The following is a 230,686-nucleotide window of genomic DNA, read 5'->3' on the forward strand; positions in this document are numbered from 1 at the left end:
CCGCTGAGCACCAGCACCGCCGGGCGCGCCCGGCACAGGTTCAGCACCCGCGGCAGGTCCGCTTCGTCGGCCGCCGCGACCGGCACCTCGTCCCACGGCCTGCCCAGCCGGGCCATCAGCCGCGCCACGTTCGGAGCGGCGGGCGTGACCGCGCACCGCACCCCGCGCTCGCGCAATTCCCGCAGCACGCCGAAGAATCCGGGGTCGCCGTCGACGAGAACGACGCCGGTCTCCTCCCCGGCCAGCGAGGTCAGCGCGCCGACCGCCCGGCCCCACTGCTCCAGTTCCAGCGACCGGGCTTCCTGCGGGGCGTGCGCGTCCAGATGTCTGCGCGAGCCCACCACGAGCCGCGCCGACCGCAACACTTCGGCGGTGCCCGCGGGCAACTCCGCCCCGTCGACCCCGATCACCGTGACCGTCACGTCTTCCACCTCGTCCTGCCAGGCCGCTTCACCGGCCGGTCTCGCGGATCGCGAGCCCATCTCAGCTTGCCATGCCGGGTGAGCGCGCCGCGGCGAGCGTCCGGCGTCGCGGCGCCCTGCCGATCAGCTCGACGCGTCGCCCTTGTTCTTCGCCGATTTCGCCCCCGCCGCACGGGATTTGGCGCCCGCCGCCTTGGTCTGCGCCTTGGTCTGGGCCTTCGACTGGGACTTCGCCCGGGAGCGGGTCTTGGCCGTGGTGCGGGAGGTTCCGGTGGTGTTCGCCGCGGACGTGCGCGCGGTCTCCTGGGCGGCATCCTCCGTGGCCTCGGTCGCCGCTTCCGCGTCGGGCGCGGCTTCCGCTTCGGGCACGGCCTCCTGCTCGGCGGGCTCGTCGCGCACCACCGACAACGCGGCCCGCGCCGGGCGCGCGCTCTCCTCGTCGTCGACGGAAGCGGTGCCGACGTCGTCGAGCTGCGGGGCGAGCGCCGGTTCCGGTTGCGGCACGGGGATTCCCCCGGCCGGAGCCTCGGTCTCCTCCCCGCGCGAGTCGGCCACGGACTCCGCCGCGTCCGGCGTCCGCGCGGACTTGTCCGCGGCGCCGAACAGCTCCGGCTGCGCGGGATCCTCGGTGCGGCGCTGCCGGGACTGCGCCCGAGCGGCACCGCGGGCGGCCTCCTGCCACTCCCGCACCGCCCACCACGCGATGTTCGGCACGGCTGCACCGGTGCCGGTCTCGGCCGAGCCGGTCACGGCGTCGGCACCTGATGGCGCCGCCTCGGCCGCCCGCGCGACCGGTTCCGCCGCGCGCCGCGACGCCGGAGCCCGCTCGCCCGTCTCCGGCCGGTCGACGTCCGCGCCACCGGTTCCGACGTGGAACACCGCCGCGCCGCCCGGAACGTCCTCCTGGTCGGAACCGGACGGGGTCGCGCCGGTGTGCCGCCGCGCCGAGCGGTAGCCGCGGCGCCGCGCCGGGGAATCCGTCCGGCGATAACCGGATTCACCGTGCTGGCCCCGAGTCCTGCCCGTCCCGGCGCCGAGCGCCTTGCCGACGAGGAACAGCGCGGAGCGCCACAGCTTGCGCTGCTTGACCGCCTGCTCCAGCTCGCCGACGGTGGTGCTCAGCAGCACCTCGTCCGGCCAGCTCACCTTGTAGGCGACCAGCACCGGGACGTCGTCGGCGCAGCCGCCCGCGCGCAGTTCCTCGACCAGTTGCGCGGCGCGGGAGGCGGGCAGCGTCACCGCCATCGTCGTGCCGTGCCGGGCCAGTTCCCGCACCTGCTCGGCGTCGGCCGTCGCCGTCGAACCGCCGCCCAGCCGCGTCAGCAGCACCGACGGCGCCACCTCCGGCACCGTCAGCTCGCGGCCCACGGCGGCAGCGGCGGCGGAGAAGCCGTTGACGCCGGGCACGATCTCCACGTCCAGTTCCATCTTGGCGCAGGCGTCGTGCTGCTCCTGCACCGATCCCCACAGCGCCGGGTCACCGGCGTGCAGCCGCACGACGCGCAGCTTGTCGCGTTCCGCGCGGCGGTACACCTCCACGGCCTGCTCGTGGGTCAGCTGGGAGGAGTCGAGCAGTTCCGCGTCGGCGCTCGCGTGCTCGCGCACGCACTCGGGCGCGAGCACGCTGGCCGACCACACCACGACGTCGGCTTCGGCGATGCGTCGCGCGGCGCGGACCGTGATGAGGTCCGCGGCGCCTGGTCCGGCGCCGATGAACGAGATCCGCCCACTCACTGTTCGCTCTCCTCTTCCGCATCACCGCTACGGCCGTGCGCGCCGAACCGTCCACATCGGACATCGCCGAAGGGAGGGGCATCGGCCCGATGGCCAAGGAGGCGATGGCGTGGCCGGACCGGTGGCACCGGGCAGCACGTCGCCCACCGTGGCCGCGCAGGTGACGACCGTACCCGGTGATCGTGGCGCGCTCACACGGCCGTACCCGCACCGCCGGTCACGGTGCGCGAGCAGCTGGTCACGAACCGCGACACCGCCTCCGGCGTCCCCGCCGGATGGGTGTGCAGGTAGGAGGCGTGCAGCCCGCCGCGGACGAATCCCTCCGCCACCGCCGAGTCCGCGCGCCAGAACCACGCCGGGTCCGCGCCGTGGCCCGGATCGAGCCGGGTGCGGTGGAACTCGTGCCCGGTGAACCGCGCGCCGCGCACGCCCAGCACCGAATCCGCGGCGGCGACCGCGTCGCGGTAGCCCAGCGTCAGCCGCGGCGACATCTCGGCCCGCGCCGGGATCACCCCGCACAGCGGATGCCCGTCGAGCTCTTCCGCGAGGTAGAGCAGCCCGCCGCACTCGGCGTGGATCGGCGCACCGGTCGCGGCGAACCGGGTGATCTCCGCGCGCAGCGCCGCGTTCGCCGACAGCGCGGCGGCGTGCTGCTCCGGGAATCCGCCGGGCAGCACGAGCCCGCGAGCGCCCGCGGGCAGCGCCTCGTCGCGCAGCGGGTCGAGCACCGCCACCTCGGCACCGGCGGCGGTGAGCAGCTCGACGTGCTCGGTGTAGGCGAAGGTGAACGCGGGACCACCGGCCACGGCGATCACCGGGCGGTCCGCGACCGGTTCCACCTCGGCCGCCGCGTCCCAGGCCGGGCCGTCGAGCGCCGGGGCGCTGCGCGCCAGCGCGACCACCGCGTCCAGGTCCACCCCGGCCTCGACGGCGTCCGACATCGCCTCGACCGCCTCGGTGGCGGCACCGCCGTGCTCGGCCGCGGTGACCAGGCCCAGGTGCCGCGACGGCACGCTGAGCCCGCCGGTGCGCCCCAGCGACCCCAGCACCGGCAGCCCCACCGAGTCCGACGCGTCCCGCAGCACCTGCTCGTGGCGCGGCGAGCCGACCCGGTTGAGGATCACCCCGGCCAGCCGCACCCCCGGCTGGAAGCTGCGGAAGCCGTGCAGCAGCGCCGCGATGCTCTGCGACTGCCCCTGCGCGTCGACGACCAGCACCACCGGGGCGCGCAGCAGGCCCGCGACGTGCGCGGTGGAGCCGAACGCGGGCTCGTCACCGGGTCCGGGGCCGTCGATCTTGCCGTCGAACAGGCCCATCACGCCTTCGGCCACGGACAGGTCGGCGCCCGCGCTGCCGTGCCGGAACAGCGGCGCGATCCGCTCCTCCCCCACCAGCACCGGGTCCAGGTTCCGCCCCGGGAGCCCGGAGGCGACGTGGTGGTAGCCGGGGTCGATGTAGTCCGGCCCGACCTTGAACGGCGCCACCCGCAGCGACCGGCGGCGCAGCGCGCCGAGCAGCCCGGTCGCCACCGTCGTCTTGCCCTGACCGGAGCCGGGCGCGGCGATGACGACGCGCGGGCTCACCACTCGATGCCCTTCTGGCCCTTCTGGCCGGCGTCCATCGGGTGCTTGACCTTCGTGGTCTCCAGCACCAGGTCGGCCGCGTCGAGCAGCGCCTGCGGCGCGTTGCGCCCGGTGATCACCACGTGCTGGTGGCCGGGCCGGTCGCGCAGGGTCTCGACGACCTCGGCGACGTCGATCCAGCCCCAGTGCAGCGGGTAGGTGAACTCGTCGAGCACGTACATGCCGTGGCGTTCGTCGGCGATCCGGCGGGCGATCTCCTGCCAGCCCTCCAGCGCCGCCGCCGCGTGGTCCTCTTCGGAGCCCTGCTTGCGCGCCCAGGACCAGCCCTCGCCCATCTTGTGCCACTCGACGGGGCCGCCTTCACCGGTCTCCTCGTGCAGCCTGCCGAGCGCGCGGAACGCGGCCTCCTCGCCGACCTTCCACTTCGCCGACTTCACGAACTGGAACACGCCGATCGACCAGCCCTGGTTCCAGCCGCGCAGCGCGAGTCCGAACGCGCTGGTCGACTTCCCCTTCATCTCCCCGGTGTGCACGATCAGCAGCGGACGGTTGCGCCGCTGCCGCGTGGTCAACCCGTCTTGCGGAACAGAACTCGGCTTTCCCTGAGGCATGGGCTCAGACCCTAGGCCACCTCGGTCGGGCGCCGGACCGGCTGTCGCGGACCTCACCGTCTCCGGTCGGCTCGAAAACGCCTCGCAGCAACCGTTTTCCGGCCCACCGGCGGCGAATCGCGCGTCGGCCGGATTGGAGCCGACCGACATCGGTGGACTGCTGAGACGCGCTCACCGACGGGTCGTCCCGGTGCGAAAAAAAGCGCCCCCGCGCTCGACCGACCTGGGGGTCATCGGGAGCGCGAGGGCACTTCGTGGTCCACCCCTGGGGGTCAGGTGGACGAGGAAGAGCTTACCAACTACGCCGGGATATTCCTACTCCGCCCGGACCGGGTCGTAACCGAATCGGAATCAAGCGGCCCGAGCGGCGGTGTCGCGGGCCGCGCGCACGACCCCGGCGACGGCGTCGGCGGAGAGCTCCTCCAGCCGCAGGCAGGCCCCGCCGAGTGCGGTGGCGACCTGGCCGGCGAGGCCGAGGCGCACCATGCCCTGCTCGCAGTCGACCACCACCGACGCCACGCCGAGCCCGGCGAGCAGGCCCGCCGCGCGCATCGAGTCCCGCACCGCCTGCTGCGCCCTGGCGCGCCCGGTTCCGCCGCCACCGGCGGGAACCGTGGACTTGCCGTCGGTGAGCAGCACCAGCAGCGGACGCCTGCGCGGGTCGCGGGTGCGCTCGGTGGTCACGACCTGGCGGACCTTGAGCAGCCCGGTGGCCAGCGGCGTGCGGCCACCGGTGCGCAGGTCCCGCATCCGGGTGGCGGCGATCTCCACCGACGACGTGGGCGGCAGCGCGAGCTCGGCGTCCTCGCCGCGGAAGGTCACCACGCCGACCTTGTCCCGGCGCTGGTAGGCGTCACGCAGCAAGGAGAGCACGGCGCCGCTGACGGCGGACATGCGTTCGCGGGCGGCCATCGAGCCGGAGGCGTCGACGGCGAACAGCACGAGGTTGCCTTCGCGGCCTTCGCGCACCGACTTCCGGACGTCCCCGCGGTGCAGGACCAGTCCGGGGCCGCTGCGCCCGCGCGCCCGCTGGTGCGGGGCCGCCGCGATCAGCGTGGACGGCAGATGCACCCCATGTCCGTCCACTGTGGAGGATCGGACGGTCTGGCCGCTGCGGGACCGGGCGCGGGAACGCCTGCCGGGAGCGCCTTCGCCGACCCCGGGGACTTCGAGCAACCGAGCCCGGAACGCCGGTGCGGGCGCGGCCGGGGGCTTGCTCGCGGGAGCCCGACCGTTTCCGTCGTCCTGCCGCGAGCCGCCGTCGCCGTTCGGCGCGGGCGCCTCCGGCGGGGTCTGCGCCTCGCCACCGCCCGGCCCGTCCGGGCCGTCGTCCGGTCCGCCGTCGGGGGCACCGCCGCCGGGCCCGCCCGGCCCGTCGTCGGGACCGTCCGGCGGTTCCTCCCCGCCGTCGTCCTGCGCGGAACCCCGGTCGTCGCCCGGCTGGTCCTGCGCGTGCTGGGCGGCGTCGTTGAGCGCCTGCTGCAGCTGATCCTCTTCGACGCCGGGCTCGTCGAACGGGTCGCGGCGCCGCCGGTGCGGCAGCGCCAGCCGGGCCGCGGCCTCCACGTCCGATTCGGCCACGGCGTCCGCGCCGCGCCACGCGGCGTGCGCCACGGCGGTCCGGGCCAGCACCAGGTCCGCGCGCATGCCGTCCACGTCGAACGACGCGCACAGCGCGGAAATGCGCCGCAGCTCCGCGTCGGGCAGCCGCACCGACTCCACCCGGGACCGCGCCTCGGTGATCCGCCGCGCCAGGTCGGCGTCCGCGTCGGCCCACCGCGCCGCGAAACCCGCCGGGTCCGCCTCGAACGCGAGCCGCCTGCGCACCACCTCGGTGCGCGTCGCCACGTCGCGCGACGCCGCGACCTGCACGGTGAGCCCGAACCGGTCGAGCAGCTGCGGACGCAGCTCGCCCTCCTCCGGGTTCATGGTGCCCACCAGCAGGAACGAGGCCGCGTGCGTGACCGACACGCCTTCGCGCTCCACGTGCGCGCGGCCCATCGCCGCCGCGTCCAGCAGCAGGTCCACGAGGTGGTCGTGCAGCAGGTTGACCTCGTCGACGTAGAGCACGCCGCGGTGCGCCGCCGCCAGCAGACCGGGCTGGTAGGCGCTGACGCCCTCGGTCAGCGCGCGTTCCAGGTCGAGCGAGCCGACGAGCCGGTCCTCGGTGGCGCCGACCGGCAGCTCGACCAGTTCCGCGGGCCGCCGCACCCCGGTGATCTCGGCGTGCGGGCCGTCCGGGCACTGCGGGTCGGGCCGGTCCGGGGCGCAGCCGAAGCGGCAGCCGGGCACGACGTCCAGCGCGGGCAGCAGCGACGCCAGGGCGCGCACCACCGTCGACTTCGCGGTGCCCTTCTCGCCGCGCACCAGCACACCGCCGATGCGCGGGTGCACCGCGTTCAGCAGCAGCGCCAGCCGCAGGTCGTCGTGCCCGACCACCGCGGTGAACGGGAAGCGCGGGCTCGCGGGAGCAGTCATGCCAGGTGTTCCTTCCTCGGGTCTCGGACGCCCCGATGTCGGCTGCGCCAAGGCGAGGCAGTGTCCTGACTCCCGGATCAACGCGGGACCCCGGCCTTCCCAGGCAGCAGCGTTCGCCGACGCGCCCGGTGGCTCGCGAGGGAGGCCCGCTCCCCGGTCACAGTGGCGCCGACCGTGCCGGACTCGCACCGGCTTCCTGACCTGCCTTGGCTGGGACCAGCGTGCATCGTCGCAGATCACGGACGGCCGAGGAACAGCCGCGACGGGCTCAGCGCAGCGAGCCGGGGTATCGGTGCATGTCGACGTGCGGGATGCCGTCTTCGAGATACTCCTCACCCGAGGGTTCGAACCCGAAGCCGCGGTAGAACTCCAGCGCGTAGGTCTGCGCCGACAGCGTCGCCGGGGCGCGCTGGATCTCGGCGAGCGCGGCGCGCATCAGCTTGCGCCCGAGGCCGAGACCGCGGGCCTCCTTCGCGGTGGCGACGCGGCCGATGCGGAAGGTGCCGTCGGGGTCTTCGAGCAGCCGCAGGTAGCCGAGCACGTACCCGTCGGCGGAGTCGATCCAGAAGTGCCGAGTGCTGTTCTCCAGGTCCCGGCCGTCGAGCTCCGGGTACGGGCAGCTCTGCTCGACCACGAACACGTCCACGCGCAGGCGGAGCATGCGGTAGAAGTCCTCAGCGTCGAGGTCGGCCGTGTAGGCGCGGTGGACTGCGGTGGCGAGCGGTTGCAGGGTCACCATCACGGGATATCACATTCCGGCTACGACACCTGCGGTCACCTGCGGCGGAAGTAGCGCAGACCACGTCCTGCGCCCGGCCCGCGCGCGGCCGCGGAAATCGGGAAGTGCAGCGCACGAACGCGCCTCGGCCACCCGAAGCGGACATTCCCGATGAACAGGTCGGCTCCGCCCGAGAACGACGGCGCGCCGGACGTCCCATCCACCGGGACGACCACCTCCGTTCAGAGCCGGGCCGCGACGTCCGAGGAGACCGCCGCGATCCGGGTGTACACGCCGGGCGTGCCGGGCCGCCCGCATCCGGTGCCGTAGGACACGACGCCGATCAGCCTGCCGTCGGTGACGAGCGGCCCGCCGGAGTCCCCGGCGCACGCGTCCCGGCCGCCTTCCGGCGCTCCCGCGCACACCCGCGTTCCCGGTTCGTAGTCGGAGTACGCGGCCCGGCAGTCCGCGTCGGAGCTGATCGGCACCTCGGCGGAGCGCAGCACCTCCGAGGACGAGCCGGTCTCGGCGGTGCGCCCCCAGCCGTAGACCCGGGCCTGCTTGCCCGGCCGGTACGGCTCGGCGTCCCCGGGTTCGGCCATCGGCAGCGGCTGCTGCGCGGCGGGAGCGGTCAAGGTCAGCACCGCCACGTCGTATCCCTCGGTGACGTCCCGGAATTCCGGGTGCACCCACACGCCCCCGACCGCGCCGTCGGTTCCCCCGGTGTCGCGCAGGTCCGCCCGGCCGGTGATCGCGCGCAGCGCCGCGGGGTCGCGGCCGTCGACGCAGTGCGCGGCGGTGACGACCTTGATCGGCGTGACGAGGGTGCCGCCGCAGAACTGGTGCCCCGCGTCGTCGGTCAGCGCCACCGCCCACGGCGCCGCGCCCTCTTCAGCGCCGCCGAGGACCCGCTCCTGAGCGGGGTCGGCCCCGGCCGGAGCGCCCAGCGCGGTCAGCGCCGCGGCCAACGCGGAGGCGCCGGCGGCGAAGCGGGCCGGCGAACGCCGCGGCGGGCGGGAGTGGTCGGACACGACGGCCTCCAAGACTCGCACCGCTGATCGGAGGTGATCAACGCGTTCGGCGGCACACGGTAGCGGCCCGGTCACCGAGAGATCAGGAGGGCGAGCTCACATGGGCTCGCAAGAATTTTTCGTTAATATAGTTGTTGACGGGAAAAACTACGGAGCACTTGCGCGGCCGATCGCCGTTCGTCCCGTAGCCCCGTCCACGATCCTCGGGAGTCCGCGACGACGCGGACCCGAGATCACCCCCGATCCGGTGAAACCTTCGACCGGTGGGCCCATCCGCCCACCGGCCACCTTCGTGCGCGCACGACCTGCGCGACGACTCGATCAAGGAGCGAACACGTCATGCTGCTGGACTTCACGACCCTGCCGGCGTTCCTGCTCGCCAGTGCAGTGGTGGTGCTGACACCTGGGGTGGACGCGTTCCTGCTGCTGCGGACCTCACTGCGGCAAGGCATCGGCGCCGGCCTGCGCGCCCTGCTCGGCATCCACACCGCGAGCATCCTGCAGGTGGCACTGGTGATCTGCGGCCTCGGCACGCTGATCACGAACAACCCCGCGGTGCTGGCCACCCTCAAGTGGGCCGGAGCCGCATACCTGGTCTACCTCGCGGTCATGATCGTGCGAGGCCTGTGGCTGACCCGCAAGGAGACCGGCGACGGCCTCGAAACGGGCAGCACCACCGACCGCCCGTACCTGCAAGGCCTGCTGAGCAACATCACGAACCCGAAGATGCTCCTGTTCAGCCTGGCCTTCCTGCCCCAGTTCGTGGGCGCCGCGACGGCCCCCACCCTGCAACTGGTCCTGCTGGGCGCGGTCTTCCTCGTGCTCGCCGCGATCTGGGAAGTCACCATCGTCCTCGCCGCGGCGCGCATCGCCGACCGCCTCCGCCGCCCCAAGATCGCCCGCTCCCTCGACATGATCAGCGCAGCAGCCTTCTTGACCATCTCGGTCGGCCTCGTCACGACCTGACGCCCTCGGTAGCCGCGTGGTCTCGCTCGGCTCCACCCCCAACGACCGTGCTTTGCGGCGAAGCCGTGCAGTGGACGAGCGAAGCGAAGTCTGCCTCGCGGCCGAAGGCCGTGCCTGTATTCGCGCAGCGAATAGCCCACGTCACAAAGCCGACCACCGGCGGGTTCTCAGTCGGTCTCTCGCGAGGACAGCTTTTTCCCTCGTGGCGGAGCCACTCGGGAAAAAGATCCCGCAGCGAGAGACCGACTGAGGTTCCGCTACCCGGACACCCCAGCAACACCAGCCGTGGAAGCAATCCTGAAACCCGACCTTCCACACACCACCGCAACCACACGCCCAAACCCGGGAAGGCTCTAAAACCCGACCCCACACGCCAAGCCGCGCGAGACTCCACAACCCGCCCCCGCACCAAGCAGAGCACTGCTTTCCTGGTGCTGCAGACGCAGCAAGGCCGGGGCACCCGGCGTGCGCCCCGGCCTTGCCTCCCCGACTACCCGTGTGATCAGCCCAGCTGGGCCTGCACCTCTTGTTGATAGGTGCTCACGCGGGTGTACACGCCCGGAGTCCCCGGCCGGGCGCAGCCGTTGCCCCACGAGACGATGCCGATGAGGCGCCCGTCGGCGACGAGCGGTCCGCCGGAGTCGCCTTGGCAGCTGTCCTCGCCGCCTTCGGGCAGACCCGCGCACACCATCGCGTCGGGGTTGTACTGCCCGCCGTAGGCCCGCGAGCAGTCCTGATCGCTGGTGATGGGCGGGTGCGCTTGGAGGAGGGTGCGGGACGGTCCGCCGCCTTCTTCGGTGGTCCCCCAGCCGAGCACGGTGGTCGCCGCTCCCGGCGCGTAGAGCGCGTTGTCCTGCTGGGTGGCCAGGGGCAGTGGTGTCTGCGGCAGCTCCCGGTCGACGGTGAGCACCGCGATGTCGGAACCGGTGCTGGCGCTCTGGTATTCCGGGTGCACCCAGACGGTGCGGACTTCGGCTTCGACGCCCTCGTCGGTCGTCTTGTCGTCGCGCCCGGCGACGACGGTGATCTGCCGTGGTGCTCCGCCGGTGACGCAGTGCGCCGCGGTGACGACCTTGTTCTTGGCGGCGATGGTGCCGCCGCAGAACTGGTTGCCGCCGGAGTCGGTGAGGTAGACGACCCACGGGTATTCGGTGGTGCTCGCGGGCTCCCCGCCGACGATCTTGGTGGTGGGGGCACCGGACGTCGGCTCGGACGCCGTGGTGTCCGCCCCGGCCGGGGCGGTGATCGCGACCGAGGCCAGCGCCGCCGCGGTGAGCGCTCCCGACACCGACCACCACCGGGTTCGCCTGCGCAGAGTGTGTGTCATCCCGCTCTCCATCCCCCGGAGCCCCTGCGGCGCGGTCGGGGCGACCGGCCCGCCTCCGGCTCGTGACAGTGTCGCGGAGAGAGCCGATCACGGCGCGGTGATCGTCCACAACGGCCGATCGTTGTTACCTGATCAGGTGATATATCGGGAGAAAACCCCTCACCCAGACCAGCACATTCAGTCCACTTCGGACAGTTCGGGCGCGGTCGCCGGAGCTCGCCCCACGCCTGAGAGCGACGGTCTCGAGCAGCCGCTCGGGCCACCGACCTGACCCCGGCCGCGCGATCGACCCGCCGCTGCGACCGACCGGAGATCACCCGCACGGCGCAGCGGATCACCGGGACGCAGTAGCCGACCGGACTCCGGGCGATCGGCACCGGATGATCTCGACGGGCGTCGCGGGAACCGCCGCGCACCAGAGCGGCGTCAGTAGTCCTTGAGGACTTCGCGGATGAGGTCGGCGGCGGCGTCGGGGGCGAGGGCCGCGTGCACGATGTCGCGCAGCACGCCCCGATAGGAACTCACCGTTCGCTCGGAATCCAGGAAGGCGGAGGCGTGGTGGTTCTCCACGTAGACGATGTCCGGCTCGCCGTCATATTCCAAAAGCAGAAATGCACCCTGCAATCCGGGATAGGCGCCGACCGAACGCGGCACGATCCGCAGGCACACGTGATCCGATTCCATCATCACCAGCAGATGCAGCAGCTGCCGCTTCATCACTCCCGGACCGCCGATCGGGCGGCGCAACGCCGATTCCTCCAGCACCGAGTGGAACAGCGGAGCGCGCGATCGGCTCAGAATGATCTGCCGCGCCATCCGGGTCGCGATCAAGTCGTCCAGTTCGTCTTCGGACCGCCCCGGTTCCATACCGGAGATGACGGCGCGCGCGTATTCGGCGGTCTGCAGCAGGCCGGGGATCAGCATCGGTTCGAAACTGTGCATCCGGACCGCTTTGCCCTCGTAGTCCAGGAAGTCCCGCCAGCGCGCCGGAGCCGCGGCGGGGCGCTGCCACCAGGCGGAGCGGCCCGCGTTGCGCGCCAGCTCTGCGAGGGCGGCGCGTTCCCGTTCGCCCACCTCGTAGAGCCGCAGCAACGCGGTGACGTCGTCGAGCTGCACGCCGCTGGCCCCGGTCTCGATCCGACTGATCTTGCTGCCCGACACGCCGAGCCGGGCGCCCGCAGCGGTGCAGCTGAGCCCGGCGCGTTCCCGATGACGGCGGAGCTCGGCGGCCACCTGGCGCGAACGGACCGACGTGTGACGATTTCCCGGCATGACTGCGCTATCCCCCAGCATCGACATCCCCCGAACCGGCATCGGCGAAATCCGGGCTTCGCCGGTACCGATGTCGGCAGAACATTGGGCACGTGCACCACCGGTTCGACGGGCCGCTTTCCGGCCGCCGACGAATCCGGCGGACCGATTCTCGCATTCGCGGATCCGAGACGTTTTTGCGGTACCGCCCGCAGAACGGTCGATCCTCGCATTGGTCGGCCCGTGCGGAAATTGTCCCGACCCGTCCGGGCCGTGGTCGCCTACACCGAGATCGGTGTGCACGATGACCATGATCCCGAGCCGGACCGGCACCGACAATAACTCGATCAAGTGAATACTTGCACGGGTTGCATCAGCGGTGTCACCGCCCGTCGCGGGCGGCGCCGCGCGGGCCCGCGCACGGCCCCCACTAGGCTGCGGCCGGGCGGTGCTGATGATCGTCCAGCACCCCGCGCCGTCGAGGAGGAGACCGAATGAGCCTGCAACGCCCGATCGACCCGGACCCGTACTCGCTGCTGCCCGAGGTCCCTTCGTTCACCCTCACCTCGAAGGACGCGCCCACCGACGAGCAGCTCGCGCTCGACCACGTCTACAGCGGCATGGGCGCCGGTGGCCGCAACCGCTCCCCGCAGCTGAGCTGGGAGGGCTTCCCCGCCGAGACGCGGAGCTTCGTGGTCACCTGCTTCGACCCGGACGCCCCGATCCCCGGCGGTTTCTGGCACTGGACGCTGGTGGACGTGCCCGCCGACGTCACCGAACTGCCCACCGGCGCCGGCTCCGCGACCGGCTCGGGCGTGCCCGCGGGCGCGTTCCAGGTGCCCAACGACCTCGGCGAGCGCGCCTACGCGGGCGCTGCGCCGCCGCCCGGCGACCGGCCGCACCGCTACCTGTTCGCCGTGCTCGCGCTGGATGTTCCGCAGCTCGGGGTGAACGACCAGGTCACGCCCGCCGTCGTCAACTTCACCGCGCTCAACCACACGCTGGCCCGCGCAGTGCTGTCCACCACGTACGCGCACTGACCCGAAGCGGCCAGAACTCCTCAGCAACGATCTCGCGCCACTCAAGGCGAGCAGCGTTCTCCACCCAGCGGAGATCAGTGTCATGTCAGCGGCGAAGCCGCTGAGCAGCGACCACCCTGCCCACCGGCACCGCCGCGGGTTCTCAGTCGTCTTCTCGCGAGGACAGCTTTTTCCCTCGTGGCGGAGCCACTAGGGAAAAAGATCCCGCAGCGAGAAGACGACTGAGGTTCCGCCACCCGACCCCCAAGCAAGAAGCCCCAAGAAACATTCCCCACGGGAGGGTGTGGTGCACGTTCGGGTGCTGCCCGCGGTGGCCGCCGTCGTGGTGGCGGTGGCCTTGGTGGTGCTGCTGTTCGTGCCCTACGTCGCGCGGGAGCACCGCAGGCGCGGTGAACTGCGGCCCGGCACGTTGCTGCTGTTCCTGGCAGCGGTGCTCTACGCGCTCGGCCTGGTCGCCTACGTGCTGGTGCCGCTGCCGCCGGTGGGGCCGGGCTTCTGCGACGTCTTCGGGGAGCTGCGCCCGCAGTGGCGCCCGTTCGCCGGGTTCGACGGGCTCCGGCGGCCGGGCGACTGGGCGGAGCTGACCGGGTTGCTCGCCGATCCCGCGGTGCAGCAGTTCGGGTTCAACATCGTGCTGTTCGTGCCGCTGGGCATGTTCGTGCGGCACCTGCTGCGCGAGGGGTTCGGCGGGACCGTGCTCGCCGGGTTCATGGTGTCGCTGGGGGTGGAGCTCACCCAGATCACCGGGATCTGGTTCCTGTACCCGTGCCCGTACCGGCTGTTCGACGTCGACGACCTGATGGCGAACACCTTCGGCGCGCTGGTGGGCGCGCTGCTGGCCCGGGTCCTGCGGCTGGTGCCGGGCCAGCACAGCGGCACCGAGCCGGGTTCGCCGCGCCCGGTCGGGACCTACCGCAGGCTGCTCGGGATGGGCTGCGACGTGCTGCTGCTGTGGTGGCTCGGCGTGGCGCTGGCGCGCGGCGCGGATCTGCTGCTGCGGCTCGGCGGTGTGCGTCTCGATCCGGCGGCGCAGGTCTGGGTGGAATCCGCCGCGCTGTGGTTCGTCCCCGCCGTGCTGCTGCTGATCGCCACCGCCGCGGGCCGCGGCAGCACGCTCGGCCAGCACGCCGTGCTGCTGCGCTGCGTCGAGGACGGGAGCGGGGTCGAGGACGGGCGCGGGCCCGCCGTGCGCCGCGTGCTGCTGCGCTGGCTGGCGGGCCTGGGCGGGTTCGCGCTGGTGGAAGGCCTGATCAACGTGGTGTGGCCGGTGGCGGGCACCGCGTTCGCGGTGGCCTGGTTCGCGGTGCACGCGCTGTCGGTGCCGCGCAGCCACCACCACCGGGGGCTCACCGGTTCGTTGACGGGCACCGACGTCGTGGACTCCCGAGCGCTCAACGCGCCGGCGGAGTGACCACAGGCGCGTTGACCGCTGTTCCGCCCGATCACGCGGCGGCGGGGTCCTGCTCGACCGGCTGCTGCTGAGCGGGCCCGTTGCCGGGGCCGCGTGCGCTGGAGCGGCCGAACACGAACCACAGCACGCAGCCGAGCACCGGCGCCATCACCACGATCAGCGCCCACACGGCCTTCGTGGCGCTGTCGGTCTCGGACCGGAAGATGCTCACGAGCGCGCCGATGAACAGCGCGAGGAAGCCGAGCGCGACGAGTCCGAGCCCGATGAGGAACAGGATGCTCCAGATCGTCTCGGGCGGGTTGTCGGCGGCGGTCTGGGCGAGGGCGAGCTGGGCGTTCAACATGGTTTCTTCCTCTCGATCGGGGTGGCGGCGCGGACGCCGCCGGAAGTCGCGGAGCGGTCGGGGGTCAGTGAGCGAAGCGTTTGCGGGCGTCGGAGCGGCCGACCACGAACCAGAGCAGGCTGCCGAGGAACGGCGCCAGGAACGCGAGCACGATCCACACGAGCTTCATCCCGCCGGACAAGCCGGAACCGAGGATGCTGATCAGCGCCGCGATGAACAGGACCGCGAACGCGGCGACCACCGCGAGCACGCCGCCGGTGAGCACCCACGCGCCGACCTGTTCCCCGGTGCTCGCGGCGAGCGCCGAGTGCTGCGCGATCAAGGACTTCATGGGGAGAGCTCCGTTCCTCGTTGGTCAGCGGGTTCCGTGCCGCCGATGAGATCCATGTTGTCCCGCGACGGGGTCCCCGCACGTCAGCACTTCGGGCCGAGCCGACTTGGCGGAAAGTCGTACGACACCGTGCCCTGAAGCGGGACGTCCCGCATGCCCGCTGCGGAGAACTCTGGTGGCCGGGAAAGGAGCCACACCATGATCACTGCGCAAGGGCTGACCAAGCGGCACGGGAGCACGACGGTCGTCGACGACCTCTCGTTCACCGTGCGGCCGGGCGTCGTCACCGGATTCCTCGGGCCCAACGGGGCCGGGAAGTCCACCACCATGCGGCTGATGCTGGGCCTCGACCACGGTCGCGGGCGCACCACGTTCGGCGGGCGGACCTACGGGGAGCTGGCGGATCCGCTGCGCACCGTCGGGACGCTGCTCGACGCGGGTGCCGCGCATCCGGCTCGGACCGCGCGCGACCACCTGCGGATGGTCGCCGCGAGCACCGGTATCCCGGACTCGGAGGTCGATCGGGCGCTCGCGGCGGTGGGGCTGGAGTCGGCGCGGTCGCGGCGCGCGGGGAAGTTCAGCCTCGGCATGCGCCAGCGGCTCGGGCTCGCCACCGCGCTGCTCGGCGACCCGGAATATCTGATCTTGGACGAGCCGGCGAACGGCCTCGATCCGGAGGGGGTGCACTGGATGCGGCGGTTCCTGCGCGGCCTGGCCGCCGAGGGGCGCACCGTGTTCGCGTCCTCGCACCTGCTCTCGGAGATGTCGCAGCTCGCCGACGACCTGGTCGTGATCGGCGGCGGCAGGTTGATCGCCGCGGCGTCGGTGCCTGACTTCATCGCGCGGCACGCGCCGAGGGGCACGTTGGAGGACGCGTACCTGGCCGCGACGTCGGCGACCGTCCAGTACCGGGGATACGAGAGGAACGCGGCATGAACCTGCGCTACGACACCCACCACGACCCGCGCGGCGTGGACGGCCCGACCGTGCGGCACGAACCGGTGCGCCCGGCGCCACCACGTCCCGGATCGCGCGATTCCTCCGGAGCACGACCGGGTTTCGGCGCTGCGCTGCGCTACGAGTGGACCGGTCTGCGGACGTTGCGCGCCCCGTGGCTGCTGGCCGGGGCGGCGCTGCTGCTGCAAGTGCTCGTAGCCGTCTACACCATGACCAAGGACCTCAGCGCGGCCGAGGCGTTCGACCAGTCCTTCGCGCTGACGCCGAAGCTGGCGGCGCTGCTGGTCGCGGCGATCGGCGTGAACGTGTTCGCCACCGACTACCGGAACAAGACGATCACCACCACGCTGCTGGCGGTGCGCTCGCGCACCCACGTGGTGCTGGCGAAGACCGCCCTCACCGCGGCGGTGGGCGCGGTGGTCTCGCTCGCCGCGGTGGCGATCACCTACGTGCTGCTGCGGCCCGGTGATCTCGCGATGGTCTCGACCGTCGGCGCCGGATTGCTGCTCTACGTGGTGCTCTCGGCGCTGTTCGGGCTCGCGCTGGCCGGGTTGACCAGGAGCTCCGCCGTCGCGCTCAGCGCGGTGCTGCTCGTGCCGCTGCTGCTGGAGCCCATGCTGGTGCTGGCCTCGCGCCTCGAACTCGCGGCGCTGCCCTTCGCCGCCACCGCGCAGCTGTTCCAGAACCCGGACGCGGCGAGCTGGTGGATGCCGCTGCCGCTGCTGGGGATCACGGCCGCGTTGTCGGTGGCCACGACGGTGCTGCTGTCCCGGCGGGATGCGTGATGTCGCTCGCCGAGACCGACCCCTACCTTGGTCGGGTGCGTGAAAACGGGAAGTGGGCCGCTCGGCTGGCCTTGTGGGACGGCAAGTTCCGATCGCTGCTGCTGGATCTGCTGATCGCGTTCCTCGCGGTGGCCACGCCGGACGATCCGGCGGTCTGGCAGCAGTGGGTGCTGATCCCCGGCAACGCGGCGCTGTTCGGCGCGATGCTGCTGCGCAGGCGGTTCCCGCTGGTCGCGGTCGCGGCCGCCTCGGCCCACTCGCTGCTGGTGGGTACCGACGGCGGGGCCACGGGCATGGTGGTCGCGATGTACACGCTGGCCAGTCGCCGCGGGCCGACTTCGGTCACGTGGATCGGCGCCGGGATCGTCGCCGCTTCGCACGTGGTGCGGGTGCTGCTGCCGGGCAACGGGGCGCTGTGGTCCGACGGCCCGTTCACGGTGGCGCTGGGCGTGCTCGCCGGGTTCGCGATGATCGCGGCGCTGCCGCTGCTGCTCGGGTTGTGGCTCTACTCGCGCAGGGACCTGCTGACGAGCCTGCGGGAACGCGCGGTGCAGGCCGAGCGGGAGCGGGATCTGCTGGCGGAGCGCGCGGTCACCGCCGAGCGGCGGCGCATCGCCCGCGAGATGCACGACGTGGTGGCCCACCGGGTCAGCGTCATCTCGTTGCAGGCGGGGGCGTTGACGATGACGGCCACCGACCAGCGCACCGAGGAGGTCGCCGAGGTGATCCGGGTGTCCAGCTCGGCCGCGCTCAGCGAGCTGCGGGAGATGCTGCGGGCGCTGCGCGACGATGCCGAGAACCCCGGTGGCGACCACGCGGCACCGTCCTTGGACGGGTTGCGGGACCTGGTCGAGGATTCGGTCGCGGCGGGCGCGGACATCGCGCTGGACATGCCGCAGGAGTTGCCGGAGACCTCCGCGGTGGTCGGTCGCGCCGCGTACCGCGTGCTGCAGGAGGCGTTGACGAACGCGGGCAAGCACGCCCCCGGTTCGCCGGTGCGCGCCGAGATCCTCGCCGCCGCCGACGGCCTGGTGGTGGAGGTGACCAACCAGCGCGGCGCGGGCACGACGGTGGTGGAGGGCTCCGGCTACGGCCTGATCGGCATGCGGGAGCGGGTCACCCTCGCGGGCGGCACCTTGCAGGTCGGCCGCACCGACGACGACGGCTACCGGGTGCGGGCCGCGTTCCCGGTGCTGGAGGGCGCGAACGCATCCTGACCGTCCACAGAGGAACGTGACCGCGCTGTCCGGTTCCGGGACACCTTGAGGAGACCGGGACCGGGCTGGATACCGTGGGACGGCAACGTCGTCGGGCGCGGGGAGTCACGTGGGCATCAGGGTGGTCCTGCTGGAGGACGAGGAACTGGTGCGCGGTGGCATCCGCCTCATCCTCGAATCGGATCCGGGCATCGAGGTGGCGGCGGAAGCCCCGGACGGCTCGGGTGTGGTCGAACTGGTCGCCAAGCACCGGCCGGACGTGGTGCTCACCGACATCCAGATGCCCCGCGTCGACGGCCTGGAGGTGACCAAGCGGGTCACCGCGCTGCCCGAGGCGCCCGCCGTGCTGGTGCTGACCACGTTCGACGTCGACGAGTACGTGCACGCCGCCCTGCAGGCCGGGGCTTCCGGGTTCCTGCTCAAGGACACGCCGCCGCGCGAGCTCGCCGCCGCCGTGCACACCGTGGCCTCCGGCGAGGCGATGCTCTCGCCGCGGATCACCAAGCGGCTGCTGGGCACGTTCGCCGCGGGCAAGGGAAGCTCCGACGCCCGCGGCAAGATGGACCAGCTCACCCCGCGCGAGCGGGAGGTGGCGATCGCCGTGGCGCAGGGCCTGAGCAACGCGGAGATCGCCGCGCACCTCTACATGAGCGCCTCCACCGTGAAAGTCCACATCGGACGGATCATGGGCAAGCTCGGCGCCTCGAACCGCACCCAGGTAGCCATCGTCACCCACGACGCAGGTCTAGCCTGACCCGCCGCCGGAACGGCCCGCGCGGCGGGCCTCATCACCTTTTCCTTGATCCTGTCCTTCCAGGTGAGCGGCGTTGTGGGTCTTTGTCCTGTCAGCGGCGAAGCCGCTGAGCAGCGACCACCAAAGCAAAAAGACCACCCGCGGGTTCTCAGTGGCTTCCTCGCGAGGACAGCTTTTTCCCTCGTGGCGGAGCCACTCGGGAAAAAGATCCCGCAGCGAGGAAGCCACTGAGGTTCCGCCACCTGACCCATCACTCAAGCCGAGATCAAAGACAACCGCTCAACCGCTCCCCCGAGGCACCACCAGGCCTGATTCGTAGGCGATGACCACTGCCTGCGCCCGGCTGGACACGCCGAGCTTCGTCATCGCCCGGTTCACGTGGGTCTTCACGGTGCCTTCGCTGACGACGAGGTGTTCGGCGATCTCGGCGTTGGTGGCGCCGGTCGCGATCAGCCGCAGCACGTCCAGTTCCCGCCGGGTGAGCGTGGACAGCTGCGACGGGATCCCCGAGTTCGGCGGCGGCACCCGCATGTAGGTCTCCACCAAACGCCGGGTGATGGTGGGGCCGAACAGCATCCCGCCGTCGGCGACGGTGCGCACCCCGGTGATCAGCGTTTCCGGCGGGCTGTCCTTGAGCAGAAAACCCGACGCGCCCGCCCGCAGCGCCGAGTACACGTAGTCGTCCAGGTCGAACACGGTCAGCACCAGGATTCCCGGTCGCGGCGGTTCGGCCTCGGCGAGGATCCGCTCGGTGGCGCCCACCCCGTCCAGCTCGGGCAGCCGCAGGTCCATCAGCACCACGTCGGGGCGCAGTTCCTTCGCCAGCGCCACGGCTTCGCGGCCGTTCGCGGCTTCGCCGACGACGTCGATGCCGGGGGTGGCGCGCAGCAGCGCGGCGAACCCGGCCCGCAGCAGGTCCTGGTCGTCGACGATGAGGACACCGGTCATGCCGCCGCTCCCGGTCCGGTCAGTCCCCGGAGCGGGGAATGCGCAGCGTCACCTGGAAACCGCCCTCGGGGCGGCGCCCCGCTTCGACGGTGCCGCCGTACATCTTCGCCCGTTCGCACATGCCGATCAAACCGTGCCCGGATGGCCTGCTGCTGTTCGGGGCGGGTGCGCCTTCGTTGCGGACGAGCACGGTCACGGCGTCGGCGTCGTGGCGCACGACGACTTCGGCGGTGGCCGACGGGGCGTGCTTGAGCACGTTGGTCAGCGCTTCCTGCACGACGCGGTAGGCGCACAGCTCGGCGCCCGGGGACAGGGCTCGCGGTTCGCCTTCGGTGCGCAGCCGCACCGCCACTCCGGAGGACCGGACCCGTTCCAGCAGCACCGGGAGCTCGTCGAGCCCGGGTTGCGGCAGGAACCGGGTGTCGGCGTCGGGCTGCTCCAGGCTGGGCCGCAGCACCCGCAGCAACCTGCCGAGTTCGTCGAGGGAGCTGGTGGTGGTCGCCGAGATCGTGTTCAGCGCCTCGCGGGCCGTTTCCAGGTCGGAGTCCAGCACGTAGCGCGCGAGGCTCGCCTGCACGGACACGACGGACAGGTGGTGGGCGACGACGTCGTGCAGTTCGTGGGCGATGCGCATTCGCTCCTCGGTGACGGCGCGCTCGGCCTCCAGGTCCCGTTCGTGGCGTAACCGTTCGGCCTGTTCGCCGCGCACCCGGATCGCGTAGCCCAGGACGACCGCGATGACGGCTTGGGTGGAGCCGAACAGAATCCCGGCGAACGAATCGGCCGACAACGCGAAGTCGGCGATGCCGTAGGCGACCCCGCCGCTGACCACCGCGATCACGGCGGCGGCGACGGGCACGGACCGGCCCAGCGGGTGGCGCACCGCCACGGTGTAGATCGCGACCAGCGGGCCGAGCAGCCCGAGGGAGGTCTTGCAGCCGGAGCCGTAGAACGTGGTCAGCGCGAGCGCGACGACCACCAGCACCGGCATCGGGTACCGCCTGCGCAGCACCAGCGGTGCCGCGCCGAGCACGGCCGCGGTGTACGCGACGGGGCCGGGGTCGCCGCTGTGGAGCACGTCGGCCGGCGCGATGCCCAGCAGCGCGACGTAGGTGACGAAGCCCGCCAGCACCGCGTCCGCCAGGTACGGGTACCGCTGCGGCCACGCGGTCCAGCGAGCTGAGTTCACCGTGCGAACCTAGCCGCCGCGGGAACCCGGTCCCGTCGTCGGGACCGGCGCTCGGCACCTCGACCGATCTTCCGGGATCCCACCCGAATTCATGTGGTAGACCTGCGTTCGCAGTCGCTCCAGCGGTGATCTCCGCTAACTTTTTGGTGGGTTCCTACAAAACCTCGGCTCCGGCATGCGCCGGGTCGGACATTGGTGCACCACCCGTTGACGGAGCAGGGTGTAGGTAGGTGCAGGCGACGCTCCGGGCTCTCGGACGTCGCCTGTTGTGCGTGGCAAATCAGGAGGCTCATCCGGTGTTCAGTCGTGTCGCCATCGTCAATCGCGGAGAGGCCGCGATGCGGCTCATCCACGCCGTTCGGGATCTGTCCGCGGAAACCGGGAACCGGATGGAGACGGTCGCGCTCTACACCGACGCGGACCGCTCCGCCACGTTCGTGCGGGAGGCCGACGTCGCCTACTCGCTCGGCCCGGCTTCGGCCCGGCCGTACCTGGACCACGCCGTGCTGGAGCGCGCGCTGATCGAGACGGGAGCGGACGCCGCCTGGGTCGGTTGGGGTTTCGTCGCCGAGGACCCGGCGTTCGCGGAGGTCTGCGAGAAGATCGGCGTCACCTTCATCGGCCCGAGCGCCGAGGCGATGCGCAGGCTCGGCGACAAGATCGGCGCGAAGCTGCTCGCCGAGGAGGTCGGCGTCCCGGTCGCTCCGTGGAGCCGCGGCGAGGTCGCGAACGCCGAGGAGGCGCTGGCCGCGGGTGAGCGGATCGGCTATCCGCTGATGCTCAAGGCCACCGCGGGCGGCGGCGGGCGCGGCATCCGCAAGGTCACCTCCGCCGAGGACCTCGCCGACGCCTACGAGCGCACCAGCCAGGAGGCGCTGCGCTCCTTCGGTTCCGGGGTCGTGTTCCTGGAGCGCCTGGTCACCGGCGCCCGGCACGTCGAGGTGCAGGTCATCGCCGACGGGCAGGGCACGGCCTTGGCCCTGGGCGTGCGCGACTGCTCGGTGCAGCGGCGCAACCAGAAGATCATCGAGGAGTCGGCCTCGCCGATCCTGTCCCCGGAGCAGACCGCGGAGCTCAAGGAGTCCGCCGAGCGCTTGGCGCTGGCCGTCGACTACCGCGGCGCGGGCACCGTCGAGTTCCTCTACCACCCCGTCGAGCGGCTGTTCGCCTTCCTGGAGGTCAACACCCGGCTGCAGGTCGAGCACCCGATCACCGAGAGCACCACGGGCACCGACCTGGTCAAGCTGCAGCTGCACGTCGCCTCCGGCGGCAAGCTCGACGGCCCGGCCCCGGTGGAGAGCGGGCACGCGGTCGAGGCACGGCTCAACGCCGAGGACCCGGACCGCGACTTCGCCCCCGCTCCCGGCCGCATCGCGCGGCTCGCGCTGCCCTCGGGGCCCGGAATCCGGGTTGACACCGGGGTGTCCGAGGGCGACAGCATCCCCGCGGACTTCGACTCGATGATCGCGAAGATCATCGCGTTCGGCCGCGACCGCGACGAGGCGCTGGCCCGGCTGCGCCGCGCGATGGCCGAGACCACGGTGATCATCGAGGGCGGCGCGACGAACAAGAGCTTCGTGCTCGACCTGCTCGACCAGCCGGAGGTGATCGACGGCAGCGCCGACACCGGCTGGATCGACCGGGTCCGCGAGGAAGGCCGCCTGGTCAGCCACCGGCACTCGGCGATCGCGCTGGTCGCGGCGGCCATCGAGGCCTACCAGGACGAGGAGTCCGTGGCGCGCCAGCGGTTGCTGTCCACCGCGTTCGGCGGCCGGCCGCAGGTCCGGCACGAGAGCGGGCGCCCGCTGGAGCTCAAGCTCCGCGGCGTCGGCTACCAGGTGAGCGTGGCCCGCGTGGGCCAGAAGCGGTTCCGCGTCGGCGTTTCCGGCGGCGGCGAGGTGCACCCGGCCGACGTCGAGATCGACCGCTTCGACGCGCACAGCGGCCAGATCACCGTCAACGGCCACCGGTTCCGCCTGGTCACCGGCACGCACGGGCCGATCCACCTGGTGGAGGTCGACGGCGTCGCGCACCGCGTCAGCCGTGACGAGGGCGGCGTCGTGCGCTCCCCCGCGCCCGCGCTGGTGGTCGCGACCCCGCTGGCCGTCGGCGACGAGGTCGAGGCCGGGGCACCGATCCTGGTGCTGGAGAGCATGAAGATGGAAACGGTGCTGCGCGCGTCGTTCCGCGCCCGCGTCCGCGAACTGCCGGTGTCGATGGGCAGCCAGGTCGAGACCGGCGCGCCGCTGATGCGGCTGGAGCCGCTGGCCGACGACGACGCCGAGCAGGAGCAGGACACCGATTCCGCCGTCGAGGTCGAACTGCCCGCGGAGCGCGGCTCGGCCTCCCCCGAGCAGCGCGTCGAACGCGGCCTGCACGACCTGCGCAGCCTGCTGCTGGGCTTCGACGTCGACCCGCACGACCAGCAGCGCGTGCTCAGCGGCTACCTCGCCGCTCGGGCCGAGCTGGACGAGACCTCCGACGCGCTGCCCGGCGAGGTGGCGCTGCTGGGCGTGTTCGCGGACCTCTCCGAGCTCAGCCGCAACAAGGGCGACCTCGACGACGAGACCGGCCCGGTGCACAGCCCTCGCGAGTACTTCCACAGCTACCTGCAGAGCCTCGACGTGGAGCGGGCCGGGGTGACCGCGGGCTTCGAGAACCGCCTGCGCCGCGTCCTGTCGCACTACGGCGTCACGGAGCTGGAGCGGACCCCGGAGCTGGAGGCGGCGGTCTTCCGGATCTTCCTCGCCCAGCAGCGCGCGTCCTCGGACGTCGCCATCGTCACGGCCCTGCTGCGGCAGTGGACCACCGAGGCACCGCCGGGCAGGGAGCTGCACGAGCACGCCGGGCTGACCTTGGAGCACGTCGTCAAGGCCACCCAGGTGCGCTTCCCGTCGGTGTCGGACCTCGCCCGCGGCGTGGTGTTCCGCTGGTTCGCCCAGCCGCTGCTGCGCCGCAACCGCGCGGAGGTCTACGCGGGGGTGCGCGCCGAGCTGCGCTACCTCGACGAGCACCCGGACGCCGCGGACCGCGCCGACCGGATCGCCGCCATGGTCGCCAGCGCCGAGCCGCTGGTCCGGCTGCTCGGCCAGCGCATGGGCCGCGACCACGACCACGCGCCGCTGCTGGAGGTGCTGACCCGGCGCTACTACGGCAACCGCGCGCTCACCGCGGTCACGGCGCGGGAGACCGCGGGCTGCCGGTTCGTCACCGCCGAGCACGGTTCCGACGAGGGCGTGACCAGGCTGGTCACCACGGCCGTCGACTTCAGCGCGCTGCCGGACGCGGTGCGCGCCGTCGGTGAGCTCGCGGACGGGCAGCCCGGCGTGGTGGCGGACCTCTACGTGAAGTGGGAGGGCCAGCCGGACGCGGACGCGATGGCCGCGCGGCTCGGCGAGGCGCTCGCCGCGCAGCCGCTGCCGGACGGCGTCGCCCGGATCACCACGACCGTCGCCGGCATCGGCGGCGCCGTGATGCACCACCACTTCACCTTCCGCCGCGACGAGCGGGGCTTCACCGAGGACCGCCTGATCCGCGGCCTGCACCCGCTGATCGCGCAGCGGATGCAGCTGGAGCGGCTGCGCGAGTTCGACCTCACCCGGCTGCCGTCGGCGGACGAGGAGGTCTACCTGTTCAAGTGCGTCGCGCGGGACAACCCGTCCGACGAGCGCCTGGTGGCGATGGCCCAGGTCCGGGACCTGACGCCGCTGCGCGACAACGACGGCCGGCTGGTGGCGCTGCCCGCGGTGGAGGACATGCTCGCGGGCTGCCTGGACGCGATCCGCACCGTGCAGGCGCAGCGCCCGGCGAAGAAGCGCTTCGACACCAACCGGATCCTGATGTACGTGTGGCCGCCGACGGAGCTGACCGCCGACGAGCTCAACACCCTCACCCGCCGGATCCTGCCGACCACGGCGGGCGCCGGGATGGAGGAGGTCACGTTCCTCGCGCGGCAGCGCCAGGACAACGGCGAGCTCGCCGACATGGCCGTGCGCATCGCGCTCGGCGAGGGCGACGGCGCGAAGCTGCACGTCGAGGAGCCGTCGACGGAGCCGCTGCGCCCGCTGGACGACTACCGGCAGAAGGTGCTGCGGGCGGCGCGGCGCGGCAACGTCTACCCCTACGAGCTCACCGGGATGCTCACCGGCGACGCGGGCGGTTTCGTCGAGCACGACCTGGACGACGACGGCGTCCTGGTCCCCGTCGACCGGCCGCGCGGGCAGAACTCGGCGGCGCTGGTCGCGGGCGTCGTCTCGACGCCGACCGAGCGCCACCCCGAAGGCGTCCGGCGCGTGGTCCTGCTGGGCGATCCGACGAAGGCGCTGGGCGCGTTGTCGGAACCCGAGTGCGCCCGGGTCATCGCCGCGCTCGACCTCGCCGAGCGGCTGCAGCTGCCGCTGGAGTGGTTCGCGCTGTCGGCGGGCGCCCGGATCTCGATGTCCTCCGGCACGGAGAACATGGACTGGGTCGCCGCCGCGCTCAAGCGGATCGTGGAGTTCACCCAGGACGGCGGTGAGATCAACATCGTGGTCGCCGGCATCACCGTCGGCGCCCAGCCGTACTGGAACGCCGAGGCCACGATGCTGATGCACACCAAGGGAATCCTGGTGATGACGCCGGATTCGACGATGGTGCTCACCGGCAAGCAGTCGCTGGACTTCTCCGGTGGCGTCTCGGCGGAGGACAACTTCGGCATCGGCGGCTACGACCGCGTGATGGGCCCGAACGGGCAGGCGCAGTACTGGGCGCCGAACCTCCCGGCCGCGCGCGACGTGCTGATGGCGCACTACGACCACACCTACGTCGTGCCGGGTGAGGCCGCGCCGCGCGCCGCCGAGACCTCGGACCCGGTGGACCGCGACGTCTCCCCGTTCCCGCACGAGGCCGCGGGCAGCGATTTCCGGACGGTCGGCGAGATCTTCTCGTCCGAGCACAACCCGGACCGCAAGAAGCCCTTCGACATCCGCACGGTGATGCGGGCCCTGTCCGACCAGGACCACGCGGTTCTGGAGCGCTGGGCGGGCATGGCGGACGCGGACACCGCCGCCGTGCAGGACGTGCACCTGGGCGGCCGTCCGGTGTGCCTGCTGGGCATCGAGTCCCGTTCGGTGCAGCGGCGCGGTTTCCCTCCCACCGACGGCCCGGACACCTACACCGCGGGCACGCTGTTCCCGCGGTCGTCGAAGAAGGCCGCCCGCGCGATCAACTCGGCGTCGGGCAACCGGCCGCTGGTGGTGCTGGCGAACCTGTCCGGGTTCGACGGTTCACCGGAGTCGATGCGCAAGCTCCAGCTGGAGTACGGCGCGGAGATCGGCCGCGCGATCGTCAACTTCGACGGTCCGATCGTGTTCTGCGTGATCTCCCGCTACCACGGCGGCGCGTTCGTGGTCTTCTCGAAGGCGTTGAACCCGAACATGACGGTGCTGGCGCTGGAGGGTTCGTACGCGTCGGTGCTGGGCGGCGCCCCGGCCGCGGCGGTGGTGTTCTCCGGCGAGGTCGGCAAGCGCACCGCGAACGATCCGCGGGTCACCGAGCTCCAGGCCCTCGTCGGCGAGTCCAGCGGTGTCGAGCGCGCCCGGCTCAACGCCCGGCTCGCGGAGCTGCAGGCGTCGGTCCGCGCGGAGAAGCTGGGTGAGGTGGCGACCGAGTTCGACCAGGTGCACAGCATCCAGCGGGCGGTCGAGGTCGGTTCGGTGGACGCGATCATCAGCGCGGCGGACCTGCGGCCCCGCATCATCGAGGCCATCGAGCACGGCCTCAAGCGCTGAGGACGAGGCCGGGCCCGCGATCCACGTGGTCGCGGGCTCGGTCGGCGTCAGGAGCGGGAAGCGGGGATGACCACCCCCTGGAGGGCCATCCCCGCCGGTGCCTCCCCGTGATCGCCGCGCGGCCGCACCCGTTCCGGCATTAGCGCACAGCGATGCGAGGACCAAGTTAGTGATCTTGGTCGAGAACGGTCGACATCCCTGAGGAGTAGATCCGGGGTAAACCTACGTAGTAGTAGGTAAGCGGGACTCGCCCGTTCCGGATCCTAGCGGCGCAGCGCCTCCCTCGGTGCCCACCCGGCCACGACCACCGGTCGGGTGATCAGCGACGCTCTCCGGGAATCAGCGGGCCGCCCGCGCGGTTGTACCGCGGAGGTGCGCCTCCGGCGCCGCGCACCGCGGTACCCACGACGAGCACAGGATGGACATGCCTCACTTCGACCTGGTCATCATCGGCAGCGGTTCCGGCAACTCGATCCTCGACGAGCGGTTCGACGACTGGAACGTCGCGATCGTGGAGAAGGGCGTCGGCAGCACCGGGAACTACGGCGGCACCTGCCTGAACGTGGGCTGCATCCCGACGAAGATGTTCGTGCACACCGCCGACACCGCGTCCAGCCCCGGCGTCGGCACCAAGCTCGGCGTGGACCTGGAGCTGCGGGACGTGCGCTGGCGCGACATCCGGGACCGCATCTTCGGCCGCATCGACGCCATCTCCGACGGGGGCCGCCGCTACCGCGCCGAGGGCAGCGCGAACGTCACCCTGTTCCAGGGCGAGGCCCGGTTCACCGGGGTGAAGGAACTCACCGTGGCGACCGGCTCCGGCCCCGAGACGATCACCGCGGACCGCTTCGTCGTCGCCGCCGGCGGCCGCCCGGCCACTCCCGACATCCCCGGCATCGACGCGGTCGACTTCCACACCAGCGACAGCGTGATGCGCTTGGACGAGCTGCCCGCTCGCATGATCATCCTCGGCAGCGGCTTCATCGGCGCCGAGTTCGCGCACGTGTTGTCCGCGCTGGGCGTCGAGGTGACGGTGGTGGCCCGTTCCGGGGCGCTGCTGCGCGCCGAGGACGAGGACGTGTCGCAGCGGTTCACCGAACTCGCCCAGGCCCGCTGGGACGTGCGCCTCAACCGCAAGCAGACCGGCGTCGAGCGCGACGGCGACGTGGTGCGGCTGCACCTGGAAGGCCCCGACGGCGCGGAAACCGTCGAGGCGGAGCAGCTGCTCGTCGCGGTCGGCCGCACCCCGAACTCGGATCTGATCGACGCGGTCTCGGGCGGCTTGAAGGTCCGCGAGGACGGCAAGATCGAGGTCGACGCCGAGCAGCGCACCTCCGTCGACGGCGTGTGGGCGCTGGGCGACGTCAGCTCCGACCACGAGCTCAAGCACGTAGCGAACCACGAGCAGCGCGTCGTGCAGCACAACCTGCTGCACCCCGACGAGCTCATCGACTCCGACCACACCTACGTGCCGCACGCGGTGTTCTCCTCCCCGCAGATCGCCGCCGTCGGGCTCACCGAGCAGCAGGCGCGGGAGCAGGGCGTCGACTACGTCACGAAGATCCAGAACTACGGCGACATCGCCTACGGCTGGGCGATGGAGGACACCACCGGTTTCCTCAAGCTGCTCGCCGACCCCGCCGACGGCACCATCCTCGGCGCGCACATCATCGGCCCGCAGGCGCCGACCTTGCTGCAGCCGCTGATCCAGGCCATGCAGTTCGGCCTGGACGCCCGCACGATGGCCCGCGGCCAGTACTGGATCCACCCGGCCATGCCGGAACTGCTGGAGAACGCCCTGCTCGGGCTGGAACTGCACCCGGAGTGAGCTCCGGCCCGATCCCGAGGTGACGATGCGCCTGCTGCTGCTCGCCGACACGCACCTGCCCAAGCGCGCCAAGGCGCTGCCCGAGCAGGTGTGGCAGGAGGTCGCGCGGGCGGACGTCGTGTTCCACGCCGGAGATTGGGTGGAGCCGCCGCTGCTGGACGAACTCGAATCCCGCAGCGCGCGGCTCATCGGCGTGTGGGGCAACAACGACGGCGAACAGCTGCGGCGCCGGTTGCCGGAGATCGCGCGCGTGGAGCTCGATGGCGTCGGTTTCGCGATGATCCACGAAACCGGCGCCGCCCAAGGCCGGGAACGCCGCTGCGACAAGGACTTCCCCGACGCGGACGTGCTCGTCTTCGGCCACAGCCACATCCCGTGGGACACGGTCACGCCGAACGGCCTGCGCCTGCTCAACCCCGGCTCCCCCACCGACCGCAGACGCCAACCCCACTGCACGTACCAGACGGCGGAGCTCATTGACGGCGAACTGACAGGGGTCACCCTGCACCGCCTACCGCCGCGCGCCTGATCTCGTTGTTGCTGGGATACAACTGCAAGCATGGATTCAACCGAGTACGAGGGATCAGCCGAAGCCACTGTCACTGCGCAAGGGCGGTCGGCCATCCCGAAGGAAGTCCGCCAAGCTGCCGGGCGCGAACCGGGAACGAAGGCCTACATCACCGCGAAGGGCACCGGTGGTCGGATCGTCTTGGAGACTCGCGCTCAGAAGATTCAGCGTTTGCGGACAACGCTAACCAAGCAACTCGGCGCCGACAGTCCCTCGCTCGCCGATGAGCTGGCCGCCGATCGCAGCCGGGACGCCCGACGCGAATCGGGTGCGACGTGAACGCGGCATCTGAGAGGCAGGGCTATAACGCGCTTCCGGGCGCGTCACCTCAACGGTCACGCCATCCAGCGGAGGAACTCCGCCCATGCGCGGTGCCCCACCGATAACTCGCCGCCGTGCGGGTCCTTCGAATCCCGCACCGAGACCGCCCGCTCGGTCAACCGGACCTCGACGCAAGCATTGGACGAGGCCGCACTGTGGCTGCTCTTGAACCAACCCGTGTCGTAGTCGTTCATGCGACATCCTTCAGCTTCTCGACCAGCAAAGAGCGCGTCGCGCCCGCATCCACGGAGCTCACCGGCGGGGATCGGACGACCATCGAACTCCACCAGCTGCCACCACGAACCTGAGCGGCGAGCCCCTGTTCCGCTAGTTCAGCGTCGACAGGAACGCCGCCCACGCGACGTGCCCCACCGATAACTCGCCACCCTGCGGATCTTTCGAATCCCGCACTGAAACCACCCGCTCAGTCAGCCGCACCTCGACGCAAGCGTTGGACGAGGTCGAACTGCGGCTGCTCTTGAACCATCCGGTGTCGTAGCGCATCACTTCAGATCCTTCAGCTTCTCGATGAGCAAGTCACGAGCCGGTTCCGGATCAAGGGCAAGCTCTCGAACGCTCTCCCATGCCCGAAACATGGGCGCAGTTTCCACCTCTTGATCGTGGTAAGTACAGGGACCGTGGGAAGTGGCGCAAGCGATGCGAGGCGCGTTCCCGGCGAAATCCAACGTGATGAGGCCTCCTCCAAGGAGGAACTTGGATGTGGTCGCCCGGCTCAGAACCCGAACGGTCACCGACGGACGTTCACCTAGCTGGAGCAGGTGGAGGAGCTGACCGCGCATGATCGCCGGGCTCCCGACCGTTTCCTCCAGGGCCGATTCGGTCAGCACGAAGTCGATCTGCTTCGGTTCCTCGGCCTCCAACACCCGACGTTGCTGCTGAAGCCGGAACTCGATCCGACGCTCGATCTCCGCTTCGGAGGGCTCCCACCAGATTCCGTCCCCTACGCGCATCAACGCGACGACGTAGTCCTGCGACTGCGCGAGTCCCGGGACGATTCCGGTGTCGTAGAAGCCGATCGTGGCGGCATCGGCTTGCAGGTCGGCCAGCCGCTCGAACGACTTGGGCAGCTGATCGGTGTACCCCTTCCCGCGCTGCCGCTTCCGGGCCACCGCACCCAACGCGAGCACGGTTTCCCGGTCCGCGTCGGCAACTCCGTAGCGGTCGAGCAGCAATCCGAGCTCGTCGACGCTCAGCGAGGCCTTCGCCGATTCGAGGTGGCTGATCCGGGTGTAGTGCCGGTTGATCGCGCGAGCCGCCTCTTGTTGGGACAGCCCTGCTTCGCGCCGTAGTCGGCGGAGCGTGAGCCCCAGCTGGCGGCGCTCGACGGTTTGGCGGCCTGTGGGCACGAAATCTCCTCCGGCTGATCCATCGGCTACCTGATCAGGGGACCGACAATAGACCACAACCTGTGCTCTAGTTGTCCCACAAGCCAAACTATGCGGCTTAAATGAAGATCTTTCGTGAACTGTACCGAGACACCGCAGACCAGGAGGAACCCGGATGCGCGAGCAGCGAGCAGTCGAGAACGACACCTACGTGTGCCTGTCCGAGCAGGTCAGGGTCACCTTCGAGACCGAACCGGACCGCTCCGTCCAGCTCGACTTCCGAGGCAGCGGCGACGGCCTCACCCTGAACTTCACCGAAAAGGCTTTCGCCGAACTCACCAGCGCAGTAGGCCGAGCCAACACCGAACTCCTCGGCATCCCCACCCCGAACTGAGCGAACGGACCGTTCGTCCAAACCCCTTGGACAAACGGTCCGCTCACCCACAACCCGAACCGAGTCAACGGACCGTTCGCCCAAACCCGTTGGACAAACGGTCCGCTCACTCGATCCGCAGCTGAGTCAACGGACCGTTCGCCCAACGCGGACGCTCAGGCGGCGAGTTCGGACTCGAAGTCCTGCCACTCCCCCACATCCATGACACGCGCGAGTTCTGCCGCATGTCGGCGGAATTCGGCGACCGGGGCGTCCACTTCGGCGGCGTAACCGGCGGGCTTGATCAGGTATTCGTCGTCGTGGTGGATCGGCACCGCCGTTCGAGCGCCGAGGATGCTCGCCGCCACCGCCGCCTGCCGCGGGGTCAGCGCCGCCGGGAACGGACTCGGCGGCTGGAGGGCGGGATCGTCCACCACCGGCCCGTTGATCGGCAGGAACACCGCGTCGAACGGGCCGCAACGCCGCGCGATGGCCCACCAGGCGCCGTGGAACAAGGTGTCCCCGCCGTGCAGGACGCGCTTGCCGCCCGCCTCAACGACCCAGCTCACCTGCGGGGAACCCAGCCCGTCGACGGCGGGCACGGCGGTGATCCGGAACGGGCCGAGCTCGCGGCGCTCCCACTCGCCCACCACGTCGGCGGCCAGTCCGCTCGCCGCCAGTTCCCGCTCGACCGGCCCGGTGAGCACGTCGTCGAACGCCGCCGGCCGGAACACCGGCGCGCCGGGCTTCAGCGCTCGTTCGAGCGCGGGCACCCCGGCGTGGTCGGGGTGCAGGTGCGTCACCAGCGCCGCGTCGACCGACCCGTCGGCGGGGACGGGCAGCTCCACCCGCGGATCGCGGATCCCGAACAGCTCGTTCGGGTGCTGGACCAGGTCCACCACGACGGTCGTGCCGTCCGCTTCGATTTCCAGGCCTGCCCAGGCCAAACGCCGGATGCGCATCACGTGCTCCTCGGTTCTCCGGTTGACCTGCCGAAATTTAGCGTCCGATCGTTCGCCAAGTCAATAGCGCACGATCGGACGCTAAACTGGCGGGCATGTCACCTCGACGCTCCGCCGCCGAAGCGCGCGCCACGCGAGCGCGGATCATCCACCGCGCCACCGAGATCGCCTCCGAGGAAGGACTCGAAGGCGTCACCATCGGCCGCCTGGCGGGCGAGCTGGAGATGAGCAAGTCCGGCGTGCTCGGGCACTTCGGAACCAAGGAAGCGCTCCAGGCCTCGACCCTGGACGACGCCTTCGCGAACTTCTGGCGCCGCGTCGTGGAAGCCGCCGAACAGCACCGGCCGGGCATGCCGCGGCTGCACGCGCTCTGCGAGAACTCGGTGACCTTCCTGGCCACCTTGGAACTGCCCGGCGGATGCCTGCTCACGGCGGCGTCGAGCGAATTCGACGGCCGCCCCGGCCTGGTGCGCGACGCCGTCGCCCAACGGTGGTCGTGGTGGCGCGGCCGGCTGCGCGACGAGCTCGCCGCGGCGGCGGACCACGGCGAACTGCCCGCGCACGTCGACGTCGACCAGGCCGTCTTCGAGATCATCGCGGTCGGCCTGGCCCTGAACCAAGCCCTGCAGCTCGACCACGACCCCCGGGCCGTCGACCGCGCGCACCGCGCCATCCACCGCATCCTCGAAGCAGCACCTGAGCAGGCACGCGCACCCCAGACCGCCCGAGATGAGTGAACGGACCCTTCGCCCAACAGGATGGGCGAACGGTCCGTTCACTCCACCCGCATCGCGCCGCTGCTGCGGTGAACGGCCCGTTCGCCCAACGAGACCGGGAGAACGGTTCCACTCACTCCGGCTGCGGCGGGCACTTCCCGATCAAAGTGAACGGACCGTTCGCCCAACAGGATGGGACGAACGGTCCGTTCACTCGGTGAGCTCCGCTCAGATCACGCGGGGGCGTCCGGCGAGCATGCCGACGATCGTCTGCGCCACCACGATGACCAGCGCCGCGATCAGCGAGACCGTCCAGGTCGCCGTCACGTCGTGCAGCATCCCGAACAGGAACGGGCCCGACGCGGCGATCAGGTAGCCGATGCTCTGCGCCATCGCGGAGAGCTGCCCGGTGTCGGCGGCGTTGCGGGTGCGCAGCGAGATCATCACCAGCGCCAGCGGGAACGCGCTCATGCCGATGCCGATCAGCACCGCCCACAGCACCGGCGCGGCCAGCGGCGCGAGCAGCAGCCCCAGCAAGCCGGCGAACATGAGCGCGCCCATCAGCAGCGCCCAGCCGGACTGGCCGCGGGTCCGCGTCACCAGCGGCGGCAGCACCATGTTGATCGGCACGCCGATCAGCAGCAGCACTCCCAGCAGCGCCCCGGCCGAGGTGGCGTCCATGCCCGCGCCCTTGAACACCTCCGGCAGCCAGCCCATCACCACGTAGGCGATGGTGGACTGCATCGCGAAGTAGAACGTGATCAGCCAGGCCAGCGGGTTGCGCATCAGCGACCGCCGCTCGCCCTTGACCTCGGTGACGGCCTTCGTGGTGGGCCTCTTGCGGGTGCCGGGGATCCAGACGCACAGCGCGGCGAGCGCGACGACCATCCACGTCGCCAGCGACCACCGCCAGTTGCCGGTCGCCGAGTTCAGCCACGGCGTGATCGCCGAACCGGTGGCACCGCCGGCGGCCATCGCCGTCGTGTAGAGACCGGTGGCCAGGCCGACGCGGCCGGGGAAGGACTCCTTGACCACCACCGGGATCAGCACGTTGCACATGGCGATCGCCGCGCACACCAGCACGGTGCCCGCCAGCAGCGTCCACGGGCCGCCGAGGACGCGGGTGATCATCGCGGCGGTCAGCAGCGCGAGCGAGCCGCCGACGACGCGGTTCATCCCCCACCGGCGAGCCAGCAGCGGCGCGCCGATGCCGGCGACGCCGAAGCACAGCGTCGGCACCGAGGTCACGATGCTGGCCCAGGTGCTGGTCGCGCCGAGCGAATCGCGCACTTCGCCGAGGATCGAGGCGAGGCTGGTGACGGCGGGGCGCATGTTCGCGGCGGCCAGCGCGACGCCCGCCAGCAGGAATCCGCCGCCTGCCAGCGCGCGGGAGCGGGACGGCGCCATCGTCTCCGCTGCGCCTTCGTTGACGAGAACTTCGGCTCTGGCCAGCGCGGAGGATTCGTCGGCCCGGGTGCCGGGCGCGGCCGAAGCCGCTGACCTGGCATCCTGGTCGGTCACACGGTCGGCGGGAACTCGATCGATCGGGGGCTGGGTGTGCGACTCAGGAGACATCGCCACCTAGTATGGCAAACATAGGATGTTTGGATGAAAGGACCCTTCAGTGCCTTTGGTCACCACCCAGCGCACGGGTCTGGTCGAACAGGTCATCGCGCAGATGCGCACGCTGGTGAGCTCCGGCGAATGGCCGCTCGGGGAGCGCATCCCCACCGAATCGGAGCTCGTCACCGCGCTCGGCGTCGGCCGCAACACGGTTCGGGAAGCCGTCCGGGCACTCGCGCACGCAGGACTGCTGGAGGTCCGCCAGGGCGACGGCACCTTCGTCCGCGCCACCAACGAGCTCTCCGGCGCGGTCCGGCGGCTCTGCGGCTCCGAGCTGCGCCGCATCCTGGAAGTGCGCCGCGCGCTGGAGGTCGAGTCCGCCCGGCTGGCCGCCGCGGCCCGCACCGATGAGGACGTCGCCGAGCTGGAAACGCTGCTCGCCGCCCGCGACGACGCGGTGGACCGCCTCGACCGCGAAGTGGTCGTGCACGAGGACACCCGGTTCCACCTGCGCCTGGTGGCCGCCTCGCACAACCCGCTGCTGATCGGGCTCTACGAAGGCATCAGCGAGGCCGTGCAGTCCAGCGTCGCCACGACCTTCGACCCCGCGTCGGTCACCCAGGTCTCGCACACCGAGCTGCTCAACGCCGTGCGCTCCGGCGACGCGGACCGCGCCGCGGCCGAAGCCGGCGGGTTCCTGGACGAATTGCTCGACGCGATCGACGTTCAGCCGGAGAAGCCGACCTCACCCGCCGAGTAGTCGGTCCCGAAGTCGAAGGTGCCCGAATCCGCCGCGGCGTCCCCGGCGATCGGGGCGAGCCAGGCCGCGGTGAGCACCCCGGAGGTCACGACCTCCCGGGATCGGCCCGCACCGGCTCGCTGCAACGCCACCGAGGGCGCGCCGAATCGGGTGATGACGATCTCCTCACCGGACTCCACGCGGTCCAGCAGCTCCGGCAGCCGCGCCTGCGCTTCTTCCACCGAGATCTCAGTCGCCATGCCGAGGATGTTACGCGGGTCACTCCCCCGCGTGCATCGCCGCAGGTCCGACCAGGGGAAGACCGCGCGGCGCCCCGCCATCGAGCAGCCGCAGCAGCGCGCCGGTGTCCAGGTGCCGTTCGACGAGGTCGCCGAGCAGGTCCAGCTGCCCCTCCCGCAGCGCCGCGAACGACACGTCCGGTGCCGCCGCGAAACCGTCCCGGCCCGCCTGGCGCGCTACGTGCGCGAGGAACCGGCGGCGGAACGCGTCGTTCTCGAACAGGCCGTGCCAGTGCGTGCCGGACGTGGCACCGCTGACCGCGCCCTCCGCGCCGAACTCGGTCGTGATCAGCGGGACCAGGTCGTCACCGGGCCGCACCGGCGTGCCGTGGTGGATCTCGTAGCCGGTGACCGCCTCGCCGAGCGCGGTGCCGCTCGGGGTGCGCAGCGTCTTCTTCGGCTCGAACTCGATCTCCAGGTCGAGCAGCCCGAGGCCGTCGACGGCACCGCCCCCGGACTCGACCTCGTCGGTGATCCGCCGGGACAGCATCTGGAAACCACCGCAGATCCCGAACACCGGCAGTCCCGCCCGCGCGTGCGCCAGCACCCCGTCGGCGAGCCCGGTCCGGTGCAGCCACGCCAAGTCCTCGACGGTCGCCTTGGAACCGGGCAGCACCACCAGGTCCGCGTCGGTCAGCCGGGACGGTTCGGTCACGAACCGCACGGCCACGCCCGGTTCCGCCGCCAGCGCCTCGATGTCGGTGGCGTTGGAGATGCGCGGCAGCTTCGGCACCGCGACCCGCAGCCACTGGTCGCCCAGCGGCGGCGCCGGATTGCCCACCACGCCGTCGGCGACGTACGACAACGAGTCCTCGGCGTCGAGCCACAGCTCCTCCGACCAGGGCAGCACGCCCTGCACGGGACGGCCGGTCAACGCCCGCACCTGCTCCAGGCCCGGTTCCAGCAGCGCCGGATCACCGCGGAACTTGTTGATCACGAACCCGGACACCAGCGCCTGATCGGCCGCGTCCAGCAGCGCCAACGTGCCGTAGAGCGCGGCGAACACGCCGCCCCGGTCGATGTCGCCGACCACCAGCACCGGCAGCCGCGCGGCCTGAGCGAGGCCCATGTTCGCGATGTCGGTCGCCCGCAGGTTGATCTCCGCGGGCGACCCGGCGCCCTCGCAGATCACCTGGTCGTAGTCGCCCCGCAATCCGTCCAAAGTGGACGACACGGTCTCCAGCAGAGCCGCTTTGCGCTCCCGGTAGGACAACGCGGTGACCTCACCGGCCACCTCGCCCAGCACCACGACCTGCGAACTGCGGTCCCCGCCGGGCTTGAGCAGCACCGGGTTGAACCGCACCGACGGCTCCAGCCCGCACGCCGCCGCCTGCACCGCCTGCGCCCGGCCGATCTCGCCGCCGTCCGGGCACACCACGGAGTTGTTCGACATGTTCTGCGCCTTGAACGGCGCCACCCGCACGCCCGAGCGCGCCAGCCAGCGGCAGATCCCGGCGACCAGGACGCTCTTGCCCGCGTCCGAGGTCGTCCCGGCGACCAGCAGCCCGCTCACGGCTGGGTGAGGATCTCGTTGCCGTCCTCGGTGATCAGGATGGTGTGCTCGAACTGCGCGGTCCACGACTTGTCCCGCGTGGTCACCGTCCAGCCGTCGCTCCACATGTCGTACTCGTGGGTGCCCAAGGTGATCATCGGCTCGATGGTGAACGTCATGCCCGGCTCCAGCACGGTCTGCACCGACGGCTCGTCGTAGTGCAGCACCACCAGCCCGGAGTGGAACGAGCGGCCGATGCCGTGCCCGGTGAAGTCCCGCACCACGCCGTAGCCGAAGCGCTTCGCGTAGGACTCGATGACCCGCCCGACCACGTTGAGCTGACGGCCCGGCTTCGCCGCCTTGATGCCGCGCATCGTCGCCTCGTGGGTGCGCTCCACCAGCAGCCGCACCTCCTCCGACGCCTCACCTGCGATGAAGGTGGCGTTGGTGTCGCCGTGCACGCCACCGATGAAGCCGGTGACGTCGACGTTGACGATGTCGCCGTCCTCGATCACCGTCGAGTCCGGGATGCCGTGGCAGATGACCTCGTTCAGCGAGGTGCAGCAGGACTTCGGGAAGTTCCGGTAGCCCAGCGTCGACGGGTACACGCCGTTGTCCACGAAGAACTGGTGCACGACCTCGTCGATGCGGTCGGTGGTGACACCGGGCTCGATGGTCTTGCCCGCGAGCTGCAGCGCCTGCGCCGCGAGCCTGCTCGCCACCCGCATCGCCTCGATGACCTCGGGCGGCTGCACGTCCGGGTCGGTGTTGCGGCGCGGAGCGGGCTTGTCGACGTATTCGGGCCGCTCGATCGTCACCGGCACCGGCCGGCGGGGCGTCTGGACTCCTGGCTGCAACGGTGCGCGTACGGGCATGCCCTTCACTCTAGAACGTGGGATCCGGGCTCGACCGCTCCCCGTCCCGCCGCGCCGCCCCCGGGGCGACGAGCCACCCGCACAGGCGACGAGCGGCGCGTTCCGGCTGGTCAGCTCGCTCAGGCGCCGGGCGAGGCGGTGGCGAGCCCTTCCTCTTCCGCCGCGGCCAGCAGCGCCTTGTCGTAGGAGACGTAGGCGTGCAACCCCTCGCGGATCTTGCACGCGGACGCGAGGTGGATCGCCTCCAGCGGGCTCACCTGCGACCGCAGGCCCGCCGCGGTGTCCAGCACGTCCTGCTTCACCGGCAACCGGTCCAGCTTCGACAGGATGATCGAGGCCAGGTCCTCGATGGCCGGGCCGAACTCGCGGAACGTGCGCAGCACGTCGACCTGCGAGACGGCGCTGGTGATGCGGGGCTGCTCCAGCCGGGCCTGCACCCATTCGCTGAGCGCCTTGCTCTCCGGCTCTGGGGCGATCAGCTTCACCAGCGCGGAGGAATCGAAGTAGATCAAAGCCGCTCCTGTTCACGTCGGTCGTCGCCCGGCGGCGTCCTGCCCGGTCCCGGTTCGTCCCAGGCCCGCGCGTCGAACTCACCGGTCTCCGGGTCGCCCGGTTCCGGCAGGTCGCCGCCGTCGCCGGGGATGAGTTCCCCGGCGGCGATCAATTCGTCGTAGAGCGAATGCGCGCGTGAAGGCGGGTTGAGGACCGCGACCGTCCGGCCGCGGTCCGTCACCAGGATCGACTCACCGGTCGCCACCCGCTTGAGGTAGCGGCTGGCGTTCTGCCGCAGTTCCCGGACCCCGATCCGCTCCATGAGCTACAACGTAGCACGTTGACTTCACGGCGTGTTCGACAAGAAGCTCTCCGCTACCTGCACGGCCGGCTTCGACTCGCCCGAGTCCTCCAGCAGCACCGCGAAGGCCAGGTCACCGCGGTAACCGACGAACCAGCCGTGCGAATGGGTGCCGTCCCCGAACTGCGCGGTGCCCGTCTTGCCCGCGACCTCACCCGCGCTCGCGGCCCCGGTGGCCGTCCCGGACAGCACGACCTCCCGCATCATCGGGCGCAGCTGCTCCAGCGTCTTCGGCGACAGCGGAGCCACCTGCGCGTCGGCCTTCGTCTCCGCGCCCTCGATCAGCTTCGGCGTGGGCATCGACCCGTTCGCCACCGTCGCCGAGGCCAGCGCCATCCCGAACGGGCTGGCCAGCACGGTGCCTTGCCCGAACCCGTTCGCCGCGCGACCCGTCGTGTTCTCCGCGGGCGGAGCCTGACCGGTGATCGTCGTGATGCCCGGCACCTCGAAGTCGACGCCGATGCCGAGCTGCCGGGCCATGTCGGTCAGCGCCTGCGCGGGCAGGTCCACCGCGAGCTGCGCGAACGTCGTGTTGCAGGACTTCGCGAAGGCGGTGCGCAACGGCACCACGCCCAGGTCGAAGTCCTTGTCGTTGGGGATCGTGCGACCGTCGAACACCTTGCTCTTCGGGCACTCCACCGGCGCGTCGATGCTGACCTTGCCCGATTCCAGCCCCGCAGCCGCGGTCGCGATCTTGAAGGTGGAGCCGGGCGGGAACTGGCCGCTCAGCGCGGGTGAACCCTGCGCGTCGGCCGGGTCGTTCTGGGCCACCGCGAGCACACCGCCCGTGGAAGGCTGCAACGCGACGATCATCGCCGCCTGCGGCACCGGCGCCACCGCCTGCTCCGCGGCCCGCTGCACGCGGTCGCTGAGCGTGGTGCGCACCTGCTCCACCGGCCGCGACGGCTCCTCCTGCAGGACCTCGACGGGCGCACCGCTCGCGTCGGCGGTCGCGACGCTCCACCCGGAGTTCGCCGCGATCTGCTCGTCGACCTGCTCGGACACCCCGTCCAGCACCTGCGCGGCGTACCCGCGCTCGGCGGTCACCAGCTTCGGCTGCGCCGGGAAGCGCACGCCCGGCAGGTCGTAGATCGCCGGACGCACCTGGTCGTAGTCGGCTTGGCGCAGCGAGACCACCACGTAGGGCTGGCCGGGCGGCGTGCGGCCGACACCGTCCAAGATCGTCTGCTGGGTGATCTCCGGGTCGACCGGCTTGAGGCCGTCCGCCAACCGCCCCGCGACGCCCGGCAGGTCTCCGGCCTGCTGCGGGTCGAGGCTGACCGTGACGATCTGCTCCGACCGCATCAGCTCGGCACCATCGCGGTCCAGCACCGGCTGGGGTTCCGGGCGCTGCTCGTTGAGCACCAGCCGCTGGTCCGGCCCCAGCTTCGGGTGCAGCACCGACGGCGCCCAGTGCACCTTCCAGCCGTCGTCGGACTCGGTGAGCTCGAACGCGCCCTGGTACCGCCAGGCGCGGCCATCGCCCAGATCCCAATCCGCGTCGAACGTGGCGCGGGCAGGGGCGCCGCCCTCGTCCTCGACGACGTTGGTCACGGTGAACCGCACCGCCTGCGGCGACAGGCCGTCGCGAGCTCCGTCGAGCGCCTGCCGGGCCTGCTGGGGAGCGTCGGTCCGGCCCGCGGCGCCCGCGCTGTCACCCGCGGCGAACGTGCTCAGGAACGAGGAGGCGACCTCCTGGGCGGAAGGACCGGACTCGAACACGCCGCAGCCCGAGACGGGGAGGGTCAGCGCCAGACCGGTTAACGCGGCGAGGGCCCGCGAACGCGAGCCCCGCTGGGGGAAGATCCGTGAGGAACGCACCCCGCGAAGTATGCCGAAGTCGACCAAGGCTTCCGAGCGCCCACCCGGTTGGTCCTGTGCCCGGGGCTTTCGGAGGTTCGTCCGACTCGGCGCCTCAGAACAGGACGGTGCTGAACGTGCCGGCCTGCTGGAAGCCGACCTTGCCGTAGGCGACCCTGGCCGCGATGTTGAAGCCGTTCACGTACAGGCTCGCGGCCCGCCCCAGACCGCGGACCAGGTGGTCGGCGACGGCGGCCGTGCCTGCCGTGCCCAACCCGGAGCTGCGCTTGTCCGGGTGCACCCAGACGCCCTGGATCTGCCCGACGGCCTGCGACATCGCGCCGATCTCCGCCTTGAACACGACCTCGCCGTGCTCGAAGCGGGCGAACGCCCGTCCCGCCGCGATCAGCTCCGCCACCCGAGCGCGGTATCCGGCGGCACCGCCGTCGCGGGACGGGTCGACGCCGACCTCCTCGGTGAACATGGCGACCGCCGCGGGCAGGTAGCGGTCCAGCTCCTCCGGGCGGACCTGGCGGACCAGCGGGTCAGGGCGCACGGCGGGATCACCGGACAGGACCATCAGCGGCTGCTGCTCGCGCACTTCGCGCGCGGGACCCCACTGGGCGGCGAGCTCGTCCCACAGCGCCAGCACCTGCTCGGCCGGGCCGACCAGCGAGGAGCACACCCTGCGACGGCGCAACACCCGATCGGCGAACGCCCGCATCGCGTCCGGTCCCCCGGACAGCGGAATGAGGTTGACGCCGGAGAAGCAGAGCCCGTCGAGCCTGCTGCCGTAACCCCAGACCTCGCCGCCGAGCCTGCTCGGCCGAAGCCCGGCGGGTTCCACCCTGGACGCCACCATGCAGGCCGCGACCGGGTCCCTGGCCAGCGCCGCGCGGACCTGGACCGCGTCCCGATCCTCCAGCAGGCGGGCACCGACGAGCTTCAGCACGGGTAAAGACTGCCAGACCGAACGGCCCACGGGCTCCCCTGCCCGACGTACCCGGCGCACACCCACCGGGTATCACCCGAACGGCGTAGCGACGGAGGTGGCGCCACGATCAGCCACGACCGCCGCGAACGCGGACCGCCCGCCGGAACCGGGCTCCGGCGGGCGGGATCGATGATCAGCCGACGGTGACGACGGGGCTGCCGTCGCCCTGCTCCTCGGCGCCCTCCATGGACTCCGCGATGCGCATGGCCTCTTCGATCAGGGTTTCCACGATCTTGGCCTCGGGCACGGTCTTGATGACCTCGCCCTTGACGAAGATCTGCCCCTTGCCGTTGCCGGAGGCGACACCGAGGTCGGCCTCGCGGGCCTCGCCCGGGCCGTTCACGACGCAGCCCATGACTGCGACGCGCAGCGGCACCTCCATGCCCTCCAGACCGGCGGTGACCTCCTCGGCCAGCGTGTAGACGTCGACCTGGGCACGACCGCAGGACGGGCAGGAGACGATCTCCAGCTTGCGGGGGCGCAGGTTCAGCGACTGCAGGATCTGGGTGCCGACCTTGATCTCCTCGACCGGCGGCGCCGACAGCGAGACGCGGATCGTGTCCCCGATGCCCTGGCGCAGCAGCGAGCCGAACGCCACCGCGGACTTGATCGTGCCCTGGAACGCGGGACCGGCCTCGGTCACGCCCAGGTGCAGCGGGTAGTCGCACTGCTCGGCGAGGATCTCGTAGGCCCGCACCATCACGACCGGGTCGTTGTGCTTGACCGAGATCTTGATGTCGTGGAAGTCGTGCTCGGCGAACAGGCCCGCCTCCCACAGCGCCGACTCGGCCAGCGCCTCCGGCACCGCCTTGCCGTACTTCTTCATCAGCCTCGGGTCCAGCGAACCGGCGTTGACGCCGATCCGGATCGGCGTGCCGTGGTCCTTCGCGGCGTGCGCGATCTCCTTGACCTGGTCGTCGAACTTGCGGATGTTGCCGGGGTTGACCCGCACCGCCGCGCAGCCCGCCTCGATGGCGGCGAAGACGTACTTCGGCTGGAAGTGGATGTCGGCGATCACCGGGATCTTCGACTTCTGCGCGATCGCGGGCAGCGCGTCGGCGTCATCGGCGCTGGGACAGGCCACGCGCACGATGTCGCAGCCGGAGGCGGTGAGCTCCGCGATCTGCTGCAGCGTGCCGTTGATGTCGGCGGTGTTGGTGGTGGTCATGCTCTGCACGGAGATCGGGTGGTCGCTGCCCACTCCGACCGGACCGACCTGCAACTGCCGGGTCTTGCGCCGTTCGCCCAGTGTCGGGGCGGGTGCTGCGGGCATCCCCAGATCGACGGTCATCGATTCCTCTCCACCTTTGCGCTGCGCGGATGCGCTGATGAGTGACGGCGGGGCGAGGTGATTCCTACCGCACCCCCGCGGACGGGACGGCTCAGCGACGAGCGTGCCGACACCGCTCCGGGAAACCCCTCGGAGGGATCTCCGAGCGTCCGGCGCGTGCCGTTCCGGGCCCCACGATACCGATAGCCACTCACCCGGTCAGGCAAGGTTCTCCCTCCAGTGATCACTGACCGTGATCATCGGTGGGCACCAGCGCGCCCCGCTCCTGTGTTCACCGACATTTCACGCTGAGGCCGGACCTCGCAACGACGAGCGGTGTTCGAACCCACCGGAACCGGCCACCGCCCGGCGCGACTAGAGCAGCGTCACCGGGTTGACGACGTCGGCGACCAGCACCAGCAGCGAATACGCGATGAAGATCAACGTGACGCCGTACGCCAGCGGCATCAGGCGAGCCGTGTCGAACGGACCCGGATCCGGCCTGCGCACCAGCTTCGCGATGCCCCGGCGCAAGGACTCCCACAGCGCACCGGCGATGTGCCCGCCGTCCAGCGGCAGGATCGGCAGCATGTTCATCACGAACAGCGAGAGGTTCACCGCCGCCAGCAGGTTCAGCATCGTGATCAGCCGCGCGCCCACGGACACCTCGTCCATGGACAGCACCTCACCGCCGATGCGGCTGGCGCCCACGATGCCCACCGGCGAATCGTCGGACCGCTCCTGACCACCGATGGCCGAGATCAGGTCCGGCACCCGCTGCGGTAGCTCGACGATCTTCTGCGCCGTCAGGCTGACGAACCCGCCGATCGTGTGGGCCACCCCGGCGACGTCCTGGCGGACCAGCACCGAGCTGGGCGAGAGCCCGAGGAACCCGACGACCTCGGTCTTGTCCGGCTCCTGCAGCGACGGGCGCTTGTCCTGGATCAGGTCGGCGTTCAGGGTCAGGCGCTCGTCGCCGCGCTCCACCACGACCGGCACCGCCCCGGACGACCCGCGGATGGCCAGCTGCAGGTCCGTCCACGAGGAGTACGGCTTGCCGTTGAACTCGACGATCTTGTCGCCGGGCTGGAAACCAGCGGCGGCGGCGGGGGACTTCGGAGCACCGGCCGGGCAGTTCGCGGTGTCCTTCGCGTCCGCGGACACGACGCACTCGCTGACCGACGCCACCGTCGTGGTCGGCTGCGGAGTGCCGTAGCCCATCAGGATCCCGGCGAAGATGAGCACCGCGAGGATCAGGTTCATGAACGGCCCCGCAGCCATCACGATGATCCGCTTCCACGGTTTGCGCTGGTAGAACTGCCGATGCGCGTCCTCCGGCGTGACCTCTTCGGCCGCCGCCTCCCGCGCGTCCTCGATCATCACGCGCCACGGCGCCGAGGAGGCGGTGCGCCCGTACTCCTCGTCCCGCTTCGGCGGGAACATGCCGATCATCCGGATGAAGCCGCCGAACGGAATCAGCTTCACGCCGTACTCGGTCTCGCTGGTCTTGCGCGACCACACGGTGCGGCCGAAACCGACCATGTACTGGGTGACCTTGACCCCGAACATCTTCGCGGTGAGCAGGTGACCGAGTTCATGCCAGGCGATGGACAGCAGCAGGCCCACGAAGAACAGGACGATGCCGACGATGACCAGCATCACTGCCCCTTCCCGGCCGCCACGAGCTCGCGGGATTTCACTCGCGCCCACTCCTCTGCTGCGAAGACCTCATCGACGCTCTGCGGCTCACCGCGCCACTGGTCGGCCGCGGCGAGCGTTCGCTCCACAGTCTGCACGATGTCGGTGAAGCCGCTGTTGCCTTCGACGAAGGCGGCCAGCGCTTCCTCGTTCGCCGCGTTGAAGATCGCGGGCAGGCAGCCGCCGGTGGAACCGGCGTGACGGGCCAGCGACACCGCAGGGAACGCCTCGTCGTCGAGCGGTTCGAACGTCCACGAGGACGCCTCGGAGAACGACAGCGGCGGCGCGGCCTTCGCGATCCGGTGCGGCCAGTCCAGCCCCAGCGCGATCGGCAACCGCATGTTCGGCGGGCTGGCCTGCGCCAACGTGGAGCCGTCCACGAACGTGACCATCGAGTGCACGATCGACTGCGGGTGCACCACGACGTCGATGCGGTCGTAGTCCACGTCGAACAGCAACCGCGCCTCGATCAGCTCCAGGCCCTTGTTCACCAGCGTGGCCGAGTTGATCGTGACGACCGTGCCCATCGCCCACGTCGGGTGTTTGAGCGCCTCCTGCAGCGTCACGCCCTCCAGCTCGTGGCGCTTGCGACCGCGGAACGGGCCACCGGAGGCGGTCAGCACCAACCGGTCCACCTCGTCGGCCTTGCCGCCCGCCAGGCACTGCGCCAGCGCGGAATGCTCGGAGTCCACCGGCACGATCTGGCCAGGCTTCGCCGCCCGCAGCACCAGCGAACCGCCCGCGACCAGCGATTCCTTGTTCGCCAGCGCCAGCGTCGCGCCCGACTCCAGCGCGGCCAGCGTCGGCTTGAGCCCGCGCGATCCGTCGACGGCGTTGAGCACCACGTCGGCGGGCGTGCGCTGCACCAGCTCCGTCGTCGCCTCCGGTCCCGCCAGCAGCTTCGGCAGCCGGAAGTCCCCGGTGGAGTAGCCGAGCCGCTGCGCCTCCGCGTACAGCGCGAGCTGCACGTCCTCGGCCGCGGTGCCCTTGGCCACGGCCACCGCTTCGACTCCGAACTCCAAGGCCTGCGCGGCCAGCGCGGCCGGGTCGCTGCCGCCGGCGGCGAGGCCCGCGACGCGGAACCGGCCGGGGTTGTTCCGGATGACGTCCAGCGCCTGGGTCCCGATCGAACCGGTCGAACCGAGGATCAGCACGCTGCGCGGCGTCCCGCGTGCGGAGTCGTGCTCGGCGGCGGCACCTGCCGGGCCACCGGTTCCGGAGACGGGGGATTCGGGGCGCGCGCTCGAAGCGGGGGTCGCGGTGTCCATCACCGCCATTGTCCCCGAAGCAGGCGATCACCGGTCGCTCGCGGTGCGCGAAGACGAGATTGCCGTCACGATCGGGGGGTAAGCCCCGAGCACCGGACGCCTGGACCACCGGCCCGCACCGATGGCTCAGCGTTTCATCGACCAGGCAGGAAGGGGTAGCGCCATGGGCATCATCGGATGGATCGTTCTCGGTCTCATCGTGGGCGCCATCGCCAAGTTGATCATGCCGGGCAAGGATCCGGGCGGGATTCTCGTCACCTTGCTGCTGGGTGTGGTCGGGGCTTTCGTCGGCGGCCTGATCGGGAACTGGGTCTTCCACGTCGGATTGGGCAGTTTCTGGTCGTGGCGCACGTGGTTGCTGGCCATCGTCGGCGCGATCATCGTGCTGGGCATCTACCGGCTGATCGTCGGCAGGACCAGCAAGGCCGCCAAAGGGGGCTGACACGCCCCAGGTCCACTCCCAGGAAGCCGCGGAACGGGTCATCCCGTTCCGCGGCTTCGTTTCCGCGGCAGGCGTGCCCAGGTGGTCACCAGGCACCCGGTCGGCGGTCCCGCGTATGCGAAGATGGGCTACGCGTGGCTCGTGCCGCGCCTAGGAGCAGGTTCAACCGCCCCGGTGGCTGGTTGTGGCGCAGGAGGGTACGTGGCGAGCACGGAGCTGGAGACCAAGCCCGGTCAGGCCATCGACCCGGCAGACGAGCCGTCGGTCGACTGGGGCTGGCACGGCGGGTTCCCCAAGGGCACCCAGATCGCTGGCTGGTTCACCGTGTTCGCGCTGCTGATCATGCTGGTGGGCAACCACCACGGCATCCTCAGCGGCGGCGACACCTTCAAGACCGAGGACATCTGGCTCATCGGCCTCGCCGCGGCCGTCGCGATCGGACTGCTGGCGGACCTCCGCCGACGTCGACGCTGACGGACGCCCCCGTCGTCACCCGGGAACTTGCCACGGTTAGGACGAACGGGTGGCGCCCATCCTCCTCCCGGCCGAGCCGACCACGACCCGACCTGCAGCGATGATCATTCATTGTTCGGAGGTCGCTCGATCGGGTTTGCCCCAGGAGGTCTACGTTTCGCTTCGTGGGCCATTCCCCGGAGCCGCAACTGCACCGGCGGGTCTTGGCGCGCCTGGGGGCGGCGACGGATGAACTCGCCGGGCTGCTCGGCGCTCGGGGCCGCGACCGGATACCGCACGAGTTCCTGGCCGCTCCCGCGCGGATCGACGCGCGAGCGCTGTGCCGGGAGCTGGACGGGATCAGCGCCGTCCGCGCGCTGCGGTTGCCCAGTTCCTTCCTCGACGAGCTGAGCGGAGCGCCCGCCCCCGAGCGGTTGCCCGCGCTGCTCCGGGAGATCGACCGGCTCGACCGGCTGCGGGAGCTGCGGCTCCCACCGGACGCCTTCGACGACGTACCGCTGGAGACCGTCGACTGCTGGCGGCACCGCGCGCTCGCCGAGTGGCCCGTCTCGCCAGGCGAACGGTTGTCGCTGCTGGCCGCGCTGTGCTGGTGCAGGCAGGCGGAACTCACCCACGAAGTCCTCGGCGTCCTGTTCGCGCTGGTGGACGAGTTGCACGCGCGCGTCGCCGAACGCCTGCGCCAGACCGGCCGACCGGCGCGCATCGCGGGCCCGTCCGGCGGACTCGCGCAGTGGGAGTGGTGGCCGGTGCCCGACGAGGGCCTGGGAGCGCTGCTGCGCGGCGCGGACGAGCAGCACAGCCGCGCCCGAGCGGGCCGGGCCGCGCTGCACGTCGCCTACACCTCGGACTACCGGCAGCTGCTGTCGGCGATGCTGCAGGTGCTGGAGTTCCGCAGCGCCGCACCCGAGTCCTGGCCGTTGCTGGCCGCGCTGGGCGAACTGCTCGGCGAGACGACGCGCGCGTGGGGCACCGAGCGCTTCTACCCGCCGGAGGCGGACGTCCCGGTGCGCGGCGTGGTGCCCTCCGCCTGGCTGAGCGTGGTCGTCGACCGGCACGGGCGGGTGGACCGCTCGGCCTACGAGCTCTGCGTGCTGATCCGGCTGCGGGAGGCCGTCCGGGACGGCGAGGTCACCGTGCCGGGTTCCGCGGATCCCCGCGTCGGCGTCGGCGACGTCGGCGAGTGCATCACCTGGCCGCCGGACGCCCCGGAACGGATCATCGCGTCCGGAGCCCCACCCGGCTGAATCCGCCGAGCTCCGGCGTCCCATCACGTGGTGTCTCCTTGCGCTCACTCGGCGTGCACCAATAGGAAGGCGTCGCGCAGTGGTCTTCGCGCCGCCGGCGGCGGACGCGCCGAGCGGTGACCACGCGGCCCGATCCGAACGGACTTCGAAGAGTGCGCACATGACCTCTGCGGTGCTGACCGCGTTCTGGCCGACTCGGCGGGGCTCGCTGTTCGACCAGGCGTGTCGACGGGCCGCGCACCCGGTGCGCGGCCGGCCCGCTCGGCGCGAGCACTCGGCGCTCGCGCCTCCCACGACGAGGAAGGCTGCACCATGTCGGTCACCGATGAACTGCTCCGCAACAACGACGCCTACGCCGCCGGATTCAGCGGTCCGCTGCCCCTGCCCCCGTCGAAGAAGATCGCGGTGGTGGCGTGCATGGACGCCCGTCTGGACGTCTACCGCGCGCTCGGCCTCCACGAGGGCGAGGCGCACGTGATCCGCAACGCCGGTGGGGTGATCACGGCGGACGAGATCCGCTCGCTCGCGATCAGCCAACGCCTGCTGGGCACCGAGGAGATCGTCCTGATCCACCACACCGACTGCGGCATGCTCACGTTCACCGACGAGGAGTTCACCGCATCCCTCCAGCGCGACACCGGGATCGCACCCGAGTGGGCTCCGGAGTCGTTCACCGACGTCGACGCCGACGTGCGGAGTTCCCTGGAGCGGGTCCGCACCAGCCCCTTCATCCCGAAGAAGGACTCGGTGCGCGGCTTCGCCTTCGACGTCGCCACCGGGAAGCTCCGCGAGATCGGCTGATCTCCCTCGGCGCCGCGGCCCGGCGAGGTCGCGGCGCACCGGGGGTCCGACCGGACAGTGCGGTGCGAGGGGAAGGGAGCACTGTCCGGTCGGCCGGGCCCGACACCGGTCGGGGGCATCGGCATCAGGCCGACGCGGTCCCGACGGTCGGTCAGGACCACGCTCACCAGCATGATCTCCGGCAGGTCCGTTTTTCCAGAGCCCCCACACGGTCGATGGACACCCCTTGCGCGGGACGCCGCGATGATCGTGCACCGATCGTCGCGGCACCCCGGCCGGAGCGTGCTCGTGGAACTTCGCGCTGGTCGACGCGGCCGCACGACCGGCCGCGGGTATGTGTCGCGGCAACCAGTCCACGCGGTGCGCCGAGGCGGCCGGACTCGAACGAGATCATCCGACTTGATGACGTCGTCCCGTCACCTGAGCGGCTGCTCCGGAACCGTCCCGCCAGCGGGCCGCTCAGCCCTCGGCGGCGAGCTGGCCGCAGGCCGCGGCGATCTCCTGGCCGCGGGTGTCGCGGACCGTGCAGGGCACGCCCGCGTCGCGGACGCGCTGCACGAACTCCCGCTGCACCGGCTTCGGCGAGGCGTCCCACTTGCTGCCCGGCGTCGGGTTCAGCGGGATCAGGTTCACGTGGGCGAACTGGCCCAGGTGCTTGTGCAGCAGCTTGCCCAGCAGGTCCGCGCGCCACGGCTGGTCGTTGATGTCGCGGATCAGGGCGTACTCGATCGACACCCGGCGCCCGGTGTGGTCGGCGTAGCCGCGGGCCGCCTCCAGCACCTCGGCGACGTTCCAGCGGTTGTTCACCGGCACCAGCGTGTCCCGCAGCTCGTCGTCCGGGGTGTGCAGCGACACGGCCAGCGTCACGTGCAGCTGTTCCTCGGTCATCCGCTTGATCGCGGGCACCAGGCCCACCGTGGAGACCGTCACCGAGCGCTGCGACAGGCCGAGGCCCTCCGGCGCGGGGTCGCAGATCCGGCGCACCGCGGCGATGACCCGCTTGTAGTTCGCCAGCGGCTCGCCCATGCCCATGAACACGACGTTCGACAGCCGCCCCGGGCCGCCCGGCACCTCGCCGTCGCGCATCATCGCCGCCGCCGTGCGCACCTGGTCCACGATCTCCGCCGTGGACAGGTTCCGCTGCAGGCCGCCCTGGCCGGTGGCGCAGAACGGGCAGGCCATGCCACAGCCCGCCTGGCTGGAGATGCAGACGGTGGCGCGCTCGGAGTAGCGCATCAGCACGCTCTCGATCAGCGTGCCGTCGTGCGCGCGCCACAGCGTCTTGCGCGTGGTGCCCTCGTCGGTGTCGAGCGTGCGGATCTGGCTCAGCAGCGTCGGCAGCAGGTCCGCGCCGAGCTTCTCCCGGCTCGCCGCGGGGATGTCGGTCATCGACTCGACGTCCGCGTTGAGCCTGCCGAAGTAGTGGTGCGCGAGCTGCTTCGCGCGGAACGGCTTCTCGCCCAGCCCGGCCACGGCGGCGCGGCGCTCCTCGGCCGACAGATCGGCGAGGTGACGAGGGGGCATGCCGCGCTTGGGCGCGTCGAAGACCAGCGGGAGTGAAGTCGACATAGCGCCGACCAGTGTCCCACGAAGGCGTCGGCGGCTCGTCGGCCCGTCCGCGGACCGGCGGCCCTGGTCGCCGCTCACCCCATCGGTTAATGTTTCGGGGTGCCGAAAAGCAGCTCTCCACGGCAGCGAAACTTTCGCTGCGGACAGCCGAGATCGCGGCGCGCGGTGACCGTGCTCGCCGCGCTGGCCGCGACGGCGCCCCTGGTGGCGGCCTGCGACGTCGACCTGAGCCGTGCCGATGACGGCAAGCCCTCGGTCGTCACCACCTTCACCGTGCTCGCCGACATGACCAGGGCCGTCGCCGGGGACGCGATCGAGGTCGAATCGATCACCAAGCCGGGCGCCGAGGTGCACGGCTACGAGCCCACCCCCAGCGACCTGCTCACCGCCGCGAAATCCGACCTGGTGCTGGACAACGGGCTCGGCCTGGAGAGCTGGTTCGCCCAGTTCGTGGCCCGCAGCGAAGCCCCGCACGTGACGCTCAGCGCCGGTGTCGAGCCGATCCCAGTCGAAGCCGGAGGCTACGAGGGCAAGGCCAATCCGCACGCGTGGATGTCGCCGCGCAACGCGAAGATCTACGTCGCGAACATCCGCGACGCGCTCACCCGGCTCGACCCCGCGCACGCCGAGGAGTTCCGCGTCAACGCCGAGAACTACAGGCGGCGGCTCGACGAGATCGAAACCTACCTGCGCACCGAGATCGCCCGGATTCCCGAGCCGCAGCGGGCCCTGGTCAGCTGCGAAGGCGCGTTCTCCTACCTCGCCAGGGACACCGGCCTGCGCGAGGCGTACCTGTGGCCGGTCAACAGCGACGAGGAAGGCACCCCGCAGCAGATCAAGAACACCACCCGGTTCGTCGAGGACCGGCGGGTGCCGGCCGTGTTCTGCGAATCCACCGTGAACGACAAGGCCCAGCGCCAGGTCGCCGAGGAGACGGGCGCGCGGCTGGGCGGCAAGCTCTACGTCGACTCCCTGTCCGAACCGGGCGGGCCGGTCCCCACCTACCTGGACCTGCTGCGCCACGACGCCGAAACCATCGTCGGCGGACTCTCCGGAGGTACCCGATGAGCGTGCGGGCACGGCACGTCACCGTCTCCTACCGGGAGACGCTCGCCCTCGACGACGTGACCCTGGACATCGCGCCGGGACGGGTGTGCGGGCTGCTGGGCGTCAACGGGTCCGGCAAGTCCACGCTGTTCAAGGCGCTGATGGGGCTCGTGCGCCCGGACAGCGGCGAGATCCGGCTGCTCGGCCGCGACCCGAAGCGCGCCCGCGGCGACGGGCTCATCGCCTACGTGCCGCAGTCCGAGGCCGTCGACTGGACCTTCCCCGTCACCGTGGCCGACGTGGTGCTGATGGGCCGCTACGGCCGGATGGGACCGATGCGCCGCGCCCGGCCCGCCGACCGGGCCGCCGTCGCCGACGCGCTGGAACGGGTCGGGCTCACCGCGCTGGCCCGCAACCCGATCGGCGCGCTCTCCGGCGGCCAGCGCAAGCGGGCCTTCGTCGCCCGCGGCATCGCGCAGGAAGCCGAGCTGCTGCTGCTCGACGAACCGTTCGCCGGAGTGGACAAGGGATCCGAGGCGATGATCAGCGAGCTGCTGCGCGGACTCCGGGACGAAGGCCGCACGATCATGATCTCCACCCACGACCTCGCGGGCGCCCCCGCGCTGTGCGACGAGGCGGTGCTGCTGCACCAGCGGGTCCTCGCGCACGGCCCTGTCGCCGACGTGCTCGCCCCGGAAACGCTCGCCCGCACCTTCGGCGTGGCGGAAGGAGCCCGATGAACGACATCGCGATCTGGCTGCTGGAGCCGCTGCAATTCGGCTTCATGCGGCGCGCGCTGCTGGTCAGCGTCGTCGCGGCGCTGGTGTGCTCGGTGCTGTCGTGCTGGGTGACGCTGATCGGCTGGTCCCTGCTCGGCGACGCCGTGTCGCACGCCGTGCTGCCCGGGGTCGTGCTCGCCTACGTGTTCGCGCTGCCGTTCTCCGTCGGGGCTTTCCTGTTCGGCGGGCTCGCGGTGGCCATGATCGGCGCGGTGCGGGGCACCACGAAGCTCAAGGGCGACGCGGCGATCGGCGTCGTGTTCACCGGGCTGTTCGCGCTGGGCGTGGTGCTGGTCTCGCGCATCCCCAGCCAGGTCGATCTCAACCACATCCTGTTCGGCAACGTCCTCGGCGTCACCGACGGGGACATCGCGCAGGTCCTGGTGATCAGCGCGATCACGCTGGCGGTGGCGATGATCAAGCGCCGGGACCTCACGCTCTACGCGTTCGACCCCACCCACGCGCACGCCATCGGGCTGCGACCGCGCCTGATCGGGGCGCTGCTGCTGACCATGCTCGCGCTGACCGTGGTCGTCGCGCTGCAGGCCGTCGGGGTCATCCTCGTGACCGCGATGCTGATCACTCCGGGGGCGACCGCGTTCCTGCTCACCCGGCGCTTCCCGCAGATGCTGGCGGTGGCCGCGGCGCTGTCGGTCGGCAGCGGCCTCGCGGGCACCTACCTGAGCTTCCACCTGGACACCTCGACCGGCGGGATGATCGTGCTCTGCCAGGCCGCGCTGTTCCTGCTCACCTACCTGTTCGCGCCCGGCCAGGGCCTGCTGCGCGAGGTGCTGCGCCGACGCGCGCGGCGGGCGGAGGCGGCTTCGGCCGGATAGTCCACCCACTCGTGGCACCACCCGGTCTCCTATCGTGGATGGCATGACAAGCATGGCCGAACGCCCGTCGGCGTCCGTGGAGGACTACGTCCGGGCGATCTACGGGCTCAGCGAGCGCGGGGTGGCCGTGACCAACGCGACGCTGACGCAGCGGCTGGGGCTGAGCCCCTCGTCGGTGTCCGGGATGATCACCAAACTGGCGCAGCTGGGACTGGTCACCCACGTTCGGTACCGAAGCGTCGAACTCACCGCGGACGGCCGCCGGTTGGCCTACGACGTGCTCCGCAGGCACCGGCTGCTCGAACTGTTCCTGGTGGAGGTGCTCGACTACACCTGGGACGAAGTGCATCCGGAGGCAGACGCGCTGGAGCACGCCGTCTCCGACGAACTGATCGAGCACATCGCCGCCAAGCTCGGCAATCCCACTCACGATCCGCACGGCGACCCCATCCCCACCGCGGACGGCATCGTCGAGAAACCGACCACCCGGCTGCTGGACCAGGTCGAACCCGGCACCATCGGCACCATCGCGCGGGTCTGGGACACCGATTCGGAGCTGCTGCGCTACCTCACCGATCACGGGATGACGCTGGGCGCGCGGATCGAGGTCGTGGAGCGCAAACCGTTCGGCGGACCGCTGGTCGTGCGCATCGGAGAACCCGCGCAGGCCGAGACGCACTTCCTCGGCACCGAGATCGCGGGCACGCTCTCGATCCGGACCTGACCGCCTCAACAAGCGCGGCGCCTGCCCCCGTCCCACTCCCGATCGTCGGCCCCCTCCTCGCCGGGGTGATCGGCGGGCTCGCTCGGCGGGGCCTCCTTCTCGGCCGCCTCGGCACCGTAGAGCTCGTCGTTGAGCAGGCGTCCGTGCAGCTCATCGGTGCGGTGCGCGCCGAGCACCGCGAGCAGCAGGTCGAACCGGTGATCCGTGAGCACTATGGCGACGTAGGCGAACCCGGCCAGGCCACCGAGCACCAGCGCGGACACCCACCGCGTGGGCACGTCCGCCTGCACCAGCAGGATGACCGCGAGCGCCAGCGCCAGCACGGAGGTGAACGCGATTCCCCTGGCGAGCATCACCTGACGCCACAGCGACCGGAACGTCGGGTGCTGCCGGGACAGCTCCCGGACCAGCCGGGCTCGTTCGCGTCGATCCATCCGGGCGACCTGGCTCAGGCCCGCGGTCACCGGTCTCCCCGCGTGAATGGCCATCTGGTCGCTCCTGTTGCGCGTCTTCTCGGGCGGGATCGGGCCGCCTCTGCCCGCGGCCGTCCGGGAACGGCCGACCGGGCGCGATCATGGATCTGCTGACCGGTTTCGGTGGTCACCTCGATGTGCCGTGGTCGGCGCTGGAGGCCGTTGTCGGCCACGGGGCACCGTCGCGGGTCTCTGCGCGGACCTGCGGGCGGCGCAGCCGCCGCGTCGTTGCAGCGGGCGCACACCCCGTCGCCACCACAAGTCGATCACGCCGGACGCCCCGGAACAAGGCGTCATTCGGGGGCGTTCGCATCGCGACAAAAGCACCGAAGGGTAACGGTACTCGATAATGCCGCTCGGCTTAATAGTCTGGCCGGTTGTTATTCCCAGCCGATCGAGACCCACGGCTACTTTACGTGGCAGTAACCGCACTCGGATACAGCAATCCCTTGTCCGAGCGGGTGTTTTCCCGAGCAATGAACTACCGGCCGGTACGGCACCGGAAAGCGCGACCCGAATCCGGAAAGGAGAATTCGAAATTCACGAACCGCGAAGCAGGCCCAGCGGACGGGTGCGAATTCGCACGCGATAGCCGACTTCCAGCGCGCATCCGGATACCTCGCGCAGCGCGCGGCGCGCGACCTTCGGCGAGAACTCGATCCCCAGCACCTCGGCCAGCTCCGCGCGATCGTCGAACCGCCACACCGTTCGCACCTGCTCGCTGTCGAAGCCGTGCAGCTGGAAGAACCGCTCCACCGCGGGCGGGTCGAACCGGGGCGCGTCCGCCCGCATCCACTTCCCGTACGGCTCGCACGAGCCGTCCAGATCGATGATCGCCAGCGTGCCGCCCGGCCGCAGCACCCGCTCGGCCTCGGCCAATCCCGGCTGGCACCCCGGCCCGAAGAAGTACGCCGTCCGCGCGTGCACGAGGTCGACGCTCGCGTCGGCCAGCGGGAGCCGCTGCGCGGGAGCCCGGCGGACGTCCACCCCGGCGAGCCCGGCGACCCGCCGCCGCGCCCGCTCCACCAGCGGCGCGTGCGGCTCGATTCCGATCACCGACCGCGCGGACTCCGCGAAGACCTCCAAGTGGAAGCCGTCGCCGCACCCGACGTCGACCACGTCCCGGCCCGCCCAGTCGCACCGGGCGCGCAGCGCGCCCCACAGCGCGCCGGTCGAGTCCTGCGCGCGGTTCTCCCGCTCGTAGACCTCCGGCCAGTGCCAGATGTTCGGGCTCGGCGTGATCCGGGGCTCCGGCTCGGAGCCGATCACCACGGCGACCAGATCATTGCGGTAGCAACCAGAAAAGCATCATCCACGCCACCACCGCGGACGGCAGCAGCGAATCCATCCGATCCATCAGACCGCCGTGCCCCGGAAGCATGTTGCCCATGTCCTTGATGCCCAGGTCCCGCTTGATGACCGACTCCATCAAGTCGCCCAGCGTCGCGCTGCACACCAGGGCGGCGCCGAACAGCGCGCCCTGCCACCACTGGCCCTCCAGCAGCAGCGTCACCGACAGCGCACCCGCGACGGTGCCCGTCAGCATCGACCCGCCGAAGCCCTCCCAGGACTTCTTCGGGCTGATCGACGGCGCCATCGGATGCTTGCCCAGCAGCACGCCGAACGCGTAGCCGCCCGTGTCCGAGGCGACGACGCCGATCATGAAGCACAGCGCGCGGAACGCGCCGTCCTCCGGCACCGCCAGCATCGCGGCGAACGACGCGAACATCGGCACGTAGGCGGCGGTGAACACCGAGGCCGTCACGTCGCGCAGATAACCGTCCACGCCCAGCCGGAAACGCCAGGCCAGGCAGCCCAGCGTGGTGATCGTGAAGGCCACCAGCAGCCCGCGCAGCCCGAACGGCCACGACAACCAGATCATCAGCTGGCCGCCCACGAGCACCGGCAGCAGGCTGACCCGGATGTCGGCGCCGCGGCGCAGCGCCCCGGCCAGTTCCACCGTGGAGACCGCGGCCGCCACCGCCACGATGCCGATGAACAGGTGCCGCAGCATCAGCAACGACAAGATGATCGCGGCGCCGAGCACGACGCCCACGGCGATCGCCGCTCGCAGGTCACGACCTGCGCGAGAAGGGCGCGACGGCGGGTCCGGTACGGAAGCGGACATCCCGGACTCACCTTCGCGCTGGCTGGTCGTCACCGAAGATCGCCCGGTACCAGCACTTCCGGAGCCCGGACCTCGTGCGGCCGGACCTGGGGACGACACGAGCGGGAACGACCAGGCGCCCACTCGGGCGCCGCCGGCGAAAGCGGCCCGGCAGCCGCGAACCACAGTTGCAAGACAGCCTCTCAAACTTCGAGGAGCTCTGCTTCCTTGTGCTTGACGAGATCGTCGATCTGGGCCGTGAAGCGGTGCGTCAAGGTCTCCAGCTCCTTCTCGCCCCGCTTGCCCTCGTCCTCGCCCGCTTCCCCGTCCTTGACGACGCGGTCGATCTCTTCCTTGACCTTGCGCCGGATTCCGCGCACCGAGATCTTGCCCTCCTCGCCCTTGTGCTTGGCGAGCTTGACCATCTCCTTGCGGCGTTCCTCGGTCATCTGGGGAACGGCGATGCGGATCAGCTGCCCGTCGTTGGACGGGTTGAAGCCCAGGTCGGAGTCCCGGATCGCCTTCTCCATCGCGGCGAGCTGGCTCGCGTCGTAAGGCTTGACCACGACCAACCGGGCCTCCGGCACGCTGATGCTGGCCAGCTGGTTCAGCGGCGTCGGCGAGCCGTAGTAGTCGACGACGACGTTGGCGAACATCCCCGGATTGGCACGGCCGGTGCGAACCGTGGCCAGGTCGTCCTTGGCCACCTGCACCGCCTTCTCCATCTTCTCCTCGCCCTCGAGGAGAGTCTCGTCGATCACGGTTGCTCCTTAGGTGTGCCGGCCGATGTGTACAGCGCGCCGCGCGACGCGGCGGCGTCGGTAGCGGAACCCGATCAGGATCTCAGCACGGTCAGGCGGGCCCTGCGGCCGGGGTGCTGACCAGGGTTCCGATCTTCTCACCGCGCACGGCGCGAGCGATGTTGCCCTCCTCCAGGAGGTTGAACACCAGGATGGGCATCTGGTTGTCCATGCACAGGCTGAACGCGGTCGCGTCGGCGACCTTGAGCCCTCGCTCCAGCACCTCCCGGTGGCTGACCGCGTCGAAGCGCTCCGCCGTCGGGTCCGTCTTCGGGTCCGCGGTGTAGACCCCGTCCACGCCCTTGGCCATCAGCACGACCTCGCAACCGATCTCCAGCGCGCGCTGCGCGGCCGCGGTGTCGGTGGAGAAGTACGGCATGCCGGTCCCCGCACCGAAGATGACCACGCGGCCCTTCTCCATGTGCCGGATCGCGCGGCGCGGGATGTAGGGCTCGGCGACCTGGCCCATTTCGATCGCCGTCATCACCCTGGTGTCGATGTCGTGCTCGCGTTCCAGGAAGTCCTGCAGCGCCAGGCAGTTCATCACCGTGCCCAGCATGCTCATGTAGTCGCCGCGAGCGCGTTCCATGCCGCGCTGCTGCAGCTCGGCGCCGCGGAAGAAGTTGCCGCCGCCGATGACCACGGCGACCTCGACGCCGCCCGCCACGACCTCGGCGATCTGCCTGGCCACCGTGCCGACCACGTTCGGGTCGACGCCGACCGCACCGCCGCCGAACATCTCACCGCCCAGTTTGAGCAGCACACGCCCATAGCCGTCTTCCGACAGACCGTCGTCGGTCACTGGGTTCCTCCCGAGAGGCTGATTGTTGCGCGGTGATCGAAGTGCACCGTCAGCGGTGCGCTGCGCGAACGCCCCGCCCTCCCAGGGGGCGGAGGCGGGGCGTGAGGTCGCGAACCCCGCCGCCGGGCACGCTCAGGGCGAGCCGGCGGCGGCGACGCGAAACCGGTGCGGCGGTCACGACCGCCGCACCGGGCGAGATCAGGCCTGGCCGACCTCGAACCGCGCGAAGCGGGTCACGGTCACGCCGGCCTCGTCGAGCAGGGCCTTGACGGTCTTCTTGTTGTCCTGCACCGACGGCTGGTCGAGCAGCACGTTCTCCTTGAAGAAACCGTTGAGCCGACCCTCGATGATCTTCGGCAGGGCCTGCTCCGGCTTGTTCTCGGCGCGCGCGGTCTCCTCGGCGATGCGGCGCTCGTTCGCCACCACGTCCTCCGGGACCTCGTCGCGGGCCAGGTAGGTGGCCTTCAGGGCCGCCACCTGCATCGCGGCGTTGCGGGCAGCGTCCTCGGAGGGACCGGTGTACTCGACGAGGACACCGACCGCCGGCGGCAGGTCCGCGGCGCGGCGGTGCAGGTAGGTCGTCACCTGGCCGTCGAAGACGGCCACGCGGCGCAGCTCCAGCTTCTCGCCGATCTTGACGGCGAGCTCCTGCACGGCCTCACCGATCGTCTTGTCGCCCAGCGGGGCGGCCTTGACGGTCTCGAGGTCGGAGGAGTTCGCGGCCTTGGCGGCCTTGACGACCTGGTCCGCCAGGGAGATGAACTCGTCGTTCTTGGCGACGAAGTCGGTCTCGCTGTTGAGCTCGATCATCGCGCCGTCCTCGGCGGCGACCAGGCCCTCGGCGGCGGAACGCTCGGCGCGCTTGCCGATGTCCTTGGCACCCTTGATGCGCAAGACCTCCACGGCCTTGTCGAAGTCCCCGTCGGTCTCGGTGAGGGCCTTCTTGCAGTCCATCATGCCGGCGCCGGTCAGGTCACGGAGACGCTTGACGTCGGCCGCAGTGTAGTTAGCCATCGTGCGGGTCCGTCCTTTTTCGGAATGTGTGCACAGCGGAAGTTTCAGCGGCGATTTCCGGCGGAACCAGGCCCGTCGGAATCCGCTCGCGACGCGAAAGAGGCGGCGGCCGCATCAGCGATGCCCGCCGCCACTGGCCTCGGCCACCAGTGTGGCCGGTCGGCGCGAAGATCGTGCTGGTCACCCGCTCGGACGGCGGGTGACCAGCACGACTGAATCAGGACTGAGCGGGCTGCTCGTCGGCCGCCGGGGCCGCAGCGCCTTCACCGGAACCGGTGGCCAGCAGCTGCTGCTCCCACTCGGGCAGCGGCTCCTCGCCGGTCGGCTGCGGCTTCTCCTCGCCCTCGACGGCGCCGTTGCCACGGCCGCTGCGGGACATGAGGCCCGCGGCGACACCGTCGGCGACCACGCGGGTCAGCAGCGCGGCGGAGCGGATCGCGTCGTCGTTGCCCGGGATCGGGTAGTCGACCTCGTCCGGGTCGCAGTTGGTGTCCAGGATCGCCACGACCGGGATGCCCAGCTTGCGAGCCTCGCCGACGGCGATGTGCTCCTTCTTGGTGTCCACGATCCAGACGGCGCTCGGGATCTTGGACATGTCGCGAATACCGCCGAGGGTCTTCTCGAGCTTGTCCTTCTCGCGGGTCAGCATCAAGATTTCCTTCTTGGTGCGACCCTCGAAGCCACCGGTCTGCTCCATGGTCTCCAGCTCCTTGAGCCGCTGGAGACGACGGTGCACGGTCTGGAAGTTCGTGAGCATGCCGCCCAGCCAGCGCTGGTTCACGTAGGGCATGCCGACGCGCAGCGACTGCTCCGCGATGGCTTCCTGAGCCTGCTTCTTGGTACCGACGAACAGGATCGTCCCGCCGTGCGCGACCGTCTGCTTGACGAAGTCGTAAGCCGCATCGATGTAGGACAGCGCCTGCTGCAGGTCGATGATGTAAATGCCGTTGCGCTCGGTGAAGATGTAGCGCTTCATCTTCGGGTTCCAGCGCCGGGTCTGGTGCCCGAAGTGCACGCCGCTGTCGAGCAGCTGCTTCATGGTGACGACGGCCATGGCCTTGTTCGCACCTCTTGTGTCGGGCGCACCGCCGAGCGGTGCGCGGTTCGGTTCTCGCGGCGAGCCGGGTGGCCCGCTGCCCTGGTGTCCGCGCCCGGTGCCCCCACCCTGGCCCTGCGGGCCGGGACCTCGAAGGCACCGCTCGTTCCGCCGGAGCTCCGAACCGCCCTGCTCCCGAACGCCGAACCGATCACCGATCGGACCGGGTGATCTCGCGCCTCCGGGCGGCCGTGCCGAGCCGGGCGGGCCGAAGCCGTTCAGCGCGGGACGGGGCCGCCAGGAGCGGAACCACAGGTGCGGGAGTGGAGTTGTTCGGTTTCCCGACGGCGACGCGCGGACACGCGAAGTCGGATCGTGCGCACACGAAACCGCGTTAATAGTGTACTCGACGGGCAAAGCCGCCCAGGGCGAGGTCGCGAGTTGTCCACAGGCGGCCGATTCATCCACAGATTTCCGGATTGCCCCTGTCCGGCCCGCGCCGAGCGGGTCACGGTGGAAGCATGCTCCCGCTCCCCCGGATCTTCCCCGTCCGCGCCGGTCACCGGCGCTCCGGCCACGTCCGGCCCGCCCTGCTCGCCCGGCTGCTGCCGGTGCTGCTGATCGTCGCGCCCGCGGTTCTTCCCGGCACCGCCGCGACCGCGCCGGGCGCTGAGCCCGGTGCCGAGGCTCCTCCCCCGCCGCGGAACGGATGGCACCACCCGCTGCCCGGTTCCGCGGTGTCACGCCCGTTCGCGCCGCCCACCAGCGCCTACGGCCCCGGCCATCGCGGCGTGGACCTGTCCGGGGTGCCCGGTGCCACCGTGGCGGCGGCTGATGCGGGCGTCGTCGGCTACGCCGGGCAGCTCGCCGGTCGCCCGGTGGTGTCGATCGAGCACGCGGGCGGCCTGCGCACCACTTACGAGCCGGTTCGCCCGACCGTCGAGGCCGGTCGGCGAGTGGCCGCGGGCCAGCCGATCGGCGTCCTCGAAGCGGGACATCCCGGCTGCGCGGCACCGGCGTGCCTGCACTGGGGCGCCCGCCGCGACGCGGACTACCTCGATCCGCTCGCCCTGCTCGGTGCCGTCGAGGTGCGGCTGCTGCCCTGGGACGCTGCTGCGCCGGTCGGATCGTGAGCCCCGCGCCGCACGGGCTCTAGGCCGCGATCACGACTGGGGTTCGGTGAGCTTGCTGCGCAGGCGCAGGACCGCGCGCGTGTGCAACTGGCAGACGCGGGACTCGGTGACCCCCAGCACCTTGCCGATCTCGGCCAAGGTGAGGTTCTCGAAGTAGTAGAGCGTCACCACGACCCGGTCGCGATCGCTGAGCCGCTCCACCGCCTCCGCCAGCTGCCTGCGGCTGTCCCGGTCCACCAGGGCCGCCACCGGATCCTCCGCCCGGTCGTCGGGCAGCGTCTCGGCGAGCGACGCGGTGCCCCGGCCGACGCTGATCAAGTCGTCGAGGGCGACGACGCTGGTCATCTGCAGCTGGGCGAACAGGTCGTGCAGCTCGTCGGCGGACACGTCGAGCTCGTCGGCGAGTTCCACGTCGGTGGCGTGGCGCTGGAGCTTCGCTTCCAACCGCTCCAGCGCGCGTTCGAGGTCCCTGGCCCGGCTGCGCACCGAACGCGGTACCCAGTCCTGCGCGCGCAGGTCGTCCAAGATCGCGCCCCGGATCCGCTGCATGGCGTAGGTCTCGAACTTCAGGCCGCGTTCGGGCTCGAACTTCTCGATCGCGTCGACCAGCCCGAAGATGCCGGACTGCACCAGGTCGGAGACCTCGACGTGCGAGGGCAGCCCGGTGCCGACCCGGCCGGCCACGTACTTCACCAGCGGCGCGTAGTGCAGCACCAGCCTGTCCCGCAGGCCTTGATCGCGATGTTCACCGAAGGCGTGCCAGAGCGCCACGATGCCCGCTTCGACGTCGTCGGCGCTGCGCTGATCGTCGGCGACGAGGTACGACAACCGCCCCGGTGTCGAGGGCTTCGCCGCGTCAGCACCCTGGTCGACCCCGGATCGGGTGGCCGTGTCCGACTGCGCCGCGGCCCTCTGGGGGGTGGCCGCGCCGCCGGTGTGCCGGCTGCCGTTGACCTGCGCGCCGTTGGTGCCGGAGCCCGTGTCGTGGCCGTTCTGGCTGCGCTGCGCGGTCGGCTCGCCGGGGAGACTCGTCCTCGACGACGTCGATCTCGATGTCGCTTCCGTGGCCACGGTGCGGGCACCGCCCCCGGCGTCGTCAGGAACGGGGGTGGGTTCGGTCATGAATCGCCTTCAGCCGGTCGACGGTCACGTGGGTGTAAAGCTGGGTCGTTGCGAGCGTAGCGTGACCAAGCAACTCCTGAACGCTACGGAGGTCTGCTCCTCCTTCGAGCAGATGGGTCGCAGCCGAATGCCTCAGCCCGTGCGGCCCGAGATCGGCCGCGCCGGGCACGGCCTGCACGGCGTCGTGCACCACCCGGCGTGCCATGCGCTGGTCCAACCGCCCGCCGCGTGCACCGAGGAAGACCGCGGGGCCGGAACGGTCGGTGCCGAGTTCGGGCCGTCCCGCCGAGAGCCAGCGTTCCAGTGCCGCATCGGCGGGTACGCCGAACGGCACGGCGCGCTCCCGCTCGCCCTTACCGAGTACGCGGAGCAGGCGCCGTTCATGATCGATGTCGTCGAGGTCGAGCCCGCACAGCTCGGCCACCCGGATCCCGGTCGCGTACAGCAGCTCCAGCAGCGCGTGATCGCGCAGGGCGACCGGGTCGCCTTGCGCGGCCCCGGCCGCGGACGCGGTCATCGCCGAGTCCGCCTGGTCTGCGCGCAGCACCGACGGCAGCACCCGGTGCTTGGACGGGGCCGTGAGCCTGGGTCCGGGGTCCGCGGCGAGCAGTCCGGTGCGGTGCGCCCACGCGGTGAAGGTCCGCACCGACGCGGCCCGGCGCGCCAGCGTCGCCCTGCTGATGCCCTGGGCGTGCTGGCCCGCCAGCCACGACCGCAGCGCGGGCAGCGTCACCTGGTCCAGGCCCGGTCCGGAGTTCGCCACGTCGGCGAGCAGCGAGACCACGTCGCCGAGGTAGGCGCGCACGGTGTGCCGGGACAGGCCGCGCTCGGCGGCGAGGTGGCGCTGGAACCGATCCACCGCGGAACCCAGCTCGTCGGGAAGCGATGCGCGCGCCGCGCGCAGGTCCGTTCTCGCCGCGGCGCCGGACCGTCTGCGTTCCATGGTGCAAACGCTCGCCCTTGGACGTGGTCCGGTCAAGGGGGCCACGCCGTGAACACGCTCCCACCCGAGGCGCCGATGTCGATCACCGCGGGTTCATCCGGCGCACACCGCCCAACCGCCCTCCTTCCGCTCGACCAGGCCGGCCAGCTCCATCTCCGGCAGCAACGCCCGCACGGCGCGCAGGGACAAACCTGATTCCTGCGCGAGCCGGTCGGCGTCCGCACCTTTGCAAGCACTGACCGCATCGTGCAGTTGCCGCGCACGCGGCTCCAGCGCGTCGGTGCGGCGAGCGGCCGGTACCGGATCCACGAGGGGCGCGGCCCCGAGCGGGTTGATCATTTCGAGCACCTGGGGCGTCGATGTCACCAGCACCGCCTTCCCGGAGCGCACCATGTCGTGGCAGCCCACCGAACTGGCCGAGGTCACCGGCCCCGGCACCGCCATCAGCGGCAACCCCAGCGCGTCGGTGGTGTTCGCGGTGTTGCCCGCGCCGCTTCGCGCCCCGGCCTCCACCACCACGGTGCCCTGGCCGCACGCAGCGATCAGCCTGTTGCGCACCAGGAACCGATGTCGTCGGGGCGTCGTGCCCGGCGGGTACTCCGTGGCCACCGCTCCTTGTTGCGCGAGGGCGCGCAACAACCGGCCGTGTCCTGCCGGGTAGTCGATGTCGATGCCGCAGGCCAGGAACGCCACCGTGGTGCCGCCCGCGGCCAGCGCGCCCCGATGGGCCGCGCCGTCGATGCCGTAGGCCGCGCCCGAGACCACCGCGCACCCGGCCGAGGCCAGACCGTGCCCCAGCTCGGCGGCGAGGTGCTCGCCGTACCCCGTCGCCGCGCGAGCCCCGACCACCGCCACCGACGCGGCCAGCGCCTCGTTGAGATCCGCCCGGCCGCGCACCCACAGGGCGAGCGGGGCTGCCATGCCCGGCACCCCGACCTCGGCGGCCCCGGCCAGCAGTCCGAAGCGCTCCGCGGGCCAGCCCGGATCTTCCGGGATCAGCAGCCGCGCACCGATCCGCCGCGTGGCCGCCAGGAGATCCGCGCCCGAGACGTGCCGCCGCCGGGACTCGACCTCGTCGGCCACCGCACCGGGAGCCGAACCGCCGCGCACCAGCGCTGCCGTGCGGACGGGCCCGTGTTCGGCGACGCAGGCGGCCAACGCGGGCGCCGGGGGCTCGGCCACCGCCGCCAGGTAGGCACGAGCGAGCCGGACCTGCTCGTCCCCGCTCATCGCACACCCCCGTCGCCGCGACCGGTCCCGACCGGACGTGCCTGCGCACCGACAGCCGCTCCAGGTCTCGCGCCGGGGCGCCGAATCGCGAGCTCGAACCAGGAACGCCCCGGACTCGGGCCGGAACACCGACGGTCGGCGTCGTGCGATGAGAACCGACACGATGCCGCCACGGTCAGCATCACCCGCATCGCTTGCATCGCCCCGGACGCCGCGGTCATGCGAGCCTCCGTTCCCGGAACGCGAGCGCGGCGGCCACGTGATCCGCCTCCGGACGCTCGCTGCCGTCCAGATCGGCCAGCGTCCACGCCACCCGCAAGCAGCGATCGGCTCCTCGCGCGGTCAACGCCCCCACGTCGAGCCCGCGGTCCAGCAGCGCCGTCACCGCCTCCGGCAGCGCGAACTCGCGGCGGAGCACCGGGCCCGGCACCTCGCCGTTGGTCTGCCAGCCCCGCGAAGCCCACCGCCGCACCGCCATCTCCCGCGCCCGCGACACCCGCTTGCGCACCACGTCCGTCGACTCCGTCCGCCCGCCTGCCCGCATGGTGGCCGCGGTGACCGGGCGCATGTCCACGCGCAGATCAACGCGGTCCAGCAGCGGACCGGACAGCTTGCCGAAGTAGCGGCGCCGCGCCTGCGGAGCGCAGTGGCAATCGGCGTCCCTGGCCGGCGCGCACGGGCAAGGGTTGGTGGCCAGCACCAGCTGGAACCGCGCCGGGTAGCGCAACGTCCCGTCCCGCCGCGAGAGCCGGACCTCCCCTTCCTCCAGCGCGGTGCGCAGTGCTTCGAGGCGTTGCGGACCGAACTCGCACGCCTCGTCCAGGAACAGCGTGCCGCGGTGCGCGCGGCTGACCGCTCCCGGACGCGCCAGCCCCGATCCGCCACCGATCAGCCCGGTAACCGAGGTGGAGTGGTGCGGAGCCACGAACGGCGGATCCGCCACCAGCGGCGCGTCCGCGCTGAGCTCACCGGCCACCGAATGGATCGCGGTGACCTCCAACGCTTCCTGCCGCGACAGCTCCGGCAGCAGCCCGCTGAGCCGTCGCGCGAGCATCGTCTTGCCGGTGCCCGGCGGGCCGGCCAGCAGCAGGTGGTGACCGCCCGCCGCGGCGACCTCCAGCGCCCAGCGCGCCTCCGGCTGGCCCAGCACGTCCGCCAGGTCCTCCGGCGACTCGGTGCGCCGGGACACGACCTCGCCTGGACCGTCCACGAGCTCGCCCTGCTCGCGCAGCCAGTCGACTACCTCGCTCAACCGCTCCGCGCCGAGCACGTCGAGACCGTCGACCAGCCGGGCTTCGGCCAGCCCTTCCACGGGCACGATCGCCCGCCGGATCCCTTCGCGCCGCGCCGCCAGCAGCCCCGGCAGCAACCCGCGCACGGGCCGGATCCGGCCGTCGAGCGCCAGCTCCCCCAGCAGCACCGTGCTTTCCAGCCGGTGCGCGGGCACTTGTTCGGCCCCGGCCAGCACCGCGCAGGCCAACGCCAGGTCGTAGGAGGTGCCCGCCTTCGGCAGCGCGGCGGGTGACAGCGCCAGCGTCACGCAGCTCTTCGGCCAGTCCTCCTGGCAGTTCTGCACCGCCGCGCGCACCCGGTTCTTCGACTCCTGCAGGGCCGTGTCCGGCAACCCCAGCAGCTGCACGTTCGGCAGGCCGCCCTTGCGCACGTCCGCCTCGATCTCCACCAGCACGCCGTCCACGCCGAACAGCGCGACCGCCCACGTCCGCCGCAGCGCCATTCAGAACACCCCCGGCAGGTGGTCGAGGGTGATCGGCCCCTTCGGGGGCCACAGGACGGAGATGACGTCGAACCGGACCTGGCAGCCGGTCAGCCGCCGCTCCGCGAGCCACGCTCTGGCGAGCTCCCGCAGGCGGCGGACCTTGTTCGGCCCGACGGCGTCGAGCGGCGCTCCGTAGTCGATCCCGGAGCGCGTCTTGACCTCGCAGAACACCGCGCGGTAGCCGTCGGTGCCGATGATGTCGAGTTCGCCGTGCGCGGTCCGCCAGTTCCGGGCGAGCACCGAGATGCCCAGCTTCTCCAAGTGCTCGGCCGCCAACCGCTCACCGGCTCGGCCGAGCGCGTGCGTACCTTGCCCGTGCACGTCCGAGAGAGCACCGCGCAGCGGTCGGTAGTCGAGGGTGGGAACCGCCATGATCGCCTCCAAGGCCGGAAACCGGCCCGGAGCGGATCTCCGGGCCCGACTTCCAAAGTGCCCTGGCCGGTCAGCGCCCACCAGACCCAATTGGGAAATCTGTGGATGGATCGACCACCTGTGGACAACTCCATCGAAAACGATCTATGAATGCCGATGCGAAGAACGGGCGGCCGCCCGCAGGCGACCACCCGTTCCACCACATCAGCGCCGAGCGCCCCTCCGCCCGGTGACGCGACCGGTCAGCTCCCGCCGAACGGCCCGTTCTCGGGCAACCGGAGTTCCGGTTTGTCCAGCTCCTCGACGTTCACATCCTTGAACGTGATCACCCGGACCTTCTTGACGAACCGCGCCGGCCGGTACATGTCCCACACCCACGCATCCGACATGGACACCTCGAAGTAGACCTCCGAGTCGGAGTTGCGCACCTGCACGTCCACCGCGTTGGCCAGGTAGAAACGCCGCTCGGTCTCCACGACGTAGGTGAACTGCCCGACGATGTCGCGGTACTCCTTGTAGAGCTGAAGCTCCATCTCGGTCTCGTACTTTTCGAGATCCTCGGCGCTCATCGCAGTGCGAGCCCTTCCCCGTCGCCGTTCGTTCTACGTTCGCCCATTGTCCACCACTTCCCCCTCAGAAGCATCGAACAGACCGGGTTTGCTGGTGACGGTGCGTGGCGACCGCATCCCGTGCAGCCGGGCCGCCGCGACCACGTTCGAGTAGGACCACCGGTGCTGCCCGCTCGGACCGTGCTCGCGCATGCGCGCGGTGTGGTGGACCGTGCAATACCCCTTGTGCCCGGCGAAGCCGTACCTCGGTAACCGCTCGTCCAGCTCGCACATGATGCGGTCGCGGGTGACCTTCGCCAGCACTGACGCGGCGGCCACGCAGGCGGCGACCAGGTCACCCTTGAGCACCGCCACGCTCGGCGCGGCCAAGCCCTGCACCCGGAACCCGTCGGTGAGCACGTAGCCCGGATGCACCGGCAGCCGCGCGACCGCGCGCCGCATGCCTTCCAGGTTGGCGACGTGGATGCCGAGCGCGTCGACCTCGTCGGCCTCGATCACCACCGTCGACCAGGCCACGGCCCGCCGCACGATCACGTCGTAGAGCCGTTCCCGCTCCGCCTCGCTGAGCACCTTGGAGTCGGTGAGCCCCTCGAACCGCCGCGCGTCTCCGGGGCGCAGCACGCAGGACGCCACCACGAGCGGCCCGGCGCACGCCCCGCGGCCCGCCTCGTCCACGCCGGCGACCGGGCCGAGTCCGCTGCGGTCCAGGGCGCTCTGCAGCGCCCAGTTGCCGCTGCTGCGGCGGATCACCGGCCGCGGCGGGCGCCAGCCCGTCTCGGCGACCGCGGACCGCGCCCCCACCGTCAGTGCCGCTCCTGGCGGTGCTGCCGGATGACGGCGGAGAACCTGCGGCCCATCCACAGCACCGGGAACGCGGCGGCGAAGCCGACGCCCGCGGGCAGGCCCGCCTGCCAGGCGGGCGCGCCGAGCGCATCGGCCTGCGGGTTGGTCTCGGAGATGCTCTGCCAGCGCTGCGGCGGCAGCACGATCACCTGCGCCTTGCCGATCACGTTGTCCACCGGCACCGCACCGTTGACGCCGCCGCCGCCCTGGAAGCGGGAGTCGGAGGAGTCGTTGCGGTTGTCGCCCTGCACCCAGAGGTATCCCGGCGGCACGGTGACGGGCGCGAAGTCCGGCTGCGTGTCGGGGCGGCCCGGCTCCCAGTAGATGTAGGGCTCGTTGAGCGGTTTGCCGTCGACGATCATCCGGTTCTGGTCGTCGCAGCACTCGACGGTCTGCCCGCCGGTGGCCATGACCCGCTTCACGAAGTCCTTCTCGTCCGGCGAGCCGAAGCCGACCAGCGACATCGCGCCCTGCAGGAAGCCCACGACCGGGTTCGACGGCTCGGCGACCTGGAAGTCGTTCTGCCCCCACGTCTCGGGCCCGCGGAACACGACGACGTCGCCCGGTTCGGGATCGGTGAACCGGTAGGAGATCTTGTCGACCAGCACCCGGTCGTTCTGGCAGCCGTCGCAGCCGTGCAGCGTCTGCTCCATCGACTGCGAGGGGATCACGTAGACCCGCGCCAGGAAGGCTTGGATCACGATCGTGAGCACCAGCGCGGTGACGATCAGGATCGGCAGCTCACGCCAGAACGATCCCTTCCGTTCGCGCGAACGGCGGCCCCGCGAGCGGCCACCGTCCCCTTCGGGGTGCTCGGCAGCCGCGCCTTCGCGGGGCTCTTCTTCTGGTCCGTTAGAGCGCATGACGTCGGCCACGCAGCCAGGCTACTGGAACCGCGATGCCCCCCGGCGGACTGCCCCGGCCGGAGGCCGCGGGGACGCATTCCGCCGGTGACGTGCGGGTTCCCGGCGCGGGGTCGATCAACGCGGGTTCCGGGAGATCCGGGGACGGGCGCGATGTGCCGCGCCCCACCGAACTCGTTCACCTGATCGTGGATCACCGGAACGATCGGGCGCGCATGAAAAAGGACGACCCGGGCGCGAAGCACCCGGGTCGTCCGAAGTCACCCGCCACCGGCGGGCGGCACGCATCAGGAAGCGTTGATCGGCTCCCGCTTCTCCTTGATCTTGGCGGCCTTGCCGCGCAGCTCCCGCAGGTAGTACAGCTTCGCCCGGCGGACCTGGCCGCGAGTGGCGACCTCGATCTTGGCGATGTTCGGGGTGTGCACCGGGAAGGTGCGCTCCACGCCGACACCGAAGGAGATCTTGCGGACGGTGAAGGTCTCCCGGACGCCTGCGCCCTGGCGACGGATCACGACGCCCTGGAAGACCTGGTTCCGCTCGCGCGAACCCTCGATGACGCGGACATAGACCTTCAGCGTGTCGCCAGGCCGGAAGGCCGGAATGTCGGAACGCAGCGACTGGGCGTCCAGAGCGTCCAGGGTGTTCATCGGTGGTCCGTCCTCATCCGTGTCGTAGGCACCCGTGCACTCGCGGATCGTGGCCGGGTCTGAACCGCGGCCGCCGTCTGACACGGGGTTTGGCTTGCGATGTGCGCGCCGGTACAGAATCCGGCTTCAGCAACCCGTCAAGTGTGCCAGACGCGCAGGCAGGCGCCGGAACCGGCCCCGGAAAGCGGCGCGGTACGAGCCCTCGCGCGCCCCCCGGTGGGGGTCAGTCCTGCCCCTGCTGCGGAGTTCCTCCAGGAACATCCGCTTCATCATCCGCGCGCAGTGTATCCAGCCGCGCGCGGTCCTTGGCGTTGAGGTCCTGCGCGGGCAGCCGGTCCAGCAGGTCCGGCCGCCGGTGGTAGGTCCGCTCCAGGGCTTGGTCGCGCCGCCAGCGCGCGATGGCGGCGTGGTTGCCGGAGCGCAGCACGTCCGGCACCGGCCGGTCGCGCCACACCTCGGGCCGGGTGTAGCTGGGCCCTTCGAGCAGGCCGTCGGAGAACGAGTCCTGCTCGGCGGAGGCGGGGTTGCCGAGCACGCCGGGCAGCAGCCGGGCGACGGCTTCGACCATGGTCAGCGCGGCGACCTCACCGCCGACCAAGACGTAGTCGCCGATCGAGACCTCTTCGACAGGCATCCGCTCGGCCGCCTCGTCGACGACCCGCTGATCGATGCCCTCGTAGCGACCGCAGGCGAACACCAGCCACGGCTCGGCGGACCAGCGCACCGCGGTCCGCTGGGTGAAGGGGCGCCCCGCCGGAGTGGGCACGATCAACCGGGGCGGAGCCTCCGGCGACGCGCACACCTCGTCCAAGGCCTCGCCCCACACGTCGGGTTTCATCACCATGCCCGGACCGCCGCCGTAGGGGCTGTCGTCCACCGCGCGGTGCACGTCGTGGGTCCAGTCGCGCAGGTCGTGCACCCCGACGGAGATCTTCTCCCGCTCGATCGCCTTGCCCAGCAGCGCGGCGCGCAGCGGAGCCAGGTACTCGGGGAAGATCGTGACGACGTCGATGCGCAACGGGGTGTTCCTTCAAGAAGAGGTCCCGGCGACGTGGCCGGGCGGCGTTCTGAGCTCAGGCGAGCGCCGACGCGGCGGGTTCCGCCGCGGGTCCGGGCGTGATCAGTCGTCGCCGAGCAGGCCCTCGGGCGGGTCCACCACGACGCGTCCGGCGGCCAGGTCGACCTCCGGCACGATCTCCGACACGAACGGGATGAGCCGTTCCACGTCGTCCGGGGTGCGCACCGACAGCAGCTCGCCGCCGGGCGTGTGCAGGATCTCGCGCACCACGCCGACCTCGTCGCCGGTCGGCAGCACCACTCGCAGGCCTTCGAGCTGGTGGTCGTGGTACTCGTCCGGATCGCCGGTTGCTTCGAGCGCATCCGCGCGGACCATCAGCGTGGCGCCGCGCAGGTGCTCGGCGGCGTCCATGTCGTCCACCGACTCGAAGCGCACCAGCAGCCGCCCGGCGTGTGGCCGGGCGGCTGTCACGGTGAGCGTGTCCGGCCCGGCTTCGCCGCGCCGCTGGACGCCGAGCACCGCGCCCGGCGCGAACCGCAGCTCAGGGCTGTCCGTGCGCACGTCGACGACGACTTCGCCGCGCACGCCGTGCGTCTTGGCCACCCTGCCCACGGCCAGCATCGGACCGGTCATGCCGTCCTCATCGATCGGTGTCGACCACGTCGACCCGGATGCCACGACCGCCGATCCCGGAGATCACCGTGCGCAGCGAGGTCGCCGTGCGACCACCGCGGCCGATGACCTTGCCCAGGTCGTCCGGGTTCACGTGGACTTCCAGGGTGCGGCCGCGCCGGGTGGTGAGGAGTTGGACGCGGACATCGTCGGGGTTGTCGACGATGCCGCGCACCAGGTGTTCAAGCGCGTCCGCGAGGACCGTCACGCCTGGCCGTCCTCGGACTTCTGCTCTTCGGCGGCGGCCGCGTCGGCGTCGGCCTTCTTGCCGCCCTTCTTCTTCGGCGTGGTCGCGTCGGCGACGGTGTCCTCGCCGGCGGCGGCCAGAGCTGCGGCGAACAGCTCCTGCTTGCTCGGCTTGGGCTCCGCGACCTTCAGCGTGCCCTCGGCGCCCGGCAGGCCCTTGTGCTTCTGCCAGTCGCCGGTGACCTCCAGGATCGCCTGCACCGGCTCGGTCGGCAGCGCGCCGACACCCAGCCAGTACTGCGCCCGCTCGGAGTCGACCAGGATGCGGCTGGGGTTCTCCATGGGGTGGTACTGACCGATCGTCTCGATCGCCCGGCCGTTACGGCGGGTACGCGAGTCGGCGACGATGATGCGGTAGTGCGGCTCCCGGATCTTACCGATCCGCGCCAGCTTGATCTTCACAGCCACGGGTGCTGGTGCTCCTCAGACTCTCGTTCGTGCTCGGGTGAGCAAACCAAGCCGTGTGGGGACATACGGAGTGGAAGGCTCATACGTCGATGGCCGCGGACGGTGAGAGGGACCGACTCGCAGCGAACAGGCGTTTATTCTGCCAGATGCCCGGCTCGGCCTCGCAGGAGGTACCCGCCGCGGGCTGCTCCGGCCGAACGGCCCCGGCGCGCTCAGGTCGGCGTCACCACGCCGAGCGAGATCAGCAGCAGTCCCAGCGCGGGCAGGAAGTTGTTCACCTGGTGCGCGACGACGCTGGCGGTGAGCCTGCCGGTGCGCATCCGGGCGACGCCGATCGGGATCGCGATGATCAGCAGCAGCCAGGTCCGCTCGGGTTCCAGGTGCCCGATCGCGAACACCGCGGTGCTGAGCACGAACGCGCTGATCCGGCTCCAGCGCAGCCGTTCCATCGCGCCCCACAGCAGGCCGCGGTAGAGGATCTCCTCGCACACCGGGGCGATCAGCCACACGTGCAGGAAGATCAGCACCGCGAGCAGCGGCGGCAGCCGCACCCCGTCGAGCAGGGTGCTCACCGTGGAGGTGGCGTTCTCCGGCCCCACCCAGCGGATCCAGATCATCGAGGCGACGGTCGTGCTGAGCAGGCCGATCGCGCCGATGCCGAAGCCCGTCGTGACGTCCGACCACCGCCAGTGCAACCCGAAGTCGAGCCGCGGCCCGTTGCCGCGCACCACGGTGATCACCACGGCCACCGCGGCGGACAGCAGCGTCGGCACCATCAGCATCAGCGGGAGCGCCACCGTGAACCAGGAGCTCTCCCCCGGATCTCCGAACAGGGCCGCCAGCGTGACGGACGCGAGGATGAACACGGCTTCCGCGAGGAAGAACGCGCCGAACCCCCACCGGTGGTCGGATTCCGCGGGTGGCGGCTGCACCTGGGTTGCGATGGCGGTTCCTCCCGCGATCTCCCCGACGGCGGGAACGCCTTCGGTGGGCTCGGGCTGCGGTACCTGCACGGGCGCCTCCGTCTCGGGCGGGCGGCGTGGCCCGGACGCGCGCGTCCCGTTCTCCACCGCTCGGCCGTGGTCTGCTGTCCAGCACGCCGATTTCCCGGCGGAATCGTCAGATTACCTTCGGCTTTCGCCGCCCCACATCCGAATTCGGACGCGGAAGCCCCCGTCGTTCAGGTGACGACGGCGCCCTTCAGGACGATGCGCCGGGGATGGCGCAACGCGGCGAGTTCCTTGCGCGGATCGGAGTCGTAGCAGACGAGGTCCGCCGCTTCTCCGTCCCGCAGGCAGGAATGCCCGAGCCAGTCGCGGGCCGCCCAGGACGCGGCGCCCAGCGCCTGTTCGGTCGACATCCCGACGCGGTGCAGCGCGAGGATCTCGTCGACGAGCACGCCGTGCTCGATGCCGCCGCCGGCGTCGGTTCCGGCGTAGACCGGGACGCCCGCTTCGATCGCCTTGCCGACGGTCGCGTCGCCGCGTTCGTAGAGCGCGGTCATGTGGCTCGCGTAATCCGGGTACTTCGTCGCCGCGGCGGCGAATCCGGGAAAGTTCTCGATGTTCACCAGCGTCGGCACCAGCGCGGTGCCGTGGCGGGACATCATCTCGACGGTGTCGTCGGTGAGGCCGGTGCCGTGCTCGATGCAGTCGATGCCCGCCGCGAGCAGACCGGGCAGCGCGTCCTCCCCGAACACGTGCGCCGTGACGCGCGCCCCGTGCGCGTGGGCGGTGGCGATGGCCTCGACCAGGATCTCGTCGCTCCACAGCGGGGCGAGGTCGCCGGTGGACCGGTCGATCCAGTCCCCGACGAGCTTCACCCAGCCGTCGCCGTCGGCGGCCTGTTCGGCCACCGCGGCGGGCAGCTGCGATTCGTGTTCGAGCTGGTCGGCGAGGTACGGGATGTAGCGCTTCGGCTTCGCCAGGTGCCTGCCCGCGCGGATGATGCGCGGCAGGTCGTCGCGCTGCTGCAGCGGCTTGGTGTCGATCGGCGCCCCGCAGTCGCGCAGCAGCAGCGTGCCCGCGTCCCGGTCGGTCTCCGCCTGCCGCGCCGCCACGTCGAGGTCCACCGGCCCGTCCGGGCCGATGCCGACGTGGCAGTGCGCGTCGACGAGTCCGGGCACGACGTAGCCGCCGTCGAACACGGTGGTCGCGCCGGGCAGCGGCGTGCGGCTGATCCGGCCGTCGGCGATCCACAGCTCACCGGGTTCGCCGTCGGGCAGCAGGACACCGCGCACGTGCAGCGGCGCGGTCATTTCTTCTTCTTGCCGCCGAAGTTCAGCTTGGACGGGTCGAAGCCCGGCGGGAGTTCGTTGAGCCCGCCTTCGAGCTGGGACATGTCCTGACCGGCACCGGGCATGCCGCCGGGCATGCCACCGGGGAATCCGCCGGGCGGCATGCCGGGGAAACCGCCGGGCATGCCGCGCATGCCCTTGGGCTGCGTCGGGCCCTTGACCTTCTTGCGGTTCTTGCCCTTGCCCTTCTTGACCTTCTTGGTGCCGCCCCCGCCGCCGAAGCCGCCGAACTGGCCCGCCATCTGCTGCATCATCTTGCGGGCCTCGAAGAACCGGTTCACGAGGTCGTTGATGTCGCTGACGTTGACACCGGAGCCCTTGGCGATGCGCTGCCGCCGAGAACCGTTGATGATCTTCGGGTCGTCCCGCTCGGCGGGCGTCATGCCGCGGATGATGGCCTGCAGCCGGTCCAGGTGCTTCTCGTCGAAGTTGGCCAGCTGGTCCTTCATCTGGTTCGCGCCCGGCAGCATGCCCAGCAGGTTCTGCAGCGGACCCATCCGGCGGACCGCCTGCATCTGCTCCAGGAAGTCCTCCAGCGTGAGCTGCCCGGAACCGAGCTTCTGCGCGGCCTGCTCGGCCTGGTCGGCGTCGAACGCCTGCTCGGCCTGCTCGATGAGGGTGAGCATGTCGCCCATGCCCAGGATCCGGCTCGCCATCCGGTCCGGGTGGAAGACGTCGAAGTCCTCCAGCTTCTCCCCGTTGGAGGCGAACATGATCGGCTGACCGGTCACGTGCCGCACCGACAGGGCCGCGCCACCGCGGGCGTCGCCGTCGAGCTTGGTGAGCACCACGCCGGAGAAGCCGACGCCGTCGCGGAAGGCCTCCGCGGTCGAGACCGCGTCCTGACCGATCATCGCGTCGACGACGAACATGATCTCGTCGGGGCTGACGGCGTCCCGGATGTCCGCGGCCTGGCGCATCATCTCCTCGTCCACGCCGAGGCGGCCCGCGGTGTCGACGATGACCACGTCGTGCTGGGCGCGCTTGGCCTCGTCGAGGCTGCGCCGCGCGACGTCCACCGGGTCCCCGGTGCCGTTGCCCGGTTCCGGCGCGAACACCGGCACGCCCGCGCGCTCGCCGACGACCTGCAGCTGCGTCACGGCGTTCGGGCGCTGCAGGTCGCAGGCCACCAGCATCGGGGTGTGCCCCTGGCCGGAGAGCCACTTGGCGAGCTTGCCGGACAGCGTCGTCTTGCCGGAGCCCTGGAGGCCGGCGAGCAGGATCACCGTGGGCGGGTTCTTGGCGTGCTCCAGCCGGCGGGTCTCGCCGCCGAGGATGCCGACGAGCTCCTCGTTGACGATCTTGATGACCTGCTGCGCCGGGTTGAGCGCGCCGGAGACCTCGGCACCCTTCGCGCGATCCTTGACACCCGCGATGAACGCGCGCACCACCGGCAGCGCCACGTCGGCTTCCAGCAGTGCGATGCGGATCTCGCGCGCGGTGGCATCGATGTCGGCGTCCGAGAGCCGGCCCTTGCCGCGCAGGTTCTGCAGAACCGAGGTGAGCCGGTCGCTAAGGGTGTCGAACACGGGTTCTCGCCGCTCCTGAGTCGAATGATGTACCTGAGTACCTGGTCGAGGGTAACCGTCGCCGGAAGCGCCTGGGGCGACCGCCGGGCAGGTGCCCGCGTCCGAGCGGCGAACGCGGTGCGAAAGAGCGGGCGGCGCGGCCTCCCCGAGGAGACCGCGCCGCCCTCGTCATCAGGTGCGGTCCCGGCTGGGACGCTTGCCGTAACCGCCGGCGCGACCGCCCTGCTGCGGGGACCGCGGGCCGCCCTTGCGGTGCGGACGCGGCTTGTCCCGGTCCCGGCCCGGACGCGGACCGCGCCGCGCCAGCACCTCGCCGTCGGCCCGGCTGATCCGCAGACCACGACCGGCGACCTGGGTCTTGCTGAGCTTGCGCAGCATGTCCTCGGGCAGGTTCGCGGGCAGCTCGATCAGCGTGTGCTCGGCCCGGATGTCGATGTGCCCGATGTGCTTGCTGTGCAGGCCGCCCTCGTTGGCCAGCGCGCCGACCAGAGCGCTCGGCGTGACGCGGTTGCGGCGCCCGACCTCGACCCGGTAGGTGTCGGTGTCCGAACCGGCGGGCTCGTAGCCGCCGTCCCGGCCGCCGCGGCGGTTGTCCTGCGGTTCCGGCTCCAGCAGCAGCGGGCGGTCGCCCTGCACCATCGCGGCCAGCGCGGCGGCGATCTCCGCGGCGGGCACGTCGTGGGTGCGCTCGTACTCCTGGACCAGGTTGTGGAACAGCTCCAGGCCGCCCTTTTCCAGCGTCTCGGTGATGTCCTTGGCGAACCGCGCGAGCCGCTGGTCGTTGACGTCGTCGATGCTGGGCAGGTCCATCTGCTCGATGGACTGCCGGGTGGCCTTCTCGATGGAGCGCAGCATGTGGCGCTCCCGGGGGGACACGAACAGGATCGCCTCGCCGCTGCGCCCGGCCCGGCCGGTGCGGCCGATGCGGTGCACGTAGGACTCGCTGTCGTGCGGGATGTCGTAGTTCAGCACGTGCGAGATGCGCTCGACGTCGAGCCCGCGCGCCGCCACGTCGGTGGCCACGAGGATGTCGATGCGGCCTTCGCGCAGGTGACCGATGGTGCGCTCGCGCTGCGCCTGCGGCACGTCGCCGTTGATCGCCGAGGCGTTGAACCCGCGCGCCTTGAGCTTCTCGGCGAGTTCCTCGGTGATCTGCTTGGTGCGGGCGAACACGATCATCGCGTCGAAGCTCTGGACTTCGAGGATGCGGGTGAGCGCGTCCAGCTTGTACGGGCCGCGCACCGGCACGTACTTCTGGGTGATGTTGGTGGCCGTGGAGGTCTTGGTCTTGACCGAGATCTCCACCGGGTCGCGCAGGTACGACTGGCTGATCTTGCGAATCGCGCCGGGCATGGTCGCGGAGAACAGCGCGACCTGCCGCTGCTCGGGCACGGACTGCAGGATGCGCTCGACGTCCTCGATGAAGCCCATCCGCAGCATCTCGTCGGCCTCGTCGAGCACCAGGTGCTTGAGGTGGCGCAGGTTCAGCGAACCCTTGTCGAGGTGGTCGATGAGCCGGCCGGGGGTGCCGACGACGACGTGCGCGCCGCGCTTGAGGCCGGCGAGCTGCGGGCCGTAGCTCTGGCCGCCGTAGATCGGCAGCACGTTGAAGCCGGGCAGGTGCTTGGCGTAGCGCTGGAACGCCTCGGCGACCTGGATGGCCAGTTCGCGGGTCGGGGCGAGCACCAGGGCCTGCGGGCCGGAGCCGTTGAGGTCGATGTTGCTGAGGATGGGCAGCGCGAACGCGGCGGTCTTGCCGGTGCCGGTCTGCGCCAGGCCCATCACGTCGCGGCCTTCGAGCAGCGGCGGGATGGTCTGCGCCTGGATCGGCGAGGGGGTTTCGTAGCCGAGCTCGGCGACGACCTTGCGCACCAGCGGGTCGATGGCGAGCGCGTCGAAACCGCTCGGCTCGGCGGGAGCCTCGGGGTCCGTCGCGGCGGCCTGCTCGGACAGCGCGGACTCGACGGAGTCGACCGATGCGGCGGCCGCGTCGGCGGTCAGTTCGGCGGGCAGCTCGGTGCTCGCGTCGCCGGTCAGGACCTGTCCGGAAACTGCGTGATCGATTTGGGGCATGGGTGTAGCGGATCTCCTCGTTAGTGGTCGTCAGGGCTGAACCGGGATGCGTCACGGCCCTGCACCGACGTCCACTGCACGCGGCGATCGCAACAGTCAGGTCCGAACACAGCTCCGCGCCGTCGCCGTCTCTCAGGGCAGACGCGCGGTGCTGCTCGCGCATGTACAAGCCGCGCACACCTGGCACGCACACACACTGTTGCCAGTCACTCGCAGCTCGCTGTCTCAGCCAGACGCGGTGGAATTTTCCCCCGCGTCGTCGTCCAAGGGTAGCGATCACCTGTTCGCCACGGCGAACCCACCCGTGGCATCGGGACGAATCTCACCTGCGGCCGGTCACCCGCAGGCCTGCGGCCAGGTCGTTCCGGGTGAACAGGCGCACGTCCTGCCAGCCGCGCGGCGCCCGCCCGGACAGCAGCGCGCGATGCACCCGGTACGCGCGGTGCACGTGCAGCTGGAACGAGCGGCTGCGGATGAGCCTGCCGCGGGCGTGCTGCCCGGCGAGCGCCTCCTCCGGACCGACGTGCAGCCACACCAGGACCCGACGCCTGCCGCTGATCAGCGCGAACAGCACCATCATCAGGCGGGTCGTGGCGCGGGTGGACGGCTCGTGGGCGATCACCCTGCCGTCGGCGCGCAGGCAGAACCAGGCGATGCGGGTGCGGTGCAAGGCGTGCACCAGGGGCCGGTACCAGCGGTACGGGACCGCGGCGGGCAGCAGCTCCTTGAGCCGGGCGCGGACCTGCTCGGAGTCGAGCACGACGGTTCCCGGCGGGGCGATCAGCTTGTGCAGCAGGGTGCTCTTGCCCGCGCCGGGAAGCCCGGCCAGGACCACCAGGGTGCGGCGCGGGGTGCGCAAAGTGGGAATTGGCCCGCCGGACGCGGCGGACTCGTCCGAAATGTCCACGACGTGGCCAGGTTACGCGAAGCGGATCTTGGCCCGGGCGCGCGGGTGATCGCCGGAGAACAGATCTGGGGTGGCCCGCCCCCTCGTACGAGCCACCCCAGATCCCCCAGCCCCCTCTATCCCCATCCCCCTTGGAACTCCGGCGCCCCCGGCCCCCACCGGCTCCCCCGGAGTTCCTCCCTTTTCCCTCTTCCCCCAACGTCCCGGACCCGTGCTCTCCGGGCCCACTCCCCCAGGCTTCAGGCCCCGGGTCCCCTTCTCCCGGATTCCCCTGGCCCGCGCCGAAATGCGGTTACCCCGGATCCCTCCCCGTGCGGCGGGCGGGCCTCGCGGCCCGGGATCTTCGTTCACCTCGGCACGGGCTGAAGTCTGCCGCGATCGACGGCTCGGCAAGACCGTGAACCCCCGTGAGTGCGGCTGAGTAGAGATACGCATCCGGGCCCGGACACGACGAAGCCGGGCGCGGACCTGGTGGCCCGCGCCCGGCTTCGTCGTCGGCGTCGCGTCAGATCGCTTCGACGCCCGTCTCTCCGGTCCGCACCCGGACCACGGAGTCGACGGTGCTCACCCAGACCTTGCCGTCACCGACCTTGCCGGTGCGGGTCGCGGTGACGATGCCGTCGACGACCTGCTCGACGATCGCGTCGTCCACGAGCACCTCGACGCGGGCCTTCTCCACGAAGTCCACCGCGTACTCGGCCCCGCGGTAGACCTCGGTGTGGCCCTTCTGCCTGCCGTAGCCCTGCGCGTCGCTGACGGTCATGCCCAGCACGCCGAGCCGGCCCAGCTTGTCCTTCAACTCGTCCAGCTTGCTGGGCTGGATGATCGCGGTCACCAGCTTCATGCGTTGCTGCCCTCCAGCTTGCGATCGGCGTCGTCGGCGCGGACGGCCGGACGGCGGGCGGAGCGGCCGTCGCCGAAGTGGTAGGCGGATTCGGCGTGCTCGGTCTCGTCGATGCCTTCGGCCTCGTTCTCCGGCGTCGCCCGGAAGCCGACGACGGCCTTGACGATCCAGGCAAGCACGAGGCTGAGCACGAACGAGTAGGCGAACACCGCGACCGCGCCCACGGCCTGGCGCCACAGCTGGTCGAATCCGCCGCCGTAGAACAGCCCGTTGACCCCGGCGGGCGCCGCCTCGGAGGCGAAGAACCCGACCAGCAGGGTGCCGACGAGACCGCCGACGAGGTGCACGCCGACGACGTCGAGCGAGTCGTCGTAGCCGAGCTTGTACTTGAGGCTCAGCGCCAGCGCGCAGACCGCACCGGTGATGGCGCCGACGGCGATGGCGCCCAGCGGCGTCACCGACGAGCAGGCCGGGGTGATCGCGACCAGCCCGGCGATGATGCCCGAAGCGGCGCCGAGCGTGGTGGCGTGCCCGTCGCGCAGCCGCTCCACGAACAGCCAGCCGAGCATCGCCGCGCTGGTCGCCACGAGCGTGTTGACCAGCACCACGGCCGCGGAGTTGTCCGCGGCGAGCGCGGAACCGGCGTTGAAGCCGAACCAGCCGAACCACAGCAGACCGGCGCCGAGGACGACGAACGGCAGGTTGTGCGGCTTGCCGGTCTCCTTCGGCCAGCGGGCGCGCTTGCCGAGCACCAGCGCCAGCGCGAGCGCGGCGGCACCGGCGTTGATGTGCACCGCGGTGCCCCCGGCGAAGTCGACGGCGGCGAGCCGGTTGGCGATCCAGCCGCCGACGGCGGTCACGTTGCCCGCGTCGTCGGTCTCGTCGAACGCGAACACCCAGTGCGCGACCGGGAAGTACACGACGGTGGCCCACAGCGCGGCGAACAGCAGCCACGGGCCGAAGCGGGCCCGGTCGGCGATGGCGCCGGAGATGAGCGCGACCGTCAGGATCGCGAACATCGCCTGGAACCCGACGAACGCCAAGGTCGGGATGGTGCCGGAGAGCTGGTCCTCACCGAGCAGCTGGCCGAGCCCGAAGAACTCGGTGGGGTCGCCCAGCAGTCCGAGACCGCCGAGGTCCGTGCCGAAGGCGGTCGAGTACCCGAACAGCACCCACAGGACCCCGACGACCCCGATGCTGCCGAGGCTCATCATGATCATGTTGAGCACGCCGCGCGCACGCACCATGCCGCCGTAGAAGAAAGCCAGCCCTGGCGTCATGAGCAGCACCAGTGCGGCGCTGATCAGCACCCATGCGGTATCGCCTGAATTCACGTTGCCTCCCCGTGCGAACCGTGTTGGCCGCATCCTGGGAAATGCCTGTTTCAGGCGATCCGTTCGTTCGTTTCGCCGTCGTGAACTGTTCGGGTCTGCGTGTTACGGCGGGGTTCTGCGGTCACCGGGGTGTTACGAGCCCACCACCGACGGCACCGTGCGCGCCCGGCCCGCACCGGCGCCCGCCGCGGCTTCCGCGGCGCAGCACACCACCAGCAGGGCCAGCGGAATCGCCCAGCCGCCGGTGGCGCCGTGCAGCAGCCCGATGGCCAGCGGTCCGAGCGCGGCGATGAGGTATCCGGCGCCCTGCGCCATCCCCGACAGCGCCGCGGTGGTCTCGCTGTCCGGCGCGCGCAACCCGAACAAGGTCAGCGCGAGCCCGAACGACGCGCCCTGCGCCAAGCCCAGCAGCACCGTCGCCGCCCAGATCCCGGCCGCGCCCGGCGCGTGCAGCACCCCGGCGAACCCGGCCGCGGTCAGCACCGCGACGCTCACCGCGACCCACCGCTGATCCCGGAACCGCCGGCACAGCAGCGGCACCGTCAGCGAGCCGACGGCCTGCACCGCGGCCTGCACGCCGAGCACCAGGCCCGCGCTCTCCGGCGACAGGCCGCGGCTCTGCGCCATCGTGGGCAGCCACCCGAACACGACGTAGGCCATCAGCGACTGCAAGCCCATGAACACGGTGACCTGCCAGGCCAGCGGATCGCGCCACAGCTTCCCCGGGCTGATCGCGCGCTGGGTGGTCGTCGTCCCGCGCAGCGCGAACGCGGTCAGCAGCAGCGCCAGCAGCACCGGAACCGCCAGCAGCCCCAGCGGCCAGCGCCACTCCGAGCCCAGCGCCCGGCCGAGCGGAACGACGGCGCTCGCCGCGGTGGCGCCGCCGAGCGTCAGGCACATCGTGTAGAGCGCGGTCACGCCCGGCACGCGGCTCGGGAAGTCCCGCTTGATCAGTCCGGGCAGCGCCACGTTGGCCACCGCGATGCCCGCGCCGACGACGATGGTGCCGCCCAGCAACGCCTGCACCGATCCGCCCGCGCGCAGCAGGTTGCCGATCAGCAGCACCACGAGGCAGCCCACCAGCACCCGCTCGTCGCCGAAGCGCTGCCGCAGCCGCGGCGCCACGAAGGCGAACACTCCCAGGCACACCACCGGGAGCGTGGTCAGCACCCCGCCGAATGCGGTGGACAGCCCCAGGTCCGCCAAGATCCGGTCCAGCACCGGCGCCACGGCCGTCACCGGCGGCCGCAGCGCCAACGCCACCAGAACGACCAGCACCAACGTGCCGACCGCGAACCGCTCCGCCCGCTCGCCCGTCATAGCCACGCCGGACAGTGGACCACATACATGGGATGATCAGACGGCCCGGTGAGCCACCGGACCCGGCCCGTGCCGGAATCCCTCCCGGATGAGCATTCGTCCCGGATCGTTGATCGAATCCAGGGGCCTGGCGACGCGAACCGGCCCGAGCCCGTGCCCCTTCGATCGACTCGTCCGACGGGTTCCGGAAGATCGGCCGGATCAGGTGGCGATCCGGCCGATCCGGAACTCACACGCTCCAGTACCAGGAGCTCGCGCCGTAGTCGTACTCGGCGCGGCTGTCGACGTGGGTGAACGTGTCGTAGCGGATGATGCCGGAGAAACCGGAGGTCTGGGCGTACCCGATGGTGTCGCCGACGCCCTGCCCGCTGATCACGACGTCCGCGGCGATGCCGTAGGTGTGCTGGCTGTTGGGGACGCCGCCGACGCTCTCGTTGTGCGCGAGGCTGCGGAACCCGGAGTTGACGGTGATCGCGGCGTCACCGGCCTTGGTGCGAACCGCTTCGAGCTTGTACATCAAGCGCCGCACGTTCTCCTGGACCGTGCTCGCGTCGACGTTGCCGCTGCCGAATCCGGCACCGTCCTTCGATTCGAACTCGGCGAAGTCGAAGTGGGCGGTGGAGCCGTCGGAGTCCTCCAGCGCGTTCAACGCGTCCTGCGTCGGCGTGTCCACGACACCGCTCGCCGACAGCCCGTAGGCGCTCTGGAAGCGGGACACCGCCGCCTTCGTACCCGGACCGAACTGCCCGTCCACGGCCACGTTCGTCTTCGACGCCTCGTCGGCCGCCCAGCCCGCCACCCGGATCTGGAGCTCCTGGACGTCGTCGCCGCTGTCGCCCTCCTGCAGCTGCCGGGTCCACGAGTAGGCCGCCGCCTCGGGCGCGGCCACCGCCGACACCCCGGCCACCACCAGGAGTGCGACCGCCACCGCAGCGCACAGCCGCACCGGTGCCGCCAGCACCGATCTGATCCGCTCTCCGCCCATTGATCCGCCCCTTCAGCACGTGCCGCGGAACCGGTCCGCGGCCTCGTCAGAACGGCCAGATCATGTCCGGAACCAACCGGACGGAACAGACATGTCGCAAATTGCTCACCACCCGTTCGCCGAACGGCACTACGAGCGAAAGGCACACGGGACCCGCGCAGCGGAATGCGAGCAGCACCCCCTGATCACCGTCTTGTCAGCGGCGAAGCCGCTGAGCAGTGACCACCAAAGCAAGAAGACCACCGGCGGGTTCTCAGCTGCTTCCTCGCGAGGACAGCTTTTTCCCTCGTGGCGGAGCCACTTGGGAAAAAGATCCCGCAGCGAGGAAGCAGCTGAGGTTCCGCTAAGCGACCACCTACGAAGGCCGAAACTCACCCAAGCAACGCATCAACGAAGGCGGCGGGTTCGAAGGGGGCCAGGTGGTCCGGCCCCTCGCCGAGGCCGACGAGCTTCACCGGCACGCCCAGCTCGCGCTGCACCTGGAAGACGATGCCGCCCTTCGCGGTGCCGTCGAGCTTCGTCAGCACGATGCCGGTCACGTCCACCACTTCGGAGAACACCCGCGCCTGCACCATGCCGTTCTGGCCGGTGGTGGCGTCGAGCACCAGCAGCACCTCGTCGACCTGGGCGCGCTTCTCCACGACGCGCTTGACCTTGCCGAGCTCGTCCATCAGCCCGGACTTGGTGTGCAACCGGCCGGCGGTGTCCACCAGCACGGCGTCCACGCCGGCGTCGGTGGCGCGGGAGACCGATTCGAACGCGACGCTCGCCGGGTCCTGGCCTTCGTTGCCGCGCACCACTTCGGCACCGACCCGCTCACCCCAGGTGGCGAGCTGTTCGACGGCGGCGGCGCGGAACGTGTCGGCCGCGCCGAGCAGCACCTTGTGGCCGTCGGCGACGAGCACCCGCGCCAGCTTGCCGGTGGTGGTGGTCTTGCCGGTGCCGTTGACGCCGACGACCAGCAGCACCGCGGGCTTGCCGCCGTCGGCGGGGTCGCCGTGCGGCAGCGCGCGCACGGAACGCGGTGCTTCGGTGCTCAACGCGTCGATGAGCACTTCGCGCAGCAGCGCCCGCGCGTCCTCCGGGGTGCGCACGCCGCGCGAGGCGATCTCGGTGCGCAGCCGCTCGACGATCTCCGTGGTGGTGGCCGAGCCCAGGTCGGCCATCAGCAGGGTGTCCTCGACCTCTTCCCAGGAGTCCTCGTCCAGGTCGCCCGCGCCCAGCAGGCCCAGCAGGCCCTGGCCGAACGTGGAGCGGGAGCGGGAGAGCCTGCCGCGCAGCCGTTCCAGCCTGCCCGCGGTCGGCTCGATCTCCTCGATCTCGGTGGCCGGCTCGGCCGTCGCGGGTTCCGGTTCCGGAGGGGCCGTGGTGCGGTCCTGCTCGGGCACCTCGGCGGGCGGGGCGGTGGTGTCCTCGACCTGGTCCACCGCCGTCGCGGCGTCGGTCCCGGTCGTGCGGTCCTCGGCGGGCTCGGCCGTGGTCGCCGGGTCCTCGGTGGTCGCGGGCTGCTCGCGGGGAGTGCCGGTCTCCGCCTCGACCTCGGCTTCGGTGGGCAGCGGCACGTCGACGATGCCGCGCTTGGCGCTGTCCCTCGGTTCGGCGGCGTCGTCACCGACTCCGGGCTGCCCTTCGGTCTCCGGTCGTTGCTCGACCGGGTGTTCCGGCGGCGCCGTCGCGGTCGCGCCGCTGGAGAAGCTGAAGCCACCGCCCGCCTGGTAGCCGCCGCCCTGCACCGCCGGGCGCTCGGCCTCCTGCTCGCGCAGGCTGATGCGGCGCCTCCGGGCGAGCACGATGCCGGTGACCACGGCCAGCACCAGCACCACGGCGACGACAACGGCGATCAGAATCAGGTTCGAGGTGGACACGCACCCCATCCTCGCACCCGCTCGGAGCAGCGGCGGAGCAACCCCAAGGTGGGCGATTCACCAACAATGGCAGAAACGCGCTTGCATCCCCCAGCCCGGTGCAATACACCACTGTGCATGTCCTCTTGGCGGGTTCTCGGCCTGATCTCGGGCACGTCGATGGACGGCATCGACATCGCCGTCGCCGAGCTGAGCACGTCCGGCGACGGCACGGCGCGGCTGCGGCCGTGCGGCTCCACCGAGGTCGCCTACCCCGCCGAGCTGCGGCGGCGGCTGCTGGCCGCGCTGCCCCCGGCGCACCTCGACGCGCGGGAGTTCTGCGTGCTCGACACCGAGGTCGGCCGCGCCTTCGCCGACGCGGCCCGCCACGGCATCGCCGAGTTCGGCGACGTCGACCTGATCGCCTCGCTCGGGCAGACGCTCTACCACTGGGTCGAGGACGGGCGGGCGCGCGGCACCACGCAGCTCGGCCAGCCCGCGTGGATCGCGGAAGCGACCGGCCTCCCCGTCATCGCGGACCTGCGCGCTCGCGACGTCGCCGCGGGCGGGCACGGCGCACCGCTGGCCGGGGTGCTCGACGCGCTGTGGCTCGCCGACCGGCCGGGGCCGTCGATCGCGCTGAACATCGGCGGCATCGCCAACATCACCGTCGTCGGCGGACCCGAACCGCTCGCCTACGACACCGGGCCGGGCAACGCGCTGCTGGACGCCGCGGCAACCCGGGTGACGGACGGCGCGACCGCCAGCGACGTCGGCGGCCTGATCGCCGCCGACGGCCGGGTGCACCGGCGGCTGCTGGAGCGGCTGCTGGCCGACGACTACTACCGAGCGGAGCCGCCGAAGTCGACCGGCAAGGAGCACTTCGGCGCCGACTACCTGGACTCGGCGGTGCGCGAGGTGGACATCAGCGGGCCGGACCTGCTGGCGACGCTGACGGAGCTCACCGCCACCACCATCGCCGACGCCTGCCACCGCCACGGCCCCCGCGAGGTCATCGCCTCCGGCGGCGGCGTCCACAACCCGACGCTGATGGCGGCGCTGCGCGATCGGTTGCGGGACGTCGCGCTCCACGTCAGCGACGACCTCGGCCTGCCCGCGGCGGGCAAGGAGGGCTACCTGACCGCGCTGCTGGGCTGGTTGACCTGGAACGGGCTGCCCGGCAACGTCCCCGGAACCACCGGCGCCGACGGCCCCCGGCTGCTCGGCGCGATCACCCCCGGAGCCCGGCCGCTGCGGCTGCCGGAACCGGCGAGCGAACCCGTGCACCGCCTGCGCATCACCCACACCACGACTCCCCTGGAGGCCGAATGAGGTCCATCGATCTCATCGTGATCGGGCTGTACCTGGTCGCGATGCCGCTGCTGGGCCTGCTGCTCAGCGGGCGGCAGCGCAGCTCGCAGGAGTACTTCGTCGGCAGCCGCACCCTGCCGTGGTGGGCGGTGTGCTTCTCGGTGGTCGCCACCGAGACCTCCACGCTGACCGTGATCAGCGTGCCGACGGTGGCCTACCTCGGCACGTTCACCTACCTGCAGCTGGCCATCGGCTACCTCATCGGCCGCGTCATCGTCGCGTTCGTGCTGCTGCCCAAGTACTACGCCGGGAACCTGGTGAGCGCCTACGAGTTCCTCGGGCAGCGCTTCGGGTCCGGGCTGCAGGGCACCGCCTCGGTCACCTTCCTGATCACCCGGTTGCTCGCGGACGGCCTGCGGCTGTTCGCCACCGCGATCCCGGTGAAGGTGATGCTGGAGGTGTTCGGGGTCAGCGTCTCGTACTGGCAGATCGTGCTGGCGCTGTCGGTGCTGACCGTGATCTACACCTACTTGGGCGGGATCAAGGCCGTCGTGTGGGTCGATGCGATCCAGATGTTCGTCTACGTGGCCGGGGCGATCCTGGCGGCGGTCGTGCTCAACGGGCGGCTGTCCGGCGACTGGTTCTCCACCGCGTTGCAGGAGGGCAAGTTCCAGGTCCTCGACTTCGGGTCCTCGATCGTCACCGAGCAGTACGCGTTCTTCACCGCCGTCATCGGTGGCGCGGTGTTCGCGATGGCCTCGCACGGCGCCGACCAACTGATGGTGCAGCGGCTGCTGTCCTGCCGGAACCTGCGCGACAGCCAGCTCGCGCTGATCGCCAGCGGCGTCGTGGTGGCGTTGCAGTTCGGGCTGTTCCTGTTCATCGGCACCCAGCTGTGGTCGTTCTACAAGGGCGCGGACCCCTCGGCGCTGGGCATGGGCAGCGATGACGAGCTGTTCCCCCGGTTCATCGTGAACGAGCTGCCGGTGGGCGTGTCCGGCCTGCTGATCGCGGGCATCCTGGCGGCGGCGATGAGCACCTTGTCGTCCTCGTTGAACTCGCTGTCCACCTCCACGGTCAGCGACCTGTACCGGCGCATCGGCCGGCGCGACGTGGACGACGCGAGCGTGCTGCGGCTCGGCAAGGTCTGGACGCTGATCTGGGCGCTGGTGTTCGTGGTGTTCGCGTCGCTGTTCAGCAGCACCGACAACCCGGTGGTGGAGATCGGGTTGAGCATCGCCAGCTACACCTACGGCGCGCTGCTCGGCGCGTTCCTGCTGGGGCTGCTGGTGAAGCGGGCGCGGCAGACCGACGCGATCATCGCGTTCGTCTCGACGCTGGTGGTGGTGCTCGTGCTGGCGTTCGGGGTGACGTTCCCGGACGGCGAGGGCGGCGAGGCGTCGCTGGCGTTCCCGTGGTTCACGCCGGTCGGCGTGCTCGTCACGCTGCTCGTCGGCGGCCTGCTGTCGTTGCGCCACCCGGCGCCGCCGGCGGCGGAGAAGACCGCGGCGACCGCCGAGTCCGCTTGACCGGTGCGGCTCGCGGACCCCGCCCTGCCTGGGCGAACGGTCCGCGAGCCGCTCCTTGATCACGTGTGGCTGTTATTAGCCGCTGCCGCACCGCGATGTGATCATCGAGCGGTCAGGAGAGCATCATCGGCAGCGAGAAGATCAGCAGGCAGAGCACGAACCACGCGATCATGAGGCCCACGACCAGCCGGACGTTCGGCGTCGACTGCGGAACCGGGCCGATCGCGCCGGCGCCGAAGGCCACCATCGGAGGCTTGTAGTACGCCTCGATCTGCTGGCCCGCGTTCACCGGGATCACCGCGGTGGCCGAACCGAACTTCCACAGGTAGTTGACGTGCACCTCGATCTGGTGCTGCCCCGGCGGCAGGTCGATCACCGTGCGGCCCCAGACCGCGGGCGGGCCCGGCTGGCCGTTGATCGTCACGCCCGGCTTGAACAACGCCAGCATGAACGCGAGCGGCGTGTACGACGAGTCCAGCACCACCCGTCCCATCCCGGCGGGCGGCGGGCCGAGCGGCTGCGGCATGCCGGGAGCCTGCTGCGGCGGCCCGGGAGGCGGGTACCCCTGCGGCATCGGCTGGCCGGGCTGCGGATAGGGCTGCTGCGGCATCGGTCCGGAGCCGGGGTATGGCTGCTGAGCCATCGGACCGGAACCGGGGTAAGGCTGCTGCGGCATCGGACCAGAGCCCGGGTAGGGCTGTTGCGGCATGGGCCCGGAACCCGGGTACGGCTGAGCCATCGGGCCCGGGTACGGCGATCCCGCGTACGGCTGCGGCATCGGGCCGGAACCAGGGTGGGGCTGCTGGGCCGCGGGTTCCGGGGCCGGGTAGCTCGGCTGCGGCAGGCCCGATCCCTGGTAGGGCTGCGGCGGCGGACCGGAGTACGGCTGCGGGAACGGCCCGGAGGCGGGATTCTGCTGCGCCCCGGACCAGTCGGGAGGCGGCACCGGTTGCCCGGCCTGGGGGTGCGGCTGACCCGGTTGCGGGCCGTACGGCTGAGACAAGGTGGCCTCCTGGGGGGCACGAAGAACGCGACGCACACCGTAATGCCCGCGTCCGTTCCGCCTAGTCCCGCCCCGAGAGCAACCGCCCCGTCGCCCGATACGGCTGTGGACAACCCCTCCCGCTGTGGACAACTCGCGCAATGTCGCGAGAAATTGACGTCCCGCGCCGCGCCGATATGCCGCACCGGCACCGAAAAACCTCGATGACCAGCGATTCCTCTTCCCAACCCTCGCCACTTCATGATCATGGTCGGTTCAATTTCGCGAGAAATTGCGGGGCGTCATCCGGGTGAGCGGTGCGGGGGCGTTCGCGGCTCCGTGCAGGTGAGCTCCGACGGCCCGGGGTGCGGGCCGCCGGGTCACCGGGTGCACGGGATCAGGTGCCGTCGCGGTCGGAGTCGGCGGAGAGCACGATCGAGGCGAGGTGCCCGTCGCCGTCGGGGACGACCTTGAGCAGCATGGCCTCCTCGAAGATCGAGTCGCCGTCGTTGAACGTGTCCCGCCCGGTGTGCGCGGCGTAGGGCTGCTGGGAGAACACCGCCGAGTTGAGCTTCTCGTCGAACATGAGCTGGCTGGTCAGCACCCGCTCGTTGCTGACGTGGACCATCACGTGGACGTGCACGGTGCGGCCCCGGTACCAGCCGGGCCAGATGGTGGTGAACTCGACGACGCCCTCGGCGTTGCTGACCTGGGCTCCGCGCAGGTAGCGCTCGTCGTCGGTGGGCACCAGGTCCTGATCGCCCCCGCCGGGAGGCCGGTCACCACCGCCGGGCGGCGGTCCGGGCGGGGTGCCGCCGCCACCGGAGGACTGGTCCTCGGCGCCGGAGTAGAGCCCGGCCGCATCGCAGTGCCAGATCTCCACGACGGCTCCGGGCAGCGCCGCGCACGTCTCGCTGTCCTGCACCTTCAGCGCGAGCCGCAGCCGCACGCCCTGCCGGTCCTCGCGGATGTCGCTGCGGATCTTGTCGGCGTCGAAGTAGTACGGGCCCTGGGTGGTGTCGGGGGTGAGGGTGCAGGTGTTGGTGCCGGCGAACAGGTCCGCGGCCTCGGTGGCGGTCTGCGGCGTGACCGATGCGCTCTCCCCGGTGGAGGTGGTGACGGTCGTGCTGCCGCCCGCCTGCGATCCGCACGCGGCGAGCAACGTGCCCAACCCGATGGAACCGACCCCGGCGAACACGGAGCGCCTGCTCACCCGCTGACCTTCGTGGTGGTCTGACATGCCGCCCTCTCTCGCAGTCTCGTACTGGGAACGGGACCGAAGTTAGAGCCGGAACGTGCGAGGAACCTGAACGCCCGCTGCGAGATCCGCGTGCGCGGGCCGCCGATCAGCCGGTGGCCGGACCGTCCGGCGCGTCGCCGTCCCCGGCCGGAGCGCCGTCCCCGACCCGAGCGTCGCCCTCGACCGGAGCGCCGTCCCCGACCGGAGCGTCGGCCGCGACCGCGGCGCCGGGAACCGGTTCCTCCTGGGCCGACGTCGCCGCCGCGTCCACCGGAACCTCGCCGTCGGCGACCGCTTCCGGCGCGGGGCCTTCCCCGGAGGCCTTGCCCTTCGACCCGCGCAGCCGCTGCGAGATGACCGTGGTGATGCCGTCGCCGCGCATGCTCACGCCGTAGAGCGCGTCGGCGATCTCCATCGTCGGCTTCTGGTGCGTGATGATCAGCAGCTGCGAGGTGCTGCGCAGCTGGTCGAGCAGGATGATCAGCCGCCGCAGGTTGGTGTCGTCGAGCGCGGCCTCCACCTCGTCGAGCACGTAGAACGGCGACGGCCGCGCCCGGAAGATCGACACCAGCATGGCGACGGCGGTCAGCGACTTCTCCCCGCCGGACAGCAGCGACAGGCGCTTGACCTTCTTGCCCGGCGGACGCGCCTCCACTTCGATGCCGGTGGTGAGCATGTCGTCCGGGTCGGTGAGCACCAGGCGGCCGTCACCGCCGGGGAACAGCACCGAGAAGACCTTCTCGAATTCGGCGGCCACGTCGTGGAAAGCGGACTGGAAGACCTCCAGGATCTTCTCGTCGACCTCCTTCACGACGTCCAGCAGGTCGCGGCGGGTGGACTTGATGTCCTCCAGCTGCGTGGACAGGAACCGGTAGCGCTCCTCCAGCGCCGCGTACTCCTCCAGCGCCAGCGGGTTGACCTTCCCCAGCAGCGACAGGTCCTTCTCGGCGCGCTTGGCGCGGCGTTCCTGGGTGCCGCGGTCGTAGGGCACCGAGGGCGGCATGGTGACTTCCTCGCCGCGTTCCTTCGCCGCCTCGTACTCGGCGACTTCGGCGGGGCTCGGCGGCACGGGCACCGTCGGGCCGTACTCCTCGGCGAGGTCGTCGAGGCCGATCCCGAAATCTTCGATGATCTTCGATTCGAGCTGTTCGATGCGCAGCCGCTGCTCGGCGCGCACCACTTCGTCCCGGTGCACCGCGTCGGTGAGCTTCTCCAGCTCGCCGCTGAGTTCCCGCACCCGCGCGCGCACCGCGCCGAGCGCCTGCTCGTGCTCGCTCTGCAGCGCCTGCGCGGTGTCGCGCTCCTCGGTGGCCGCGCGCAGCGAGGCGGCGATCCGCTCCAGGGCGGTCTCGGCGCCGTCGATCACGGCCTTCGCGACGCGGGCGCCGCGTTCCCTGGCCTGGCGGGCCGCTTCCGCGCGGGCGCGGGCCTCGCGCTCCTGGCGGGCGGCGCGGCGCAGCTGGTCGGCGCGGCCCTGCACCGCTCGGGCGCGTTCCTCGGCGGTGCGCTGGCCGAGGCGGGCGTCCATCTCCTCCTGGCGCAGCGTGCCGAGTTCGCCGCCGAGCCGGTCGCGCAGCTCGGTGTCCGGTTCGGCCTGCTCCTCCTGCTCGTTCTTGACGGCGGCCAGCCGCTCCTCCAGTTCCGCCAGCGAGGACAGCGCCTGCTCGCGGGACTGCTCGACCTTCGCGCGCTGCTGGCGCACCCGCTCCACCTCGGCGGTCGCCGACTGGGCTGCTTTACGCAGGCTGGAGACGCGTTCGGAGCTGCGGGCCGCGGCGACCTTGGCCTCGTTGATCTGCTCCTGCACGACGCGTACCTCGTCGCGGCGGGCCTGTTCCTCGGCGCGGGCGCCTTCGAGCGCGGCGGAGTGCTGCTCCAGGCGGCGTCCGGCGGCGGCGTGCTCCTGCTCGGCTTCGGCGACCGCGGCCTGCACCTCGATGACGCTCTGGCCGTCGTCGGAGCCACCGGTCGCCCAGTGCCCGCCGAGCACGTCGCCGTCGCGCGTCACGGCCCGCACCTCGGGGTGCGCGCGCACGACCGCGCGGGCGGCGGGGAGGTCGTCGACGACCGCCATCCGGTCCAGCGCCGTGGTCACCGCGGCGCGCAGCCCGTCCGGTGCGCGCACCAGGTCGGCCGCCCAGCGCGCCCCGTCCGGCAGCGTCGGCCAGCTCGACCGGTCGGCTTGCGCGGTGCCGCCGACCAGCACCCCGGCTTTGCCCGCCGCGTCGGTCTTGAGCAGTTCGAGCGCGCTGACCGCGTCGTCGACTCCGGTGACCGCCACCGCGTCGGCGACGGCACCGAGCGCGGCGGCCAGCGCGGCCTCCGCCCCGGCGTCCACGGTCAGCAGCGCGGCGACCGATCCGAGCAGGCCCGGCACCTTGTCGCCCGCGGCCAGCAGCGCACCGGCGCCGTCCTTGCGGTTGAGGCCCATCGACAGCGCTTCGACGCGAGCCTGCCAGGACGCGATCTCGCGTTCCGCGGTCCGCTCGGCCTTGACCAGTTCCTCGACGCGGGAGCGGGCGGCGTCCCTGGCCGCGGCTGCGTTGGCCTGGCGGTCGTGCAGCCCGGCGTCGTCGGATTCCTGCCCGCCGCTTTCGGCTTCGGCGTCGGCGAACGCGGATTCGGCGACCTCGGCGCGCTCCTGCGATTCGGCCAGCGACGTCGACAGCCGTTCCAGCTCGTCGGAGGTGGCGCCCGCCTTGCTGCGCATCGACTCGACCTGGCCGGACAGCCGCGCGACGCCCTCGCGCCGGTCGGCGATGGCGCGGACCGCGGCCATGTGCTCGCGTTCGGCCTCCTTGAGCTGCGATTCCAGCTCGGAACGCCGCCGCACCACGTCGCCGAGGGTCTCGCGGGCGCGCTCGACCTCTTCGCGCAGCTCGATCTCCTGCTCGGCGGCCTCTTCCGCTTCGGCGTCGAGCTGGTCGGGGTCGCGCCCGCTGCGCTGCTCGGTGTTCTGCGCGGTGAGGTGCTTGTGCCGTTCGGCGGCGAGCCGCAGCGTGCCGTGCAGCCGCTCTTCCAGCGCGGACAGGCGGTACCAGGTGTCCTGCGCGCGGTTGAGGCGCGGCGCGTCGGCGGCGACCTTCTCCTCCAGCCCCTTCTCCTCGGACTGGGCGAACTGCAGGCCGCGTTCGACCTCGGCGCGCTTGGTCTTGGCCTCTTCCTGGTCGGCCTGGTCGCGGGCCAGTTCGGCGCGGGAGGACAGCAGGTCGTCGGCGATCAGCCGCAGCCGCGCGTCCCGCAGGTCGGCCTGCACGGTCTGCGCCTTGCGCGCGATCTCGGCCTGCTTGCCGAGCGGTTTGAGCTGGCGGCGCAGCTCGCCGGTGAGGTCGGTCAACCGCGTCAGGTTGGCCTGCATCGCGTCGAGCTTGCGCAGCGCCTTTTCCTTGCGCTTGCGGTGCTTGAGCACGCCCGCGGCCTCTTCGACGAGCCTGCGGTGCTCGTCGGGCTTGGCCTGCAGGATCGACGCGAGCTGGCCCTGGCCGACGATGACGTGCATCTCGCGGCCGATGCCGGAGTCCGACAGCAGTTCCTGCACGTCCATCAGGCGGCAGCCGTTGCCGTTGATCTCGTACTCGCTGGCGCCGTCGCGGTACATCCGGCGGGTGATCGAGACTTCGGTGTACTCGATGGGCAGCGCGCCGTCGGCGTTGTCGATGGTGAGCGTGACCTCGGCGCGGCCCAGCGGGGCGCGGCCGGAGGTGCCGGCGAAGATGACGTCCTCCATCTTGCCGCCGCGCAGGTCCTTGGCCCCCTGCTCGCCCATCACCCAGCGCAGCGCGTCGAGCACGTTGGACTTGCCGGAGCCGTTGGGCCCGACCACGCAGGTGATGCCGGGTTCGAAGCGCAGCGTGGTGGCCGAGGCGAAGGATTTGAACCCTTTGAGCGTCAGGCTCTTCAAGTGCACGGCTGCGATCGACCTTTCCGCGAGTGCTGCCTGCGTGCGGCGTTCGGCAGAGCGTACCCGCCGCGATGTTCACCACCTCGCAGAACCGCGCCGGGACCGTTCCCGCGAGCCCGTTCAGCGTTCGACGAATCCCGTGCGGTCGCCCTTGGGGGCCGACCACTGCTCGGCGACGTGATCGACCTGGCCGGGGGTGTCGGTGGAGCGCAGCGCGGCGAGGAGCCGTTCGCAGGCGGCGCGCGGGCCCTCGGCGACGACCTCGACGCGGCGGGCGGGCAGGTTCGTGGCGCTGCCGACCAGGCCGAGCTCCAAGGCGCGCGCTCGGGTCCACCAGCGGAACCCGACGCCCTGCACGTGCCCGTGCACCCAGGCGGTCAAGCGGGCCTGCTCGGTGTTCGCGGAGTCGGCCGGGCCGGTGTCGTCGGTGTCGCTCACACCTCGCATGATGCCCGCCCGCGGGACCGCGTTCGCGGCGCACCCCGCACGCTCCGCGACCGCACATCACTCGAAGGTGTCTGAACCGGAGGCTTTCCCCGGGAATCACCAGCGCACGCAGTGGATCACCGCGGTGGAGCGCGGCACCCGGGCCGAACGGGCCTTGCCAGAGCGGCTACCGTGTCGCGAGATCCACGCGCTACGTCCGGAACGTCGACTTCGGTCCGAAACGGACGCCGCCGGTATCAGCGGAACAGGTTCGCCGGCCCGTTCCGTCGGGACTGAACGAGTGGGACACGATGGACCCTTTAGCACCTGAACCTGCTGCGGAGTCCGGGGATTCGCCCGGACGGCCGCGCCGCTTGGCCCTGTGGGCGACCACCGGGGTGGTCGTGGCGACGGGATTCGCCGCGTCGGCGGCGGTCATCGTCGGTGACCAGCAGCGCCACGACTCGGCCGAGGAGTACCCCGCGGTCGCGCCGAGCGCGACCACGCTGATGACGACGACGGGCTACCCGGGGGTGCCGCGGCCGGTCGGACCGCCGCAGCTGCTGCCGCCGCCCCCGCCGCCGGGCACGACCTCACCGGTGGACATCACCTCGACCGAACCGGACGAGACCAGCGATTCCGTCGTGCTCCCGCCGCCGGGCGACGATTCGTCGGCGCCGGCACCGCCGCGGCCGACCGGGCCGCCGGACACCGGGACTCCGGCCCCGCCGCCGCCTCCTCCGCCGCCCCCGCCGACGACGCAGCCGCCGACGAGCCCGCCGACCACGAGCCCGCCGCCCACCACTCCGCCGGACACGACGTCCCCGCCTCCGACGGAGACGACGTCGGGCGGTTCCGGTTCGCCGTCCGCCTCGCGCACGGACGAGTCGGCGCCGCCGCAGCGCTCCAGCGCGGAGTCCACCACCGCGCCGCCGACGTCGGCACCCTCCTCGGAGGCGTCCGAGCCGACCGCGCCGCCGGGTTCGTCCGGAACGCGCTGATCGCCGCGGTCCGCACCCGTTCGGACCGCGGCGATGCACCGATCGCCCGACACCGGTGATCAAATGGTGCATTCCCGCGTCCGGCTGCGGAAGTGACCCGCGGCGCCGTGCTAAATACAAGTCTCATGTCCCCGAGCACGCCGTACCCGAGGAGCCAGTTCCGCCGCCCGCCGAGTCCGGCGGTGCGCACGCACGACCTGACCTTGAGGCATCAGCGATGAGCGAATCAGAGGTGAGCCCCGCGGCCGGTGGCAAGCGGGGCCGCAAGCAGTCGCGGCCCGACCCGGCCGACGGCCCGGTCGCCGCGTTCGCCTATCGGCTGTGCGAGCTCAAGGAGTCCGCGGGCGATCCGTCCTACGACCGGATGCGCGGCGACTTCGGCGCCGCCGCCTCGAAGTCGGCGCTGTCCTCGGCGGCGCGCGGCCAGGACCTGCCGTCGTGGGAGACGTCCTGGGAGTTCGTGCGGAGCCTGGCGGTCGGAGTCCTCGCCCAGGACTCCGAGACGGTCCGCCGGGAGTGGCTGCGGCGGTGGGAGCACGCCCGCGCGGCGGCCGAGCAGCCACCCGTCCCGGAGGAGACCCCGGCACAACCCGAGGCGACGGTTCCCCCGGTGCGACCGGACGAGGAGCCCGATCCGGACTCCGGATCGGCAGGCGCGCGCCGCCGCGGCTGGATCTTGGCGGGCACGGGGCTCGCGGTCGTGCTGGTGGCGGTCGCGTTGAGCGCGTACCTGCTGTCCGGCCCGGAGCGGCCGATTCCCAGCGACGCGTCGCTGATGGTGCGCGAGACGATCGAGGACGGCACCCCGATCGCCGCGGGAACGAGCTTCGTGAAGTCCTGGGAGATGATGAACGTGGGCCGCGTCCCGTGGACCGGCCGCTACCTGGAGCAGACCGGTGAGCGGATCGGCGACGCCGAGTGCACCGCGCCGGAACGCGTGTGGATTCGCGACACTCCGCCGGGAGAACGGGTCTGGATCACCGTTCCGGTGCTGGCGGGCGACAAGACCGGACAATGCAAGCTCCCGTGGAAGATGGTGGACGAGAACGGTGATCTGTTCTTCCCGGATCAGGCGTTGCGGCCCGTTTTCTTCGACATCACGGTGACTCCGGCGGAGAACTGAGCGCACCGTTCGGAGGGGGCGCCTTCGTCCACCCGTCGCGAACGAAGGCACCCGCCACCTCTTCCCCAGGGGTTGATCTCCACGCCGACCCCCCAGATCGGCGCGTGGACTTCCCCTTTTTCCTGCGGTTCGAGTGATCGCCGCAGACATGCCAGGCGGACCTGACCCCCAGTGCGGCGATCGCTCCGGCACCCGATGAGCGGTCCCCCAGTGAACCGCCGCCGCTGCCGTGACGACTACGTTTCCAGGACTCGCCCGGCCCGCCAAGCGATCATTGGCCGGTCCCGCCGATTTCAATGTCCACGCAGGTCAACGAATTGACCAGGAGTCAAAACAGCCCTCAAGCCGGGTCGCCGCGCACCAGCAGGTCGGCGTGCGCGCGGGTGGGTGCGACGACCTCCGCGTTGCGCTCGTCGCTGCGCAGCACCCACCGCCGCGCCTCGTCCCTCGATCGGCCGTACCGCTCGTGGCGCGCGATGAGCCGGGAGAGGCGTTCGTCGTCGTCGGGTGCGAGGAACCACGATTCGTCGAGTAATTCCCGGACCTGGTTCCACGGCGGCACGTCGAGCAGCAGATAATTGCCTTCGGTGATCACCAGCGGTGTCGCCGGATCGATCGCGATGGAGCCGGAATAGGATTCTTCGACTTCGCGGTGGAATTCGGGCGCGTACACCGTCTCCGAGTCCTGCTCCCGGATTCGCCGCAGCAGCGCCACGTATCCGGCGGCGTCGAAGGTGTCCGGCGCCCCTTTCCGGTCCCGGCGGCCGAGCCGCCGCAATTCGGCTTCGGCGAGGTGGAATCCGTCCATCGGCACCAGCACGGCGGCCGAGCCCAGTTCGGCGAGCAGCGCGTCGGCGACGGTGCCCTTGCCCGCTCCGGGGGCTCCGGTGATGCCGAGGATGCGCCGCGTTCCGCCCTCGGCGAGGGCGCGGGCGCGGCGGACGAGTTCGTCGATGCTCACGCGTTCTTCCCCCCGCGCAGGGACGTTTCGATGTCCTCCAGGCTGCGGCCCTTGGTCTCCGGCAGCTTCCGGTACAGATAGCTGAGGCCGATGATCCCGAGCACGCCGTAGATCCAGAACAGCCCGGTCGCGGTGAACGCGTTGATCAGGGTGAGCACCGAGATGGAGATGGCGAAGTCCAAGCCCCAGTGCGTGACGGTGCCGACGCTGGATGCCTTGCCGCGCACCGCCGTCGGGAACACCTCGCTGTTGATCAGCCAGATGGCGAGGCCGAGGCTCGCCGCGAACGCCGCCTCGTAGAGCATCAGCCCCACCGTGAGCAGCGTCCCGAGCCCCTGCACGCTGGGCAGCAGGTACAGCGCGCCGAGCCCGAACAGCACGACGATGACGACGCTGGTGCCGCCGATGAGCAGCGGTCGCCTGCCGACCCGGTCGATGAGCAGCAGGGCGATCGCGGTGAACACCATGTTCGTGGCGCCGATGCCCACCGAGGACAGGATCGCCGCTGAGTCGCCGAGCCCGGCCTGCTTGAGGATGGTGGGCGCGTAGTAGATGACGGCGTTGACGCCGACGAGCTGGTTGGTGGCGGCGACGGCGACGCCGAGCAGCACGGCCGGGCGCAGCCGGGGCCGGAACAGGTCGCGGTAGGAGAACGCGTTCTCCTCGCGCATCGCCTCGCTGATCTCGACGAGTTCCGCTTCGGCCTCGTCCGGGGTGCGGGTGCGCAGCAGCGCGGCGCGGGCCTGTTCGGTGCGACCGCGCGAGAGCAGCCACCGGGGGCTCTCGCTGAGGCCGAACAGCCCGGCGAGCATCAGCAGCGACGGCACGGCGGCGAGCCCCAGCATCCACCGCCAGCCCCCGCTCTCGGCGAAGGCGTAGCCGACCAGGTAGGACACGAAGATCCCGATGGTGATCATGAGCTGGTTCATGGACACCAGCCGGCCGCGCAGCGCGGGCGGCGCGATCTCGGCGATGTAGGTCGGCACGACCAGCGAGCTCGCCCCGATGGCGACGCCGAGCACGACGCGCGCCACGATCAGCACGGCCACGTTCATCGCCAGTGCCGAGAGCAGCGCGCCGACGGTGAACACCACCGACACCAGCAGCAGGGTCCGCTTGCGCCCGAGCCCGTCCACGACCCGTCCGCCGCCGACGGCACCGGCGATGGCGCCGAGCAGCAGCGAGGCCACCACGACCTGCTGCATCCCGTCGTCGAGCCCGAAGGCGGGCGCGATGTAGAGCAGCGCGGCGGAGATGACTCCGGTGTCGTAGCCGAACAGCAGCCCGCCGAGCGCGGCGATGGTGGAGGCGCCGAGGACGGCGCCGCGTCCTCGCCCCGGGGTGGGTGGTGCGGAACTCATGGGCTGGGGGTCCTCCTCGACGTTTCCCGCGTGCGCGACGGCGTTCGGCCGACGAGACGCTAGAGGACTGCCGACGCCGTGACCAGCATTGCCACGGAATCGATGCACAGCAACCGATTGCCCGCCCGAAACGCCCGACTGATCACCAAAGCCACGGCGAGCAAACCCGCCCGGTGGCCGAAACCCGCGCCTTCGCGGCGAAGCCGTGCCTTGGGCTGCGAAGCAAAGCCTGCATTGCGGCCGAAGGCCGTGCCTGTATGTGCGAAGCACATAGCCCACGTCACAAAGGTGACAACCCGCGGGTTCTCAGTGGCTTCCTCGCGAGGACGGCTTTTTCCCTCGTGGCGGAGCCACTTGGGAAAAAGATCCCGCAGCGAGGAAGACACTGAGGTTCCGCCACCCGACCACCAAAGCAAAGAGATCAGTCATCGACGGTATCGTCGACGAGTTCCCGCACGTAGTCGACGAGGCGGCGGTTGTCGCAGGGGGCGACGGTGCTCCACTGCCTGCCGTCGCCGCTGGCGCGCACGGAGTGCAGGTAGCGCCCGTCCGGGGTGTCGTGGAAGCCGACGACGCGGTCGGAGCGCAGCGGTTTCGCCGAGCGGGTCGGGGTGTGCTCGACGCCGAACTGCCCGCGCATGCCCATGCCTTCGGCCATCCGGGACAGCATCTCGGCGTCGTCGGGTTCCACGCCGAGTCCGCGGAGTTCGTCGGCGAACGCGCGCATGTCCTGCCCGGCGCGCGCGCCGGCGTCCATCAGCACGTCGTGCGGCACGCTCACCGGCCGCCCGCCGCCCGCCGGTCCGTCGCCCGCGACGGAGACGACGGCTTCGGGCAGCGAACCGCCCCGCACCGGCGCGAGTTCGACGATGTCACCGTCCACGATGGTCACGAGCCCGGCGTTGCCGTTGGCGGATGCGAGCGCCCGGATGGAGCGGTCCGGCGCCCAGATCCGCAGGTCGACGGCGAGCTGCGGCCGGTCCAGCAGCACCAGCAGGTCGGCGAAGTCCTCGTCGAGCCGGTCCTTGCCGGGTTCGGCGAGTTGCCGCGCCCGCAGCTGCGACCACGCCTGCGCGACGATGTCGGCGCGCTCGGTGTGCGTGGCGCCCGGACTGGGCACGGTGAGCACGATGTGCCTGCGCTCGGTGAGCCCTTCCGATTCGCACGCCACGTCGAACTCCACCGTCGAGAGCACGATGGGTTCGGCGTCTGCTCCTGGACGCACCGTCAGCCCTTCTTCGGTTCGTCGTCGTCACCGGGCTCGCGGTCCGCGCCGAACACCGGCGGGGCCACGAGGCGGTTGTCGTCGAACGGCGTTTCCTCTTCGTAGTACTTGTTCTCGTGCTCGCTGTCCTCGCCGGAGCCGCCCTGCCCGCGGGTGGCGGCGGGGCCCATCGCGGAGCCGGGAGCGGGTTTGCTGGTGGCGGAACCGCTCGCGGTGCGCCCGGCCGTGGTGTCGCCCGGACCGCCGCCGATTCCGGAGGAGCCGCCGCGCAACGACCCGGCCTTGCCCTTGTCCGCGCCCGCGGAACCACCGCGCACGCTGCCTTCGGGAGTGCCGGCCTTGCCGCCGAGCAGCTTGCTCGCGGCGACCGCGCCGATCCCCGCGACGGCGGCGCCGCCCGCGCCGATGCCGAGGACGCCGCCGAGCCCGATGCCGCCCTGCTTCGGGTCGTCGTGCGGGTTGGTGTCCGGGTCGCCGCCGGTCCCGCGACCGGGCTCCTGCCTGCTGCCGCTGCGCCCACCGCTGACCGGGGTGTCGCCGCCTCCGCCGGAGCCACCGGCACGACCGCCGGTACCGCCGCCGATGGCACCGATCCCGCCGACGCCACCGGCGTATCCGGCAGCGCCACCCGCACCGCCGCCGGGCGAGGCGAACGCGCCGATCCCGGAACCCGCGCCCCCACCGGGCGCCGCGGCCTGCGCGGTGACGGCGGCGGGCTGCATCTCCGGCATGGGCTGGAAGCTCTCGGCCTGCGTGACCGTGGTGTCCCGGTACGAGTTGAGGGCCTGCTGCGCGACCTGCTTGCGGCCGTCGATCTTCTTGGCCTCTTCGTCGTAGTCGCTGGTGTAGCCGAAGACGCCGGCGCCCTTCTCGAAGATGTTCTCGGACTCGTTGTTCTGCATCTCGTTCTGGTTCGGCAGCGTGTTCTTCGCCGACTCGAACCCGCGCCCCTGCGCTTCCACGCTGGTCGCCGAGGTCGCCAACGGGTCCTGCGACTGCTGCATCACCGCGGATTGCTTGGCGGTGGCCTCCTGCGCGATGGCCCCGGCGTTGCCGGTCCACTCGATCTGCAGCTTGCCGAGCTCGGTGCGCAGGGTGTCGTCGAGCTCAGTGACGATCTGCGCGCACTGCTGCAGCGCGGTCGCGGCCTGGTCCATCGACTCCGTGCCGCGCCCGTCCTTGATCTTGCCGATCCAGTCCAGCAGCTCCGGGATGTCGAAGCCCTGGAACCGGAGGTTCCGGATCGGATTCAAATCCTCCACGCCAGCCCCCTCAGCTCGTTCAGCCCTGCGCCTGCAGGTTGGTCACCGCGAACTCCGCCGCCTGCTTGGCCTTCGCGCACATGTCCTGGTTCGGGACGGATCCCGCAATGGTCGGCGTGTAGAACACCTCGAGGGTCTGCCCGTCGGCGACGTCGACGTCCACTCGGCACCCCATTCCCTCGAGCCCAGCACCGTTCTGACCTTGCTCTGCCGGAAAACCTTGCACGGTGTACGTCGCTGCCGTTTCGGGAAACGGGTCCCCGGAACGTTCGACGGCTTGCGCGAGATCCATTGGCAAAGCCTGGACCTGAACGCCGACATCAGGATTCGCGCCAGGAAGGCTCAACCATCCGCACCCGACGTCCTGCCCGGTCAGCGGACTGGACCGGCCTACACCGACGGCTGCTTGCTGTTCGGGGGACAGCAACGTGCAGAGCTCCGCGCTCTGCTTACCGGCGAGCGCCAGTTCCCGAGGCCGTTGGGGAGCAGGCTGCGGCGCAGGTGACATCGAGCCCGAGGGCGGCTGATCCGATCCCTCGCCACCGTTCAACGCACATCCAGTACCGAGCAACCCGACCATCGAGAGCACGGCGGCACAGCGGCTCACACTTGAAAGCACTTGCACGTCTCCCTAGAACCGGGCTTCGCTCGACTTGAACGAGGCCTCGATCTCCTCGTCGGTGAAGCCGTACGCCTTCGCGGCTTCTTCCAGCTGGTTCGCCAGCTCCTCAACGCTCTCGACGTATGAATGCAAGCGTTCGAAGTGCGATTCAGGGCCCACCAGCAAGTTGCGGTTCCAGACGGCTGCGGCAGTGGTGCTGATCTCGTCGCGCGCCGACGCTTGCACCATCAGTTTCGTGCGGAGGTTCTGCAGCTTGAACTTCGCGTCCTCGGCCGCCTCCCCGATCACCCGGCGTGCTGCCAGGACGTTCTCCGGCGTGACGGTGATGGTCTGGCCCGGCCCGCCCGGAGCGGGGGGCGGTGCTGGTGCGGTCATCGCGGGGAACCCCCAAGTCGCGGCTGCTGATCACCAGTGCGACGCAGACAGTAGCAGCGCCGGTTCCACCCCCGACCGAACTTCCGCGAACTTCACACGGACCGCACAGCCGCCACCCGATCGGTCCTCCTCGACCGACCATGGTCCGACTCAGGGAGGTCAGCAGCTGCGGAACCGCCGAAGTTCACGCCGCGCCGCGGTTGGTCAACGTTGACACGAGGCTCTGTTGCCCCCGAACCCTTTTGGACCAGCCCACCTATGATGCCAAGTCATTTGGCGTATCACGTGAAAGTCGTCCTCATCGACGTTCTCCGGCGTCCCCAAGGCATCGACTTGTTCCTTCATCGGCGGGCGAGTCACGTTGGTATAGATCCGAACGTGGGCGATCCCGCACGGAAAGGCTTGGTTGCTGCCCCACGCTTGGCGCAGACCGGCGTTCACCAGCACGTCCCAGGAATCCGCGAACAGGTCCAGGCGGATCTTTCGAAGCGCCTCGAACAGGTTGTCCTCCTCAGCGCTGTACTGGCCGAACGGGCCGGTGCGCCGCAGGTGCACGCCGCCCCTGTCACGGCGGCCCCACTCCGCCAAAGTCCTCACCCGCTCCTTGTTCTCTCTCGGCACACGCCCGCGCACGTAGATCTCTTCCGCGTGCGGAAGTACTTCGTTCCGCTGCTGCTCGGTGGGCACGCAGGCCGGTACGTATCCACCAGCCTCCGCAGGCTTCACCGCAACGTTCCGGATCGCGTCACGGTCAGCTTTCGTCCGCCTCTTGCCATGGCGCATCGACTCGATGACGTGCCAATACTCTTCCCTGTCACCGGATCCCGTCTCCGCACCGACTTCCCAGTTCTTTCGTAAAGTCCACTGCAACCTCGGGCTGTATTCGTAGTCGAGCTCTGCAGACGCGGTCACGTCCAATGCGTCGACCGGATCCGCGTCCGGCGGCTCGCCGTACTCCCGAAATATCCGGACCTGGTCGACCGCACACGGATGCTCCTCGGTAGGCCCCCAAGCGGTGATCAAGGAAGCGTTCACGAGAACGGACCAGCCCCAGCCGTCGTCGTGGAGGTCGGCGCGCAACACCATCAGCGCAGAGAACACGTCGGCGCCGGGCGAGCTGACCGTCTTCGTCGGGAGTTCCAATTCGACATGCACGCCGGTTCCGAGGCGCACCCAGGTCAACCGGGCCTTCTGGAACACCAAAGTCCCAGCATCGGTCGGGGCGGGTCCGTAGACCTGAACCTCGCGGACGTGCCGCTGAGCAGGCTCGGGCTGTGCCATCACGTTCGTTCTGTTCCTCTCCGAACACGCCTGCCCACCACCTGCGCGATACTGGGTCCGGGCATCCGACATCTAGGCGTGCCGTGTTGCTCGGCTGCGGGACTCAAGACTTCCGAGCCTGGAACGCCCTTCGTTCCCGGTCGTACTCGGTCCAGCTCCATTCGCCCGGCCCCACTCGCCCGGCCCACTCCTTGCGCCAGAGCAGCTGCTCGTCCACAGAACCCCCTCCGATCTCACCCAGGTCGTCGGGTAACGCCAGCGCGTGCAGCGAATACGGCTCCGGCGGACGGCCGAACGCCGGATAGATGCGGACTTGGTCGATGTGGCACGGGTACCGGCGGGTGGAGCCCCACGCATTGCGACGGGAAGCGTTGACCAAGACATTCCAACCGTGCTGCTGCAGGTCCGAACGCATCCCGAGCATGGTGGAGAAGACATCGCGCCCAACACTGGCCATGTCGCCCACAGGTAGGACGATGTCCACAAGCACCTCGCCGTCCGTGGTGGGGAACCACGTGATCTGGGCCGATTGGAGTGCCCACTGCTTCGGGTCCTGCGGTGAGGGTCCGTACACGGGAACCTCGCACGACTGCGACGGCCCGTTCTGGATCGGCTCGCTTTGATCGCTCACAGCTCTCATCTCAATCTTGCTTCCAGATCGCGGATCTGCTTGCGTATTTCAACGATGTCCTCTCGGTGCTTCGCCAAATCTTGCGGCCGATGCTGCTCCAGTTCGGTCTGGTAATCGCGCGCCTCCTCATTCGCCTTGTAGAGACGCTGCAAGTTCTCCTCAGCAGCCGCCCGCCAGGACGCCGACGGCGGTTCCGCTGCACGAGGCGGTTCCGACTCGGGGGTGCTCGGCCCGTCACCCGGGTTCATCGGGTCGAGCACGTCTTCGTCCATCCAGTCGGGACGGCCCCTGGGGAAGTAGTCCTCGTCCGGGGAGTTGCGTTCGACGGGTTCCGGTTCCGGTTCGGGTTCGGGGGCCGGGCGGTTCTCGTTCAACCGCGGGCCGTGCTCGTCGTAGCCGTAGGGCGGGTCGAAGTGGCTGCGCTTCTCCACCGGCGGCGCCCCGTCGAACGGGCTGCCCGAGGGTGCTTCCGGGGCGAGTTTGCCGACTCTGCCCACTTTGCCGCCGAGTCCGGCCGCTTTCGCGCCCGCGCCCGCGCCGCCGCCGGCGACGGTGGTGCCGATGTTGGTGGCGGCTTTGCCGAGGGCGGCGGCGGGGTCCTTCTTCCACTCGTCGAGGGAGCCGATGGTCTGGCCCCAGCCCTCCTTCGTGGTGACCATGTGCACGATTCCGGCGCCCGCCGAGAATCCGGCGGAGATCGTGGCCGCCGGGTCCGTCATCAGGTGCAGGGGTTTCGCGGCCATCCCGAGCACGCCCATGCCCATCTCGCCGACCGCGCCGAGCGCTCCGCCGGTGAAGCTCTTGTACGCCTCGAAGTAGGTGCCGCCGGTCGCGCGGGCCATGTCCGCGAGACGTTCCAGCACGGACGGGTCGGGGGCGCTCTCGGCGGCCTGCTTCAGGGCGGTGCGGGTGGCGGCGCTCGCCGAGCGGAGTTCGCTGCGCGCCTGGTCGAGGATCGCCTGCGCTTCGGCCGTCTTGGCCGCGCCGGGGTCTTGGAAGGGCGCGACCCGATCTTCGGGACCGGCCGCTTTCACCTGCGCCGCATGGGCTTTCTCCGCGCGGGCGCTGTCCTGCTCGCCCTGGCGGTGCAGTTCGATCGCGCGGGCCGCCTTGTCCTGCGCGGAGCGCAGCGCGTTGCCGTGGTCGGTGAGCGCCGACGCCGCCTTGCCGAACGCGGCGGCGGCGACGTCCCAGCGCTGCTGCTCGTCGCGCACCGTTTTGCGGTAGGCGTCGGCGGCCGGGCCGGTCCAGGCGTGTTCGGAGTCGATGCGCCGCACCGCGCCGAGCCCGTCGGCGATGCGGCGGAGCGTGTCGGCCTTGTCCCCGGTTCCCGCGACGTCGCCGGGCACGAGTTCGGTGGGGTCGTCGGTGTCGCCCAGTTGCGCCGCCATCAACGATCATTCCACTCGCGCAGAGCGGGGTTCATGACCTCGGCGCCGGCCTGTCCCGCCGTCCACAGGTCGTCACCGACCTGGCCGAACGACTCGCCGACTTCGCCGAGCTCCTCGCCCCAGCCGCCGTAATCGGGCCTGGCGGCCTCGCCCAGTTCGCTCCAGCTCATGTCGCGGGCACCGGCGACCTTCTGCTGATCAGGTGAGGCGACGGTCATGTAGATCTCCTTGAACAGTCCCGAAACCTCGTCGTCCTGACCGCGGTACTCCCGCACGACTTCGGTGAGCTGGTCGGCCATTTCCTGCCCGGTGCGCAGCAGGCTGCCCAGGCCGTGCTCCCACTGGAGGCAGAACATGGCGAGCGCGCCCCGCACCTCGGAATCCTCACCGAGGTCACCGGCGCTGAGCGCCAGGGCTTGCAATCCGGCGCCCGAACCCGCGTCAGCGACGTATCCGCCACCGGGGATCAGGTCGGACAGCGCCTGCACCGTCTGCTCGTGTCCCGCGATCACCGCGTCCAGCGCGGCCGGGTCGATCCCGAAGTTCCCCTCAGGCATCGCGCACCTCCTGCGCCGCCAGCACCAGCTGGTGCTGCTCGCCGGAGTCGACGACGACTCCGACGCTCGGTGGCAGGTAGTGCTCGAACAGCCGCTTCGCGGGCAGCGACACGGTGTTCACCGAACCGTCCGCGTCCGCCATCCCGGCCGCACCGGCGTAGTCGGCGACCCGTTGCCGCGTCGAGAACACGGGCAGCCATTCGCGACCGCCGAGCAGCACCGTGGTGGCCTCGGCGTGCAGGTGGACCGTCGCGTTGCGCAAGGTCGAGAGCAGCAGCGTCGGGTCCGGGCGTTCCTCCGCCGCCTGCCAGCGGCGCGCCGCCAGCACCAGCACCGGTTCGGGTTCCGGCGGAGGCGCCGGCGCCTGCTCCGGGGGAGGCTTAGGAACAGGTCCGAGGAGATCCCCGGACAGCGTCAGCACCTCACGCATCCAGCACCGCCAACATCCTGACCAGCACGTTCATCCGCGTTCTTCCCTTCCGCACCGCCCATTCCCGGCGCCGGCGACCGCCTCCCCCATGAGATGATCTCCAGCGCCCGGAGGACGCTAACAGCGCGGATTCACGCGCGTGGCCACTTCGGAGAACGTCACACGGAACCCGCACCGCGCAGCGCGGCGAGGAAGTCCGCCCACCGCCGAGCGGGCACGACGAGCACCCCGGTCTCCGGCGACTTGGAGTCCCGAACCCCGACGAAGCCCCCACCGGGGGCGACCTCGACGCAGTTGGCGGTGTCCGCGCTGCGGCTGGACTTTCGCCAGTTGAACGCCACCTCTACGCAGTTGGCAGTGGTTGCGCTGCGACTGGACTTCCGCCAGCGGACTTGCTCAACGTGAAGCTGCTTCATGCACGAAGGATGTCACCCATGCTGCTCACGTTGAACAGCTAGATGACGCAGGTACTCGACGGTCTTCTCCGGTGGAAACGCAATCGTCGATAGCTCCTCCCACGCCGCGCGGTAGAGATCGAGATGCTCTTCTTCTTCAAGGAACAGACTGGAGGACAACTGTTCCAACCAGACCAAGCTCGGCTCGTCGTCGTACTCAAGCAGGATGAACGCCCCGGCCATGGCTGCATGAAAACTGACATCGGCCGGCAAGACCTGAACGGTCACGTTCGGCCGCGTGGCCTCGTCCGACAAGTGCCGAAGTTGCCGCGTCAGAGCCCCAGATTCCCCGAAGGGCCTGGTCAGGACTGACTCTTCGAGGATGACGTGCAGTTCCAGCGGTTGCGTTTTGGACAAGAGTCCTCGCCGCGCCATCCTGCTGGACACCAGCTCGTCTACCTCTCGGTTCAGCAGAGAACCGCCCGTAGCCCGAATGATCGAAGTGGCGTATTCGGAGGTTTGCAGCAGGCCGGGGATGCCGAGCGGTTCGTAATGCCGCAACCCCGTCGCTTCGTCCTCGAAGTCGCTCCAGGTCTGCCAGTCCGCCGGGAAGTGCGCGTTGCGCGTGCGCAACCAGCTGCGCTGCTCCGCGTGGCGGGCGATGTCGAGGAGTTCGACGCGGCGCTGCTGGGTCACCTGGTAGAAGTCGAGCACCTTCTCCAGGTCGTCCAGGTAGATGCCGATCTCGCAGGTCTCGATCCGGTTGATCTTGCTGCCGGACATGCCGAGCTCCTTGCCGACTTCAGCGGCACTGACGCCCTTCTCGGCGCGAATCTTGCGCAGGGTCTGCGCGAGACGACGGGACCGGGCGGACGGTCCGGGACGGCGAGGCATCAACGATCTCCTGTCGTTGCGGGGAATGTGCTCCCAGCCTGGCAGGAATGATCAGCTTCCGCGATCACTCGATCGCGTAATTGCGCGCCTTCTTGCGTTCACGCAATTCTTGAAAGCGTGATCCACAACCCCAGGAGGCAGTGATGGACGAGAAGATCGCGCGGTTCGGTTCCGAGAGTCCGCAGCGGGAGTGGCTGTGCCGGTGCAGCGACGACGACGAGGAGATGGCCGTCTGCACCGTCGGGGTCGCCTCCGGCGACGTCGAGGTCTTCGGCCCGGAGTACCAGGGCTACTTCCGCTTGCGCTACAGCGAGATCGCAGTCTTCCGGCACGCGCTGGACGAGGCGATCACCGTGGCCGAACAGGACCTCGCCAGGAAAGCGCGGCTAGGAACTCGGAGCTCGAACCTTGAAGGTGGTCCTGCGGACGTTAAGTGAAGCGTCGCTCGGCGAAAGCTGGACCCGCTACCCCACGCACGTGGGACGGGTCCGCGACGCGGACTGTACTCGGTGGGCACAAGCAAGAACGAGCAGCATGCGCGGGCAAGACCAGAACAGCCAAGGGAAAGCGGCGCAGAAGGCCGAACCCGAGGCTCAGAGCTCGAACCGGTAGCCCATCCCCGCTTCCGTGATCAGGTGCCGGGGGCGGCTCGGGTCCGGTTCGAGTTTGCGGCGCAGTTGGGCCACGTACACGCGCAGGTAGTGGAACTCGTCCGCGTAGGCCGGGCCCCACACCTCCTGCAGCAGCTGCCGCTGCGCGACGAGCCTGCCCCGGTGGCGCACCAGGACTTCCAGCATTCCCCACTCGGTCGGCGTCAGGTGCACCTCCGCGCCCTCGCGGTGCACCTTCTTCGCCGCCAGGTCCACCTGGAACGACTCGGTCCGCACCACCGGTTCGTCCTCGGCCGCCGACACGTGCGAGCGGCGCACCGCCGCGCGCAGCCGCGCCAGGAGTTCGTCCATGCCGAAGGGTTTCGTGACGTAGTCGTCGGCGCCGGCGTCGAGGGCGTGCACCTTGTCGGTCGACTCGGTGCGCGCGGACAGCACGATGATCGGCAGCGTCGTCCAGCCGCGCAGGCCCGCGATGACCTCGACGCCGTCCAGGTCCGGCAGGCCGAGGTCGAGCACCACCACGTCCGGTTTCGCGTCCGCCGCGACGCGCAGCGCCGTCGCCCCGTCGGGAGCCACCACGACCTCGTAGCCGTGGGCGGTGAGGTTGATGCGCAGGGCGCGCAGCAGCTGCGGCTCGTCGTCGACCACCAGGACCTTCGTCATCGCCCCTCCGTCGCCACCGGCAGCGCCAGCACCATGGTGAGACCGCCGCCGGGCGTGTCCTCCGCGCGGATCGTGCCGTGCATGGCCTGCATGAAACCCTGCGCCACGCTCAACCCCAAGCCGACACCGGGCGGGCCCGTGTCCGCGTGGCCGTCGAGGCGTTCGAACGGGGCGAACACGGCCTCCGCGGCGTCCTCGGGCAGGCCGGGGCCGTGATCGACGATGCGCAGCTCCACCCACCGGGCGTGCTCGCTGGCCCGCACGCTCACCCGGTCGCCGCCGTACTTCACCGCGTTCTGCACGACGTTCGCGATGACCCGCTCCAGCAGTCCGACGTCGGCGAGCACGGCGGGCAGCGACTCGTCGGTGTCGACCTCGACGCGCTCGCGGCCCTCCAACCCGGCCAGCGCTCCCGCGACGACCTGGTCGTAGCCCACCGGGTGCAGCTGCGGCACGATCGCGCCCGTCGCCAACCGGGACGAATCCAGCAGGTTGTCCACCAGATCCGTCAGCCGATCAGTGGATTCCTCCACGCCCGCCAGCAGCTCCGCCGTGTCCTGTTCGGACAGTTCCAGGCCGGGGATGCGCAGGCTGCTCACCGACGCCTTGATCGACGCCAGCGGCGTGCGCAGGTCGTGCCCCACCGCGGAGAGCAACGCCGTGCGCAGGCGGTTCGCGTCGGCTTGGCGTTGCGCCTCCGCCGTCTCCGCCACCATGCGCTGCTGGCGCAACGCGACCAGCGCCTGCCCGGCCGCCGCCTCCAGGACCGTGCGGTCGTCCGCGGGCAGCGCCCGGCCGTCGGGGCGGCTCAGCGCCAGGTGCACGTCCGGGGTCACCTCGATGTCCACATCGGACTGATCCGGTCGAGTGCACGGGCGGGCGCCGAGGGACGCGGCGATGGTCCAGCCGTCATCACCCCGCTCCAGCAACGCCGCCGACGAGAGCCCGAAGTTCTCCACCAGCTTCTCCAGCAACCTCGGCAGCGGATCGGGGTGTGTCAGCACCGTGCGCGCGTACGAGGCGAGCAGCGCGGCCTCCGTGCGGGCGCGCGCGGCGCGCTCGGCCAATCGGGCGGCGCGGTCCACCACCACCGCCACCATCAGGCCCGCGCCGATCATCGCGAACACCGTCACCAGCGTGCCCGGATGGCTCACCGCCAGCGAATGCCGCGGCTCCGTGAGGAAGAAGTTCAGCAACCCGCCCGCCAGCAGCGCCGTCGCCACCGACGGAGCGACCCCGCCGACCAGCGCCACCACCACCGTCGCCAGGAAGTAGCCGACCACGTCGGTGGAGAGCTCGAAGTTCCCCAACAGCGCGCTGAGCACCGTCACCAGCGTCGGCAGCACCACCGCCAGCCCCCAGCCCCAGGCCCGGCGCACGCGGGACAGCGGGTTGCGCGCGGGGCGGCGGAACGGGCGCGCACCGGCCTGGCCGTGCGTCACCATGTGCACGTCGATCTTCCCGGAGTGCTGCACGACCGTGGAGCCGATGCCCTCGGCGGTCACCCGCGCCCAGCGCGAGCGCCGCGACGTGCCCACCACCAGCTGCGTCGCGTCCACGCCACGGGCGAACTCCAGCAACGCCTCCGGGACGTCGTCGCCCACCACCGTGTGGAAGCTCGCGCCCACGTCGTCGGCGACCCGGCGGGCCCGAGCCAGGTTCGCCGGGGAGGCACCGGCCAGCCCGTCGCCGCGCAGCACGTGCACCACCTGCAGCTCCGCGCCCGCGCGGGCGGCGATGCGGCGGGCGCGGCGGATCAGCGTCTCGCTCTCCGCTCCGCCGGTGATCGCCGCGACGACCCGCTCCCGGGCCTCCCACGTGTCGGTGATGTGGCGTTCCGCGCGGTAGCGGCGCAACGCCACGTCGACCTGGTCGGCCAGCCACAGCAGCGCCAGCTCGCGCAGCGCCGTGAGGTTGCCGGTGCGGAAGTAGTTGCCCAGCGCGGCATCCACCTTGTCGGCGGCGTAGACGTTGCCGTGCGCCAAGCGGCGCCGCAGGGCCTGCGGGGTGATGTCGGCGAGCTCGATCTGCTCGGCGCGGCGCACCACCTCGTCGGGGACCGTCTCCTGCTGGCGAACTCCGGTGATCGACTCGACGACGTCGTTGAGGCTCTCCAAATGCTGCACGTTGACCGTGGACAGCACGGTGATCCCGGCTTCGAGCAGTTCCTCGACGTCCTGCCAGCGCTTCTCGTTGCGGGAACCGGGAACGTTGGTGTGCGCGAGCTCGTCGACCACCGCGACCTGGGGTTTCCGCGCGAGGACCGCGTCGAGGTCCAGCTCGGTCACCGGCACGCCGCGGTGCACCAGGGTGCGGCGCGGCACCTGCTCCAGGCCGTCGAGCAGCCGCCGCGTCTCCTCCCGGCCGTGCGTCTCCACCAGGCCGACGACCACGTCGGTGCCGCGCGCGCCGCGCCGCCGCGCCTCGCCGAGCATCGCGTAGGTCTTGCCCACGCCCGGCGCGGCGCCGAGGTAGATCCGCAGGTCGCCCCGCTTCATCCGATCCCTTCCTGACGTGAACGGCCACCACCGATCCTGCCGCTCCTGCCGACCGCTCACCCGCTGTGGGCCGCGGCGACGGCGGCGTTGAGCGCGGGCACGGCGACGGTGCGCTCGGCCACGACGCCACCCGAGGTGGACTCCGCGATGAGGCGCTGCACCTGCGGCAGCGGCAGACCCGTCGTGCGGGCGACGCGCGGCGCCTGCAACGCGGCGTAGGCGGGGCTGATGCCCGGATCGACACCGCTGGCCGAGGCGGTGACCGCGTCGGCCGGGACCGCCGCGGGCGCCACGTCCTCGCGGGCGGCGACGGCGGCTCGGCGTTCCTGCACGGCGGCGAGCTGTTCGGCGTTGTCCGCGCTCCGGTTGGAACCGCCGGACGTCGCCGGATCACCCGGGCCGAGGTTCCCCGCCGCCGACGCCGACGGCCGGGTGTGGAAGAACGGGTCCCGCGCCGGGTTCGCGGGCACCGGATCGACCCCGATCAGCTCGGAGCCGACGACCCGGCCGTCCACCACCAGCGGCGAGCCCTCCGCGTGGTCGTGCAACCCCGGCACCCGGCTCACGCCCCACACGGCCAGCGGATACCCGATGCCCAGCAGCACCGTCGCCACCAGCAGCACCCGCAACCCGGTCCCGGCCTGCCGCAACAGCGTCATGAACATGATCTCCCCTCGCTTTCCGGAAACTCGTCAGCCCAGTCCGGGCAGGTGGCGGACGACGAGGTCGATGAGCCAGATGCCGAAGAACGGGGTGATGACTCCGCCCACGCCGAACAGCAGCAGGTTGCGGCGCAGCAGCGACGCCGCGCTCGCCGGGCGGTAGCGGACGCCGCGCAGCGCCAGCGGGATCAGCGCCACGATGATCAGCGCGTTGAAGATCACCGCCGAGATGATCGCCGAGGACGGCGTCGCCAGGTGCATCACGTTCAACCGGCCCAGCTGCGGGTGGATCGCCACGAACAGCGCGGGCAGGATGGCGAAGTACTTCGCCAGGTCGTTGGCGATGCTGAACGTCGTCAACGCCCCGCGCGTGATGAGCAGCTGCTTGCCGATCTCCACGACCTCGATGAGCTTCGTCGGGTCGGAGTCGAGGTCCACCATGTTCCCGGCCTCCTTCGCGGCGGCCGTTCCGGTGTTCATCGCGACCCCGACGTCGGCCTGCGCGAGCGCGGGCGCGTCGTTGGTGCCGTCGCCGGTCATCGCGACCAGCCGCCCGCCTTCCTGCTCCCGGCGGATCAGCTCCATCTTGTCCTCGGGCTTCGCCTCGGCGAGGTGGTCGTCGACGCCCGCGTCCCGCGCGATGGCGGCGGCGGTGAGCGGGTTGTCGCCGGTGACCATGACGGTGCGGATGCCCATCGCGCGCAGCTGCGCGAACCGCTGCGCCATGCCGGGTTTGACGACGTCGGACAGCCGGATCACGCCGAGCACCCGCACGGCTCCGCCACGCTCCTCCGCGACGGCAAGCGGTGTGCCGCCGTCCCGCCCGATGCCGTCGGCCACGTCGTCCACTTCGGACTCGACGGTGCCGCCGCCGGAGCGCACCCACTCGCCCACCGCGCTCACCGCGCCCTTGCGGATCCGCCTGCCGGGCAAGTCGATGCCGCTCATCCGGGTCTGCGCGGTGAACTCGACGGTCTCGCCGGATTCCGCGGGCAGGCCGCCGAAGCGCTCGCGGCAGAACTCGACGACGCTGACGCCCTCGGGCGTGGGGTCGGCGAGGCTGGACAGGCTCGCCACCTCCGCGAGCTCCCGCTCGGAGACTCCCCCGACCGGCACCAGCTCGGTGGCCCGCCGGTTGCCGAAGGTGATGGTGCCCGTCTTGTCCAGCAGCAGCGTGTCCACGTCCCCGGCGGCCTCCACCGCGCGCCCGGACTTGGCGAGCACGTTGCGCTGCACCAACCGGTCCATGCCCGCGATGCCGATCGCCGAGAGCAGCGCGCCGATCGTGGTCGGGATCAGGCACACCAGCAGCGCCGTCAGCGTCACCACCGACAGCGGCGAACCGGAGTAGCCGGCCATCGGCTGCAGCGCGGTGACCGCGAGCAGGAAGACGATCGTCAGCGTGCACAGCAGGATCGTCAGCGCGATCTCGTTCGGCGTCTTCTGCCGCCGCGCGCCTTCGACGAGCGCGATCATCCGGTCCACGAAGGTCTCGCCGGGAGCGGTGCCGATCCGCACCACGATCCGGTCCGAGAGCACCGTGGTGCCCGCGGTGACGGAACTGCGGTCACCGCCGGATTCCCGGATCACCGGCGCGGATTCTCCGGTGATGGCGGACTCGTCGACGGTGGCGATGCCTTCGACGACGTCGCCGTCGCCGGGGATCACCTCGCCCGCCTCGACGACCACCCGGTCGCCGACGCGCAACGCGGTGCCCGCGACGGATTCCTCGCCGTGCTCGGTGATCCGGCGTGCGACGGCTTCGGATTTGGCGCGGCGCAACGAATCGGCCTGCGCCCGGCCACGCCCTTCGGCGACCGCTTCGGCCAGGTTCGCGAACAGCACGGTGAACCACAGCCACGCCGCGACGACGATGCTGAACACACTGGGTTCGACGACGGTCAGCGCGGTCACCAGCACCGATCCCACCCAGACCACGAACATGACGGGGTTGGCGAGCTGGTGGCGCGGGTGCAGCTTGCGCAGCGCGCGGGGCAGCGCGGCGAGCAGCTGGCGCGGGCTGAACGCCCCGGCGGCCACGGCCCGTTCTCGGTGCGGCGCCTGCTTGTCCGGTGGGGTCAGGACGGTGGTCATGCCAATGCCTCCGCGATCGGGCCGAGCGCCAGCGCGGGCAGGAACGTCAGCGCGGCGACGAGGACGACGGTGCCGGTGAGCAGGCCCGCGAACAGCGGACCCGTGGTCGGCAGGGTTCCGGCGGTGGCCGGGACGCGCCGCTGCCGGGCGAGCGCGCCTGCGAGCATCAGCACCGCCATGATCGGCACGAACCGGCCGAACAGCATGGCCAGCGCCAGCGTCACCTGGAAGAAGTCGCCGGTGGCGGTGAGCCCGGCGAACGCGCTGCCGTTGTTGTTGGCCGCCGAGGCGTACGCGTAGAGGACCTCGGACAGGCCGTGCGCGCCGGAATTCCCCATCGCCGCCGAAGTCGTGGGCAGCGCGATCGCGGTCCCGGTGCCGAGCAGCACCAGCGTCGGCATCACCAGGATCGACAGCGCGGCGGCGGTGATCTCGCGGCGGCCGAGCTTCTTGCCCAGGTACTCCGGGGTCCGCCCGACCATCAGCCCGGCCAGGAACACCGCGATCACGGCCAGCACCAGGATTCCGTAGAGCCCCGCTCCCACTCCGCCGGGCGCGACCTCGCCGAGCAGCATGTTCAGCAGCGCGACACCACCGCCGAGCCCGCTGAGGCTGTCGTGCGCCGAGTTCACCGCACCCGTCGAGGTTCCGGTGGTGACCACGGCGAACAGGCCGGACAGGTACGTCCCGAACCGGGCCTCCTTGCCTTCCATCGACGCGCCGGCGGCCAGCGCGGCCGGACCGTTCGGGTGCGCCTCGGCCCACCACGCGATCGCGAGCATCGCGGCGAGCAGCCCGCCCATGACCGCCAGCAGCGCCCGGCCCTGCCGCCGATCGCCGACCATCGTGGCGAAGGTGCGGGTCAGGCAGATCGGGATCAGCAGCATCAGGAACACCTGCAGCAGGTCGCTGAGACCGCCGGGGTTCGAGAACGGGTGCGCCGAGTTCGCGTTGAGCACGCCGCCACCGTTGGTGCCGAGCACCTTGATGGCCTCCTGGCTAGCGACCGGCGCGGTGGCGATCGTGTGCGGCTGCCCGTCGAGGCCCACCACGTGCAGGCCCGGCGCGAAGCTCATCACCGCGCCGAGCGCGACCAGCAGCACCGCAGCCACGGCCGCGACGGGCAGCAGGATTCGCACCACTCCCCTGGTCAGGTCCACCCAGAAGTTCCCGATGCGGTCGGTGCCGGAGCGGCTGAACCCGCGCACCAGCGCGACGGCGACGGCCATGCCGACCGCCGCGGACAGGAAGTTCTGCACGGTGAGCCCGGCGACCTGCACGGCGTGGCCGAGCACCTGCTCCGGCACGTAGGACTGCCAGTTGGTGTTGGTCGCGAAGCTGACGGCGGTGTTGAACGCCATCGCGGGTTCGACGGCGCCGCGCCCGAAGTTCCACGGCAGCAGCGCTTGCACCCGCTGCAGCAGGTAGAGCAGCGCGACCGAGACGAACGAGAAGCCGAGCACGGCGGCGGCGTAGGTGCTCCAGCGCTGGCCGGAGTCGCCGTCGACCCGCAGCAGGCGGTAGAGCCACCGCTCCACGCGCCAGTGCCGGTCGTCGGTGTAGGTGCGCGCCATGTGGTCGCCGAAGGGGCGGTAGACCACCGCGAGGGCGAGGACGAGGAGGCCGACCTGGACCAGGCCGACCGCGAGGGTGGACATCAGAACTTCTCCGGCCTGATCAGGGCGACGAACAGGAAGACGACGAGCAGCAGCGCGAGCGCTCCGCCCGCGATGTCGGCCACGAGCGCGATCACAACCGCTCCAAACCGCGCAGGGACAGCGCCAGCACGAGGAATCCGCCGATCAGCAGCACGGCGCAGGCCAGGTCGGCCATCGCTGCGCCCCCTTCTCCGGTGCACCGGGCGCCCCGGTGGCGCCCTCCGGCCACCACTCAAGTCCTGCCGCGGCGGCTCGGACAGGTCTCTGACACCGGTTTGACGCGGGCGGCCGCGGTCTTGACGCGTCCCTTACGGAACTCCGGCGGAGCGGTTCAGGTTCACCCGTGCGAGTGAGGCAGTGGCGTCTTTCACTCCTCCGGCGGCAGCGGCCGTGTTACGACCGCGTTACCTGCCCAGATGCCCGCACCGAACACGCACAGCTACGGATTTTCGCCCGTTTTGGCTGGTCTGGGCGTTGTGTCGCCGAAAATCGACATCCCGAAATTGGTTTCGTCGATGCAACGAAGTAGTTACCTTGCCTAAGTAAGAACCTTCGCGAAGGGAGCTACGCCCATGTGCGGCATCTCCGGCTGGATCGACTTCCGCCGAGACCTCACCCGTGAACAGCCCGTCATCGACGCCATGTGCGACACCATGGCCTGCCGCGGGCCGGACGGAGCCGGGACCTGGGTCCAGCCCCACGCAGCGCTCGGCCACCGCAGGCTCGCGATCATCGACCTGCCCGGCGGCGCGCAGCCCATGGAGGTCGACACCGCCGACGGCAAGGTCGGCATGGTCTACAGCGGTGAGGCCTACAACTTCACCGAACTGCGCGACGAACTGCGCCGGCGCGGCCACTCCTTCGACACCGACAGCGACACCGAGGTCGTGCTGCACGGCTACCTCGAGTGGGGCGCAGGCGTCGCCGAGAAGCTCAACGGCATGTACGCGTTCGCCGTGTGGGACACCCGCACCGACCAGCTGCTGCTGATCCGGGACCGGATGGGCATCAAGCCGCTGTACTACCAGGAGACCGAGAACGGGATCATGTTCGGCTCCGAGCCGAAGGCCATCCTCGCCAATCCCGAGGTCGAGAAGGTCGTCGACGCCGACGGGCTGCGCGAGCTGTTCTCCGTGACCAAGTCGCCCGGCAAAGCCATCTGGCAGGGCATGCGCGAAGTCGTGCCCGGCACCGTGGTCACCTTCGACCGCAACGGCCTGCGCGAGCACACCTACTGGAGCCTCGACGTCGCCGAGCACACCGACGACCAGGAGACCAGCGTCGCGCACGTGCGCGAGCTGCTCGACGACATCGTGCGCCGCCAGCTCGTCGCCGACGTGCCGCGCTGCCTGCTGCTGTCCGGTGGCCTCGACTCCAGCGCGCTGACCGCGCTGTCCGCCCAGCAGCTCGCCGAGCAGGGCGAGAAGGTCCGCAGCTTCGCCGTGGACTTCGTCGGGCAGACCGAGAACTTCAAGCCCGACGAGATGCGCGCGACGCCCGACGGGCCGTTCGTGCAGGACGTGCACAAGCACGTCGGCTCGCAGCACCAGGACATCGTGCTCGACCCGCAGGCCCTGGCCGACCCCGCCGTGCGGCGCGCGGCCGTGCAGTCCCGGGACTTCCCGATGGGCCTCGGGGACATGGACAACTCGCTGTACCTGCTGTTCAAGGCCATCCGCGGCCACTCGACCGTGGCGCTGTCCGGCGAGTCCGCCGACGAGGTCTTCGGCGGCTACAAGTGGTTCCACGACCCGAAGGTGCAGCAGGCCCGCACCTTCCCGTGGCTGGCCGCGTTCGACACCCAGCAGGCCGCGGGCACCCAGATCCTCGACCCGTCGATCTCCTCGACGCTGGACCTGCCCGGCTACATCTCCTCGGAGTACGAGCAGGCCGTCGCCGGGATGCCGAAGCTCGACTCGGACAGCCCGTTCGAGGCGAAGATGCGCGAGATCAGCTACCTGCACCTCACCCGCTTCGTCCGGATGCTGCTGGACCGCAAGGACCGGATGAGCATGGCCGTGGGCCTGGAGGTCCGGGTGCCGTTCTGCGACCACCGGCTCGTCGAGTACGTGTTCAACGCGCCGTGGTCGCTGAAGACCTTCGACGGCCGGGAGAAGAGCCTGCTGCGCGGCGCGTCCGCCGACGTGCTGCCGAAATCGGTGGTGGAGCGGGTCAAGAGCCCGTACCCGTCCACCCAGGACCCGGCCTACGCCGCCGAGCTGCAGAAGCAGGTCAAGGAGCTCATCGCCAACGGCGACCGCGCAATGGAGCTGCTCAACGCCGACTGGGTGCGCAAGGCCGCGGACCTCGATCCGTCCGAAGTGGACACCCCCACCCGGAACGTGTTCGAGCGTGCCCTGGACGTCTCGGTGTGGTTCGACCTGCACAACCCGACGGTGAAGATCTGACCACCCCCGCCACGGGTTGAGTCAACGGACCGTTCGTCCAACGCTGGGCGAACGGTCCGTTCGTCGCCACCGGCGAGTGCCGACGCCCGCGAGCGGGTGGCCTCCGGGCTCGACGCGCGGGACCGGACCGCCCGATCACGTCGGTCGAACGGTCCGCTCACCTCACCCGGCGCGGGGGCCCGGCGGGAATCCGTGGCGGCGGGCGAGCAAGGCGGCGCCCCCGGCGAGAGCCGCGAGCACGACCGCCGCCCACGGGAACGCGACGGGCCCCGGAGTCGCCAGCAGCACCGCGCCGACGGCGCCGCCGCCGAAGATGGCCATGTTGAACACCACGGTGAGCAACGCCTGCGCGAGGTCGATCTCGCTGCCCGCCGCATCGGCCGAGGCGGTCTGCACCTGGACGGAGGAACCGCCGAAGGCCACGCCCCAGAGCACCGTCGCGAGGTAGAACAACGGCGGCACGTCGCCCCACAGCCCGAACAGCACGCCGGCGAGGCCGAACACGGCCACGCTGCCCAGCACCAGCCGACGCAGCGAACGGTCGATCGCCCGGCCGGTGAACCAGATCCCCCCGAGCGCGGAGAGCCCGAACAGCAGCAGCACGAGATCCACCCGGCCCGGAACTCGCACGTAGGCGAGGTACGGGGCGATGTAGGTGTAGAGGATGTTGTGGGCGAGCATCCAGGTGAACACGACCAGCAGCACCGGCGCGATACCCGGGATGCGCAGCACTTGGAGCACCGGCGTGCGCCGCGGCCCGGATGTGCCGGGCCGGTCCGGCACCGCGGCCAGCACCCATCCGATCAGCGCCATCGAGATCACCGACAGCCCGGCGAACGTCGATCGCCAGCCCACCAGCGCCCCGGCGAAACTGCCCAGCGGCGTGCCGATCGACAGGGCGACCGGCGTACCGACCATCGCGACGGCGAGTGCGGTGCCCGCCCTGGAGATCGGCACGATCGCCCGCGTGTAACCGGAGATCATCCCCCACAGGAGCCCGGAGAACGCGCCGGCGACGAAGCGGGCCGCCATTGCGACGGCGTAATCCCCGGCAAGCGCGGTGACGGTGTTCGCGACCAGGAATCCGGCGATCCCGCTCAGCAGCAGCGGTTTGCGCCGGACCGGGGCCGTGAGCCGGATGGCCGGGACGGCCGCGAGGACGGTGCCGAGCGCGTAGACGCTGACGAGCTGCCCGGCCGAGGCTTCGCTGACGTCGAGTCCCGCGGCCAGTTGCGGCAGCAGTCCGGCCGGAGCGGTCTCGGTCATGATGATCACGAATCCGGTCAGCGCCATCGCCAGCAGCGCCGACCACGGCAGCCGTCCGCCGCCGTCCCCCTTTCGCTCGTGCCCCGCCGGTTCGCTCACATCAACTTCTGGATTGGTCACTCCACAAGTATGTGCGAACGGGTGATGACGTTGTCAACGAATTCTGGAACACATAGTCTTGAAGTGTTCGGGAAGGAGCGGGCATGGCACGCACGGGGCGTCCGCGCGAATTCGATCGCGATGCAGCGCTGCAGGCCGCACTGCGGCTGTTCTGGGAACACGGCTACGAAGCGACCAGCCTGGCGCAACTGCGGACCGCGCTGGGAATCTCCTCGGCCAGCTTCTACGCCGCCTTCGGTTCCAAAGAAGCGCTGTTCGAAGAGGTCGTCCAGACCTACATGGCCTCGTTCGGCCGGGTCACGGACGCCGTCGGACGGGAGGACCTGCCGCCGCGGGACGCCGTCGAGCAGGTCCTGCGCGCCTCTGCCCGGACCCAGGCCGACCCCACCCACCCGGCGGGCTGCCTGCTCGTCCTCGCCGCAACCGTCGGCTCCGCCGATCACGGAACCGTCCGAGCCTTGCTGACCGAGCGCCGGGCGGTGGTGCGGCGCAACGTCGCGGCCTGCGTGCGACGGGCGGTCGCAACAGGCGAACTCGACGCCGAGACGGACCCGGAGAACCTGGCCGTGGTGTTCACCTCGTTCATGTACGGCCTGTCGATCGAAAGCCGCGACGGCGCGACCCCGGAAAGCCTGGACGCGGCGATCACCCACCTGATGAAGGTGTGGGACGACGCCCGCTCCGAACCGGCGTCCTGAAGCCGCCGGACCCGTCAGCTCAGCGGGATGAGGAGGCGGAAGGTGGAGCCTCCCGCCGGGTTCGCGGTGAGTTCGACGCGGCCGTTGTGGGCCTCGGCGATGGCGGCGGTGATCGCCAGGCCCAGGCCGGTGCCGCCCTCGGAGCGCTCGCGGCCGTCGTCGACGCGGTAGAACCGGTCGAAGATCCGGCGCGCGTGCTCCGGCGGGATGCCCGGACCGCCGTCGCTGAGCGAGACCACGCCCATCGGCGTGCCCGGCTCGATCGCGGCACCCGCCGCGAACACGTCGTCGCGCGCCGCCCCGTGCTCCACCTCCACCCGCACCGGGGCGCCCGGAGTCGTGTGCACCAGCGCGTTCGTCATCAGGTTCGTGAGCACCTGCCGCAGTCGCGGCCCGTCGCCGAGCACCCGCACCGACCGCCGCGGCACCACCAGCTCGATCTCGCGGCCGGTGTCGCGCACCCGCGCGTCCCCCGCGACGTCCCGCGCCAGCGGCACCAGGTCCAGGTCCACCAGGTCGATCGTGCGCTCCCGGTCCAACCGGGCCAGCAGCAGCAGGTCCTCCACCAGGTCGCCCATCCGGACCGCTTCGCTCTCGATGCGCGACATCATCAGCCGCACGTCCTGCTCGCCCGGCGACTCGCTGCGCCGGTACAGCTCGGCGAAACCCCGGATCGAGGTCAGCGGCGTGCGCAGCTCGTGCGAGGCGTCCGCGACGAACCGGCGCAACCGGTGCTCGGACTGCTCGCTCTGCTGCAACGCCGCCACCAGCCTGCCCAGCATGGTGTTCAGCGCCGCGCCGAGCCTGCCCGTCTCGGTGCTCGGGTCCTGGTCGGCGATGCGGCGGTCCAGTTCGCCGGTGGCGATGGCGTGCGCGGTGTGCTCGATGCGGGTCAGCGGCCGCAACCCCAGCCGCACCGTCACCATCGACACCACCGCCAGCACCGCCACCACGATCGCGCCGACCACCAGCTCGATGATCAGCAGCCATTGCAGCGTCAGGTCCACGTCACCGGTCGACAGCGCCAGCGACACGCTCTCCCCGTCGGACCTGGTCTCGGTGAGCACGCGCCAATCCGCGCCGCCGGAACCGTCGGGCACCGTGATGACCCGGCCCTCCGGACCGGGGTGGCGCAGCATCGGCTTGCCCGGGTCGGTCTCCGTCGGCCCGATCACCTTCCACAGCTCGCCGTCCGCGGTGAAGAACAACGCGCGGAAGTCCGTGGGCAGGTTCGGGCCGCGACCCGGTTTCTCGTCGGGCATCGGCGGCGGGTGCCGATCGTCCACCCATGGCCGGGACATCTCGTGCAACCGCCCGTCGAGCTTGTCCATCAACGAGTTCCGCAGCAGCAGCTGGCTCGCGAAACCCATCGCGACCAGCCCCGCCACGGTGGCGCCGATCAGCACCAGCAGCAGCCTGCCGCGCAACGTGCGGGCGAACCGCCGCATCCCGGTCAGCATCGGGCGCGCTCCTCCGGCGGGATGCGCAGCACGTAACCGACCCCGCGGATGGTGTGGATCAGCGCGGGCGAGGTGAAGTCGACCTTGCGGCGCAGGTAGCTGATGTAGGACTCGACGATGCGGCTGTCCCCGCCGAACTCGTAGTTCCACACGCGGTCGAGGATCTGGCCCTTGCTGACCACCTTCTCCGCGTTGATCAGCAGGTAGCGCAGCAGCTTGAACTCCGTCGGCGACAGGTTCACCAGCCGCCCGTCCCGGCGCACCTCGTAGGTCTCCTCGTCGAGCTCCAGGTCCTGGTAGCGCAGCCGCGAATCCGGCTCGGCGACCTGCGCGGGCTGGGCGCGGCGCAGGATCGCGCGCAGCCGCAGCACCACCTCGTCCAGGCTGAACGGTTTCGTCACGTAGTCGTCGCCGCCCGCGGTGAGCCCGGCGATGCGGTCCTCCACGGCGTCGCGCGCCGTCAGGAACAGCACCGGCACGGCGTCACCGCCGTCGCGCAGCCGCCGGGCCACGGTGAACCCGTCCTGGTCCGGCAGCATCACGTCCAGCACCACGATGTGCGGGCGGAAGTCGCCGGCCGCGCGCAACGCCTCGGCCCCGCTCGCGGCGCCGCGCACCTCGAAACCGCTCAGCCGCAGCGCGGCGGTGAGCAGCTCCAGGATGTTGGGTTCGTCATCGACGACCAGTACCCGCGCCGACGGCGCCTTCGCATCAACCACCGGACCAGGATCTCTCACTCATCTGGGGACTCGCTGAACAGATGCTGGGAACCCGGTGGGACGGGGAATCCCCGGTCCCACCGGGCAGGGACGTCAGCCCCGGCAGTCGTAGAGGCCTTCTGAGGTGCCGCCCTCGCCTTGTTCGGCGGCGGCTTCCTCGCCCCCGTAGGCGGCCGGGTCGACCAGGGCGCAGTGCTGCCGCACCCACTCCTGCCGCTCGCTCGCGGCGCCGCCCTGACCGCCGGGCATGCCCTGCGGCCGGCCGTCCCCGGCCTGGTCGCCCTCGTTCTGGCCGCCGGGAGCCCGCCCCGGGCCGCCCCCGCCGGGACCACCCCGGCCACCGAGCTGCACGAAGCCGAGTTCGCCCTGCTGCCGCCACTGCTCCAGCAGCTCCACCGACGGCGCGTCGTCGCTGCCCATGAAGCCGCCCATGCCGATCACCCGGAGATCGCTGTTGATGATGTAGGAGCCCGCGCCCATCGCGCCGCCCTCGACCGCCAGCGGGATCTCCCGATCACCGGCGCCGCCGGTGACGTAGGCCAGCAAGGACCGCTGCTGGTCGCTGAGCGATTCCCCGCCCATGCCACCGGGCATCCCGCCCTGCGGCCGGGCGCCGCGACCGTCCCGGTCCTGCTGATCCGGCCGATCGCCACCGCCCTGACCGGGCATCCCGGGCGGGCCGCCGCCACCGGGACCGCCCATCCCGGTGGACGGCCCGGCCGTCGGGTTGGCGCCGCCCATGCCGCCGGTGGATCCGGCGAACGCCGTTGCCGCCGACCACGTGCTCGGCACCGCCAGCAGCGCCGCCAGCGACAGCGCCAGCGCGACCGCGCCCAGCCGCGCCTTCCGGCGGCCCAGCAGCAGCGCGAGCACCGCGGCGACGCCCAGGCCGATCGCGAGGTACCCGGCCCAGCCGTTCCAGTCCGGGTCGCGGAACACCAGCACCGCCGCCCACCCCACGGTGATCACCACACCGAGCGGCAGCAGCACCCAAGCCGCGCCCTCCGGCCGCCGGTAGGCCGCCCAGAACCGGACGAGCCCGGCACCGGCCACCGCGCCGACCGCCGGGGCCAGCATCGTCGTGTAGTACGGGTGCATCGTGCCCTGGGCGAAGCTGAACATGAGCCAGATGAAGCCCAGCCAGCCGCCCCACAGCACCCAGCCGGCCGCGCGGAACCGATCGCCCGGCTCGCCCGCACGCCGCCGCAGCACCGCGCCACCGGCGACCGCGACCAGGACCAGCAGGCACAACGGCAGCAACCAGCTGATCTGGCCCGCGAGCTGCTCGTTGGCGAAGCGCAGCACACCGGACTCACCGGAGAAACCACCGCCACCACCGGGACCACCGCCGCCTGGGCCGCCACCGCCGCCGTTGCCCTCGCCGCCGAGGATCCGCCCGAACCCGTTGTAGCCGAAGATCAGATCCCAGGCCGAGCCGTCCTCGCTGCCCCCGACGTAGGGCTTCGGCGACGGCCACAGCATCGTCACCGCGACCCACCAGAACGACGTGACCAGCACCGTCACCGCCGCCACGGCCAGGTCGACCGCCTTGCGCGCCCAGGACGCCTCGCGCCCCACCAGGTACACCGCGATGAACACCGGCAGCAGCATCCACGCCTGCAGCATCTTCGTGAGGAAGCCGCAGCCGATCAGCGCGGCCGACAGCACCAGCCACCAGGTCGCCCGCGACGAGCGCTCGGCCCGCAGTGCGCGGGTCAGCGCGTACGCGGCGGCCACCACCAGCAGCACCAGCAGCGTGTCCGGGTTGTTGTCCCGGTTGATCGCCACCGTGATCGGCGTCAGCGCCAGCACCAGCGCCGCGAGCAGCGCCGCGTGCTCCCCCGCCCATCGGCGCACCGTGCGGTGCAGCAGGAACACTCCCGCCACGCCCAGCACGGCCTGCGGGAGCAACACGGCGAACTTGTTGTAGCCGAACACCTGCACCGAGATGACCTGGACCCACAGCGCCATCGGCGGCTTGTCCACCGTGACGACGCCCGCCGGGTCGAACGCGCCGAACAGGAAGTTCTCGAAGCTCTGCGACATCGACTTGACCGCCGCCGAGTAGTACGTGTTGCCCCAGGAGTCCCCGATCCCCCAGGCGTAGAGGACGGCCGAGAGCAAGCAGATCGCCGCGAGCGCGAACGGTTGCCACCGGCTCCGGGCGGGTGCGTCGGCGGCGTCCGATCGAGGCGCGCCGAGAGCGACCGTGGTCATGCGGATTCCTTTGCAGAGGTGGAGGGAGCGGAAGCGGAGCGGAAGACCCAGGACCGCAGCAGCACGAACCGCAGCGCGGTACCGACGACCGACGACGCGACCAGCACTAGCACTTCGAGCCAGCGCGAGGCGTCCGGCACCGCCGCGTCCAGCGCGAGCAGCGCGCCCGAGGTCACGACGTAGTACAGGGCGAACACCACGAGCCCCTGCACGTGCACCCGGCCGGAGGCCGCGGACCGGCCGACGAAGGTGAACCGGCGGTTCGCCTCGGTGTTCCACAACGTCGTCACCGTGAGCGCCACCAGGTTCGCCAGCAACGGCGGCCACCACGACCGCAGCAGCGCGTAGAGCACCGAAGTGACCACAGTGGACAGGATGCCGATCAGGCCGAACGAGAACAGCTGCCACAGCAACCCGTTCTCCCGCTCGGCCAGCACCGCCTGCGGGTGCGCGGCGCGCGGTTCCGGGCGCCGCGGCAACCCCGGCACCGTCGCCGCGCCGGTCACCTTCGCCCGCGCCACCCGCAGCAGCCCCGCGAGGTCGTCGGTGGCGGTCTTGGCGACGTTGACGCGGGTGTCGACGTCCTCGACCCAGTCCACCGGAACCTCGTGCACCCGCAGGCCGTTGTGCTCGGCCAGCAGCAGCAGCTCGGTGTCGAAGAACCACGCGTCGTCGTGCACGTGCCGCAGCAGCGGCTTCACCACGTCGGTGCGGGCCGCCTTGAAACCGCACTGCGCGTCGGAGAACCGCGCGCCGTGCGTCCAGCGGACGACCTTGTTGTAGCCGCGCGAGATCAGCTCCCGCTTGGCACCCCGGACCGTGCGCGAACCCGGCGCCAGCCGAGAACCGATCGCCAGGTCCGAATGCCCGTTGACCAGCGGCGCGACCAGCGGCAGCAGCGCGTCCAGCCCCGTCGAGAGGTCCACGTCCATGTAGACCACGACATCGGCGTCGCTGTAGCCCCACGCGGTGCGCAGCGCCAGGCCGCGGCCCTTGCGGTCCAGGTGCAGCACCCGCACGTTCGGCATCGCCTCGGACATCTCGTTCGCGACCCGCAGCGTGGCGTCGGTGCTGGCGTTGTCCACGACCGTGATCGACCAGTCGAACGGGAAATCGTGCTCCAGGTGCTCCCGCAGCACCTGCAGGCAACCGGGCAGCGACCGCTCCTCGTTGTGGACCGGGATCACCAGATCGACCGTCGCCGTCTCACGCGCCGTCGCCTCCCGGTGCGCGACCTCGACACTTCCTTGCGGCATCACGTTCTCCCTTTCCGCGTTCTCCCGCTCCTGACGTCACGGCCGGCAGCGGCGGCGACCCGGGTTCCATGGAGCACCGCCGGGTTTTCAAGCGGCTAGGCGCGAGGTGGGAGTTCGCTGGGAATCACGGCCGCCGGGGCACGGGAACCCCGCCGACGGCGCCGAGCGCTCGTGCGCTCCGTCGTCGTACCGGTGGCGAACCCGCCGAGCGGTGACCGTCCCGAGCGCAACGGCGAACGACGGGTGCTCAGCGGCTTCCGCGCGGGAGGGCGACGTCGCCGCACGGCGGCACCTCGATCAAGCGACGACGGAAACCGCCGCGCGGGCATGCCGGGGACCTCGCAGCGGACGTCCAGCCGATTCCCAGGTTCGCCGTCCACCGTCGGGGCCGACGGCGAGCAGAGGAGAAACGCGGTGCGCAAGCTCGAACGGTCCCGGGCGGCCCGGCTGGTGCTGGGCGGCAGCACCGATCCGCCGTGGGCGCGACCGGCGCTGATCGGGGTGCTCGCGGTGGCGGCGGTGCTCGACACCTGGGCGTTGTCGATCAACGAGTGGGCGAACACGTACTACTCGGCCACCGTGCTCGGCATGACGCGCAGCTGGGAGGCGTTCTTCTACGGCTCGCTGGACGCGGCCTCGTTCATCACCGTCGACAAGCCGCCGCTGGCGCTGTGGGCGCAGGCGCTCTCCGCGCGGGCGTTCGGCTTCAACTCCTGGAGCCTGCTGGTCCCGCAGGCCGTGTTCGCGGTGCTGACGGTGCTCGTGCTGCACCACCTGGTGCGCCGGAGCTTCGGGCACGCGGCGGGCCTGCTGGCCGCGCTGGTGCTGGCGGTGACGCCGATCGCGGTGGCGATGGCGCGGCACAACAACCCGGACTCGCTGCTGGTGCTGCTCACGGTGCTCGCCCTGTGGGCGGCGTCCAACGCGATCCGCTCCGGCAAGGCGCTGCCGCTGCTGTGGTGCGCGGTGGCGATCGGGCTCGCATTCAACGTGAAGATGCTGCAGGCGTACTTCGTGCTGCCCGTCATCGCGGTCGTGCACCTCGTCGCCGCCCGGCCGCGGTGGCCGCGCAAGCTGCTGCACCTCGGTGCCGCGACCGCCGTGCTGGTCGTGGTGAGCGCGTCGTGGATGGTCGTCGTGGACTCCGTCCCGGCCGGCTCGCGGCCGTACGTCGGTGGCAGCACCGACAACACGGTGCTCGACCTGCTGCTGGGCTACAACGGGCTCGGCCGCGTCTTCGGCCAGGACCACATCGCCTCCCCCGGCATGATGGGCGGCGGCCCGGGCGGGGGCGGCACGGGCGGCGGCCCGCCGGGCGGCATGCCGGGGCAACTGCCGCCCGGCGGCCCCGGCGGCGGAGGTCCCGGCGGCGGCCCCGGAGGGGGTGGCCCTGGTGGTGGCCCCGGCGGCGATGACGGCGGGCTCACGCGGCTGATCGGCGACCAGGTCGCCGGGCAGATCTCGTGGCTGTTCCCGCTCGCGCTGTGCGGCGCGATCGCGGCGCTGGTGTACCTGCGCCGCCGACCCCGCCACAGCGCCCAGCGCGCGGACTTCCTGCTGTGGTCGGGAACCCTGCTGGTGACGGCCGCGGTCTTCAGCTTCGCCTCCGGCATCTGGCATCCGTACTACACGGTGGCGCTGGCACCGCCGCTCGCGGCGGTCGTCGGCATCGGCGTGGTGTGCATGGTCCGGCTGTTCCGCGTCTCCACCCGCTGGGGCGCGCTGCTGCCGACGTCCATCGCGGCGACGGGGGCCTGGGCGTACCACTTGCTCGACGACGACTTCGTGCCGTGGCTACCGCCGCTGATCGCGGTGCTCACGGCCGTCTCGGTGCTGGTGCTGGCGCTGCTGCTCGCGTTCCCCCGGCAACGCCGGATCAGGCGGGCGAAGGCCGGGATGGCCGCCGTGCTCGCCGGGATCGTGGCGATGTTGTCCGGACCGACGGCGTATGCGCTGACTCCGCTGAGCACGCCGATCCAGGCGACCTTCCCGTCGGCAGGCCCGTCCGGCCAGGGCGGTCCCGGCGGCGGAGGACCCGGCGGCGGACGCGGTGGTCAGGGCGGGCCGAAGCAGGGACAGCGGGCAACGCCCCCGAACACCGCGCCGGACGGCCGGAACGCCGACGGCACGCGCGGAGGCGGGCCGGGCGGGCAGAGCACCGAGGTCAGCGACGAGGTGGTGCGCTACCTGACGGACAACCACCGCGACGAGACCTGGCTCGTGGCCGTCGTCGGTGCCATGGTGGCCGCGCCGATCATCCTCGACACCGGACGGCCCGTGATGGCGGTCGGCGGCTACAACGGCAACGACCCGGCCCCGACGGTGGACGCGCTGCAGAACTACGTGCGGGAAGGGAAATTGCGCTACGTGTGGACCGACGGCACCTCCGGGGTGCGGAGCACGGGCGGCGAGGTCGACACCCGAGTCGTCGACGAGTCGATGACCTGGGTCGTGCGGCACTGCACGGCCGTCGACCCCGCCGCCTACGGCGACACCGGCGACACCGGCACGGCCGACGACACGACCCGAACTCGGCTCTACGACTGCGAAACCCCGCACTGATGCCGTCCCGCGCCACCCTCCGCCGCACCGCGCCACGCGTCGGCGCCGCGCTGCTCGCGGTGCTGTGCACGGCGAGCACCGCCGCCGCTCCCAGGGAAACCGTTGCGGCGGCACCACTTCCGGTGCCGCCCGCGGCGACCCCGCCGATGGGGTGGAACAGCTGGAACACCTTCGGCTGCGACATCGACGAAGCCGAGATCCGCGGCGTCGCCGACGCGATGGTGCGCTCGGGCATGCGCGACGCCGGCTACCGCTACGTCGTCGTCGACGACTGCTGGTACGAACCGGAACGCGACGCCGACGGGAACCTGCGGGCCGACCGCGCCCGCTTCCCCGGCGGCATGGCCGCGCTCGGCGACTACCTGCACGCGCGCGGCCTGCTGTTCGGCCTCTACATGTCGCCGAACGTCGAGACCTGCGCCCAGCACACCGGCGCCTACCCGGGGCAGACCGGCAGCGGGGACCGCGAGTTCCAGGACGCCCGCACCTTCGCGTCCTGGGGCGTGGACTACCTGAAGTACGACTGGTGCAGCGGAGCCGGTTCCCCGCGCACCCAGCGGGCGGCGTTCACCGCGATGCGCGACGCGCTGACCGCGACCGGCAGGCCCATCGCCTACAGCATCAACCCGAACAGCAACTTCCCCGGCGCACCGGGCGAATCCGAGAGCTGGTGCGGCGTCGCGCACCTGTCCCGCACGACCGAGGACATCCAGCCCGTCTGGAGCACGGGCCACCGCAACGAACACCCGATGGGCGTGCGCGACATCATCGAAGTCCACAGTGGAGTGAACGATCGCCCGGAACCCGGATGCTGGAACGACCCGGACATGCTCGAAGTCGGCGTGCACGACGTCGGCGGCTACGCGGGACTCACCCCGCAGGAGCAGCGCACTCACCTGAGCATGTGGGCGATGTTCGCCGCACCGCTCATCGCGGGCAACGACCCGAGGACCACGACCGCACCCGTCCTGGACCTGCTCACCGACCCCGGAATCCTCGCCATCGACCAGGATCCGCTCGGCGCCGCCGCCACCCGCACCACCGGCGGCGACCACCAGGTGTGGGTCAAACCGCTGCACGACGGCACCGCCGTGGCGCTCTACAACCGCGGCGACGAGCCCGCCCGCATCAGCACCGCCCTCGCCGAAATCGGGCTCAGCGCGAGAATCCATCGCGTCCGCGACCTGCGCGACGGCCGGATCACCGAGACCGCCGACCGCGTCACCGCCGACGTTCCCGCCCACGGCACCGCCCTGCTGCGGCTCGATCAGTAGTGCGCGTTGCGCGGCTTCGGCTGGCACACCGGGCAGCTGTAGGACGAGCGGTTCATGAACGCGTTCCGGCGCACCACCGCCCCGCAGCGCGGGCACGGGCGGTCGGCCTGGCCGTACACCGCGAGCGACCTGTCGAAGTAGCCGGATTCGCCGTTCACGTTGACGTACAGCGCGTCGAACGAGGTACCACCGGCCTCCAGCGCGGTGGACATCACCTCGGTCACCGCCGCCAGCAGCGCGCGCACCTCCGGCCGGGTCAACGTCTCCGTCGGGCGCGCCCAGTGCAGCTTCGCCCGCCACAACGCCTCATCGGCGTAGATGTTGCCGACGCCCGAGACCAGGCTCTGGTCCAGCAGCGCGCGCTTGACCCCGGTGCGCCGCGACCGCAGCTTCGCCACCACCGCTTCGAGGTCGAAGACCTCCTCCAGCGGATCAGGGGCGATGTGCGCCACCGGCGTCGGCAGCAGCACCCCGCCGACCTCCACCTGATCGGCCAGGCTCAGCCCGCCGAACGTGCGCTGGTCGACGAACCGCAGCTCCGGGCCGCCATCGGCGAAGCCGAACCGCACCCGCAGGTGCTTCTCGTCCGGAGTCCCCACCGGCTGCACCAGCAGCTGGCCGCTCATGCCGAGGTGGGTCAGCACCGCCTCGCCCGGCGCCTGCGCGGTACCGACGAACTCGGTGGCCTGCGGCGCCGCGTCCTCGGCGAGCTCCAGCCACAGGTACTTGCCGCGCCGCCGCGCCGCGCGGACCTCGCGCCCGGCCAGCCGAGCCTGGAAGTCCTCCGGCCCCGGCACGTGCCTGCGCACCGCACGCGGATGCAGCACCTCCACGGCGGACACGGTGCGACCGGTGACGTGCTCGGCGACCCCGCGCCGAACGACCTCCACCTCGGGCAACTCCGGCACGAACCCACCTTCCAGCACGCCCGGACCACCAGCGGCCGAGGCGATCAGTTGATCTAGCAGAGCGCGAAAAGGCCGGTCGAGCAGAGGATTCCGCGGCGGATGCCGCCGGAGAGTCCACCGCTCAACCGGCCTCGAAACGGCTCACAGCCAGGCGATCACGCAGAATCGCCGGTGCGAGCAGACCCCTCGGCGGGCTCCGCGGCGGACTCCTCCGCCGCGACGTCTCCGCCACCGGCCTGCTCGGCTTCACCCTGAGCGGCTTGTTCCTGCCGCTCGGACAACGAGCGCCACGCCGCCTCGGCGGCCTTCTGCTCGGCTTCCTTCTTGGTCCGGCCGTCACCCTCGCCGAGGGTGTCACCGGCCACGGACACGAACGCGCTGAACTCCTTGCGGTGATCAGGGCCGCGCTCCTGCACCCGGTACTCCGGCACGCCCTGACCGGTGGCCGCGGTGAGCTCCTGCAGGCTGGTCTTCCAATCCAGCCCGGCACCGCGCTGCGGCGCCTCGGTCAGCAACGACCCGAACAGGCGGTAGATCATGTCCCTGGCCACGTCGATGCCGTGTTCCAGGTACACCGCGCCGAGCACTGCCTCCAAGCTGTCCGCCAGGATGCTCGCCTTGTCCCGGCCGCCGGTGAGCTCCTCACCGCGGCCCAGCAACAAGTACTGGCCGAGCCCGCCCTCGCTGAGGGAACGGGCCACCCCTGCCAGCGCGTGCATGTTCACCAGGCTCGCGCGCAGCTTCGCCAGCTGACCTTCCGGCAGATCCGGGTGCTCCCGGTACAGCCGGTCGGTGATCACCAGTCCGAGCACGGAGTCCCCGAGGAACTCCAAGCGCTCGTTCGGCGGCAGGCCACCGTTCTCGTACGCGTAAGAGCGGTGCGTCAGGGCAAGCGTGAGCAGCTCGGCGTCGAGTTCGACGCCGAGCGCTGACATCAACGGGGCCCGGTCCGTCAAGCGGTTCCGGGACTGCTTTCCCCCCACGCCGCGATCCGCGGGCGTCAGGCGGGCTGGACGACCTGGCGGCCGTCGTACTGGCCGCAGGCCGGGCAGACGACGTGCGGCAGCTTCTGCTCCCGGCAGGCCCGGTTCGAGCACTGCACCAGGGTCGGCGCGGTGGCCTTCCACTGGGACCGGCGGTGCCGGGTGTTGGAGCGGGACATCTTGCGCTTGGGGACGGCCACGACTAGTTCTCCTCTTCGTTTCCGCCGAACCGCTCACGCAGCGCGGCCCAGCGAGGGTCCATCGTCTCATGGGTGTGCTCGGGATCGAGCTCGGCCCACTTCACCCCGCACCCGGTGCACAGGCCCTGGCAGTCCTCACTGCACACCGGGGACGTGGGCATCGTCAGCAGCATGGCGTCCCGCACCGCGGGCTCCAGGTCGATCAGTTCATCGACGACGCGGCTGACCTCGTCCTCGTCGGTGGTGGCGTCGGTCGTGCTGTCCGGGTAGGCGAACAGCTCGCGCAGCTCGATCTCGATCTCCTCGGAGAACTTGTCGAGGCAGCGCGCGCACTCACCCGTGAACTCCGCCGTAGCGGTGCCCGAGATCAGCACTCCTTCCACCACGTTCTCCGCCAGCACGTCGAGCCGGACCGGATCGCCCTCGGGCACTCCGATCATGTCCAGGCCGAAACCGGCAGGCGCCGGCGCACTGCGGGTAAAGCTGCGGCTGCTGCCCGCGCGGTTGCCGAGCTCGCGGGTGTCGATCACCCACGGGCCGACCTGCGGGGCGGCGCTTGCTGCGTCACGGTTCTGGGACATCACGGATCTCGTCGAAGCGAAGGGGCGGGTCAGGTGTGCCAGCCGAAGGCTGAGCGACCGTCCCGGGCCGGTGCTGCTTGGTCCAGGTGCGGTACCGATGGCGTGAACGGCCGGAGCCGTCCAGCTCGCGCGGAGCACCCGGCCGGGCCGGCACCAGGTCCGGCCCACCGCCCGGCCCGCGCGGAGTCAGCACTCCGGAAAGCGGGATCAACGGGCCTCCGTGGGACCGGCCAGGCGACCGGAACGCATCCGGACGGACCTCGCACGGCCATCGGGGCCAGGGTACGCCACGCCTCCGACCACCGGAAATCACCCCGGCGCAAAGCGCGTACCAGGGAGTGGGCCCCGGAAACCGATCTTTCGATCCGCGCCTCGTCCGCGGAGAAACCGATCAGAGTGAGCGAGCGGACCACCGGCGGTCCTCAGCGGCTCCCTCGCGAGAAGTTGATCCCGCAGCGAGGAAGCCGCTGAGCTACCGGCCGAACAGGAGGTCAGTTCTCCTCGTAGGCGTTCGCCCCGGCGCGCGAGTCCTCGTAGTCGAACGGCACGCCGACCGGGCTGCGCAGCTGCTGGCGCCCCTTGCCGACCGTGCGCAGCGTGCGGCTGAGCAGGTCTTCGAAGTCCGCCAAGCGCGAGTCCACGTAGGCGTCGCACTCGGTGCGCAGCCGTTCCGCGTCCTCGTTGGCGACCTCGACGATGCGCCGCGACTCGCTGTGCGCGGCCTGCGCGACCTCGGTGTCGGCGACGAGGCGAGCCTGCTCGGACCGCCCCTCGTGCACCGACTGCTCGTAGGCCGCCCGGCCCGCCTGCACCATGCGGTCCGCCTCGGACTGGGCGCGGCCCACGTAGTCCTCGTACTCGCGGCGACCGGCGGTCACCGACTCCTCCGCGCGGGCGCGGGCGTCGGCGATGAGCTGGTCGGCCTGTTCCTGGGCGTCGGCGATCAGCTGCTCGGCCTCGGCGCGCGCCGAGGAGACGGTGCGGTCCGCCTCCGACCGGGCGTCCCCTATGGCCTTGCCGGACTGCGCCTCCGCCTTGGACACCACGTCATCGCGGTGGTCGAGCACGTCCTGGGCGTCGTCGAGCTCCTGCGGGATCGCGTCCCGCACGTCGTCGAGCAGCTCCAGCACATCGCCACGGGGTACGACGCAGCCCGAGGTCATCGGTACCCCGCGCGCCTCCTCCACGATCGTGACGAGCTCGTCCAGCGCCTCGAAAACCCGGTACACCTCGATCTCCCTGCCGTCGTAGCCGTCCGGAGCGGCAAGCATGACACCAGACTCCGGCCCCGGGGATCACGGGTCGGCCGATCACCAGTGTGCCGCCGCAGGCCATGCGAGGTGTGGACCCTCGCCGCGCGTGTCCCGATTCACGCCGAACGCCACGAACGCGCCGGGTCCCGCTCCCGAGACGACGAACGGGCCGCCCGCCCCGCGTGGGGCGAGCGGCCCGGCGTCGATGCTCTCCTCGTCGAGCGGGCGGAACCCGCGGAGTTCGATCTCGCGGCGCGACGGCCGCCGAGCTCCGTATCGCCCGTCGAGGCCGGGGCGAACCGGTCAGCCGTCGATGTTCGTGATGGAGAAGCTCTCGTAGTGGTCGTCGGTGTAGAAGAACTCCGTGCCGCCACCGACGACGAAGCGGCGGGCGCCGCGGTCGTCGCTACCGGGGGTCTCCACCGTGTACTCCTTGTAGTAGCCGTCCTCGCAGTCCGGCAGGATGCCCTCGCGGTTGGAGAAGGTCTGGTCGTCCTGCGGGTACGGGTAGGGCCCACCGGCCTTGATCAGGTTCACGGTGTCGGTGGCCTCGGGGGGCAGCGCCGAGAGGTCCACCGGGGGGAACTCGGCGGTGTCACCGCACGCGGCGGCGGCGACCTGCTCGGTCTGAGCGGTGACCGGACCGGCGGCCACCGCGGCGGCGGAGACCCCGAACAGGCCCGCGACGGCGAGCAGCCCGGCCAGCAGGACGTTCATGGCTTTCGACGAGATCTTCATGTCGCGGACGCTAACCGCAGGTCATGATCACCTGGCGGGTTGTCGTGAACACGAAGCCGAACGCGAGCACAGTTCACCCGGCCGTGGCTCTACGGTCGATCCGTGACATCTCCCGTTCTCCGGCGAGCCGCCGAATCCGACCTGGACGCCATCGTCGACCTGCTCGCCGACGATCCCCTCGGACGCACCAGGGAACACCCCGGCGACCCCGCGTACGCCGCCGCGTTCGCCGCGATCGACGCCGACCCGAACCAGCTGCTCGCCGTCGCCGACCTCGACGGAGCGATCGTGGGAACGCTGCAGCTGACCTTCATCCCGGGCCTGTCCCACGCGGGCGCCACCCGCGCGCAGCTCGAAGCGGTGCGGGTGCGGACGGACCGGCGCGGCGACGGGCTCGGCCGGGAACTGGTGACGTGGGCGATCGAGCAGGCCCGGCGGCGGGGCGCGGCGATGGTGCAGCTGACCAGCAACGTCTCCCGCGAGCGAGCGCACCGGTTCTACGAACGGCTCGGTTTCGAGCACACCCACGTCGGCATGAAGCTCGACCTGCGCGCCTGAGCCGAGCTCACCACCCGCCTTTGAGCTCGTCTTCCCAGCTGAGCGGGATTGTTCGTCATTTTCTTGTCAGCGGCGAAGCCGCTGAGCAGTGACCAGCTTGAGCAAGGTGACCACCGGCGGGTTCTCAGCGGTTTCCTCGCGAGGACAGCTTTTTCCCTCGTGGCGGAGCCACTTGGGAAAAAGATCCCGCAGCGAGGAAACCGCTGAGGTTCCGCTGAGCGACCCCGCCACGCAAGTCAAGATCAAAGAGCAGGGCGATCAAGAGCCTTCGGCGTTGCGTTCCTGGACGCGCTGCACCAACCGCTGCTCGATCTTCGGCGGCACCAGGCTGGCCACGTCACCACCGTAGGTGGCGACCTCCTTGACCAGGGAGCTCGCCAGGAAGCTGTAGAGCGGGTTGGTCGACATGAACAGCGTTTCGACCCCGGACAGGCGCTGGTTCATCTGCGCCATCTGGAGCTCGTAGTCGAAGTCGCTGACCGCGCGCAGGCCCTTGACGATCGCGGCGATCCCGTTGGTCTGGCAGTAGTCCACCAGCAGGCCGTGCCAGGAGTCGATGCGCACGTTCGGCCACGGCGCGGTGACCTCGCGCAGCATCTCCAGCCGCTCGTCGACGGAGAATAGGCTGCGCTTGCTCTTGTTCACCAGGACCGCGACGACCACCTCGTCGAACAGGCCCGCGGCCCGCTCGATGATGTCGAGATGACCGTTGGTGGCCGGGTCGTAGGAGCCTGGGCACACGGCACGCCTCATGAGGCGGGACGTTAGCACCGGCGGCCCCCGCCCTCAGGCCGGACGTGGCGGGGGTCACCGCGGCCTCGACCGGTCAGATCCACCCCTCGTCCCACGCCTTCTTCGCCGCTTCGACCCGGGTCACCGCGTGCAGTTTGGTCATCGCGGAAGACAGGTAGTTGCGCACGGTCCCCGGCGCGAGGTGGACGCGTTCCGCGATCACGTTCACGGTGGCGCCGTCCAAGGCCTCTCGCAGCGCTTCCAACTCCCTGGCGGTCAGCGGGCAGTCGCCTTCGGTCAGCGCGGCGCTGGCGATGCGCGAGTCGACGTAGCGACCGCCCTGGTTGACGGTCCGGATGATCCGCGGGAGTTCCTCGCTGGAGGTCGTCTTGGTCACGAACGCCGCCGCTCCCGAGGCGAGCGCGCGGCGCAGCGCGGCCGGCCGGGCGTGCCGGGTCAGCAGCACGATCTTCACCAGCGGTACTTCCCGCAGGATCTCGGCCGTGGCCGACAACCCGTCCAGCACCGGCATGTCCAGGTCGAGGATGGCGACGTCCGGCTGGTGCTCGCGCACCGCTTCGATCGACTCGGCCCCCGTGCACGCCTGGGCCACCACTTCCAGGTCGTCCTCGAGCGACAGCAGCAGCGAGAGGGAGTCCAGCAGCAGGTTCTCGTCGTCGGCGAGCACCACTCGAATGTTCGCCCCGCTCATCGGCGCCCCTCACCGCAGTTCGCCGTCGCGCCCGCCGGGATCATTCCCGACAGCTCGTGCTCCCGGCCATTCCTACATCGATGCCGCACAGTTCCTCCCAGTTCCGCGAACCTGTCCTGCAATCCCGCGATCCCGCGATCCGGGCCGGCACCTTCGACTCCACCTGAAACCCCATCGTTCAGAATGGTGACCCGATAGTCGGGTTGCGCCGAAATGGTGACCGAACAGCTCGAACCGCGCGAATGCCGGATTATGTTCGTCACGCCCTCGCGTATCAGCAATCCGAACATCGGCGCGATCGACTCCGGTATGTCCTCGGCCGAACCGTCGATGCGCGTGCCGACTCCCGCAGATTCCAGAATGCGTACCGCGTTGGCCAGTTCCTCCGCGAGGTGAACCGCTCGATAATCGTGCACTACGGCGTGCATCTCATCCAGCGCGGCAGTGGCGAGAGATTGCAGCCGCCGCGCCCGCTCGACCGCCGCGTCGGGGTCCTTGGCCAGCAGCTTCGGGAGGAGTCCGGCCTCCAGCGCGATCACCTGCAGGTGCTGGCCCTGGATGTCGTGGAGGTCCCCGGCGAAGCGCAGCCGTTCACGCGCCACCGCGAGATCGGCGGAGACCGCCCGCAGCTGGTCCAGCGTGAGCACCAGCCTGCTCACCCAGTTCTGGCAGAGCACCGCGGTGGTCAGTCCTGCGCAGATGCCCGCGCCCATCCCGGCCACCGCGATCGACCGCCCGCTGCCGGCGCCCGCCGCCACGCCCACCAGGACGACCAGGGAGCACCCGGCGGCGATCCGCACCACGGCGGCGCGCCAGGACTGCTCCGATTCGACCCAGGTGATGATGCCGACGGCGATCGGCAAGGCGCTGATCCACGCCGATTCGGCGACCGGCCCGTCGAACGCCCAGAAGATCAGTGCCGCGACCGTACCGATCACCCGGATGTGCGCACGTCGCGGATGCTTTCCCGGGAACAAAGAACGCCCCAACAACCACAGCGAACATCCGGTGGACACCACCAGGAGGAGGGTTTTGGCGGTATCTCCCCCACTCCATTGCCGCTCGCCGAGAAGTTGTTGCAGCGGCAGAAATCCCGCGATGAGCGCCAGCGCTGATTGAGTCAGAGCAGCATAGCCCTCGATCCAGCGCAAGGTGCTCCGATCCACCGGATGCGGCGGATCGAGCGGGGTCCGAAATTCTGCCACTGACCGAGACTAGCACGGACATACCGGAAAAGTTGCGCTTTTCGCAATGTCGAAACCATGCACCGATACCACCGCCGAAAACGTTTCGCCCTTATCCGATCCGCACTCCGAACGCCACCCCGGAAAGAGACTTCTCGTCCCTGATCAGCCGTCCCCGATCCGCAACCCCGTCTTCTCCGCGAGGAAGACCAGATCCACGCTCGCCGCCCGGACCAGATCCGCCACCGGAGTGCTCTCGTGGCCCGCTGCGGAGTCGTGCACCAGCATCGTCCGCGTTCCAGGAGAAGCCTCCTGCAACCGCGCGCACATCTTCCGGGCGTGACACGCGTCGACCCGGACGTCACCGGCCGAGGCCAGCAGCAGCACGTCCGGGTACCGGCACCCGTCCTCGACCCGGTGGTACGGCGAGTAGGCGGCGAGCCAGCCGAGCTCTTCGGCGACCTCGGGCGAGCCGTATTCGTCGGTCCACAGCGCAGCGGCACCGAACCGGTCGTAGCGCACCATGTCGCACAGCGGGGACCAGCAGCTGGCCGCGGCGAACAGGTCCGGGCGTCGAGTGACGGCCGCCGCGACGGTCAGGCCGCCGTTGGAGGTCCCGGTAGCGGCGAGCCGGGACGGCGTGGTCCAGCCTTCTCCGATCAAGTGCTCGGCCGCGGCCTCGAAGTCGTCGAAGGTGCGCCGCTTGTGCTCACGGCGCCCGTCGTCGTGCCACCGGGCGCCCAGCTCCGCGCCGCCGCGCGCCAAGACCTTCGCCCAGATCCCCCCGGCCCGCACCCATTCCAACGCGGCGGCGGAATAGGACGGCACCTGGTTCACGCCGAATCCGCCGTATCCGGTCAGCAACGCGGGTTTCGGCCCGCCGGAGGTGTCTCCCAGCACGAACATGGGCACCGCGGTCCCGTCCGCAGAGCGCACGTGGACCTGCCGCACCGTCGGTTCCGCGCGATCCTGCGCCTCCCCCGCAGCCGGGTGGGCCCCGGTCGCGAGGTCGGCGACCCGCACCGACGGCGGGGTGCTGAAGCTCGTCCAGGTGAACGCCAGCACGTCAGGCCGCTCCGGCACCGACGCCAGTTCGGTGACGGTCCCGACGCCCGGCAGTGCCACCTCCACCGGTTCGCCCGTCCCGTCCGCGGGGTGCACGCGCAGTTCGGACCGCGCGCGGTCCTGCGCCAGCACCGCCAAGCGCGGGGCATCTCCCGGCAGGAAGCAGAAGTGCCGCAACGCCTTCCCCGGATGCTCGGGGACGACCACGTCCCAGTTCTCCCGCGCCGGGCTCGCCGGGTCCACCCGCACGATCCGACCGAACGGAGCGTCCACAGTGGTCATGATGTACAGGTGGCCGTCCGCCTCAACCCGGCCCCGGTAGCGCCCGGAAGCCGTCTCGTCGGAGACGAGAACCGCCGCACTCGACGCCACGAGGTCGACCAGCCACATCGATTGCGCCGAACCAGGTCCGTCGCCGACGTGCACCACGAGCCGGTCGCTGCCCGGCGCGAGTTGCAGGTCGAACACTGCGGTGGCCCACTCGCCCGCATCCAGCAGGAGGACGTCTTCGTTCGCGGGCGCGCCCACCCGGTGCCGATGCACCGCACGCCGGCAACGCTCGCCGGACTCGGCGGAGACCACGTAGGCGAACTCCTCGCCGCCGGGCAGCCACACCGCGGATCCCGGGTGCACCCGCTGGACGGGGCCGTCCAGCAGGGCGCCGGTCGCCACGTCGACCACGTCCAGCACCGTCCGCTCCTCGCCCGGATTCGAGGTGCACACCGCGATCCGGGTGCCCTCGTGGCTCACGTTCCACGCACCGAGCAGCGCGTCCGGCCGCCCGGCGCCCGCACCCGACCACACCACCCGCGCGCGGCCGTCCTCGATCACCTTCAGCACCGGGTCGGCGCCGTCGGCCGCGGCGATGAACTTCCGCGCTCCTCGCAGCACCGGGATTCGCTGCGCGCCGGTGCCGAGCGACGCCTGCAGCCGCCTCCGCACCGCGTCGATCCGATCTCGGCGGGCGTCGGTCCAGCCCGTCAGGTGCCGCCGCTGCTCGTCCAGCCACCGAGTGGTGCGCTCGTCACCGAGGTCCTCCAGCCACCGGTGCCGGTCTTCGACGTCGACGAGAGCTCCAGGGTCACGCGGCATTCGAGCGCACCGCCTTCGCCACGACGTCGAGCACGGCGGGCAGATCAGGCATCATCCCCGGCTCGGCCGCGCCGTTGAACGCCGCTCGGCCGGTGGTGGTCGGTACCAACGCGCGACCGTCGCCCGCCAGCAGCGCCAGGTTCCGCTCGGTCGCCGGTGCGCTCAGCAGGCGCCGCCCCAACGCAGGCGCCAGCACTACCGGTGCCTCGGTGAACGCGACGGTGGCGCTCGCGACGTCGTCGCTGAAGCCGTGCGCGCACTTCGCGAGGAAGTTGTTCGTCGCCGGTGCCGCCAGCACCAGGTCCGCCCACTCCGCCGCCCACCGGTGGACGACCTCGCCGGTTCCGGCATCCCAACCGGGGCCGATGACGGGGCGCCCGCACGCCGCGGCCAGCGCGGCCGGCCGCACCAGCTCCGCCGCGGTCCGGGTCACGCACCCAGTGATGTTCCAGCCGTAGCGGTCCCGCAGGACCATCACCCAGGCCGGGAGCACCGACACCATGATCGAACCGGTTCCGATGAGCAGCAGGTTTCCGCGGGGGAGTTCGATTTCGGGAAACGTCGCGGTCACGTCCACCTCCGCTGTCCGCCGTCGAGCAACGCCGCCGCCGTGGACAGGTGCGCTGCCATCCGCACCGGTTCGACTCCCCCGCGTACAGCGGCCCGCACGCGATCCAGCAGGTGGTAAGCGACCACCGGCGGGCGCACCGGCGTACCTCGGGCCAGCCGGTCCGTCAGCTCGCGCAACGCGGGTGCGGCGACCTTGCTCCCAGCGGTGAAAGCGGTGGACAGCAGCAACGCGTCGGCGACGAGGCGGTGGGCGACGGCGTCCTGCTGCCAGCGCGGTCCGGGCCGCTGCACCTGCACGACGACGCCTTCAGCCGAACCGAGCACGAAGATCGAGGTGAAACCCACGGCTGCGGCGGGAACCGGCCCGGTGTCGTCCGCTTCGACCGCGACCGCCGCGTCCGGGACGACTTCGCGCACGGACTCCTCGGCGAGGAATCGGCGTGCCCGCTCCACGAGTTCGTCCGGCGGCCGATCGAGCCGGGCGTGCTCGCCGGGGCCGCGCGCGATCGACGGAGCCGCGGACACCAGCAGCTCGACGACGCCGGGATCGGGCGGATGCTCGGTCGACAACTCCGCCAGCAGCGACCTCGCATGCTCCGGGGGGTGCGGCGCGTCGGTGAAGCGCACCGCGGCGGGCGACGTCATGCGGGTTCCTCCAGAACGTGCGGGCGTAGCTGTTCGACGAGCCGTTCGGCGCGCACCGGTCGCCCCTCTCGGCCTGCCTCGACCAGGAACGTGGCGAACAGGTGGGCCACCTCGACCCCGAAGCTGTGCTCCCCGCCGGCGAGCGCGCCGTGGGCGCTCGCGATGCCGGTGCCGCAGCGGAACGCGAAGCCCGGCACGGGGTCGGCCAGCGCGGGACGCGCCCGCATCAACGCCGCCAGCACATCGGCACGCCGCGCCGCGGCCAGGTAGATCACCACGTTGTCCGGGCGGTCGCCCGCCCCGGTCGAGGTGCAGAACTTCGCGCGCCACCGGACTTCGCGCAGCGCGTCGAGGGCCTCGAGCACCTCGGCGCACCCGTCTCCGACGTCTGCCAGGTGCAAGTAGATCCGGTTCTCCAGCCGGGCGGGCGCTCCCCAGGCGCTCACCACTCCGAACCATCCGACCAGCGGGGCCCGCTGCGATCGGGGCAGTGCGACGGTCAGCGTTCCCGGCTCCGGACCAGGGGTCGCGCTCGATACCGGGACCAGCAGTCGCACCCCGTGCCGTCGAATCTGCCGGTTTCCGCCCTGCGGCGGTCCGATCGGGTGCCATCCGGTGCTCGGATACGACCCGTCCACCGCGGCGACGAGTCGTCCGAGGACGCGTTCGTCGGCAGTGGTGGTCTCCGGAGCGTTCCCGGTCAGGTGGACGTCGTGGTAGAGCCAGCTCCGGACCACCGCGACCGAAGTGCCGTCCGCAGCGTTCACGACGGCGCCGTCGGATTCGCGCCGCAGCCCTGCGGCCCCGGTCCGGGACACGTGAGCGCGGACCTGCTCGGCCCACCGCCGGACCTCGTCGTTCAAGGCCGAGCCGACCTCGTCGGTGCGCATCACCGCTGGCGCTCCTTAGTCTCCAGCCCCGGACTCGCGTGGGGAGTGCTGTCTCGCACCCGCCCGCGCGGGGGCGGGTGCGAGACAGCGCGGCATCAGCAGCCGCCGGCGACCGTGATCACGCAGGGCGCCGAGGTGGGGGTGTCCGCGTTCTCCACCGACACCGAGTGCTCGGTGGCGCTCAGCGCCGCCGCGTCGGTGCTGACGGCCTCGAAAACGTCGCCGAAGATTGCCTCAGAAGCATTCATGACGTACCATCCCATCTGTACGGATCTTATTTGTTTCACTGCACTGCTTCGGTCGACTTTGCCGAGTCGGCCGAAGCCCTCAGCGGCGTTCTGGACGCGCTGAAGTGAATAGCGTTCCCAAGACGCGCACAAAATGGGCGCATCCGATCAGAACGCAAGATCTCAAGAAACCTGGAATCGCTGATAACTGCGATAGCGCGTCGGACCGCGCTGCCCGGACAACGTCAGACCCGCGGCGTTCGCGAGTTCGGACAATCGCGCGAGACTCCGTTCCCGGCCGGGCACCATGGCAGCCATCCGGAGTTTGGTCCCGTTGTCCGGGAATTCACCCCACCCGTCCAGGGTTATCTCGCACACCAGGATCGAACCCGATGACCCGGCCGCGCTAGCGCAATTGCGCAACAAGCGCACCGCAGCGTCGTCGTCCCAGTCGTAGAGAATGCTCGACAGCAAGTACACGTCGGCCCCTGCCGGCAGCGGGTCGAAGAAGCTCCCGCCGATCGCGCGGGCCCGGTCACCGAGCCCGTGCTCCTCGAACAGCCGCGCCGCGTGCTCGGCGAACGGAGGCAAGTCGACGACGCTGCCGCTCAAGTGCGGATGCCGCCGCAGCAAGCGGGACAGCAGGCCCCCGTCGCCGCCGCCGACGTCCACCACCGAGTCGGCCGCGGCCCAGTCCGGCGACTCCACGATCAGGTCTTCGTCGAAGACCCCGGACCGCACGCGCAGGGACTGCAGATGTTCGGCGAGCTCGGGCCGCGCGTCCACGTCCGCCCAGTACCCCCGCCCGTAGGCCAGCTCGTACGCGGGCACCCCGCGCAGCACGCTGTCCTTCAGCCAGGTGGCGGCCAGGTCGGCCCGCCCCGCGCAGCCGTCGGAATCCAGCAGGCTGCGCAGCCGCGCCGGATGCTCCGACCCGAGCAAGGCGCCCTTGCCGGTCACAGCGAGCCGATCCCCGCTGCGCACCAGCACTCCCAGGTCGACCAGGTTCGCCACCAGCACGTCCACGCGGTAGACGTCCGCATCGAGCCGTCCGGCGAGGTCCAGTGCGGTGTCCGCGCCTGATTCGACCAGGTCCACGAGCCGCAACGTCGCGGCCGTCCGCAGCACCATCGGAGCGAGCAGGTCGGCCTGGCCGACCACCTCTCCGATCAATTCCGCTTCCGGAACACCCGCGGATGCAGCATCCACCGCATCGCTTATTCTTCGGCCCGTCGCCTCTTCTACATGCAAATCCACGTGCTAGGCACCCCCAGGATTTATTTCCGCCGACCGTCCTGACCCCTCAGAACCGGACGCCGTTGCCGACCAATCCTGACCTCCGAAAAAAACGATCACTAGTAACGGATGTAACGGAACAACACTGACATCCGTCATCAACGTCGCGGCGCGAGTGTCATAAGACTCCATTACTTCCGCCTCTGCCCAAAAAACGTGCCGTGCAGCACCATGTCCTTCATGACGATGAGCAACGGCACCGCGGCCCGCGGCGCCATTCCGCACCACCGGGAAGACGCGACGGTATCCGTGCGCGATCTGGTCTACCGCTACGGCGAATTCGTCGCCGTCGAAGGCGTGAGCTTCTCCATCCGGCGCGGTGAGGTGTTCGCGCTGCTCGGTACCAACGGTGCAGGTAAGACCACGACGCTGGAAGTGCTCGAAGGGTTCCGCAAACCCACTTCGGGTTCGGTCGAGGTGCTCGGCCACTCGCCGTTCCAGGAACGGTTCGAGGTTCAGGCGCGCACCGGGATCATGCTCCAGGAATCCGGGCTGATCGACGAGATGACCGTCGTGCAGATGCTGGAGCTGTGGCAACGGCTGAGCCCGCGGGACGATGACCCGAGCCGCCTGTTGGATCTCGTGCACCTGGTCGAACGCCGCGACGTCCCCGTCTCCTCGCTGTCCGGCGGGGAGAAGCGCCGGCTCGACTTCGCGATGTCGGTGTGGGGATCGCCGGAGTTCGTCGTCCTCGACGAACCCACCACCGGCCTGGATCCGCAGTCGCGCGACCAGCTGTGGCAGGTCGTGCAGCGAATCCGGGACGACGGCGCGACGATCCTGCTCACGACGCACTACCTGGAGGAGGCCGAAGCCCTGGCGGACCGGGTAGCGATCATGAACTCCGGGCGCGTCGCGGTCGCCGGCACCATGTCGGAGGTCTTGGCCACCGTGCCCGCGAGGATCAGCGCGGTGTCCACGTCGCTGCCCGGTCACGTGCTCGGCGGTCTCGACCGCGAGGTCCTCGGTGAGCTCACCCTCACCACCGAAGGAGCCCAGGTCTTCCTGAGCCTGGAAACCCGGCAGTTGCAGCGGGACCTGACCCGGTTGCTCGACTGGGCCAGGCAGCACGACGTCCACCTCGACGAGCTCCGGGCGAGCCCGGCGAGCTTGTCGGAAGTGTTCATGGCCGTGCCGCGGAACGACTCCGCGTTCGGCGACACCGCTGTGCGAGCCGAAGGAGCGCGGAACTGATGCGCGGAATCAAACCGACGATCGGCCTGGCTCTGTCGGAGCTGGCATTGCTGGTTCGACAGCGCACCATGGTGGCGCTGGTGCTGCTGCTGCCAGCCGTGCTGGTCTTCATGGCGGGCGTGGTGGAGAAGCCGCAGACCCCCGAGGCGTGGGCCGCCATCGCGGCGCGCAACTGCGTGGCGATCCTGTGCATCACGGTGTACTTCATCTCGACGAGCACGCTGACCGCGCGGCGCCAGACGCTGGCGCTCAAGCGGTTCCGCACCAGCGGCATCCCGGACGCGGGGCTGCTGATCGGGCTGCTGTCCCCCGCCGTCGTCGCCGGCCTGGTGCAGTCGCTGATCTACTTCGGCGGGATCCTCGCGATGGGGGCCCCGATGCCGCGTCAACCCGGAGTGCTGGTGGTGGCCCTGGTCAGCGGAATCGTCGTGGCGACCGTGGCGGGCACGGTGACCAGCGCAGTCACCGCGACACCGGAGCGGGCGCAGTTCACGATGATGCCGCTGCTGGGAGTGGCGCTCGGTGGTGCCGCGCTGATCACGGCGGTCAACGATCCGCTGCTGGGCCGGATCGCACTCGTCGGCCCCCTTGTGTCCAATGTGGACATGATCTTCAAGGCATGGGGCGGCCCGCAACTCGGCGTGCAACTGCCCGCCGGGACGTGGTTCGCGATCGGCGCCGGTGCCGTGCTGATCTGGCTGGTGATCTTCTCTTACGCCGCGCGCCGGTTCTTCCGCTGGGACGCCCGGAAATGACCGGCCACGCGCCCGCCCACGACTCGTGCCCGTGGGACACGGCTTGGGACACGGCCGAGCGCATCCCCCACCACGACCGGGTCCGCCTCACCGAACGCGACGGGTCGCGCTACGTGCTCAAGGTCGCCCGCCCGTCGACACCGCTGGAGCACGAGGCGACCGTGGCCCGGTGCGCCGCCGATGTCCGCGTCGACAACCGGCCGATCGCGGACCGGTCGTTGCGCGCCGACTCGGCGATGCTCGTCACCGCCTGCGATCCCACCGCCGAAAGCCTGCACGACCGGCTGCTGCGGCGGTGGGAGGCGCCGCCGCTGACCGGTGTGGGGCGAGCGCTCGCCGCGATGCACGGCCACCGGGCGCCGGTCCGGCTCCCCGATGCTCGGCCGGAACGGCCGCGGTTCTTCCCGCTCACCCCCGAGCAGCACGCCGCGATGCCGATCGGCACGGTCCAGGTGCTCCGCGTCCTCGACGAGCACCGCGATGCGCGAGACCTGCTGGAAACCGCCGCCGCTCGTCCGCCGAAGGCCCGGACTCTGGTCCACGGGGACTGCAAGCCGGACAACATCCGGCTGCGGCGGGACGGATCGGTTCTGTTCATCGACTGGGAGCTCGGCGGGGCCGGAGATCCGATCGAGGACCTGGCCGGGGCGGTGGGGGCCCTGATCGCGGTCTCGGTGCAGGACCGGCTGGCCACCGCGGGCCCGACCGCCGCGGACATCGGCCGCGCTCTGTCCGAGGGGATGAACCGGGCGTGGGAGTGCGTCGCGACGATGCTCGCGGCGTACGCCGACGCCGGGGCCGAGGTCGCGGACCTCGACGACCTCGTGCTGCTCACCGCCGTGAAGGTGCTGTGCCGCGCCCAAGTGCAGGCCGCACTGATGGGCAAAGTCGGTGCGACCGCGCACGTGCTGCTGCAGGCGGCGCTCGCCATCACTCGCAACCGCGACCGCGTGGCCGGACTGCTGCGTTGAAGCACGGGCGTTAAGCACGGGTGTTCCCGGCTCGGCGCGCGACAGGACTTGGAGAACTCGACGGCCGGGCGGCCGGGCTTCCTCGCCGCCCGGCCGCCCTCGCCGGAGGTGGCCGACGTGCCGAAAGACCGACCGCTGCGGGACGAACCGGTGCGCCAATGGCGGACCGGCCTGCAGCACACCACCGTGCACCACGCCGAGGACGGGTGGTTCACCTGGTCGTTGCGCGCGGGCAGTGCCGCACCGCCCCGGCCCGCGCCGCGACTCTCATCGCTGGACTCGTGGCGAGCGCTGCCGGGCCTCGCGGTGGCGCGGCAGGACGGTAGCGCGTTGTCCTACCGTGCTCCCGGCTCCACCTCGCTGGCCCAGGCGTTCCTGGACGGCACCGGAGACGGGGTCCTCGACGCGGTGGAACGAGCGGGGGCACTGCTGCGCACGGCCCACGACGCTCCGGTCCCTGCGGCCGCGCGCGCCTGGCCTTCGCCCGCCGTGATCCGCCTGCTGCACGGAACTTCGCCGCAGTTCGCGCCGACGCGCTTGCACGCGCGGATGCAGGCGGTGCTCGGGCGGCGCCGGTGCGAGCGGCTGCGCTCCTGGGCCGCGGAACCGCCCTCGGACGGGAGCGACGAAGTTCTGCTGCACGGCAGCGCCACCCCGCGAGCGGTGGTGGTCAGCGGCGACTCCCGCTGCACGCTGCGCATCGGGGCCGACTGCGTGACGGGCGACCGCAGCTGGGACCTGGAGTGGTTCCTGGCGTCGTTGTTCGAACTCTGCGCCGGTACCGAACCGAGCATCGGCCTGCACACCGGCACGTCGTACCGGCAGGCCCACGAGGCGCTCATCACCGGATACGGCAGGGAGTTGCCCGCCACGGCCGGACCGGTGGCCGTGCTCGGCGTGCTCGGCCACGTGCACGACTTCGCCGCCTACGTCGGGTGGAGCGACGAGCTCGACGACTACCTGCGGGCCTCGGCGCAGCTGATCGATGAGGCGGGAGCGCAGATCGTCTCCCCCGCGTGAGCGCGCCCGCCTGCCGATCGACAGCGGCGGGCGGGGTCGTTCCCGAACGGGCGGTCAGTGGGCGTCCTCGCGCTGCTTCGAGCGCGCCGCGACCAGTGCCACGCGCACGATCGCCCAGGTCAGGATCACCGCCAGCAGCCCGTACTGCACGACCGGGTTGTCGGTGACGAAGAACAGCAGCGGCGCGATGACCACGACGTTGACCGACTGGGCGAGAGCCTCGCGCTTGAGCGTCGGAGCGAGCGTGATCCGGACCATGTCCACCAGCAGATTCGACACGGGTCAGTCCTTTCGGTACGTGCGGAAGCCACCGCTTCGCCATCGAGCGGGCGATCCGCTGCGGGGTGGCTCCCATGCTCGTCCGACCGGTGCACGCCGAGTAGTCGACAACGTCATCGACCCGTGTGGCATCCATGTCGCCTCCCGCATGACAGGTGTCATGCGAGCGCGGCTCGGCTAGTCGGCGGGTTCTGGGTCTTCTTCGAGGTGGGCCCAGTGCACGGCGGTGTCGCCGTAGCGGCGGGTGCGGTCCGGGATGAGCGGGGCGGGCCACGCCGGGTCGCCGGTGCGGGTCGACTGCTCCAGGACGACGAGTCCGCCGGGCGCGGTCCAGCCGCCGGTGGCCAGCGCGGCCAGGACCTGGGCCAGCCGGGCGGGGTCGAGGTCGTAGGGCGGGTCGGCGAGCACCAGGTCGTAGGGCTCGGCGGGCGGGGTCGCGAGTGCGGTCTCGGCCTTGGCCTGTTCGACGGCGACGTCGCGGAATCCGAGGGTGCCGGCGTTGCGGCGGATGATCTGCGCGGCCCGCCGGTCGGCCTCGACGAAGGTGGCGTGCCCGGCCCCGCGGGAGAGCGCTTCGAGACCGAGCGCGCCGGAGCCGCCGTAGAGGTCGAGCACCCGAGCGCCGTCGAGGTCGACGGCCGCTTCGAGGGCGCTGAACACGGCTTCCCGGACCCGGTCCGAGGTGGGGCGGGTCCCGCGCGGCGGGACCTCGATCCGACGGCCTCCCGCACTGCCTGCCACGATCCGCGTCACCGGGACATCTTCGCACCGGCCGCGGGCGTCGCGGGCACGGGTGCGCACGCGAGCAGGGGCGGCACCCTCGGGTACCGCCCCTGCTCGTAGGTTCTCGGATGCCGGTCGGTGACCTCCCGGCGGAGCCCCCGGGGAATCGTCCGCGCCGGACGACGCCGCTACTGGACGACCTGGACCTCGTCGCCGGGGTTGAGCGAGTCGAAGAACTTCTTCGACGCGGTCGTCGACAGGTGGATGCAGCCGTTGGACTCCTGTTCGAGGCTGCCTTCGTGGAAGGCGACCCCGGTCTTGGTGAAGAACACCGAGTTCGGCATGGGCGCGTTGTTGAACTCGGTGCTGCGGTGGTCGGCGTCCTTCCAGAGCACCTGGTGCGTCCCGACCGGTGTTTCCGCGCCGACCTTGCCGGAGGTCAGCGGTACCGGGCCGTAGAAGCCCGTGCCGTTCTCCTGCAGCCAGGCCTGCTTGGACGACAGGTCCACGCAGGCCTTCGCCGTCGCCTGGCACGGCGTCACGTCGCCGGCGTCCGCGTAGGCGGCGGCACCGGTGAGCGCACCCCCGGCGACCAGGGCGGCCACGGTGGCCACTCTGCCGAGACGCTTGTTCACGTTGCGCATGGGCTTCACGTCCTTCCTGCCTTCGCAGTTCACTCCACAGTGCCACAGGCACAGGGGTTCGAACACACTGCGGTCCTGGAATTGCGCTCAGCACCAACACTTTCATCTCATCGGACGCATAAACCCCGTTCGTCCTGGGGTTTCCGATCACCCGAGATCGAATTCACCTTGCGCCGCAACGCATTCACCACCGGAACCAGCACGTCGGGCACGTGATCGCGCACGGTCCGACATCGTTCCGAGCGGGTTCGAGCACGATGGGAGAGGTCCGTCACGAGAACCGCGCCGTGCCGCCTCCGCCGAACCTGGCCGGGGTCAGCTGCGCGGGGTCGCTACGGCGGCGTAGCAGGCGGCGCGGGACGGGTCGTGGCCCGCCGCCGGTGGGCCGTCCGGGCGCCACTGCGCCGGGTACACCAGGCCGGGCTCGACGAAGTCGAAGTCGGCCAGCAGCCCGGTGATCTCCTCGCGGGACCGCAGCACCAGCTGCTCCGAACTTCCCGCGTTGAAGGCCTCCGCCGTGCGGTGCACCTCGGGGTAGTCGTCGGCCGTCATGTGCGAGAACACCAGGAACGAGCCGGGCCGCATCACCTCGCGGTACGCGGCGAGCGCGGCGGCCGGGTCGTCCTCCTTGGTGAGGTAGTGCGTCATGGCCACCATCAGCACCGCGACCGGCTCGTCGAAGTCGAGCAGCTCCAGCGCGTCGGGGTCGGCGAGGATCGACTCCGGTTCGCGCATGTCGGCGTGCAGCACGCGCGTGTTCGAGTTCCCTTCGAGCAGCGATCGGCTGTAGGCGACGGCGACGGAGTCGATGTCCACGTAGACCACGCGCGCCTCCGGGGCGTCGCGCTGCGCGATCTCGTGCACGTTGCCGACGGTCGGCATGCCGGAACCGAGGTCGAGGAACTGCCGGATCCCGGCCTGCAGGCAGTACCGCACGGCGCGGCCGAGGAAGGCGCGGTTGTCCCGCGCGGGCTGCGGCGTCGCCGGGTAGATCTTCTTGATCTCGTCGAGGACCCTGCGGTCGACCGCGAAGTTGTGCGAGCCGCCGAGGCCGTAGTCGTAGATCCGGGACGCGCTCGACTTGCTGATGTCGGCACCTCGGGGCAGCTCCACCACGGTTTCCTCCGTCGCTTCGCGCCCGGCGGCGAGTCTCACCGGGCACGCGGTCCCCGCCCGCCTCGCGGAGACCGCAACGATGCAAAAGGTACCTGCACGATCGCGCAACACGCCCCGGTCGCCGGTCACGACCCCGGGAACACCGGTGGCGCAGGTGCCCGGAGCACCTGCGCCACCAGCGCTGGAAGACCGTCAGCCGATCTCGATGATCAGGTCGCCGCCTTCCACCTGCTGCACCTTGCCGATGGCCAGCCGCTTGACCCGGCCCGCCTGCGGAGCGGTGATCGCGGCCTCCATCTTCATCGCCTCGATGGTCGCGACGGTCTGCCCGGAGCTCACCTCGTCGCCCTCGGCCACCGCGAGCGTGACGACACCCGCGAACGGCGAGGGCACGTGGCCGGGGCTGCCGCGGTCCGCCTTCTCCGCCACCGGCAGGTCCGTGGCCACCGAGCGGTCCCGCACCTGGATGGGGCGCAGCTGCCCGTTCAGGATCGCCATCACCGTGCGCATGCCGCGCTCGTCGGCCTCGCTGATCGCCTCCAGGCCGATGAGCAGCCGCACGCCCTGGTCGAGGTCCACGGAGTACTCCTCGCCGGGGCGCAGCCCGTAGAAGAAGTCCTTGCTGCGCAGCAGCGAGGTGTCCCCGTAGGCCTCGCGGTGCTCGGTGAACTCCTTGGTCGGCTTGGCGAACAGCAGCCGGTTGAGGGTGGCGCGCCGGTCCTCCACGAGCCCGGTGCGGTCCTCCGCGGTGAGCTCGGCCAGCGCGCGCTCCCCCGTGCGCCCTTCCAGCGCCCGGGTGCGGAACGGCTCCGGCCAGCCCGCCGGCGGTTCGCCCAGCTCGCCCTGCAGGAAGCCGATGACCGAGTCGGGGATGTCGAACCGGCGCGGCTCCGCCTCGAAGTCGGCGGGGTCGACCCCGGCCCCGACCAGGTGCAGCGCCAGGTCACCGACGACCTTGGAGGACGGCGTGACCTTCACCAGCCTGCCGAGGATGCGGTCCGCGGCCTCGTACATGGCCTCGATCTCTTCGAACTTGTCGCCGAGGCCGAGCGCGACGGCCTGGGTGCGCAGGTTCGACAGCTGACCGCCGGGGATCTCGTGCCGGTACACCCGCCCCGTCGGCGCGGCCAGGCCCGCCTCGAAGGGCAGGTAGATCTTGCGCACCGACTCCCAGTACGGCTCCAGGTCGCACACCGCGCGCAGGTCCAGCCCGGTGGCGCGGTCGGTGTGGTCGGTGGCGGCGACCACCGAGGACAGCGCGGGCTGCGAGGTGGTGCCCGCCAGCGAGGCCGAAGCCCCGTCGACGGCGTCCACCCCGGACTGCACGGCGGCCAGGTAGGTCGCCAGCTGCCCGCCCGGCGTGTCGTGGGTGTGCAGGTGCACCGGCAGGTCGAACTCCCTGCGCAGCGCGGTGACCAGCTCCGCCGCGGCCGGAGCGCGCAGCAACCCGGCCATGTCCTTGATCGCCAGCACGTGCGCGCCCGCGTCGACGATCTGCTCGGCCAGCCGCAGGTAGTAGTCCAGCGTGTAGATCTTCTCGGCCGGGTCCAGCAGGTCGCCGGTGTAGCACAGCGCCACCTCGGCCACGGACTTCCCGGTGTCGCGCACGGCCCGGATCGCCGGGCGCATCTGCTCGATGTCGTTGAGCGCGTCGAAGATCCGGAAGATGTCGATGCCGGTGTCGGTGGCCTCCTGCACGAAGTGCTCGGTCACCTCGGTGGGGTACGGCGTGTAGCCGACGGTGTTGCGCCCGCGCAGCAGCATCTGCAGGCAGATGTTGGGCACCGCCTCGCGCAGCTTCGCCAGCCGCTCCCACGGGTCCTCCGCCAGGAACCGCAGCGCCACGTCGTAGGTGGCGCCGCCCCAGCACTCCAGCGACAGCAGCTCCGGCGTCATCCGCGCCACGTGCGGCGCCACGGCCAGCAGGTCCTTGCTGCGCACCCGGGTCGCCAGCAGCGACTGGTGGGCGTCGCGGAAGGTCGTGTCGGTGACGCCTACGGCGTCGGATTCCCGCATCCAGCGCGCGAAGCCCTCCGGGCCGAGCTCGGTGAGCCGCTGCTTGGACCCCTGCCGCGGCGGTGCCGTCAGGTCGATGTCGGGCAGCTTGAACACCGGGTCCGGAACGGTCGGCCGCGACCCGTTGGGCTGGTTCACGGTGACGTCGGCCAGGTAGTTCAGCAGCCGGGTGCCGCGGTCCGCGGAGTGGCGCGCCGTGAGCAGGTGCGGGCGTTCCTCGATGAACGAGGTCGTCACGCGCCCCTCGGCGAAGTCGTCGTTGTCCAGCACCGCCTGCAGGAACGGGATGTTCGTCGCGACGCCGCGGATCCGGAACTCGGCGAGGGCGCGCCGTGCGCGGGCCACGGCGGTCGGGAAGTTCCGCCCGCGGCAGGACAGCTTCACCAGCATCGAGTCGAAGTGCGCGCTGATGCTGGTCCCGGCGAACGCGGTGCCGCCGTCGAGCCGGATTCCGGCGCCGCCCGGCGAGCGGTAGGCGCTGATCATGCCGGTGTCCGGGCGGAACCCGTTGGTGGGGTCCTCGGTGGTGATGCGGCACTGCAGCGCGGCGCCGCGCAGCCGCACCTCGTCCTGCGTCATGCCGAGGTCGGCGAGCGTCTCACCGGCGGCGATGCGCAGCTGCGACTGCACGAGGTCGGCGTCGGTGACCTCTTCGGTGACGGTGTGCTCGACCTGGATGCGCGGGTTCATCTCGATGAACACGTGCCTGCCCTGCTCGTCGACGAGGAACTCGACGGTGCCCGCGTTGACGTAGCCGATCTTGCGGGCGAAGGCGACCGCGTCGGCGCAGATGCGTTCGCGCAGCTCCGGGTCCAGGTTCGGGGCGGGCGCGATCTCGATGACCTTCTGGTGCCGACGCTGCACCGAGCAGTCCCGCTCGTAGAGGTGGATCACGTTGCCGGCCTGGTCGGCGAGGATCTGCACCTCGATGTGCCGCGGGTTCACCACGGCCTGCTCGAGGATCACCGTCGGGTCGCCGAAGGCGGACTCCGCTTCGCGCATGGCGGCTTCGAGGGCTTCGCGCAGCGCGCCGAACTCGGCGACGCGGCGCATGCCGCGACCACCGCCACCGGCGACGGCCTTGACGAACACGGGGAACTGGAGGGATTCGCCGACGGACATGAGCTCGTCGATGTCCGCGGAGGGGGCTGAGGAGTCCAGCACCGGCACGCCCGCCTCGCGGGCGGCGGCGACGGCGGTGGCCTTGTTCCCCGTCATCTCGAGGATGTCGTGGCTCGGTCCGACGAAGGTGATGCCCGCGTCGTGGCACGCCTTGGCCAGGTCCGGGTTCTCCGACAGGAAGCCGTAACCCGGGTAGATCGCGTCGGCGCCCGCGGTCTGCGCCGCTTTGATGATCTCGTCGACCGACAGGTAGGCGCGGACGGGATGTCCGGGCTCGCCGATCTCGTAGGACTCGTCGGCCTTCAAGCGGTGCAACGAGTTGCGGTCTTCGTGCGGGAACACCGCGACGGTGCCCGCGCCGAGCTCATAGCCCGCGCGGAAGGCTCGAATCGCGATTTCGCCACGGTTGGCGACGAGGACCTTGCGAAACATGCCGGCTACCTCCTGGACAGGTGTCGGACGGTCGGCGAAACCGTACCGCGAAAATTCCGCCTGCCGAGAGGATCAGCGGGTGACCCACATCATTCGGTGATGTTGACCTGCGATTACGACGACCCCGCACAAGACCTTGCGGAAAGAAAATCCACGATTCTTCCGTTTCCGGAATGATCGGGACGGAGATCCCACCGCCGCACGGAGGGCGGTGTTCACCTCCGGCGCGTTCCCCGCCACGGAAACGCGCCCGCCCCCCGCCCGGTTACGCAAGTCCGGGCGTCAGCTCTTCTCCAAGTAGCCCGCGCGGTCCTCGTCGACGACCTCCTCGACCATGCGCGCCAGGCCCGGGTGCTGCCGCAGCTGCGGATCGTCGGCGACGTAGCGCTGCGCCTCGTCCCGCGCTTCGGCGATGACGTCCTCGTCGCGCAGCAGCGACAACATCTTCAGCCCCGACCGGCGCCCGGACTGGGCCGCGCCCAGCACGTCCCCTTCCCGGCGCAGCTCCAGGTCGAGCCGGGCCAGTTCGAAGCCGTCCGTCGTGGAGGCCACCGCGTCCAGCCGCTCCCGGGTGGAGGTGCCGCCCATGGCCTCGCTCACCAGCAGGCACAGCCCCGGCGCCGAACCACGTCCGACGCGCCCGCGGAGCTGGTGCAGCTGGCTCACCCCGAACCGGTCCGCGTCCATGATCACCATCACGGTCGCGTTCGGCACGTTCACGCCGACCTCGACCACGGTCGTGGCCACCAGCACGTCCAGCTTCCCGTCGGCGAAGCCGCGCATCACCGCGTCCTTGTCGTCGGCGGCCAACCTGCCGTGCAGCACGCCGATCCGCAGCTGCGCCAGCGGTCCCTGGCGCAGCCGCTCCGCCACGTCGAGCACGGCCAGCGGCGGGCGGCGCTCGTCGGAACCCGCGCCCGCGTCCTCCGGTTCCTCCACCCCGTCGTCGGTGCGCGGCTTCTTCCCGCCCTTCTTCGGCGGGTTCTGCTCGTCGTCGCCGATGCGCGGGCACACCACGTACACCTGGTGCCCGGCGGCGACCTCCTCCCGGACGCGCTCCCACGCGCGGTCCAGCCACGTCGGCTTCTCCGCGACCGGCACCACGCTGGTGCTGATCGGCGAACGCCCGCTGGGCAGCTCGCGCAGCGCGGAGGTCTCCAGGTCGCCGTACACGGTCATCGCCACGGTCCGCGGGATCGGCGTCGCCGTCATCACGAGCACGTGCGGCGCGGATTCCGCCCCGCCGCGAGCCCGCAGCGCGTCCCGCTGCTCCACGCCGAACCGGTGCTGCTCGTCGACGACGACGAGGCCGAGGTCGGCGAACGACACCCTGTCCTGGATCAGCGCGTGGGTGCCGACGACGATGCCCGCCTCCCCGGAGGCCGCCTCCAACAACGCCTTCTTGCGCGCCGCGGCGGGCAGCGAACCGGTGAGCAGGGTGATCTTGGTGGACTGCTCGGCCGCGCCGAGCTGACCCGCCGCGCCCAGCTCGCCGAGCAGCTCCGCCAGCGACCGGGCGTGCTGGGACGCCAGCACCTCGGTCGGCGCCAGCATCGCGGCCTGACGGCCCGCGTCCACCACTTGCAACATGCCGCGCAACGCCACGACGGTCTTGCCGGAGCCGACCTCGCCCTGCACCAGCCGGTTCATCGGCTGCTCGGTGGCCAGGTCGGCGGCGATCTCGGTGCCGATCTCGGTCTGCCCCGCGGTGAGCTGGAACGGGAGCCTGCGGTCGAACTCCGCGAGCAGCCCGTCCTCGCGGCGCGGGCAGGACGGCGCCGGATGTTCGTGCGCCGTCTCGCGCAGCCGTGCGAGCACCAGTTGCACCGCCAGCGCCTCGTCCCACTTGAGCCGGTTCTGCGCGGCGGCGACCTCGCTCTGGTCCTGCGGCCGGTGGATCTTGCGCAGCGCCGTCTCCAGCCCCAGCAGCCGATGTTCGGTGCGCAACACCTCGGGCAGCGGATCGTCCGCGCCGTCCCAGGTGTCGAGCACCTGGCGCACGCAGCGGGAGATCGACCAGGACGGAAGTCCTTGCGCCGACGGGTAGACCGGGATCAGCGCCGCCGCGAACTCCTCCGCCACCGAACCGGCCTGCTCCGCGTCCTCGCCGTCGAACAGCTGGTACTCGGGGTGGGCGAGCTGGAACGAGCCCCGGTAGGCGGTGACCTTGCCGGCGAACATGCCCTGCCGTCCGGGCAGCAGCTCCCGCTCCCGCCACGCCTGGTTGAAGAAAGTGCAGGTCAGCGAGCGATGCCCGTCGGTGATGCGAGCTTCGACGATGGTGCCGCGGCGGGATTTCATGGTCCGCTTCGAGACCCGTTCGACCTTCGCCAGCACCGTCACGTGCTCGTCGAGCTCCAGTCCGGCGATGGCGGTGAGCTCACCGCGTTCGGCGTAGCGGCGCGGGTAGTGCCGCAGCAGATCGCCCACAGTGGACAGTCCGAGCGACGATTCGAGCGCCTGCCCGGTCTTCGCGCCCAGCACCCGGTCGAGCCCCGTCTCCGAAGTGGTCATCCCGCCCTGCCCGTGTCGCCTGCTGTGCCGGTACCTAGCTCGAAGTTATCGGACGAACGCGGGCCGCGGTCGGACCGGTTCACCGAATCCGCGCCGCGCCGGACGATTCCGCGCCCGCCGCGCTACTCGACGCCCAGCAGCAGCGCCGCCGGGGAACCGCCCGCCGGGTAGCTGACGCACTCCACCTCCGGGCGGTGCTTCGCCAAGTACTCGACCAGCTCCGCCGACACCGGTTCCGGAGCGCCGTCGCCCACCAGCACCGTCACCAGCTCGCCGCCCGCCGCGAGCATCCGATCCACCAGATCCCGCGCCACCGCGAGGAAATCCCGGCCCAGCAGCACGACCTCGCCGTCCACCAGCCCCAGCACGTCGCCGGGCACGCAGCGACCGGCCCAGGTCAACGCCTCCGACTCGGCGATGCGCAGTTCGCCGCGCCGGGTCGCCGCGGCGGCCTCCGCCATCACCACCGCGTCGTCCGAGCTGCGACGCGACGGATCGTGCACGGCCAGCGCCGCCAGGCCCTGCGCCGGGGACGCGGTGGGCACGACGACGACGTCGCGGCCGTCCCGGACGGCGCGCTTCGCGGCCAGCTCGGCGAGTTCGGTGATCGCCTCGCCGTTGGGCAGCAGCACGACGTGCGCGGCGCGAGTCCGCTCGATCGCCGCGACCAGCTCCGGCACCGAGGGATCCGCCGGGCGCAGCTCGAACACCTCGGCGCCCTCCGCGCGGAACAGCTCGGCGAGCTCGGCGCCCGCGACGCAGGCCAGGATCGCGTGCCCCACCGGGTGCGCGGCGGTCTGGTCGGCGAACCGCTGCACCCGGATGCGGCTGGGCCTGCCGGTCTCCACGCCCGCTTCGATGGCGCCACCGATGTCGTCGCAATGCACGTGCACGGCCCATCCGCCCGCGCCGTCGCCGACCACGGACACGCAGTCGCCGAGTTCCGCCAGCACGGAGCGCAGCCGGTCCACACCGGCCGGTTCGGCGTCGGCGAGCAGGTACATCACTTCGTAGGCGTAGCCGCCGTGCTCGGCGGGGAGTTCGACGTGGCCGGTCGGCGGTTCCGGCGCGAGCCGCACTCCGTGCACCACCGAGTGCAACGCGTCGAGCAGCACGACCAGCCCTCGGCCGCCCGCGTCCACCACTCCCGCCGCGGCCAGCGCGGGCAGCTGCGCGGTGGTGCGCTCCAGCGCGCCGATCGCGGCCAGCGCGGCCGCGCGCACGGACTCGCCCAGCCCGGCGGCGCCGGACGATTCCTCTGCCGCCGCGTGCAGCACCGACAGCATCGTGCCGTCGACGGGTTCCGCGACGGCGTCCGTCGCGAGCACATCCGCATGGTGCAACGCGTCGTGCAACGCCGATCCGTCCATCGCCGCCGCGTCCCGCAGCTGCTCCGCCATCCCCCGCAGCACCTGCGAGAGCAGCATCCCGGAATTGCCGCGCGCCCCGGACACCGCACCCTCCGCGAGCGCCGCGAGCACCTCGCCCAGCCGCCCGTCCGGCACCCGCTCGGTCGCTTCCAGCGCCGCGCGCATCGTGTGCAGCAGGTTCGTCCCGGTGTCGCCGTCCGCCACGGGGTACACGTTGATCCGGTCGAGCGCGGCGCGATCCCGCGCCAGCGCCGCCACCGATTCCCGCGCCCACCGCCGCGCCGCTTCCGCGCCGAACTCCGGCAGCGCCTCCGGACTCCCCACCACACCGCGAAGCCTAAGGGGTCCTTTCAGGATGACCTTCGCTGCTGGTCGCTCAGCGGAACCTCAGCGGCTTCCCCGCTGACGAAAGATCCTTCTGATAGGACGCCTGAGCCGTCCTCGCCCGGCGCCCGGCGCCCGGCGCAGCGGATCGAAGATCATCACCGGAGGCCGGGCGCCCGCGCCGACCACCCCGCCCGGCTCCGCGCGCGGGCGACCTCGCACGATGCCGCGGAGCGCTTCCGGCGCCCCGGGTCAGGGGCCGACGGGCCCGATCAGGGCGTGGGGTAGGCTTATCGGGTCCCGGGTGGCGATGACCCAGGGCACCCGTAAGGCATGCAGGTCCGCACCGGCTTCCGGCCGGGAGGAGATCGCCGGGTACCCCTGGCGAGCAGCAAGCCCAGCGGTACGCGATCCGGTCCGCTCAGCGGTCGGGATCCCCAAGCGGGCAGCGCTCGCGTGGACTCATCGCCGCATCCGAACTCAGGCTTCCCCGCCGCGGGCGTGGGAGGACGTCGAACGCAAAGTAAGGGGTGTCTGACGTGGCTGCCGTCTGCGACGTCTGCAGTAAGGGTCCGGGCTTCGGTAACTCGGTCTCGCACTCCCACCGGAAGACCAGGCGCCGGTGGAACCCGAACATCCAGACCGTGCACGCCAAGTTCGGTCTCTCCCAGCGCAAGCGCATGAACGTGTGCACCTCCTGCCTCAAGGCGGGCAAGGTCGTGCGCGGCTGAGCGCAGGCCTTTAGCGCCGAACCCCGGAGCGGCTCGCCGTTCCGGGGTTTTTGCGCGCCCGGAACCGGTTCGTCACGGCAGGTGGTGGCGCCAGCGCGGGCCGACCTGCGCCCATTCCGCCTCCCAAGCGGCCAACCGGCGCTTGCCCACGTACCAGCGGGCTCCCGTGAACAACCCGCCCAGCACCAGCCCCGAGCCGAGCAGAATCCCGGCTCCGGCGGTCCCGGCGGCTTGCGTCGCTTCGGAGCGGGTCCGCGGCGGCGGCACCGGAGTGTCCCGCGGGTCGACCCAGATCGGCACCGCGTCGGCGAGCTGCTGACCGGTCGGCACCTCGATGACCGCGACGTGCTGCGGGCCCGGCGGCGCTCCCCACCCGACCCGGATCGAACGGACCACCGCGCTCTCGCCCGGCACCTCCGCCAGCACCTTCGCCGACACCTGGTGGCGATCGGCGTGCTCGGCGTTCACCTGCGCCAAGTGATCCCGCAGCACCGCCTGCGACGCCACGAACGACGCGATCAGGACCACCACCGCCGCCACCAGCACCACCAGCAGCGCGATGGGCTCGAACAAGTCGGTCCGGCGCCGCAACGGGTTGGCTCCGGGCCACACCCCACGTCGCAACCGCGCCAGGACTCCTCCACTGACCGGGCCGGCACCCATGACAAGCCTTCTTCCATCGGCGAGCACAAGTCCACCGCAAGACTCGAATGTACGACCGGCGGAGGTCGAAATCCATCCGCCGAACCGGGACCTCGGCCGGTGCTCCCAGAGCACCCGATGATCACGGTGCGTGCAACTCGGGCACCCGCGCCGACGTGGAAGAACGCGCGGCGGAGCCGTCGGCCTGCTCCGCTCCGAATCGCTTCGAACAGGCGTTACGAGCACCGGAGAACGGGACGCGCGCGGCTCGGCTCCGGACTCGGCGCGCGACTACGTCGAGCCGACGCGACGCGGCGCGCTGTCACTCAACGTGAACGTGGAAGGAAGTCCTGGATCGCTCGGCGACCCGGGTGCGGCAGCGGCTAGGGGAGCTTCCAGTCGACCGGTTCCGCTCCTGCTCGCTGCAGGATCTGGTTCGCCCGGCTGAACGGGCGCGTGCCGAAGAAGCCGCGGTCCGCCGACATCGGGCTCGGGTGCACCGACTCGATGCACTCCACGCCCGGCATCATGACCCGCGTGCTGCGAGCGTCGTTGCCCCACAGGATCGCCACCATCGGCTGCTGCCGGGCGGCGAGCGCGCGGATGGCCTGCTCGGTGACCGCTTCCCAGCCCTTGCCGCGGTGCGAGGCCGACTTGCCGGGCTGCACGGTCAGCGCCCGGTTGAGCAGCAGCACCCCGTTCTCCGTCCACGGCGTCAGATCACCGCTGGTGGGCCTGGGGTGGCCGAGGTCGTCGCAGTACTCCCGGAAGATGTTGATCAGGCTGCGCGGCGGCTGGACCCCTGGAGCGACCGAGAAGCTCAGCCCCACCGGGTGCCCCGGCGTCGGGTACGGGTCCTGACCGACGATGAGCACTCGCACGTCGTGGAACGGCTGCTGGAACGCACGCAGCACGTTCTCCCCCGACGGCAGGTACTCCCGCCCGGCCGCGACCTCGGCGCGCAGGAAGTCGCCCATCGCGCCGATCCGGTCGGCGACGGGTTCCAGCGCCTCGGCCCAACCGGCCTCGACCACCTCGTGCAACGGACGTGCCATGGTGGCGCACTCTAGCGAGCGGCCGAGATCGACTGCCCGGCGCCCCGGCCGCGTCGGCCACTGCGGGTCAACGTGTTGTGCCCCACACTGCGGCCAGTCATCATCGACCCTCGTGCGGGTCATTCCCCCGGCCCAACGATCGTGATCTCCATAGCCGCCTGTGACCAGCGTTCCACCTCCGATCACCCCCTGGCGAGCCTCGCGGCAAACCTACTGCGGAGTGATGTTTTACCCACGACAACAATTATCGAAACGGACACAAGTAGGCGTTTTGGTGGCCAGGAGGCAGCCGCTCGGCTAAGTTCCTCAGTACTCCAAACGTGTTCACACACCGTGGACGGCACGACCCGGAGGTGGCACACACCCTCATGACTGCACAGGAAACGGAAGAGATAAGCCCGGAACAGCGATCACTGCTCCGGCGAGCAGTCGGCGCAGCGGCAATCGGGAACACGACGGAGTGGTACGACTTCGGCGTGTACGCCTACGTGGCGAGCTACGTGGGACATCAGTTCTTCCCCGGCCCGTGGGAGACCGTGTCCGCTTTCGGTGTCTTCGCGATCTCGTTCCTGCTGCGACCGCTGGGCAGCATGTTCTTCGGTCCGCTGGGGGACCGGATCGGACGCCAAAAGGTGCTGGCGATCACGATCCTGCTGATGTCCGGATCGACATTCTTGCTCGGCTGCCTGCCGAACTTCGACACAATCGGACTTCTCGCGCCGATCCTGCTGTTGTTGTGCCGCATGGTGCAGGGCTTCTCCACCGGCGGTGAATACGGTGGCGCGGCCACCTACATCGCCGAGTACGCCCCGAACCGGAAACGCGGTTTCTACGGCAGCTGGCTCGAATTCGGCACCCTTGCGGGATTCGGGCTCGGCGCGCTGGTGCCGACCGTTCTGATCCTCACGCTCCCCGCGGAGTCGATGGAGTCCTGGGGCTGGCGAATCCCGTTCCTGCTGGCCGGTCCGCTCGGGCTGATCGGGCTCTACCTGCGGAGCAAGCTGGAGGACACTCCGGCGTTCAAGAACCTGGAGAAGAGCGACAACCTGGCGCGCTCGCCGCTGAAGTCCTTGGTGCGCGAGTACTGGCGGCCGCTGCTGATCCTGATGGGCGTCGTGGTGCTCATCAACGTCGCGAACTACACGATTCTGACCTACATGGAGAGCTACCTCACCGACACCCTGGAAATTCCGGAGGGTCGCGAATACGAGGTGCTCGTCCCGCTGCTGCTGGTGGTCGCGCTGATGATGGCGGCCATCGCCCCGGTGGGCGCGCTGTCCGACCGGATCGGCCGGAAACCGTTGTTCATCTCGGCGGCGATCTGCTTCATCGTGCTGCCCTACCCGGCGTTCATGCTGATCTCGCAGGGCACGATGATCACGACCATGCTCGGGTTGGCGCTGCTGGGCGTCGGGCACCTGCAGTTGATCGGACCGCTGGCCGCGACGCTGCCCGCGATGTTCCCGACGAAGGTGCGTTACGCGGCGTTCAGCGTCGGTTACAACGTCTCCACGGCGGCGTTCGGCGGCACCGCGCCGCTGATCAACGATTGGGCGGTGAGCTACACCGGGAATTCGTTCTTCCCGGCGTTCTACCTGATGGGCGCGGCGGTCGTGGCGCTCATTCCGATCCTGCTGATGAAGGAAACGGCGGGCGAGCCGCTGATGGAGGAATCCGACACACCCGGAACCTCCGCTTCGGCGTCGTCGAGCTGAATCAACTCGAACGGCGAAAGGCCCGGTGGGAACTCCCACCGGGCCTTTTCATGTCATACGGGACGAATCCGGCTCAGATCGAGGCAATACCTGTTCAGGTGATCAACGCCAGTGCTCCCACCCCGAGGACCCCTCGTAGGTCGCGCCGTCCACGGTGACTCCGCTGCCCTCCACCACGGCGCCGACCGCGCGCCAGCCCTCCGGCAGCGGCTGGTCCGGCGGGAACGTCGCCGCCAGCGCCTGGTCCTCACCTCCGGTGAGCACCCAGTGCCGGGCGTCCGCTCCCAGCGCCGAAGCGACCTCCGTCAGCCGCTGCGGCACCTCGATCAGCTCGTCGCGCAGGTCGATGCCCACCTGCGAGGCCTCCGCGATGTGCCCCAGATCGGCCAGCAGCCCGTCCGAGGTGTCGATCATCGAGGTGGCGCCCGCGTCCGCTGCCAGCGGTCCCGCCGCGTACGGCGGCTCCGGCACCCGCTGCGCACCGACCACCGCCACCGGTGAGCGGAATCCGCGCCCCAGCACCGCGAGACCCGCGGCGGCCCAGCCGAGCCGCCCCGCCACCGCGACCACGTCGCCGGGGCACGCGCCGGAGCGGGTCACCGGGGTGCGGCCCTGCAGATCGCCCAACGCCGTGATGGAAATCGTCAGCGCGGGCGCGCTCACCATGTCCCCGCCGATCAGACCGGCACCGACGCGCTGCGCCTCTTCCCACATGCCCGCCGACAGCTCGTCGATCACCGACGTCGGCGTCTCCGGCGGGCAACCCAGCCCCACCAGCAGGCCGGTCGGGACCGCGCCCATCGCGGCCAGGTCGGACAGGTTCACCGCGACGGCCTTGCGCCCCACCTGGTGCGGCGTCGACCACGCCAAGCGGAAGTGCACCTGCTCGACCAGCACGTCGGTGGTCGCCACCACCCGGCCGTCGGACGCCGCCAGCACGGCGGCGTCGTCACCGGGCCCGAGCAAGGTCGCGGCGGGCTGCGCCCGCCCGGAGGTCACCCGCTGGATGAGGCCGAACTCACCGGCCTCGGACACGGTCTGGTCCTGCGCCGAAGTGTCCGAACCCACGTCAGACCTCCCTTTCTTGAGCATCCGCTCGGCCCGATGGGGTAGCTTTCTCCCAGTTTCCTACCCCGCGCACCACGCCTAGACGAAGGGGCACGCCGTGGTTCAGGCATACATCCTCATCCAGACCGAAGTCGGCAAGGCCGCCGCCGTCGCCGCCGAGATCTCCGGCTCCACCGGCGTGATCACGTCCGAGGACGTGACCGGTCCGTACGACGTGATCGTGCGCGCCGAGGCGGAAAATGTCGACCAGCTCGGCAAAATGGTCGTCGCCGGCATCCAGAACGTGGAAGGCATCACGCGGACGCTGACGTGTCCCGTCGTACACCTGTGAGCGCCCCGTTCCCGCTGCCGCGCCCGCGCGTGCTGTAGTGGACTCCGTGGTCGACGAGCATCCGAAGTTCCCCAAGCCGGTCCTCATCGTGGCGCTTTCGCTGAGCGGGCTGCTGGCATTGGGCGTGATCACCCTCGGACTGGTCTCGCGGTTCTCCGAGCAGCAGGAGCAGGATGCCGTGGAGGCGGCGCAGCAGGCCCGTCGCACCGGCCCGCTCGCGCTGCCGCCCATCCCCTCCCCCGCCGCGTCCGGGCCCGACTGCGCGAAGCTGCTCTCCGCACTGCCCGCCGAGCTGGAAGTGGACGGCGCGCAGGTCCCCCGGCGGGCTCTCGCCGACCCGGTACCGCCCGGCGCGATCGCCTGGGGCGACGCCGAGCACGACCCGATCACCGTGCGCTGCGGCCTGTCCGCCCCCGCCGAACTCACCCCGACCTCGCCGCTGGTGGACATCTCCGGGGTGAGCTGGCTGCGGATCACCGAAGCGGGCAACACCTCGTGGCTCGCGGTGGACCGGCCCGTGTACGTGGCGCTGACGGCGCCGGAGAACTCCGGCAGCGGCCCGGTGCAGGACCTCTCGAACGAACTGCGCTCGCTGCCGAAGCAGCCCGTCTTCCCCTGAGCGGGATCAGCGCAGCCCGGTGCCCCGGGCCTGAGCCGTCTCGATCAGGGTCGTCAGCAGCGCCGGGTAGTCGACACCGGTCTGCGCCCACATGCGCGGGTACAGCGAGATCGCGGTGAAGCCGGGCATCGTGTTGACCTCGTTGACGATGAGCTCGCCGTCCTCGGTGACGAAGAAGTCGACCCGCGCGAGGCCCTGGCACTCCAGCGCGCGGAACGCGGTGACCGCGGTGGCGCGCAGCCGCTCGATGGTGTCGTCGCCGACCTTCGCGGGGATGTCGAACTCGGTGACGTCGTCGAGGTACTTGGACTCGAAGTCGTACCAGTCGGCGGCACCGGTGACGCGGAGTTCGGCGGGCAGCGAGGCTTCGATGCGGCCGTCCGGGAATTCGAGCACGCCGCATTCGACCTCGCGGCCGACGACCGCGGTCTCGATGATGACCTTCGGGTCGGTGCGGCGGGCCTCCGCGATGGCGTCGTCCAGCTGCGCCCAGTCGGTGATCTTGGTGATGCCGAGCGAGGAGCCCGCGCGGGCGGGCTTGACGAAGGCGGGCAGGCCGATCCGCTCCCGGCGCCGATCGTCCAAAGTGGACTCGTCGCGGCGGAGCACCTCGAAGGTGCCGACGGAGATGCCTTCGGCCGCCAGCAGCTTCTTCGTGTACTCCTTGTCCATCGACACCGCGCTGGAGAGCACACCCGGACCCGCGTAGGGCACGTCGGCCATCTCCAGCAGGCCCTGGATGGTGCCGTCCTCGCCGAAAGCGCCGTGCAGCACCGGGAAAACGACGTCCACTTCGGACAGGACCTCGCCACCGCGGCCGGGCTCGACCAGGATCAGCTCCTGGCGCGTCGGGTCGCCGGGCAGCGCCACGGCGGTGCCCGCGGCGACCTCGGGCACGCGGCGGTCGCGGATCTCCAGCTCGGCCGGGTCCGAGGTGCCCAGCACCCAGGCGCCCTCGCGGGTGATGCCGACCGGAACGACCTCGAAGCGCTCCGGATCCAGGTGGCTCAGGACGCTGCCCGCGGACAGGCAGGAAACGCCGTGCTCGGTGCTCCGTCCGCCGAAGACGACGGCCACCCTGGTCTTGCGCTGAGTCATGCGCGGAACCCTACCTGCAGGCGCGCGCGCCGCCAGCGACCTCCTCGTCGCACCACCGGGCCACGAGCCCCAGCGAACGCTCCAGGTCAGCACGCGTGCACGAAGCGTAGCCGAGCGCGATGCCGGTCCACTGCCGCGGGCCGTGGTGATGCCTGCGCAGTCCGTCCAGGACGATGCCGTGCTCCGCCGCCCGGTCCACGACGCGCTGTTCGGCTTCGGCGGAGGGCAGCGGCAGCACGACGTGAGCGCCCGCCTCGTCGCCGAAGACCTCGATCCCCGCCTCGGCGAGCCGGGACACGACCAGCCCGCGCCGCTGCGACAGTTCGCGGCGCAGTCTGCGCAGGTGCCGCCCCAGGTCGCCGTTGCGCGCGTACTCGACGAGCACCCGCTGCCCCGCCGGGGCCGGCCCGGTGCTGGTGCGCTCGCGGTGGTCGAGCACTTCGGCGACGACCCGGTCCGGCCCGAGCATCCAGCCCACGCCCAAGGTCGGCGTGAGGATCTTGCTGGTGGTTCCCAGGTGCACCACGACGTCCGGGGCCATCGACGCCAGCACGGGAAGCGGCGCCACGTCGTAGCGCAGCTCGCCGTCGTAGTCGTCCTCCACGATCAGCCACCCCTCGGCGCGCGCCCGTTCGACGAGCGCGACGCGCCGGTCCGCGGGCAACCGGCCGCCGATCGGGTATTGGTGCGCGGGCGAGCAGTACACGGCCCGCACCCCCCGCGGGATGGCCTCGACGATGATCCCCGCGTGATCGACGGGAGCGGGCACCACGGTCGCCCCGGCGGCCAGCAGCGTCTGCACCGCGCGCTGGTAGCCCGGTTCCTCCACGGCCACGGTGGCGCCGCGACCGAGCACGGTCGCGGCGAGCTCGGTGACCGCCGCGGTCGTGCCGCCGGTGGCCACGACGGTGCCCAGGTGCGGGCCGCCGGTGGTCATGCCCCGGTGCCGCAGCAGGTGCTCCACCACGGCCTCGCGGTACTGCTCGACGCCCGCGAGCCGCCGGGTCTCGTCCGGTTCCCGGTCGGCGGCGGCCCGCCAGGCCCGCCGCCACGCCGCGCGGTCGATGCCGCCCGTCCACGGGATTCCCGGCATCAGCCGCACCATCGACTCGGTGTCCCGGCGAGCCGGGCCACCGCCGGATTCCGCTGCGGCGGAAGGAGATCCGGGCGGGGCGGTGGTGACGTAGGTGCCGGAGCCGTGCTTGCCGACGATCCAGCCTTCGGCGTGCAGCTGCTCGTAGGCGGCGGCGGTGACGGTGCGGCTGACGGCGAGGTGCCGGGCCAGCGCCCGCGTCGAGGGCAACCGGTCGCCGCCCCGGAGCTGCCCGAGCGTGGCGGCGCGCCGGAGCGCGTCGGCGAGCTGCACCGCGAGCGGGCGGTCGTCGTCGCGGCGCAGTTCGATGGCCGGTTCCAGCAGCGGCGAGCTCGCCGCGGGCACGGCATGTGGCATCTCAGAGTTCCCCCCGCTCGGCCTCCCGATGATGCCACCACCCGGGGAGCCCGTTCAGGACGGCTCGTACGAGCTCACCGCATGTCCTTGATCTCGTCCGTCCAGGTGAGCGACGTTGTCGGTCGGCGTCGTGTCAGCGGCGACGCCGCTGAGCAGCGACCACCGGAGCAGAACGACCACCGGCGGGGTCTCAGCGGCTTCCTCTCGCGAGGACGGGGAAGCCGCTGAGGTTCCGCCGAGCGACCGCCCGCGCAAGCCGAGCGGAGGTCGGTCAGGCTCGGGTGAGGCCGTCCACGGGATCAAGGGAGTAGAGCGTCATCTGGGTGCGGCCCGGCCGGTACACGTGGATCGTGATCGCGGGGTCGGGGCTGTCGTTGACCACCTGGTGCACGTGGTCGGGGCCGAAGACGCGGGACTGGCCGGTCTCCAGGGCGTGCCATTCCTCGACCGGCCCGGTCGGGGTGTCGCGCACGACCCGCTCGGTGACGGTGCCGGAGACCACGGTGAAGGCACCGGTCGCGCCGCCGTGGTCGTGCAGTTCGGTCCGCTGCCCGGGGAGCCAGCTCAGCAGCCAGGCTTCGTGGGTGGCGGTGCGTTCGAGCAGGCCGGCCCAGCGCTGCTGCGGGTCGTAGCGCAGGCGGTGCGCCCAGGAGAGCCGGTCGGCGGCGAGCTCGCGGGCGATCCGCACGGGATGCGCGAGCGACCGGTCCGCGTCGGCGGCGACGGTGTTGGGGGGTACGGCGAACACGGGGCGTCCTCGATGATCGTGAGTGCGGGAAGTGGGAGTGGCTGCGGTGATGAGCCCGGCGACGCACGTCCCGGCGACGCGATCTCCCCGGAGGGGCGCTGCGCGGAACGGGGCTGGTGCGGAGATCCCGGTTCGGCCACCGCCCGTGTTCGGGGCGGTTCCGGTTTCGCGGATCGGGTGGATCGCGGCGCGAGGCCGCACGGGTCGTTCAGGTCGGTTCGGGGAGCACGTCGCCCGGTCCGCCCTGTTCGCCGATCCTGGGGATCACCGACCGTCAGCGGGGTCGATCACCGCTGCAGACAAAGCGCGCTCGCCACCCGGCGCAGGTCGATGTGACCTCGTCCATCGGTCATGGCTCGCAACACGCGGCGTAGTGAACCAGCGCCGGAAGCGACCCGTCAAGCCGATTGCGCCGATGTCACACCGTCGTGAACCCGCACTCAACGTGATCACAGCGCGGTGCGCAGCAAGATCATCCACTGGCTCGCCGCCGCCGGAGTGATGATCATCATCCTGTTTGCCGGTCCCGTGCGCGATGGGCTCGCGGGGTTCAGGGCAGGGCCGCGAGCACGTCCGCCACGAGGTCGGCGGGGTCTTCGCACCCGGCCGAGAACCGCACGAAGCCCGGTGCCACCGGGTCGCCCCACTGCGCCCGCCGGTCCACGGTGCTGTGCAGGCCGCCGAAGCTGGTGGCCGCCACGACGAGCGCGCTGCGGCGCACGAACTCCGCCACCGCGTCGGCGTCGGCGAGTTCGAAGCGGAACACGCCGCCCCAGCGCCGCATCTGGGCGCTCGCGAGCCGGTGCGCCGGGTCGTCGGGCAGTCCGGGCCAGCGCAGCCCGGTGACCGCGGGGTGCCCGCGCAGGGCGTCGACCAGCGCCGCCGCGTTCGTGGCCTGCCGGGCCAGCCGCAGGTCGAGGGTGCCGAGGCTGCGGTGCGCCAGCCAGGTCTCGAACGGACCGGGGATGGCGCCGGAGAGCGTGCGCGCCCGGCGCAGCCGCTGCGCCAGTTCGCCGTCGGCCGTGGACACGTGCCCGAGCAGCACGTCGCTGTGCCCGGTCAGCGCCTTGGTGTCGCTGGCGAGCGCGATGTCCGCGCCGAGTTCGAGGGGGCGCTGCCCGATCGGGGTGGCGGTGGTGTTGTCCACGGCCAGCAGCGCACCGGCCCGGTGCGCGCGGCGGGCCAGTTCGGCGATGTCGCAGACGTCGAGGCCCGGGTTGGACGGGGTTTCGAGCAGGACCAGCCGGACCCCGTCGAAGACGTCCTCGGGCCACGGCCCCGTCGTGGGGATCTCCCGCACGTCCAGCGAGAGTTCGGCGAGCTCTTCGCGCACGAACTGCCGGGTGGCGTAGTAGCCGTCGGAGGGCACCAGCAGCCGGTCGCCGTGGTGCAGCACGGCGCGCAGCACGGCGCTGATCGCGGCCATGCCGGAAGGCAGCAGCACGCACTCCCCGCCGTCGAGCTCACCGATGGCCGCTTCCAGCGCCCGCCACGACGGATTCCCGGCCCTGCCGTAGAAGTCCCCCTGCGGATCCCCGAGGTGGTACGGAGCGGCGAACACGGGCCCCGGCGCCAGCGGATCGCCCGGCCGCGGATCGCCGTGCCCACCGTGCACGCACTTCGTCCCGTCCCCGAGCTCCGCCACCTGCAACCTCCCCACTAGAACGCCCCTCACCAAATTATTGCGCCCGCAACCCAACCCCTCCAGCAAATGCGCCCCACTCCACAAGAGACCCCTCCACCCACACGCGCCACCCCCGAAGCCCACCCTTCACAGCAGACAACCGCGCAGCGGGCGGCGAAGCCGTGCCTCGGGCGGCGAAGCAAGCCTGCCTCACGGCGAAGCCGTGCCTGGCGGCCGTAGGCCGTGCCTGTATGCGCGTCAGCGCATAGCCCACGTCAAAAAGGTGACAACCCGCGGATTCTCAGCTGCTTCCTCGCGAGGACAGCTTTTTCCCTCGTGGCGGAGCCACTTGGGAAAAAGATCCCGCAGCGAGGAAGACACTGAGGTTCCGCCACCCGACCACCAAAGCAAAACGAGCCGACGAAGCCCTACTCGGACTTGCGTTCGCGGCCGAGTAGTTGGGCTGCTCCTGGTACTGGGCCGAGGTCTTCGTGGCACACCCGGTGCACCACTTCGGTGATCGGCATTTCCACGCCGTGGTGCGCGGCGAGCTCCCGGATGGACGAGCAGGACTTGACGCCTTCGGCGACTTGGCCGTTGGTGGCGTCCTGCGCTTGCGCCAGCGTTTCGCCGCGTCCGAGCCGTTCCCCGAAGGTCCGGTTCCGCGACAGCGGTGAGGTGCAGGTGGCGACGAGGTCGCCGAGTCCGGCGAGCCCGGCGAAGGTCATCGGTTCGGCGCCGAGCGCGGCTCCGAGCCGGGTGGTCTCCGCGAGCCCGCGGGTGATCAGCGAGGACATCGTGTTCTGCCCGTAGCCGAGCCCGGCGGCCATGCCGCAGGCCAGCGCCATCACGTTCTTGCAGGCCCCGGCGAGTTCGATGCCCACGAGGTCGGTGTTGGTGTAGGGCCGGAAGTAGCCGGTGGAGCACGCCGCTTGCAGCGCGACGGCGCGATCGTGGTCGGTGCAGGCCACGACGGTCGCAGTGGGTTGTTCGCCGGCGATCTCCATGGCGAGGTTGGGACCGGAGACGACGGCGACCTGGTCCATGGGCACGTCGGCGACTTCGGCGACGACTTCGCTCATCCGCTTGAGGGTGCTGAGTTCGACGCCTTTGGCGAGGCTGACGAGCGTGGCGTCCGGCGGCAGCAGCGGCTGCCAGCCCGCGAGGTTCTCCCGCAGGGTTTGGCTGGGCACGGCGAGCACCACGGCTTCGGCGCCGTGCATGGCTTCGACGGCGTCGTCGGTGGCTCGCAGCGACTCGGGCAGCGCCACTCCGGGCACGTACCCGGGGTTCTGGTGCTCGGTGTTGATGCGTTCGGCGACTTCGGCGCGGCGCGCCCACAGGGTGACGTCGCTGCCCGCGTCGGCGAGGACTTTCGCGAAGGTGGTGCCCCAGGACCCGGCTCCGAGCACGGTGACCTTGCGGGCGGGTTCAGCTCCGGTCATCGTCGCTCCGGGTCTGCTGGTCCCGGCGGCGGGCCGCCGAGTAGAACTCCTCGGGCGGTTGTTGTTCGCGGATGTCGCCCAGCAGTTCCCGCACCCGGCTCATCGCGAGTTCGCTGACGGTGCGCAGCACGGGGGCGTCGGCAGGCGCGTCGCGGTATTCGGAGAGGTCGAGCGGTTCGCCGATCCGCACGTGCACCGTTTTGCGCGGGAACGGGCGGAACTTCTTCTCGTAGTGGTCGTAGACGTCGCGGGTGCCCCAGCGGGCGGCGGGCACGATCGGCACGTCGTGCTCCACGGCGAGCCTGGCCACGCCGGGCTTCGGCGACATCGGCCAGCCTTCGGGGTCCTTGGTGACCGTTCCGTCCGGGTAGATGATGACGATCTTGCCGGCTTCGAGCGCGTCGTGCGCCGCTTCGAGGCTCTTGCGGGCGTCGGCGGTCTGCCGGAACACGGGGATCTGCTCGACGCCGTTGAGGACGTTTCTCAGCACCGGCACGTTCCACAGCGTGTTCTTGGCCATGAACCGGGGGACGCGGGCGGCGCGGTGCACGGTGACCGCGTCGTAGAGCGGGTCGAGGTGCGACACGTGGTTGAGCACGAGCAGCGCCGGGCCGGTGGCGGGGATGTTCTCCAGCCCGTGCACGCGGACGCGGGACAGCAGTGCGGTCAGCGGGTAGAACACGACCGCCGCCAGCCGCAGCCAGAACCGCCCCATCAGCGTCGGGGGCCGTTCCTTGGTCCGCTTGCGCGACCGCTTGAGGCTCGCCGGTTCCGCCACGCCTGTCTCCTCTCGCCCTAGAGCGGCTGTCAAGTTACCTGGCCCACGCTCCTGGTCGGCGAGCGGTCGGTCCGCGGCGGGCATACTCGATGATCGACGGTGGGCGAAGGATCGGGGATGCGAGGGAGGGCGGGATGAACGGCGGAGTGTCCTTGCTGGTGCCGATCAAGCCGCTGCACTTGGCGAAGTCCCGGTTGCGCGACGATCGGCCCGCCGCGCGGCACGCGGATCTGGTGAGCGCGATCGCGCTCGACACGGTGGAGGCCGCGCGGCGCGCCGCCGGGGTGCGGGCGGTGCTGGTGGTGACCTCCGATCCGAGGCTGGCGGAGTCGTTCGCCGCGGTCGGCGTCGAGGTCGTCGCCGACGACCCGGCGGCGGGGTTGAATCCGGCGTTGGAGCACGGCGAGCGGGTGCTGCGGTCGCGCGGGGAGGCGCGGATCGGCGCGCTGCAGGCGGATCTTCCGGCGTTGCGGTCTGCGGAGCTGGCGGCGGCGTTGGAGCAGGCCGGGCCGGAGCGCGCGTTCAGCGCGGATCACCAGGGCACGGGTACGACGCTGCTGCTGGCCGCCGCGCACGGTGCGCTCGCGCCCCGGTTCGGGCCGGGTTCGGCGGCCGCGCACGTGTCGTCCGGGGCGCGGGCGCTCGACGGCGAGTGGGCGTCGTTGCGCTGCGATGTGGACACCGCGGCGGATCTGCGGCGGGCGACGGGCCTCGGTCTCGGGGAGCGCACCGCGGCGTGGCTGGCGGGTGCCGCCGGAAACCCGCGCTGACCTGTGTGGTGTTCCCCGCGACAAAGGTCGAGCGACGGCCCCGGAATGGGTGAGAATGGTCGTCGTGAGTACCGACAGCAGCGATCACGAGACCACCAAGCCCGTGCCACGCCGGACCTCGTCGACCGCCGGGGCCGCCGGTGCTCGTCAGAACTCGCCGAAATCCGGTCGCGGGAGCCGGACGACCAGGCAGGACGCGGCGTCGTCGTCGGAGGAGTCCGGTACGTCGCGGACCACGGCGCGGCGCGGCGCGGCTAAGACCGGCGCGGCGAAATCCGGCACCGCGAAGTCCACGGCGGCGAAGCCGACGGCGGCGAAGCCGACGGCGGCGAAGACCACCGCTGCGAAGTCCACTGCGGCGAAGAGCACCGCTGCCAAGTCCACGGCAGCCAAGACCACCGCAGCCGAATCCACGGCAGCCAAGACCGCGGCAGCCGAATCCACAACGGCCAAGCCGGCAGCGGCCGAATCCGGAGCGGCGAAGCCCACCACGACGAGGTCCGCCGCGGCGAAGTCCACGACGGCGAAGTCCACCGCGCGCAAGACCGCCACGGCGAAGTCCGCGCCGAACGCCGCGCAGCCGAGGACGTCTCGGACGCGCACCTCGAAGGCCGCCACCACCGCGGCAACGGCGAGCGCTCGGCGCAAGACCGCCGCCGCGGCTCCCGCGGAGACCGCTCCCCCGGCCCCGCCCGCGACGCCGAAACCGCCGGTGAACGGCGAAGGCGCCCGCGTGCCCGCCGCGCCGCCCGCGGTGACCCGCGCCGCGGCCAGCACGGACCTGCCCGACGACCGGTACCTCAACCGCGAGCTGTCCTGGCTGGACTTCAACGCCCGCGTGCTCGCCGTCGCCGAAGACCCCTCGCAGCCGGTGCTGGAACGCGCCAAGTTCCTGGCGATCTTCGCCTCCAACCTGGACGAGTTCTACATGGTCCGCGTCGCGGGCCTGAAGCGCCGCGAGGAGACCGGGCTCTCGGTGCGCAGCGCCGACGGGCTCACCCCGCACGAGCAGCTCGCCCGCATCGCCGCGCGCAACCAGGACCTCACCGAGAAGCTCGGCCGCACGTTCCTCGACGAGCTGGTGCCGGAGCTGGAGGCCAACGGCATCCGGATCATGCGCTGGCAGCAGCTCGGCGAGCCCGAGCAGCAGGTGCTGGGCCGCTACTTCGACGACCACATCTTCCCGGTGCTGACCCCGCTGGCCGTCGACCCGGCGCACCCGTTCCCGTACATCTCGGGGCTGTCGCTGAACCTCGCGGTCACCGTCAGCGACCCCGAAGAAGGCCTGCGCCGCTTCGCCCGCGTCAAGGTGCCGGACAACGTGCCCCGGCTGATCCGCGTGGAGCCCGACCGCGAGAACGAGCAGGCGACGTTCCTGCCGCTGGAAGAGCTCATCGCCGCGCACCTGGACAAGTTGTTCCCCGGCATGGACATCAGCGACCACCACATCTTCCGGGTCACCCGCAACGCGGACCTGGAAGTGGAGGAGGACCGCGACGAGGACCTGCTGCAGGCCATGGAGCGGGAACTGGCGCGCCGCCGGTTCGGCCCGCCGGTGCGCCTCGAAGTCACCGACACGATGAGCGAGACGATGCTGGAGCTCCTGCTGCGGGAGCTCGAAGTCGACGCGCACGACGTGGTCGAAGTGCCGGGCCTGCTGGACCTGTCCTGCCTGTTCCAGCTGGACAAGCTGCAACGCCCGGACCTGAAGAACCCGCCGTTCGTGCCCGCCACGCACCCGGCGTTCGCGGAAGGCCAGACGCCGAAGAGCATCTTCGCGACGCTGCGCGAGGGCGACGTGCTGGTGCACCACCCCTACGACGCGTTCTCCACCTCGGTGCAGCGGTTCATCGAGCAGGCCGCGGCCGATCCGCACGTGCTGGCGATCAAGCAGACGCTGTACCGCACCTCCGGCGACTCGCCGATCGTGAACGCGCTGATCGACGCCGCCGAAGCGGGCAAGCAGGTGGTGGCGCTGGTCGAGCTGAAGGCGAGGTTCGACGAGCAGGCCAACATCCAGTGGGCGCGCACGCTGGAACGCTCCGGCGTGCACGTGGTCTACGGCCTCGTGGGGTTGAAGACGCACTGCAAGACGGCGCTCGTGGTGCGCCAGGAAGGCTCCACGATCCGCCGCTACTGCCACCTGGGCACCGGCAACTACAACCCGAAGACGGCCCGCACCTACGAAGACCTGGGGCTGCTGACGGCCGCGCCCGAAGTCGGCGCGGACCTCACCGACCTGTTCAACGTGCTCACCGGCTACGCCCGGCACGGCACGTACCGGCGGATCCTGGTGTCCCCGCACGGCATCCGGCTCGGCATCGTGGAACGCATCGAGGCGGAAGCGGAACGCGCTCGCTCCGGGCTGCCGTGCGGGATCCGGATGAAGGTCAACTCGCTGGTCGACGAGCAGATCATCGACGCGCTGTACCGGGCTTCGCTGGCGGGCGTGCCGATCCGGATCGTGGTGCGCGGCATCTGCGCGCTGCAGGCCGGGGTGGACGGCCTCAGCGAGAACATCGAGGTGCGCTCCATCCTGGGGCGTTTCCTGGAGCACTCCCGGGTGTTCCACTTCGTCGGCATCGACGAGCGCTGGATCGGCAGCGCCGACATGATGCACCGCAACCTGGACCGCCGGATCGAGGCGCAGGTGCGGGTGGTCGACCCGAAGCTGACCGAACAGCTGGACGCGATGCTGGATTCGGCGCTGCACCCGTCCACGCGGTGCTGGGTGCTCAACGCCAAGGGCGATTGGGAGGCCTCCCCGCGCAGCGGCGAGCAGGTCCGCGACCACCAGGCGGAAATGCTGCGCCAGCACGGGGCGAAGGTGCAATGACCGCGGCGCACGAACCGGAGCAACCGATGACGACGAGCAGGCCGGTCACGATCCGGGCCGCGGGTGCGGTGCTGTGGCGCCCGGGCACCGACGGGGCGCCCGAGGTGGCCGTGGTGCACCGCCCGCGCTACGACGATTGGTCGCTGCCGAAGGGAAAACTCGATCCGGGTGAGACGGCTGCGCACGCCGCCGCGCGGGAAGTGCTGGAGGAGACCGGGTTCGGCTGCGTGCTCTCCGGCTTCCTGAGCCGGGTCCGCTACGAGGTGCCGGGGGCGGACGGCGGCACCGGCAAGCAGGTCGACTACTTCACCGCCCGCGCCGGCGACGGCCACTTCGAGGTCAACGACGAGGTCGACGAACTCGTGTGGACGGCGCTGCCCAAGGCCCGGGAACTGCTGAGCTACCGGCAGGACCGGCACGTCCTGGACGAGTTCGCGGCGCTGCCCGACGACCCGGTGACGCTGCTGCTGGTGCGGCACGCGAAAGCCGGGAAGCGGGCGGACTTCGACGGCGACGACACGCTGCGCCCGCTGTCCGGGGCCGGCCGCAGGCAGCGCGACGCACTGCACTCCTGGCTGCCGCTGTTCGGCCCGGAACGGGTCTACTCGGCGCCTCGGGTGCGCTGCGCGCAGACGGTGCAACCGCTGGCGACGGACCTCGGCATCGAAGTCGCCCCGGAGCCGCTGCTGTCCGAGGAGGGCTACCTGGAGGACCCGGCCGCGGCCGTGCACCGGCTGCTGCGGATCGCCGCGGGCGCGGGCACCGCGGTGGTGTGCAGCCAAGGCGGCGTGATCCCGGATCTGGTGGGCAGGCTGGTGGAATCCGCCGCGCTGCACCCGGCCGAACCGGGCGAGGCCCCCGGCGACGCGCCCGCGGTGGGCGACGCCGTCAGCGGGGACGTGGTCAGCGCCAAGGGCAGCGTGTGGACGTTGCGGTTCAGCCGGGACGTACACACGGGCAACGGCTCCGGCCCACTATTACGCCTGGTCTCGGCTGCTTACTTGGCTGATGCTTCTGCCGCTGGATGATTTGCTTTGGTGTCCGGGTAGCGGAACCTCAGTCGGTCTCTCGCTGCGGGATCTTTTTCCCAAGTGGCTCCGCCACGAGGGAAAAAGCTGTCCTCGCGAGAGACCGACTGAGAACCCGCCGGTGGTCGGCTTTTCGACGTGGGCTATTCGCTGCGCGAATACAGGCACGGCCTTCGGCCGCAATGCAGGCTTGCTTCGCCGCCCACTGCACGGCTTCGCCGCTGGGCACGGCCTTCGGCCGCAATGCAGGCGTGGCTTCGCCCGCCCACTGCACGGCTTCGCCGCAAAGGCACGGTCTTCGGCCGCCAGGCAGGCTTGCTTCGCCGCCCAGCTGCGCGGCTGGGGCTGGGGGTGGCTCGCCGTGGGGTGGTTTTGGGGTGGAACGGCGATGATCCCGGCCCGATCGCTGTTGCGATCGCACCGGGATCATCGGTGAGAACCGGCGGAGCACCTTGGATGGGGCACGGCCGCGGTGCCCGTGGCACGGGTACCGGGGCCGCCCGCCGCTCCGCCGCCGCGCGTGGCGCGGGTGACGCTGCGCCGTGTGCGGGGACGCCACCCGCGAACGCCTGCGAAGCTCGGCTCGCTCAGGCGGCGAGCGCTCACTTCTTGGCGGTCTTGCGCGTGGTCTTGCCCGCGGAGGCCTTGGCGGTCGAGGTCTGGGCGCCGGACGTCTTGGCCGCGGAGGTCTTCGCGGCAGAGGTCTTGGCGGTCGACTTCGAGGCGGTGGCCTTCGGCGCGGCCTTGGTGGTGGCGGCCTTCTTCGGCGCCGCCTTGGTGGCCGGAGCCTTGGTGGCCGTCGACTTGGCGGCCGTGGCCTTGCCGGTGGCGGCCTTGGAAGCGGTCGCCTTGGTCGCCGTCGCCTTGGTGCCGGTGGACTTGGCGGCGGTCGCCTTGCTGCCAGCAGCCGTCTTCGGGGCTGCCTTGGCGGCGGCCGGCTTCGCGCTGGACCGCGTGGTGGCGGCCTTCTTCGGCGCGGTCTTGGTGGCCGCGGCGGTCTTCGCCGTGCTCCGGGTGCCCGCCGCCTTGGTGGCGGGAGCCTTGGTCGCCGTGGCGGCGGACTTGGCCGTGGCGCGCCCGGTGCCCGCGGTCTTCGTCGCGGTGCTGCGGGTGCCCGCGGACTTGGTGCCCGCCGACTTCGCGGCAGTCGCGCGGGGCAGTTTCCGGCTGCCGCCCACGACTTCCTTGAACTGGGTGCCGGCGCGGAATGCCGGGACGTTGGTCTTCTTCACCTTGACGGCCTCGCCGGTGCGCGGGTTGCGCGCGGTGCGGGCGGCACGTGCGCGCTTCTCGAAGACACCGAAGCCGGTGATGTTGACCTTTTCGCCCTTGTTGACGTTGCGGACGATGAGGTCCACGACGCCCTCCACCGCCTGACTGGCGGTCTTCTTGTCGCCGAGGCGTTCCGCAAGTGCCTCGATGAGTTGGGCTTTGTTCACTTCAGTCCCTCCCAGGACAACAACGGCCCCGTCGGGCCGACTCAAAACCCACGGTAAAGCCCTGAGTTGCCGAATGCCATTCGCCACGCCCCATTTTTTCGTTGGGGCGTGGGGCTTTCGGCGGCTCAGGGCTCGTTTCGCCGGTTTCCCGGTTGGGTTGTGAACGCCGGCCGCGGAACCGATTTTCCCTGCGCAGCAAGGAGAAAAGGCTCCGCGGCCGATCCGGATCAGCCCGTGCGGGCGGGCAGCGTGGCCGGTTTGAAGGAAGGGCGGGTTTTCTCGTACGTGTCGATCGTCTCGGCGTGGCGCAGGGTCAAACCGATGTCGTCGAGCCCTTCCAGCAGCCGCCAACGGGTGTAGTCGTCGATGGCGAACGGCACGGTGAGGTCTTTCGCCTGCACGGTCCGCTCTTGCAGATCGACGGTCACCTGGGTGCCGGGCTCGTTCTCCAGCAGCTTCCAGAGCAGTTCCACATCGGACTGGGCGCACTCGGCGGCGAGCAGTCCCTGTTTGCCGGAGTTGCCGCGGAAGATGTCGGCGAACCGGGAGGAGATGACCACCCGGAAGCCGTAGTCCTTGAGCGCCCACACGGCGTGCTCGCGGGACGATCCGGTGCCGAAGTCGGGTCCGGCGACCAGCACGCTGCCGTCGCGGAAGGCGTCGTTGTTGAGGATGAAGTTCTCGTCGTTGCGCCACGCGGCGAACAACGCGTCCTCGAACCCGGTGCGCGCGACCCGCTTGAGGTACACGGCGGGGATGATCTGGTCAGTGTCCACGTTGGACCGCCGCAGCGGAACGCCGACGCCGGTGTGCTGGGTGAACGGTTCCATCGTTGCTCCTTTCGGGTCGGGCGGATCAGTCGAGGTCGTCGGGCGAGGACAAGGTGCCGCGCACCGCGGTGGCGGCGGCCACCAGCGGGGAGACCAGGTGGGTGCGGCCGCCTTTGCCCTGCCGTCCCTCGAAGTTCCGGTTCGAGGTCGACGCGCTGCGCTCACCGGGGGCGAGCTGGTCGGGGTTCATCCCGAGGCACATGGAGCAGCCCGCCGAACGCCATTCGGCGCCCGCGGCGGTGAAAACCTCGTTGAGCCCTTCGGACTCGGCCTGCAGCCGGACCTTCATCGAGCCGGGCACCACCAGCATCCGCACGTCCTGGGCCACCTTGCGCCCGCCCAGGACGGCCGCTGCGGCCCGCAGGTCCTCGATGCGGCCGTTGGTGCACGAACCGAGGAAGACGGTGTCCACGGCGACCTCGCGCAGCGGCGTGCCGCCTTCCAGGCCCATGTAGTCGAGCGCCTTTTCCACGGCGTAGCGCTCGGAGTCGTCGCCGATGGTCGCCGGGTCGGGGATGCGCTCCCCCAGCGGCAGGCCCTGCCCGGGGTTGGTGCCCCAGGTGACGAACGGGGTCAGCGAGTCGGCGTCGAGGGTGATCTCGGCGTCGAATTCGGCGTCCTCGTCGGTGCGCAGCGTCTTCCAGTACTCGACGGCGGCGTCCCAGTCCTCGCCTTCCGGCGCGTGCGGGCGGCCCTTGAGGTACTCGAAGGTCGTCTCGTCGGGGGCGATCATGCCGGCGCGGGCGCCTGCTTCGATCGACATGTTGCAGACCGTCATGCGGGATTCCATGGACAGCTGCCGGATCGCCTCGCCCCGGTACTCCAGGACGTAGCCCTGCCCGCCGCCGGTCCCGATCCGGGCGATGACGGCGAGGATGATGTCCTTGCTCGTCACGCCGGGCCGCAACGTGCCTTCGACGTTGATGGCCATGGTCTTGAAGGGGCGCAGCGGCAGCGTCTGGGTGGCCAGCACGTGCTCCACTTCGGAGGTGCCGATGCCGAACGCGAGCGCGCCGAACGCGCCGTGGGTGGAGGTGTGGCTGTCGCCGCACACCACCGTGGTGCCGGGCTGGGTGAGCCCCAGCTGCGGCCCCACCACGTGCACGATGCCCTGCTCGGCGTCGCCCATCGGGTGCAGGCGGATGCCGAATTCCTCGCAGTTGCGCCGCAAGGTGTCCACCTGGGTGCGCGACACCGGGTCGGCGATCGGCAGGTCGATGCCGGTGGTGGGCACGTTGTGGTCCTCGGTGGCGATCGTGAGGTCGGGGCGGCGGACCGGCCGGTCCGCCAGCCGCAGCCCTTCGAACGCCTGCGGGCTGGTGACTTCGTGCACGAGGTGGAGGTCGATGTAGAGCAGGTCCGGCTCATGACCTTCGCCTCGGCGCACGATGTGGCCGCTCCAGACCTTCTCCGCGAGCGTGTTGCCCATCGCTCCTCCCCATCGAGATGTGGTGGTCGCACCCCGGTTCCGGGGCACTGTCCCAAAGAGTGGACTTCTCAGATATCGAGAAGTTAGTATCGGTACGTGGGACAGCATAGCGGCATCGGAGTGTTGGACAAGGCAGTGGCCGTGTTGCAGGCCGTAGCGGGCGAACCGTGCGGCCTGACGGAGTTGTGCGGGCGCACGGGCCTGCCCAGGGCGACGGCGCACCGGCTCGCGGTGGGCCTGGAGGTGCACCGCTTGCTGCGCCGCGGCTCGGACGGGCGGTGGCGCCCCGGTGCCGCGCTGGCGGAACTGGCGGGCGGCGCGGTGGACCCCCTGCTGGAGGCGGCGTCGACGGTGCTGCCCAAATTGCGGGACATCACGGGCGAAAGCGTGCAGCTCTACCGCCGGGACGGCATGCAGCGCCTGTGCATCGCCTCCGCGGAACCCCCCAGCGGCCTGCGCGACACGGTCCCCGTCGGTTCCACCCTCCCGATGGTCGCGGGCTCCGGGGCGAAGGTCCTGGCGGCCTGGGCTGATCCCGCGACGCAGCGAGCGGTCCTGGCCGAAGCCGTCTTCGGCGAACGCACCCTCCTGGAGGTCAGGCGGCGCGGCTGGGCCCAGAGCGTCGCAGAACGCGAATCGGGCGTGGCGAGCGTCTCCGCCCCCGTCCGCGACTCCCAGGGCGGCGTAGTGGCCGCCATCTCCGTCTCAGGCCCCATAGACCGAATGGGCCGCCGCCCAGGAGCCCGCTGGGCAGCGGACCTACTAGCAGCAACAGAAGGCCTCCAAAACCGCCTCTGAAAGCTTGTCGGGGTCCGGTTGCTCTGGTGTCCGGGTGGCGGAACCTCAGCGTTCTTCTCGCTGCCGGATCTTTTTCCCGAGTGGCTCCGCCACGAGGGAAAAAGCCGTCCTCGCGAGAAGAACGCTGAGAACCCGCGGCGGTGCCGGTGGACATGGTGGTCACCGCTCAGCGGCTCCGCCGCTGACAAGACACGGACAGACCAAGGCCGAGACCAATGCCAAGGCCGGTAAGGCGCACGAACCACAAACCTCGAACACGATTAGGGCCCCGCTTCCCAAAGGAAACAGGGCCCTAATCTTTGTAGTCCCGACGGGATTCGAACCCGCGCCGCCGGCGTGAGAGGCCGGTGTCCTAGGCCGCTAGACGACGGGACCGCGCTACGACACAAAGCCTACACACCCCACCCACAACCCCCACACCCACCCCAAGAAACCCACTCCCCCACCAACACCAAGAACAAGAACAAGACCAAGACCAAGACCAAGAAGACACCAAACCCAAACCCCAAGGCCCAAGTCCCAAGGCCCAAACCCCCAGACCTGAGCCCCCACCCAAAGCACCAAACCCACTCAACCCCACCACCACGCAAAGCGCGAAGCGCGAGCCCCCTCCCGGCAAGCGCGAAGCGCGAGCCCCCAGCCCACCCACAAAACCGCCGGCAAACCCACACCCAGCACCACCGCACCGTGGGGGCCCGGGGGGTCACCCCCCGGAAAGCGAGGAAAAACGGAAAAGCGCCCACCCCAAAGGGGTGGGCGCTGAACACACTTCTGTAGCCCCGACGGGATTCGAACCCGCGCCGCCGGCGTGAGAGGCCGGTGTCCTAGGCCGCTAGACGACGGGGCCCTAGAACGAACGATCATTGCTGATCGTTCCGCTGGGGTACCAGGACTCGAACCTAGACTAACTGAACCAGAATCAGTCGTGCTGCCGATTACACCATACCCCATCGGCTTCGGCTTTCAGCGATCCTCTTCCGGGCTTCTGGAGGAAGTCCGACTCGGTGTCGCTGTCTGCCTGCTGATGAAAATAGTAGAGCATGGCCCGCGAGGCCGTGACAGCACCCCCCTCTTTTGCCGATTTCCCTGGTGGGGGCGGGTTTCGGGAGTGCTGTCGCGGATGGACGCCGCCGGTTCGCGGGCCGGGCTCGATCAGCGGGTCAGCGCGCCGATGCGCGTGGTCTCGCGCGGTGCCGGATCACCGGGGGCGTGCTGGGCGGGGATCTCGGGGGCGAACGGCAGGTCGCAGACGAGGAGCTCGGGGAGCTCGGCGAGGCTGGTGATCATCGAAACGCCGTCGGGCGGCGCATGTTCTGTCCCGCTGCGGTTGAGCCAGACGCCGTGCAGGCCCGCGTCGGCGGCGCCGAGGGCGTCGGTGTCGAGCCGGTCGCCGACGTGCACGACTTCGTGCGGGGCCGCGTCGAGGGATTCGCAGGCGGCGTGGAAGATCCGCGGATCCGGTTTGGCGACGCCGAGTTCACCGGAGATGAGCATGCTGTCGAAGGCGCCGGCCAGTCCGGTGTGGCTGATCTTCTTGCGCTGGTAGGCGCTGGGCGCGTTGGTGATGACGGCCAGTTGCAGGCCGCTGGCGCGCATCCATTCGAGGCAGGGCAGGGCGTCGTCGAACAGCCGCCAGGCGGCTTGCATGGCGGCCATCCGGTAGTCCTCGCGGGCGGCGGCTTCGGCGTCGCTGATCTGCTCGCCGAAGGCGGCGAAGAAGGCGCGGGTCCGTTCGACGCACATGGTGGCGAAGTCGACTTCACCGGCCACGTACCGCTCGTAGTGGTCTTCGGTGGTGTGGCGCCACACGGGCCAGGCGGCGTCGTTGCCGATGAGGGCGCGCAGGCCGAGGCGGGAGGAGGCGGCGTTGTCGAGCAGGGTGTCGTCGATGTCCAGGCACACGGCTTTGATGCGGCCGGGTTCAGGCGTGGTCGGGGGGTGCGGCGCGGATGTCACCCCGAGAGGCTAGGGGTTCACCGGCGGTGTCCGCCTCGTCCAAGACGGTGACAGTCGTTGGCCTGACACGGTTTAGTCGAAGTACCAGTACCGGGTGACGTCCACTGGGGACATCACCCGGTCGCTGGAATCGTGCTGCTGATCAGACCAGCGCGCGGCGGAGCCGGTTCAGCGAGACCTCGCGGCCGAGCAGTTCCATGGATTCGTACAGCGGCGGCGAAACGGTGCGGCCGGTGACGGCGACCCGCACGGGTGCGAAGGCCTTGCGCGGTTTGATGCCGAGTCCGTCCACGACGGACTCCCTCAGCGCCGTCTCGATGGCTTCGGTGGTCCATTCGGGAAGCGCGTCGAGCGCCCCGATGGCGGCGTCGAGCACGGGCCGGGCGTCGTCGCCGAGGGCCTTGGCCGCGGAGGCCTCTTCGGGCTCGAAGTTCTCGCCCGCGAACAGGAATCGCATCATGCCGACGGCGTCGGAGAGCACGATGAGCCGTTCCTGCACGAGCGGCGCGGCGGCCCGCACCGTTTCGAGCTGCTGCTCGGTCGGTTCGGCGTCGAGCACTCCGCCGTCGACGAGGTAGGGCACGACGCGCTGCACGAAGTCGTCCGGGGCGAGCGCCCGCAGGTGCGCGGAGTTGATCGCGTCGGCCTTCTTCTGGTCGAACCGGGCGGGGTTGCCGCTGACCCGGCTGATGTCGAAGGCCTCGACCATCTCGTCGAGGTTGAACACGTCGCGGTCGTCGGCGATGGACCAGCCGAGCAGCGCGAGGTAGTTGAGCAGTCCCTCGGGCAGGAATCCGCGGTCGCGGTGGTGGAACAGGTTCGACGCGGGGTCGCGCTTGGAGAGCTTCTTGTTGCCTTCGCCCATGACGAACGGCAGGTGCCCGAACTCGGGGACGAAGTCGGTGACGCCGATGCGCTGCAGCGCTTCGTAGAGCGCGATCTGGCGCGGTGTCGACGACAGCAGGTCTTCGCCGCGCAGCACGTGCGTGATGCGCATGAGCGCGTCGTCGACGGGGTTGGTGAGCGTGTAGAGCGCGTCGCCGCTGCCGCGGACCAGCACCGGGTCGGGCACCGTGCCCGCGCGGAAGGTGATCTCGCCGCGGACGAGGTCGGTGAAGGTGATGTCGTGGTCCGGCATCCGCAGCCGCAGCACCGGGGTGCGGCCTTCGGCGCGGTGGGCGGTCTTCTGCTCGTCGGTGAGGTCGCGGTCGAAGTTGTCGTAGCCGAGCTTGGGGTCGCGGCCCGCGGCCTTGTGCCGGGCTTCGACCTCTTCCGGCGAGGAGAACGCCTCGTAGAGCTCACCGGCGTCGAGCAGGCGCCGCGCGATGTCCGCGTAGACGTCCTTGCGCTCGCTCTGCCGGTACGGCCCGTAGGGGCCGCCGACTTCGGGACCTTCGTCCCAGTCGAGTCCCAGCCAGCGCAGCGCGTCGAGCAGCGCGTCGTAGGACTCCTGGCTGTCCCGGCTGGCGTCGGTGTCCTCGATGCGGAACACCAAGGTGCCTTCGTGGTGCCGGGCGAAGGCCCAGTTGAACAGGGCGGTGCGGATGAGCCCGACGTGCGGTGTGCCGGTCGGTGACGGGCAGAACCGGGCGCGGACGGTTCCGGGCGCTGGTGTGGCGAACTCTGGCGTGCTCATGACCGGTCCACCCTATCCGGCGAGGTTCGGCGCTTGACCAGCGACTCCGGGAGGAGCACCCTGAGATTATTCAACGCCCGTTGAATATCAATCTCGGAGTTCACCGGTGTGCGGCGCCGGATAGGAGTGATCGCAATGGAGCGCACGACTTGCTGCATCATCGGCGGCGGCCCCGCAGGCATGGTCCTGGGTCTGCTGCTGGCCCGCTCCGGAGTGCGGGTCACCGTGCTGGAGAAGCACGGCGACTTCCTCCGCGACTTCCGCGGCGACACCGTGCACCCGACGACCTTGCAGCTCATGGACGACCTGGGCCTGGCGGAGCGGTTCGCGGAGCTGCCGCAGCGCCGGGTGGACATCGTCCAGCTGCCCGTCGGCCGGGACGGCGATTTCCTGACCATCGGCGACTTCCGGCTGCTGCCGATCAAGTACCCCTACATCGCGCTGGTCCCGCAGTGGGACCTGCTGGACCTGCTCGCCGACGAGGCGAAGCAGGAGAGCGACTTCTCCCTCCGGATGCAGACCGAGGTCACCGAGCTGATCCGGGAAGGCGGCCGGGTCAACGGCGTGCGCTACCGCGACGCCGACGGCGGCACCGGGGAACTGCGCGCCGACATCACGATCGCCTGCGACGGGCGGGATTCGCTCGCCCGTCGGCTGCCGGAGCTCCGCCTGCGCGACTTCCCCACCCCGATGGACGTGCGCTGGTTCCGGGTGCCGCGCAAGGAGGACGACCCGGCCGGGCTGATCGGGCTGGTCCGCGACCGCACGTTCACCGCGCTGATCGACCGCGGCGACTACTACCAGACGGCGTCGATCATCGAGAAGGATTCCGACGCGGCCGGCAGGTCCCGGCCGATCGAGGAGTTCAACCAGCGGCTGCGGCACCTCGTGCCGTGGTTCGACGACGGTCGCGAGCTGGTCGACACGTGGGAGGACGTGAAGCTGCTGCACGTCACCCTCGACCGGTTGAACAAGTGGCACGTGCCCGGCCTGCTGTGCATCGGGGACGCGGCGCACGCGATGTCACCGGTGGGCGGCATCGGCATCAACCTGGCCGTGCAGGACGCGGTGGCCGCCGCCCGCCACCTCGCGGCTCCGCTGCGGGAAGGCCGGTTGCGCCGCAGGCACGTGGCGGCGATCCAGCGCAGGCGCTGGCCCACGACGCTGCTGATCCAGGGATTGCAGAAGGTGTTGCACCGCAACGCGGTCGAGCCCGGCCTGCGCGGCGAGATCGACTTCGGGGACCGGACCCGGCTGCCGCGCCCGATTCGGATGATCACGCGATTGCCGCTGCTGCGCATGTTCCCGCCCTACATCCTGGCCTACGGCGCACTACGCGAACGGCCTCCGCGTGAGGCTGTGCGGGGGTAGTCGGGCTCTTCTTGCTCTGGTGGGCGGGTAGCGGAACCTCAGTCGCCTTCTCGCTGCGGGATCTTTTTCCCGAGTGGCTCCGCCACGAGGGAAAAAGCCGTCCTCGCGAGAAGACGACTGAGAACCGGCCGGTGGTCGGCATTGGGACGTGGGCTATTCGCTTCGCGAATACAGGCACGGCCTTCGGCCGCAACGCAAGCCGGCTTCGCCGCCCAAGGCACGGCCCTTCGGCCGCCAGGCACGGCTTCGCCGCAGGGCAGGCGTGGCTTCGCCCGCCCACTGGACGGCCTTCGGCCGTGGCGGGGCTGCTACTGGACGGGGTTGGTGAGGGTGCCCAGGCCGTCGATGGAGACCGAGACGCTCTGGCCCGACTTCACCGGGCCGACGCCGGCGGGCGTGCCGGTGAGGATCACGTCGCCGGGCAGCAGTGTCATGATGCGGGACACCCACGACACGAGACCGGCGACGTCGTGCAGCATCAGCGACGTCCGCGACTGCTGCTTGAGCTCGCCGTCGAGCTCGGTGCGCAGGCCCAGATCCGCCGGGTCGACGGAGGTGTCGATCCACGGGCCCAGCGGGCAGAACGTGTCGTAGCCCTTCGCCCGCGTCCACTGCCCGTCGGCCTGCTGCTGGTCCCTCGCGGTGACGTCGTTGGCGATCGTGTAGCCCAGGACCACGTCGAGCCCGCGCGCCTCCGGAACGTCCTTGCAGGGCTGGCCGATGACGGCCGCGAGCTCGCCCTCGTAGTCCACCCGCTCCGAGTTCGGCGGCAGCTTGATCGGCGCGTTCGGGCTCGTCACCGAAGTGGACGGCTTCATGAAGATGACCGGGTTCGCCGGTGCCTCACCGCCCATCTCCTTCGCGTGGTCCGCGTAGTTCTTGCCGACGCAGACGACCTTGCTGGGCAGGATCGGCGCGAGCAGCCGGACGTCGGCCATCGGCCACTTGCGCCCGGTGAAGGTGGGGTCGCCGAACGGGTGCTGGTCGATCTCGATGGCCAGCACCTTCTCCTGCGGCGCGGACGGATCGGGTTCCAGCGCGACGAACGACACCCCGTCGGAGTGGGCGACTCGGGCCAGGCGCACGGCGGACCTCTTTTCGTTCCCGGTTGCTTCGTACTCGGCTCGCTCGTGCTGGGACGAGGCGAACCGTCCCAGCCTATGCGGTGTCGTCGCCGGTGCCGCCGCCGCCCGAAACGGCCCTCACCGCGGACCGGCGATCGCGTTGTGCCGCAAGGCCTTGTAGGCGAGCGCGTCGCACAGGGCCAGCCAGCTCGCCTCCACGATGCTGCCGTGCACGCCCACCGTGGTCCACTCGTCGGTGCCGTCGCGGGATTCGACCAGCACCCGCGTCACCGCGTCGGTGCCGGAGGCGTCGGTGAGGATGCGGACCTTGTAGTCCACCAGCTCCACCGAATCCAGCCACGGCAACCGCCCCACGAGCGCTTCGCGCAGCGCGGCGTCCAGCGCGTTCACCGGCCCGTTGCCCTCGGCGGTGGCGATCACCCGGCTCCCGTCCACGTGCACCTTCACCGTCGCCTCCGACACGACCGTCCCGTCCGGGCGGTGGTCGAGCACCACCCGGTAGGACTCCAGGTCGAACGGCGCGTCGGGCTCCCCCGCGTCCTGCTCGCCCGCGGCGGTGAGCTCGCGGCGCAGCAGCAGCTCCAGCGAGGCGTCGGAGGCTTCGAAGGACCAGCCGCGCGCCTCCAGCTCCTTGACCTTGCGCACCGCCGTGCCGACGGCCTCCGGCGACTCCGTGAGGTCCAGGCCGAGCTCGGCGCCCTTGAGCTCGAGGCTCGCCCGCCCGGCCATCTCGGTGACCAGCACGCGCATCGTGTTGCCCACGACGGCCGGGTCGAGGTGGTTGTAGAGCTCGGGATCCACTTTGATCGCGCTGGCGTGCAGCCCCGCCTTGTGCGCGAACGTCGACGAGCCCACGTAGGCCTGGTGGGTGTCGGGTGCGAGGTTCGCGATCTCGGTGAGCGCGTGCGAGACGCGGGTGAGCTCCCCGATGCCGCCGTCGGGCAGCACCGGCATGTCCAGCTTCGTCGCGAGGTTTCCGAGCACCGCGAACAGGTCGGCGTTGCCCGCGCGTTCCCCGTAGCCGTTCGCGGTGCACTGCACGTGGGTGGCGCCCGCCTGCACCGCCGCCACCGAGTTCGCCACCGCGCAGGCGGTGTCGTCCTGGCAGTGGATGCCGACGCGGAACCCGGTGCGCGCGACGACCTCCCGCACGGTGTCGGCGAGCCCGGTGGGCAGCTGCCCGCCGTTGGTGTCGCAGAGCACGGCCACGTCGGCTCCGGCGGTCACCGCGGCCTCCAGCACCCGCAGCGCGCAGTCCGGGTCGTGGGCGTAGCCGTCGAAGAAGTGCTCGGCGTCGACGAACACCCGGCGGCCCTCCCCGACCAGGTAGCGCACCGTGTCGGCGACCATGGCGCGGTTCTCCTCGACGGTGGTGCGCAGCGCGCGCTCGATGTGCCTGCGGTCGGACTTGGCCACGAGCGTGACGACCGGGGCACCGGAGTCGACCAGCGCCCGCACCTGCGGGTCCTCGTGCGCCTGCGCGCCCGCCCGGCGGGTCGCGCCGAAGGCGACGAGCGCCGCGTGGCGCAGCTCCAGCTCACCGGCGGCGGCGCGGGCGAAGAACTCGGTGTCCTTCGGCAGCGCGCCGGGCCAGCCGCCTTCGATGAAGCCGACGCCGAGGGAGTCCAGCAGCCGGGCGACCGCGATCTTGTCGGGAACCGAGTAGGAGATCCCTTCCCGCTGGGCGCCGTCGCGCAGCGTGGTGTCGTAGACGTGGAAGTCGTCGCCCAGAGGGGTTCCGGCCGGGGTCGTGCGAGTCACTGGATCTCTCCTGTCGGCTTCGATGGCGATGCCTTCGCGGGGCGGTCGGCGATCGTCACCACGCTGCGTGGCGGGGTTTTCCGGGCACAAAAAAGACCCCCCGCGAAATTGCGAGAGGTCTGCGCGCCGGGGGTGCGGAGTCGTCACCCGGCGCGCGGTCCAATAATGATCATGGTGTTGAAGGCCACGACCGCATGCTGCCACAACCCGGCCGGCCGCCACCACCTGGGCGGACCGCCCCCGATCCGGACGACTCCGGCCGCGCGCCCAGGCGAACGAGCGGATCTCCGTTGGTCGTCCTGCCGGCGGCGAAGCCGCTGAGGTTCCACCACGCGGGCACCCGCGCAGGCCGATCGAGGCCTCACCACGACGCAGAACGGGCGCCTCCCCGAAGGGAAGGCGCCCGCCGTGCGTGCGTGGATCAGGCCTGCTGGGCCACCTCGCGGGAGGACACCAGCGCCGCCAGCCGGTCGCCGACGGCGAAGGTCGCCCCCGGCGCCGAGTGGTCGCGCGTCGCCAGATCGAAGGCCACGGAGGCCTCCACCCGGCGCGCCGCCTCGGTCTGCCCGACGTGGTCGAGCAGCAGCGCCACCGACAGCACCGCGGCCGTCGGGTCCGCCGACCCGTGCCCGGCGATGTCCGGCGCGCTGCCGTGCACCGGCTCGAACATGCTCGGGTTGCGGCGGGTGGCGTCGATGTTGCCGCTCGCCGCCAGCCCGATGCCGCCGGTCACCGCGCCCGCCAGGTCGGTGATGATGTCGCCGAACAGGTTGTCCGTGACGATCACGTCGAACCGGCTCGGGTCGGTCACCAGGTGGATCGTGGTGGCGTCCACGTGCTGGTAGGCCACCGTCACGTCGGGGTGCTGCAGCGAGACCTCTTCGACCACGCGGGACCACAAGGAACCGGCGTGCGTGAGCACGTTGGTCTTGTGCACCAGCGTGAGGTGCTTGCGCGGCCGGGATGCGGCGCGGGCGAACGCGTCCCGCACGACCCGCTCCACGCCGAACGCCGTGTTGAGGCTGACCTCGGTGGCGATCTCGTGCGTGGTGTCCTTGCGCAGCAGACCGCCGTTGCCCGCGTAGGGGCCCTCGGTGCCTTCGCGCACCACCACCATGTCGATCTCGCCCGGGTCGTTGACCGGGCTCTTCACGCCCGGGTACAGCCGAGCGGGACGGAGATTGACGTGGTGGTCGAGCTCGAAGCGCAGCCGCAGCAGCAGCCCCCGCTCCAGGATCCCGCTGGGCACCGAGGGGTCGCCGACCGCACCGAGCAGGATCGCGTCGTGCTGGCGCAATTCGGTGAGCACCGATTCCGGTAGCAGCTCACCGGTCGCGTGCCAGCGCGCGGCTCCCAGGTCGTATCGAGTGATCTCGGTATCGGGAACGACCTCACCGAGCACCTTCAGCGCCTCGGCCACTACCTCCGGCCCGATCCCGTCACCGGGGATCACAGCGAGCCGCATGTACACACCTCCCGACTACCACCCCGAACCGCGGGGCTAGAACTGTTGCGCCGAAGGCTACCGGCAAGGCCACGCAGGCAGGCACGCCGGACCCACCAAGTGGTCGAGGCTTCCCGATTGGCGGGACACCCGATCGGGTGACGCAGGTGAGCCGGGTCGCGAAAAGGGCCGCCCACAAGTGTGGGACGGCCCTTTTCGCAATCGCACCGGACCACGTCCGGCCGGAGATCAGCGGATCACTCGAAGTCGACCGTCCGCACCGTGCGGGCGCCGACGGCCGCGCCGATCGGCTCCAGGACGCCGGCCTCGACCGGGCGGTCCACCCGCAGCAGCATGATCGCGTCGGAGCGCTCGGTCGTCTGGCTGACCGTGGCGGCCTCGATGTTCACGCCGACCTCGCCGAGCAGGGTGCCGACGGTGCCCATCACGCCGGGGCGGTCCGGGTACTCCAGCAGCAGCACGCTGCCCTCGGCCCGGAGGTCGAAGTGGCGGCCGTTGACCTCGATGAGCTTCTCCACCAGGTTCGCCCCGGACAGCGCGCCCGACACGACCGCGGTGCGCCCGTCGGCGAGACCGGCGCGCACCGAGACGACGCTGCGGTGGTTCGGGCTCTCCGGCGTGGTCTTCACCTCGACCTCGACCCCGAGGTCCTCGGCCAGCTGCGGCGCGTTGACGAAGGTGACCTGGCTGTCCACGGCCCCGGAGAACACCCCGCGCAGCGCCGCGAGCTGCAGCACCGACACGTCCTCGTCGGCGAGCTCGCCGCGGGCCTCCACGGTCACCGAGGTCGGCGTCGTGCCCAGCACGGCCGCGAGCAGCTGGCCCAGCTTCTGGGTCAGCGGCAGGTACGGGCGCACCTCTTCGCCGACGGCACCGCCCTGCACGTTCACCGCGTCCGGGACGAAGTCGCCGCGCAGCGCCAGCAGCACCGAGCGGGCCACGTCGGTGCCCGCGCGGTCCTGCGCCTCGGCGGTGGAGGCGCCCAGGTGCGGGGTGGCCACGACGTTGTCCAGCTCGAACAGCGGGCTGGAGGTGGTGGGCTCGGTCTTGTAGACGTCGATGCCCGCGCCGCCGATGTGGCCGTTGCGGATCGACTCGGCCAGCGCCTCCTCGTCGATGAGACCGCCGCGGGCGGCGTTGACGACGATCAGGCCCTTCTTGGCCTTCTTGAGCTCCTCCGCACCGATCAGGCCCAGCGTCTCGGCCGTCTTCGGCAGGTGGATGGAGAGCGCGTCGGCCCGCGCCAGCAGGTCTTCCAGGCTCACCAGCTCGATGCCCAGCTGCGCGGCGCGCGCGGCGGACACGTAGGGGTCGTAGGCGATGAGCTTGGTGCCGAAGGCGGCGATGCGCTGCGCGAACAGCTGGCCGATCTTGCCGAGGCCGACGACGCCGACGGTCTTGCCGTTGAGCTCGACGCCGCTGAAGGAGCTGCGCTTCCACTCCCCCGCCTTGAGGCTGGCGTCCGCGGCGGCCACGTTGCGGGCCACCGACAGCAGCAGCGCGAGGGCGTGCTCGGCGGCGGAGACGATGTTGGAGGTGGGCGCGTTGACCACCATCACGCCGCGCTCGGTGGCGGCGGGCACCTCGACGTTGTCCAGGCCCACACCGGCGCGGGCGACGACCTTGAGCTTGCTCGTCGCGGACAGGACCTCGGCGTCGACCTTGGTCGCGGAGCGGACCAGCAGTGCGTCGGCGTCGGCGACGGCCGCGAGCAGGGCCGGCCGGTCCGTGCCGTCGACGTGGCGGATCTCGACCTCGTCTCCGAGCGCTTCGAGCACGGAGGGGGCCAGCTTCTCGGCGATCAGGACGACAGGACGATTGGTCACGGGCGCGCTCCATTGAGAGGGATCACGGTCGTAGCAGGGCACGGCGTTGTACCCGGACGGTCAGGCAGTTTAACGGGAGATTGAGAACTCGTTCACAAGGGTGTGACGCATCCCAATCCCACTCCACGCCGTCCGGGGCTACCGGCAACGGTGTTCGACCGGATCGGAATAAGAAGGTGTTCTAGCAGCTCAGCCGCTTGATTGCGCGGTTAATTGATCACGGTTCGTCGAACTCGCCATCCTTTGCTCCGGCGACGAAAGCGTCCCATTCCTCGGGAGTGAAAACGAGGACAGGGCCTTCGGGTTCGGCACCGTTGCGCATGCCGATGTAACCGTCGACGAAGGCGATCTCCACGCCGGGTTCGTCGTCGTCCTCGGTGCTGGTGATCCATTCCGCGTCGGTGAAGTCCAGCTTGTGCCGGATGTGCGCTTTGTCGTCCACCGGTGCGTCCACTGTCGTACTGGTCTCTTCGCTCACGCCGGGCACCATACCGCCGCCGTCACGCCCGCTCGATCGCGTGATCGGGTGTGGTCGGTGCTGCCGTGCGCTCGTCGGGTCGCTGCTCAGCGGGGGCGATCCCGCCTCCGCGCACGATCTCGGCCCGCGGGGCGGCCAGCGTCGCGACCGCGTTGGCGCCGACGATGACCACGATGGCGGCCCATTCCGGCCAGCCCGGCCGCTGCCCCAGCACCACGGCGCCGACCAGCGCGGCCAGCACCGGATTGACGCTCATGAACACCCCGAAGAACTGCGCGGGGACGCGGCGCAGCGCGAGCAGGTCGGCGAGGAAGGGCACCACCGACGACAGCACGCCCGCGACGACGGCGAAGCCGAGCGCCGCCGCCGTCGGCGGGTGGTGCACGAGCACCAGGGCACCGATCGGCAGGTATGCGACCGCGGAGACGGCCGCCGCGGCGGCCGAACCCTGCAGGCCGGGCACCCGGCGGCCGACGGTGCGGTTGAGCAGGATGTAGCAGCCCCAGCACACCGCCGCCAGCAGCGCCAGCGCGATGCCGGGGTAGTCGGTGCTCGGCTGCGGGCGGACGAGCACCACGACGGCCGCGGCGGCGGCGAGCGCGCAGCCGAGGTCGAGCAGCCGCCGGGACGCGATCAGCGCCACCGCCAGCGGCCCCAGGAATTCCAGCGTGACGGCGAGGCCCAGGCCGATGCGGTCGATCGCGGTGTAGAGCGACAGGTTCATCGTGGCGAACACCCCGGCCAGGCCCAGCACGGGCCACCACTGGCGGGCGGTGAACGAGCGGAACCGGGGCCGCCCGGCCAGCAGCAGCACGATGCCCGCCACCCACTGGCGCACGGCGACCACGCCCGCCGGGCCGATCACCGGGAACGCCAGCGCCCCGGTCGCCGCCCCGAGCTGGTTGGACAGCCCGCCGCCCAGCATCAGGGCCATCCCGGCGCCCCGGCCGGTGGTCCCGGTTCCCTGCGCACCGGTGCCCGCCGCGTCGCTCACCGCGGCGGTCTCCGGTCCGGCGATTCCCATCGTGGCGGGGATTCCCGCCCGCTCCGCTCCCGTCATGGTCCCGAGAATCGGGGTCGGCATCGGCCGCGCAAAATGCGTCGGCGGCCCCGGCCATACGCTGGAGTCATGGATGTGGAGCTGCGGCACCTGCGGTGCCTGGTCGCGATCGTGGACACCGGCACGTTCACCGACGCCGCGATCGAGCTGGGCGTCTCGCAGGCGGCGGTCTCGCGCACGGTGCTGGCGCTGGAGCGCGCGCTCGGCGTGCGGCTGCTGCACCGGACGAGCCGCACCTGCACTCCGACCACGGCGGGCGTGCAGGTGCTCGCCCGCGCCCGGCACCTGCTCGCCGAAGTCGACGACCTCGTCCGCGAGGCCACCACCGGGCACACGCGGTTGCGGCTGGGGCACGCCTGGTCGGCGATGGGCGGGCACACCAACGAGTTCCAGCGCCGCTGGGCGGACCGCCACCCCGACGTCGAGCTCCACCTGGTCCGCACCAACACGCAGACCGGCGGCCTCGCCGAAGGGGCGTGCGACCTGGCGGTGGTGCGCGTGGGGATCGACGCCCACCGCTACGACCACGCCACCGTCGGCCACGAACGCCGCTACTGCGCGCTGGCCGCCGACGATCCGTGGGCGCGCCGCCGTTCCTTGACGCTGGACGAGATCCGGCAGCGCGTCCTGGCCGTCGACCACCGCACCGGCACCACCACCACCGACCTGTGGCCGCCGCAGGACCGCCCCGAACTGGAACGCACACCGGACATCGACGACTGGCTGGCCGCGATCTCCACCGGCCGCTGCGTGGGCATCACCCCGCAGAGCACCCTCACCCAGTACCGCCGCGACGGCATCGTCTACCGCCTCGTCCGGGACGCCGACCCCGTTCCCGTCCACCTGATCTGGCGCCGCCACGACCCGCACCCCGCGACCTCCGCCGCAGTAGCCCTCCTCACGGAGCTCTACGCCGAGGCGGTTCGTTGACTGCTTCCACGGCTCGTTCTGCTTTGGTGTCCGGGTAGCGGAACCTCAGCGTCCTTCTCGCTGCGGGATCTTTTTCCCAAGTGGCTCCGCCACGAGGAAAAAAGCTGTCCTCGCGAGAAGAACGCTGAGAACCCGCCGGTGAGCGGCTTTTCGACGTGGGCTATTCGCTTCGCGAATACAGGCACGGCCTACGGCCGCAAGGCAGGCTGGCTTCGCCGCCCACTGCACGGCTACGCCGCGGGGCAAGCGTGGCTTTGCCCGCCCACTGCACGGCTTCGCCGCCCAACTGCACGGCTTCGCCGTGGCGCGAGTTTCGGGTGCAGGGGGCAGTGAACCCGGCATTCCATGCACCACGGCAACCACACGTCCAAACCCGGGAAGGCTCTGAAACCCGACGCCACACGCCAAGCCGAGCGAGACTCCAAAGCCGTCCCCCACGGCAAGTCGAACCCGGCTCGAAAGCCGTTCCGGACGACGAAGGCCCGGTGATCCCTTGTGGGGATCGCCGGGCCTTGATCGCGGACGTCACCGATCAGATGACTCCGCGAAGTCGTCGTTCGCGAACGCTCACTTGCCGGTCCAGGACATCAGCGCGCGCAGCTTCTTGCCGACCTCTTCGATCTGGTGGTCGTTGCCGGCCTGCTGGAGCTTGTTGAAGTTGGGGCGACCGGCCTCGTCCTCGGCGACCCATTCCTTCGCGAAGGTGCCGTCCTGGATCTCGCCCAGGATCTTCTGCATGGACTCCTTGACGTGCGCGTCGACGACGCGCGGTCCACGGGTGAGGTCGCCGTACTCGGCGGTGTCGGAGCAGGAGTAGCGCTGCCCGGCGATGCCGCCCTCCCACATGAGGTCCACGATCAGCTTCAGCTCGTGCAGGACCTCGAAGTAGGCGATCTCCGGCTGGTAGCCGGCTTCGACGAGCACCTCGAAACCGGTCTGCACGAGCGCGCTGGCGCCACCGCAGAGGACGGCCTGCTCACCGAACAGGTCGGTCTCGGTCTCTTCCTTGAAGGTCGTCTTGATGACGCCGGCGCGCGCGCCGCCGATGCCCGCGGCGTAGGACAGCGCCAGCGCCTGCGCGCTGCCGGAGGCGTCCTGCTCGATGGCGATCAGACACGGCACGCCCTTGCCGTCGACGAACTGGCGGCGCACGAGGTGGCCGGGGCCCTTGGGGGCGACCATCGCGACGTCGACGTCCGACGGCGGCTGGATCAGGCCGTAGCGGATGTTGAAGCCGTGCCCGAAGAAGATCGCGTCGCCGCTGTTGAGGTTCGGGGCGACGTCGTTGGCGTAGATCTCGCGCTGCTTGGTGTCGGGCGCCAGGATCATGATCAGGTCGGCTTCGGCGGAGGCCTCGGCCGGGGTGAGCACCCGCAGGCCCTCTTCTTCGGCCTTGGCGCGGGACTTCGACGACTCGGGCAGGCCGATGCGCACGTCCACGCCGGAGTCGCGCAGGCTCAGCGCGTGCGCGTGGCCCTGGCTGCCGTAGCCGATGATCGCGACCTTGCGGCCCTGGACGATGCTCAGGTCGGCGTCGGCGTCGTAGAAGATCTCAGTTGCCATGATGGTTTCCGTGTTCCTTTCGGGACTTGTTCGATTGTCTTCCCGGCGGTGCCTGCCCGGTGTCGCCCGCCCGGTGTTCCACGGCCGGTGCGTTCGCGGCGGGGCCCGGCCGCGGGCCCACGCCTGCCGCCGGTCGGTTTCCCGGCGCCGCTGCCGGGATTCGGGTCAGCGGACCGCGGTGGCGGTGATGGAGCGGGGGCCGCGGCCGATGGCGATCGACCCGGACTGCACCATCTCCCGCACACCGTAGGGCTCCAGCATGCGCAGCAGCGCGTTGAGCTTCTCGCCGTCGCCGGTGGCCTCCACGGTCAGCGCCTCCGGGGAGACGTCGACGACCTTGGCCCGGAACAGCTGCACGGTTTCGAGGACCTGGCTGCGCACCGAGGCGTCCGCGCGGACCTTCACCAGCAGCAGTTCGCGCTGCACCGCGACCTCCGGTTCCAGCTCCACGATCTTGATCACGTTGACCAGCTTGTTGAGCTGCTTGGTGACCTGTTCGAGGGGCTGGTCGCTGACGGCGACCACGATCGTCATCCGGGAGATCTCCGGGTGCTCGGTCGGCCCGACGGCCAGTGACTCGATGTTGAAGCTGCGGCGCGAGAACAGTCCCGAGACGCGGGCGAGCGCACCCGGCACGTTCTCCACCAGCACGCTGAGCGTGTGTCGGCTCATCGGTGGGTCACCCCTCGTCCTCGTCGAACAGCGGGCGGATTCCGCGCGCCGCCATGATCTCGTCGTTGCCGGTGCCCGCGGCCACCATGGGCCACACCTGGGAGTCCTTGCCCACCACGAAGTCGATCACGACGGGTCGGTCGTTGATCTCCATGGCCCGCTGGATGACGCTGTCGACGTCCTCGCGGGATTCGCACCGCAGTCCCACGCAGCCCAGCGCTTCGGCGAGCAGTTTGAAGTCGGGGATGCGGTGCTTGTGGGTTCCGAGGTCACTGTGTGAGTAGCGCTCGGCGTAGAACAGGCTCTGCCACTGCCGGACCATACCGAGGTTGCCGTTGTTGATGACGGCGACCTTGATGGGCAGTTCTTCGATGGCGCAGGTGGCGAGTTCCTGGTTGGTCATCTGGAAGCAGCCGTCGCCGTCGATGGCCCAGACGTCCTTGCCGGGCACGCCCGCCTTGGCGCCCATCGCGGCGGGAACGGCGTAGCCCATGGTTCCGAGCCCGCCGGAGTTCAGCCAGCTGCGCGGCTGCTCGTAGCCGACGAACTGGGCCGCCCACATCTGGTGCTGCCCGACACCGGCCGCGTAGACGGCGTCCGGGCCCGCGAGGGCGCCGATGCGTTCGATGACGTACTCGGGGGCGAGGCTGCCGTCCGCGGGCCACTCGTAGCCCAGCGGGAACGTGTCGCGCCAGGTGCTCAGCTGCGTCCACCAGGCGCCGAGGTCGGCGGTGCCGCCGTCCGCGGTGGCGGTGGCGACGGCGTCGATGAGCTCGGCGATGACCTCCTTGCAGTCACCGACGATCGGCACGTCGGCGTTGCGGTTCTTGGAGATCTCCGCCGGGTCGATGTCGGCGTGCACGACCTTCGCGTCCGGCGCGAACGAGGACAGCTGGCCGGTGACCCGGTCGTCGAACCGGGCGCCGAGGGTGATCAGCAGGTCGGAGCGCTGCATCGCGGCGACGGCGGCGACCTTGCCGTGCATGCCGGGCATGCCCAGGTGCAGCGGGTGCGAGTCGGGGAACGCGCCGCGCGCCATCAGCGTGGTGACGACGGGGATGTTGGTGGCTTCGGCCAGTTCGCGCAGCTGCTCGGTCGCTTCGGCCTTGAGCACGCCACCACCGACGTAGAGCACCGGCCGCTGCGCCGCGGTGATCAGCTTCGCGGCTTCCCGGACCTGCTTGCCGTGCGGCTTGCTGGTGGGGCGGTAGCCGGGCAGCTTCATCTCCGGCGGCCAGGAGAACGTGGTCGCGGTCTGCTGGACGTCCTTCGGGATGTCGACCAGCACCGGACCGGGGCGCCCGGAGGCGGCGATGTAGAACGCCTCGGCGATGGTGCGCGGGATGTCCTCGGCCTTGGTGACCAGGAAGTTGTGCTTGGTGATCGGCAGCGTGATGCCGCAGATGTCGGCTTCCTGGAACGCGTCGGTGCCGATCAGGCTGGTGGCCTGCTGACCGGTGATCGCCACGATCGGCACGGAGTCCATCTGCGCGTCGGCCAGCGCCGTGACCAGGTTCGTCGCGCCGGGACCGGAGGTCGCCATGCACACGCCGACCTTGCCGGTGGCCTGGGCGTACCCGGTGGCGGCGTGCCCGGCTCCCTGTTCGTGGCGGACCAGGACGTGCCGGACCTTCGTGGAGTCCAGCAGCGGGTCGTAGGCAGGCAGGATGGTGCCGCCGGGAATGCCGAAGACGATCTCGGCCCCGACGGACTCCAGCGACCGCACGAGCGACTGCGCGCCGGTGACCTGCGCTGGGGCGTCGTGGGACGGTGCTGGTTTGGAACGGTGTCCCGGCGGCGGTGCCGGGACCGGGCTCTGCCTGGTGTGGGCGCTGGTCATCGAGTTCGCCTCTGTCCGAACGGTGGTGGTCGGTGAGTGGGCACGAAAAAACCCCCGCCGGGCCGAAAAGGGGACCGTACGAGGGTTGGCGCGTCGACGCTGCGGAGCTTCCTCAGGCGTCGACGCGCCGGGGAAGTACGAGAATGTCGTGCAGTCGCAGCATGGCGAGGACGTTAACGGCACTGGTGCCACCGGGTCAAACCATGCGGGACGCGATTCCCGCATGGTGGACGCCGAAAACGGCTCGAAACCCCGCTTCCGCTGGCGTTTTCCCTGTTCACGGATATCCCGTTCGCATTCGGCCGAGCCCGGTGTGGCGTACGTCGCTCCTCCTCCGGCTCGGTGGGTCGCAGGTCGCGGGACCGGCGGTGCCACCAGGTGGGAACGGTCCGGGCGGTTCGCCGGCGCCTGCGGTCCGGGACTCTGCGGACCGCGTGCGCACGGGTGAGAGCATCGGGGGGTGAGCGAGTCCCCAGCGGCATCGGAACGGCCCGGCGAGAACGGGCCCGGCCGCACCGGCTCCGGCTCCGCCCCGGCGGAATCGGGCAGTCCGGACGCGGCGGGCTCGGAACGCGCCGAGGCAGAGGGGACCCGCGAAGTGAGCACGTCCGAGGAGCAGGGCACGACCGGCACGGCGACCCGGGACGCCGCGGAGCTGCCCGACGCCGCCACGTCCGGCGCCGGAACGTCCGAGGCGACCGCCGAGCGCGAGATCGTCGAGCCGAACTCCGGTGAGCAGGACTCCGCTGAGAACGCCCCCGGCGAACGGGACGCGGCCCCGGAAGACCCCGCGCGCCCGGCGGTGGCGAAGGCCACCGCCGGGCGCGCGAAGGCGCTGCCGAAGTCGCTGACGTTCCAGCTCACCCGGATCTCGCTGCTGGCGGTGTTCGCGGTGGCGATCAGCGTGACGCCGATCGCGTTCGCGCAGCCGTTCCCGCTGCTGCTGCCCGCGTACCTGATCCCGCTGGCGCTCGGCTACGCGATCATGCGCCCGCGCACCGTGGTGACGGCCGAGCGCATCAGCTCGCGCGGCCAGTTCAGCACCACCCGCTTCGGCTGGGACGAGCTCGCCTCGGTGCGGCTGGACGAGAAGCGCTGGGTGCGCGCCGTGCTCGTCTCCGGCAAGGAGGTCGTGCTCCCGGCGATCCGGGTGCGCGACCTGCCCCGGCTCGCCGAGCTCAGCGGCGGTCGCCTGCCGGACCCGAACGCCGCACCGGCGCAGCCCGAGACCGGCGAGGACGAGCCCGCCGACGACACCGCCTCCGAGCCTCCGGCCGCCGATCAGCAGCCGTCCGAGACCGGCGCCGACCCGGCCGAGCGCGCGGAATCCGGCGACGACGGGCGCACCGGCCCGAAGTCCGCGGACTGACGCACCGCACCCGCACGACCACGAGCGCGCTCCCCGAACGACGCGCAGCACCGCCCGCACGGCTCCCGAGGCGTGCGTCACGAACGCCCGACGAGCGAGAACCGGTCGGACCGGACGGCACCGGGCAGGAGTAGCGTCGTGGTCACCGCCGTTCGCCCCCACCCACAAGGTGGGCGTCTTTCGCCGCTATGACGCGAACTTCGCGAGAAACCGAGAAGGACCATGCCCCAGTTGCGCTCCCGCACCACCACGCACGGACGGAACGCCGCAGGCGCCCGGTCGTTGTGGCGTGCCACCGGCATGACCGACGACGACTTCGGCAAGCCGATCGTGGCCATCGCCAACTCCTACACCCAGTTCGTGCCCGGTCACGTGCACCTGCGCGACCTCGGCGACGTGGTGGCCGAGAAGATCCGCGAAGAAGGCGGCGTGCCGCGGGAGTTCCACACGATCGCGGTGGACGACGGCATCGCCATGGGCCACAGCGGCATGCTCTACTCGCTGCCCTCGCGCGAGATCATCGCCGACTCGGTGGAGTACATGGTCAACGCCCACCAGGCGGACGCGCTGGTGTGCATCTCGAACTGCGACAAGATCACTCCGGGCATGCTCAACGCCGCGATGCGGCTCAACGTGCCGACGGTGTTCGTCTCCGGCGGGCCGATGGAGGCCGGCAAGGCCGTTGTCGTGGAGGGCGTCGCGCAGGCCCCGACCGACCTGATCACGACGATCTCCGCGTCGGCGAACGCGGCGGTGGACGACGAAGGGCTCAGCGAGGTCGAGCGGTCCGCCTGCCCGACCTGCGGGTCGTGCTCGGGCATGTTCACCGCGAACTCCATGAACTGCCTCACCGAAGCGCTGGGCCTCGCGCTGCCGGGCAACGGTTCGACGCTGGCCACCCACGCGCTGCGCCGCGAGCTGTTCGAGGAGGCCGGGCGCACCGTCGTGCGCATCTCCAAGCGCTGGTACCAGGAGGACGACGACTCCGTGCTGCCGCGTTCGGTGGCCAACAAGCAGGCGTTCGAGAACGCGATGGCGCTGGACATGGCGATGGGCGGCTCCACGAACACGGTGCTGCACACGCTGGCCGCCGCGCGCGAGGGCGAGATCGACTTCGAGCTCTCCGACATCGAGCGGATCAGCCGCCAGGTGCCGTGCCTGTCGAAGGTGGCGCCGAACTCCGATTACCACATGGAGGACGTGCACCGGGCCGGCGGAATCTCCGCGATCATGGGCGAGCTGGACCGCGCCGGGCTGCTGCACCGCGAGGTGTCCTCCGTGCACAGCGGCAGCCTCACCGAATGGCTGTCGCAGTGGGACGTGCGCGGCGAGTCGCCCTCGCAGCAGGCGCTCGACCTGTTCCACGCCGCTCCCGGCGGGGTGCGCACCACGCAGGCGTTCTCCACGGAGAACGTCTGGTCCTCGTTGGACACCGACGCCGCCGACGGCTGCATCCGCGACTTCGAGCACGCCTACACCGCCGACGGCGGCCTGGCGGTGCTGCGCGGCAACCTCGCCGAGGACGGCGCGGTCGTGAAGACCGCGGGCGTCGAGGAGGAGCTCTGGTACTTCCAGGGCCCCGCGCGGGTCATGGAGAGCCAGGAGCAGGCGGTGGCCGCGATCCTGCAGAAGCAGATCGAACCGGGCGACGTGCTGGTGATCCGCTACGAGGGCCCGGCGGGCGGCCCCGGCATGCAGGAGATGCTGCACCCGACGGCGTTCCTGAAGGGCTCCGGCCTGGGCAAGAAGTGCGCGCTGATCACCGACGGCCGGTTCTCCGGCGGCTCCTCCGGGTTGTCCATCGGGCACATCTCGCCGGAGGCGGCGGGCGGCGGCACGATCGGCCTGGTGCAGGACGGCGACCAGATCCTCATCGACGTCCGCGAACGCGCCCTGAAGCTGCTCGTCGACGACGAGGTGCTCGCCGAGCGGCGCGCAAAGATGGACGCCGCCGAGCACCCGTGGCAGCCGGAATCCCGGCAGCGACCGGTGACCAGCGCGTTGCGGGCCTACGCGCGGCTGGCCACCTCGGCTTCGTACGGCGCGGTCCGCGACGTCTCGAAGTGACCGGATGACGAAGAAGACCGGCCGGGTTCCGCGGGGAACCCGGCCGGTCTCGTTTCGGGGGACGTGTCGTTCTCGGGGGAATCGCGCGGCTCCGCCCGGCGGGCGGGGCCACCGGTTCAGGAGCGCAGCAGGATCAGCACCGCGGCCGACGAACCCGCCGCGATCACCAGGCTGATGAAGCCGCTGACCAGCGGGTGCCGGAACCAGGCGCGCCCGTTGTCCAGCGCGACCCGGCCGGGCCCGGCGAACATCAGGCACAGCGCGGCGGCGATGAGCACCACGAGGTACTCGTAGCCGCCTTCCTGGTCGAAGAACGGGCCGGGCAGCTTCATCGACACGATGGCGCTGGCCATCACGCCGACGATGCCCGCGGCGGCCAGCGGGGTGAACAGGCCGAGCACCAGCAGCGCGCCGGCGCCGAGCTCGGTCCCGCCGGTGACCAGGGACAGCACCGCGCTCTGTTCGAACCCGGACTTCGCCAGGGATTGCGCGAACGCTTCCGGACCGGTGCCGCCGAGCACGCCGAACAGTTTCTGCGCACCGTGGGCGGCGAAGATCCCGCCGATCACCAGCCGCAATGCCAGGAGTCCGAGGTCGGCTCCGGCGTTCCAGCCGAATGGTTTCCGGGTGTCCAATTCTTCGTAGAACTCGTCGCCGGAACGGCGGTCGACCACCGAGGTCGCCGCACCGTCGTTGTAGGCGGCGTCGTCGTAGTAGTCGTAGTCCTGCACGCCGAGGCCCTGGGTTCCCGTAGGCCCGTCGGCGGACTTTTTTCCGCCGCGTTGCGCGCGGTCGTCGCGGTTTCCGCCCGCGCCGCTCGGGCGATCGTCGTGAATGCTCACGGCGGTGAAGGTTAAGGCATCACACACGGGTGAAGCGACCCTTTCGGGTGAACCTTTTCCAGACGTAATTCGGTCGGCATCCGGGTGTTCCGGCATCCGGCAGAATGCTCCGCCGGTCCCGCGAACCTTCGGTGAATTCCCGGTTTCCGCTGGCGACAGCAGTAAGATCGGCATCTGAGAACACCGGGAATCACCGAGTCGGCACCGTCCGTCGCCACCGATCCGCACCGATCGGTGTCCGGGGGCCCATCCGGAATTGCTGCATTCGGTCGCCGTGCGGCGACTGCTCGGCTCGAACCGGCGGGAAGCGGCTTCCACCGGGTGGGACGGCGCGAGCTCCCGGGCGCGGCGCCGCATGATCCGGACCCTCGGGTGCTCACCGTGCGTTCACGACCGGGCCGATACCCTCGGACCTCGTGGCAGCCTCCCAGCGCACCTCCCGCCCCGATCGCCGTACTCGCGCGCGAGCGGTGGGAGTGCTGCTGGCCGTGGGCGCCTTCACCGCGGGCGGTTGCGCGCAGTTCCCGAACGAGCACCCGAACGCCTGGCGGGACCAGCCTTCGCTGGAGCCGCAGGCCGGACCGCAGCCCTCCATCGAGCAGCCCGCCCCTCCCCCGCCGGAACCCGGGCAGCCGACCGAACCGCCGTCTTCGGTACCCGCGGGCTGCATCGACCCCGATCCGGCGGTCGTCGCGACCTGCCTGGACCCGGTGGGCGCGATCACCGTGCTGCCCGACGGGAAGGCCGCGCTGGTGGGCGAACGCACCACCGGCCGAATCCTGCGGGTCGAGCAGGACGCCGAACCGGTCGAGGTGGCGCGCGTGCCGGTCGACCCCTCCGGCGGCGGCGGGCTCACCGGGCTCGCGCTGTCGCCGAGCTACCAGGAGGACGAGCTGATCTACGCCTACGCGAGCGTGGACGGCGAGAACCAGGTGCTGCGGGTCGCGCCGCGGGACAACCCGAAACCGGTCCTCACCGGCATCCCCAAGGGCGCCTCCGGCAACTCCGGCGCGCTGCTCGACGACGGCCGGGGCGCGCTGCTGGTCGCCACGGGCGACGCGGGCGACCGGGCGAACGCGACCGATCCGGCTTCGCTGGCCGGCAAGGTGCTGCGCATCGACGGGTTCGGCGCGGCGGCGCCCGGCAACCCCGACCCGGCTTCGCGCGTGGTGGCGTCCGGGGTGTCGAATCCCGGCGGGCTGTGCGGGGCGATCAACACCGGTGGCTACTGGCTCACCGACCGCGCCGGTTCGCGCGATGCGCTGCACCGGCTGGAGTTCGGCGCGGCCCTCGGCGCCCCGGCGTGGAGCTGGCCGGACCGCCCCGGCGTGGCCGGATGCGCGGCCGGGCCCGCGTCGGTCGTCGTGGCGCTGACGGACGCGGCGGCGCTCTACACCCTCAACCCCGGCCCGGACGGCACCTTCACCGGCCAGCCGTCCAAGGTCATGGAACGCACCTACGGGCGCTTCTCCGCCGCCGCGACCGGCCCGGACGGCCAGCTCTGGCTAGGCACCGCGAACAAGTCCGGCGGCACCCCCGTCCCCAGCGACGACCGGGCCATCCGCATCGAACCGCCCTCGGGCGACAGCGGCAAGGACTGACCGCGACCTGACGAGGCCGATCCGCGCCGCGTGACCGCAGCGCGCACCGGGAGCCGGTCCCGCCTAGGGGCGCGCACGGCACACGTCGCAATCCCGCGGGTCCGGCAGCGTCCCGCTCGCGGGGAAAGCGACGCCGCTCGTGGCGCGGCCGCGCACGACATCGGTCCTGCGGCGAGCACGACGCCGAAGCAGAGCGACCGGCGCGGACCAGCGTGGCGCACCGGACGAAACGACCCGGCTCATGGTCCACTCAGGACGCATCGCCGATCCGGAGCGCGGCGACGCGCCGGTGGCCGGGACGGGGAAGCGATGAGTTTGCCGCAGCTGTACACGGCGCTGCTGGCGGGCGGACTCGTGCTGCTGGCCAGCATCGTCGCCACGCGGGCCGCGGCGCGCTTCGGGCTGCCCGCGCTGCTGCTGTTCCTCGCGCTGGGGCTGGTGATCGGCGAGGACGGGCTGGGACTGCGCTTCGACGACGCCCAGCTCGCGCAGAACCTGGGCACCGCGGCGCTGGCGGTGATCCTCGTCGAGGGCGGGCTCACCACGCGCTGGTCCGACGTGCGCCCGCTGCTGACGCCCAGCGGTCTGCTCGCCACCGTCGGAGTCGCGGTCAGCGTCGCGATCACCGCGGTGGGCGCTCACCTGCTCATCGGCATGCACTGGCAGGCGGCGCTGCTGCTCGGCGCCATCGTGTCCTCCACCGATGCGGCGGCGGTGTTCTCGGTGCTGCGCACGCTGCCGCTGCCGCGGCGCGTGTCGGGCATGTTGGAAGCCGAGTCCGGGTTCAACGACGCGCCCACGGTGATCCTCGTGCTGCTGTTCAGCACGATCCCGCTGGAGATCCACCCGCTGGAGGTGGCTGGGAACGTGCTCTACCAGCTCGCGGTGGGCACCGTGATCGGCGTGGGGGTCGGCTGGTTCGGGGCGTGGGTCCTGCACCGCATCACGCTCCCGGCGTCCGGCCTGTACCCGCTGGCGATGTTCGGGCTCGGGGTGGTCGCGTTCGCCGCCGCGGGCTCGGTCGGCGCGTCCGGGTTCCTCGCCGCGTTCGTGTCCGGGCTGGTGCTGGCGAATTCGGGGCTGCCGCACCGGGCTTCGCTGCGCTCGTTCGCCGAGGGGCTCGGGTGGCTCGCGCAGATCGGCCTGTTCGTGCTGCTGGGCCTGCTGGTGACGCCGCACGAGCTGCTGCCGGAGCTGCTGCCCGCGCTGGTGGTGGGGTTGGTGCTGCTGCTGGTGGCGCGGCCGGTGTCGGTGCTGGTGGCGCTGGCGCCGTTCCGGTTGCCGTGGCGGGAGCAGGCGTTCGTGTCCTGGGCCGGGTTGCGCGGCGCGGTGCCGATCGTGCTGGCGACCTTCCCGGTGGTGGCGGGCGTGCCCGGCAGCGACCGGGTGCTCAACGTGGTCTTCGTGCTGGTCGCGGTGTTCACCCTGGTGCAGGGGCCGGGGCTGCTGGGGCTGGCGCGCCGGTTGGGGCTGGTCCGGGCGGATGCGGCGCGGGAGATCCAGGTGGAGGTGGCTCCGCTGGACGTGCTCGACGCGGAGCTGCTCACCGTGTCGGTGCCCACCGGTTCCCAGCTGCACTACGTGACGCTGCGGGAGCTCCGGTTGCCGGAGCCGAGCGTGATCACCCTGATCATCCGGGCGGGCCGGTCCTTCGTCCCCGAACCCGCCACCCGCCTGACCACCGGGGACGAACTGCTCATCATGACGACCGCGCGAGCGCGGGACGCCGCGGAACGCCGCCTGCGCGCCGTGAGCCGCCGAGGCCGCCTCGCGCACTGGTTCGGCGAGTACGGCGCCCCGGACTGACCCCGGCCCGGTGGCGCGGGGAGGCGTCCGGGCAGCGGAACGCCCGCGGTCTCCGGTGCGCGAGCTCCGCCTCCCAGCCGGACATCAGCCGAACAGCACGACGACCTTGCCCACGAGGCCGCCACCGCGCAGCAGCTCCACGGCGCGGTCCGCCTCGGCGAACGGCACGGTCCGGGCCACGACCGGAGTGATCTCGCCGCTGTCGACGGCGGCGGACAGGTCGCGGCGGATCGCCGCCGCGATGGCGGCGCGTTGCTCGTCGTCGCGGGTGCGGAAGGTGGTCCCGACGATCCGGACCCGACGCAGGGCGAGCCGGTCGAGGTCCAGCGCGGCGCGCCGCCCGGCGAGCCTGCCGACCTGCATGATCGTGCCGCCGATCCGGGTCGCGGCGATGAGCTCGTCCAACCAGTCCCCACCGGTGTGGTCGACGATCAGGTCGGCCCGCAGCCCGTCCGCGACGGCGCCGCGCAACCCGCCGATCCCGCCGGTGATCACCCGCAGGCCGCGTCCGGCCAGTTCCGGTGGTGCCTGCGCCCGCGTCGTGGTGACCGCCACCGCCCCTGCCCCGGCCCACCGGGCGATCTCGGCGCCGATCAACCCCACCCCGGAAGTCCCGGCCGTGATCAGCACCGATCCGCCGGGCGGCATCCCGCCCTGCCGGATCAGCGCGTCGTACTCCGTCATCAACGCCGACGGCAGGGCCGCGGCCTGCTCCGCGGTGAGGCGGGCCGGAACGGGGATGACGAGCCGGTGGTCCAGCGCCACGTACTCGGCGAGAGCGCCTTCCACCATGGCCAGGACGCGGTCGCCGATGCGCACGCCCGTCACGTCCGAGCCGACGTCGACGACTTCGCCGGTCACGTCGGAACCCGCGACGTGGCGGTCGGTTCCGGTGCCCCGGGGCCGGTAGGAGCCGTCGGCCTCGTCGAGGTCCGCGCGGTTCACCGCCGCCGCGCGCACGCGGACCAGCACCTGGAACGCGCCCGCTTCGGGCACCGGACGTTCGGCGAGATCCCAGCGCTCGCCGGGAGCGGTCAGCCACGCTCGCATGTCTCCCCCGGTTCGTCGCGTCGAACGAAAAAAGACCTCCCGCCCCGCGAACGGGACGGGAGGTCCGATCAGTCGACCCGGGTCACTGCCCGCAGGCGGCGAGGATGAGCTCGCGGACCCGCTTCGCGTCGGCCTTGCCGCCGGTGGCCTTCATGACCGCGCCGACGACGGCGCCCGCGGCCTGCACCTTGCCGCCGCGGATCTTGTCCGCCACGTCGGGCTGCGCGGCCAGCGCGTCGTCGATGGCGGCCTGCAGCGCGGAGTCGTCCGAGACGACCTCCAGGCCCTGCGCGGTGACGACCTCGTCGGGCTCGCCCTGGCCGTCGAGCACGCCGTCGACGACCTGGCGGGCCAGCTTGTTCGTCAGCTTGCCGTCCGCGACCAGCGCGATGACCCGCGCCAGCTGCGCGGGCGTGATCGCCAGCTCGGTGAGCTCCACGCCGCGGGTGTTGGCCTGCTGCGACAGGTAGGCGACCCACCAGGAGCGCGCCTCCGCCGCGGGCGCACCGGCGTCCACGGTGGCGGCGACGAGGTCGAGCGCCCCGGCGTTGACCAGGTCGCGCAGCTCCTCGTCGGAGAGCTTCCACTCGTCCTGGATGCGCTTGCGGCGCTCCCACGGCAGCTCGGGCAGCGTCGTCGACAGCTCCTCGACCCACTCGCGGGACGGCGCGATCGGCACGAGGTCCGGCTCCGGGAAGTACCGGTAGTCCTCGGAGGTCTCCTTCTTGCGACCCGCCGAGGTCGTCGCGGTCGACTCGTCGAAGTGCCGGGTCTCCTGGCGGATCTCGCCGCCGGAGGTCAGCACCGCGGCGTGCCTGCGCATCTCGTAGCGCACCGCGCGCTCCACGCTGCGCAGCGAGTTGACGTTCTTCGTCTCGGTGCGGGTGCCGAACTCGTCCGCGCCCTTCGGCATCAGCGAGACGTTCGCGTCGCAGCGCAGCGAACCCTGGTCCATCCGCACGTCGGACACGTCCAGCGACCGCAGCAGGTCCCGCAGCGCCGCCACGTACGCCCGAGCGACCTCGGGAGCGCGCTCACCGGCACCGACGATCGGCTTGGTGACGATCTCCACCAGCGGGACGCCCGCGCGGTTGTAGTCGAGCAGCGAGTGCTCGGCGCCGTGGATGCGGCCGGTGGCCCCGCCGACGTGCAGCGACTTGCCGGTGTCCTCCTCCATGTGCGCCCGCTCGATGTCGACGCGGAACGTCTCGCCGTCGTCGAGCACCACGTCGAGGTGACCGTCGAAGACGATCGGCTCGTCGTACTGCGAGGTCTGGAAGTTCTTCGGCTGGTCCGGGTAGAAGTAGTTCTTCCGCGCGAACCGGCACCACTCGGCGACCTGGCAGTTCAGCGCCAGCCCGATGCGGATCGCCGACTCCACCGCCTTGCCGTTGACGACCGGCAGCGCGCCGGGCAGCCCCAGGCACACCGGGCACACCTGAGTGTTCGGCTCGGCGCCGAACACGTTGGCGCACCCGCAGAACATCTTGGTGGCCGTGGACAGCTCCACGTGCACCTCGAGGCCGAGGACCGGGTCGAACCGCTCCAGGACCTCGTCGTAGTCCATGATCTCGGCGACCGCGGTCACTTGCCGTCATCCCCCTTGCGCAGGGTGCGGATCGCCAGCGCGGTGCCTGTGATCAGGCCCAGCGCGGTGATGATCGAGTCGGCCATCGCGAGCCGGTCGTTGTTCGCCTTGGCGTCGCGGATGCTCGCGCGCAGCCCGAAGGCCGCGGAGAGCACCGACGCGAGCTGGAACGCTGCCTTGATCTTCGAGTTCATCACGCCACCTCCAGAGCGGGGACACGGTCGAGCAGCGGGCCGCCCTGGGCGGCGTCGCGGGCGGTCTCGTAGGCCGCACCGACCCGGTAGAGCCGGTCGTCGGCCAGCGCCGGGGCCATGATCTGCAAGCCCACCGGAAGATCGTCCTCATCGGACAGTCCGCTGGGGATGCTCATGGCGGCGTTGCCCGCCAGGTTCGACGGGATGGTGCACAGGTCCGCGAGGTACATCGCCAGCGGGTCCTCGGTGCGCTCGCCGATCTCGAACGCCGTGGTCGGCGTCGTCGGCGACACCAGTACGTCCACCTGCTCGAACGCGGCGGCGAAGTCGCGGGTGATCAGCGTCCGGACCTTCTGCGCCTGGCCGTAGTAGGCGTCGTAGTAGCCGGACGACAGCGCGTAGGTGCCGAGCATGATGCGGCGCTTCACCTCAGGGCCGAACCCGGCCTCGCGGGTCAGCGACATGACCTCTTCGGCGCTGTGCGAACCGTCGTCGCCGACGCGCAGGCCGAAGCGCATCGCGTCGAACCGGGCCAGGTTCGAGGAGCACTCGCTCGGCGCGATCAGGTAGTAGGCGCCCATCGCGTACTCGAAGTGCGGACAGGAGACCTCCACGACCTCCGCGCCCAGCTTCGAGAGCTGCTCGACCGCGGCGCGGAACGACCGCTCCACGCCCGGCTGGTAGCCGTCGCCCGCGAACTCGCGGACCACGCCGACCTTGACGCCGGTCAGGTCGCCCGCGGCGCCTTCGCGCGCCGCCGCCACGACCTGCGGCACCGGCGAGCTGATCGAGGTGGAGTCCATCGGGTCGTGCCCAGCGATCACCTCGTGCAGCAGCGCCGCGTCCAGCACCGTGCGCGCGCACGGGCCGGGCTGGTCCAGCGAGGACGAGAAGGCGACCAGGCCGTAGCGGGACACGCCGCCGTAGGTGGGCTTCACGCCGACGGTGCCGGTCACCGCGCCGGGCTGGCGGATCGAGCCACCGGTGTCGGTGCCGATCGCCAGCGGAGCCTCGAACGCGGCCAGCGCCGCCGAGGAGCCACCGCCGGAACCGCCGGGGATGCGGTCGGTGTTCCACGGGTTGCGCGTCGGGCCGTACGCGGAGTTCTCGGTGGACGAGCCCATCGCGAACTCGTCCATGTTGGTCTTGCCGAGGATGACGACGCCCGCTTCGCGCAGCCGTCGCGTCACCGTCGCGTCGTACGGCGGCCGCCAGCCCTCCAGCATCTTCGAGCCGCAGGTGGTGGGCATGTCGCTGGTGGCGAAAACGTCCTTGAGCGCCAGCGGAACGCCCGCCAGCGGCGAGGCCGCCTTGCCCGCGGACCGGTCCTCGTCGGCCTGCCGGGCCGCGGCCAGCGCGCCCTGCTCGTCGACGTGCAGGAACGAGTGCACGGTGCCGTCCACGGCGGCGATGCGGTCCAGGTGGGCCTGGGTGGCCTCCACCGAGGTCACCTCGCCCGAGGACAGCCGGTCGGCGAGATCGGCGGCGGACAGGCCGATCAGGGCCGAGTCACCTCCGGTCGCGGTCGAAGTCATCACGCCTCCTCACTCAGGATCCGCGGAACGCGGAACCGGTTGTCCTCCGCCGCGGGCGCGCCGTCCAGCGCCGCCTCGCGCGGCAGGCTGGGCCGCACCACGTCGTCGCGGAACACGTTCGTCACCGGCACCGCGTGGGAGGTCGGCGGAATGTCGTCCGCGGCGACCTCACCCACCCTCGCCACCGACTCCAGGATGACGTCGAGCTGCCCGGCGAAGGTGTCGAGCTCCTGTTCGGTGACCGCCAGCCTGGCCAGGCCGGCGAGGTGCGCGACCTCGTCGCGGGAGATCTTGGACACTACGAAGGCTCCCTGGTCATGTCCGGTATCACGGTTGGACCTCAGTCTATTGCGGAGCCCGCATGTGCCCGTTCAGGGGGCGAACCGAGTGTCGCGCGCGCTGTGCGCGGCGCCGGTTCGGCCGGTCGTCCGGGCACCGTGAACGGTCACCACCCCCGTTTGCCGGTGACCGTTCACGCGCCACCCGCCCCCGCTTCCGAATGCTCCCCGCATCGGCACGAGCGCAGCGGCGCGACCGCGGCTCGTAGGGAATTCCCCCGTCCTGCGCCGCCGTCTCCCCGCTCCCGTGATGCGGACGGGACGGGTGCGGCGCCGTCCGCTCAGCGGAAACCCGATCCGGTGCCCAGGGACGTGCGCCCGCGGGCGGGCGGCGGCCGGGGGTCCGCACTCCGGGACGCGGGCGCCGCGGTGCGGGAAACATCCGGGACCAGCGACGGCGGCCCGCCGTTTCACTACACGAACGCCGGTCTCACCGATAGGCTGCGGTGTCTGCCACAATTTGCCCCGCCTGCCGGGCGCACGGTGGCCTCCGCGTGCGGCCGTGCGGCGCGGGGAGCGCGGACGGCGAGGTGCCGCGCACGAAGCTGGAGGCGTTGAGTCCGGTGTCCTTCCTGATCCGGGTGCAGATACCGGACCGTCCGGGCGTGCTCGGCGCGGTGGCCTCCGCGTTGGGCGAGATCGGCGCCGACATCCTCAGCGTCGACGTCGTCGAACGCGGCGGTGACGTGGCGATCGACGACATGGTCGTGGAACTGCCCTCGGGCAGGCTGCCGGACATCCTGATCACCGCCGCCGAATCGGTCGACGGCGTCGAGGTCGACGCGGTCCGCCCCTACGCGGGCGTGCTGGACACCCACCGCGAGCTGGAACTGGTGGAGGACATCGCGGCCGAACCCGGCAACGGCCTGCAGATCTTCGCCGAAGGCGTCCCGAAGATCATCCGATCGGGCTGGGCGATCGTGTTCGGGCACCACTCGGGCGGCGCGGAGCAGCTCGCCGCGAGTTCATCGGCCCCGCAGCAGGGCTACCTGGAACTGCCGTGGTTACCGCTGCCGCGGGCCACGATCCTCGACGGTGACGAGATCTGGGTGCCGGAGACCTGGCAGGAGCTGGGCACCGAACTGGCCGCGACACCGATCGGCAAGCCCGACCGAGTGCTGCTGGCCGGCCGCCCCGGCGGCCCCATGTTCCGCGCCGCCGAGGTAGCGCGACTCGCGCACCTGGCAGGAATCGTCTCCGTCGTCCTCGACGGCTGAGGGCTCCCCCGGTCCGCTTGCTGTGGTGGCCGGGTGGCGGGTTCTCAGGTGTCTTCTCGCTGCGGAATCTTTTTCCCGAGTGGCTCCGCCACGAGGGAAAAGCTGTCCTCGCGAGAAGACACCTGAGAACCCGCTGTTGGTCCGGCTGCGTGCGTGGTCGCTGCTCGTCGGCTTCGCCGCCGACAAGACGATGATCGAACCGTTCCACACGGATTCCCGAGCTGCGGACTGCCCAGGTGAGCGACGTTCGTCGTCGTTGTCCTGTCAGCGGCGAAGCCGCTGAGCAGTGACCACCAGAGCAAAAAGACCACCCGCGGGTTCTCAGCGGTTTCCTCGCGAGGACGGCTTTTTTCCTCGTGGCGGAGCCACTTGGAAAAAAGATCCCGCAGCGAGGAAACCGCTGAGGTTCCGCCACCCGACCAGCTACGCAGGCCGAAGACCGGGCAACAGGCTCACTCGGTTGCGGATTCCGTGTCGAGGGCTGCTTCGGTGGCGGCTTCGGGGCCCTGTTCGAGCAGGATTCGGAAGCCGGTCTCGTCCAGCACGGGGACCTTGAGCTGCACGGCCTTGTCGTACTTGGATCCGGGTGAGTCGCCGACGACCACGAACGCGGTCTTCTTCGACACCGAACCGGCGGCGCGGCCGCCGCGGGCCATGATGAACTCCTTGGCCTCGTCCCGGGAGTACGTCTCCAGCGAACCGGTGACCACGATGGACAGACCGGTGAGCGTGCGCGGCACCGACTCGTCCTGCTCGTCGGCCATCCGCACCCCTGCCGCGCGCCACTTGCGCACCACTTCGCGGTGCCACTGCACTTCGAACCACTCGCGGACCGCGGAGGCGATGGTCGGGCCGACGCCGTCCACGGCCGCGATGTCCTCCTCCGCCGCGTCCTCGATGCGCTCCAGCGAACCGAACTCCCGCGCCAGGGCTTGCGCGGCGGTCGGGCCGACGTGCCGGATGGACAGCGCCACCAGCACCCGCCACAGCGGTTTCTCCTTGGCCGCGGCCAGGTTCTTGAGCAGCTTCGCGCCGTTCGCGGAGAGGTTGCCCTCCTTGGTGCGGAACAGCTCCGTCTCCAGCAGCTGCCCCTCGTCGAGGTCGAACACGTCGCCCTCGTCCACCAGCACCCCGGACGACAGCAGCGCGACCGCCGACTCGTAGCCCATCGCCTCGATGTCGAAGGCGCCGCGACCGGCGAGGTGGAACAGACGCTCCCGCAGCTGCGCCGGGCAGGAGCGGGAGTTCGGGCAGCGGATGTCGACGTCGCCCTCCTTCTGCCGGGACAGCGGGGAACCGCACTCCGGGCATTCGGAGGGCATCACGAACTCGCGCTCAGCACCGTCGCGGACGTCCACGACCGGGCCTAGCACCTCCGGGATCACGTCCCCGGCCTTGCGGATCACGACGCGGTCGCCGATGAGCACGCCCTTGCGCCGCACCTCGTCGGAGTTGTGCAGGGTGGCCATGGAGACGGTGGACCCGGCGACCTTCACCGGTTCCATCTCCGCGTACGGCGTGACGCGGCCGGTGCGCCCCACGTTGACCTTGATGTCGCGCAGCGTCGTGGTCGCCTGCTCCGGCGGGTACTTGTAGGCGATGGACCAGCGCGGCGCGCGGGAGGTCGTGCCGAGCCTGCGCTGCAGCGAGACCTCGTCGACCTTCACCACGACGCCGTCGATCTCGTGCTCGGCGGTGTCCCGGTTCTCCCCCCAGTACCGGATGTGCTCGACGATCTCGTCCGCGTGGGACAGCACGCGGGTGTGCCGGGACACCGGCAGGCCCCACGCCTTGAGCGCGGCGTAGGACTCCGATTGGCGGGCCGGTTCGAAGCCCTCCCGCTTGCCCAGGCCGTGGCAGATCAACCGCAGCGGGCGCCTGCGGGTCACCCGCGGGTCCTTCTGCCGCAGCGATCCGGCGGCGGCGTTGCGCGGGTTCGCGAACGGCGACTTGCCCGCCTCCACCAGCGCGGCGTTGAGCTCGGCGAACTCCTCCACCCGGAAGAACACCTCGCCGCGCACCTCCACCAGCTTCGGCACCGGGTACTCGTCGCTGCCGTGCAGTTCGGTGGGCACGTCGCCCATCGTGCGGACGTTGAGCGTCACGTCCTCACCGGTGCGGCCGTCGCCGCGGGTGAGCGCGCGTTCGAGCCTGCCGTCGCGGTAGAGCAGGTTGATGGCCAGCCCGTCGATCTTGAGCTCGCACAGGTAGTGCGCCTCCGAGCCGACTTCGCGCTCGACCCGGTCCACCCAGGCGCGGAACTCCTCGGTGTCGAAGGCGTTGTCCAGGCTGAGCATCCGCTCCAAGTGGTCCACCGCGGTGAACTCGGTGGAGAAGGTGCCGCCGACGACCTGCGTCGGCGAGTCCGGGTCGCGCAGCGCGGGGTGCTCGGATTCGAGGCGCTGGAGTTCGACGAACAGCTCGTCGAACTCGGAGTCGGCGATCGTGGGCGAGTCGAGCACGTAGTAGCGGAACTGGTGCCCGCGCACCTCCTCGGCCAGCGCCGCGTAGCGCTCGCGGACCTCGGCGGGCACGTCCTCCACGCCCTCCGCCTGCTCGACGGCGGGGTCGCCGGGCAGCTCGGCGTCCTCCTCGGGGCGCGCGACCGGCTCCGCCCCGGTCGGGGCGGGCTGGGTCGAAGCGGGCTGGGCGGCGGCGGGGCCGGTCGTCTCGCCGGAGGCCGTACCGGTGCGGTCCTTGCTGGTCACGTCATGAGCCTAACCAGGGCCCCCGACGGCTCGCGCGGATCACCACGCCCTCGGGAGCGGGCAGCACCACCTGATACAGCACGGTCCGGCCCGTATCCGGTGCTCATCCGGCGGACGGTGCCCACCGTGCGCGGTCGGCGCCCGAGGACGAGCCGCCGTGGTCGCCGGGGCGGGTGGAACCGGAGATCACTCGGAGTCGTGCGAGGCGGATCCCGACCAGTCGTCGCGCCCGGAAGCGCCGTCCGATCCCGGCGCGCTGTCCGCGGTGCCCGGCGCGTCCCGGCCGTCCGAGTCACCGGCGCCCACCGATCCGGCGGCGTCCAGCACCTCCGCCGAGCCCGCCGCGTCGCCGGCACCACCACCGGTCCCGCCGGACTCCGCGGAGTCCGCTCCGCCCGCGGCGTCGAAACCGCGCACCAGCTCGCGGAACTCCAGCAGGCCCATCGCGCCCCGCGGCTCCTGCTCCGCGGTCTCCACCCGGCCGAGCCGGTCGGCCGCGAGCCGCTCGCCGAGCGTGGCGTCCAGCGGCAGGAAGGTCAGCGCGGACTGCGCCGCGGACTCCATGCCCGCGAACCTCGGGTGGTACACGGAGACGTCGACCAGGCCCTCGGCCGCGTCGACCTGGGCGAACACCCGCACGTCGGCCAGCGGGTAGCTCTCGCCGCGCAGGTTCACGGTGACCTGCGTCGGATCCGGCACCGGCGGCACCGAGTCGTGGTACTCGAACAGCGCGTTGCGCTGCGGCGCCGCCGCCAGCCAGGCATCGGTGTACGGCCGCACCTCAGGATTCGCCTGGCCGCTGACGACCAGCGCGTAGACGGCCCGCTCGCCCTGCTCCACGGAGAACGTCAGGTCCGGGTGCAGCGCCGCGACCGCCTCGGCCAGGTCGTGATCGACGCGCTGCGGCATGCCCTCGCCCAGCGCCGCAGCCACTTCGGGCAGCAGTTCGTCCCAGCGCCGCCAGAACTCCTCCGCCCGCTCCCGCGCATCGGCGGTGACGTCGACCTCGTCCCCCACGACATCGGCCTGGTCGGTGCGGCGGCGGAAGAACTTGAACATGCCCTCATTGTGCCGGTCCCGCCCCGGCCGCCGGGGTCGTTCGGCGATATCCGCGATCAGCCGCCCGGCGCGGACGCGGTCCTCACGCGAGCGCCGCGGTGACCAGGTCTGTGAGGTCGCTGCGTTCGACACGCAGGCGCCCGGCCTCGGCCAGCGCGCCCAGCAGTCCGGTCATCGGATCCCGGTTCGTGGCCTGGCGCAGCACTTCCAGCGCCCGCACCCTGGCGCGGTCCGCGCTGGTCACCGGGCGACGGTGCAGCTCCCACCGCCGCAGGCGCACCACTTCGCCGATGGCCGCGTCGTCGGGTTCGACGCCGTCCTCCAGCGCGCGCAACGTCTCGGCCACGACCAGCTGGTCGTGGCCCGCGGTGAGGTCGAGCACGTGGCGCGCCACGCTCGCCGCCGCGCGCCTGCACCGCGCTGGGCCCGCCCGGCGCACCGAGTCGAGCAGCACCGCGGAGTCCGCTTCCAGATCGTCGGCGTGGAACCGGATGCCGACCTGGTCCAGCCCCACCTCGTCGAGCAGCACCTCCGGCGAGGACGGCAGGTCCAGCGGCCAGGACGCGACGGGGTAGGTGGCGAAATCGCCGTCGAACCAGTCCGGCGTCAGCGGCTCACCGGTGATCCGCGCGGCCAGCGCCAGCATCAGGTCGATGGTGCTCGCCCCCGGCTCCCCCGCCGGGTCGAGGCCCGGCCAGGGCAGCCCGGCGCGGATGTCCTCCAGCCCGTCCGGGCGGGTGCCCTGCCGGAATGCGGGCATCAGCGCCTCGAACGCGGTGCGCAGCTCCCCGTCGACGGCGTGCGAGAACTGGGTGAGGGCGTTGACGTTCCAGAAGGCGGAGACGGCCTCGGTGCGGTGGCTGACCCGGCGCAGCACTTCCGCCCTGCTGCCCTGGAATCCGCCGTCCTCGGCGATGAGCGTCCACTCGCCGACGCTGCGCAGGCCGATCACCGGGTACCGGTCCTGGTGCGCGAACGCCTCCTCGCAGTACTCGTCGAAGTCGAGGGTGCGCGCGTGCTCGGTGATCGCGCCGAAGCGCTGCGCGAGCCGATCGAGGTCGGTGCCGCGCACGAAGGTCAGGCACGCCGCGTCCTGGACGGTGCTGCGGTGCACCCATCCGAACCGCTCGACTTCGCCGGTGTTCGACACGTCTGGTTTCTTACCATCGTTGGGGCATTCAGGTGACGTGAACGGGACAAAATGATCATGGAATCCCACGAGGAGTTCCTTGCGGCGACTAGCGTTCCGCCGCTTCGGCGAACACCTCGGTGATCTCCTTGGCCACCGACAGCGCACGCCGCGCCCACTCCGGTGAGGCCCCCGCCAAGCCGCAGGCCGGGCTCACCGCGCTGCGCTCCAGCAGCGCCTTCGGCGCGAATCCCAGCCGTGACGCCAATTCCAGACCCGGGCGGGCCAGCTCCCGCACGTCGGGGCGCCCCTCCGGATCGACTCCGGGCACGAGCCCGAGCACCAGCCGGGTGCCTTCCTCCCACGCCTCGCCGAGTTCGTCGGCCAGCGCGCCGGACACCGAGCCGAGCCGGGTCGCGTCCAACGCGACCGCCCCCGCCCCGGCGCCGCGCAGCAGCCCCACGGGTGGGCGGTTCGCGCAGCAGTGCACCAGCACCGGCGCGCCCGACGCCGCGGCCAGCGCCTCGATCACCTCGCCGAGCAGGCTCTGCGCCTCCGGTTCCGGCACCGCCGCCACCCGCCCGTAGCCGGACGGGGTGGGCAGGCTCCCGGCGAGCACCGCGGGCAGCGACGGCTCGTCGAGCTGCACCACCACCGGCGCGCCGGTCCGCTGCGCGACCTGCGCGACGTGCGCGCGGAGACCTTCGGTGAGCGACTCCGCGAAGTCCCGCAGCGCGCCGGGATCGGTGAGCACCCGGTGGCCGCGTTCCAGCTCGATGCCGGCCGCGAGCGTCCACGGCCCCGCCGCCTGCACCTTCACCGCGCGCGGCGGGCCCGCCTCGGCGACGGCCTGCTCCACCGCGTCCAGGTCCCAGCGCAGCAGGTCCAGCGCCCGGCGATGGTCCCGGCCCGGCTTGCCCGCGACGCGGTAGCCGGACGGCACGACCTCCACCGCGAGGTCGACGAGCAGCCCGGCGGTGCGGCCCAGCATGTCGGCGCCGACTCCGCGCGCGGGCAGTTCGGGCAACGGCATCAGGTCGGGCAGCTCGCCCAGGACGATGCGGGCGGCCTCGACCGGATCCGTTCCCGGCATCGATCCGAGGGCGGTCACGATGCCGGGGTTCCACGCTGCGTCACTCACTCGTCCATTATCGGCTCCGCCGTAGGACGGAGGGACAGGCGGGATGCGCACTGTAGGTTAGGCTAACCATGCTTACCGCCTTTCGGTGTCACCCGCACGGGCGCACCGGCTCTGCGAAGGAGTACCCCATGCCGCTGTCCCGGACATCCGCGCTCTCCCGTCGCGGACTGCTGCAGGCCGCGACGGCGCTGGCCGCGCTGGGCGTCGCGGGGTGCGCAGGCGGAGCGGGCGGAGCCCGGCCCGAAGGCCCGACTCGCCGCGTCGAGACCCACCAGGGCCCGGTGGACATCCCGGCGAACCCGCAGCGGGTCGTGTGCCTCGACCAGTACGCCACGATCGCGCTGCTCGACGTGGGCATCCGCCCGGCCGCGACCGTCGACGGCCTCGACGATTGGATGCCCGCGCAGCACCTCGACACCTACCGCGCGCTGCCCCGGGTCGGCGGCTACCAGCCCGAGTTCGAACGGGTGCTCGCCGTGCGCCCCGACCTGATCATCGGCAACAGCGCGTTCACCCTCAGCGGCGGCAGCACCTACGAGCAGCTCACCGGGATCGCCCCCACCGTCATCCTGACCTCCCGCGTGTCCGGCGAGTGGCAGGAGATGGCGTTGCGCGCCGCGGACATCGTCAACCGCCCCGAGCCGATGAACCGGCTCCGCGACCGCTACTTGGAGCGCGCGGCGGAGATCCGCAAGACCTACGCCGCCGCGCTGGAACGCACCCGGTTCAACCTGGTGGCCTCGTTCAAGTCCGGCAGCTGGAACCTGTGCCTGCCGGATTCGTGGAGCGGCGTGGTGCTCGCCGAGGCGGGCTGCCGCTTCGGCTCCGCCGCCGAGGGGCGCACCGGCAGCGCCGTGGAGCAGTCCTACGAGCAGCTCGGCGTGCTCAACGACACCGACGTGCTGTTCTACCAGGTCAACCCGGACGGCCAGGTCGACCAGGCGATGCAGGCGCTGCTCGGGCAGGGCTCGTTCCAGAACCTCCCGGCCGTGCGCGAATCCGGCGGAACCCCGTTCAAGAACCTCTACGTCTTCGGCTACGGCCAGGCCCTCGGCGCCCTCGACGAACTAGAAGCGGTCCTGCGAACCCGCTGACCGCCTGCCTGTGATCTCACCGTTCCAGGCGAGCGGCGTTGCCGATCATTGTCCTGTCAGCGACCACCAGAGCAGAACGACCACCGGCGGGTTCTCAGCGGTTTCCTCGCGAGGACAGCTTTTTTCCTCGTGGCGGAGCCACTTGGAAAAAAGATCCCGCAGCGAGGAAACCGCTGAGGTTCCGCCACCCGGACACCTACGAAGGCCACGAACAAAGACAGGAAAATCAGCGGGTAGCGGAGATCAGGCCGCTGCCCAGGACGAGGTCGCCCTCCGGTTCCGGGCGGTACAGGACGATGGCCTGGCCCGGTGCGACGCCGCTCAGCGGCTCGCTGAGCCGCACCCGCAGGCCGCCGTCGGCGACCTCCGCGACCGCACCGGCGGTGCCGCCGTGCGCCCGCACCTGCACGACGCACTCGGTGGAACCGTCCAATTCCCGTTCCGAAGGCCAGATCGGCCGCTTCGCATCGATCCCCGTGACCCCGAGCCGATCGGCGGAACCGACCTTCACGGTGCCCGACACGGGCTCCAGCGACAGCACGTAGCGCGGCTTGCCGTCCGGCGCGGGCGCCTCGATGCCGAGGCCCTTGCGCTGCCCGACGGTGAAGCCGTGCACACCCGTGTGCTCACCCAGCACGGCGCCCGTCTCGGCGTCCACGAGCTGCCCGGGGCTCTGCCCGAGCTTGGACTCCAGGAAGGAGCGGGTGTCGCCGTCGGGGATGAAGCAGATGTCGTGGCTGTCCGGCTTGTTGGCCACTGCCAGATCGCGCCGTTCCGCTTCGGCGCGCACCTCCGACTTGAGCGAGCCGCCCAGCGGGAACATCGAGTGCCGCAGCTGCTCGGCCGTCAGCGAAGCCAGCACGTACGACTGGTCCTTGCCCTCGTCGCGGCTGCGGCGCAGCTCCGGAACGCCGTCCTCGACGACGAGCCGCGCGTAGTGCCCCGTGCAGACGGCGTCGAAGCCGAGCGCCATCGCCTTCTCCAGCAACGCCTCGAACTTGATCTTCTCGTTGCAGGTGAGGCAGGGATTCGGGGTGCGCCCGGCCGCGTACTCGCCGACGAAGGTCTCGATGACCTCCTCGGTGAACCGCTCCGCGAAATCCCACACGTAGAACGGGATTCCGAGGATGTCGGCGGCGCGGCGCGCGTCGCGGGAATCCTCGACGGTGCAGCAGCCGCGGGCACCGGTGCGCAACGTGCCGGGTTTCGCCGACAGCGCCAGGTGCACGCCGGTCACGTCGTGGCCGGCCTCCACCGCGCGGGCGGCGGCGACCGCGGAGTCCACGCCGCCGCTCATCGCAGCCAGTACTCGCACTGCCTCACACCTCCGTCGTGGCGGTCGACGCCGCCGCCGCTCGCCGCAACCCGGTCAGCCCGGCGTTGCGCGCTCGTTCCACCACCGGCCCGATGACCTCGGTCAGCGCCCGCACATCGGCGCCGGTGGAGTCGTGTCCCAAGGAGAATCGCAGGGAGCCGCGCGCCGCCCGCGGCTCGGCCCCCATCGCCAGCAGCACGTGGCTCGGTTCGGCGACCCCGGCGGTGCAGGCCGAACCCGTGGAGCACTCGATGCCCTGCGCGTCGAGCAGCATCAGCAGGCTGTCGCCCTCGCAGCCGGGGAAGGTGAAGTGCGCGTTGCCGGGCAGCCGCGCCGGTGAATCGCCGGTGACCTCCAGCGTCGGATCGCCGTTGAGGATCACGTCGGGCACCGCCGCGCGCACCCCGTCGATGAGCTCGTCGCGCAGCGCCGCCAGCTCCGGCACGTGCCCGGCGCGGCGCCGGACCGCTTCGCGGGTCGCGCTCGCCAGCCCCAGCACACCGGGCACGTCGAGGGTGCCGGAGCGCACTTCGCGCTCCTGGCCACCGCCGTGCAGCACCGGGGTGCACTCCACGTCGCGCGCCAGCAGCAGCACACCCGCACCGTAGGGGCCGCCGACCTTGTGCCCCGTCATCGTCAGCGCGGCCGCACCGGACGCGGCGAAGTCCACCGGCACCGTCTCCACGGCCTGCACCGCATCGGTGTGCAGCGGCACCCCGTAGCGGTCGGCGACGGCGGCGAGCTCCGGGATCGGGTTGACCGTGCCGACCTCGTTGTTCGCCCACATCACGGTGGCCAGCGCCACGTCGTCCGGGTTCGCGCGCAGCGCGTCCTCCAGCACCTCCGGGCGGACCCGGCCGTGCTCGTCGACGGGCAGCCAGGTCACGTCGGCGCCTTCGTGGGCGGCGAGCCATTCCACGGTGTCGAGCACCGCGTGGTGCTCGACCGCCGAAGCCAGCACCCGCCTGCGCGCGGGCTCCTTGCCGCGGCGCGCCCAGAAGATGCCCTTGACCGCGAGGTTGTCGCTCTCGGTGCCGCCACCGGTGAACAGCACCTCGGAAGGCCGGGCGCCGAGCGCGGTGGCGATGCTCTCGCGGGATTCCTCGACGGCGCGGCGCGCGCGGCGGCCCGAGGTGTGCAGGGACGAGGCGTTGCCCAGCCGGGCCAACGCCTCGCTCATCGCCGCGACCGCTTCCGCCCGCATAGGCGTCGTGGCGGCATGGTCGAGATAAGTCATCGCCGTTCCAGGGTAATGCAGGGGGCCGGTGCTGGATGAGCTGCGTTGGTGGTCGGGTGGCGGAACCTCAGTCGGTCTGTCGCTGCGGGATCTTTTTCCCGAGTGGCTCCGCCACGAGGGAAAAAGCTGTCCTCGCGACAGACCGACTGAGAACCCGCGGGTGGTCGACTTTTGAACGTGGGCTATTCGCTTCGCGAATCCAGGCACGGCTACGCCGCAAGGCACGGCCTTCGGCCGCCAGGCATGGGTTCGCCGCGAGGCACGCTTGTTCTGCCGGTTCGTTGCCGGGTAGGGCGCAGGGGGTGTTGGTGGGCGGGCTCACGGGTGTTCGGTTGTGGTGTCAGGGGTGGGGTCCGTGCTGCGGAACGCTCGGGCCGCGCCGAGGAGGGCTAGGCAGCCCAGGGCCAGGTTGAGGGCCACCACTCCCGCCGTCGGGGAGTCCGGGGTCGCCAAGGCTGCGACGAGCACTCCGCCCAGGCCCACCAGCAGCGCCTGGCCGAGCATGTCGGAGATCTGCAGGGCGGAGGAGTGGAAGCCGCGCCGGTCCGCCGCCGACAGCGCCAGCACCCGCACCGAGGTGCTCGCCACCCCGATGCCCATGCCGACGCCGCCCACGGACCACAGCAGGAACACCGCCCACGCCGGCCCCCACGCGGGCGCGATCAGCACGAGCCCGACGACCGCGACGGCGACCAGCCCCAGCCCGGCGGCGACGACGTGCTCCCGGCGCACGTCCGGACGACGGCTCTGCCACAACGCGCCCACGGTCCAGCCGAGGGAACCGACGGTCAGCGGAATTCCCGCCGCGGTCGGCGAATAACCGTGCACCACCGAGAGGATCAGCGGCACGAACGCCTGCGCGCTGAAGAACACCCCGGCCAGCAGCCCGCGCGCGAGCACCATCACCGGGATGCCGGGCCGCCCGGTGCCGGTCCCGCGCGGCAGCAGCACCCGCAGCGACGGCACCAGCACGAGCACCGCCACCAGTCCCACCGCCAGCACCGGCAGCGGAGTCCCGCCGGAGGTCTCCGCGCCGGAGATCCGCTGCGCGGCCCAGTTCAACCCGACCGTCCCGGCCGCCGCGCCCACCGCGGCCAGCGGCAACCGGGCCGAACCCGGCGCCGCCGCCTCCTCCGCGGCACCGAGCCGCCGCACCGTCGGCACCAGCAGCGCCGCGCCGACCAGCATCAGCGGGGCCAGCCCGAGGAACACCCAACGCCAGCCGACGTGCTCGGTCAGCGCCCCCGCCACGACCGGGCCGACCAGCGCGGGCACCACCCACGCCGCGGAGAGCGCGCCGAACGCGGCCGGGCGATCCCGCTCCGGGTAGACGCGAGCGATCAGCACGTACAAAGCGACGATCTGCGCACCGGCCCCTAAGCCCTGCAACGCGCGCGCCACCAGCAGCACGGACATGTCCGGGGCGAGACCGGCGAGCACCAGGCCCGCGGCGAACGTCGGCATCGCCACCAGCAGCGGGATAGCCGGGCCGATGCGGTCGGAGAAGCGGCCCGCCACGACGGTGCCGATCGCGCTGGCCGCCATGAAGATCGTGAACGGCCACGAGTACCACTGCTCGGCGTGCCATTCCCGCACGATCGTCGGCAGCGCCGTCCCGATGCCCATCGCCTCGAAGGCGGCGAGCGTGATGACCAGGACCAGACCGAGGGTGAAGTTCCGGCGCCGCGGCCCCCACAGCGCGCTCTCCGAGGTCGCGGGGGTGTGCTGCGTTCCACTGGTTCCGTCGTCGATCGTCACCCGATGAGCCTGCATGCTGCACCCAGGTCCAAGTCCACCCCCCTCCACCGAACGGCGGTGGGTGGTCAGCGGTTCCGCGCGGTCTGCGCAACGCTGGCCACCGCCCGGACCGCACCGCGAAGGAGCAACGACATGGTCGACGCCAGATCAACGCCGTGGAGCGCACCGTCGGGAGCCGCGAGCTCGCCTCCGGCACGGCGCGCGCGGCCACGATGGTGCAGCACTTCGCCGCGCCCATCGACGACGTGTGGGACGCGTGCACGAACCGCGAACGGATCGCCCGCTGGTTCCTGCCGATCACCGGCGACCTGCAGGCCGGGGGCACCTACCAGCTGGAGGGCAACGCGGGCGGCACCGTCGAGCACTGCGACCCGCCGCGCTCGTTCGGCGCCACCTGGGAGTTCGGCGGCGACGTGAGCCGGATCGAGGTGCGGCTGCGCGAAGCCGGTGGCGGGACCCGGTTCGAGCTGGAGCACGTGGCGCACGTGCCCGACGAGGCGTGGGCCGAGTACGGGCCGGGCGCGGTCGGCCTGGGCTGGGACATGGGCCTGCTCGGCCTCGCCGCGCACCTGGGCGAGCAGGAATCCGGCGTGGGCCCGGACGAGAGCGCGTGGGCGGCCTCACCGGAGGGGGTGCTGTTCATGACGCTGGGCAGCGAGGCCTGGTTCGAGGCGAACGTCGCCGCGGGCACCCCGGAACCCGAGGCGCGCGCCGCCGCGGACCGCACGCTGACCGCTTACACGACCCCTCCGCCGGAGTCCTGATCCGTCACGCGGCGACGTGCCGGAGTTCGACCAGGTGCGGTTCCTCGGGACCGTCGGGCTCGGTGACCGCCGCGACGGCCCGCTCGGCGCGGCGGGCCAGTTCCCGCCGGTCGCCGATAGCCGCCGCGTCGAGCTCCGGCAGCACCGACAGCTCCACCACGAGGCCCCGGACGCGGGCGACGGCCAGCACCGACTCCAGCAGCGTGGCCGCGCCGACGAACGCCGCGGCCGTGGTGGGCGCCCCGGACGCGGTGGTGAACCGCAGCGCCACCGGCCGCACCGCCACGCCCGCGTCCACCGCGGCCTGGAACACCGCCGGGCGGTAGGTGCCGGAGGCGAGCCCGCACCACGTGGTGCCTTCGGGGAAGGCCCCGACGACCGATCCCTCCCGCAACGCGCCGGTGACGGTGCGCACCGCCTCCGGCAGCGCGGACAGGCGGTGCCGGTCGATGTAGAGGGTGCCGACGCGGGCCGCGAGCGGCCCCACGACCGGCCAGGAACGCAGCTCGGTCTTCGCCAGCAGCCGCATCGGCTGCACCGCCATCAGCGCCACCACGTCCAGCCAGGACACGTGGTTGGTGACCACGAGCCCGCCGTGCGCGGACCGCTCGCCGCGCACGACGAACCGCACCCCGAACGCCCGCAGCAACGCCCGGAACCAGGACTTCACCAGCGCGGTGCGCAGCCTCCCGCGCAGCACCGCGAGCACGACCGCCAGTCCCACGCCGAGCAGCATCAGCGCGACCGCGGCGGTGAGCCGCAGCAGCACCCGGTGGGCGCCCGCGCGGCGCAGGCTCCCCGGCTTCGGCAGGCAACCCGGCCCGCACGGCGAGACCGGCGACCACGCGTGGATCATGCCGCCGACCCCAGGAAGAACCGCAGGTAGCGCTGGTCGATCCGGGTGAAGTCGAGCAGCACGAAGAAGTCCGCCACCCCGAAGTCCGGGTCGTGCGCCGGCGGTCCGCACACCCACGCGCCGAGGCGCAGGTAGCCCTTGAGCAGCGCGGGCAGCGGACCGCGGTGGGTGCGTTCGACGCCCTCCGGGTCCCACGGCAAGTAGGGCCGGACTCGGAACTCCTCGGGCGCGAGGTGCTTGGCCGACACGGTGTCCCACACCTTCGCCGCGAGCGGTCCGCCGTCGTGCAGCGGCACCGAGGCGCACCCGGCGAGCCAGGTGTGGCCGTAGAGCAGCATGTAGCGGGCGATGCCGGCCCACACGAGGCTCACGACGCCGCCGCTGCGGTGGTCCCGGTGCACGCAGGAGCGCCCCGTCTCGACCAGCGCGGGCCGCACCGGGGCGAGCGCGCCGAGGTCGAACTCGCTCTCGGAGTACAGCTTCCCGGCGGCGTGCGCGCGTTCCGGGGGGAGCATGCGGTAGGTGCCGACGACCTCGCCGGAGCGGTCGTCGCGCACGATCAGGTGATCGCAGAAGTCGTCGAACGGATCGTTCTCCACCCCCGGCAGGTCACCGTGGACGGTGGCGCCCATCTCCTCGGCGAACACCTGGTAGCGCAGGCGCTGGGCGGCCCGCACTTCGTCGGTGTCCCTGGCCACGAGCAGGGAGTAGTGGGCGGCCTCGGACGAGGAGGATCCTGCTGGCGCGGTGCTGGCAAGCAGCTGCGACTCGGACATGCGTGCAGGTGTATCCCCGCGCGCTGAAAGCGCAGTAGACAGACCGATGACACGCAGCGGGAACTTTCGGTGAATGCCCGGTACCTGATCGATCTCGCCGATACCGGGACCCCCGGAGGCGACCGTTTTCGGCCGTTTCGCCCGGAAATCGCGGAGCTCGCACCGCGGCTCCGACCGTCCAACGGACGGCGCGCCCCGGAAGTTCCCGAGCCGCGGATCACCCCCGGCGCGCCTGCTTCCCGGTGCGCCGCAGCAGCGCGCTACGTTGCCCGGATGTCACAGCCAGCAGGGGCCGACGAGCCCGACCAGAAACGCGTGGAGCTGTTCACCGACGGCGCGTGCAGCGGGAACCCCGGCCCCGGCGGCTGGGGCGTGGTGCTGCGCTACGGCGACCACGAACGCGAGCTCCACGGCGGCGAGCGCGCCACGACGAACAACAAGATGGAGCTCACCGCCGTCATCGAGGGCTTGGCGGCGCTGACGCGGCCGATGCCGCACGTGCGCGTGTTCAGCGACAGCACCTACGTGCTCAAGGGCATCTCGGAGTGGATGAAGGGCTGGAAGCGCAACGGCTGGAAGACCTCCGCGAAGCAGCCCGTGAAGAACGCGGAGCTGTGGCAGCGGCTCGACGCGGAGGTGCAGCGCCACGGCGAGGTGGAGTGGAACTGGGTCAAGGGCCACAGCGGGCACCCGGAGAACGAGCGCGCCGACAAACTCGCCTGCAAGGGCCGCGACGAATCCCGATCTTGACGGTTCCCCGCTCGATTTCACCGGACCTTCTTTCCGCGCCGCGCATTTCCCGGCCGCCGGGACCGACTCACCCGCGGAATGATCCGGACAATTCGCTTTGATCAACTTCGCGGAATGGGCGGGCTCAGGAATGGGCGAGAACGCTCCCGACCGGTGATCGCCGGAATTCGAGACCGGAACGCGAAAGCGGGCCGCACCCGATGGGTGCGGCCCGCTCCGTCGTGCTCGGGGGACTCAGCCCTTGCGCTTGCCGACCTCTTCGGTCAGCTGCGGCGCGACCTTGAACAGGTCGCCCACGACGCCGTAGTCGGCGATCTCGAAGATCGGCGCCTCGGCGTCCTTGTTGACCGCCACGATCGTCTTCGAGGTCTGCATGCCGGCGCGGTGCTGGATGGCGCCGGAGATCCCGAGGGCGATGTAGAGCTGCGGCGACACGGTCTTGCCGGTCTGCCCGACCTGGAACTGGTGCGGGTAGTAGCCGGAGTCGACGGCGGCGCGCGAGGCACCGACGGCGGCGCCGAGCGAGTCGGCCAGCTTCTCCACCACGTCGAACGACTCGGCCGAACCGACACCGCGGCCACCGGAGACGACCACGGACGCCTCGGTCAGCTCGGGGCGGTCCCCGGCCTCGACCGGCTGCACACCGGTGATCTTCGCGTTCTTCGCCGCGTCGACCGCGGGCACCTCGACGGACTCCTGCGCGCCGGCGCCGGAGGTCGCCTCGGCCTCGATGCTGCCGGGCAGCACGGTCACGATCGGCGTACCGGTGGTGACCTGGGCCTTCGCGTTGTAGGTGCCGCCGAACAGCGAGTGCGAGCCCACGCCGTCGCCGTCGATGTCGACGACCTCGGACAGCAGGCCCGAGCCGAGCCGCACGGCCAGCCGGCCCGCGATCTCCTTGCCGTCGACCGAGCCCGGTACCAGCACCGCGGCCGGCGAGGCCGAGGCGACCAGCGACGCGAGCACGTCCACGGCCGGGGTGACCAGGTACGACGCGGTCTCCGCGGACTCGGCCGCGTAGATCTTCTCCGCACCGTGCGACGCCAGCGCGTCGGTGAGCTTGCCCGCTTCACCGGGCTCGCCGACCACGACGGCCGACGGCTCACCGAGGCGGCGCGCCGCGGTCAGCAGTTCCAGGGTGACCTTCTTGACCTCGCCGCCGGAGTGGTCGACGAGGACCAGAACCTCAGACATGTCTTTATCTCCTCGCGAACCTAGGACTCAGACCAGCTTCTCGGCGGCCAAGAACTCGACGATCTTGGTGCCGCCGTCGCCTTCGTCGTTGACGCGCTGGCCGGCCTGCTTCGGCGGCTTCGGCGCGGACTCGACGACCTTGGACCCGGCGCCCGCCAGGCCGACCTCGGACGCGTCGATGCCGGCGTCGGCCAGCGTCAGCACGGAGACCGGCTTCTTCTTGGCGGCCATGATGCCCTTGAACGACGGGTAGCGCGGCTCGTTGATCTTCTCGGTGACCGACACGACCGCGGGCAGGTTCGCCTCCAGGCCGATGATGCCCGCGTCGGTCTCGCGCTCGATGCTGATCGTCGAGCCGTCGGTGGTGACCTTGCGCGCGTACGTCAGCTGCGCCCATCCGAGCAGCTCGGCCAGCATGGCCGGGACCGCGCCCACGCGACCGTCGGTCGCCTCGTTGCCGGCGAGCACCAGGTCCACGGACTCGACGGTGCCCACGACCTTGGCCAGCGCCTTCGCGGTCGAGACCGCGTCCGAACCGGCGAGCGCCTCGTCGGACAGGTGCACGGCCTTGTCGGCACCCATTGACAGCGCCTTGCGGATGGCGTCGGTGGCACGATCGGGACCCATCGCCACGACGGTCACTTCGCCGCCCTGGGCCTCCTTGATCAGCAGTGCCTCTTCCACCGCACGTTCATTGATCTCATCCAGCACGGCGTCCGCCGACTCGCGGTCGAGCGTGTGGTCGGAGTCTTTGAGCTTGCGCTCGGACCACGTGTCGGGCACCTGCTTCACCAGGACGACGATGTTCATGGGTCCTCTTCGACCTCCTGCGGACTTCACGATGGCTTTGCTTGCGTTTTCGCGCTGATGCGCGGGTTCCGGTCGATGCATTCACATCGCTTCCGGGAAGTTCGACCTTGCCATGACACAGTGTCGGTGACACAGTGACGCCAGCCACCCCGGATGTTACTTGCCGGTAGCCCCTGCGCAACCACGGCTTCCCGTGACGGTACTCACGTCATCGGTACCGTCTTCAATCGCGCCGGAATTCTGGCTCAACGCCTCAGCCCGGCCACGACCTGAAAACTTTTACACGTGACTAGCCTGCACGCCATGAAACACCACGTCGCCATCGTGACGGACTCCACCGCCTCGATCCCCACCGACGTCGCCGAACAGCTGAACATCTGCGTGATCCAGCTGGAGCTCAAAATCGGCGACCAGGAGAACGACGAGCGCCGCGTCCCGCACGCCGAACTCGCGCAGGCGATGCGCGAGGGCACTCCCGTCGAAACGGGACCGCCGCCGCCGCCCGCGTTCTTCTGGAACTACAACGACGCCGCCTCCGCCGGAGCCGAGGCGATCGTGTCCGTGCACATCTCCGAAGGCCTGTCCCAGACCTGCGTGTCGGCCCGCACCGCGGCCGAGGAGGTCAACCTGCCGGTCTACGTCGTCGATTCCCGGCTGTGCGGCCTGGGCATCGGCTTCCCCGTGATCGCCGCCGCCGAGGCCGCGGCCCAGGGGGCGAGCCCGCAGGGCGTGCTGGGAGTGCTGGACCGGCGGCTGCGCAGCACCACGCAGATGATCTACGTGGACACCTTGGAGTACCTGCGCCGCAGCGGCCGGGTGGGCCGCGCGCAGGCCATGTTCGGGCAGGCGCTGTCGATCAAGCCGGTGCTGGTGCTGCGCGAAGGCATCCTGGAACCGCTGGTGAAGGGCCGCGGCCCGGACCGGGCGCTGAAGAAGGCCGTGCGCCAAGCCGTGGCCCGCGCCGGGAACGGCCCGGTCGACATCGGCATCGAGCACTTCCAGTACGGCGACCGCGCCCAGGAGGTAGCCGAGCAGCTGCGCGCCCAGCTCCCGCAGGTCCGCCGCGTCGTCATCGCCGAGACCAGCGCCATCATCGGCGCCCACGCCGGCCCCGGCGCCCTCGGCCTCACCGTCTCCCCCGCCGGATGACGAAGAACCGCGCAGCAGGCCCCAACACCTGCCTTTGATCTTGCAGTTCCAGGGGGACAGCACTGTCGATCATCGTCCTGTCAGCGGCGAAGCCGCTGAGCAGTGACCAGCTTGAGCAAGTCGACCACCAGCGGGTTCTCAGCGGTTTCCTCGCGAGGACAGCTTTTTTCCTCGTGGCGGAGCCACTTGGAAAAAAGATCCCGCAGCGAGGAAACCGCTGAGGTTCCGCCACCCGACCCGCCACGCAGGCCGACTTCAAACCCGCGGATTCTCAGCGGGCGGCCTTGTCCAGGGCTCGGTGGATTCGCTTGGCGGAGACCGCGTGCGGGGTGCCCAGGGGCTGCGCGAACAGCGAGACGCGGAACTCCTCGATCATCCAGCCGACCTTGAGCAGGTCCTCGCCGGGCGCGCGGCCCTCGGGGACGGCGTCGAGCTGCGCCCGGTAGCGGTCCCGCACCTCGTCGATCTGCGCGAGCCACTGCCGGTCCCGCTGCGGGTGGTGCTGCACCTTCTCCAGCCGGTGCTCGACGGCGCGCAGGTACCGCTCCACGTCCGGCAACCGGTCCCAGCCGGTTCCGGCGACGAAACCGGGGTGCAGCAGGCCCGCCAGCTGGTCCTGGACGTCGGCCAGCGACTCCCGCGGCATGGTGCGCTCCCGGTCGGCCAGCGCCGACCGGGCCTGCTGGGCGGCGGTGAGCACCTTCTCGACCTTGGCGGCGGTGTCGGCGGTGACGGGGCCGAGCCCGGCCCGCACCTTCGCCTCCAGCGCGGCGAACCCAGCCTGGCTCCACACCGGTCCGCCGGCGTCGGCGACGAGCTTGTCGACCGCGCACGTCACGCAGTCCTCCAGCAGCCGCGCGACGTCGCCGTGCGGGCCGGTGCCGAGCACGACGCGGGTGCGCGCGTTCATGCCGCGCTGCAAGGACTTCACGGGTGACGGCAGGTTCAGCAGCAGCAGCCGCCGGGTGCCGTCCCACAGCGCGCGGCGCTGCTCGGCCTCGGTGTCGAACATCCGGACCGCGACCGAATCGCCCTCGTCGACCAGCGACGGGTAGGCCTTCACGGCGTTGCCGTCGCGTTCCTTCTCGAAGGTGCGCGGCAGTTCGCCGAAGCTCCATTCGCTGAGCCCGAC

Annotated in this window: 204 protein-coding genes, 3 tRNA genes, 3 pseudogenes and 1 riboswitch (2 of these 211 only partly in view); of the genes and pseudogenes, 55 read left to right on the forward strand and 155 right to left on the reverse strand. The window is 71.2% G+C overall.

Annotated elements, in window-relative coordinates:
* From BJ969_RS21915 to BJ969_RS21945, 7 genes are all read right to left on the reverse strand, one after another.
* A protein-coding gene (locus tag BJ969_RS21915) for an SAM-dependent methyltransferase (protein ID WP_184481600.1) crosses the window boundary here: on the reverse strand, positions 1-422 show its beginning. 784 nt of this gene lie to the left of the window's left edge; only the first 422 of its 1,206 coding nucleotides appear in the window; its start codon is at positions 420-422; its stop codon lies beyond the left edge, outside the window.
* A 123-nt stretch (positions 423-545) separates the two neighbouring features.
* The gene (locus BJ969_RS21920; RefSeq protein ID WP_184481602.1) at positions 546-2,156 is read right to left on the reverse strand and encodes an SAM-dependent methyltransferase; all 1,611 of its coding nucleotides are present in this window, start codon (positions 2,154-2,156) and stop codon (positions 546-548) included.
* A 191-nt stretch (positions 2,157-2,347) separates the two neighbouring features.
* Positions 2,348-3,739, reverse strand: coding sequence for a cobyrinic acid a,c-diamide synthase CobB (locus BJ969_RS21925; RefSeq protein ID WP_184481604.1), 1,392 nt, complete (start codon positions 3,737-3,739; stop codon positions 2,348-2,350).
* Complete coding sequence (gene cobO, locus BJ969_RS30310; RefSeq protein ID WP_184481606.1) at positions 3,736-4,350, reverse strand: cob(I)yrinic acid a,c-diamide adenosyltransferase; 615 nt, start codon at positions 4,348-4,350, stop codon at positions 3,736-3,738. Before cobO ends, BJ969_RS21925 begins: the two co-directional genes overlap by 4 nt.
* A 351-nt stretch (positions 4,351-4,701) precedes the next feature.
* The gene (locus BJ969_RS21935) at positions 4,702-6,828 is read right to left on the reverse strand and encodes a putative cobaltochelatase (protein ID WP_184481608.1); all 2,127 of its coding nucleotides are present in this window, start codon (positions 6,826-6,828) and stop codon (positions 4,702-4,704) included.
* A gap of 58 nt (positions 6,829-6,886) precedes the next feature.
* A riboswitch (cobalamin riboswitch) is annotated at positions 6,887-7,027 on the reverse strand.
* Positions 7,028-7,096: 69 nt separating this feature from the next.
* On the reverse strand, positions 7,097-7,567 hold the full coding sequence (locus BJ969_RS21940) for a GNAT family N-acetyltransferase (RefSeq protein ID WP_184481610.1): 471 nt from the start codon (positions 7,565-7,567) through the stop codon (positions 7,097-7,099).
* A 221-nt stretch (positions 7,568-7,788) separates the two neighbouring features.
* Positions 7,789-8,577: a trypsin-like serine protease gene (locus tag BJ969_RS21945; protein WP_184481612.1), complete on the reverse strand. Its 789-nt coding sequence runs from the start codon at positions 8,575-8,577 to the stop codon at positions 7,789-7,791.
* 339 nt (positions 8,578-8,916) lie between these two features.
* Here BJ969_RS21945 and BJ969_RS21950 point away from each other — a divergent pair, with 339 nt between their 5' ends.
* Positions 8,917-9,543, forward strand: coding sequence for a LysE family translocator (locus BJ969_RS21950; RefSeq protein ID WP_184481614.1), 627 nt, complete (start codon positions 8,917-8,919; stop codon positions 9,541-9,543).
* 502 nt (positions 9,544-10,045) lie between these two features.
* Here the strand turns inward: BJ969_RS21950 and BJ969_RS21955 are convergent.
* Together BJ969_RS21955 and BJ969_RS21960 are read right to left on the reverse strand one after the other, a co-directional pair.
* A complete protein-coding gene (locus tag BJ969_RS21955; RefSeq protein ID WP_184481616.1) occupies positions 10,046-10,870 on the reverse strand; it encodes a S1 family peptidase in 825 nt (274 codons plus the stop codon).
* Positions 10,871-11,296: 426 nt separating this feature from the next.
* A complete protein-coding gene (locus BJ969_RS21960; RefSeq protein WP_343071723.1) occupies positions 11,297-12,454 on the reverse strand; it encodes a helix-turn-helix domain-containing protein in 1,158 nt (385 codons plus the stop codon).
* Between the two features lie 161 nt (positions 12,455-12,615).
* Between BJ969_RS21960 and BJ969_RS21965 the strand changes: the two genes are divergently transcribed.
* Both BJ969_RS21965 and BJ969_RS21970 read left to right on the forward strand, forming a co-directional pair.
* A complete protein-coding gene (locus BJ969_RS21965) occupies positions 12,616-13,161 on the forward strand; it encodes a YbhB/YbcL family Raf kinase inhibitor-like protein (RefSeq protein WP_184481618.1) in 546 nt (181 codons plus the stop codon).
* A gap of 286 nt (positions 13,162-13,447) precedes the next feature.
* A complete protein-coding gene (locus BJ969_RS21970; RefSeq protein WP_184481620.1) occupies positions 13,448-14,572 on the forward strand; it encodes a VanZ family protein in 1,125 nt (374 codons plus the stop codon).
* 31 nt (positions 14,573-14,603) lie between these two features.
* Here the strand turns inward: BJ969_RS21970 and BJ969_RS21975 are convergent, their stop codons facing one another.
* Positions 14,604-14,915: a PLD nuclease N-terminal domain-containing protein gene (locus tag BJ969_RS21975; RefSeq protein ID WP_184481622.1), complete on the reverse strand. Its 312-nt coding sequence runs from the start codon at positions 14,913-14,915 to the stop codon at positions 14,604-14,606.
* 64 nt (positions 14,916-14,979) lie between these two features.
* A complete protein-coding gene (locus tag BJ969_RS21980) occupies positions 14,980-15,246 on the reverse strand; it encodes a PLD nuclease N-terminal domain-containing protein (protein WP_184481624.1) in 267 nt (88 codons plus the stop codon).
* 198 nt (positions 15,247-15,444) lie between these two features.
* Here BJ969_RS21980 and BJ969_RS21985 point away from each other — a divergent pair.
* From BJ969_RS21985 to BJ969_RS22000, 4 genes and pseudogenes are all read left to right on the forward strand, one after another.
* A pseudogene (locus BJ969_RS21985) lies at positions 15,445-16,092 on the forward strand (ATP-binding cassette domain-containing protein); the annotation flags it as partial.
* An 86-nt stretch (positions 16,093-16,178) separates the two neighbouring features.
* Entirely contained in the window at positions 16,179-16,988 is an 810-nt protein-coding gene (locus BJ969_RS21990) for an ABC transporter permease (protein ID WP_221315908.1), read from the forward strand.
* Between the two features lie 35 nt (positions 16,989-17,023).
* The gene (locus tag BJ969_RS21995) at positions 17,024-18,205 is read left to right on the forward strand and encodes a sensor histidine kinase (RefSeq protein ID WP_343071535.1); all 1,182 of its coding nucleotides are present in this window, start codon (positions 17,024-17,026) and stop codon (positions 18,203-18,205) included.
* Between the two features lie 109 nt (positions 18,206-18,314).
* Positions 18,315-18,959 (forward strand): response regulator, encoded by a 645-nt coding sequence (locus tag BJ969_RS22000; protein ID WP_184481630.1) that lies wholly within the window; start codon positions 18,315-18,317, stop codon positions 18,957-18,959.
* Between the two features lie 279 nt (positions 18,960-19,238).
* Here the strand turns inward: BJ969_RS22000 and BJ969_RS22005 are convergent, their stop codons facing one another.
* A complete protein-coding gene (locus tag BJ969_RS22005) occupies positions 19,239-19,907 on the reverse strand; it encodes a response regulator (protein ID WP_184481632.1) in 669 nt (222 codons plus the stop codon).
* Positions 19,908-19,926: 19 nt separating this feature from the next.
* On the reverse strand, positions 19,927-21,096 hold the full coding sequence (locus BJ969_RS30895) for a histidine kinase (protein ID WP_184481634.1): 1,170 nt from the start codon (positions 21,094-21,096) through the stop codon (positions 19,927-19,929).
* A gap of 296 nt (positions 21,097-21,392) precedes the next feature.
* Between BJ969_RS30895 and BJ969_RS22015 the strand changes: the two genes are divergently transcribed.
* The 4 genes from BJ969_RS22015 (at position 21,393) to BJ969_RS22030 (ending at position 29,539) form a co-directional block, all read left to right on the forward strand.
* Positions 21,393-26,864 carry an ATP-binding protein gene (locus BJ969_RS22015; RefSeq protein ID WP_184481636.1) on the forward strand — a complete coding sequence of 1,824 codons (5,472 nt, stop codon included), beginning with the start codon at positions 21,393-21,395 and terminating at the stop codon, positions 26,862-26,864.
* Between the two features lie 424 nt (positions 26,865-27,288).
* Positions 27,289-28,692 (forward strand): mycothione reductase, encoded by a 1,404-nt coding sequence (locus BJ969_RS22020; RefSeq protein WP_184481638.1) that lies wholly within the window; start codon positions 27,289-27,291, stop codon positions 28,690-28,692.
* Between the two features lie 25 nt (positions 28,693-28,717).
* Positions 28,718-29,221 carry a metallophosphoesterase family protein gene (locus BJ969_RS22025; RefSeq protein WP_184485630.1) on the forward strand — a complete coding sequence of 168 codons (504 nt, stop codon included), beginning with the start codon at positions 28,718-28,720 and terminating at the stop codon, positions 29,219-29,221.
* A 30-nt stretch (positions 29,222-29,251) separates the two neighbouring features.
* Positions 29,252-29,539: an AbrB/MazE/SpoVT family DNA-binding domain-containing protein gene (locus tag BJ969_RS22030; protein ID WP_184481641.1), complete on the forward strand. Its 288-nt coding sequence runs from the start codon at positions 29,252-29,254 to the stop codon at positions 29,537-29,539.
* A 56-nt stretch (positions 29,540-29,595) separates the two neighbouring features.
* Here the strand turns inward: BJ969_RS22030 and BJ969_RS22035 are convergent, their stop codons facing one another.
* From BJ969_RS22035 to BJ969_RS22045, 3 genes are all read right to left on the reverse strand, one after another.
* Positions 29,596-29,775, reverse strand: coding sequence for a DUF397 domain-containing protein (locus BJ969_RS22035; RefSeq protein ID WP_184481643.1), 180 nt, complete (start codon positions 29,773-29,775; stop codon positions 29,596-29,598).
* 133 nt (positions 29,776-29,908) lie between these two features.
* A complete protein-coding gene (locus BJ969_RS22040; RefSeq protein ID WP_184481645.1) occupies positions 29,909-30,085 on the reverse strand; it encodes a DUF397 domain-containing protein in 177 nt (58 codons plus the stop codon).
* Positions 30,085-30,948 carry a Scr1 family TA system antitoxin-like transcriptional regulator gene (locus BJ969_RS22045; protein WP_184481647.1) on the reverse strand — a complete coding sequence of 288 codons (864 nt, stop codon included), beginning with the start codon at positions 30,946-30,948 and terminating at the stop codon, positions 30,085-30,087. Before BJ969_RS22045 ends, BJ969_RS22040 begins: the two co-directional genes overlap by 1 nt.
* 154 nt (positions 30,949-31,102) lie before the next feature.
* Here BJ969_RS22045 and BJ969_RS22050 point away from each other — a divergent pair, with 154 nt between their 5' ends.
* Positions 31,103-31,321, forward strand: a complete 219-nt coding sequence (locus tag BJ969_RS22050) for a hypothetical protein (RefSeq protein WP_184481649.1) — start codon at positions 31,103-31,105, stop codon at positions 31,319-31,321.
* Positions 31,322-31,476: 155 nt separating this feature from the next.
* On the opposite strand, the gene BJ969_RS22055 is transcribed toward BJ969_RS22050, so the two are convergent.
* Positions 31,477-32,262: an MBL fold metallo-hydrolase gene (locus BJ969_RS22055; protein WP_184481651.1), complete on the reverse strand. Its 786-nt coding sequence runs from the start codon at positions 32,260-32,262 to the stop codon at positions 31,477-31,479.
* 95 nt (positions 32,263-32,357) lie between these two features.
* Here BJ969_RS22055 and BJ969_RS22060 point away from each other — a divergent pair, with 95 nt between their 5' ends.
* The gene (locus tag BJ969_RS22060; protein WP_184481653.1) at positions 32,358-32,999 is read left to right on the forward strand and encodes a TetR/AcrR family transcriptional regulator; all 642 of its coding nucleotides are present in this window, start codon (positions 32,358-32,360) and stop codon (positions 32,997-32,999) included.
* A gap of 207 nt (positions 33,000-33,206) precedes the next feature.
* Here BJ969_RS22060 and BJ969_RS22065 read toward each other — a convergent pair whose 3' ends face one another.
* A complete protein-coding gene (locus BJ969_RS22065; protein ID WP_343071536.1) occupies positions 33,207-34,499 on the reverse strand; it encodes a CynX/NimT family MFS transporter in 1,293 nt (430 codons plus the stop codon).
* 103 nt (positions 34,500-34,602) lie between these two features.
* Between BJ969_RS22065 and BJ969_RS22070 the strand changes: the two genes are divergently transcribed.
* Complete coding sequence (locus BJ969_RS22070; protein WP_184481657.1) at positions 34,603-35,301, forward strand: FCD domain-containing protein; 699 nt, start codon at positions 34,603-34,605, stop codon at positions 35,299-35,301.
* Here BJ969_RS22070 and BJ969_RS22075 read toward each other — a convergent pair.
* The 10 genes from BJ969_RS22075 to dxr all read right to left on the reverse strand — a co-directional run bounded on the left by BJ969_RS22075 (position 35,268) and on the right by dxr (position 45,829).
* Positions 35,268-35,540, reverse strand: a complete 273-nt coding sequence (locus BJ969_RS22075; protein WP_184481659.1) for a type II toxin-antitoxin system Phd/YefM family antitoxin — start codon at positions 35,538-35,540, stop codon at positions 35,268-35,270. The genes BJ969_RS22070 and BJ969_RS22075 overlap by 34 nt on opposite strands.
* A 19-nt stretch (positions 35,541-35,559) precedes the next feature.
* Positions 35,560-37,092, reverse strand: coding sequence for a cobyric acid synthase (locus BJ969_RS22080; RefSeq protein ID WP_184481661.1), 1,533 nt, complete (start codon positions 37,090-37,092; stop codon positions 35,560-35,562).
* Positions 37,089-37,946 carry a type I methionyl aminopeptidase gene (map, locus tag BJ969_RS22085; protein WP_184481663.1) on the reverse strand — a complete coding sequence of 286 codons (858 nt, stop codon included), beginning with the start codon at positions 37,944-37,946 and terminating at the stop codon, positions 37,089-37,091. Before map ends, BJ969_RS22080 begins: the two co-directional genes overlap by 4 nt.
* A 119-nt stretch (positions 37,947-38,065) precedes the next feature.
* A complete protein-coding gene (locus tag BJ969_RS22090) occupies positions 38,066-38,458 on the reverse strand; it encodes a type II toxin-antitoxin system VapC family toxin (protein ID WP_184481665.1) in 393 nt (130 codons plus the stop codon).
* The gene (locus tag BJ969_RS22095) at positions 38,455-38,760 is read right to left on the reverse strand and encodes a type II toxin-antitoxin system Phd/YefM family antitoxin (RefSeq protein ID WP_184481667.1); all 306 of its coding nucleotides are present in this window, start codon (positions 38,758-38,760) and stop codon (positions 38,455-38,457) included. Before BJ969_RS22095 ends, BJ969_RS22090 begins: the two co-directional genes overlap by 4 nt.
* Positions 38,761-38,784: 24 nt before the next feature.
* A complete protein-coding gene (locus BJ969_RS22100) occupies positions 38,785-40,620 on the reverse strand; it encodes a penicillin-binding transpeptidase domain-containing protein (RefSeq protein WP_343071537.1) in 1,836 nt (611 codons plus the stop codon).
* A gap of 94 nt (positions 40,621-40,714) precedes the next feature.
* The gene (locus BJ969_RS22105; protein WP_184481669.1) at positions 40,715-41,551 is read right to left on the reverse strand and encodes a GNAT family N-acetyltransferase; all 837 of its coding nucleotides are present in this window, start codon (positions 41,549-41,551) and stop codon (positions 40,715-40,717) included.
* Positions 41,552-41,726: 175 nt separating this feature from the next.
* Entirely contained in the window at positions 41,727-42,884 is a 1,158-nt protein-coding gene (gene ispG / locus BJ969_RS22110) for a flavodoxin-dependent (E)-4-hydroxy-3-methylbut-2-enyl-diphosphate synthase (protein ID WP_184481671.1), read from the reverse strand.
* Positions 42,885-43,238: 354 nt separating this feature from the next.
* Entirely contained in the window at positions 43,239-44,522 is a 1,284-nt protein-coding gene (locus BJ969_RS22115; RefSeq protein WP_184481673.1) for a M50 family metallopeptidase, read from the reverse strand.
* Positions 44,522-45,829 carry a 1-deoxy-D-xylulose-5-phosphate reductoisomerase gene (gene dxr / locus BJ969_RS22120; protein ID WP_184481675.1) on the reverse strand — a complete coding sequence of 436 codons (1,308 nt, stop codon included), beginning with the start codon at positions 45,827-45,829 and terminating at the stop codon, positions 44,522-44,524. The genes BJ969_RS22115 and dxr overlap by 1 nt, the downstream gene beginning before the upstream one ends.
* A 163-nt stretch (positions 45,830-45,992) precedes the next feature.
* On the opposite strand from dxr, the gene BJ969_RS22125 reads away from it, so the two are divergent.
* The 4 genes from BJ969_RS22125 (at position 45,993) to BJ969_RS22140 (ending at position 48,790) form a co-directional block, all read left to right on the forward strand.
* Positions 45,993-46,271, forward strand: coding sequence for a GlsB/YeaQ/YmgE family stress response membrane protein (locus tag BJ969_RS22125; protein WP_184481677.1), 279 nt, complete (start codon positions 45,993-45,995; stop codon positions 46,269-46,271).
* 201 nt (positions 46,272-46,472) lie between these two features.
* The gene (locus tag BJ969_RS22130) at positions 46,473-46,745 is read left to right on the forward strand and encodes a DUF2631 domain-containing protein (protein WP_184481679.1); all 273 of its coding nucleotides are present in this window, start codon (positions 46,473-46,475) and stop codon (positions 46,743-46,745) included.
* A 164-nt stretch (positions 46,746-46,909) separates the two neighbouring features.
* Positions 46,910-47,989 (forward strand): hypothetical protein, encoded by a 1,080-nt coding sequence (locus BJ969_RS22135; protein ID WP_184481681.1) that lies wholly within the window; start codon positions 46,910-46,912, stop codon positions 47,987-47,989.
* A gap of 312 nt (positions 47,990-48,301) precedes the next feature.
* The gene (locus BJ969_RS22140; protein ID WP_184481683.1) at positions 48,302-48,790 is read left to right on the forward strand and encodes a beta-class carbonic anhydrase; all 489 of its coding nucleotides are present in this window, start codon (positions 48,302-48,304) and stop codon (positions 48,788-48,790) included.
* A gap of 459 nt (positions 48,791-49,249) precedes the next feature.
* Here BJ969_RS22140 and rlmN read toward each other — a convergent pair whose 3' ends face one another.
* Positions 49,250-50,359, reverse strand: a complete 1,110-nt coding sequence (gene rlmN / locus BJ969_RS22145; protein ID WP_184481685.1) for a dual-specificity RNA methyltransferase RlmN — start codon at positions 50,357-50,359, stop codon at positions 49,250-49,252.
* Positions 50,360-50,524: 165 nt separating this feature from the next.
* Here rlmN and BJ969_RS22150 point away from each other — a divergent pair, with 165 nt between their 5' ends.
* Genes BJ969_RS22150 through BJ969_RS22165 form a run of 4 tightly spaced genes read left to right on the forward strand, consistent with a single transcriptional unit; the run spans position 50,525 to position 53,745 of the window.
* Positions 50,525-51,427: a metal ABC transporter substrate-binding protein gene (locus BJ969_RS22150; protein WP_425503573.1), complete on the forward strand. Its 903-nt coding sequence runs from the start codon at positions 50,525-50,527 to the stop codon at positions 51,425-51,427.
* Positions 51,424-52,146 carry a metal ABC transporter ATP-binding protein gene (locus BJ969_RS22155; RefSeq protein WP_184481687.1) on the forward strand — a complete coding sequence of 241 codons (723 nt, stop codon included), beginning with the start codon at positions 51,424-51,426 and terminating at the stop codon, positions 52,144-52,146. Before BJ969_RS22150 ends, BJ969_RS22155 begins: the two co-directional genes overlap by 4 nt.
* Positions 52,143-53,021 (forward strand): metal ABC transporter permease, encoded by an 879-nt coding sequence (locus BJ969_RS22160; protein WP_184481689.1) that lies wholly within the window; start codon positions 52,143-52,145, stop codon positions 53,019-53,021. Before BJ969_RS22155 ends, BJ969_RS22160 begins: the two co-directional genes overlap by 4 nt.
* A gap of 52 nt (positions 53,022-53,073) precedes the next feature.
* Positions 53,074-53,745 carry a metal-dependent transcriptional regulator gene (locus BJ969_RS22165; RefSeq protein WP_425503613.1) on the forward strand — a complete coding sequence of 224 codons (672 nt, stop codon included), beginning with the start codon at positions 53,074-53,076 and terminating at the stop codon, positions 53,743-53,745.
* 5 nt (positions 53,746-53,750) lie between these two features.
* Here the strand turns inward: BJ969_RS22165 and BJ969_RS22170 are convergent, their stop codons facing one another.
* The 7 genes from BJ969_RS22170 to rpsB all read right to left on the reverse strand — a co-directional run bounded on the left by BJ969_RS22170 (position 53,751) and on the right by rpsB (position 59,995).
* Positions 53,751-54,233 (reverse strand): hypothetical protein, encoded by a 483-nt coding sequence (locus BJ969_RS22170; protein WP_184481693.1) that lies wholly within the window; start codon positions 54,231-54,233, stop codon positions 53,751-53,753.
* A gap of 525 nt (positions 54,234-54,758) precedes the next feature.
* Positions 54,759-55,487: a class I SAM-dependent methyltransferase gene (locus BJ969_RS22175; RefSeq protein ID WP_343071538.1), complete on the reverse strand. Its 729-nt coding sequence runs from the start codon at positions 55,485-55,487 to the stop codon at positions 54,759-54,761.
* 13 nt (positions 55,488-55,500) lie between these two features.
* Positions 55,501-56,346, reverse strand: a complete 846-nt coding sequence (locus BJ969_RS22180; protein ID WP_184481695.1) for a phosphatidate cytidylyltransferase — start codon at positions 56,344-56,346, stop codon at positions 55,501-55,503.
* A 182-nt stretch (positions 56,347-56,528) separates the two neighbouring features.
* Positions 56,529-57,086, reverse strand: coding sequence for a ribosome recycling factor (gene frr / locus BJ969_RS22185; RefSeq protein WP_184481698.1), 558 nt, complete (start codon positions 57,084-57,086; stop codon positions 56,529-56,531).
* A 91-nt stretch (positions 57,087-57,177) separates the two neighbouring features.
* The gene (gene pyrH / locus BJ969_RS22190; protein ID WP_184481700.1) at positions 57,178-57,927 is read right to left on the reverse strand and encodes a UMP kinase; all 750 of its coding nucleotides are present in this window, start codon (positions 57,925-57,927) and stop codon (positions 57,178-57,180) included.
* Between the two features lie 198 nt (positions 57,928-58,125).
* Entirely contained in the window at positions 58,126-58,941 is an 816-nt protein-coding gene (gene tsf / locus BJ969_RS22195) for a translation elongation factor Ts (RefSeq protein ID WP_184481702.1), read from the reverse strand.
* Between the two features lie 217 nt (positions 58,942-59,158).
* On the reverse strand, positions 59,159-59,995 hold the full coding sequence (rpsB, locus tag BJ969_RS22200) for a 30S ribosomal protein S2 (protein ID WP_184481704.1): 837 nt from the start codon (positions 59,993-59,995) through the stop codon (positions 59,159-59,161).
* Positions 59,996-60,498: 503 nt separating this feature from the next.
* On the opposite strand from rpsB, the gene BJ969_RS22205 reads away from it, so the two are divergent.
* Positions 60,499-61,110, forward strand: a complete 612-nt coding sequence (locus BJ969_RS22205) for a murein hydrolase activator EnvC family protein (protein ID WP_184481706.1) — start codon at positions 60,499-60,501, stop codon at positions 61,108-61,110.
* A 30-nt stretch (positions 61,111-61,140) separates the two neighbouring features.
* Here the strand turns inward: BJ969_RS22205 and whiG are convergent, their stop codons facing one another.
* The 23 genes from whiG to ftsY form a co-directional block, all read right to left on the reverse strand.
* Complete coding sequence (gene whiG, locus BJ969_RS22210) at positions 61,141-62,232, reverse strand: RNA polymerase sigma factor WhiG (RefSeq protein WP_184481708.1); 1,092 nt, start codon at positions 62,230-62,232, stop codon at positions 61,141-61,143.
* On the reverse strand, positions 62,207-63,175 hold the full coding sequence (locus BJ969_RS22215) for a tyrosine recombinase XerC (RefSeq protein WP_184481710.1): 969 nt from the start codon (positions 63,173-63,175) through the stop codon (positions 62,207-62,209). Before BJ969_RS22215 ends, whiG begins: the two co-directional genes overlap by 26 nt.
* A gap of 93 nt (positions 63,176-63,268) precedes the next feature.
* Entirely contained in the window at positions 63,269-64,405 is a 1,137-nt protein-coding gene (dprA, locus tag BJ969_RS22220; RefSeq protein WP_184481712.1) for a DNA-processing protein DprA, read from the reverse strand.
* A gap of 217 nt (positions 64,406-64,622) precedes the next feature.
* The gene (locus tag BJ969_RS22225; RefSeq protein ID WP_184481714.1) at positions 64,623-66,140 is read right to left on the reverse strand and encodes a YifB family Mg chelatase-like AAA ATPase; all 1,518 of its coding nucleotides are present in this window, start codon (positions 66,138-66,140) and stop codon (positions 64,623-64,625) included.
* Positions 66,141-66,554, reverse strand: a complete 414-nt coding sequence (locus BJ969_RS22230) for a YraN family protein (RefSeq protein ID WP_184481716.1) — start codon at positions 66,552-66,554, stop codon at positions 66,141-66,143.
* Positions 66,555-66,796: 242 nt separating this feature from the next.
* Positions 66,797-67,123: a DUF2469 domain-containing protein gene (locus BJ969_RS22235; protein WP_184481717.1), complete on the reverse strand. Its 327-nt coding sequence runs from the start codon at positions 67,121-67,123 to the stop codon at positions 66,797-66,799.
* Between the two features lie 33 nt (positions 67,124-67,156).
* Positions 67,157-67,924 (reverse strand): ribonuclease HII, encoded by a 768-nt coding sequence (locus BJ969_RS22240; protein WP_343071539.1) that lies wholly within the window; start codon positions 67,922-67,924, stop codon positions 67,157-67,159.
* 2 nt (positions 67,925-67,926) lie between these two features.
* Positions 67,927-68,841, reverse strand: coding sequence for a signal peptidase I (gene lepB / locus BJ969_RS22245; protein WP_343071540.1), 915 nt, complete (start codon positions 68,839-68,841; stop codon positions 67,927-67,929).
* Positions 68,842-69,116: 275 nt separating this feature from the next.
* Positions 69,117-69,476 carry a 50S ribosomal protein L19 gene (gene rplS / locus BJ969_RS22250; protein WP_184481719.1) on the reverse strand — a complete coding sequence of 120 codons (360 nt, stop codon included), beginning with the start codon at positions 69,474-69,476 and terminating at the stop codon, positions 69,117-69,119.
* Between the two features lie 223 nt (positions 69,477-69,699).
* Positions 69,700-70,494, reverse strand: a complete 795-nt coding sequence (gene trmD, locus BJ969_RS22255; RefSeq protein WP_184481721.1) for a tRNA (guanosine(37)-N1)-methyltransferase TrmD — start codon at positions 70,492-70,494, stop codon at positions 69,700-69,702.
* A gap of 102 nt (positions 70,495-70,596) precedes the next feature.
* Positions 70,597-71,127 carry a ribosome maturation factor RimM gene (gene rimM / locus BJ969_RS22260; RefSeq protein ID WP_184481723.1) on the reverse strand — a complete coding sequence of 177 codons (531 nt, stop codon included), beginning with the start codon at positions 71,125-71,127 and terminating at the stop codon, positions 70,597-70,599.
* 7 nt (positions 71,128-71,134) lie between these two features.
* Positions 71,135-71,374, reverse strand: a complete 240-nt coding sequence (locus BJ969_RS22265) for an RNA-binding protein (protein ID WP_184481725.1) — start codon at positions 71,372-71,374, stop codon at positions 71,135-71,137.
* Positions 71,371-71,820 carry a 30S ribosomal protein S16 gene (gene rpsP / locus BJ969_RS22270; protein WP_184481727.1) on the reverse strand — a complete coding sequence of 150 codons (450 nt, stop codon included), beginning with the start codon at positions 71,818-71,820 and terminating at the stop codon, positions 71,371-71,373. The genes BJ969_RS22265 and rpsP overlap by 4 nt, the downstream gene beginning before the upstream one ends.
* A 212-nt stretch (positions 71,821-72,032) precedes the next feature.
* Entirely contained in the window at positions 72,033-72,833 is an 801-nt protein-coding gene (locus BJ969_RS30900) for a CPBP family intramembrane glutamic endopeptidase (protein WP_343071541.1), read from the reverse strand.
* Positions 72,834-73,000: 167 nt separating this feature from the next.
* On the reverse strand, positions 73,001-74,077 hold the full coding sequence (locus BJ969_RS22280) for an amidohydrolase family protein (protein WP_184481729.1): 1,077 nt from the start codon (positions 74,075-74,077) through the stop codon (positions 73,001-73,003).
* Positions 74,074-75,645 (reverse strand): signal recognition particle protein, encoded by a 1,572-nt coding sequence (ffh, locus tag BJ969_RS22285; protein ID WP_184481731.1) that lies wholly within the window; start codon positions 75,643-75,645, stop codon positions 74,074-74,076. The genes BJ969_RS22280 and ffh overlap by 4 nt, the downstream gene beginning before the upstream one ends.
* Before the next feature lie 171 nt (positions 75,646-75,816).
* Positions 75,817-77,718 (reverse strand): DEAD/DEAH box helicase, encoded by a 1,902-nt coding sequence (locus BJ969_RS22290; RefSeq protein WP_221315912.1) that lies wholly within the window; start codon positions 77,716-77,718, stop codon positions 75,817-75,819.
* A 322-nt stretch (positions 77,719-78,040) separates the two neighbouring features.
* Positions 78,041-78,625, reverse strand: a complete 585-nt coding sequence (locus BJ969_RS22295; protein WP_184481733.1) for an AAA family ATPase — start codon at positions 78,623-78,625, stop codon at positions 78,041-78,043.
* Between the two features lie 505 nt (positions 78,626-79,130).
* Positions 79,131-79,469, reverse strand: coding sequence for a P-II family nitrogen regulator (locus tag BJ969_RS22300; protein ID WP_184481735.1), 339 nt, complete (start codon positions 79,467-79,469; stop codon positions 79,131-79,133).
* Positions 79,466-80,803: an ammonium transporter gene (locus BJ969_RS22305; RefSeq protein ID WP_184481737.1), complete on the reverse strand. Its 1,338-nt coding sequence runs from the start codon at positions 80,801-80,803 to the stop codon at positions 79,466-79,468. Before BJ969_RS22305 ends, BJ969_RS22300 begins: the two co-directional genes overlap by 4 nt.
* A gap of 132 nt (positions 80,804-80,935) precedes the next feature.
* A complete protein-coding gene (locus BJ969_RS22310; RefSeq protein WP_184485646.1) occupies positions 80,936-82,123 on the reverse strand; it encodes a CynX/NimT family MFS transporter in 1,188 nt (395 codons plus the stop codon).
* Positions 82,124-82,352: 229 nt separating this feature from the next.
* Positions 82,353-83,108 carry a D-Ala-D-Ala carboxypeptidase family metallohydrolase gene (locus BJ969_RS22315; protein WP_184481739.1) on the reverse strand — a complete coding sequence of 252 codons (756 nt, stop codon included), beginning with the start codon at positions 83,106-83,108 and terminating at the stop codon, positions 82,353-82,355.
* A gap of 371 nt (positions 83,109-83,479) precedes the next feature.
* Positions 83,480-84,982, reverse strand: a complete 1,503-nt coding sequence (ftsY, locus tag BJ969_RS22320) for a signal recognition particle-docking protein FtsY (RefSeq protein WP_184481741.1) — start codon at positions 84,980-84,982, stop codon at positions 83,480-83,482.
* A gap of 108 nt (positions 84,983-85,090) precedes the next feature.
* On the opposite strand from ftsY, the gene BJ969_RS22325 reads away from it, so the two are divergent.
* Positions 85,091-86,284 (forward strand): anhydro-N-acetylmuramic acid kinase, encoded by a 1,194-nt coding sequence (locus BJ969_RS22325; RefSeq protein WP_184481743.1) that lies wholly within the window; start codon positions 85,091-85,093, stop codon positions 86,282-86,284.
* Positions 86,281-87,792 (forward strand): sodium:solute symporter, encoded by a 1,512-nt coding sequence (locus tag BJ969_RS22330; RefSeq protein WP_184481745.1) that lies wholly within the window; start codon positions 86,281-86,283, stop codon positions 87,790-87,792. The genes BJ969_RS22325 and BJ969_RS22330 overlap by 4 nt, the downstream gene beginning before the upstream one ends.
* 112 nt (positions 87,793-87,904) lie before the next feature.
* Here the strand turns inward: BJ969_RS22330 and BJ969_RS22335 are convergent, their stop codons facing one another.
* The 5 genes from BJ969_RS22335 to BJ969_RS22355 form a co-directional block, all read right to left on the reverse strand.
* Entirely contained in the window at positions 87,905-88,795 is an 891-nt protein-coding gene (locus BJ969_RS22335; RefSeq protein WP_184481746.1) for a hypothetical protein, read from the reverse strand.
* 376 nt (positions 88,796-89,171) lie between these two features.
* Positions 89,172-89,987 carry a peptidase associated/transthyretin-like domain-containing protein gene (locus BJ969_RS22340; RefSeq protein WP_343071543.1) on the reverse strand — a complete coding sequence of 272 codons (816 nt, stop codon included), beginning with the start codon at positions 89,985-89,987 and terminating at the stop codon, positions 89,172-89,174.
* A 133-nt stretch (positions 89,988-90,120) separates the two neighbouring features.
* Positions 90,121-93,921, reverse strand: coding sequence for a chromosome segregation protein SMC (gene smc / locus BJ969_RS22345; protein ID WP_184481750.1), 3,801 nt, complete (start codon positions 93,919-93,921; stop codon positions 90,121-90,123).
* Between the two features lie 114 nt (positions 93,922-94,035).
* Positions 94,036-94,353: an acylphosphatase gene (locus tag BJ969_RS22350; protein ID WP_343071544.1), complete on the reverse strand. Its 318-nt coding sequence runs from the start codon at positions 94,351-94,353 to the stop codon at positions 94,036-94,038.
* Positions 94,354-94,864: 511 nt separating this feature from the next.
* On the reverse strand, positions 94,865-95,395 hold the full coding sequence (locus BJ969_RS22355; protein ID WP_184481754.1) for a hypothetical protein: 531 nt from the start codon (positions 95,393-95,395) through the stop codon (positions 94,865-94,867).
* Between the two features lie 164 nt (positions 95,396-95,559).
* On the opposite strand from BJ969_RS22355, the gene BJ969_RS22360 reads away from it, so the two are divergent.
* On the forward strand, positions 95,560-96,465 hold the full coding sequence (locus BJ969_RS22360; RefSeq protein ID WP_184481756.1) for an NBR1-Ig-like domain-containing protein: 906 nt from the start codon (positions 95,560-95,562) through the stop codon (positions 96,463-96,465).
* 340 nt (positions 96,466-96,805) lie between these two features.
* On the opposite strand, the gene BJ969_RS22365 is transcribed toward BJ969_RS22360, so the two are convergent.
* From BJ969_RS22365 to BJ969_RS22425, 13 genes are all read right to left on the reverse strand, one after another.
* Positions 96,806-97,426, reverse strand: coding sequence for a nucleoside/nucleotide kinase family protein (locus tag BJ969_RS22365; RefSeq protein WP_184481758.1), 621 nt, complete (start codon positions 97,424-97,426; stop codon positions 96,806-96,808).
* Positions 97,423-98,787: a sugar porter family MFS transporter gene (locus BJ969_RS22370; protein WP_184481760.1), complete on the reverse strand. Its 1,365-nt coding sequence runs from the start codon at positions 98,785-98,787 to the stop codon at positions 97,423-97,425. Before BJ969_RS22370 ends, BJ969_RS22365 begins: the two co-directional genes overlap by 4 nt.
* Positions 98,788-99,208: 421 nt before the next feature.
* Positions 99,209-100,012: an ESX secretion-associated protein EspG gene (locus BJ969_RS22375; protein ID WP_184481763.1), complete on the reverse strand. Its 804-nt coding sequence runs from the start codon at positions 100,010-100,012 to the stop codon at positions 99,209-99,211.
* 2 nt (positions 100,013-100,014) lie between these two features.
* The gene (locus BJ969_RS22380) at positions 100,015-101,274 is read right to left on the reverse strand and encodes a PPE domain-containing protein (protein WP_184481765.1); all 1,260 of its coding nucleotides are present in this window, start codon (positions 101,272-101,274) and stop codon (positions 100,015-100,017) included.
* A 19-nt stretch (positions 101,275-101,293) separates the two neighbouring features.
* Positions 101,294-101,854 carry a DUF3558 domain-containing protein gene (locus tag BJ969_RS22385; RefSeq protein WP_281398682.1) on the reverse strand — a complete coding sequence of 187 codons (561 nt, stop codon included), beginning with the start codon at positions 101,852-101,854 and terminating at the stop codon, positions 101,294-101,296.
* A gap of 51 nt (positions 101,855-101,905) precedes the next feature.
* Positions 101,906-102,271: a hypothetical protein gene (locus tag BJ969_RS22390; protein WP_246457051.1), complete on the reverse strand. Its 366-nt coding sequence runs from the start codon at positions 102,269-102,271 to the stop codon at positions 101,906-101,908.
* 204 nt (positions 102,272-102,475) lie between these two features.
* Positions 102,476-103,552 (reverse strand): hypothetical protein, encoded by a 1,077-nt coding sequence (locus tag BJ969_RS22395; RefSeq protein WP_184481769.1) that lies wholly within the window; start codon positions 103,550-103,552, stop codon positions 102,476-102,478.
* A 103-nt stretch (positions 103,553-103,655) separates the two neighbouring features.
* Positions 103,656-104,183 (reverse strand): hypothetical protein, encoded by a 528-nt coding sequence (locus BJ969_RS22400; RefSeq protein ID WP_184481771.1) that lies wholly within the window; start codon positions 104,181-104,183, stop codon positions 103,656-103,658.
* 5 nt (positions 104,184-104,188) lie between these two features.
* Positions 104,189-105,574, reverse strand: coding sequence for a putative T7SS-secreted protein (locus BJ969_RS22405; RefSeq protein WP_184481773.1), 1,386 nt, complete (start codon positions 105,572-105,574; stop codon positions 104,189-104,191).
* Positions 105,574-106,131, reverse strand: coding sequence for a hypothetical protein (locus BJ969_RS22410; RefSeq protein WP_184481775.1), 558 nt, complete (start codon positions 106,129-106,131; stop codon positions 105,574-105,576). Before BJ969_RS22410 ends, BJ969_RS22405 begins: the two co-directional genes overlap by 1 nt.
* A complete protein-coding gene (locus tag BJ969_RS22415; RefSeq protein WP_184481777.1) occupies positions 106,124-106,561 on the reverse strand; it encodes an SseB family protein in 438 nt (145 codons plus the stop codon). The genes BJ969_RS22410 and BJ969_RS22415 overlap by 8 nt, the downstream gene beginning before the upstream one ends.
* Positions 106,562-106,719: 158 nt before the next feature.
* Positions 106,720-106,977: a DUF397 domain-containing protein gene (locus tag BJ969_RS22420; RefSeq protein ID WP_184481779.1), complete on the reverse strand. Its 258-nt coding sequence runs from the start codon at positions 106,975-106,977 to the stop codon at positions 106,720-106,722.
* A 12-nt stretch (positions 106,978-106,989) separates the two neighbouring features.
* Positions 106,990-107,850, reverse strand: a complete 861-nt coding sequence (locus BJ969_RS22425; protein ID WP_184481781.1) for a helix-turn-helix domain-containing protein — start codon at positions 107,848-107,850, stop codon at positions 106,990-106,992.
* 143 nt (positions 107,851-107,993) lie between these two features.
* Between BJ969_RS22425 and BJ969_RS22430 the strand changes: the two genes are divergently transcribed.
* Entirely contained in the window at positions 107,994-108,287 is a 294-nt protein-coding gene (locus BJ969_RS22430; protein WP_184481783.1) for a hypothetical protein, read from the forward strand.
* Positions 108,288-108,443: 156 nt separating this feature from the next.
* Here BJ969_RS22430 and BJ969_RS22435 read toward each other — a convergent pair whose 3' ends face one another.
* The 7 genes from BJ969_RS22435 to BJ969_RS30330 are packed head-to-tail and all read right to left on the reverse strand — an operon-like array spanning position 108,444 to position 116,265.
* Entirely contained in the window at positions 108,444-109,124 is a 681-nt protein-coding gene (locus BJ969_RS22435; protein WP_184481785.1) for a response regulator, read from the reverse strand.
* Complete coding sequence (locus tag BJ969_RS22440) at positions 109,121-111,622, reverse strand: DUF4118 domain-containing protein (protein WP_184481787.1); 2,502 nt, start codon at positions 111,620-111,622, stop codon at positions 109,121-109,123. The genes BJ969_RS22435 and BJ969_RS22440 overlap by 4 nt, the downstream gene beginning before the upstream one ends.
* A 56-nt stretch (positions 111,623-111,678) precedes the next feature.
* On the reverse strand, positions 111,679-112,287 hold the full coding sequence (locus tag BJ969_RS22445; RefSeq protein ID WP_184481789.1) for a potassium-transporting ATPase subunit C: 609 nt from the start codon (positions 112,285-112,287) through the stop codon (positions 111,679-111,681).
* Between the two features lie 27 nt (positions 112,288-112,314).
* On the reverse strand, positions 112,315-114,378 hold the full coding sequence (gene kdpB / locus BJ969_RS22450) for a potassium-transporting ATPase subunit KdpB (protein ID WP_184481791.1): 2,064 nt from the start codon (positions 114,376-114,378) through the stop codon (positions 112,315-112,317).
* Positions 114,375-116,036 (reverse strand): potassium-transporting ATPase subunit KdpA, encoded by a 1,662-nt coding sequence (gene kdpA, locus BJ969_RS22455; protein ID WP_184481793.1) that lies wholly within the window; start codon positions 116,034-116,036, stop codon positions 114,375-114,377. Before kdpA ends, kdpB begins: the two co-directional genes overlap by 4 nt.
* Positions 116,036-116,131, reverse strand: coding sequence for a K(+)-transporting ATPase subunit F (gene kdpF, locus BJ969_RS30325; protein ID WP_184481795.1), 96 nt, complete (start codon positions 116,129-116,131; stop codon positions 116,036-116,038). The genes kdpA and kdpF overlap by 1 nt, the downstream gene beginning before the upstream one ends.
* Positions 116,128-116,265: a hypothetical protein gene (locus BJ969_RS30330; RefSeq protein ID WP_184486164.1), complete on the reverse strand. Its 138-nt coding sequence runs from the start codon at positions 116,263-116,265 to the stop codon at positions 116,128-116,130. Before BJ969_RS30330 ends, kdpF begins: the two co-directional genes overlap by 4 nt.
* A gap of 343 nt (positions 116,266-116,608) precedes the next feature.
* On the opposite strand from BJ969_RS30330, the gene asnB reads away from it, so the two are divergent.
* A complete protein-coding gene (gene asnB, locus BJ969_RS22470; RefSeq protein ID WP_184481797.1) occupies positions 116,609-118,444 on the forward strand; it encodes an asparagine synthase (glutamine-hydrolyzing) in 1,836 nt (611 codons plus the stop codon).
* Between the two features lie 162 nt (positions 118,445-118,606).
* Here asnB and BJ969_RS22475 read toward each other — a convergent pair whose 3' ends face one another.
* Positions 118,607-119,830 carry an MFS transporter gene (locus BJ969_RS22475; protein WP_343071545.1) on the reverse strand — a complete coding sequence of 408 codons (1,224 nt, stop codon included), beginning with the start codon at positions 119,828-119,830 and terminating at the stop codon, positions 118,607-118,609.
* A gap of 83 nt (positions 119,831-119,913) precedes the next feature.
* Between BJ969_RS22475 and BJ969_RS22480 the strand changes: the two genes are divergently transcribed.
* Positions 119,914-120,528, forward strand: coding sequence for a TetR/AcrR family transcriptional regulator (locus BJ969_RS22480; RefSeq protein ID WP_184481800.1), 615 nt, complete (start codon positions 119,914-119,916; stop codon positions 120,526-120,528).
* A gap of 14 nt (positions 120,529-120,542) precedes the next feature.
* On the opposite strand, the gene BJ969_RS22485 is transcribed toward BJ969_RS22480, so the two are convergent.
* The 4 genes from BJ969_RS22485 to BJ969_RS22500 all read right to left on the reverse strand — a co-directional run bounded on the left by BJ969_RS22485 (position 120,543) and on the right by BJ969_RS22500 (position 126,180).
* On the reverse strand, positions 120,543-121,988 hold the full coding sequence (locus tag BJ969_RS22485) for a sensor histidine kinase (protein ID WP_246457057.1): 1,446 nt from the start codon (positions 121,986-121,988) through the stop codon (positions 120,543-120,545).
* Entirely contained in the window at positions 121,982-122,707 is a 726-nt protein-coding gene (locus BJ969_RS22490; RefSeq protein ID WP_184481802.1) for a response regulator, read from the reverse strand. Before BJ969_RS22490 ends, BJ969_RS22485 begins: the two co-directional genes overlap by 7 nt.
* A gap of 93 nt (positions 122,708-122,800) precedes the next feature.
* The gene (locus tag BJ969_RS22495) at positions 122,801-124,924 is read right to left on the reverse strand and encodes an ArnT family glycosyltransferase (protein WP_184481804.1); all 2,124 of its coding nucleotides are present in this window, start codon (positions 124,922-124,924) and stop codon (positions 122,801-122,803) included.
* Complete coding sequence (locus tag BJ969_RS22500) at positions 124,921-126,180, reverse strand: bifunctional glycosyltransferase family 2/GtrA family protein (RefSeq protein ID WP_184481806.1); 1,260 nt, start codon at positions 126,178-126,180, stop codon at positions 124,921-124,923. The genes BJ969_RS22495 and BJ969_RS22500 overlap by 4 nt, the downstream gene beginning before the upstream one ends.
* Positions 126,181-126,594: 414 nt before the next feature.
* Here BJ969_RS22500 and BJ969_RS22505 point away from each other — a divergent pair, with 414 nt between their 5' ends.
* The gene (locus BJ969_RS22505; RefSeq protein WP_221315914.1) at positions 126,595-128,742 is read left to right on the forward strand and encodes a glycosyltransferase family 39 protein; all 2,148 of its coding nucleotides are present in this window, start codon (positions 126,595-126,597) and stop codon (positions 128,740-128,742) included.
* Positions 128,742-130,016 (forward strand): glycoside hydrolase family 27 protein, encoded by a 1,275-nt coding sequence (locus BJ969_RS22510; RefSeq protein WP_246457059.1) that lies wholly within the window; start codon positions 128,742-128,744, stop codon positions 130,014-130,016. Before BJ969_RS22505 ends, BJ969_RS22510 begins: the two co-directional genes overlap by 1 nt.
* Here the strand turns inward: BJ969_RS22510 and mutM are convergent.
* From mutM to BJ969_RS22540, 6 genes are all read right to left on the reverse strand, one after another.
* The gene (mutM, locus tag BJ969_RS22515; RefSeq protein ID WP_184481810.1) at positions 130,010-130,924 is read right to left on the reverse strand and encodes a bifunctional DNA-formamidopyrimidine glycosylase/DNA-(apurinic or apyrimidinic site) lyase; all 915 of its coding nucleotides are present in this window, start codon (positions 130,922-130,924) and stop codon (positions 130,010-130,012) included. The genes BJ969_RS22510 and mutM overlap by 7 nt on opposite strands.
* A 155-nt stretch (positions 130,925-131,079) precedes the next feature.
* The gene (gene rnc, locus BJ969_RS22520; RefSeq protein ID WP_221315915.1) at positions 131,080-131,859 is read right to left on the reverse strand and encodes a ribonuclease III; all 780 of its coding nucleotides are present in this window, start codon (positions 131,857-131,859) and stop codon (positions 131,080-131,082) included.
* Positions 131,860-131,924: 65 nt separating this feature from the next.
* Positions 131,925-132,107: a 50S ribosomal protein L32 gene (gene rpmF / locus BJ969_RS22525; RefSeq protein ID WP_184481814.1), complete on the reverse strand. Its 183-nt coding sequence runs from the start codon at positions 132,105-132,107 to the stop codon at positions 131,925-131,927.
* A 2-nt stretch (positions 132,108-132,109) separates the two neighbouring features.
* The gene (locus BJ969_RS22530; RefSeq protein WP_184481816.1) at positions 132,110-132,688 is read right to left on the reverse strand and encodes a YceD family protein; all 579 of its coding nucleotides are present in this window, start codon (positions 132,686-132,688) and stop codon (positions 132,110-132,112) included.
* Positions 132,689-133,179: 491 nt separating this feature from the next.
* Positions 133,180-133,917: a DivIVA domain-containing protein gene (locus BJ969_RS22535; RefSeq protein ID WP_184485656.1), complete on the reverse strand. Its 738-nt coding sequence runs from the start codon at positions 133,915-133,917 to the stop codon at positions 133,180-133,182.
* 327 nt (positions 133,918-134,244) lie between these two features.
* A complete protein-coding gene (locus BJ969_RS22540; RefSeq protein WP_184481818.1) occupies positions 134,245-134,679 on the reverse strand; it encodes a guanyl-specific ribonuclease in 435 nt (144 codons plus the stop codon).
* Between the two features lie 102 nt (positions 134,680-134,781).
* Between BJ969_RS22540 and BJ969_RS22545 the strand changes: the two genes are divergently transcribed.
* Positions 134,782-135,237: a GNAT family N-acetyltransferase gene (locus tag BJ969_RS22545; protein WP_184481820.1), complete on the forward strand. Its 456-nt coding sequence runs from the start codon at positions 134,782-134,784 to the stop codon at positions 135,235-135,237.
* Between the two features lie 258 nt (positions 135,238-135,495).
* On the opposite strand, the gene coaD is transcribed toward BJ969_RS22545, so the two are convergent.
* The 9 genes from coaD to BJ969_RS22590 form a co-directional block, all read right to left on the reverse strand.
* Entirely contained in the window at positions 135,496-135,990 is a 495-nt protein-coding gene (coaD, locus tag BJ969_RS22550; protein WP_184481822.1) for a pantetheine-phosphate adenylyltransferase, read from the reverse strand.
* Positions 135,991-136,063: 73 nt separating this feature from the next.
* Positions 136,064-136,681 (reverse strand): response regulator, encoded by a 618-nt coding sequence (locus tag BJ969_RS22555; protein ID WP_184481824.1) that lies wholly within the window; start codon positions 136,679-136,681, stop codon positions 136,064-136,066.
* Positions 136,678-137,886 (reverse strand): histidine kinase, encoded by a 1,209-nt coding sequence (locus BJ969_RS30905; RefSeq protein WP_184481826.1) that lies wholly within the window; start codon positions 137,884-137,886, stop codon positions 136,678-136,680. The genes BJ969_RS22555 and BJ969_RS30905 overlap by 4 nt, the downstream gene beginning before the upstream one ends.
* A 144-nt stretch (positions 137,887-138,030) precedes the next feature.
* Complete coding sequence (locus BJ969_RS22565; protein WP_184481828.1) at positions 138,031-140,022, reverse strand: prolyl oligopeptidase family serine peptidase; 1,992 nt, start codon at positions 140,020-140,022, stop codon at positions 138,031-138,033.
* Positions 140,012-140,593, reverse strand: a complete 582-nt coding sequence (locus tag BJ969_RS22570; protein ID WP_184481830.1) for a flavoprotein — start codon at positions 140,591-140,593, stop codon at positions 140,012-140,014. Before BJ969_RS22570 ends, BJ969_RS22565 begins: the two co-directional genes overlap by 11 nt.
* Entirely contained in the window at positions 140,590-141,237 is a 648-nt protein-coding gene (locus tag BJ969_RS22575; protein WP_184481831.1) for a hypothetical protein, read from the reverse strand. Before BJ969_RS22575 ends, BJ969_RS22570 begins: the two co-directional genes overlap by 4 nt.
* A complete protein-coding gene (locus BJ969_RS22580; RefSeq protein WP_184481833.1) occupies positions 141,234-142,127 on the reverse strand; it encodes a T3SS effector HopA1 family protein in 894 nt (297 codons plus the stop codon). The genes BJ969_RS22575 and BJ969_RS22580 overlap by 4 nt, the downstream gene beginning before the upstream one ends.
* A 95-nt stretch (positions 142,128-142,222) precedes the next feature.
* A complete protein-coding gene (locus BJ969_RS22585; RefSeq protein WP_184481835.1) occupies positions 142,223-142,375 on the reverse strand; it encodes a hypothetical protein in 153 nt (50 codons plus the stop codon).
* A gap of 162 nt (positions 142,376-142,537) precedes the next feature.
* The gene (locus BJ969_RS22590) at positions 142,538-143,563 is read right to left on the reverse strand and encodes a methyltransferase (RefSeq protein WP_184481837.1); all 1,026 of its coding nucleotides are present in this window, start codon (positions 143,561-143,563) and stop codon (positions 142,538-142,540) included.
* 267 nt (positions 143,564-143,830) lie between these two features.
* On the opposite strand from BJ969_RS22590, the gene BJ969_RS22595 reads away from it, so the two are divergent.
* The 4 genes from BJ969_RS22595 (at position 143,831) to BJ969_RS22610 (ending at position 147,590) form a co-directional block, all read left to right on the forward strand.
* On the forward strand, positions 143,831-144,844 hold the full coding sequence (locus BJ969_RS22595; RefSeq protein WP_246457061.1) for an ABC transporter ATP-binding protein: 1,014 nt from the start codon (positions 143,831-143,833) through the stop codon (positions 144,842-144,844).
* On the forward strand, positions 144,844-145,599 hold the full coding sequence (locus tag BJ969_RS22600) for an ABC transporter permease (protein ID WP_184481841.1): 756 nt from the start codon (positions 144,844-144,846) through the stop codon (positions 145,597-145,599). Before BJ969_RS22595 ends, BJ969_RS22600 begins: the two co-directional genes overlap by 1 nt.
* Positions 145,596-146,570: an aminoglycoside phosphotransferase family protein gene (locus BJ969_RS22605; RefSeq protein WP_184481843.1), complete on the forward strand. Its 975-nt coding sequence runs from the start codon at positions 145,596-145,598 to the stop codon at positions 146,568-146,570. Before BJ969_RS22600 ends, BJ969_RS22605 begins: the two co-directional genes overlap by 4 nt.
* A 117-nt stretch (positions 146,571-146,687) precedes the next feature.
* Positions 146,688-147,590, forward strand: coding sequence for a hypothetical protein (locus tag BJ969_RS22610; protein WP_184481845.1), 903 nt, complete (start codon positions 146,688-146,690; stop codon positions 147,588-147,590).
* Between the two features lie 54 nt (positions 147,591-147,644).
* Here the strand turns inward: BJ969_RS22610 and BJ969_RS22615 are convergent, their stop codons facing one another.
* From BJ969_RS22615 to BJ969_RS22645, 7 genes are all read right to left on the reverse strand, one after another.
* Complete coding sequence (locus BJ969_RS22615; protein ID WP_184481847.1) at positions 147,645-147,869, reverse strand: hypothetical protein; 225 nt, start codon at positions 147,867-147,869, stop codon at positions 147,645-147,647.
* Between the two features lie 177 nt (positions 147,870-148,046).
* Entirely contained in the window at positions 148,047-148,622 is a 576-nt protein-coding gene (gene rsmD, locus BJ969_RS22620; protein ID WP_184481849.1) for a 16S rRNA (guanine(966)-N(2))-methyltransferase RsmD, read from the reverse strand.
* A 158-nt stretch (positions 148,623-148,780) separates the two neighbouring features.
* Positions 148,781-149,236 carry a L,D-transpeptidase gene (locus tag BJ969_RS22625; RefSeq protein ID WP_184481851.1) on the reverse strand — a complete coding sequence of 152 codons (456 nt, stop codon included), beginning with the start codon at positions 149,234-149,236 and terminating at the stop codon, positions 148,781-148,783.
* A 315-nt stretch (positions 149,237-149,551) separates the two neighbouring features.
* The gene (locus BJ969_RS22630; protein ID WP_343071547.1) at positions 149,552-150,349 is read right to left on the reverse strand and encodes an SAM-dependent methyltransferase; all 798 of its coding nucleotides are present in this window, start codon (positions 150,347-150,349) and stop codon (positions 149,552-149,554) included.
* Positions 150,350-150,544: 195 nt separating this feature from the next.
* Entirely contained in the window at positions 150,545-153,922 is a 3,378-nt protein-coding gene (locus tag BJ969_RS22635) for a pyruvate carboxylase (protein WP_184481855.1), read from the reverse strand.
* Positions 153,923-154,204: 282 nt separating this feature from the next.
* Entirely contained in the window at positions 154,205-156,436 is a 2,232-nt protein-coding gene (gene recG, locus BJ969_RS22640) for an ATP-dependent DNA helicase RecG (RefSeq protein WP_184481858.1), read from the reverse strand.
* Between the two features lie 122 nt (positions 156,437-156,558).
* A complete protein-coding gene (locus tag BJ969_RS22645; RefSeq protein WP_343071548.1) occupies positions 156,559-158,133 on the reverse strand; it encodes a DAK2 domain-containing protein in 1,575 nt (524 codons plus the stop codon).
* A gap of 536 nt (positions 158,134-158,669) precedes the next feature.
* Between BJ969_RS22645 and rpmB the strand changes: the two genes are divergently transcribed.
* Entirely contained in the window at positions 158,670-158,861 is a 192-nt protein-coding gene (gene rpmB / locus BJ969_RS22650; RefSeq protein ID WP_184481860.1) for a 50S ribosomal protein L28, read from the forward strand.
* A 72-nt stretch (positions 158,862-158,933) separates the two neighbouring features.
* On the opposite strand, the gene BJ969_RS22655 is transcribed toward rpmB, so the two are convergent.
* Together BJ969_RS22655 and BJ969_RS22660 are read right to left on the reverse strand one after the other, a co-directional pair.
* Positions 158,934-159,524 (reverse strand): Rv1733c family protein, encoded by a 591-nt coding sequence (locus tag BJ969_RS22655; RefSeq protein ID WP_184481862.1) that lies wholly within the window; start codon positions 159,522-159,524, stop codon positions 158,934-158,936.
* Between the two features lie 362 nt (positions 159,525-159,886).
* Entirely contained in the window at positions 159,887-160,558 is a 672-nt protein-coding gene (locus tag BJ969_RS22660; RefSeq protein ID WP_184481864.1) for a uracil-DNA glycosylase, read from the reverse strand.
* A 368-nt stretch (positions 160,559-160,926) separates the two neighbouring features.
* On the opposite strand from BJ969_RS22660, the gene BJ969_RS22665 reads away from it, so the two are divergent.
* Complete coding sequence (locus tag BJ969_RS22665; protein ID WP_184481866.1) at positions 160,927-162,273, forward strand: MFS transporter; 1,347 nt, start codon at positions 160,927-160,929, stop codon at positions 162,271-162,273.
* Positions 162,274-162,375: 102 nt separating this feature from the next.
* Here BJ969_RS22665 and BJ969_RS22670 read toward each other — a convergent pair whose 3' ends face one another.
* A complete protein-coding gene (locus BJ969_RS22670) occupies positions 162,376-163,341 on the reverse strand; it encodes a thiamine-phosphate kinase (protein WP_343071549.1) in 966 nt (321 codons plus the stop codon).
* Positions 163,342-163,438: 97 nt separating this feature from the next.
* Between BJ969_RS22670 and BJ969_RS22675 the strand changes: the two genes are divergently transcribed.
* Positions 163,439-163,672 (forward strand): Lrp/AsnC ligand binding domain-containing protein, encoded by a 234-nt coding sequence (locus tag BJ969_RS22675; protein ID WP_184481871.1) that lies wholly within the window; start codon positions 163,439-163,441, stop codon positions 163,670-163,672.
* Between the two features lie 46 nt (positions 163,673-163,718).
* A complete protein-coding gene (locus BJ969_RS22680; RefSeq protein ID WP_343071550.1) occupies positions 163,719-164,291 on the forward strand; it encodes a DUF3515 domain-containing protein in 573 nt (190 codons plus the stop codon).
* 6 nt (positions 164,292-164,297) lie between these two features.
* Here BJ969_RS22680 and BJ969_RS22685 read toward each other — a convergent pair whose 3' ends face one another.
* The 6 genes from BJ969_RS22685 to BJ969_RS22710 all read right to left on the reverse strand — a co-directional run bounded on the left by BJ969_RS22685 (position 164,298) and on the right by BJ969_RS22710 (position 171,434).
* Positions 164,298-165,389, reverse strand: coding sequence for a D-alanine--D-alanine ligase family protein (locus BJ969_RS22685; RefSeq protein ID WP_184481873.1), 1,092 nt, complete (start codon positions 165,387-165,389; stop codon positions 164,298-164,300).
* A gap of 10 nt (positions 165,390-165,399) precedes the next feature.
* Complete coding sequence (pdxR, locus tag BJ969_RS22690) at positions 165,400-166,839, reverse strand: MocR-like pyridoxine biosynthesis transcription factor PdxR (protein ID WP_184481875.1); 1,440 nt, start codon at positions 166,837-166,839, stop codon at positions 165,400-165,402.
* Between the two features lie 271 nt (positions 166,840-167,110).
* Positions 167,111-167,587, reverse strand: coding sequence for a cupin domain-containing protein (locus BJ969_RS22695; protein WP_184481877.1), 477 nt, complete (start codon positions 167,585-167,587; stop codon positions 167,111-167,113).
* Between the two features lie 550 nt (positions 167,588-168,137).
* Entirely contained in the window at positions 168,138-169,232 is a 1,095-nt protein-coding gene (locus BJ969_RS22700; RefSeq protein WP_343071551.1) for a cystathionine gamma-lyase, read from the reverse strand.
* 407 nt (positions 169,233-169,639) lie between these two features.
* A complete protein-coding gene (locus tag BJ969_RS22705; protein ID WP_184481879.1) occupies positions 169,640-170,656 on the reverse strand; it encodes an NAD(P)H-dependent glycerol-3-phosphate dehydrogenase in 1,017 nt (338 codons plus the stop codon).
* Positions 170,643-171,434, reverse strand: a complete 792-nt coding sequence (locus BJ969_RS22710) for a lysophospholipid acyltransferase family protein (RefSeq protein ID WP_343071552.1) — start codon at positions 171,432-171,434, stop codon at positions 170,643-170,645. The genes BJ969_RS22705 and BJ969_RS22710 overlap by 14 nt, the downstream gene beginning before the upstream one ends.
* A gap of 134 nt (positions 171,435-171,568) precedes the next feature.
* Here BJ969_RS22710 and cofC point away from each other — a divergent pair, with 134 nt between their 5' ends.
* The 3 genes and pseudogenes from cofC to BJ969_RS22730 all read left to right on the forward strand — a co-directional run bounded on the left by cofC (position 171,569) and on the right by BJ969_RS22730 (position 176,068).
* Positions 171,569-172,204 (forward strand): 2-phospho-L-lactate guanylyltransferase, encoded by a 636-nt coding sequence (gene cofC, locus BJ969_RS22715; protein ID WP_184481881.1) that lies wholly within the window; start codon positions 171,569-171,571, stop codon positions 172,202-172,204.
* Positions 172,205-172,802: 598 nt separating this feature from the next.
* A pseudogene (locus tag BJ969_RS22725) lies at positions 172,803-175,040 on the forward strand (RNA degradosome polyphosphate kinase); the annotation flags it as partial.
* Entirely contained in the window at positions 175,037-176,068 is a 1,032-nt protein-coding gene (locus BJ969_RS22730; RefSeq protein ID WP_184481885.1) for an NUDIX hydrolase, read from the forward strand. The pseudogene BJ969_RS22725 and the gene BJ969_RS22730, both read left to right, overlap by 4 nt.
* A 602-nt stretch (positions 176,069-176,670) precedes the next feature.
* Here BJ969_RS22730 and BJ969_RS22735 read toward each other — a convergent pair.
* The 3 genes from BJ969_RS22735 to leuC all read right to left on the reverse strand — a co-directional run bounded on the left by BJ969_RS22735 (position 176,671) and on the right by leuC (position 179,766).
* Positions 176,671-177,507: an HU family DNA-binding protein gene (locus BJ969_RS22735; protein WP_184481887.1), complete on the reverse strand. Its 837-nt coding sequence runs from the start codon at positions 177,505-177,507 to the stop codon at positions 176,671-176,673.
* 227 nt (positions 177,508-177,734) lie between these two features.
* Positions 177,735-178,337 (reverse strand): 3-isopropylmalate dehydratase small subunit, encoded by a 603-nt coding sequence (gene leuD / locus BJ969_RS22740; protein ID WP_184481889.1) that lies wholly within the window; start codon positions 178,335-178,337, stop codon positions 177,735-177,737.
* Between the two features lie 25 nt (positions 178,338-178,362).
* Positions 178,363-179,766 carry a 3-isopropylmalate dehydratase large subunit gene (gene leuC, locus BJ969_RS22745; protein ID WP_184481891.1) on the reverse strand — a complete coding sequence of 468 codons (1,404 nt, stop codon included), beginning with the start codon at positions 179,764-179,766 and terminating at the stop codon, positions 178,363-178,365.
* A gap of 96 nt (positions 179,767-179,862) precedes the next feature.
* Between leuC and BJ969_RS22750 the strand changes: the two genes are divergently transcribed.
* Complete coding sequence (locus BJ969_RS22750) at positions 179,863-180,564, forward strand: IclR family transcriptional regulator (protein ID WP_184481893.1); 702 nt, start codon at positions 179,863-179,865, stop codon at positions 180,562-180,564.
* 302 nt (positions 180,565-180,866) lie between these two features.
* On the opposite strand, the gene BJ969_RS22755 is transcribed toward BJ969_RS22750, so the two are convergent.
* The 5 genes from BJ969_RS22755 to gltX form a co-directional block, all read right to left on the reverse strand.
* Positions 180,867-180,939: transfer RNA gene (locus tag BJ969_RS22755), tRNA-Glu, on the reverse strand.
* Between the two features lie 399 nt (positions 180,940-181,338).
* Positions 181,339-181,411, reverse strand: a tRNA-Glu gene (locus BJ969_RS22760).
* Positions 181,412-181,442: 31 nt separating this feature from the next.
* Positions 181,443-181,514 (reverse strand) — tRNA-Gln (locus BJ969_RS22765).
* 202 nt (positions 181,515-181,716) lie between these two features.
* The gene (locus BJ969_RS22770; protein ID WP_343071553.1) at positions 181,717-182,520 is read right to left on the reverse strand and encodes an HAD family hydrolase; all 804 of its coding nucleotides are present in this window, start codon (positions 182,518-182,520) and stop codon (positions 181,717-181,719) included.
* Positions 182,521-182,662: 142 nt separating this feature from the next.
* On the reverse strand, positions 182,663-184,156 hold the full coding sequence (gene gltX, locus BJ969_RS22775; RefSeq protein ID WP_184481895.1) for a glutamate--tRNA ligase: 1,494 nt from the start codon (positions 184,154-184,156) through the stop codon (positions 182,663-182,665).
* 135 nt (positions 184,157-184,291) lie between these two features.
* On the opposite strand from gltX, the gene BJ969_RS22780 reads away from it, so the two are divergent.
* Complete coding sequence (locus BJ969_RS22780) at positions 184,292-185,527, forward strand: FAD-dependent oxidoreductase (protein WP_184481897.1); 1,236 nt, start codon at positions 184,292-184,294, stop codon at positions 185,525-185,527.
* A 308-nt stretch (positions 185,528-185,835) separates the two neighbouring features.
* Here BJ969_RS22780 and BJ969_RS22785 read toward each other — a convergent pair whose 3' ends face one another.
* From BJ969_RS22785 to BJ969_RS22810, 6 genes are all read right to left on the reverse strand, one after another.
* Positions 185,836-186,612 (reverse strand): fumarylacetoacetate hydrolase family protein, encoded by a 777-nt coding sequence (locus tag BJ969_RS22785; protein WP_184481899.1) that lies wholly within the window; start codon positions 186,610-186,612, stop codon positions 185,836-185,838.
* Between the two features lie 117 nt (positions 186,613-186,729).
* Positions 186,730-188,373, reverse strand: coding sequence for a citramalate synthase (gene cimA / locus BJ969_RS22790; protein ID WP_184481901.1), 1,644 nt, complete (start codon positions 188,371-188,373; stop codon positions 186,730-186,732).
* Between the two features lie 421 nt (positions 188,374-188,794).
* A complete protein-coding gene (locus BJ969_RS22795; RefSeq protein WP_184481903.1) occupies positions 188,795-189,838 on the reverse strand; it encodes a 3-isopropylmalate dehydrogenase in 1,044 nt (347 codons plus the stop codon).
* 236 nt (positions 189,839-190,074) lie between these two features.
* Positions 190,075-191,664 carry a phosphoglycerate dehydrogenase gene (gene serA / locus BJ969_RS22800; RefSeq protein ID WP_184481905.1) on the reverse strand — a complete coding sequence of 530 codons (1,590 nt, stop codon included), beginning with the start codon at positions 191,662-191,664 and terminating at the stop codon, positions 190,075-190,077.
* A gap of 217 nt (positions 191,665-191,881) precedes the next feature.
* Complete coding sequence (locus BJ969_RS22805) at positions 191,882-192,154, reverse strand: DUF397 domain-containing protein (protein ID WP_184481907.1); 273 nt, start codon at positions 192,152-192,154, stop codon at positions 191,882-191,884.
* A gap of 10 nt (positions 192,155-192,164) precedes the next feature.
* Positions 192,165-193,202: an EamA family transporter gene (locus BJ969_RS22810; protein WP_246457063.1), complete on the reverse strand. Its 1,038-nt coding sequence runs from the start codon at positions 193,200-193,202 to the stop codon at positions 192,165-192,167.
* A gap of 69 nt (positions 193,203-193,271) precedes the next feature.
* Between BJ969_RS22810 and BJ969_RS22815 the strand changes: the two genes are divergently transcribed.
* Positions 193,272-194,132 carry a LysR family transcriptional regulator gene (locus tag BJ969_RS22815; RefSeq protein ID WP_184481909.1) on the forward strand — a complete coding sequence of 287 codons (861 nt, stop codon included), beginning with the start codon at positions 193,272-193,274 and terminating at the stop codon, positions 194,130-194,132.
* Between the two features lie 567 nt (positions 194,133-194,699).
* Here the strand turns inward: BJ969_RS22815 and ilvC are convergent.
* From ilvC to BJ969_RS22830, 3 genes are all read right to left on the reverse strand, one after another.
* A complete protein-coding gene (gene ilvC, locus BJ969_RS22820; protein ID WP_184481911.1) occupies positions 194,700-195,695 on the reverse strand; it encodes a ketol-acid reductoisomerase in 996 nt (331 codons plus the stop codon).
* 165 nt (positions 195,696-195,860) lie between these two features.
* Positions 195,861-196,367 carry an acetolactate synthase small subunit gene (gene ilvN, locus BJ969_RS22825; RefSeq protein WP_184481913.1) on the reverse strand — a complete coding sequence of 169 codons (507 nt, stop codon included), beginning with the start codon at positions 196,365-196,367 and terminating at the stop codon, positions 195,861-195,863.
* A gap of 7 nt (positions 196,368-196,374) precedes the next feature.
* Positions 196,375-198,207 (reverse strand): acetolactate synthase large subunit, encoded by a 1,833-nt coding sequence (locus BJ969_RS22830; RefSeq protein WP_184481915.1) that lies wholly within the window; start codon positions 198,205-198,207, stop codon positions 196,375-196,377.
* Positions 198,208-198,667: 460 nt separating this feature from the next.
* Here BJ969_RS22830 and BJ969_RS30910 point away from each other — a divergent pair, with 460 nt between their 5' ends.
* Positions 198,668-199,576 (forward strand): PH domain-containing protein, encoded by a 909-nt coding sequence (locus tag BJ969_RS30910; protein WP_184481917.1) that lies wholly within the window; start codon positions 198,668-198,670, stop codon positions 199,574-199,576.
* Positions 199,577-199,798: 222 nt separating this feature from the next.
* Positions 199,799-201,643: a dihydroxy-acid dehydratase gene (gene ilvD / locus BJ969_RS22840; protein WP_184481919.1), complete on the forward strand. Its 1,845-nt coding sequence runs from the start codon at positions 199,799-199,801 to the stop codon at positions 201,641-201,643.
* 116 nt (positions 201,644-201,759) lie between these two features.
* Here the strand turns inward: ilvD and BJ969_RS22845 are convergent, their stop codons facing one another.
* Positions 201,760-202,485 carry a DoxX family membrane protein gene (locus tag BJ969_RS22845; protein WP_184481921.1) on the reverse strand — a complete coding sequence of 242 codons (726 nt, stop codon included), beginning with the start codon at positions 202,483-202,485 and terminating at the stop codon, positions 201,760-201,762.
* 416 nt (positions 202,486-202,901) lie between these two features.
* Here BJ969_RS22845 and BJ969_RS22850 point away from each other — a divergent pair, with 416 nt between their 5' ends.
* Entirely contained in the window at positions 202,902-204,086 is a 1,185-nt protein-coding gene (locus BJ969_RS22850) for a PQQ-dependent sugar dehydrogenase (RefSeq protein ID WP_343071554.1), read from the forward strand.
* 315 nt (positions 204,087-204,401) lie between these two features.
* Positions 204,402-205,892, forward strand: coding sequence for a potassium/proton antiporter (locus BJ969_RS22855; RefSeq protein WP_425503614.1), 1,491 nt, complete (start codon positions 204,402-204,404; stop codon positions 205,890-205,892).
* 84 nt (positions 205,893-205,976) lie between these two features.
* Here BJ969_RS22855 and BJ969_RS22860 read toward each other — a convergent pair whose 3' ends face one another.
* From BJ969_RS22860 to gatC, 5 genes are all read right to left on the reverse strand, one after another.
* Positions 205,977-206,942 (reverse strand): quinone oxidoreductase family protein, encoded by a 966-nt coding sequence (locus BJ969_RS22860; RefSeq protein ID WP_184481925.1) that lies wholly within the window; start codon positions 206,940-206,942, stop codon positions 205,977-205,979.
* Between the two features lie 82 nt (positions 206,943-207,024).
* The gene (gatB, locus tag BJ969_RS22865) at positions 207,025-208,530 is read right to left on the reverse strand and encodes an Asp-tRNA(Asn)/Glu-tRNA(Gln) amidotransferase subunit GatB (protein WP_184481927.1); all 1,506 of its coding nucleotides are present in this window, start codon (positions 208,528-208,530) and stop codon (positions 207,025-207,027) included.
* Positions 208,527-208,724 (reverse strand): hypothetical protein, encoded by a 198-nt coding sequence (locus BJ969_RS22870; RefSeq protein ID WP_184481929.1) that lies wholly within the window; start codon positions 208,722-208,724, stop codon positions 208,527-208,529. Before BJ969_RS22870 ends, gatB begins: the two co-directional genes overlap by 4 nt.
* The gene (gene gatA / locus BJ969_RS22875) at positions 208,724-210,259 is read right to left on the reverse strand and encodes an Asp-tRNA(Asn)/Glu-tRNA(Gln) amidotransferase subunit GatA (protein ID WP_184481931.1); all 1,536 of its coding nucleotides are present in this window, start codon (positions 210,257-210,259) and stop codon (positions 208,724-208,726) included. Before gatA ends, BJ969_RS22870 begins: the two co-directional genes overlap by 1 nt.
* Positions 210,259-210,558 (reverse strand): Asp-tRNA(Asn)/Glu-tRNA(Gln) amidotransferase subunit GatC, encoded by a 300-nt coding sequence (gene gatC / locus BJ969_RS22880; RefSeq protein ID WP_184481933.1) that lies wholly within the window; start codon positions 210,556-210,558, stop codon positions 210,259-210,261. Before gatC ends, gatA begins: the two co-directional genes overlap by 1 nt.
* Before the next feature lie 602 nt (positions 210,559-211,160).
* Between gatC and BJ969_RS22885 the strand changes: the two genes are divergently transcribed.
* On the forward strand, positions 211,161-211,814 hold the full coding sequence (locus BJ969_RS22885; RefSeq protein WP_184485672.1) for an ACT domain-containing protein: 654 nt from the start codon (positions 211,161-211,163) through the stop codon (positions 211,812-211,814).
* Positions 211,815-212,266: 452 nt separating this feature from the next.
* Here the strand turns inward: BJ969_RS22885 and ligA are convergent, their stop codons facing one another.
* From ligA to BJ969_RS22905, 4 genes and pseudogenes are all read right to left on the reverse strand, one after another.
* Complete coding sequence (gene ligA / locus BJ969_RS22890; RefSeq protein WP_221316735.1) at positions 212,267-214,393, reverse strand: NAD-dependent DNA ligase LigA; 2,127 nt, start codon at positions 214,391-214,393, stop codon at positions 212,267-212,269.
* Positions 214,394-214,906: 513 nt separating this feature from the next.
* Positions 214,907-215,581 (reverse strand): annotated as a pseudogene (locus tag BJ969_RS22895) (hypothetical protein); the annotation flags it as partial.
* An 82-nt stretch (positions 215,582-215,663) separates the two neighbouring features.
* Positions 215,664-216,731: a DUF6461 domain-containing protein gene (locus BJ969_RS22900; RefSeq protein ID WP_184481937.1), complete on the reverse strand. Its 1,068-nt coding sequence runs from the start codon at positions 216,729-216,731 to the stop codon at positions 215,664-215,666.
* A gap of 88 nt (positions 216,732-216,819) precedes the next feature.
* Positions 216,820-217,851 (reverse strand): uroporphyrinogen decarboxylase/cobalamine-independent methonine synthase family protein, encoded by a 1,032-nt coding sequence (locus BJ969_RS22905; protein ID WP_184481939.1) that lies wholly within the window; start codon positions 217,849-217,851, stop codon positions 216,820-216,822.
* Between the two features lie 128 nt (positions 217,852-217,979).
* Here BJ969_RS22905 and BJ969_RS22910 point away from each other — a divergent pair, with 128 nt between their 5' ends.
* Complete coding sequence (locus BJ969_RS22910; protein ID WP_184481941.1) at positions 217,980-218,945, forward strand: ABC transporter substrate-binding protein; 966 nt, start codon at positions 217,980-217,982, stop codon at positions 218,943-218,945.
* Positions 218,946-219,171: 226 nt separating this feature from the next.
* Here BJ969_RS22910 and mnmA read toward each other — a convergent pair whose 3' ends face one another.
* The 3 genes from mnmA to BJ969_RS22925 all read right to left on the reverse strand — a co-directional run bounded on the left by mnmA (position 219,172) and on the right by BJ969_RS22925 (position 223,255).
* Positions 219,172-220,260 carry a tRNA 2-thiouridine(34) synthase MnmA gene (gene mnmA, locus BJ969_RS22915; RefSeq protein ID WP_184481943.1) on the reverse strand — a complete coding sequence of 363 codons (1,089 nt, stop codon included), beginning with the start codon at positions 220,258-220,260 and terminating at the stop codon, positions 219,172-219,174.
* A 4-nt stretch (positions 220,261-220,264) separates the two neighbouring features.
* Positions 220,265-221,497 carry a cysteine desulfurase family protein gene (locus BJ969_RS22920; protein ID WP_184481945.1) on the reverse strand — a complete coding sequence of 411 codons (1,233 nt, stop codon included), beginning with the start codon at positions 221,495-221,497 and terminating at the stop codon, positions 220,265-220,267.
* A gap of 318 nt (positions 221,498-221,815) precedes the next feature.
* Positions 221,816-223,255, reverse strand: a complete 1,440-nt coding sequence (locus BJ969_RS22925; protein ID WP_343071555.1) for an MFS transporter — start codon at positions 223,253-223,255, stop codon at positions 221,816-221,818.
* 155 nt (positions 223,256-223,410) lie between these two features.
* Here BJ969_RS22925 and BJ969_RS22930 point away from each other — a divergent pair, with 155 nt between their 5' ends.
* Positions 223,411-224,019: an SRPBCC family protein gene (locus tag BJ969_RS22930; RefSeq protein ID WP_343071556.1), complete on the forward strand. Its 609-nt coding sequence runs from the start codon at positions 223,411-223,413 to the stop codon at positions 224,017-224,019.
* Positions 224,020-224,023: 4 nt separating this feature from the next.
* Here the strand turns inward: BJ969_RS22930 and BJ969_RS22935 are convergent, their stop codons facing one another.
* Positions 224,024-224,875: a lysophospholipid acyltransferase family protein gene (locus tag BJ969_RS22935; RefSeq protein ID WP_184481949.1), complete on the reverse strand. Its 852-nt coding sequence runs from the start codon at positions 224,873-224,875 to the stop codon at positions 224,024-224,026.
* Entirely contained in the window at positions 224,872-225,651 is a 780-nt protein-coding gene (locus BJ969_RS22940) for a GNAT family N-acetyltransferase (RefSeq protein ID WP_184481951.1), read from the reverse strand. Before BJ969_RS22940 ends, BJ969_RS22935 begins: the two co-directional genes overlap by 4 nt.
* 273 nt (positions 225,652-225,924) lie before the next feature.
* On the opposite strand from BJ969_RS22940, the gene rnhA reads away from it, so the two are divergent.
* On the forward strand, positions 225,925-226,401 hold the full coding sequence (gene rnhA, locus BJ969_RS22945; RefSeq protein WP_184481953.1) for a ribonuclease HI: 477 nt from the start codon (positions 225,925-225,927) through the stop codon (positions 226,399-226,401).
* A 234-nt stretch (positions 226,402-226,635) separates the two neighbouring features.
* Here rnhA and BJ969_RS22950 read toward each other — a convergent pair whose 3' ends face one another.
* Together BJ969_RS22950 and BJ969_RS22955 are read right to left on the reverse strand one after the other, a co-directional pair.
* The gene (locus BJ969_RS22950; protein ID WP_184481955.1) at positions 226,636-227,595 is read right to left on the reverse strand and encodes an electron transfer flavoprotein subunit alpha/FixB family protein; all 960 of its coding nucleotides are present in this window, start codon (positions 227,593-227,595) and stop codon (positions 226,636-226,638) included.
* Between the two features lie 27 nt (positions 227,596-227,622).
* Complete coding sequence (locus BJ969_RS22955; RefSeq protein ID WP_184481957.1) at positions 227,623-228,405, reverse strand: electron transfer flavoprotein subunit beta/FixA family protein; 783 nt, start codon at positions 228,403-228,405, stop codon at positions 227,623-227,625.
* Positions 228,406-228,708: 303 nt separating this feature from the next.
* Here BJ969_RS22955 and BJ969_RS22960 point away from each other — a divergent pair, with 303 nt between their 5' ends.
* The gene (locus tag BJ969_RS22960) at positions 228,709-229,554 is read left to right on the forward strand and encodes a DegV family protein (protein WP_184481959.1); all 846 of its coding nucleotides are present in this window, start codon (positions 228,709-228,711) and stop codon (positions 229,552-229,554) included.
* 271 nt (positions 229,555-229,825) lie between these two features.
* Here BJ969_RS22960 and hrpA read toward each other — a convergent pair whose 3' ends face one another.
* Positions 229,826-230,686: the 3' portion of an ATP-dependent RNA helicase HrpA gene (hrpA, locus tag BJ969_RS22965; protein ID WP_184481961.1), read on the reverse strand. Its footprint extends 3,093 nt past the window's final position; the window shows 861 of its 3,954 coding nt (coding positions 3,094-3,954); the start codon falls outside the window, past its right edge; the stop codon is at positions 229,826-229,828.

Origin of the sequence: Saccharopolyspora gloriosae (genome assembly GCF_014203325.1) — a bacterium.
GTDB classification, from domain to species: Bacteria; Actinomycetota; Actinomycetes; order Mycobacteriales; family Pseudonocardiaceae; genus Saccharopolyspora_C; species Saccharopolyspora_C gloriosae.

Excerpts from the sequence above, each read along its gene's own strand:
- ilvD (WP_184481919.1), top strand. The coding sequence starts at position 199,799 with ATGCCCCAGTTGCGCTCCCGCACCACCACGCACGGACGGAACGCCGCA.
- BJ969_RS22395 (WP_184481769.1), bottom strand. The coding sequence starts at position 103,552 with ATGGCACAGCCCGAGCCTGCTCAGCGGCACGTCCGCGAGGTTCAGGTC.
- rimM (WP_184481723.1), bottom strand. The coding sequence starts at position 71,127 with ATGACCGGTCCGATGCTGGCCGTGGGCAGGGTGGCCAAGACGCACGGC.
- cofC (WP_184481881.1), top strand. The coding sequence starts at position 171,569 with ATGAACGGCGGAGTGTCCTTGCTGGTGCCGATCAAGCCGCTGCACTTG.
- BJ969_RS22095 (WP_184481667.1), bottom strand. The coding sequence starts at position 38,760 with ATGGAGCGGATCGGGGTCCGGGAACTGCGGCAGAACGCCAGCCGCTAC.
- BJ969_RS22950 (WP_184481955.1), bottom strand. The coding sequence starts at position 227,595 with ATGTCTGAGGTTCTGGTCCTCGTCGACCACTCCGGCGGCGAGGTCAAG.
- rnc (WP_221315915.1), bottom strand. The coding sequence starts at position 131,859 with ATGTCAGCGCTCGGCGTCGAACTCGACGCCGAGCTGCTCACGCTTGCC.
- BJ969_RS22020 (WP_184481638.1), top strand. The coding sequence starts at position 27,289 with ATGCCTCACTTCGACCTGGTCATCATCGGCAGCGGTTCCGGCAACTCG.
- BJ969_RS22445 (WP_184481789.1), bottom strand. The coding sequence starts at position 112,287 with ATGTTCATGACGCTGTTGCGGCAGGCCGGGACCGGGTTGCGGGTGCTG.
- BJ969_RS22390 (WP_246457051.1), bottom strand. The coding sequence starts at position 102,271 with ATGACCGCACCAGCACCGCCCCCCGCTCCGGGCGGGCCGGGCCAGACC.
- BJ969_RS22635 (WP_184481855.1), bottom strand. The coding sequence starts at position 153,922 with ATGTTTCGCAAGGTCCTCGTCGCCAACCGTGGCGAAATCGCGATTCGA.
- BJ969_RS22160 (WP_184481689.1), top strand. The coding sequence starts at position 52,143 with ATGAACGACATCGCGATCTGGCTGCTGGAGCCGCTGCAATTCGGCTTC.
- BJ969_RS22075 (WP_184481659.1), bottom strand. The coding sequence starts at position 35,540 with ATGGCGACTGAGATCTCGGTGGAAGAAGCGCAGGCGCGGCTGCCGGAG.
- BJ969_RS22685 (WP_184481873.1), bottom strand. The coding sequence starts at position 165,389 with ATGACTCAGCGCAAGACCAGGGTGGCCGTCGTCTTCGGCGGACGGAGC.
- BJ969_RS22585 (WP_184481835.1), bottom strand. The coding sequence starts at position 142,375 with ATGAATGCTTCTGAGGCAATCTTCGGCGACGTTTTCGAGGCCGTCAGC.
- BJ969_RS22815 (WP_184481909.1), top strand. The coding sequence starts at position 193,272 with ATGGATGTGGAGCTGCGGCACCTGCGGTGCCTGGTCGCGATCGTGGAC.
- ilvN (WP_184481913.1), bottom strand. The coding sequence starts at position 196,367 with ATGAGCCGACACACGCTCAGCGTGCTGGTGGAGAACGTGCCGGGTGCG.
- gltX (WP_184481895.1), bottom strand. The coding sequence starts at position 184,156 with ATGAGCACGCCAGAGTTCGCCACACCAGCGCCCGGAACCGTCCGCGCC.
- BJ969_RS22310 (WP_184485646.1), bottom strand. The coding sequence starts at position 82,123 with ATGACGGGCGAGCGGGCGGAGCGGTTCGCGGTCGGCACGTTGGTGCTG.
- BJ969_RS22665 (WP_184481866.1), top strand. The coding sequence starts at position 160,927 with ATGACTGCACAGGAAACGGAAGAGATAAGCCCGGAACAGCGATCACTG.
- BJ969_RS22025 (WP_184485630.1), top strand. The coding sequence starts at position 28,718 with ATGCGCCTGCTGCTGCTCGCCGACACGCACCTGCCCAAGCGCGCCAAG.
- BJ969_RS22425 (WP_184481781.1), bottom strand. The coding sequence starts at position 107,850 with ATGCCTCGCCGTCCCGGACCGTCCGCCCGGTCCCGTCGTCTCGCGCAG.
- coaD (WP_184481822.1), bottom strand. The coding sequence starts at position 135,990 with ATGAGGCGTGCCGTGTGCCCAGGCTCCTACGACCCGGCCACCAACGGT.
- BJ969_RS21955 (WP_184481616.1), bottom strand. The coding sequence starts at position 10,870 with ATGACACACACTCTGCGCAGGCGAACCCGGTGGTGGTCGGTGTCGGGA.
- BJ969_RS22705 (WP_184481879.1), bottom strand. The coding sequence starts at position 170,656 with ATGACCGGAGCTGAACCCGCCCGCAAGGTCACCGTGCTCGGAGCCGGG.
- BJ969_RS22860 (WP_184481925.1), bottom strand. The coding sequence starts at position 206,942 with ATGCGAGCGTGGCTGACCGCTCCCGGCGAGCGCTGGGATCTCGCCGAA.
- BJ969_RS22510 (WP_246457059.1), top strand. The coding sequence starts at position 128,742 with ATGCCGTCCCGCGCCACCCTCCGCCGCACCGCGCCACGCGTCGGCGCC.
- BJ969_RS22060 (WP_184481653.1), top strand. The coding sequence starts at position 32,358 with ATGTCACCTCGACGCTCCGCCGCCGAAGCGCGCGCCACGCGAGCGCGG.
- BJ969_RS22360 (WP_184481756.1), top strand. The coding sequence starts at position 95,560 with ATGAGCGAATCAGAGGTGAGCCCCGCGGCCGGTGGCAAGCGGGGCCGC.
- BJ969_RS22140 (WP_184481683.1), top strand. The coding sequence starts at position 48,302 with ATGTCGGTCACCGATGAACTGCTCCGCAACAACGACGCCTACGCCGCC.
- BJ969_RS22495 (WP_184481804.1), bottom strand. The coding sequence starts at position 124,924 with ATGACCACGGTCGCTCTCGGCGCGCCTCGATCGGACGCCGCCGACGCA.
- BJ969_RS22555 (WP_184481824.1), bottom strand. The coding sequence starts at position 136,681 with ATGAGCGGGGCGAACATTCGAGTGGTGCTCGCCGACGACGAGAACCTG.
- BJ969_RS22485 (WP_246457057.1), bottom strand. The coding sequence starts at position 121,988 with ATGCTGACCGGGATGCGGCGGTTCGCCCGCACGTTGCGCGGCAGGCTG.
- BJ969_RS22055 (WP_184481651.1), bottom strand. The coding sequence starts at position 32,262 with ATGCGCATCCGGCGTTTGGCCTGGGCAGGCCTGGAAATCGAAGCGGAC.
- BJ969_RS22005 (WP_184481632.1), bottom strand. The coding sequence starts at position 19,907 with ATGACCGGTGTCCTCATCGTCGACGACCAGGACCTGCTGCGGGCCGGG.
- BJ969_RS22405 (WP_184481773.1), bottom strand. The coding sequence starts at position 105,574 with ATGGCGGCGCAACTGGGCGACACCGACGACCCCACCGAACTCGTGCCC.
- BJ969_RS21950 (WP_184481614.1), top strand. The coding sequence starts at position 8,917 with ATGCTGCTGGACTTCACGACCCTGCCGGCGTTCCTGCTCGCCAGTGCA.
- BJ969_RS22290 (WP_221315912.1), bottom strand. The coding sequence starts at position 77,718 with ATGCCCCAAATCGATCACGCAGTTTCCGGACAGGTCCTGACCGGCGAC.
- gatA (WP_184481931.1), bottom strand. The coding sequence starts at position 210,259 with ATGACTTCGACCGCGACCGGAGGTGACTCGGCCCTGATCGGCCTGTCC.
- BJ969_RS22385 (WP_281398682.1), bottom strand. The coding sequence starts at position 101,854 with ATGGTCGGGTTGCTCGGTACTGGATGTGCGTTGAACGGTGGCGAGGGA.
- BJ969_RS22125 (WP_184481677.1), top strand. The coding sequence starts at position 45,993 with ATGGGCATCATCGGATGGATCGTTCTCGGTCTCATCGTGGGCGCCATC.
- rnhA (WP_184481953.1), top strand. The coding sequence starts at position 225,925 with ATGTCACAGCCAGCAGGGGCCGACGAGCCCGACCAGAAACGCGTGGAG.
- BJ969_RS22205 (WP_184481706.1), top strand. The coding sequence starts at position 60,499 with ATGCTCCCGCTCCCCCGGATCTTCCCCGTCCGCGCCGGTCACCGGCGC.
- leuC (WP_184481891.1), bottom strand. The coding sequence starts at position 179,766 with ATGGGCAACACGCTCGCGGAGAAGGTCTGGAGCGGCCACATCGTGCGC.
- BJ969_RS22795 (WP_184481903.1), bottom strand. The coding sequence starts at position 189,838 with ATGCGGCTCGCTGTGATCCCCGGTGACGGGATCGGGCCGGAGGTAGTG.
- BJ969_RS22030 (WP_184481641.1), top strand. The coding sequence starts at position 29,252 with ATGGATTCAACCGAGTACGAGGGATCAGCCGAAGCCACTGTCACTGCG.
- BJ969_RS22870 (WP_184481929.1), bottom strand. The coding sequence starts at position 208,724 with ATGAACTCGAAGATCAAGGCAGCGTTCCAGCTCGCGTCGGTGCTCTCC.
- BJ969_RS22540 (WP_184481818.1), bottom strand. The coding sequence starts at position 134,679 with ATGAAGATCTCGTCGAAAGCCATGAACGTCCTGCTGGCCGGGCTGCTC.
- BJ969_RS21965 (WP_184481618.1), top strand. The coding sequence starts at position 12,616 with ATGAGCCTGCAACGCCCGATCGACCCGGACCCGTACTCGCTGCTGCCC.
- BJ969_RS22660 (WP_184481864.1), bottom strand. The coding sequence starts at position 160,558 with ATGGCACGTCCGTTGCACGAGGTGGTCGAGGCCGGTTGGGCCGAGGCG.
- BJ969_RS22410 (WP_184481775.1), bottom strand. The coding sequence starts at position 106,131 with ATGCCTGAGGGGAACTTCGGGATCGACCCGGCCGCGCTGGACGCGGTG.
- BJ969_RS22935 (WP_184481949.1), bottom strand. The coding sequence starts at position 224,875 with ATGATCCACGCGTGGTCGCCGGTCTCGCCGTGCGGGCCGGGTTGCCTG.
- BJ969_RS22180 (WP_184481695.1), bottom strand. The coding sequence starts at position 56,346 with ATGTCCGCTTCCGTACCGGACCCGCCGTCGCGCCCTTCTCGCGCAGGT.
- BJ969_RS21935 (WP_184481608.1), bottom strand. The coding sequence starts at position 6,828 with ATGACTGCTCCCGCGAGCCCGCGCTTCCCGTTCACCGCGGTGGTCGGG.
- BJ969_RS22225 (WP_184481714.1), bottom strand. The coding sequence starts at position 66,140 with ATGGCGCTGCGGCGGACGTGGGCGGTCGCGCTGTTCGGCGTGGACGGC.
- BJ969_RS22730 (WP_184481885.1), top strand. The coding sequence starts at position 175,037 with ATGACCGCGGCGCACGAACCGGAGCAACCGATGACGACGAGCAGGCCG.
- BJ969_RS22530 (WP_184481816.1), bottom strand. The coding sequence starts at position 132,688 with ATGTCCCAGAACCGTGACGCAGCAAGCGCCGCCCCGCAGGTCGGCCCG.
- BJ969_RS22910 (WP_184481941.1), top strand. The coding sequence starts at position 217,980 with ATGCCGCTGTCCCGGACATCCGCGCTCTCCCGTCGCGGACTGCTGCAG.
- recG (WP_184481858.1), bottom strand. The coding sequence starts at position 156,436 with ATGACCACTTCGGAGACGGGGCTCGACCGGGTGCTGGGCGCGAAGACC.
- BJ969_RS22165 (WP_425503613.1), top strand. The coding sequence starts at position 53,074 with ATGGCCGAACGCCCGTCGGCGTCCGTGGAGGACTACGTCCGGGCGATC.
- BJ969_RS22330 (WP_184481745.1), top strand. The coding sequence starts at position 86,281 with ATGAGGTCCATCGATCTCATCGTGATCGGGCTGTACCTGGTCGCGATG.
- cobO (WP_184481606.1), bottom strand. The coding sequence starts at position 4,350 with ATGCCTCAGGGAAAGCCGAGTTCTGTTCCGCAAGACGGGTTGACCACG.
- BJ969_RS22170 (WP_184481693.1), bottom strand. The coding sequence starts at position 54,233 with ATGGCCATTCACGCGGGGAGACCGGTGACCGCGGGCCTGAGCCAGGTC.
- BJ969_RS22235 (WP_184481717.1), bottom strand. The coding sequence starts at position 67,123 with ATGAGCGCCGAGGATCTCGAAAAGTACGAGACCGAGATGGAGCTTCAG.
- BJ969_RS22115 (WP_184481673.1), bottom strand. The coding sequence starts at position 44,522 with ATGCTGGTCATCGTCGGCATCGTCCTGTTCTTCGTGGGCCTGCTGCTG.
- BJ969_RS22440 (WP_184481787.1), bottom strand. The coding sequence starts at position 111,622 with ATGAAGCGGGGCGACCTGCGGATCTACCTCGGCGCCGCGCCGGGCGTG.
- BJ969_RS21975 (WP_184481622.1), bottom strand. The coding sequence starts at position 14,915 with ATGTTGAACGCCCAGCTCGCCCTCGCCCAGACCGCCGCCGACAACCCG.
- BJ969_RS22575 (WP_184481831.1), bottom strand. The coding sequence starts at position 141,237 with ATGACGTCGCCCGCCGCGGTGCGCTTCACCGACGCGCCGCACCCCCCG.
- BJ969_RS22430 (WP_184481783.1), top strand. The coding sequence starts at position 107,994 with ATGGACGAGAAGATCGCGCGGTTCGGTTCCGAGAGTCCGCAGCGGGAG.
- BJ969_RS22920 (WP_184481945.1), bottom strand. The coding sequence starts at position 221,497 with ATGACTTATCTCGACCATGCCGCCACGACGCCTATGCGGGCGGAAGCG.
- BJ969_RS22315 (WP_184481739.1), bottom strand. The coding sequence starts at position 83,108 with ATGGGCGGAGAGCGGATCAGATCGGTGCTGGCGGCACCGGTGCGGCTG.
- whiG (WP_184481708.1), bottom strand. The coding sequence starts at position 62,232 with ATGACCGAACCCACCCCCGTTCCTGACGACGCCGGGGGCGGTGCCCGC.
- BJ969_RS22155 (WP_184481687.1), top strand. The coding sequence starts at position 51,424 with ATGAGCGTGCGGGCACGGCACGTCACCGTCTCCTACCGGGAGACGCTC.
- BJ969_RS22300 (WP_184481735.1), bottom strand. The coding sequence starts at position 79,469 with ATGAAGCTGGTGACCGCGATCATCCAGCCCAGCAAGCTGGACGAGTTG.
- BJ969_RS22605 (WP_184481843.1), top strand. The coding sequence starts at position 145,596 with ATGACCGGCCACGCGCCCGCCCACGACTCGTGCCCGTGGGACACGGCT.
- BJ969_RS22960 (WP_184481959.1), top strand. The coding sequence starts at position 228,709 with ATGAAACACCACGTCGCCATCGTGACGGACTCCACCGCCTCGATCCCC.
- ispG (WP_184481671.1), bottom strand. The coding sequence starts at position 42,884 with ATGACCGTCGATCTGGGGATGCCCGCAGCACCCGCCCCGACACTGGGC.
- BJ969_RS22230 (WP_184481716.1), bottom strand. The coding sequence starts at position 66,554 with ATGGCGGTTCCCACCCTCGACTACCGACCGCTGCGCGGTGCTCTCTCG.
- rpsB (WP_184481704.1), bottom strand. The coding sequence starts at position 59,995 with ATGGCCGTCGTCACCATGAAGCAGCTGCTCGACAGCGGCGTGCACTTC.
- BJ969_RS22325 (WP_184481743.1), top strand. The coding sequence starts at position 85,091 with ATGTCCTCTTGGCGGGTTCTCGGCCTGATCTCGGGCACGTCGATGGAC.
- BJ969_RS22035 (WP_184481643.1), bottom strand. The coding sequence starts at position 29,775 with ATGAACGACTACGACACGGGTTGGTTCAAGAGCAGCCACAGTGCGGCC.
- BJ969_RS22940 (WP_184481951.1), bottom strand. The coding sequence starts at position 225,651 with ATGTCCGAGTCGCAGCTGCTTGCCAGCACCGCGCCAGCAGGATCCTCC.
- BJ969_RS22780 (WP_184481897.1), top strand. The coding sequence starts at position 184,292 with ATGGAGCGCACGACTTGCTGCATCATCGGCGGCGGCCCCGCAGGCATG.
- BJ969_RS22655 (WP_184481862.1), bottom strand. The coding sequence starts at position 159,524 with ATGGGTGCCGGCCCGGTCAGTGGAGGAGTCCTGGCGCGGTTGCGACGT.
- BJ969_RS22595 (WP_246457061.1), top strand. The coding sequence starts at position 143,831 with ATGACGATGAGCAACGGCACCGCGGCCCGCGGCGCCATTCCGCACCAC.
- asnB (WP_184481797.1), top strand. The coding sequence starts at position 116,609 with ATGTGCGGCATCTCCGGCTGGATCGACTTCCGCCGAGACCTCACCCGT.
- BJ969_RS22050 (WP_184481649.1), top strand. The coding sequence starts at position 31,103 with ATGCGCGAGCAGCGAGCAGTCGAGAACGACACCTACGTGTGCCTGTCC.
- BJ969_RS22805 (WP_184481907.1), bottom strand. The coding sequence starts at position 192,154 with ATGGTGCCCGGCGTGAGCGAAGAGACCAGTACGACAGTGGACGCACCG.
- ftsY (WP_184481741.1), bottom strand. The coding sequence starts at position 84,982 with ATGGGGTGCGTGTCCACCTCGAACCTGATTCTGATCGCCGTTGTCGTC.
- kdpB (WP_184481791.1), bottom strand. The coding sequence starts at position 114,378 with ATGACCACCGTCCTGACCCCACCGGACAAGCAGGCGCCGCACCGAGAA.
- tsf (WP_184481702.1), bottom strand. The coding sequence starts at position 58,941 with ATGGCTAACTACACTGCGGCCGACGTCAAGCGTCTCCGTGACCTGACC.
- kdpA (WP_184481793.1), bottom strand. The coding sequence starts at position 116,036 with ATGTCCACCCTCGCGGTCGGCCTGGTCCAGGTCGGCCTCCTCGTCCTC.
- BJ969_RS22955 (WP_184481957.1), bottom strand. The coding sequence starts at position 228,405 with ATGAACATCGTCGTCCTGGTGAAGCAGGTGCCCGACACGTGGTCCGAG.
- BJ969_RS22280 (WP_184481729.1), bottom strand. The coding sequence starts at position 74,077 with ATGACCGCGCCGCTGCACGTGCGCGGTGTCCTGCTGCCCGACGGCGAA.
- BJ969_RS21940 (WP_184481610.1), bottom strand. The coding sequence starts at position 7,567 with ATGGTGACCCTGCAACCGCTCGCCACCGCAGTCCACCGCGCCTACACG.
- BJ969_RS22565 (WP_184481828.1), bottom strand. The coding sequence starts at position 140,022 with ATGCCGCGTGACCCTGGAGCTCTCGTCGACGTCGAAGACCGGCACCGG.
- BJ969_RS22370 (WP_184481760.1), bottom strand. The coding sequence starts at position 98,787 with ATGAGTTCCGCACCACCCACCCCGGGGCGAGGACGCGGCGCCGTCCTC.
- map (WP_184481663.1), bottom strand. The coding sequence starts at position 37,946 with ATGCCCGTACGCGCACCGTTGCAGCCAGGAGTCCAGACGCCCCGCCGG.
- BJ969_RS22415 (WP_184481777.1), bottom strand. The coding sequence starts at position 106,561 with ATGCGTGAGGTGCTGACGCTGTCCGGGGATCTCCTCGGACCTGTTCCT.
- BJ969_RS22480 (WP_184481800.1), top strand. The coding sequence starts at position 119,914 with ATGGCACGCACGGGGCGTCCGCGCGAATTCGATCGCGATGCAGCGCTG.
- BJ969_RS22215 (WP_184481710.1), bottom strand. The coding sequence starts at position 63,175 with ATGGAACGCAGACGGTCCGGCGCCGCGGCGAGAACGGACCTGCGCGCG.
- pdxR (WP_184481875.1), bottom strand. The coding sequence starts at position 166,839 with ATGCCACATGCCGTGCCCGCGGCGAGCTCGCCGCTGCTGGAACCGGCC.
- rlmN (WP_184481685.1), bottom strand. The coding sequence starts at position 50,359 with ATGTCGACTTCACTCCCGCTGGTCTTCGACGCGCCCAAGCGCGGCATG.
- BJ969_RS22810 (WP_246457063.1), bottom strand. The coding sequence starts at position 193,202 with ATGACGGGAGCGGAGCGGGCGGGAATCCCCGCCACGATGGGAATCGCC.
- leuD (WP_184481889.1), bottom strand. The coding sequence starts at position 178,337 with ATGGAACCGTTCACCCAGCACACCGGCGTCGGCGTTCCGCTGCGGCGG.
- BJ969_RS22625 (WP_184481851.1), bottom strand. The coding sequence starts at position 149,236 with ATGCGCAACGTGAACAAGCGTCTCGGCAGAGTGGCCACCGTGGCCGCC.
- BJ969_RS21980 (WP_184481624.1), bottom strand. The coding sequence starts at position 15,246 with ATGAAGTCCTTGATCGCGCAGCACTCGGCGCTCGCCGCGAGCACCGGG.
- ilvC (WP_184481911.1), bottom strand. The coding sequence starts at position 195,695 with ATGGCAACTGAGATCTTCTACGACGCCGACGCCGACCTGAGCATCGTC.
- BJ969_RS22830 (WP_184481915.1), bottom strand. The coding sequence starts at position 198,207 with ATGACCAGCGCCCACACCAGGCAGAGCCCGGTCCCGGCACCGCCGCCG.
- BJ969_RS22600 (WP_184481841.1), top strand. The coding sequence starts at position 144,844 with ATGCGCGGAATCAAACCGACGATCGGCCTGGCTCTGTCGGAGCTGGCA.
- BJ969_RS22435 (WP_184481785.1), bottom strand. The coding sequence starts at position 109,124 with ATGACGAAGGTCCTGGTGGTCGACGACGAGCCGCAGCTGCTGCGCGCC.
- dxr (WP_184481675.1), bottom strand. The coding sequence starts at position 45,829 with ATGGACACCGCGACCCCCGCTTCGAGCGCGCGCCCCGAATCCCCCGTC.
- rplS (WP_184481719.1), bottom strand. The coding sequence starts at position 69,476 with ATGAACACCCTGGACGCTCTGGACGCCCAGTCGCTGCGTTCCGACATT.
- BJ969_RS22580 (WP_184481833.1), bottom strand. The coding sequence starts at position 142,127 with ATGCGCACCGACGAGGTCGGCTCGGCCTTGAACGACGAGGTCCGGCGG.
- dprA (WP_184481712.1), bottom strand. The coding sequence starts at position 64,405 with ATGAGCGGGGACGAGCAGGTCCGGCTCGCTCGTGCCTACCTGGCGGCG.
- BJ969_RS22420 (WP_184481779.1), bottom strand. The coding sequence starts at position 106,977 with ATGAAGCAGCTTCACGTTGAGCAAGTCCGCTGGCGGAAGTCCAGTCGC.
- BJ969_RS22500 (WP_184481806.1), bottom strand. The coding sequence starts at position 126,180 with ATGCCGCAAGGAAGTGTCGAGGTCGCGCACCGGGAGGCGACGGCGCGT.
- BJ969_RS21990 (WP_221315908.1), top strand. The coding sequence starts at position 16,179 with ATGAACCTGCGCTACGACACCCACCACGACCCGCGCGGCGTGGACGGC.
- BJ969_RS22040 (WP_184481645.1), bottom strand. The coding sequence starts at position 30,085 with ATGCGCTACGACACCGGATGGTTCAAGAGCAGCCGCAGTTCGACCTCG.